This window comes from Iamia sp. SCSIO 61187, from assembly GCF_019443745.1.
In the GTDB taxonomy this organism is placed as follows: Bacteria; Actinomycetota; Acidimicrobiia; order Acidimicrobiales; family Iamiaceae; genus Iamia.
Window position 1 is genome coordinate 229,010 of record NZ_CP050948.1, and the last position, 227,070, is coordinate 456,079.

Below are 227,070 nucleotides of genomic sequence, written 5' to 3' on the forward strand. Positions count from 1 at the left end.
CCGGCGCCAAGGTCCTGATCGAGGGCGTGGAGGACCAGCACCAGCTCGACAGCGCGGTCGAGCTCGGCGTCGACCTGGCCCAGGGCTACCTGCTCGGCCGCCCCGCCCCTGCGACAGTGCCGGCGACGCCGAGGCGGACGCTGACCGTCCGCTCCGAGCCCGACGCATCCCTGTGAACCGAACGAACGGGGTGAGCGATTCAGCGATCCTCGCCAACCGCTGACCAGAGCCTGCTGTAAAGCGCTGGCGGGAATCGACTCGCGTACTCAGCTTGGGAACTAGCCAGAGGCGTACCCCTGACCACGCCTGATGCGAGTAACCCCAGGTCAGGGGTGGTCAGGAGTGTCCACCGCTACCCGCCAGGACACCCCACTTCCCACCCCGAATGGCACGCCAATGGCACGCAACACGACCTCGACACCCCCCTCAGAACGGCGCCTCCGGGTGGTGCGTCGAGGCTGGAACACCGCTACGCGGTCGCGAACCGAACCAGGGCAATCCACTGACGGAACGTGGGATCGTGAGCACGGTGCCGTTGCGCAAGGGCGGGGAGACCACGGGTACACCTTCGGCTCCTAATCTCGTCGTGTGATCCCGCTGTCGAGGCACTTGGCGCCGCACCTGGCGGCGTTGCTCGCGCAGCTTGACGTGGATACTCGTGTCAGTCCGGCAGGCGGCGCCTTGATCTGCGACGTCGTCACGTTGGCGGATCGTCCGGCGGCTCAAGAGGCGCTCCACCAGTTCCACCTCGAGCGTTGGCGCCGCCCGGTCGGAGGATCCGGTCCCGCCAACACTCGCCTGTCAGATCTTGGTGAGCTAGTTGGCGCGCTCTTGCTGTACCACCACGGGCTGCACACACCGGAGTCGATCTATCCGCTGACGTTCTCCGCCTCCGGCCCGGCGGCTCAGCCGCCTGGTCTTGATGTGCTGGGGGTGCGTCTTCACGCCGGGGCCGGGCCACTCGTGGCAGATGAGTATCTTCACGTTGCTGAAGCTAAATCAACCTTGGACGCTGACGCCGGCAATGCGATTTCTGGTATCCAACGAGACGTTGCAAAGAGCACATCAGAACGCATTGCAGACTCAATCTTCATTCTCAAATGGCTCTATGAGCGAGAGGCCGATCCGGAGCATCTCAGGCTTCCACTGTTGATGACGGGATCCACTTCGATAGTGGGGTCGATCTTGATCGACTCGAACGAATGTGACCTGGAAGGAGCTGTCGCCTCCATCTTCTCGCGACTCGAGGGTAGAGTGACGCCTACGGGCGCATTGCTAGAGCGAGTTGTCCTACTAGCACTTCCAGACGCCGAAGCATTCGTGACGGGTGCACTGTGAACGAAGACGTCGAAATGGTTCTTCGTCAGGTTCTACAGCCGCCTGCGATTGACGAAGCCTTTGCGGACGCTAGGGACGCGTGGACCCGAGTTCAGTTCGGACTAAATGTCAAGTGGTCTTTGCCGGAAGCAGTAGTCACCATAGCCCACCAGGTCGCGTTGTTCTCGGCGGATATACCGCCGATCCTGAATGAAGTGCCTACCGACCTGAGGATTCGGCTAGAGGCGCTTGCAAGCACGATAGATATCGCGGCGAGGCTCACACCAGACAGGACGAGGGAACTATCTAAGTTGGCGGCTGCGCTCTACCTAGGCGCTCTCCAGCCGACTCGTGCACTCCGATCCGCTCGGTCGCTTCGATCGATCCCGGGACTGGAGCCCTCTCTCATACGTGCGCATCGGATCCTTGAGGGGGCGTACCGACTCAACGGCGCGCAGACCGTCGACGCCGTTGTGGCCGCAGCGAGCAGAGAGTGGCTGGGCGACACTGGTGCCGGGCTTGACCAGGTGTTGGCGGCCGCTCTATCCGATCCGGCAACCTTCCGACTACTGAGGGAGGCTGAGTTTGCCCTCCGCTACCGCACGCAGCACGATCTACTTCAGTTGGCGGCCGATCGGGTACCGCCAGAATATGTTGATCGGGCGTACGGGGGGCCGCCTTGGGCCCGACGACAGGAACTATTGCCTTCGCAAGCTGCTGCCGTTGGGGCGGGCCTCCTTGATTCGCTCCGTGCGTTCGTATCTACGCCGACCGGCACGGGTAAGACATTCCTCGCGGAGCTCCGAATTGCGCGCGAGATGGCGACCAACCCGGCCTCGCTCACCGTCTACGTAGCGCCGCTCAATGCCCTCGCCCGTCAGGTGCATCGAGACTTTCAACGTCGCCTCAGTTCCATCTGTGCCGTCACACTATGGACTGGCGCCTACGAACTGGACGAGTCGGTAGCGGACCTCGGCAACGTTCTGGTGACTACCCCTGAAAAGTTCGACTCGATCCTCCGCCTGTCTCTTTCAGCAGATGAGCGTTCACTAGACCTTCTAGAGCGCCTCTCTCTGGTGATTGCGGACGAGGCTCACCAAGTCGCTGATGGACCAAGAGGTCTGCTTTACGAGTTTCTGCTGATGCGCGCTATGCGGCGCAGGCCGGACGTAGCAGTGCTTGCCCTCTCAGCAGTACAGACAGACCCCGATCCTCTTGTGCGCTTCCTTGAGCATGAGGCGAATCCGGCGCGCCTTCACGAAGTGGACTGGTCTGCGACATCGGTTTGGGACGTGCTGTGGGCCAAGAATGGCGATCTAGTCGCACGAGGTGACTTGCGAACGCCACCTCGGTTGCCCCGCCCGAAGCAAACGAAGGCGGCCGCTGCATTGGCTGCGGCAACTCTTGTAGAGCGCTTGGAGTCCGTACTTCTCGTCGAGTCCCGTCGAGACTGGGCCGAGAGCCTGGCAGCCGAGCTCTACGGTCAGTATCGCGAGTACCTTGACCGCAGATTGAGCGAGAATCTGACGTCTGAGTCGGATCGAGCCGAGCTAGAGGGCTTAGCAGACGAGGTGGAGGCGCGGCTGTACCCGGGTCATCCGCTTGCCGCATATGTGCGGGTTGGACTCGCGGTCCATCACGCCGGCATGCCGCCTACGATTCGCCGGCGAGTGGAAGAGCTTGCTCGTCGCGAGGTCCTTCACACTCTTGTGGCGACGACCACTCTCGCAGAAGGCGTGGACCTTCCGTTCAGAGCGGTCGTTCTTTGCCGACTCGCGCTGCCATTCGGGCAGCCCTTTCGTGCGTCTCGCATCAGAAACATACGCGGCCGTGCAGCGCGACCAGGATTTGCCTCCGACGGACTGTTTATCGTTCTTGAACCGGAGAACACGAACTCTGCGGCTCACCAGTACTTCGTAGATCACTATTGGGATGGAACCGTAGAAGCGATCGACTCGCCCAGCGCTCTAGCTGATCTATTCTCGAACGAGCCAATACGTCGCGCCCCGGTGATACGTAGGTTGGAGAGCCAGTTGTTGGCCTATTATTCTGAGAACGAGGTGAATCTTGAAGATGCCGGAAATGTAGGTGCTCAAACGATCTTCGCTCGCTCTGTCGGCAGCGGGTCGCATGAGGCTAGTCGCCTTGCAGCCGGCATTCAGAGGATGACTGAGCGCATGCTTGAGCCACCTGCACTACTGCGGGTGGCGAGTCCGATTACCCCCACACCCTTCGGTCGAGGGGCCATACTCGGCGGATTGAGTGCAGCAAGCGCTCTTCTGATCCGGGAGACACTTCTGATGAGGGCCGAGGCCATGGTTGAACTCATCGGAAGCGAGGGGTCGGCAGAACTGGCGATTCGACTTGGATGGCTCCCTTGGGAAGCGGTCGAAACTACAGATGAGTATAGGGATGCCTTGTCTCGTCGACGACCATTCGAGCGGACCGCAGCGCGTCTCGTGGCTCTGCGGGACCCGCGCCTGAGCGAAATTTACGACATGAGCCGGCTCTTGATCTCGAGGCGACTCCTTCCAGAACTGGCTGAGAACGAGGAGAAGGTGGTCCGTGGTCGGACGAGTGACGATCGGCTCGCACGACTCGTTGAGTGGGGTGGTCGCGCTGCGTCGATACTGCCCTGGACTCTTACGGGTGTACTGAGAGTCGCCGAGAGCCTCTCCGAAGAGAACGATCTCATCGCTCAAGCGTCTGCGGCCGTGGCGCCATACGTGGTTCAGTTCTCGGCTTGGGTTCCATCACCAGGCGGCGCCGAACTGGTACGACGGGGCGTACTGGAGCGGGACGCTGCGTTGGCCTTGTTGTCCGCATCAGACTTGTGGGACGAGTCAAGCGCTCACATCGTGGAATGGGCTCGCGACAACAGTGAAGTGGCCACTGAGTTGGTTGGATCCCGCGCCTACTCGTCACTGGTGCGCAACTCGCCGAATGAAGCCGACTTCGGGGATGAGGAGGGAGGCGACGACTGATGCTAGGTCAGGTCAAAGGGGCTGCGGAGACCTAGAGTCCCAACCCGAGATCTTGAGCTGCCTCGTCTGTGGCTGAGAGCGGTGCGGGGCCAAGGGGTCGAGCCAGCGCAGTTGAGTTCGTACAGACCTGTGACGGGTCGCGGGCCGCACCTGTGCGCTCGAACTGCGAGGAGATCCACCGCTGCGCGAAGTCGACGCTCCAGTCGAGGGCGAGGTCGAAGCGAGCCTGAGCAACGTCGTCAGCGACGGCGTGGAGGGTGGTGCCGTGGCGGGCTCGGCTCATGGCGACGTAGGCAAGCTCTCGGCCGCCGCCGGCGGCGAGGACGTGGGCTCGGTCGTAGGTGGCGCCTTGGGCTCGATGGACGGTGACGGCGTAGCCATGGTCGAGGTGGTCGGCGTCGATCGCCGTCCTGTCGAGGACGACCGAGCGGCCGTCCTTCGTCTCGGCGGCGAGGCGTGAGGCGCGGACGTCGACGGCGGTGACGGTGAGACGTTCGCTCGTCACGAGGCCCTGGTCCGGGAGCGGGGCGAGGACGACGATCTGGTCGCCCTTGGCGTAGGGACGACCGCCGGGAGCCCACAGGTCCCGCCCCGACACCTGGCCACAGTCCCGGAATAGGTCCCGGGCGAGGCGGTTGAGGTCCCGAACATCGTCCCGGCGCCAGGCCAGGAGGGCGGTGTCGTGCCCGGCGTCGACGTCGGCGGCCCAGGCGTGCACCATCCCGGCGAGAGCTTCGGTGCGGTTGGATGAGAGGGACGTGCGTCCTCGGGCGAGATACCAGTCGACGGCCCGCTCGACCGAGCCGTGGCGCAGCTCGGCCAGGGCGGCGCGTTCGGCTGGGTCCCGCTGCCGGACGTTGCGGTCGAGAGTGGTCAGCAGTTCCGGGTGGCGGTCGAGGAGCGACGCCACCGCACCCCCGGGACCGATGGCCGAGAGCTGGCGAGGGTCGCCGACGAGGACGACCTTCGCCCTCGCTCGCTCGACGGAGGTGATGAGGCGGAGCAGGTCGGCGTCGGCGGTCATGGCGGCTTCGTCGATCACGACGACGGTGCAGTCGTTGAGCCTGATGCGGTCGTGGTCGATCCGCCAGAGCAGCGAGGCGATGGTGCGGCTCTCGATGTGGGCGTCGTCGCCGAGGGTCCGGGCGGCCTGTCCGCTGGTGGAGGTCCCGATGACCCGGTAGCCATCGCCCTCGAGCGCGGAGGCGGCGGCGTCGAGCGCAGTGGTCTTGCCAGCGCCGGCGACACCGACGATCACCTCGACCGAACGGCCCGAGGAGCAGACGGCCCGGACGGCGTCGACCTGACCGTCGGTGAGGAAGTGGCCGATCTCGTCTTCCTTGGCCTCGATGGCGGCATCGACCTCGTCAGCCGAGACCGCCGGGCCGGGAGCCTCGACAAGTCGCTCGACGGCTGCGGCGATCGCCTGCTCGGTGGCTAACACCTCGACCGTGGCGTAGACCTGCTCGTGCAGTGCGCCGGCGCCGATGAGCGGGACGACCGCTGAGCCGGCGAGGACGTGGTCGACGATGCGGTCGAGCTCCCTCGGGTCCCAGCCGTAGAGCTTCGGCGCCAGGACGGCGATCAGCTGGGTTCGGGTGAACACCTTGTGCCGAGCCATCAGGTCCCCGTCGATGTGGAGGACCTCGCCAGTCAGCCTCTCGACCTGCTCGTCGCTCATCCCGAAGGGGGTTCCGGCGCCGGGGATGCGAGCGGCGTCGAGCGTCTCGAGCAGCCGGTCGACCGACCAGCCGATGGAGGCCAGCTCGGCTCGCCACTGCGGCATCAGCTCGTCGACGCCGGTGTCCCGCTTCGGCGCCCGGCTCCCCCGAGCGGCGACGGCTCGGGCCCGGTAGCTGTCGTGGCCGGTCTCGGCGAGGTAGGCGCTGATCTCGTCCGAGCGCTTGGAGAACAGCTCGCACACCTCTTCGGGCACGCCCACGATGCGCCAGTGCCGCAGGTTCCCCGACGGGCCGTTGTCGGGCTCGATGGTGAAGCCGAGATCGACGGCGCGGGCGGCGGAGTGGAGCCGGCCGACCATCGTGGCCGCCTCCACGGTGTCCCGCAGGGCGGCGGAGTCGAGCCCCTTGTGTCCGCCCCTCTCGTCGAGCATCTCGGCCACATTGGCGACCAGCACGTGATCGTGCGGCATCGGATCGCCGGCCCGAGAGGTCCCGTGGCAGGTCCGGGCGTAGACGAGTCCACCGGTCTGGGCGCGGACCTGTGCCCGGCCTCGGCGCCCGCCCCGCTCCTGGAACCAGCCGTCCAGCCAGTCCATCGTCGCCTCAGTCTCGACGTCGAGGATCGAGTGCATGTCGTCGGCCTGGTCGACCACTCCGAGGATTGCGACCGACTTGTGGGCGCTCACCACCAGCTCGAACCCTGGCTGCTTCGTCGCCGCCAGCCGGCGCCCCGTGATCGGGTCGACGAACCCGCCGGGGCCGAATGCGGCGTCGTAGGCCTCCGGCGTTACCTCGCCGTGCAGGCCGAGGCGAGCGGCGCCGGCGCCGCCCCACCGCAGCGGCGTCTCGCCTCGGGAGCCGTAGTAGTCGAGGGCGGCGCCGGGGTGGTCGTCGGCTCGGCCGACGACGGTCTTCTGGTGGTACGCCACCTCGTCCACGCCCATCGGGCGGAACCACGCCATTAGCCCGTCGTGCGGGGGATCGTGCAGCCGAAGGTTGCAATCTTGTTCGCCATCGGGGTCGTTGTGGACCGGGATGAGGGTCGTGGTCCAGGTGTTCGCGATGGCTGGTCAGTGGTGGATTCTGGCGGTCAGATCGTGCTTCGTCGTTCGTGTTGCCGATGTCGGTTCGTGGGTCTGCTGAGGGTGGGTCGAGAGCCTCGGATGGGTGTCCGCGAGCCGGGGCTCGCGGACATTTCTCGCGACTTCTGGGCCTGTCAAGACTTCTGTGTAAGCAGCTCGTGGTTGGGGGGTCAGATCCGGCCGGCGAGGCGGTCGGGGTAGGCGATGGTGAGGGCGCCGAGGGCGGGTCGCCATCCGTGGGTGGCGGCGCCTTCGACCAGGTGGCCGGGGGCGGTGCGCTTGTTGCGGGCCTTGCCGGCTTCGGCGGCGCGTTGGCGGGCCCGCTTGTCTTCGATGTCTCGGATGGCGAGCCAGAGGAGCTTCACGACGGCGTCGTCGTTGGGGAAGTGACCGCGGTTCTTGATGATCTTGCGGAGCTGGTAGTTCAGCGACTCGATCGTGTTGGTCGTGTAGATCACCTTGCGCAGCGCCGGCGGGAACTCGAGGAACGGGATGAACCGCTCCCACGCGGCGGTCCAGGTCGAGACCGTGGCCGGGTAGCGCTGACCGAGGTCTGACTCGGCGAACTCGAGCAAGGCGGCCTCGGCGACCTCGGCGTTGGGGGCGGTGTAGACGAGCTTGAGCGCAGCGGCGACGGCTCGGCGGTCCTTGTAGGACACGAAGCGCATCGAGGCCCGGATGAGGTGCACGACGCAGGTCTGCACGGTGGCCTGGGGCCAGGTCGCCTCGATGGCCTCGGGGAACCCGGTGAGCCCGTCGCAGCAGACGATGAGGACGTCTCGGACGCCCCTGTTGGCCAGCTCGGCGCAGACCGCCGCCCAGAACTTGGCCCCTTCGTTGGCCTGGACCCAGATCCCCAGCACGTGCTTGATGCCGTCGAGATCGACGCCGACGGCGATGTGGGCGGCCTTGTTGCGGACCTGATGGCCGTCTCGGACCTTGACCACCAGAGCGTCGAGGTAGATCACCGGGTAGAGCTCCTCGAGCGGCCTGCTCTGCCAGGCCTTGACCTCCTCGAGCACGGCGTCGGTGATCTTCGAGATCGTCTCGTGGCTCAGCTCGGTGCCCAGCGTCCGGGCCAGGTGAGCGCCGATGTCGCGGATGGTCATGCCGCCGGCGTAGAGCGAGATGATCATCTCGTCGAGGCCCCCGGTCCGCCGGGCGCCCTTCGGGACCAGCCGGGGTTCGAAGGTCCCGAGCCGGTCCCGGGGCGTGGCCAGATCGACATCGCCGACCTCGGTCGCCACCGTCTTCGGCGTGGAGCCGTTGCGCGAGTTCCCCGACCCCCGTCCGGCCGGGTCGCCCCGCTCGTAGCCGAGATGGCCGGTCAGCTCAGCGGCCAGACCCCGTTCGAGGACGGCCTTGATCATCTCGGGCAAGAAGCCGCCCTCGCCGGTCAGCTGCACCTCCCCGGCATCAACCCGGGACATCAGATCGTCGAGCAGTCCGGCATCGACGAGCTGCTGCACAGCAGCCCGCTCAGCCGACCGCTCGACCTCGTCATCGGTCATGGACACGTTCACTACCTCATGGAAGAGGAGCTCCTACACAGACCATCTGACAGGCCCCGACTTCTTGAAGTGAATCTGCAACGAACGCGGCCTAGGTCAGAGAGAGGAGTTGTAGAGGCGCCCATCGCGCACCTCTCGCCACTCGACCCGGCGCACGGCTCCGACCGGAGGACGATCCCGATGACCGCACCGACCGACTCCCCAACCACAGAGCTGCCGCGGCTGCTCAACATCACGCAGGTGGCCGACCACCTCGGCGTGAACGTCCGCCACGTCCGGCGGCTCGTCTACGAGCGGCGAATTCCGTTCATCAAGTGGGGCCACCTCATCCGCTTCGACCCGGCCGACGTCCAGCGCTGGATGAAGGAGAACACCGTTCAGCTGCCGACCCGCCCGGGAGGCTCATCGGCGGGTCGTCGCTAGGGGAGTCGACCGGTGGCCTTCGCCCACTTCTCGACGTCGGGCCATGCCCAGATCCGCACCCGCCCGACGTTGGCCACGAACGGGGGGAAGTCGGCGTGACGGCGCACCAGATTGTGTGCCGAGGTCACGTGGGTCATGCCCAACCGCCGGGCGATCTCGTCGAGCCCGACCAGGTCGTCGACATCGACCCGCCTGCCCATCCTGACGACGCTACGTCGTTGTGGTTGACGAATGCATTGGTCGGTGGTCTGCTGGGTAACCCACGACAGACAGAAGGTGGCCCCGGCGCAGCTGCAACTGCCCGGGGCCGTGGCCGGAACCCCGGGAGGTCCCGACGATGAGCGACCCTACGCGTCCACCCCGCCGAGGCGTGGACGATCCGACAGCGCGCCCTGGCGGCGGAACCATGCCGCACGAGCCGGGCGTCGTTGACGCCGTGTCCCGGCTCCGTGCGGAGGTGACCGACCTGCGTCTGCGGCTCGAGGACGAGGTGCGGACGCATCGGGTCGTTGTGATGGACGACGCCGGCATCGGTCGCATCCGGCTCGCCACGAACGCCGATGGCGAAAGCCAGGTGACCCTCCTCGACGCGGACGGCTTCGAGCGGATCCGCATCGGCGCCCAGCCCGACCGAGGTGTCGTGACCGTCGCCTGTCGCACTCAGCACAACGACGCGACGCGAGTCGAGGTCTTCGCCTTGGACGCCGACTCACCTGACGCGGCCTACACGGGCGTCGAGTTGATCGATCGGGGCAACAGCGTGGCTGGCTTCGTCGTCTACGAGGGCCGGCCGCCTCGCCAGTGGAGCGCGCCGCAGTAGCGGCGCGGCTCGCACTCGGCAATCAGCGAGGCCGCCGACCGGCGACCTGACACACCAGGAGGCCGACATGGGCTCACGACGTCAGTTCGGGAACATCCGCAAGATGCCGTCTGGCCGGTACCAAGCCCGGTACCGGGACGGGGCGGGGCAGCTGATCGCCGCTCCCTCGACCTTCGCCACCAAGGCTGACGCCGGGCGGTTCCTCGATCAGATCCGCACCGATCAGGACCGGGGCGCATGGATCGACCCGAGGGCCGGTCAGGTGACGCTGGAGGAGTACGCCTGGGGCTGGCTCGCCCTGCGTCCAGACCTCCGGCCCCGCACCCAGGAGCTGTACGAGGGCTTCCTGCGGCTGCACATCCTCCCGACGCTCGGCCCGATCGAGCTCGGCAGCCTCACGCCGGCGAAGATCCGGGCGTGGCACGCCACCCTGATTGCCGCTGGCAAGCCGGGTCGGTCGACGATCGCCAAGGCGTACCGGTTGCTCAGCACGATCATGCGGACGGCCGTCGAGGACGAGCTGGTCATCAAGAACCCGTGCATCCTCAAGAACGCTGGTGTCGAGCGACCGCCGGAGCGCCCGATCGCCACCGTGGCGCAGGTCTACGAGATCGCCGACCTCGTCAGCCCTCGGTTCCGCATCCTCGTCCTGCTGGCCACGTTCACCGGGTTGCGCCTCGGCGAGCTACAAGCGCTCAAGCGAGGACGGGTCGACATCGAGCGAGGCACGCTGCGGGTCGTCGAGCAGACGCAGCTCCTCAAAGACGGGACCCTCGTGACCGGCCCGCCCAAGACCGACGCAGGTGTGCGCACGATCGCCATCCCGGCGGCGATCCTGCCCGACCTCGCCGCTCACCTCGAGGAGCACGCAGCGCCCGGTCGGGACGGCCTCGTCATTCCAGGACCCGGCGGCGTGCCCTTTCGGCGAGGCACGCTCTACACGGAGTGGCAGAAGGTCATGCGAGTCGTCGGCATCGAGGGCCTCCGCTTCCACGACCTCCGCCACACCGGCAACACCCTCGCCGCCTCGACTGGCGCCAGCACCAAGGAGCTGATGGCAAGGATGGGCCACGCCTCGCCTCGGGCTGCCCTGATCTACCAGCACGCCACCGCCGAGAGAGACCGAGCCATCGCCGACGCACTCAGCGGGATGATCGCACGGGCGCGAACCACCGACGAACCTATGTAGCTGAGTTGCAACGACTGGTGCTCTTAGCCCGCCGCTCGTCTGTGCGGCGATCGAGGCTGGGCCCGAGGTGGGCGTTGTCTGCTCGGCGACCTATCGATGCCGGGTTGCTCCGCTAGCCCGTCGTGCGCTCCGGGTTCGAACGTCATCGATGCTGTGCTTCGCTACAGCGCTGACCTTGGCCCAATCGAACGGGAGATCGTCGCCATTGAGCAGAAGCCACTGCTCGTCCAGGTACTGGCGGAGGGCTTCGGCACGCTGAAGTCGCTCGTCTAGGCCCCATCCCGTCTGAAAGCGTGCGCGTGCAGACGAGTCCACGATGGGGGTGTCGACTCCGACCGCATCCAAGTACTGAAAATCAGTCAACAGTTGACGAATGATGTAGACGCCTGCTGAACCCACCCGCACTTGCTCTGAGTCAGCGCCCCTGACCGCCTCGTGAATGTAGCGCGGGTGTGTATCGATGAGGCGGCTTGCGGCGCAGCGATCCAAGGCCCTGGCGATCTGCCGTGTCTCGAAACCCAAACTCTGTCCATAGGCGTAGACCTCGGGGGTCGGCACGAACCCTTGAGTGTTCCCCGCGTTCGCTGCTCGCTCGAGGAAAGCAACGACCAGCGGCTGCAGGAAGTGTTCTCGACCGTCCGGCTTGCTGATATCGAGCACGTTAGGTATCGGGCTGTCTGAAGGGTCATAGTACTCATGCTCACCGTACAGCACAGCCCGGAAGAACTCGTGAAATGGAAGCGTATAGCCGCCACGCCGGAGTGCGTTGAAAATCTTCTCAGTGTCGACATGGCCACTGCCGATAAATGAGGTGACGTACTCGAGCGCACGGCGAACGTTCCCACCGCTCATGTTGTCGACAAAGCCGACGATGTCCTTATTGGAATTGAAGGCCTCTAGGACGAGTTGGAGGTAAGACTCCAACTTGGAGGACGATACAGTAACCCCCTCCGGGTATGTCGCCAGTCTTCCCGAATCTTGCAGTTCGCGGATCGCAAAGGCGAGTCGACGCTCAATTACTCGATCCACTCTCGGCGGCTCGATCGTGAAGACACGCGGTTGGTAGCCCGTCAACGCTCCCTCGCGCTTGGATCTCGAGAAGGTCTCAGGTCGCAAGGCTAGGAAGCATGTGACAGGCCAGTCCGAAGCCAGCGCCTGACCAATGAGGAACACCTGCTCCTGGAAGTCGAATGGCCGCTGATCGACATTGTCCAAGAAGACGACGGCCTGCTTCCTCTGTGCTTTTATGTAATGATCAAGAGCTCGCTTTAGGTGCTCTTCCCGGTTCTCCATCAAACGTCCGAGATAGGCAATCTGCTGGCGCCGAAACTCCTCCGGGTCCGACTCCTTCAGCTGTCCATGAATGCCGCGCTCGAACGTCTGGAGCTCAGGTCGGTACATGCTCTTCACAAAGCCGGCATCGTCGATGTTCTGTCCATATTCGCTGACGAGCTGATGCTGCAGCTCGCCTGCGACGTAAGACGGTAGATCGTCCGAGACGGCCGGCTTGCTTCCGAAGTCAATGTACAAAACGAACGATCTGGACAGGATGTCGCTCGCTTCAACCTTGATGAAGTGTCTCGTGAACATCGTCTTGCCGACGCCAACGTCACCTAGAAGGATTATGGGACGCTTACCCAAGCTGGCGGCGAAGACGTCCGAGACAAGATCCTTCGAGACTCCCGACCGCGATCTGACCGGGGTAAGACTCGCCTCTGCCTCTGCCTCGCTGTAGATGGAGTATCTAGCAGACAAGATCTCTTTACTCACCAGAGCGTACTGTGAGAGTGATCCGCTACTCATGTAGCACTCACGGAGGAACTCGGCCTCAATCGCTGGCTGTCGAACGATGTCCTCGAAGAACATCCCACCGAGAATCTGCAGCTCTGCCGCCACGGGGTTTCTATTCTTGTAGCCCGGGTATCCGAGAATCCTTGACGAGAGACGTTCCGGCGGAGGAGCGTCTTTGTCCGCATCAAGCATGCGCATCAGACGCCGGGTCTGGGCGCCAGCCGGTGATAGGGCGTCCCAGAGGTCCTTGAAGCGGTCGCGCATAGCCGCCCACGAGTCGAAGACGAGCGCTCGTCCTTCGAGCGGGGGCGTGCCATCAGTTCGGCTGCTCAGGAAGGCCACCAGTTGGTGTCCATTGCTTACCGCTGCAATTGGTATCCCACGAGTCTGTCCGTACTGCAGCACCTGGAGGATCGCATCGGATATGTCAGCGCTCAGCGTTTGTAGGTCCTTCAGCTTCATGGTCGGCCGCGTCATTCCGGCCGGAAGCTCAAAGCCTCGTCCTTCGCGCTTTGCCTCGACGACAACTTGGCGGCCGCCGGAGCCCAGTTCGTAGTCGGTGTACTGGCCGTCGAGATGCACCTCGACGTGTACTTGGTCGCGCTGCCACCCGAGGCACTCAAAGATGAGACGGTCGATGAGGTCCAGCCTGGTCTGCGCCTCATTTCGGCCTTGGTCTGCCTCCGGCGCCCCTGAGTCGGCCATCGCCCGGATGGTCTCCAACGCCGTCTCAAAATCGCTCACGGGCCCTCCTGCCGTGGGTGGAGCCCGGATATCGGCTCGTGTCGTAAGTGTCTGGCGCACCAAGCCTTGGACACGGTCCCGGCGCGTCGGCGTCGAGACTACGTCGTGGCGCATTCCTAGGCTGGCGAGTCCCGATGTAACCGGGCCCTCAGTGGCGGCGGGCCGTGCGCCACGCATCGGCTGGTCATCGCCGAGCTGGTCTGGCGCGGTGCGCTCTTGCGAGTGTCCCGCGTGTGTACAGAGGGAGGTGGGAGGAGCAGGGCCGCCTCCGGACCAGCACAGTCCCTGCGGTCTGTCAAGGTCCGGGACCCGTGTTCCGGTCGAGGTCCGGTAGGTGTGTTCCAGTCGGGCACGGGTTCTAGGCGGCGTTGGTGCGGCGGGGCCGGCCGCCGGGGTTGGCCAGGGCGCCGTGCTCGCGGGTGCGGTCGTGCTTGATCGGGTGGGTGCGGATGAGCTGAACCGCCCCGGGTCTTGTGGAGGCATTGATCCCACGGAAAGGTGGAGTCATGCCAGCACCGAGGAAGTACCCGGCCGAGCTGAGGGAGCGGGCCATGAGGCTCGTTCGGGAGGCTCAGGAGCAAGATCCTGATCTGTCGTTGAACGCGGCGGTGGTCCGGATCGGTCAGCGGGTCGGGGTCAACAAGGACACGTTGCGGGGCTGGTGCAAGCAGGCCGACATCGATGCCGGTCGCCGCCCGGGCACCACGACCTCGGACGCGCAGAAGATCAAGGACCTCGAGGCTGAGGTTCACGAGCTCAAGCGAGCCAACGAGATCTTGTTGGCGGCGTCGAGTTTCTTCGCGAGGGAGCTCGACCCTCGACTGCCTTGGTAGTCGTCTTCATCGACGACCACCGCGACCGCTTCGGGGTCGAGCCGATCTGCCGCGTCTTGCGATCCCATGGCGTTGCGATCGCCCCGAGCACCTACTACGCGGCCAAGTCCCGGCCCCTGTCGGCCCGGGCCCGCTCCGACGAGGCATGGATGGTTGAGATCCGCCGGGTCCACTTCGAGGTGGGCCGTGGCCTCTACGGGGTCCGCAAGGTCTGGCACCAGCTCCGCCGAGAAGGCCACGACGTGGCCCGTTGCACCGTCGAGCGGCTCATGCGCACCGAGGGCCTCCAAGGCGCCCGACGGGGTCGCAAGGTCATCACGACCCGCCCGGACCACAGCGCCGTGCGGCCTGCGGATCTGGTCAAGCGGGACTTCACCGCCACTGCGCCGAACCGGCTCTGGGTCGTGGACTTCACCTACGTGGCGACCTGGGCCGGCATGGCCTACACCGCGTTCGTGACCGACGTCTTCTCGAGGCGGATCGTCGGCTGGCGCACCGCAGCATCGATGCCCACCGAGCTGCCCCTCGACGCCTTGGAGATGGCGATCTGGACCCGCGACGGCCACAGCCTCGACGGGCTCGTGCACCACTCCGATGCCGGCAGCCAATACACCTCGATCCGCTACGCCGAGCGCCTCACCGATGCCGGAGCCGTCGCGTCGATCGGCACCGTCGGCGACTCCTACGACTGTGATGATGCTGGGGTGCTGGTCCGGTCGGCCTGACCCGTGCTTACGACCGACCGTTGTGTCCTTGCGTTGACTTGTCGGTCGGCCGGTCCAGCACCCCGAAGGCAGCCCGCCAGCCGAGCGGCAGTGACCTCATAGGAGCCTGATCGCACCAGGTCCCATCACAGTCCTGTCCTCCCGCCCGGCCGGCGAGCTCGACCGTTGACCGTGAAGAGAGGACCAACAGCCATGGCCAGCATCGCACTCGACCGGACCGATGTCATCGTCGGTGTCGACACCCACAAAGACAGCCACGTGGCTGTCGCCATCGACGGCCTCGGCGGCCGTCTCGGCGTGCACCACCTGCCGGCGACCAACGCCGGCTACGCCGATCTGCTCGCCTGGGCGACCGCTCTCGGCACGACCTACGCCTTCGGGGTCGAGGGCACCGGCAGCTACGGCATCGGCCTGGCCCGGTTCCTGCGCCGCCAAGGCGTCAAGGTCATCGAGGTCAGCCGGCCCCCGCGGGCCGGGGAACGGCGCCTCGATGGCAAGAGTGACCCCATCGATGCCGAGAACGCCGCCCGCCAGGTCCTTGCCGGGCGAGCCGCCACGACCCCGAAGCTCGCCGACGGGATCGTCGAGGCGATCCGGCTCACCCGCATCGCCCGCAACACCGCCGTGAAGGCCCACACCCAGGCCATCGTTGCGCTCAAGGCCACCCTCGTCACCGCCCCCGAGCACCTGCGCGTCGCGCTCGAGCCGCTGAGCGACCACAAGCTCATGGTCGCCTGCGCTGCGCTCGGCACCGACGGCGACCCCGCCGACCCCGCCGTCGCCATGGGCCACGTCCTGGCCTCGCTCGCGCAGCGTTGGCTCGACCTCCACGACGAGATCAAGACCCACACCACCCGGCTCAAGGCCCTCACCACCACCGCCGCCCCCGATCTGGTCGCTGCGTTCGGGATCGGCCCCGACATCGCAGGCGAGCTCCTCGTCGCCGCCGGCGACAACACCGACCGCATCAGCTCAGAGGCCGCCTTCGCCAAGCTCTGCGGCGCCTGCCCGGTCCCGACCGGATCCGGCAAGACCAGCGGACGCCACCGCCTCAACCGGGGCGGCAACCGCCAAGCCAACGCCGCCCTCTACCGGGCCGTCATCGTCCGCATGCGCTGGCACGCACCCACCATCGCCTACGTCGAACGACGCACCGCAGAAGGACTCACCAAGCGAGAGATCATCCGCTGCCTCAAGCGCTACCTCGCCCGCGAGGTCTACGCCCTACTCCCACCCACCGCCGCGCCGACCGCGCCCACCGCCGAGGCCGCCTGAACGACTTGACCATCTATAGGAGCATCAACGCCCTGGCCGAATCGACCATCGGCCTCTACAAGACCGAGCTGGTCCATCGCGATGCCCCCTGGCGCACCCTCGGCGACCTCGAGCTCGCCACCCTCAGCTGGGTCCACTGGTTCAACGAGACCCGCCTCCACAGCAGCCTCGGCTACGTACCGCCCATCGAGTTCGAGAACGATCACTACCGTCACATCAACACCCAGGACGACCCCGTCCTGGGACAACCAGCCCTCCACTGAACCCGGGGCGGTTCAGACAAGCGCTGATCCACCAGACCCAGCTCCACCAACACGACGACACCTCCGGTCGATCAACCTCGACCCGAAGCACAGCCCGTCAGCCAGCCGCATGGAACACACCTACCGGACCAGGCGTAACCCAGGAACCGGACCACCTGTAACCCAGGAACCGGACCCGCGCCGCACTGTGGAACACGGCTACCGGAGCTGCACTGTCAAGCATCTACCGGACCAGCACACACAGTCCCTGCGGTCGGCTGCTGTGGCACGCTTGTGGCACGACAGAGTGCCTGGAGTTGCCGAGCCGGCGTCCAGTACGGTTGCCCGACCCTCTGACCTGGGGCTATTCGTAGAGCGGGTGACGGGAATCGAACCCGCGTTCTCAGCTTGGGAAGCTGATGTTCTGCCTCTGAACTACACCCGCGTGCGCTGACGCATGGGTGGCACACTAGTCGGCAGTCGCGAGTGCTCGCCCCTCGGATGGTGGAGATGGGGTGCGGGCGGGCTGGGACGAGGGGACGGCCCGTGTCAGGATGAACGGGTGCAGGACCTCACCTCTGACCCGGTCGCGCCCGAGCGAGAGCGACCCACGGCGGTGGGCATCGTCACCTTGATCGCCAAAGGCTTCGCCATGGGCGCCGCCGACGTCGTGCCCGGCGTCTCGGGCGGCACGGTGGCCCTGGTGCTCGGGATCTACGAGCGGCTGGTCGGCAACATCCGCCACGGCGCCGGCGCCCTCGGGCACCTGCTGAAGCTGGACGTGAAGGGGTTCATCGCCCGCCTCCGCGAGGTCGAGTGGCTGTTCCTCATCCCCCTGCTCTCGGGCATCGGGCTCGCCGTGCTCAGCCTGGCCCACGTCATCGAGGTGGCGCTCGAGGACCACCCGGTGCCGATGGGTGCCCTGTTCTTCGGTCTCGTGGCCGCCTCGGCCGTGGTCGCCTGGCGGATGATCGAGCACCCCGACGCCCTGCGGCTGGTCATCCTCGTCGGCGTCGCCATCGTGACCTTCTTCGTCCTCGGCGCCAGCGCCGGCGAGCGCTCCGACGCCAGCCTCCTGTTCTTCTTCGCCGCCGGCGCCCTGGCCATCTGCGCCATGATCCTCCCGGGCATCTCCGGCTCGTTCCTGCTCCTCGCCATCGGCATGTACGAGCTCGTCATCGGCTCGGTCAACGACCGGGACCTGGCCGTCATCGCCGTCTTCGCCGCCGGGTGCGTCGTCGGCCTGTCGCTCTTCTCCAGCGCCCTCAGCTGGGCCCTCGAGTACCACCGCGACCCGGTCCTCGCCGCCCTCACCGGCCTCATGCTTGGCTCGCTCCGCGTGCTCTGGCCCTGGCCCATCGGTACCGAGGAGACCGGCCTGGCCGCGCCGGGGAAGCAGTGGGGCCTGGCCCTCGCCATCGCCGTCGGTGCCGCCGTCGTCGTCCTCGTCGCCGCCGAGATCGGCCGCCGGATCGAGGGCCCGTTCGAGGAAGAGCTCGAGCACCTCTATGACTGACGCCCGTCGGGCGGCACCGCGACGACCGACGCCCGAAGCGGTCGGCCCCGGGGCCCTGTCGCGGTGACCGGCGGGCTCTTCGGCGACCTGACCGACTGGGTCACCCGGGTCATCGAGGCCATCGGCTACGCCGGAGTCGCCTTCCTCGTCGCCCTCGAGAGCGTCTTCCCGCCCATCCCGTCCGAGGTCGTCCTCCCCGCCGCCGGGTTCTGGGCCAAGGAGAACGGGGGCGTCCTGCCGGTCGTCCTCATGGTGGTGGCGGCCACGATCGGCTCGGTCACCGGTGCCTGGATCCTCTACGGCGTCTCCCGGGCCATCGGTCGCGAGCGGCTCATCGCCCTGACCGCCCGGTGGGGCAAGTACCTCGGCATGAAGGTCAAGGACATCGACCGGGCCGAGCGCTGGTTCGACGACCGCGAGTACCTCGCCGTGCTGGTGTGCCGCTGCGTCCCGCTGGTCCGCTCGCTGGTGTCGATCCCGGCCGGGTTCTCGGAGATGCCGCCGGTCCGCTTTACCGTCTACACCGCGGCCGGCTCGGCCGTCTGGAACACCGCCCTGATCCTCGTCGGCTACGCCGCCTCGTCCTACCAGGAGGAGGTCGAGTCGGTGATCGGCTACGTCCAGGTGGTCGTGGTGATCCTGCTCGTGGGCGCGGTGGGCTGGTTCCTGTGGCGGCGGGCGATCCAGCCCCGCCTGCGGGGCGAGCCCGTCGGCGTCGAGGACTAGCGCGGCGGGGGCGGGGGCGGGGCCGACGCGACCGACGACACGGCCGGCAGCCTCGCCGACCGGCCGTTCATGCTCGAGGTGACCTGCTGACCTCGGCCGGCTCGGGCTCGGCGGCGACGGCCTCGTCGGTGACGTCCACGGTCAGCGCCGGGTCGACCTCGTCCTCGAGGTAGACGACGGCGTCACCCTGGCGCACCGACGGGGTCCGCCCGTCGCGCAGGTCGATGACCGTGTCCGACACCAGGTCCTCGCGGTCGGCCGCCCGCCGGCGGAGGTCGCCGGGCCAGGCGAAGGTGCCGACCAGCAGGAACAGCAGGCAGGCGCTCAGCGCACCCCGGCTGGCGTCGGTGATCTCGCCCCGCATGTGGGCGACGGTGATGATGTTGAGCACGCAGTGGGCCACGGCCATGGGGACGATGGCCCGGGACCGGGCGACCACCAGGGCGCTGATGATGGCGAAGGCCACGTAGGTGGCCAGGTTGGCCGGGCTCTCCACCTGCTCCTGGTGCCCGGGCAGAAGGACCCACCAGGCCCCGGCGGCGAGGTACCCGGCGACGCGGGCCGCCGTCGCCGGCACCCGCAGCACCATCAGGGCGGTGGCGCCGACGACGGGCACGGCGAAGCGGTAGACGACCTCCTCGTTGGTGGCCGCCACCAGCAGGGCCCCCACGTCGACGACGTCGCCCGAGCGGGAGAACAGGGTCACGCCCAGGCCCAGCCCGGCGACCATGGCGATCCAGAACGGGACCAGCCGGTCGCGGTCGCGGGCCTCGCCGACCGACCGGGCGCCGAGGAACACGAGCAGCAACAGCGACGGCACGACCGACGCCGAGAGCGAGAACGAGCCGACGGTCAGGTCGACGTGGGCCAGCAGCGAGCCCATCTCCACCACGAAGGTGATGGTGGCCAGGGCCAGCACGAGCATGCGGCCGGTGGCGGTGTGCACCAGCGACGGCGCCGGGCGCGGGGCGGGGCGACCCCCCGTGCCGGTGCGGCCTGTCGCGGTGTCGGCCATCCCGCTCACGCCGACGCCCCGACGGGAGCGGCGGCCGGCGCCGGGGCGGCCTCGGCGGCGAGGGTGGCGTGGAGGGCGGCCACCGCGACCTCGATCTGGTCGTCGTCGGGAGGCTGGGTCGTCAGGGTCTGGAGCCACGAGCCCGGCGCCATCAGCACCCGCCCCAGCACCGAGTGGCGGCGGAGCCCGGCCAGGCGGATCACCTCGTAGGCGACACCGGCCACGACCGGCAGGCCCAGCACCCGGCTGGCCACCAGCACCGGCCAGCTCACCTCGCCCACGGCGACGTGGGCGATCAGCGACACCAGCACCACGATGAGGAGGAAGGCGGTGCCGCAGCGGGGGTGGCGGCGGTCGAAGCGGCGGATCTCGGCCGGCTCGAGGGCGACGCCGTGCTCGAAGGCGTGGATCGTCATGTGCTCGGCGCCGTGGTAGGCGAAGGTGCGCTTGACCTCGCTGTTGAGCGACAGCAGCCACATGTAGCCCACGAGGATGGAGAGGCGGATGGCGCTCTCGGTGGCGTTGAACAGCCACCGGCCCTCGATGCCCAGGGCCTTGGGCAGCACCGCCGGCAGCAGGCCGAGGATCCCGATGGCCAGCACGGCGGCGATGACCGTGGTGAGGGCCAGGCCCCCCTTCGAGTAGCCCCTGCCGTCCTCGGTGCCGCGCTCCTGGGCCCCCCAGATCATGGCCTTGGTCCCGAGGCTGACCGACTCCCACAGCGCCACCGGGCCCCGCAGCAGGGGGATGCGGCGCACGCCCTCGCCGTCGTCGGGCAGCGCCGCCCCGGTGGTGGCGATGGTGCCGTCGGCGCGGCGGACCGCCGCCCCCCAGGCGCCGGCCCGCCGCATCATCACGCCCTCGATCAGCGCCTGGCCGCCGATGGGGCCGATGTCGTCGAGGAGGTCGGGGGTGGGGTGCGTCGGAGGCGTGTCGGCCACGGGTGCGTCTCTCTCGTCCCGCCACCACGCTTCGTGGTGAACGTGGGTTGACCCTACTGTGCGTGGTCGGCGCTGTCTAGGCCGAACGACCTATGCGTACCACGCTGCGTGGACCGGCGTCGGTGGGGAACCAGGCCCGGGCCACGATCCGTGGCCGGGGCGAGCGATCGCCCCGGGGGCCAGGATGGAGCGGTGGACGACGGCCCGCACCGAGACGGTCGGCGCCCGACGCTGTTCCTCACCGTCGGGTTGCCGGGGACGGGCAAGACCACCGCGGCGCGCCGGATCGAGGCCGAGCGCGGCGCGCTCCGCCTGACCAAGGACGAGTGGATGAAGGCCCTCTACGGCGCCGACAACCCGGAGGCGGCGTCGGACGTCATCGAGGGTCGGCTGATCCAGATCGGGCTCCGAGCCCTCGCCGCCGGGGTCGACGTGGTGATCGACTTCGGCCTCTGGAGCCGCGACGAGCGGTCCGCCCTCCGCCAGGCGGCGGCCGACGTCGGGGCCGACGTCGTGATCCTCTCCTTCGCCCTCACCCCCGACGAGCAGCGCCGCCGCCTCGAGCGGCGGTGGGCCGAGGCCCCGCACGAGACCTGGCCCATCTCCGAGGAGGAGCTCGGCCGGTGGGGATCTCGCTTCGACGTCCCCACGCCGGGCGAGATCGACGGGACCGAACCGGTCGGGGCCCCGCCCACAGGCTTCGCCACGTGGGCGGAGTGGGCCGCCCACCGCTGGCCGCCGGCGGTGGCCTGATCCCGGATCAGGCGCGCCGGCGGGGGGCGGCGGTGCCGGTCAGACGGGGTCGGGGCCCAGGCTCTGGGGGACGTGGACCGACATGGCGTCGGCCGTCTCGCCCTGCTCGATCGCCTCGACCAGGTGCATGGCGATGTCGGCGACCTTGACGTCCTCGTCGTCGACGCCCATCCCCTTCACGCCGTCGTCGATCATGATGTAGCAGAACGGGCAGGCGGTGGCGATGCGGCTGGCGCCGGTGCCGACGAGCTCCTCGGCCCGGGCGTCGTTGACCTTGGTGCCGACCGTCTCCTCCATGAACATGCGGGCGCCGCCGGCGCCGCAGCACATGCCCTTGGTGCCGTTCCGGGGCGCCTCCACGACCTCGACGCCACCGAGGCGGCCGATGACCTGCCGGGGCGCCATGTAGATGTCGTTGTGGCGGCCGAGGTAGCAGGAGTCGTGGTACACGATGCGGTCGTCGAGCTGGGCCCGGCTGAGGTCGAGGCGGCCCGACTCGACCAGCTGCTCGAGCAGCTTCGAGTGGTGCATCACCTCGTAGTGGCCGCCCAGCTGCGGGTACTCGTTCATCAGCGTGTTGAAGCAGTGCGGGCACTGGGTGATGATCTTCCTCACACCCATGCCGTTGAGCGTCTCGACGTTCTGCATGGCGAGCATCTGGAAGATGTACTCGTTGCCCGAGCGGCGGGCCGGGTCGCCGGTGCAGTTCTCGGCCGGGCCGAGGATGGCGAAGTCGATCTCGGCCCGCTGGAGCAGCTTGGCCATCGACTGGGTGACCTTCTGGTTCTTGTCGTCGAACGACCCGGCGCAGCCGACCCAGTAGAGGTACTCGTGCTCGAGGGCCTCGGTGCCGTCGACCACCACGATCGAGTCGCCCAGCTTCTCGGCCCACTTGGTGCGCTCCGAGGAGCTCATGCCCCACGGGTTGCCGCTGCTCTCCATCGAGCCCCACGCCTTGGTGAGCTCGGTCGGGGCCTTGTCCGGCTCCATCAGCGACAGGTAGCGCCGCATGTCGAGGATCTTGTCGAGGATCTCGATGTTGACCGGGCAGATCTCGTCGCAGGCCTTGCACGACGTGCAGGCCCACACCTCCTCGGGCGTGATCCGCTCGAAGAGGGAGTCGGCGCCGATGGTGATCTCACCGTCGAGGCCGATCGGCGGCGACACCTTGGGGCTGCCGGTGGCGGCCATGACCTCGCCGGTCTTGAGGACGATCTCGCGGGGGTCGAGCGGCTTGCCGGTGGCGTGGGCCGGGCACACGCTGGTGCAGCGGCCGCACATGGTGCACGAGTCGGTGTCGAGGAGCTGCTTCCAGGTGAAGTCCTCGACGGTGGAGGCGCCGAAGCTCTCCATCTCGGTCTCCATCAGGTTCGGCATGGCCTTCATGGCGCCCTTCGGGCGCTCCTTGTCGCGCAGGTACATGTTCAGCGGCGAGGTGAACATGTGGCGGAGCATGGTGACCGGGAGGATGGCCAGGAACAGCACGAAGCTGGCCACGTGGACCAGCCACCAGATCTGGTGGCCGCCGGACAGGGTGCTGGAGTCCTCGATGAGCCCCGACAGCGGGTACGAGACGAACGCCCACTGCTCGAACTCGGGGCGACCGTCGAGGGCGATGCGCCACACCTCGGCCCCGAAGCCGCTGACGGCCAGGACGAGGAAGGTGCCCAGGATCAGGGCGTGCTCGGGCTTGGACTTGATGCGGATCCGGTACGGGCGCTGGACGTAGCGGCGCACGATCGCCCACACCGTCCCGCTCAGCAGGGCGAGGCCGGCGGCGTCGCCCACGAGGACGTAGGCCCGGTACACGTCGCCGTGGAGGAACTTCATGCCCTCGGGGACCTGGTGGTCGATCTCCAGGATGATCGTCACGGCCAGGAGGATCAGGAAGCCGAAGTAGATCAGCGAGTGCATGACCCCGGCGGCGGGGTCGCGCAGGAGGGTCTTCATGTAGACGCCGGCCCGGAAGTCGGCCATGCGGCGCTTGACGTTCTTGGGGGTGGTCGAGCGGTCGTCGGGACCGCCGCGCTGCCAGTTCTTGGTGCGGTTGGAGAACGACAGCGCCCCGATGAAGATGGCGACCGGGATCACGATGTAGAACGCCAGCTTCACCGCGCTGGGCACGTTCCCCCAGACCTCGCGCCGCACCGGGGAGTCGTCGTGCCACCCGGTCAGCAGCGGCAGCCACCCGCCGAGCAGGGCGGCGAAGAGGGCGATTCCGGCTCCGAGGCCGATGACGAGGTGGTGAGGGCGGATCCGCTTCGACGTGGTCGGAGCAGCCTCATCGGTGGCAGTCATGGTGGCCACGAAACTACTCATGGCCCCAGGCCAGGACCCACTCCGAGCGCCAGGGGCGATCAGCCGCCGCTGGCCGCGGTCCGGGGCCCGCTGACGGCGAGGAGGTAGCCGCGGCTGCGGACCGTGTGGATCGTCATGCTCAGCGGGGCCAGCCGGCGGCGCAGGCGCAGGACGTGGACGTCGAGGGCGTTGCGCCCCGGGGCCCCCTCGGGCCAGCCGGCGGCGGCCAGCGCCTCACGGGTGACGACGGTGCCGAGCCGGTCCAGCAGGGCCCGGGCCAGGCGGTGCTCCACCGGCGGCAGGGCGACCCACTCGTCGCCGACCCGGAAGAGCCCGTCGTCGTCGAGCACCGGCCGGGTCTCGACCCGGACCGTCCGCCCGCTGGCGACGCGGTGCGCCAGCCAGCGCACCCGGGCCCGCAGGTCCGCCTCGGCGACCGGGATGCGGACCCAGTCCTCCATCTCGTCGCCCGGCTCGGGGGCCGGGGTGGTGGGGTTGAGCAGCAGCATCCGCGGTCGGCCCTCGGCGCGCAGCGCGGCCCGGGTCGCCTCCTGCTCGGGCCATCGCACCAGGGTGATCTCGGGCCGTCCACCGTTGGACTGCGCGTCGTCCATGGCCGGGACCGTACGGAGGCGACGTTTCTCGGTTGTTTCGCCGATGTGACGACTCCCGTCCGACCAGGGACGACGAGGCCACGGCGGTTCTCGGTACGGATCGGGGCCGTGGGGGGCGCGATCGGTACCAGGGACGCGCGCGCCAAAGGGCTGGTCGGCGGTCGGTCGGCCTAGCTGAAGATCTTGGAGTCGAGCTCGCGGATGCGGCCGGCGAGCGACGCCATCACCTTGCGGGAGAGGGTGGGCACGTCCTCGAGGACGGCGGCGAACTGGCGGGCGCCGACCACGAAGAGGGTCATGTCGGTGTCGGCGACGACGGTGGCGGTGCGGGGCCCGTGGTCGAGGAGGGCCAGCTCGCCCACGCTCTCGCCGGGGCCGAGGGTGGCGACCTTGCGGTTGCCCCGCTTGACGGTCGCCGAGCCGTCGACGATGACGTACGCCTCCCGCCCGGCGTCGCCCTGGCTGGTCAGCACGTGGCCGGCCTTCACCTTGAGCTCGTCGCCGGCCTTGGCGATCTTGCCCAGCTCGCGCCGGGAGCAGGCCGAGAACAGCGGCACTGAGGCGAGGTGGTCGAGGTAGGTCTCACGGCGGGCCATGGGCCGGGAGCATACGTAGGCGTGACCGTTCGTGCCGGATGACCTCGTCGGCCGGTCGCCAGCGGTCAGCCGTCGCCCATCTCCAGGAGGAACCCCAGGCCGCGGACGGTGTGGATCTTGATGCCCAGCGGGGCCACCCGACGGCGGAGCAGCTTCATGCGGCCGTCGAGGGCCCGTTGGTTGACGCCGCCCTGCGGCCAGGCGGCGGCGAGGAGGTCGGCGCGGTGCACGACGTGGTCCGCCCGGTCGAGCAGCGGGGCCAGCAGGCGCGCCTCGACCGGCGGGATCGCCGCCCACTCGCCGTCGGCCGTGCGGACGATCCCGTCGGCGTCGAGCATCGGCACCACCGGGCCGGGTCGCGGCTCGGCCGGGCGCGCCGCCAGGCGCGCCGACCGCGCCTCGACCTCGGCCCGGCCCGAGCCGGCGCGCACCCAGTCCTCGTGGCGGTCCCACACGAGCGGTGGGGGGGCGTCGTCCTCCACCACGAGGATGCGGGGCGTGCCGTCGGCGACGAGCCCGTCGCGGATCTCGGCGTCGGTGGGCCAGCGCAGCACGGCGATGCCGTCGATGACCGTGCGGGTGTCGTCCGGTGCCGGTGCTCCGGCGGCGGACGACGGCGGGGTGCCCGGGCGGGGCCGGGCGGCAGCGCGGGGAGCGCTCATGGTGTCGTTCCTTCCTCCCGCCCGAGGGCGGGCGCGATCGGGGACCGGGCGGGCGCACCGGTCCGGGGATCAGCGCAGGAAGGGAGGGGCGCGACTGCCGATGCGGCCGGCGCGGACCGGGCGGGGGCCGAGGGAGGGGCGCGGGCGGCCGTGCCCGACCGACCGGCGGCGGGCGGCGACGAGCACCATCCCGGCCACCAGGACGGCGACGACGACCGCCGGGCGCCCGGGCGCGGGCCGACGGACCGCCTCGGCGGTGACCTGGTCCCACTCGGCGGTCCGGGGCGTCTCGGCCGGGGCGGGCCGCAGCGCGGGCAGGACGTTCGACACGCCGGTGGCGTCGCGGACCCCGAAGGGCATCCAGAGGAGGGCGGCGAAGACCAGGGCCAGCTGGGCGACGAGGTAGAGCCCGCCGTCGGTCCGGCGACCGGCGGGGGGCGGCGCGGCGGCGGTCACCAGGACTCCCCCCGGGTGTGGGGGCCGGGCGTGGTGAGGACGAAGCCCCGCCCCCGGACGGCGTGGACGACGAGGCCGTAGGGCGCGATCCGACGCCGGAGCACGAAGATGCGGCTGTCGAGCGACCGGCGGGCGTGGGGCGCCTCGCCCCACACCGCCCGGTCGAGGTCCGCCCGACGGCAGAGGCGCTCGGGCGGGTCGGCGAGGCAGCGCAGGATCGCCGCCTCCGCCGGTGGCAGCCGCAGGCGATGGCCGGCGATCCAGGTCGTGCCGTCGGAGGCGACGGTGACGGTGTCGGGACCGAGGCCCCCGCGCCGCTGCCGACCGGCCAGGTGCCGGAGCCGGGCGAAGACGTCGCGCTCGTCGGCCGGCAGCCAGATCCAGTCCTCGAGGTCGTCCTCGGCCCGCGGCGGCGCGGCGCCGGCCTCCAGGACCAGCAGGCGGGGCACGCCGCGGGAGCGGAGCTCGACCCGGAGCTCCTCCTGGGCGGGCCAGGTCAGCATCTCCACGCCGCGGTCGTCGGCCCGGCCGCGACCGTCGAGGGCGCCGGGCCCATCGAGGGCGCCGAGGTCGTCGGGGGCGCCGGAGGCCACGGGATCCACGGCGGGGAACGTACGGATCGCTCGTTTCACCCCGTCGTCAGCGGTGTGAACGGATCTGGGCGGCCACCTGACCGCGATCTGTCCCCCAGGGCGACGAACCCCTCGTCACGGGCGTGGCCACCGGACGGGTCCGATCGCGCCCCGGTGGCCCGGACACGTCATGCAGCGGTCAAGACGGCGAAACGTTCACGAAACACACCCTCCTTACGTTGCGCCCCGATCCCGGGCGCTCGACGCCCCCGACCACAGAAACGGTGAACCTCCTATGGAAGGCAATCTGGCCTGGGTGCTGATCTCGGCCGCCCTCGTCTTGTTCATGACCCCGGGGCTGGCGTTCTTCTACGGAGGGATGGACCGCAGCCGGAACGTCCTGAACATGCTGATGATGAACTTCTGGTGCCTGCTCATCATCCCGGTCGTCTGGGTCGTGGTCGGCTTCTCGCTCGCCTACGGGACGACGGGCGCCGCCAACGACTTCATCGGCAACTTCGACAACCTGTTCCTCCGGGCCATCGACATCTCGGGCGAGGACGGTGGCCTCGTCCTGGCCACCGTGCTGTTCCTCGGGATGTTCGCGGTGATCACCCCGGCCCTGATCTCGGGCGCGGTCGCCGACCGGATGAAGTTCTCGGCGTGGGCGATCTTCGCCCCGGTCTGGATGCTCCTGGTCTTCGTGCCCGTGTTCAAGTGGGTGTACGGCGGCTGGTTCGGCCAGGGCGTGATCTCCGACGACAACCTGTTCCTCCCCGGCTCGATCGACTTCGCCGGGGGCACCGCCATCCACGTCAACGCCGGCATCGCCGCCCTGGCGTGCGTCTGGGTCCTCGGCAAGCGCCGGGGGTGGCCCGGCGAGGGCCACCCGCCCCACTCCATGCCCCTGGTCATGCTCGGCACCGGCATCCTGTGGTTCGGCTGGTTCGGCTTCAACGCCGGCTCCGCCCTCGCCGCCAACGGCCAGGCCGTGCAGGCCTTCGCCAACACCTTCGTGGCCGCGGCCGCCGCCGGCCTCGCCTGGTGCCTCGTCGAGCGCGCCCGCGACGGGCACTTCACCAACCTCGGCGCCGCCTCCGGCATCGTCGCCGGCCTGGTGGCCATCACGCCCTGCGCCGGGTTCGTGTCGGGCATGGCGCCGCTCTGGATCGGCCTCATCGCCGGCGTCGTCTGCTGCTTCGCCGTCGGGCTCAAGACCAAGCTCGGCTACGACGACGCCCTCGACGTCGTCGGCGTCCACTTCGTCGGCGGCCTCACCGGCTCGCTCCTGCTGGGCCTCTTCGCCGACCCGGACTACTTCGCCTCCGCCTACGGCGACCTCCTCGAGGGCTACGACGGCCCGTTCATGGAGGGCCTGCTCCTCGGCGGCGGTCCCGACCTGCTCATCGAGCAGGTGATCGCCAACGGCGCCACCATCGTCTACTCGTTCGTGGTGACCGCCCTGATCATGATGGCGCTCAAGGCCACCATCGGTGTGCGAGTGTCGGAGGAGGTCGAGGACGCTGGTCTCGACCTGGCCGAGCACAGCGAGACCGCCTACCACGACAGCCCCGGCTACCAGGTGTCCGATGCCCTCGAGTCGTCCCACGGCTCCCGGGCACCGAGCGCGACGGTCTGAGCGGGACGGAGAGGACACCACCAATGAGACTCGTCACCGCCATCATCAAGCCGTTCAAGCTCGACGACGTGAAGACCGCCCTGAAGGAGGCGGGGGTCGTCGGCATCACCGTCACCGAGGTCAAGGGGTTCGGCCGCCAGGGCGGCCACACCGAGACCTACCGGGGCACCGAGTACCAGATCGACTTCGTCCCCAAGGTCAAGCTCGAGGTCGTGATCGACGACATCGACATGGACCGGGTCGTCGACGTGATCGTCGCCGCCGCCGGCACCGGCAAGATCGGTGACGGCAAGGTCTGGGTCACGCCCGTCGAGGCCGTGGTGCGGATCCGCACCGGCGAGCAGGGCGTCGACGCGATCTGACCGCCGCCACCTGAGCTGAGACCGGCCTCGACGGTGCCCCCGGGGGACTCCCCGGGGGCACCGTCGCGCCCGGGCGGGCCTCCACCGAACAGGTTTGCGCCCGTCCCCGAGGGGTGGGTCCCGTGACCTGCGGAGACGCGAGGCCCCCGGCACCAAGGCGTCAGACGGGGGTCAGCCAAGCGTTCGAAACGTGAAACGCAGAGCCCCTTCGGCGGAAACATCTCCTCCTTACGGTCGACCCCGATCGCTCCGGCCACCCGGTCGGAGCGCGGACATCCACCTACGGAGGAACACGTGAGACGGAAGCTCTTCATCGGGGGGGTGCTGACCGGTGCGGCGGCCCTCCTCCTCGCCGCGCCGGCGGGCGCCCAAGAGGTCTACGAACCCACGACCCAGGACATCTTGGACAACCTCTGGGTGTTCATCGCCGGCATCCTCGTCCTGTTCATGCAGGCCGGGTTCGCCCTGGTCGAGGCCGGGCTCACCCGGGGCAAGAACGTGGCCAACATCATGATGAAGAACCTCATGGACTGCATGGCCGGCGTCCTGGCGTTCTTCTTCATCGGCTACACCATCGCCTACGGGCCCGACGGCAACGACTTCTTCGGGCTCGGCGGCTGGTTCCTGGCCGACCAGACCTACGAGGGCGGTCTGACGCTGCACACGAACTTCTTCTTCCAGGTGGCCTTCGCCGCCACCGCGGCGACGATCGTCTCGGGGGCCATGGCCGAGCGGACGAAGTTCAAGAGCTACTTCCTCTACAGCTTCGTCATCACGGCCCTGATCTACCCGATCGTCGTCCGCTGGACCTGGGGCGGCGGCTGGCTCGGCGCCGACGACGACGGCACCGGCAAGATCCTGTCGGTCCCGTTCAGCGACTTCGCCGGCTCGACGATCGTGCACAGCGTGGGCGGCTGGGCCGCCCTCATGGGTGCGATCATCCTCGGCCCCCGCCTCGGCAAGTACACCAAGGACGGCAAGCCCCGGGCCATCCTCGGCCACAGCATCCCGCTGGTGCTGCTGGGCACGCTGATCCTCTTCATCGGCTGGTTCGGCTTCAACCCCGGCTCCGAGCTGGCGGCCGACCTGCTGGTGCAGGACATCGCCGTCATCACGCTCCTGTCGGCGGCCGCCGGTGGCGTGGCCGGCATGGCCACCATCTGGCTCCGCACGGGCAAGCCCGACGTGGGCATGACCTGCAACGGCGTGCTGGCCGGCCTGGTGTCGATCACCGCCGGCTGCGGCGCCTTCTACAACTGGGCCGGCATCCTGGTCGGCGCCGTCGGCGGCGTCCTGGTGGTCTTCTCGGTCGAGTTCTTCGAGAAGGTCGTCAAGATCGACGACCCCGTCGGCGCCATCTCGGTCCACGGCGTCTGCGGCGCCTGGGGCACCTTGGCCATCGGCCTGTTCGCGGCCAAGGACGACGCGTTCCTCGGCCGCACCGATGCCGGCCTGTTCTACGGGGGCGGCTTCGACCAGCTCATCACCCAGACGGTGATGGTCGTCGCCGTGTTCCTGTTCGTGACGATCACGGCCGGGGCCCTCTTCATGGCCATCAAGTACACGGTCGGCCTGCGGGTCACCCCGGAGGAGGAGATCGAGGGCCTCGACGTCCTCGAGCACGGCTCGCCCGGCTACGCCGGTGACTCCCTCGCCGGTGTGAGCTACGCCGAGCTCACCGAGACGCTGTCGACCAAGGAGCTCGACCGGCTCAGCAAGAAGGCGAAGGTGGAGGCATGAAGCTCGTCACTGCGATCATCAAGCCGTTCAAGGTCGACGACGTGAAGGACGCCCTCAAGGAGGCGGGCGTCGTCGGCATCACCGTCACCGAGGTCAAGGGGTTCGGCCGCCAGGGCGGCCACACCGAGACCTACCGGGGCACCGAGTACCAGATCGACTTCGTCCCCAAGATGAAGCTCGAGATCGTCCTCGACGACGGCGACGCCGATGCGATCGTCGACGTGATCACCAAGGCCGCCGGCACCGGCAAGATCGGTGACGGCAAGGTCTGGGTCACCACCATCGACTCCCTGGTGCGGATCCGCACCGGCGAGCAGGGGGCCGATGCGATCTGAGGACGACCAACCCGTGACCTGCTGACGGACCGACGGTGCCCCCGCCCCACGAGCGGGGGCACCGTCGCGCCCGGGGTCGTGTCCGTCGGGCGGACAGCCTTTCGCCAGACGACCGACCGCCTGGGTTCACACCGGTCGCACCGACGCGAAACACCCCGTCCGTACGGTCCGCGCCGGTCGCCGGCCCGGCGGCCGCGGGTCGCCGGCACCGGCCGGCCGTCCCACCGTCGTCGTCCCGACAGGAGCCCACCGTGCTGAACCTGGTCACCGCCATCATCAAGCCCCACCGCGTCGAGGAGGTGAAGGAGGCGCTCAAGGGCGCCGGCGTCTCGGGCATCACCGTCACCGAGGTCAAGGGCTTCGGCCGCCAGGGCGGCCACACCGAGACCTACCGGGGCACCGAGTACCAGATCGACTTCGTCCCCAAGGTCAAGGTCGAGGTGCTGGTGGTCGCCGAGGCCACCGACGCCGTCGTCGATGCCATCGCCGCCGCGGCCAGCACCGGCAAGATCGGCGACGGGAAGGTCTGGACGACCGCCGTCGAGCGCGTCCTGCGGGTGCGCACCGGAGAGCAGGGCGTCGACGCCGTCTGAGCCCGGCCGGTCGGGGCGACGTGTCCGTCTCCGCGTCAGATCGGTGGCACGAGGTCGAGCGTTCTCGTTCACACCCGTCGCACAGCGGCGTAACACCCCGTCCCTACGGTCCGGCCCGGCCGTCGCACGACGGTCCGAAAGGAGAGATCGATGAGCGACACCCCTCGCCACCGCCGGTCGGAGGTGGCCCGATGAGGATCCACCGTCACGCCAAGAAGGCCGCCACCGCGGCCGTCCTCGCCGGGGCGTTCGCCCTCGCCGTCGGGCTGCCGGCCGGGGCCCAGGAGACGGACCCGACCGTCGGCCTCGGCCAGCAGCTGAACCTGCTGTGGATCGTGATCGGAGCGATCCTCGTCATCTTCATGCAGGCCGGCTTCGCCCTGGTCGAGACCGGCTTCTGCCGGGCCAAGCACGCCGCCCACGTGGTCAGCACCAACTTCGCCATCTTCGGGCTGGGCTTCGTCGGGTTCTTCCTCGTCGGCTTCCCGCTGGCGTTCGGGGGCTACTCCTACGACCTGCCCGGGTTCGACTGGGGCTACGGGGCCGAGCCCCTCGGCGGGGCCCTCGTCGGGAGCGGGAGCTGGACGTTCCTGTTCCACGGCGGCTGGGCCATGCTCGGCGACAGCGACCGGATCACCCCGGCGGTGCTGGCCTTCTTCCTCTACATGGTCGCCTTCATGGACACCGTCGCCACCATCCCGACCGGGTCCATGGCCGAGCGCTGGAAGTGGAAGAGCTTCGTGGTGTGGGGGCTGTTCTGCGGCGCCATCTACTACCCGATCTTCGCCGCCTGGACCTGGGGCGGGGGCTGGCTCGGGAAGACCTGGGACACCCTCGGCCTGGGCGCCGGCTACGCCGACTTCGCCGGGTCCGGTGTCGTGCACGCCGTGGGCGGCGCCGCCGCCCTGGCCGGGGCCCTCGTCCTCGGACCCCGCATCGGGAAGTTCGGCGCCGACGGCACCCCGCGGGCCCTGCCCGGCCACCACATCCCGATGGCGATGCTCGGCACCTTCATCCTGCTGTTCGGCTGGTTCGGCTTCAACGCCGCCTCGACCTTCGCCGCCACCGACGTCCAGTTCGCGACCGTGGCCGCCAACACCGCCATCGCCGGCGCCTTCGGGGCCGTCGCCGCCATGCTGTGGATGACCTACGTCCGCGGCGGCAAGCCCGACCCGGGGATGATGGCCAACGGCATGCTGGCCGGCCTGGTGGCCATCACCGCCCCCTGCGCCTTCACCCGACCCGGGTGGTCGGCGGTCATCGGCCTGATCGCCGGCGTCCTGGTGATCGAGTCGGTGCTCGTCATCGAGAAGCGGTTCAAGATCGACGACCCCGTCGGCGCCATCTCGGTCCACGGCGTGTGCGGCACCTTCGGCGTGCTGTGCGTCGGCATCTTCTCCGACGGCAGCTACGGGGCGGGCTGGAACGGCTCCGACGTCGAGGGCGTGAAGGGGATCCTCTACGGCGACGCCGGCCAGCTCGGCGCCCAGGCCCTGGGCGCCCTCGTGATCTGGACGGTGATCTTCGGCCTCGCCTTCGCCTTCTTCAAGATCCAGGACAAGGTGGCCTCGGGCGGGATCCGCTCGGCCGAGGAGGACGAGCTCGTCGGCCTGGACCTCCCCGAGATGGGCGTGGTCGCCTACCCGGAGTTCGGCGGGGGCGGCGGGCTCCCGAGCTCGGCCAGCACCTCGGCCCCGGCCCGGGCGCCCGAGACGGTCTGACCGGCACCGACCGCCATCGATGCCCCCGCCTCCCGGGCGGGGGCATCGCCGCGCCCGGACCACGACGTGCCGGGCGCGACGCGGCCCTCGCGGGTCGTCAGTCGGCCAGCTCGTCGACGACGGTGTGCTCGCTCTGGTCGGCGCCCGCCTCGTGGGCGCCCCGACCGAGGAGGTGGGCCGACACCGGCGCCGTCGCCAGCTGGAACGCCACCGCCAGCAGCAGCTTGGTGACGATGTCGACGTCGTCGACGGTGAGGGCGGCGCCGAGGAGGCAGCAGGTGATGCCCAGCGTCGCCGGCTTGGTGGCCGCGTGCATGCGGGCGTACACGTCGGGCAGGCGGTAGAGGCCGACGACGGCGGTGACGGTCAGCCCGGTGCCGGCGAGGAGGAGGACGGCTCCGACCACGTCGAGGGGGCTCACGCGCCGCGCCTCCCCATGTAGCGGGCGATGGCCACCGTGGCCAGGAACCCGAGGAGCCCGAGGACCAGGGCCACGTCGGCGTAGATGCCGTCGCCGGTGACGGCGATGCCGACGGCGATGCCCGAGACGATCGTCGCCGTCACCGTGTCGAGGGCGATGGCCCGGTCGACCAGGGTGGGGCACCGCCACAGCCGGAACAGGCAGGCCCCGGCGCAGGCGGCGAGGGCGGCGAAGCAGATGATGGCGACGACGGTCACGGCGCCTCTCCGACGGGGGTGAAGGCGGCGGCGGCCCGCCGGTGCAGGTCGTGGATCGATGCCCGGAACTCGTCGACGTCGCCGAGTCCGAGCACGTGGACGTGGAGCACCGCCGGGTCGCTCTGGGCGGTGACGGTGAGGGTGCCGGGGGTGAGGGTGATGGCGTTGGCCACCAGCGTCGTCACCAGGGGCGAGGCGCCCGGGAGCTCCACCCGGACGATGCCGGAGCGCAGCCGCGCCGGGGTCGGGGCCACCACGGCGAGGGCGACGGCCAGGCTCGAGGTCACCAGGCTCCACGCCACGTGGAGGGCGAACGCGACGGTGGCGACCGGGTGGAAGCGGTGGCCCCCGCCCTCCTCGGCGAGCGGGAAGGCGATCAGCACGATCGCCGACACCGCCAGCCCGCCGAGCACGTTGGCCACCTGGGGGCGCCCGTTGAGCAGCACCCAGATGGTCGTCAGCACGATCGTCCACGGGGCGGTCCGTCGGAGGCTCACGGCTCACCGACCTGCTCGGCGTAGCGGCCCGGGGTGGTCAGGTCCTCGGCGGTGCGCTGGCACAGGGCGAACAGCGGCCCGGCGGCGATGGCGACGGCGAGGCTGACGCCGACGAGCAGGGCGGTGGCCGAGCCCATGGTCGGCCGGGTCCGGAGGATGCCGCCCGTCGTCGGGTCCCGGTCCGGGGGCGTGGCCCCGTCGACGCGGCCCCAGAAGGCCCCCAGCCAGATCTTCGCCATCGACACCAGCGTCAGCAGGCTCACCAGGAGGGCCACGCCGACGAGGACCCACTGGCCCCGGTCGACGGCGGCGGTGATCAGCCCCAGCTTGCCGACGAACCCCGAGAAGGGCGGCAGCCCGGCCAGGCTGAGGGCGGGCACGGCGAAGAGCAGGGCCAGCGGCCCGGACCGGCGGGCCAGGCCGCTCAGCCGGTCGAGGGTGCCGGTGCCCTCGCTGTCCTCGATGATCCCCTCCACGAGGAAGAGCGAGGTCTTCGTGGGGATGTGGTGGATCAGGTAGAAGACGGTCGCGGCCACGCCGGCGACCCCGCCCACCGCCAGGCCCATGACCATGTAGCCGATCTGGCTGACGATGTGGAACGAGAGGATCCGCTTCACGTCGCCCTGGGCGATGGCGCCGAGCACGCCGATCAGCATGGTCAGGGCGGCCACCACGACGAGCAGCAGCCGGTGCTGGTCGGGGAAGAGCAGCGTCTGGGTGCGGATGAGGGCGTAGACGCCGACCTTGGTGAGGAGCCCGGCGAACACCGCCGACACCGGGCTGGGCGCCGTCGGGTAGGAGTCGGGCAGCCAGAAGAAGAGCGGGAACACGGCCGCCTTGAGCCCGAAGGCCAGCAGCAGGAGGAGCTGGAGCCCGGTCCGCAGCCCGGGGTCGAGCTCGGCCAGGGCGGCGGGCAGGTCGGCCAGGCTGAGGGTGCCGGTGGCGGCGTAGACGAGGCCCACGGCGCTGAGGAGCAGCAGGGACTCCACGCTGTTGATGATCACGTAGGTGGTGCCCGAGCGGACCTGGCCCTCCTCCCCGTGCAGGGTGAGCAGCACGTAGCTGGCCATCAGCAGGACCTCGAAGGCCACGAAGAGGTGGAAGAGGTCGCCGCTGGAGAAGGCGGCGGCGATCCCGGCCGCCAGCGCCAGGTACGACGGGTGGTACGAGGGCGACCGCTCGTCGCCGGCCCCCTGGCCCACGGCGAACACCAGCACGATGAGCATGGTGGTGAAGGCGATCACCAGCAGCAGCCCCGACAGCCGGTCGAACACGTAGGTGATCCCGATGTCGGAGGTCCACCCGCCGATGCGGGCCACGACGGCGTGGTCGTCACGCTCGACGGCGACGAGGAGGACCACCGACACGGCCAGGCTCGCGGTCAGGCAGGCGAGGTTGATGATCCGCTGGACGCGCCGGTGGCGCACGGCGATGAGGCTCAGGGCCACGCCGAGGAGGGGGAGGGCGAAGGTCAGGGGGACGAGGCGGCTCACGAGGCGGGCCCGCCCGGTCCGGTCCCGTCGTCGGGCGGCATCGGAGGGGGGGCCTCGCCGGCGACGTCGTCGTCGGGGGGCGCCACCTCGGGCACGGCCTCGGACTCGGCGGCGTCGCGCCGGGCCATGAGGCGGTCGGAGAGGTCGTCCTCGACCTCGTCGTTGCCGTCGAGGGTCCAGTTGCGCCAGGCCAGCGAGAGCAGGAACGCCTGGAGGGCGAAGCCGATGACGATGGCGGTCAGGACCAGCGCCTGGGGGACGGGGTCGGCGAAGGTGCCCAGCTCGCCGATGACCGGTGGCGACCCGGGGGGGCCGCCGGTGGCGATGATCAGCAGGTTGACGCCGTTGCCCATGACGCCGACGCCGAGGATGATGCGGGTCAGCGTCCGGTGCATCATCAGGTAGGTGCCGGTGGCGAAGAGCACGCCGATGAGGGCGACGAGGGCGAGGTTCACGACGCCCCACCCGTCTCGGCGGCGGCCGCTCGCCGGGGGCGGGTCGTGGCCCCCGCGCCCAGGTGGGTCAGCACGCTGAGCACCACGCCCAGGACCAGGAAGTAGACGCCCAGGTCGAAGACCGCGGTCGAGACGAGCTTGACCTCGCCCAGCACCGGCAGGTGCAGCTTGGCGATGTCGGACTCGAGGAACTCCTCGCCGAGGGCGGCCGACGCCAGCCCGGAGCCGACGGCCATCAGCAGGCCGACGCCGATCAGCCCGGAGGTGGGGAGGGCCCGCACCCGGGCGAGGCGGGGCGAGCCGCCGGCGAGGAACCGCATCACGAAGGCGATGCCGGCGATCAGGCCGCCGGCGAAGCCGCCGCCGGGTGCGTTGTGGCCGCGGAGGGCGATGTAGACGGAGACGAGGAGGATGATCGGGAACGCGGCCCGGGTCACCTGGTCGAAGACGACCGAGCGGGGACCGATCGACATGGCGTCGGACACCCCCTCGTCGGCGGCGTCGGGGTCGCCGAGCGGGTCGCCCTCGTCGTCGTCCCGGCGGCGGGCGGCGCGCACCAGGTTGGCCACGCCGGCGGCGGCGATGGCCAGCACCGTGATCTCGCCCATGGTGTCGATGCCGCGGATGTCGATGAGGATCACGTTGACGACGTTGCGGCCGCCGCCGACGGGCTCGGCCTCCTCGATCATCCGCTCGGCCACCGGGCGCTCGGTGCGGGCGGTCCCGGCCGCCAGGGCGAAGCCGGCGACGGCCACGCCCACGGCCACCGCCACCGCCACCCGCAGGGCCTTGGGCGCCCACTCCGGCGGCGGGGCGTAGCCCTCGGGCAGGTGGCGCAGCACGAGCAGGAAGACGACCAGCGTCACCGTCTCGACCAGCACCTGGGTGAGGGCCAGGTCCGGCGCCCCGTAGAGCAGGAAGATGACGGCGATGCTGTAGCCGACGGCGCCGAGCATCAGCACGGCCACGAACCGTCGCCGGGTGGCGACGATGGCCCCGGCCATGGCGGCGGCCAGGACGGCCACGCCGGCCTGGAGGAGGCCCCCGTCGGAGGTGCCTCCGGGCCCGACGTCGAGGCCGGACACGGCGGCAGCCCCGAGGCCGGCCACGACCATGACGAACACCACGGCGATGTAGGCCGGCAGCGAGCCGTTCTGGATCTGCGAGGTGAGGCGGCGGGCGCCGTCCTGCAGCCCGTCGTAGGTCCGCAGGAAGGCCCGCTCGCCCGACAGCCGGGGGCGGGGGACCGCCACCGCGGGCCGGCCGAGGAGCAGGTGGAGGCCGGCGCCGAGGGCGACGATGAGGATCGACAGCAGCAGCGGGGCGTGGACCCCGGCCCAGAGGACGAGGTGGCCGTGGGCGTCGTGGTCGAGGGCCTCGCTGGCCGTCCCCAGGGCGTCGGCCAGCGGGCCGGCGAGGAGGCCGCCGGCGACGGTGGCGGCGACGAGGACGACGACGGGCCCGACGAGGGCGGCGCCGGGGGCGTGGCCCACCTCGGCCGGCTCGTCGACCGGGCCCGAGCCGAACAGCCCGAACCACAGGCGGGCCGAGTAGGCGGTGGTGAGGACGGAGCCGGCGACGATGGCCACGAGGGCCACGACGCTCCAGGTGCCGCCCTCCTCCACCAGGGCGTCGAGGGCGGCCTCCTTGGCCACGAAGCCGAGCAGAGGAGGCAGGCCGACCATGGAGGCGGTGGCCACGGCGGCGAGGGTGGCGAGCAGCGGGAGGCGGCGGCCCAGGCCGGTGTGCCGGCGGATGTCGCGGGTCCCGGTGGCGTGGTCGACCGCGCCCACGACGAGGAACAGGGCCGCCTTGAACAGGGCGTGGCCCAGCAGCATGGCCACCCCGGCGGCGGTCGCCTCGGGGTGGCCGATGCCGAGGAGGACGACGAGGAGGCCGAGCTGGGAGACGGTCCCGTTGGCGAGCAGCAGCTTGGCGTCGTGCTGGCGCAGGGCGCCGATCCCTCCGGCCAGCATCGTCAGCCCCCCGATGGCCACGATCGCCGGCCGCCACCAGCCGACCTCGGCGAAGACCGGCGCCATCCGGCCGACCAGGATCACGCCCGCCTTCACCATGGTCGCCGAGTGGAGGTAGGCGCTGACCGGCGTGGGGGCGGCCATGGCGCCCGGGAGCCAGAACTGGAACGGGACCTGGGCGGACTTGGTCACCGCCCCCACCAGCACCAGGACCAGGGCGACCTGCACCACCGCCCGGGCGTCGTCGGCCTGGGCCAGCCCGGCCAGCGCCGTCGTGCCGGCCGTCTGGGCCAGGATCGCCAGCCCACCGAGCAGGGCCAGCCCGCCGGCCGCGGTCACGAGCAGGGCCTGGCGCGCTGCGGCGCGGGCCTCCGCCCCGTCGTGGTCGAGCCCGATCAGGAGGAACGACGTGATCGTCGTCGCCTCCCAGAACACGAAGAGGGTCCAGACGTCGTCGGCCAGGACCAGGCCGAGCATCGACCCGGCGAAGGCGACGAAGCCGCCGGCGAACCGGGCCAGGCGCTCGGCGGGGACCTCGGGGCCGAAGTAGCCGAAGGAGTAGGCGAGGACCAGGGCGCCGATGCCGGTGACGATCAGGGCCATGAGCAGGGCGAAGCCGTCGAGCCGGAACGAGAAGGCGACGTCGAGGCCCTCGATCCACACGTGGCGGCTCGACGGCTCGGCCCCGTCGAGGACCGACGGGACCTGGGTCAGGGCCCAGACGGCACCGCCGGCGGGGGCGAGGAGGGCCAGCCCGAGCACGCCCCGCCGGGGGAGGTGCGACCCGACCGCGAACAAGAGCGCGGCGAGGATGAGGTGGCTGACGACGACGGTGACCATGGGCCTGAGGGGTCGGAAACTAGGACGCCGACCAGACTTCCCGGCACACCAGCGCCCCACGTTAACCAGGCGTTCTCACAGCCCCGCATCGCCGGTCGTCCTCAGGGGGCCGTGGTCCGCTCCCGGCCGGTGGCGAGCCAGCCCTGCGTCGGGTGGCGCTCGTGGAAGCGGCGCTGCGATGCGGCGTCGCCGATGAGGACGAGGGCGACGCCGCGCTCGAGCGGGGCGTGGACGTCGACGTCGTGGTGGAGGGCGTCGCCGCGGGCGAGGGCGATGACGGTGCACCCGGTCCGGTCCCGCAGCTCGGACTCGGCGAGGGACCGGCCGACCAGGCCGTCGGGCACCGGGACGCGGAACACCTCGAGACCCTCGGCCACCACGACGGTGTCGTTGTCGCCCAGCGCGTTCCAGATCGACGACGCCCCGAGCGATGCGTAGGAGAGGACGGCGTCGGCGCCGGCCCGGGTGATGGTGGCGACGTTGCGCTCCAGGTTGGACCGGCTGATGATCTGGACGTCGGGGCGCAGCCGGCGGCAGTAGATCGTCAGGTACACGTTCACGTCGTCGTCGTGGGTGGTGATCAGCACCGCCGTGGCCTGCTCGAGCCCGGCCCGGTTGAGGACGCCGAGGTCGGCGGCGTCGCCGTGGACGTAGGTCTCCGGGTCCCGGATGCGCTCGGCCCGCTGCTCGATCAGCCGGAACGGGAAGCCGGCGGCGGCGAACGCCTTGCCCGCGGCCCGGCCGACCCGGCCGCCCCCGATGATGATGACCGGGACCGGTTCCGGGTGCTCCACGGCGAAGCACCCGTCGTAGGCGCTCACCTGGTCCTCGGTGCCGGCGAGGATCAGGACGGTCCCGGGCTCCACGAGGGTGTCGGCCGTCGCCGGCTCGTACCGGCCCCGCCGCCAGGTGCCGACGACGTCGACCCCGCAGCGCTCGCGCACCCGCGACTCCCGCAGGGTCCGGCCGGCCAGCTCGGGGTGCTGGGCGCTGGCCTCGGCGACGAGCAGGTCACCGAGCTCGCCGATCACCTGGGCCCGGGCGTCGCGTCCCAGGACCCGGCGGGCCATGGCCTCGCCGAGGATCTGGCCCAGCTGGAGCACGTGGTCGGCGCCGGCCAGGCCGAGGATGTCGACCGACGCCGCCGAGGAGGCGGTGGCGACGATGGGCACCGTGTCGGTGATCTCCCGCACCGTGAAGGCCACGTTGGTGTTGGTGGTGTCGGCGTGGGTGGTGGCGACCAGGGCGGCCCGGTCGACCCGGGCGGCCCGGTACGCGTCGGGATCGTCGAAGTCGCCCACCATCACCCGGCGGCCGGCGTCGTGGAGGACGAGGGCCTGCTGGTGGTCGGGCTCGACCACCACGTACTCGACCCCGGCGTCGACGGCCCGGCGCACCAGCTCGTCGATCACCACCCCGCTGCCGAGGAGCACCATGTGGCCGGCGGTGCCCTCGGGGAGCTGGCGCGGCGCCCGGCTGGCGTCGCGCCAGGCGACCCACGGCAGGAACACGAACTGGATGAAGGCGAACGGCAGCAGGACGAGGATGAACAGCGCCCCGCTGACGAGCACCACGACGGAGAACACGCGCCCGGCGTCGGACTGGAAGGTGATGTCGCCGAAGCCCAGCGTCGACATCACCGTGAGCGTCCAGTAGATGCCCGTGGCCCAGCTGTGGTCCTGGCCCTCCCGGGCCATGAGGATGTGGAAGACGACGCTGTAGACGGCGACCAGCAGGACGAGGATCGCCAGCAGCCACCCGACGAGGCGGAGGTTGCGGCGGCGCGACGACCCCGCCAGGTAGCCGAGCATGAGCCCGAAGGTCTTCAAGCCCGGGAGCGTAGGAGAGGCGGCCGGCCCGTGTCCGGGGCGGCCTCGGTGGTCACGTCTCGGGGTCGGTCGCAGGTGTCGGGGTCGGGGCCCTGGCCCGCTCCCGACGGGCTCAGCCGCCCCGTGCTGGCCTACCCCTTGGCCTGGGCGGCGACGGCGGCGGCGGCGGCGGCCACCGCCTCGGGGTCACCCAGGCTCCGGGCCAGCGGGTCGCCCTGCTCGGCGGGGAGCATGGTCGTCTCGTCGAGCTCGTAGACGAGCGGGACGCCGGTGGGGATGTTCAGCCCGGCGATGGCGTCGTCGGCGATCCCGTCGAGGTGCTTCACCAGGGCCCGCAGGCTGTTGCCGTGGGCGGCGACGAGCACGACCCGCCCGGCGGCCAGGTCGGGGACGATGCCGTCGTACCAGTAGGGCAGCATCCGGTCGACGACGTCGGCCAGGCACTCGGCCTGCGGCAGCACGTCGGGCGGGAGGCCGGCGTAGCGGCGGTCGTCGTTGGGGTTGAAGCGGTTGTCGGCGGCGATGGCCGGCGGCGGCACGTCGTAGCTGCGCCGCCAGACGTGCACCTGCTCCTCGCCGTACTGCGCCGCCGTCTCGGCCTTGTCCTTGCCGGTCAGGTCGCCGTAGTGGCGCTCGTTGAGCCGCCAGTGGCGGCGGACGGGGAGCCAGGCGGCGTCCATGGCCCCGAGGGCCAGCTCGGCGGTGCGGATGGCCCGGGTCTGGAGCGAGGTGTGGACCACGTCGAGCGCCAGCCCGGCCTCGGCCATGAGCCGCCCCGACTCCCGGGCCTCCTCCTCGCCCTTCTCCGACAGCGGGCAGTCCCACCAGCCGGTGAAGAGGTTCTCGGCGTTCCAGGTGCTCTGGCCGTGGCGGAGGAGGACGAGCGTGGCAGGCATGGCCCGAGCGTAGGAGAGACGGGGGCCCGGCCCGGGAGCGTGGGCGGGGAGGTGGACGGTCGGGGCTGCGTCGGGTGCGCCCGACCACCCCTGCCGTCCGACGGCGGGGAGATCTGCGTGGGGCAGGTTGATAACGACACACTCAACTTCTATGGTGGCCATCAGTTCACAGACATCCCTGCACCGGAGGAACCCCCCATGCCCAAGGCCGTCGGCATCGACCTCGGCACCACCAACTCGGTCGTCAGCGTCCTCGAGGCCGGCGACCCCCTGGTGATCCCCAACGCCGAGGGGTCGCGCACGACCCCCTCGGTCGTCGCGTTCTCCAAGGCCGGCGAGGTCCTCGTCGGCGAGGTGGCCAAGCGCCAGGCCATCACCAACCCCGGGCGCACCATCCGGTCGGTCAAGCGCCACATGGGCACCGACTGGAAGACCGAGATCGACGGCAAGGCCTACGCCGCCCAGGAGATCTCGGCCCGCACCCTGATGAAGCTCAAGGCCGACGCCGAGGCGTACCTGAACGACACCGTCAACCAGGCCGTCATCACCGTCCCCGCCTACTTCAACGACGCCGAGCGCACCGCCACCAAGGAGGCGGGCCAGATCGCCGGCCTCGAGGTGCTCCGCATCATCAACGAGCCCACGGCGGCAGCGCTGGCCTACGGCCTCGACCGCGAGGGCACGGCCGACGAGACCGTCCTGGTCTTCGACCTCGGCGGTGGCACCTTCGACGTGTCCGTCCTCGAGATCGGCGACGGCGTGTTCGAGGTCAAGTCGACCCACGGCGACGTCAACCTGGGCGGTGACGACTGGGACCAGGCGATCATCGACTGGATGGTCCAGTCCTTCAAGGGCGCCCACGGCATCGACCTGTCGAAGGACCCGATGGCCGAGCAGCGCCTCAAGGAGGCGGCCGAGAAGGCCAAGATCGAGCTGTCGTCCACCCAGCAGACGCAGATCAACCTGCCCTACATCACCGCCGGCGCCGACGGCCCGCTGCACCTCGACGAGACCCTGACCCGGGCCAAGTTCCAGGACCTGACCTCGAAGCTCCTCGACCGCTGCAAGGGCCCGTTCGAGCAGGCCATCAAGGACGCCGGGCTGCACAAGGGCGAGGTCGACCACGTGATCCTCGTGGGCGGCTCGACCCGGATGCCCGCGGTGTCCGAGCTGGTCAAGGAGATGACCGGCAAGGACCCGAACAAGGGCGTCAACCCCGACGAGGTCGTGGCCGTGGGTGCCGCCATCCAGGCCGGCGTGCTCAAGGGCGAGGTCAAGGACGTCCTGCTCCTCGACGTCACCCCGCTGTCGCTCGGCATCGAGACCAAGGGCGGCGTCACCACCAAGCTCATCGAGCGCAACACCACCATCCCCACCCGCAAGACCGAGACGTTCACGACGGCCGACGACATGCAGTCGCAGGTCGAGATCCACGTCCTGCAGGGCGAGCGGGAGATGGCCCAGTACAACAAGACGCTCGGCAAGTTCCAGCTCGTCGACCTGCCCCCGGCGCCCCGCGGCGTGCCCCAGATCGAGGTCACCTTCGACATCGACGCCAACGGCATCGTCCACGTGTCCGCCAAGGACCGGGCGACGAACAAGGAGCAGTCGATGACCATCACCGGTCAGTCCTCGCTCGACAAGGACTCGATCGACCAGATGATCAAGGACGCCGAGGCCCACGCCGAGGAGGACCGGAAGCGCAAGGAGGCGGCCGAGGCCCGCAACCAGGCCGACACCCTCGTGTACCAGACCGAGAAGGTGCTCCGGGAGAACGGCGACAAGGTCTCCGGCCCCGACAAGGAGGCGGCCGAGTCCGCCCTCGCCGAGCTCAAGACGGCCCTCGAGGGTGACGACACCGACGCCATCAAGGCGGCCACCGAGAAGCTGATGACCTCGAGCCAGGCCATGAGCCAGGCCATGTACGAGGCGGCCAAGGCCGAGGCCGACGGGGCCTACGGCGGCGACGCGCCCGGCGCCGGGGCCACCGACGGCGGCTCCGACGACGACGTGGTCGACGCCGAGGTGGTCGACGAGGGCGACGACCCCAAGGGGGTCTGATGCCCGACGCGACGCCGGGCCCCGCCGAGGGCCCCCCGGACGAGACGCCCGACGGCGGGCCCTCGGAGACCCACTCCCAGGAGCCCGCCGAGGGCCGAGACGACGTCGGCGACGACGTGGTCGACGCCGAGGTGGTCGACGTCCCCGACGACCTGTCGGGGCTCGACGACCTCCCGCCGGCCCAGGGGCCCGAGCGGCCCGCCGCCGACGGAGGTGGCCAGAGCGGGGTGACCGGCGACGGGAACCCCTCCCGCGAGGTGCCCGCGTCGGAGCTGTCGGTGGAGGCGCTGCTCGACGACGTCGAGCGGCTCACCACCGAGCGCGACGCCTACCTCGACCGCTGGCAGCGGGCCACCGCCGACTTCGAGAACTCCAAGCGCCGCCTCCAGCGCGACGCCGAGGACGCCTCGGCCCGGGCCACGAGTCGGTTGGCCGAGGACCTGCTGCCGGTGCTCGACGCGTGCGACGCCGCCATCGCCCACGGCGAGGCCGGGGTCGAGCCGATCTTCGCCGCCCTGCTCCAGACCATGGAGAAGAACGGCCTCGAGCGCATCGACCCCGCCGGCGACGTCTTCGACCCCAACCGGCACGAGGCCGTCATGCACGAGCCGGCCGGTCCCGACGACGACCCCGCCCTGTCCCTCGTCTCCGAGGTGCTCCGCATCGGGTACGCCTGGAAGGGGCGGGTGGTGCGCGCCGCCATGGTCAAGGTGAGGGGCTAGGCCCATGGCACCGCAGCGCGAGTGGCTGGAGAAGGACTACTACGCGGTGCTCGGGGTCTCCTCCGACGCCGACCAGAAGGCCGTCACCAAGGCCTACCGAGGCCTCGCCCGCAAGCTGCACCCCGACGCCAACCCCGGCGACGCCGCCGCCGAGGAGCGGTTCAAGGAGGTCTCGTCGGCCTACGACGTGATCGGCGACCCCGAGAAGCGCAAGGAGTACGACGAGGTCCGCGCCCTGGCGGCGCGGGGTGGGGGCTTCGGTCCCGGCCCCGGTGGCTTCGGCGGCTTCTCGGGCGAGACCGTCGACATGGGCGACCTCGGCTCGATCTTCGGCAACCTGTTCGGCCGGGGGGGTGGCGGTGGCCGGCGGGGCCCCGGGGGTCCGGCCGGGCGCCGGCCCCAGCGGGGCGCCGACCTCGAGACCGAGCTGCACCTGTCGTTCGTCGACGCCGTCGACGGCGTCACCACGAGCGTCCGCATCCTGGCCGACGCCGTCTGCTCCACCTGCCACGGCGACGGCGCCCGCCCGGGCACCTCACCCACCGTCTGCCCGCAGTGCCGCGGCCAGGGCGTCGTGGCCGAGGACCAGGGGCCGTTCTCGTTCAGCACCCCGTGTCCCCGTTGCGGCGGGCGGGGGTCGGTCATCGAGGACCCGTGCCCCACCTGCGCCGGCTCGGGCATCGAGCGCCGGCCCCGCGAGGTGAAGGTCCGGATCCCCGCCGGCGTCACCGACGGGACCCGCATCAAGGTGAAGGGCCGGGGCGCCCCCGGCCGCGACGGCGGCCCCGTCGGCGACCTCTACGTGGTCGTCCGGGTGGCCAGCCACGATCTGTTCCGGATCAAGGGCCACAACCTCACCCTCACCGTGCCGGTCACCTTCCCCGAGGCCGCCCTGGGCGCCGACGTCGCCGTGCCGACCCTGCACGGCGGCACCGTCACGGTGCGGATCCCGCCCGGGACGCCCACCGGGCGCACGTTCCGGGTCAAGGGCCGCGGCGTGCCGGCCAAGGCCGGGACGGGCGACCTGCTCGTCACCGTCGAGGTGGCGGTGCCCACCAAGCTCACCGCCGCCCAGCGCAAGGCGGTCGAGGAGCTCGCCGCCCTCACCGCCGAGGAGTCGCCCCGGGCCCACCTCTTCCCCGCGAGCGTGGGTGAGGAGCACGAGGAGGTCACGACCTCGTGAGCGCCCGCGCCGTCTACGTCATCTCCGTCGCCGCCGAGCTGGCCGGCGTCCACCCCCAGACCCTGCGCATCTACGAGCGCAAGGGCCTGGTCGACCCGGCCCGCACCCCCGGCGGGTCCCGGCGCTACAGCGACGAGGACATCGCCCTCCTCCAGCGCATCCAGGAGCTCACCAACGAGGGCCTGAACCTGGCCGGCGTCCAGCGCGTCCTGGAGCTCGAGGCCGAGGTGCGGAGCCTGCGCGCCGAGCTCGAGGAGGCCCGGGCCGACCTGCGGCGCGAGGTCGCCGCCGTCGAGCGCCGCCACCGCGCCGACCTGGTCCCCGTGTCGCAGTCGATCGTCTTGTTCGAGGGCCGCCGCCGCCGCTCCTGAGCGACCCCTCCCTGCTTCTGTCAACCCTGGTGGGGCGTGGGGGCGCATGGGGATTGACAGAACGGGCGGGGGTCAGCCGTCCTCGCCCCGGCCGACCTTCCAGTAGCCGCGGACGTGGGCCTCGGCGCGCGACAGGCCCCGCTCGTCGAAGAGGTGCTTGCGGATGCGCTGCACGGCGGCGGCCTCGCCGGCGGCCCACACCCGGGTCCCGGGCGCCAGGTCGGCCTCGGCCACGGCCCGCACCAGGGCGTCGCCCGGGGGCCGGTCCGGGTCGGCCCCCAGCCACCGCACCTCGAGGCCCTCGCGGTCGGGGAACGGCACGACGGCGTCGGGGCCGCGCCCCTCGGCCAGGAGCCGGACGGGCAGGCCGTCGGGGACGGCGGCCAGGACCTGGCCGAGGGCGGCCAGGGCGGTCTCGTCGCCGGCGAGCAGGTAGCCCTCGGCGTCGGGGTCGACGGTGTAGCCCCGGCCGGTGCCGGAGATCGCCACCTCGCCGCCGGGGCCGACGGCATCGACCCACGGGGTGAGCAGGCCGGCGTCGTGGCGCACCACGTCGAGGGTCAGCCGCCCGGCCTCGGGGTCGGGGTCGACCGGGGTGAGGGTGCGGATCGCCGCCCGCGAGCCGTCGGCGGTGCGGAACTCGTTGCCGGCCCACTCGGGCAGGGTGATCGGCTCGTCGGGTGCGCCCGGCAGGAGGAGGCGGACGCTGGCCCCCGGCAGGCCCGGGTCGATGCCCCGGAGCTCGTCGCCGGCCAGGTGCACCCGCCGCAGGTGCGGGGTCACCTCGACGACGGACTCGACCCGGGCCCGGCGGAAGCGGGGGGGCTCGCGCCGGACGCGGGTGGCGAGGTCGCTCATCGCCTGCATGGTGACCGCCCGGGCCCCGGAGCGCCACGCCGCCACCCGTCGCCGCCCCTCGGAGGGCGATTCGCTGGCGATTCGACGGCCGACGCCCGGCCGCGATTCGCCGAGCGCCCGGGTCCGCCCGCAGGGCGCCCCCACCGACCCCGGGCCCCCGGGGCGTGGCACCCTGCGGGCGTGGACGTGGCGCCGACCCCCGACCAGGAGGCCGCCATCCGGGTCGCCCACGCCTGGTTCGGGCGCCACAGCGGGTGGGCCCCGCCGGACCCCGACACCCTGGCCGACTGGGTGGCCGAGGGCCTGGCCCGGTGCCCCGACGAGTGCATCGCCGCCTTCGACGGCTGGTGCGCCCACGGCCTGGCGTCGTGGTGGCTGATCCTGCGCGACCTCGAGGCCCACCCCGGCGGCCGGCGCACCCTGGGCTGACGCGACAACACAAGCAGAAAAGTTGACAACGGGATTGGCAAGTTCGACAGGCCCCCGTATCCTGCGGTCATGGCGTTGGACCCGAACCGCTGGACCCTGAAGACCCAAGAGGCGTTCACGGCCGCCACCGAGGCGGCCCGCACCGCGAGCAACCCCGAGGTCACCCCCGACCACCTCCTGCTGGCCCTGCTGGGCCAGGCCGAGGGGGTCGTCCTCCCCATCGTCGAGCGGGTGGGCCTCCAGCCCCTCGCCGTGCGCAACGCCGCCCAGGAGCGGGTGGGCAAGCTGCCCAAGGCGTACGGCTCCGAGGTCCGCATGGGCCGCGAGCTCACCCAGGTGATGGATGCCGCCGACGCGGTGCGCACCGAGCTCACCGACGAGTACCTCTCGACCGAGCACATCCTCCTGGCCCTGGCCGATCGGCTCCAGGTCGACCGCGACGCCCTGCTCACCGCCCTGCGCGACATCCGGGGCTCCCACCGGGTCACCAACCAGAACCCCGAGGCCAGCTACCAGGCCCTCGAGCAGTACGGCCGGGACCTCACCGAGGCCGCCCGCCAGGGCAAGCTGGATCCGGTCATCGGGCGCGACGAGGAGATCCGCCGCACCATCCAGGTCCTCAGCCGCCGCACCAAGAACAACCCGGTCCTGATCGGCGAGCCCGGGGTCGGCAAGACCGCCATCGTCGAGGGCCTGGCCCGCCGCATCGTCGAGGGCGACGTGCCCGAGGGGCTCAAGAACCGCCGGGTCATCTCGCTCGACATGGGCGGGCTGGTCGCCGGGGCCAAGTACCGGGGCGAGTTCGAGGAGCGGCTCAAGGCCGTCCTCAAGGAGATCACCGACGCCGAGGGCGAGGTCATCACCTTCATCGACGAGCTCCACACCATCGTCGGCGCCGGGAAGGCCGAGGGGGCCATGGACGCCGGCAACATGATCAAGCCCATGCTGGCCCGGGGCGAGCTGCGGCTGATCGGCGCCACCACCCTCGACGAGTACCGCAAGTTCATCGAGACCGACGCCGCCCTCGAGCGCCGCTTCCAGCAGGTCTACGTGGGCCAGCCGTCGGTCGAGGACACCATCGCCATCCTCCGGGGCCTCAAGGAGCGCTACGAGGTCCACCACGGCGTCCGCATCCAGGACACCGCCCTGGTCGCCGCGGCCGTGCTGTCCGACCGGTACCTCACCGGGCGCTTCTTGCCCGACAAGGCCATCGACCTGGTCGACGAGGCGGCGTCGAAGCTGCGCATCGAGATCGACTCCCTCCCCACCGAGATCGACGTCGTCGAGCGGCGCATCCGCCAGCTCGAGATCGAGCGGGTCGCCCTGGCCAAGGAGACCGACGACGCGTCGAAGGAGCGCCTCGGCGCCCTCGACAAGGAGCTGGCCGACCTCCAGGAGCAGTCCTCGGGGATGAAGGCCCACTGGCAGGCCGAGAAGGAGGCCATCGAGGACATCCGCGAGCTCAAGGAGGCGCTGGAGGCCCGGCGCTCCGAGCTCGACCGCGAACCCGACCTCGAGAAGGCGTCGGAGATCCGCTACGGGCAGATCCCCGCCCTCGAGAAGCAGGTCGACGTGGCCACCGAGCGCCTGGCCGAGCTCCAGGCGACCAAGCGGATGCTGAAGGAGGAGGTCGACGAGGACGACGTCGCCGGCATCGTCTCCTCCTGGACCGGCATCCCCGCCAGCCGGATGATGGAGGGCGAGATGGCCAAGCTCGTCCGCATGGAGGACGTGCTCCACGCCCGGGTCGTCGGCCAGGACGAGGCCGTCACCGCCGTGGCCAACGCCATCCGCCGCAGCCGGGCCGGGCTGTCGGACCCCGACCGCCCCATCGGCTCGTTCCTCTTCCTCGGCCCCACCGGCGTGGGCAAGACCGAGCTGGCCCGCACGCTCGCCGAGTTCCTCTTCGACGACCCCAAGGCCATGGTCCGCATCGACATGAGCGAGTACATGGAGAAGCACACCGTGTCCCGCCTGATCGGTGCGCCCCCCGGCTACGTCGGCTACGGCGAGGGCGGCCAGCTGACCGAGGCGGTGCGCCGTCGCCCGTACTCGGTGATCCTCCTCGACGAGATCGAGAAGGCCCACCCCGACGTGTTCAACGTGATGCTCCAGGTGTTCGACGAGGGCCGCCTCACCGACGGCCAGGGCCGCACGGTCGACTTCACCAACACCGTGCTGATCATGACGTCGAACCTGCCCGGCGACCCGCGGGACTTCTTCAAGCCCGAGTTCATCAACCGCATCGACGACATCGTCCGGTTCCGGGCCCTCACCGAGGACGACCTCGGGCACATCGTCGAGATCCAGCTCGAGGCGCTGCGGAAGCGGCTCGAGGAGCGGCGCATCACCCTCACCGTCTCCGACGAGGCGCTGGGCGTGCTGGCCAAGGAGGGCTTCGACCCCGCCTACGGCGCCCGGCCCCTCAAGCGGGTCATCCAGCGGGAGGTCGGCGACCGCCTCGCCGTCGCCATCCTCGAGGGCAAGGTCGCCGACGGCGACACCGTCACCGTGGCCGTCGACGACGACAGCGAGATCACCGTCGTCTGACCCTCGGCCCGGCTCGTCGACCCGGAGCGGCCTCGCTCGCTGCGTCCCGCCGGCGACCGGCCCTCAGGGGGGCGGCTCGCCCAGGCCGATCTCCCAGGGTCGGACGTCGGGGTCGATCTGGTCGAAGATCGTCACCAGGCCGACCGTCCGCTCGCGGTGCTCGACACCGGCCTCCTCGAGGGCGTCGCGCATGCGCCCCCGGTCGTCGGTGTTGACCCCGGCGGAGGCGACCCACACGGGATCGGGCGCGGCGTCGACGGCGGCCCGGTCGGCGGCGAAGCGGGGGACGTTGAGGCTGCCGACCGTCAGGCGGTCGCCCGCCTCGAACTGGAGGTTCATCGCCGTCCAGTAGTCGGCGTACACGAACCGCTCGCCCTCGGCGACGAGCAGGTCGACGGCCTCCTCCAGGTCCTCGTCGCGGCCCTCCGGGCGCTCGTCGGCGTGGCTGGCGACGAGCCAGACGCTCGGCACCGCCACCAGGCCGAGCAGGACCACCCCGGTGAGCGGGCCCCACCACCGCCGGGCCGGCGGGGCGGCGGCGAGGCCGAGCACGAGCACCGGGTAGGCGCAGAACAGGTAGCGGGGCTCGGTCGTGAACCAGGCGTACTTCGACCCCACGTACAGGGCGACGGTGAGCGGGACGGCCAGCAGCACCAGCGTGAACGGGTGACGGCCCTCGGTCCGGAACGTCACCACGGCCACGATCGACCGCCGGTGCTGCACCAGGGCGACGGCCGCGGCGACCAGGACGAGCGCGACCACCGCCCGCCCCAGCCCCACCGGCCAGCCCGGTCGGCCGGCCAGGTGGGCCAACCCGAGGAACTGGCGGCCGATCTCGTCGGTGAGGTCGCCCCAGCGCGACAGGGGCGTCGACGGCCGGGTGCCAGGCGTGGGTTGGGGCACCTCGCCGGCGGCGAGGCGCCAGTACCCGAGCGGGAAGAGGCTGACGACGAGGCCGGCGGCGGTCGCGGCCAGCGCCCGCCGGTCGCGCCACAGGGTCGGCACCATCCACGCCCCGAGCGGCACCAGCATGGCGTAGGCCGCCGGGTTCAGCTGGTACGTCGCCCCGAACAGGACCCCGAAGGCCGCGGCCCGGACCAGCCGGGGCGGGCCCTCGGCCTCGGCCAGGCTGAGGGCGCAGAGGGCGGCGACGAGCATGACGACGATCTCGGCGACGTAGCTGCCCGAGGACCGCACGCCCCGCCAGATCACCGGGTACGGGCCGAAGGCGAACAGGGCGGCGGCGAGGGCGGCGTGCCAGCGGGTCGCGAGGACCCGGAGCCCGACCCGGTAGAGCAGCACGATCGACACCAGCGCCATCGCCAGCTGGGGCAGGCGCAGGGTGAAGGCCCCCTCGGGCACGCCCAGGGCGAACAGCAGCGCCTGCGGGTACTGCTCGATGGCGCTGTTGTAGCCCTGGCCGGCGAAGAAGAGGTAGAGGTCGTCGCCCTCGGCGATGCGGTGGGCCATGATCCCGGTGACGGCCTCGTCACCGTCGAGCGCACCGGTCGGGGTGAGCAGGAACCAGATCCGCAGGGCGGCGCCGAGCACGACGGCGACGACGACCACGGCCGAGGGCCCCCAGCGGACGAGGAGGGTCGCCTCGGCGTCCTCGACGGCGCCATCGTCGCCCCGCCCGGGTTCGGCGGGCGCCACGCTGTCCTCGACGCTCGCGCTCATCCGGTCCTCTCCCTGGCTCCGTCGGCGCCGCTCGTCCCGCCGGGCCGCGCAGCCTACGACGGCGTCCCGTCCCCGGTCAGCCGGGTGCCCGTCCGTAGGCTGGCCCCGTGCACGCCGACGGACCTCGACGCGGGATGCCCACGCGGTCCCGCCTGAAGGTGCAGCGCCAGCAGCGGGCGCTCGCCGTCGTGCTGCTGCTGTCCCTCGTGCTGTTCGCCTGCGTCGAGGACCGCGTGGTCGACGGCCTGGGCCGGGACACGACGTCGACCTCCACCGACGCCGCCAGCGCGGACGACGCCGCCGGCGGGGAGGGCGACGGCGGCGACGCCCCGGCCGACGGGGCCGGCGCCGAGCCGGTCGCGTCCGGGTCCACCGACACCGGCCCCCTCGCCAACGACGACGGCTACGACGGGTGGGTCGACCCGGCGTCGTCGGGCAACCCGTGGACGTCCGAGGTCGAGGGCCTCCTCACCTTCCGGGGCAACCCGACCCGGTCCTACTACGGGATGGGCCCGGTGCCGGAGGCCCCCGAGATCCTGTGGAGCGTCCCGCCCGAGGGCGGGTTCTGCGGCGAGTCGTCGGTCGGCGGCGAGGCCAAGACCTGGTGCGGGACGGGGTGGACGGGCCAGCCGTCGGTCTGGGAGGACGGGGACCGCACCTGGGTCGCCTTCGGCGCCTACGACAAGAACGTCCACTTCCTCGACGCCGACTCCGGCGAGGACCTGCTGCCGCCGTTCGCCATCGGGGACATCGTCAAGGGCTCGGTCACCCGCGACCCCGACGGCTTCCCGCTCCTCTACAGCGGCAGCCGGGCCGACTTCCACGTCATCGCCACCGACCGCGAGCAGCCCGAGAGCCTCTGGAGCATGGACGCCGAGGACGTCCAGCCGACCCTGTGGAACGACGACTGGGACAGCTCGCCGCTGGTCATCGACGACTACCTGTTCGAGGGGGGCGAGAACTCCCAGTTCTTCATCGTGAAGCTCAACCGCGCCCTCGGCGACGACGGCCTGGTCACCGTCGACCCCGAGATCGTGTTCAACGCCCCCGGCTGGGACGACGAGCTGCTGGCGGACCTGTCGGGGTCGGGCAGCCGGGGCGAGGACGTCTCGATCGAGAACTCGCTCGTCGTCGTGGGCGACACCCTGTACTTCACCAACTCCGGCGGCCTGATCCAGGGGTGGGACATCTCCGGGCTCGCCGACGGCGAGCCGCCCGAGCGCACCTTCCGGTTCTGGAGCGGCGACGACACCGACGCCTCGCTCGTGGCCGACGACGAGGGGATGCTCTACTTCGGCCAGCAGGTCGAGCGGAGCTCCACCAGCGCCCGGAGCCAGGAGGTGGGCCAGCTGGTGAAGCTCGACCCCTCCAACCCCGAGGACCCGATCGTGTGGTCGATCGCCGACGACCACGGGATCTGGGCCACCCCCGGCCTGGCCGACGGCGTCGTGATCGCCCCCACCGACAGCGGCCGCATCATCGGCGCCGACGCCGAGACGGGCGAGATCCTGTGGGAGAAGCAGCTACCCGGTCCGACCTGGTCGTCCCCGGTGATCGTCGACGACGTGTGGGTCCAGGGCGACTGCGCCGGCACCCTGCACGGCTTCGACCTGTCCGACCCCCGGGTCGACCCGCCCGAGCTGTGGACCGTCGAGGTCGAGGGGTGCATCGAGTCGACCCCCGGGGTGTGGGACGGGCGCATCTTCGTCGGCGCCCGCGGCGGCCGCTTCTACGCCTTCGGCGACGCCTGACCGGTCGCGCCGGGCCGGACGGGTCGGGCCCGACCCGTCCCGGTCGCGATGGGTGCTCAAGGTCGGGCCGGGCGGTGCCGATCGGGTCCCGGTGACGCCCCTCCGCCACCGCCGCCTCCGCCTGGCCCTCCTGGCCCTGCCCGTGGCCCTCGTGGTCGGTGCCGGGTGCGCCCAGGCCACCGCCCCGTCGCAGGAGGAGTACACCGCCGCCGCCGACGCCGTCTGCACCGGGTCGGGCGACAAGCTGGCCCAGATCGAGCAGGACTACGTCGAGGAGACCCTGGAGGCCGAGGAGACCGGCGAGTCCTCGCTCAACGTCGACCGCCCCGAGCGCTGGATGCGCGCCAAGGTCGTCCCCGAGTACAAGCGGATGTCGGGCAACCTCAAGTCGATCCCGGCGCCCGACGGCGACGTCGCCTACCTGAGCGACCTGTACTCGGACCTCGACCGGCTCATCGCCGACCTCCACTCCCGGCCCAGCGGGGGCCGCGACATCGTGCGGGCCGACGAGGACCTGCAGCGTCGCTTCGCGTCCTACGGCATGGAGGTCTGCGGCACCGTCTGAGGGCTGCCCGGGGCGGGGAGGAGCGGACCCGGTCCGGCCGGGCGCCGGTCGTCAGGTGGCCAGCGGGCGCAGCCGGCACCCGGGGTCGTCGACGACCTCGAAGTACGCAGGGTCGCCGGTCGCCGAGCGGACCAAGGGCTCGGCGAGGAGCAGGCCGAAGCGGCGGGCGGACCCGTCGGTCTGGACGGTCGACCAGCCCACCACGACGTCGTCGACGACGGCGGCGACGGCCGTGACGTCGCGGTCCTCGTCCCCCTCGACGGTGCCCTGACGCCACAGCGGTCGCGGCGCGTCCGCCGGGAGGGTGCCGTCGAGGTAGTCGGACCAGGTGGGAGAGCGCTCGACGTCCACCGACGCACCTCGCCCGTCGCACACACCGAGGTCGTCCACCGCCCGCCCCAGGAGGGCGCCGTGCCGCCCGTGCCGCCAGACCCGCAGGTCGTCGTCGGTGTCTCGCCCGCGGGCCGCCGTCGAGGTGATCGGGTCCAACCCGTCGGACCCCAGAGCGACGAGGTTGCCCTCGATGCGGTCCTCGAAGGCCTCGGGCTCGTTGACGCTCAGGGGCTTGGGCCGTGCCCCCCGGAGAACGCCGCCGACGAGCGACTCGCCGTCGACCTCCCAGTCGACGTCGATGCCGACCAGCTCGGCCACGGTCGGCACCACGTCCAGGGCGGAGACGCTGTCGTCCACCACCTGCCCGTCCTCCTGGCCCGGCTCCTTGATGAACAGCGGGCTCCACGCCAGCGGCACGACGGTCTCGGGGTCGACGACCCGCATGTGGTGACCAGGCTCGAAGGCGACGCCGTGGTCCGAGGTGACGACCACGACAGCGTCGTCCCACAGCCCCACCCGCTGGAGGCGGGCGATCACGGCCCCGAGGAGCCGGTCGGTCCACTGGAGCTGCAGGAGGTGGCGGGTCCGGGCGGCGTCGGCCAGATCCGCGCCCGTCTCCCCCGGTGGCCAGAAGAGCAGGAACTCGGCCCCGAACGGGGGGTCGGGCGCATCGTGGGTCTCACCGGTCGGAAGGATCCGCCAGGGCACGTGCGGGAGCGGGGCGTGCAGGTACTCGAAGGCGGGCCGGTCGCCGGAGCGCTCCTCGATGCCGCTGAGGAACTCGAGCACGACGCGGCTGAGGTCATCGGGCTCGGTCTTGCCCTCGATGGTCTGCTCCGCATCGAAGGTCGGCGCCGCCGGCCACACCTGCGACCACCACAGGGTGCGGGCCACGTCGGTCAGCGCGTCCAACGGGTCCGGGGTCTCGGCCAGCTGGCGGGCGAGCAGCTCCTCGGCCTCCTCGTCGACGTCGCCGCCCCGCTCGGGGCACAGCGATCGCGGGCACATCTCGGTGGCCCACTCCTGGCCGTGGACATCGTGGGTCTCGGCCAGGAGGGTGATCAGGTTGTCCGGGTAGGAGGTGTGGGTGGCGGCCCGCTGGTCGGCCGCATCGGGCGTGATCCGGCCGGTCAGCAGGGCGGGCACGGAGGTCTGGGTCGCCGAGGTGACCGACGTGTGGTCGCGGTACCAGGTCGAGGTGCCGGCCAGCCGGGCGATGTTGGGGTACAGCTGGGCGTCGATCCCGCCCTCCCCGTCCACCAGCGACAGCGTGGGGAGCTCGTCGAGGACGATGAAGACCACCGGCGGGTGGTCCCCCGCCGGGCGAGCGTCGACCTCGACCGACGCCGGCCGCACGAGGGTCGACACCGGCGAGGCGAACACGAAGAAGGCGACGAGCACGACCGGGACCGGTGAGGCGTACCGCAGGAACCGGCGGCCCGGCTCCCAGCGGCGGTGGATCACCGCCGCGGCCGTCGCCGCGACGATCGCCGCCGCCGCCCTCGCCCCCTCGCCGCCACCGCTCTGGCGGGCTGCGCCGGACGCCGCCGCGGCCGCCAGGAGCGCGACCAGGACCGTCTGCGCCGCCGGCCGGACCCGTGGACCGAGCAGCCGGGTCGCGGCACCCAGCGCCCAGAGCCCGAGGATCGGGACCAGGGCCACGCTCAGCGCGAACAGCACGATCTCGCCGGGGCCGGCCTCGACGCCGGTGAAGGTCTCGGGGGACTCCCCGAAGGGCCCGAGCACCGGCTGCACGACGGCGAAGCCGACGAGCGCGGCCAGCTCGAGGGCCCACCCGACCTCGCGACGGAGGGCCGGTGCCCACCGCCGCCGGGTCCGGTCGGGAGGTGCCGTCTCCTCTCCCGCCATGAGAGGGGGACGGTACCAGGCACGTCTCTTCGGCCGGCCCGACCTCCGGGTAGCGTGGCCCGTCGTCCTGTCCGGCATCAGAGGAGACCGTCGTGCCCGCCACCGTCCTGGTCGGCACCCAGTGGGGTGACGAGGGCAAGGGTCGCTTCACCGACCTGATCGCCAAGGAGACCACCATGGTGGTCCGCTACCAGGGGGGCCACAACGCCGGCCACACCCTGGTGGTCGACGGCGAGACCTACGCCCTGCAGCTCCTGCCCAGCGGCATCCTGTACCCCCACGTCACGCCGGTCATCGGCAACGGCGTCGTGGTCGACCCGGCCGTCCTGCTCAAGGAGATGGACGACCTGGCCGCTCGGGGCGTCGACGTGTCGAAGGTCCGGGTCAGCGGCAACGCCCACCTGATCCTGCCGTTCCACCAGGAGATCGACCGGCTGACCGAGCGGCGGCTGGGCCGGTCGAAGCTGGGCACCACCAAGCGGGGCATCGGGCCCGCCTACGCCGACAAGTCCTCGCGGGTCGGGCTCCGGGTGCAGGACCTGCTCGACCCCAAGATCTTCCGGGCCAAGCTCGAGGTGCTGGCCAAGGAGAAGAACCAGGTCCTGGCCAAGGTCTTCAACCAGCTCCCGCTCGACGCCGACGAGATCGCCGACCGCTACCTCGACGAGCACCGGCCCCGGCTCGAGGCCCACATCGCCGACACCGTGGGCCTCGTGCACGACGCCCTCGAGGCCGGCCAGCACGTCCTGTTCGAGGGGGCCCAGGCCACCTTCCTCGACCTCGACCACGGGACCTATCCGTTCGTCACCTCGTCGAACCCCGTCGCCGGCGGGGTCTGCACCGGGGCCGGCGTCGGGCCCCGCTACATCGACCGGGTCGTCGGCGTGGCCAAGGCCTACGTCACCCGGGTCGGCACCGGCCCGTTCCCGACCGAGCTGGCCATGAGCTACGACGCCGTCGGCGGCAAGGACCGCGAGGGCGTCTCGGCCGAGGAGCTGCGCCTGGGCGACCACTTCGTCGACGTCGGCCACGAGTACGGCACCAACAGCGGGCGCCGCCGCCGGCCGGGCTGGTTCGACGCGGTGATGCTGCGCCACGCCGTCCGGCTCAACTCGCTGTCGGAGCTGGCGATCACCAAGCTCGACGTCCTCGACGCCCTCGACACGGTGAAGGTCTGCGTGGCCTACGAGGTCGACGGCCGTCGGGTCGAGCAGCTGCCGTACCACCAGACGGACCTGCACAAGGCGACGCCGATCTACGCCGAGATGCCCGGGTGGAAGACCGACCTGACCGAGGTCACCGAGACGGCGGCGCTCCCCGCCGAGGCCGTCGCCTACCTCGACCGGCTGGAGGCCGAGGTCGGCGTGCCCGTCACCCTCGTCGGCACCGGCCCCGGCCGGGACCAGTACGTCCACCGCCGCGACGCCATCGCGTAGGCCACGGAAGGTGCCAGGCACCTTCCGTGCCCGCCTAGTGTCCGGCCGGTGAAGGTCTGCGTGGTGGGGTCGGGGGGGCGCGAGCACGGGCTCGCCGTCGCCCTGGCCCGCACGGCCGAGGTCGTCGTCACCCCCGGGAACCCGGGGATCCCGGGCTCGGTGCCCACCCCGCCCGAGGAGCTCGACGCCGACCTGTTCGTCATCGGCCCCGAGCAGCCGCTCGTCGACGGGCTGGCCGACCGGTTGCGGGCCCAGGGCAAGCGGGTCCTCGGCCCCGGAGCCGACGGAGCCCGGCTCGAGGGGTCGAAGACGTTCATGAAGGAGGTCGTCACCGCCGCCGACGTGCCGACCGCCCGGTACGGGACCTTCACCGAGGTCGAGCCGGCGGTCGCCTTCCTCGAGACGCTCCCCGGGCCCTACGTCGTGAAGACCGACGGCCTCGCCGCCGGCAAGGGCGTGCTCGTCACCGGCTCGCTCGACGAGGCCGTGGCCGACGTGCGGGACAAGCTGTCGGGGACGTCGTTCGGCGACGCCGGCCGGCGGGTGGTGATCGAGGAGGGCCTCACCGGCCCCGAGGCCTCGGTGTTCGTGGTGTGCGACGGCGAGCGGGCCGTGGCCCTCCCGCCGGCGCAGGACTACAAGCGGGTGGGCGACGGCGACACCGGGCCCAACACCGGCGGCATGGGGGCGTGGTCGCCCTTCGCCGGCTGCCCCGACGACCTGGCCCGGGTCGTCGAGACCCGCTTCGCCGAGCCGACCCTCGCCGAGCTGCGGGCGCGCGGCATCGACTTCCGAGGCGTGCTCTACGCCGGGCTGTTCCTTACCCCCGACGGGCCCAAGCTGGTCGAGTACAACGTCCGCTTCGGCGACCCCGACTCCCAGGTCGTGCTGCTCCGCCTCACCTCCGACCTGGCCGACCTGTTGGCCGCCGCCGCTGACGGCGACCTGCGCCGGGCCGCCCCGGTCACCGCCTCCGACGACACCTTCGTCCTCGTCGTCGCCGCCTCCGACGGCTACCCCGTCGCCCCCCGCACCGGCGACCCCATCGAGGGGATCAAGGAGGCCCGCGCCGTCGACGGGGCCGAGGTCCTCTGCGCCGGGGTGGCCGCCGACGACGCCGGCGCCCTGGTCACCGCGGGCGGTCGGGTCCTCGACGTCCTGGGTCGCGGCCCCGACGCGGCCACCGCCCGCCGCCAGGCCTACGTCGCCCTGAGCGCCGTCTCCTGGCCCGGCATGCACCACCGCCGCGACATCGCGGCCCCCGTCGACCCCGAGCCCGTCGACCCCTGAACCCCCCACCCCCGCCGAACTCGGTGGCAGATGTGGGACGTCTGTCCGACATCTGCCACCGAGAACGAGATCGTGGGAGGCTCACCGCATGGTGCCGGTGGAGCTCGACCAGCCCTGATGCCCAGGCTGCGGGCGGCGGGCGACGGGGTGCGACGCTGGCTGCGCGTCGTCACCTCCCCACCGTGGCGACGGGCGCCGCTGCTGGTGGCCGCCAGCCCCGCCCTCGCCATCGGCGTCGCCGTCGCCGCCTTCGTGCTGGCCCTGGCCGGCGCGTCCCAGCCGCTCTTCTCGGCGGCGACCGGGCGGGCGTCGCTCCACCAGGACCTCGAGGAGGGGTGCGCCTTCGAGGTCGGCCTCCGCGTCGAGCGGGGCATCGCCCTCGACGGGCCGGGCACCGCGACCGGTGACCCGCTCGCGGCCCGGAGCGCCGTCCTCGACGAGGCCGTGGCACCGGTCGACGGTGTCGCCCCTGCCGTCGTCAGCGTGTTCGGCGGCGACGCGACCATCGCCCGGGCCGGCGCCGAGGCGGGCGAGACGGCGAGCGTGCAGCTCCTCCAGCGCGACGGCTTCGCCGCCCACGTCGAGGTGGTCGCCGGCGGGGCCGGCCCCGGGGTCTGGGTGCCCGACACGGTGGCCGAGCCGCTGGGGCTCGAACCCGGTGACGAGATCGTCCTCGTCGACGGCGGGGGGATGACCCTGCCGGTGGCGGCGATCTACCGCGACCTCCGCGACGGTCGCGACGACTGGTGGTGCTCCCTGCGCTACACCTTCGAGTCCCGGTCGGCGGGCGGGGCCGCCCCGCCCCCGACGGTGGTGGTGGACGACCTCGCCACGGTCGTGGCCGAGGCCGGTGGGCGCGGGGTGCGGGTCTGGTGGGAGTACCCGCCCGACGCCGGCCGGTGGGACCTGGCCGCCGCGCGCCGGGCGACGGCCGACCTCCGCGCCGTGGCCGACCGGACCAACGACCGCGTCTCCGACCTGGCCCAGGCCCTCGGGCCCGGGATCTCGACCGTCGACCGCCCGGCGAGCGTCACCAAGGCCGAGGACACCCAGGCGGCGGTCGAGTCGGTGGCCGGGCCGGTGGCGTGGGGGACCATCGGCGTGGCCCTGACGATGCTCCTGACGGCGGCGCGCAGCTGGCTCAGCCGCCGGTCCCAGCAGGTGACCGTCCTCACCCTCCGGGGCGCGGGCCCGGTGGCCGTGGGCCTGAAGGCGGTCGGTGAGCTCCTGCCGGCGCTGGTGGTCGGGGTGGCGGCGGGGCTGGCCGCGGCGATCGCCGTCGTGCGGACCGTCGCCCCCGATCCCGAGGTCGACGGCGAGGCCCTCGCCGAGGGGCTGGCCGTCGTCGGCGTCGCGGTCCTCGTCGCCGTCGCGGCCGTGGTCGTGGTGGTGGCGGCGGGCGCCCGCCGGGTGGGGGTGGGGGCGGGCGGTGCCGCCCCCCGGCGGACCCTCCCCCCGTGGGAGCCCGTCGTGCTGGCCGGCGCCGCCGCCGCCCTCTACGAGGTCCAGAGCCGCCCGGCGGCGGGCGACGGCCGCATCGACGGCCTCCTCCTCGTCTTCCCCCTGCTGCTCCTGGCCGGGGGGTCGGGTGCCGTGGCCCGGGCGGTGCTCTCGCGCCGGGTGCTGGCGGTGGCGGCCGTGCGGGCCCCGGTGGCGGGCTGGTTGGCGGCCCGCCGGATCGCCGCCAGCCGGGGCCGGGTGTCGCTCATCGTCACCGGGGCGGCCATCTCGATCGGCATCGTGGTCTTCGCCGGCGCCACCTCGGCCTCGGTGCGCGCCACGGCCGAGGCCAAGGCCCTGCTCGGCGACGGGGCCCGTCAGATCGTGCGGCTGTCGGTCCACGGCGACCGCCCCACCGACCCGCCCGTCGCCGGCGCCAGCACCGTCGTGACGCGGGCGACCGAGTCGTCGGTGCTCCGGGCCGGGCACGACCCGGCCGACGTGCTCGGCGTGGACCCGGCCACCTTCGCCGACGCCGCCTTCTGGGACGACAGCTTCGCCGACCGCTCGCTGGACGCGCTGCTCGACGCCGTCGCCCTCCCCGCCGACGCCCCGGCCGACGATCCCGTCCCGGCGATCGCCGTCGGCGACGGGCTGCCCGACCGGTTCGTGGTGACCCTCGACGGCGAGGACGGGACCGAGGAGGTGGCGGTCGCCGTGGTGGCCCGGGCCGACGCCTTCCCCGGGTTCGAGGCCAGCCGGCCCCGGCCCCTGGTGGTCGTCGACCGGGCCGCCCTCGACCGGGTCGGCGTGGTCGAGCACCCCGAGGTGTGGCTCTCGGACGACTCCCCCTCCGTGCCCGACCGCCTCGCTCGCGAGGGCCTGTCGATCGTCTACAGCCGACGGGGCGCCATCGACCTGGCCGGCGCCGGCACCCGGCTCCGGCCGCAGATCTGGGCCATCGACTACCTCCAGGTGATCGGGCTGGCCGCCGGCCTGGCCACCGTCGCCGGCCTGGGGCTGCACGTGGCGGCCGACGCCGAGCGCCGCCGGCTGGGGGCGGCCCTGGCCCGCCGCCTCGGGCTCCCGCCCCGCCAGGTGGCCGGGGCCACGGCCGTGGAGGTGGGGGCGATCCTCCTCGGCGGCCTGGTGCTCGGCGTCGCCCTGGCCGGGATCGCCCTGCGCCTCGTGTTCGCCAAGCTCGACCCCCTGCCCAACACGCCGCCGGACCCGCTGCTGCGCGGCGATCTCGGCCTCGTCGGCCTGTGCGCCCTCGTCGCCGTGGTCGTCGCCCTCGTCGTGACCCTGGTGGTCGAGCGGCGCTCGACCCGGTCCTCGCTCCCGGAGCTGCTCCGTGCCGCCCGCTGACGACCTGTCGCCCGACGTCCGGTCCGTCGACCACCGGTCCGACCGCGACCGGCCGGCCGCGGTCTGCCGCGAGCTGGTGCAGATCTACGAGGCGGCCGGCGGTGCCGTCCACGCCCTCCGCGGCCTGAGCGCCGAGATCCCGGCCCGGGCCCTGACCGCCGTCGTCGGCCCGTCCGGCGCCGGCAAGTCGACGTTCCTCCGCCTGCTCGCCGGGCTGGAGCGGCCCACCGTCGGCGAGGTCGAGATCGACGGCCGCCCCACCGCCCACCTCAGCGGGCGGGCCCGGCGGCGGCTGGTCGCCGAGCGCATCGGGTACGTCTTCCAGACCCCGGCGGACAACCTCCTGGCCGACCTCCGGGCCCGCGAGCACGTCCGCCTGGCGTGGTCGCTCCGGGCCCCGGTGCCGGGCGACGCCGTCGACCGACTGCTGGCCACGACCGACCTGGCCGCCGTCGCCGACCTCCGCCCGGCGGCGCTGTCGGTCGGCCAGCAGCAGCGGCTGGCCTTCGCCATGGCCATGGCCGCCACCCCGGCGCTGATCGTGGCCGACGAGCCCACCGCCAGCCTCGACGCCGACGGGGCCGCCACGCTGGTCGACCTCCTGCCCCGCCTGGTGGCCGAGGGCCAGACGCTGGTGATCTGCACCCACGACCCGCGGGTGGTGGCGCGTGCCGACGTGGTGCTCGAGGTCGCCGGGGGCACTCTGGCGGCCGAGGGCCGGGCGGGCGAGATGCTGGCGGTCGTGGACGAGGCCGACCGGATCCACCTGCCCCGCGCGGTGGCGGACCGCTTCCCGGGCCGGCGGCTGCGGCTCACCGTCGACGGCGACGACGTCCGGATGGACCCCCCGTGAGCGGCGGGTTCGCCCTCGCCGGCGTCACCGTCGGCGGGGGCGTCGTCAGCCGGTTCGACCTGCGCGTGGCCCCGGGGGAGCTCGTCGCCCTGGTGGGCCCGTCCCTGACGGGCAAGACGGCGCTGGTCGAGGTCCTGGCCGGGTGGGTGGCGCCCGAGGCCGGCACGGTGACGTGGGCCGGCGCCGCCGCGCCGCCGTGGTCCCGGCTGGCCGTGATCCCCCAGGAGATCGCCCTGATCGAGGAGCTGACCGTGGGCGAGAACGTGGGCCTGGCCCTGGGCGCGGCCCCGGCCCGGCGCTCGGCGCCGCCCGACGACGACGAGGTGGTGGCGCGGCTCGGCATCGGCCACCTGTGGAGCCGGGGCGGCTACGAGATCTCGGTCGGCGAGCGCCAGCGGACCATGGTGGCCCGGGCCCTGGTGGGGCGTCCGCCGCTCGTCGTGGCCGACGAGCCCGTCGCCCACCAGGACGCCCGCCGGGCCGAGGTCGTGCTCGACCTCCTCCGCGAGCGGGCCGACGCCGGCGGCGCCGTCGTCCTCGCCACCCGTGACCCCGACACGGCCGTCGCCGCCGACCGGGTCCTCACCGCCCCCTTCTGACCGCGTCGAACCTTGTCCGGAAGTCCCCCTCCTCGGCAGGGTTCCGGACAAAGCTCGATGGTCGCCGACGAACCTTGTCCGGAAGTCCCCCTCCTCGGCAGGGTTCCGGACAAGGTTCGACGGGGTCGGCTACTTGGGGAGGTCCTTGAACGGGCTCTTGGAGTCGATGCCGGGCTCCTTGGGGAGGCCGAGGACCCGCTCGCCGACGATGTTGCGGAGCGTCTCGTCGCTGCCGCCGGCGATGCGCATGCCGGGGGTGCCGGTGGCGAAGGTCGACCAGGCGAAGGTGCCCCACTCGCCGGTGTCGGCGACCAGCTTGGGGCCGAGGATCATGCTGACCACCTGGGTGGTCGCGGTGAGGTTGGCGGTGAGGGCCAGCTTGCCGATCGACATCTCCGGACCGGGCAGGCCGCCGGCCTTGATGGTCGCCGCGGCCCGCATGTTGGTGTACCGCGACACCGCGTAGCCGGTGTAGAGGCGCATCAGGGCGTCGCGCACCACGGGGTCGTCGGCCCGGTCGAAGGCCCGGGCCATCTCGATGAGGCGGACGATCGACACCAGACCCGACCCGCCGCTGCCGGACCCGCCGCCGATGGAGGCCCGCTCGTTCATCAGGGTGGTGAGGGCGACCGTCCAGCCCATGTTGACGGCGCCCAGGCGGTGGTCGTCGGGGACGCGGACGTCGGTGAAGAACACCTCGTTGAAGGCGGTGCCGCCGGTCATCTGGCGCAGCGGCCGGACCTCGACGCCAGGGGCGTGCATGTCGACCACGAACCCGGTGAGGCCCTTGTGCTTGGGCAGGTCGGCATCGGTGCGGCAGATGACCTCGCCGATGTCGGAGTAGTGGGCGCCCGAGGTCCACACCTTCTGCCCGTTGAGGATCCACTCGTCGCCGTCGCGCTCGGCCCGCATCTGGAGGCCGGCCAGGTCGGACCCGGCGGCGGGCTCGCTGAAGAGCTGGCAGCCGACGAGGTCGCCGCGGTACATCCGGTCGAGGTAGGCGGTGGTGGCCGGGGTCCCGTGGGCCTGGATGGTGGGCGCCACCATGCCGAAGCCGATGCCGAAGAACGACTGCTTGGGGACCTGGTAGCCCGACTCGAGGCGGGCGTAGAGCATGGCGTGCTCGCGGCTCAGGCCCCGGCCGCCGAGCTCGGTGGGCCCGGCGATCCAGTGCAGGTCGGCCTCGGCGCGGGTCCGCAGCCACCCCTTGGCCGCGGCCAGCTGCCGGGCCTCGGTCTCGGGGTCGACCTCCTCGAACATGGCCACGTCGTCGTCGCCCTTGCCCCAGACGAACTCCTCGGCGGGCGGCTTGGGCTGGGCGTGGGCGTCGAGGAAGGTCCGGACCTCGGTCTCGAACGCGTCGAGGGTGGGGGCGTCGGGCATCGGTGTCACCTGCGGTCGGGAAGAGAACTTGACTGACCGGTCAAGGTAGCGGGCCGCGTGTCGTCGGGCACGGTCCGCGTCCCCGCCGCGGACCGCCGACCGGTGCCGGGCACCAGCCGTCCGTCAGGCGGGGGCGTCCGCCATCTCCATGGCCTCGGCGACGAGGCGGTAGGAGCGGACCCGCTCGTCGAAGCCGTGGGTCATGGTCGTGATCATCAGCTCGTCGGCGCCGGTGCGCTCGGCCAGGTCGAGCAGGCCGGACCGGACCGCCTCGGGCGGCCCGATGACGTGGTGACGGCCCCAGCTGCGGGCCGTGGCCTCCTCCTGCGGGGAGTACACGTGGTTCGCCGCCTCCTCGGCCGTCGGGTAGACGTCCGGGTTCCCCGTGCGGAGGCGGGCCATGGCCAGCTTCCCGGGACCGGAGAGGTAGCGGGCCTCGTCGAGCGTCGGGGCGCACAAGACGTTGACGCCGAGCATGACGTAGGGCTGGTCGAGCGCGCCCGACGGGTCGAACGCCTGCCGGTAGGCGGCGACGGCTGCCTCGGTGTTCTCGCCCGAGAAGTGGTGGGCGAAGGAGAACGGCAGGCCGAGGAGCCCGGCCAGCTGGGCGCTGTAGAGGCTCGAGCCCAGCAGCCAGACGTCGGGCTGGTAGCCGCGGCCCGGCGTGGCGTGGATGGCCTTGAACGGGTGGTCGTCGGGGAAGGTCCCGTTGAAGTAGGCGAGCAGCTCGCCCAGCTGGCGCGGGAACTCCTCCTCGGCGTCGAAGCGGTTGGTCCGCCGGAGGGCGGCGGCGGTGAGCCCGTCGGTGCCGGGGGCCCGCCCGAGGCCGAGGTCGATGCGCCCGGGGTGGAGGGCCTCGAGCATCCCGAACTGCTCGGCCACGACCAGGGGCGAGTGGTTGGGCAGCATCACGCCGCCCGAGCCGAGCCGGAGTGTGGTGGTGTGGGCGGCGAGGTGGGCGATCAGGACCGGTGGCGACGAGCTGGCGATGCCGGGCATGTTGTGGTGCTCGGCGACCCAGTAGCGGGTGAACCCGAGGCGCTCGGCCTCCTGGGCCAGACGCCGGCTGGACTCCAGGGCCAGGGCCGGGGTCGACCCCCGGCCCACGATCGACAGGTCGAGAACGGAGAGCTTGGGGAGGGCCACGTCGTGGTCCAACCGTGGGGTCGGCCGAGACCTTCCGGCGATCAGCCGCCGAGGTCGGCGGCCAGGCCGACGGCCGTCCGCACGGCGTCGGCCCGGGCGAGGGCGACGTCGAGGTCCCCGGCGACGACGGTGGCGTGGCCCATCTTCCGCCCGGGCCGGGCCTCCGCCTTTCCGTAGAGGTGCAGGTGGGCACCGGGTACGGCCAGCAGGGCGGCCCAGTCCGGCTCCCGGGGGTCGCCCTCCGGACCCCAGAGGTCGCCGAGGAGGTTGACCATGACGCTGGCCGAGTGGGCCCGCACCTCGCCGAGCGGGAGGCCGCACAGCGCCCGCAGCTGCTGGTCGAACTGGCTGGCCGTGCAGGCGTCGATCGTGGCGTGGCCGGAGTTGTGGGGGCGGGGTGCGATCTCGTTGACCATCAGCCGCCCCCCCGACACGAAGAACTCGACGGCCACGGTGCCGACGTGGTCGAGGGCGGTGGCGACCTCCACCGCCGTCGCCACCGCCTGCTCGGTGAGGGCGGCGTCCACCCGGGCCGGGACGATCGAGACGTCGAGGATGCCGCCGACGTGGCGGTTCTCGGCCGGGGGGAACACGGCGACGGGGCCGGCGGCGTCGCGGGCGAGCACCACCGACAGCTCGACGTCGAGCGACAGCCGTGCCTCGAGCACCGCCGGTGCCCCGCCGAGCTCGGCGTGGGCCGCCGCCAGGTCGCCGGGTCCGGCGACCGAGACCTGGCCCCGGCCGTCGTAGCCCAGCCGGGCCACCTTGAGGATGCCGGGGAAGAGGTCCGCGGGCAGCTCGGCGGCGTCGGTGTCGCCGTCGACGACGGCGTAGGGGACGTGGGGGATCTCCCGCTCGCGCAGGAACGCCTTCTCGGCGATCCGGTCCTGGCACACCTGCACCGACGTGCTGCCGGGGCGGACGACGGTCACGGTGGCCAGACGATCGAGGGCCGGCGCCGGCACGTTCTCGAACTCGGTCGTGACCGCGGCGCAGGCGGCGCCCACCTCGTCGAGCGCGCCGCTGTCGTCGTAGGCGGCGACCACGTGCCGGTGGGCGGCCGCGCCGGCCGGGCTGGCGGGGTCGGGGTCGAGCACCCAGGTGCGGTAGCCGTGCTCGCGCGCGGCCAGCACGAAGAAGCGGCCGAGCTGGCCGCCGCCGAGGACGCCGACGGTGGCGGGGGGGAGGATCACCGAGGGGTCAGGCCGGAGGCAGGCGCATCGCCAGCGCTCGCTCGGTCTGGGCGGCCCGGAACGCCGTGAGCCGCCCGGCCAGCTCGGCGTCGGTGGCGGCCAGCATCGCCACCGCGAACAGGGCGGCGTTGGCCGCGCCCGCCTCGCCGATGGCGAAGGTCGCGACCGGCACCCCACGGGGCATCTGGACGATGGAGAGGAGGGAGTCCTGGCCCGAGAGCGCCTTCGAGCGGACCGGCACGCCGAGGACGGGCACGGTGGTCTTGGCCGCCAGCATCCCCGGCAGGTGGGCGGCACCGCCGGCGCCGGCGATGATCGCCCGCAGCCCACGGGGGCCCGCCTCCTCGGCGTAGGAGAAGAGCAGGTCGGGGGTGCGGTGGGCCGACACGACCCGCGCCTCGTGGGCGACCCCGAGCTCGCTGAGGACCTCCGTGGCGGCCTCCATCGTCGACCAGTCCGAGTCGGACCCCATGACGACGCCAACGACCGCGGTGTCCACGTCCGGACGGTACCCGACGTCGCCGGGCGGCCACGACCGCGGGGCGCGCCTACTTGCGGCGGAACAGGCCCCTGCGCTTGGGGGCGTCCATGTCGAGCTTCTCCAGGCCGAGGGGGCTGACGACGACGGGGCGGCGCTCGGCCTCGCGCTGCTGCTTGCGGCGCTGCTTCTCGAGCTGGCGGATCTCGCTGGGCGTCCGCCGGGGGGCCTGGCCCGACGTCTTGCGGACGCCGCCGCGCTCGATGGCGCACGACACGCACAGGGCGCCCTTGCGGGGGCCGAACGGCGTCACCAGGCAGCTGTCGCAGTGCCAGGCCCCGCACGCGCTGCAGATCCGGTCGGCGGGCTGGAAGGTGTGGAGGATGCAGTTGGTCGACTCGGTGGGCGACGGACCGGCGGCATGGCTCACCCCCCCGTCATCGGCCGCGCCGGCCCCGCCTTGAGGCCCCGCGGACCTTGGGGGCGCCGCCGCGCCCGGGCGTAGCATCGGCGGGTGACCAGCACCCCCGCGAACGTCCTGGCGGCCCGCTACGCCAGCCCCGAGATGGTCGCCATCTGGTCGGCCGAGGCCAAGGTCGTGCGGGAGCGGCAGCTGTGGCTCGCCGTGCTGCGCTCCCAGGCCCGCCTGGGGATGGACGTCACCGACGCCGAGATCGCCGCCTACGAGGCCGTCGTCGACCAGGTCGACCTGGACTCGATCGCGGCACGGGAGCGGGTCACCCGCCACGACGTCAAGGCCCGGATCGAGGAGCTCAACGCCCTCGCCGGCCACGAGCGGATCCACGCCGGCATGACCAGCCGGGACCTCACCGAGAACGTCGAGCAGCTCCAGGTGCGCGACGCCCTCCGGCTCGTCCGGCGCCGGGTCGTGGCCGTGCTGGCCCGCCTGGCGGCGCGCGCCAGCGAGCACGAGGCGCTGGTGATGACCGGCCGCTCCCACAACGTGCCCGCCCAGGCCACCACCATGGGCAAGCGCTTCGCCAACGCCGGCCAGGAGACGCTGCTGGCGCTCCAGCGGGTCGACGACCTGCTCGCCCGGTACCCCCTCCGGGGCATCAAGGGCCCGGTCGGCACCCAGCAGGACATGCTCGACCTCCTCGGCTCCGACGAGGCCGTCGACGCCCTCGAGGCCGACATCGCCCGGGAGCTGGGCTTCGACCACGTGCTCGGCAGCGTGGGCCAGGTCTACCCCCGGTCCCTCGACCTCGACGTCGTCTCCGCCCTCGTCCAGGTCGCCGCCGGCCCCACCAGCCTGGCCACCACCATCCGCCTCATGGCCGGCCAGGAGCTGGTGACCGAGGGGTTCCAGCCCGGCCAGGTCGGGTCCTCGGCCATGCCCCACAAGATGAACACCCGCTCCACCGAGCGGATCTGCGGGCTGTCGGTGATCCTCGGGGGCCACCTGGCCATGGTCACCGCCCTCGCCGGCGACCAGTGGAACGAGGGCGACGTCAGCTGCTCGGTCGTCCGCCGGGTGGCCCTGCCCGACGCCTTCTACGCCCTCGACGGGCTGATCGAGACGACGCTCACCGTCCTCGACGAGTTCGGCGCCTTCCCCGCCGTCGTCGAGCGCGAGCTGCAGCGGTACCTCCCGTTCCTCACCACGACCAAGGTCCTCATGGCGGCGGTGCGCGCCGGCGTCGGCCGCGAGGTCGCCCACGAGGTGATCAAGGACCACGCCGTCGCCGTCGCCCTGGAGATGCGGGAGAAGGGCGCCGAGCGCAACGACCTCCTCGACCGCCTCGCCGCCGACGAGCGCCTCGGGCTCGACGCCGCCGCCGTCGCCGCCGTCGTGGCCGAGCCCCTGTCGTTCGTGGGGCGGGCCCGGGCCCAGACCGCCGCCTTCGTGGCCGAGGTCGGCCGCCTCGTGGCCGACGACCCCGATGCCGCGGCCTACGCCCCCGGGGCGATCCTGTAGGTAGGTTCGGCCCATGGCTGGCATCTCCCTCCCCCACGTGGTCTCGGGGAAGGTCCGCGACATCTACGACGCCGGCGACGACCGGCTGCTCCTCGTCACCTCCGACCGGCTGTCCGCCTTCGACGTGGTCATGGCCGAGCCCATCCCCGACAAGGGCCGGGTCCTCACCGCCATGTCCGCGTTCTGGTTCGACCACCTCGCCGACATCGTCCCCGGTCACCTCATCTCGACGGACCTCGAGGACATGCCCGAGGGAGCCCAGGACCCGTCGCTCGCCGGGCGGGCCATGCTCTGCCGCCGGGCCGACATGCTCCCCATCGAGTGCATCGTCCGGGGCTACCTCACCGGTTCGGCGTGGAAGGAGTACGCCGCCTCCGGCACCATGCACGGCACCCCGCTGCCCGCCGGCCTCCAGAGGTCCGACCGACTGCCCGAGCCCGTGTTCACCCCCTCGATCAAGGCCGACGTCGGCGATCACGACGAGAACGTCTCGTTCGAGAAGGCCGTCGAGCTGGTCGGGGCGGACCTGGCCGAGCGGGCCCGCGACGTCTCGCTCCAGCTGTACCGCCGGGGCGCCGAGTGGGCCGCCGAGCGGGGGATCATCATCGCCGACACCAAGTTCGAGCTGGGCCTGGTCGAGGGGGAGCTGGTGCTGGCCGACGAGGTCCTGACGCCCGACTCGTCCCGCTTCTGGCCGGCCGACTCCTGGGTGCCGGGCACGACCCCGCCGTCGTTCGACAAGCAGCCCGTCCGGGACTACCTCGAGACCCTCGACTGGGACAAGACCCCGCCGCCGCCGGCGCTCCCCGCCGAGGTCGTCCGGGCCACCTCGGCCCGCTACCGAGAGGCCTACGAGCGCCTCACCGGCCTGAGCCTCGACGCCTGGCCCTCCCCCTAACCGGAGCGGTCAGGCGGCGGCGTCGGCGGGGGACCAGGCGGGGTCGCGACCGAGCCAGGCGAGGATGTGGTCCCACGTGCCCACCCCGGCGGTGAGGGCGGGGCCGAACGGGGCGCCGGGGGCGAGGCGGCCGTCGTCGTCGGGGATGAGGGGGAGGACGGTCGCCACCGCGTCGGCCAGGTCGTCGGGCGGGGTGAAGTCGAGGCCGAGGCTGCGGGCGACGTCCCACGTGTGGACCACGGTGTCGAGCATCTGCGCCCCGACCAGGAGCCCGACCGGCAGCGGCACCTCCGGCACCATCTCGGGCTGGATCACCGTGGCGTCGAGCTCGGCGGCGGCGAAGGCGGCGACGAGGGCGTCGACCGAGGCCCGCCAGGTGGCGGGGGAGAAGGCGGCCGGCACGAACGCCGTCAGGGGCGCATCGCCGTCGGTGACGGACGCGGCGAAGCCGCGGTGCTGGCCGACCATGTGGGTCAGGAGCACGGCGAGGTCCCAGCCCGCGCAGGGCGTGGGGCGGGTGAGGTCGGCGTCGGTGACCATGTCGATGTAGGGCGTCGCCAGCTCGACGGCGAGGCGGTGGGCGGGGCGATGGTCGGCGGGGCGGGGGGAGGGGGCCATCCGGGCAGTCCATCACCGTCTGGTGATGATCACAACGTGTTTACGGTGTGACAGGTGGCGGTAGCGTGCGGGCGTGCCCGACGACCGCGTGGACCTCCTCGCCTCGGTGCTCCCGCTGGCGAAGGCCCTGCGGAGGATCGAGGACGCCGCCGCCGGCGCCCACGGGCTCACCATGTGGCAGTACGCCGTCCTCCTCGTGGTCGCAGCCCAGCCGTCCGGCAGCCAGGCCGAGCTGGCCGCCCGCCTCGACTACAGCCGCAACCGCCTCGTGGCCGACCTCGACGTGCTGGAGGCCCGCGGCCTGCTCGTCCGGCGGCCCGGGGCCGACCGTCGGACCAACGAGCTGGCGGCGACCGATGACGGCGTCGCCACCATGCGGGCCATCCAGGCCGCCATCCACGCCGGCGAGGACGACCTGCTCTCCGTCTTGGCGGACGACGACCGCGCCGAGCTCGACCGCCTCCTCCGCCTCGCCGGCCAAGCGGCCCGCCAGGCCCGCGAGACCCGCGAGGTCGTCTGATCGCCGACGAGCGGCCCCATCAGCAGCGCCGTTCGGAGCCCTACCCGACCCGCCACTCCACCGGGAGGTCGTCGACGGTGCGGTAGATGACGTCGTCGTGGACGTAGGTGACCACCCACTCCTGCGGGGACAGGAGCCCGAGGAGGGCTCGCCACAGCCGGGCGCCGTCGCGGCCGAGCTCGGCGAGGACGAAGGCCTCGACCTTGGGTCGGTCCGGGTGCTCGACGTCGAAGGTGAGGTCCCAGCGGTGGGCCCACGAGGCCAGCCGGTTCACCACCGACGCCGGGAGGGGCAGCGTGGAGGGATCGACGTCGGAGTCGACGTCGCGGTCCCACAGGGGGTGGCGACCCCAGTGGTGCGCGAGCTCGAGGTGCCGCGGCGCCATCGCCGCACCGTAGTGATCGGACTGGGTTCGAGGCCGGGCCCCGGCCGTGCCAGAGTGGGCCCATGCAGTTCGACGTGCTGGTCGAGGTCAGCCCACGGCAGGGGGTGGCCGACCCGCAGGGGCAGACCATCGAGCGTTCGCTGCCCGCCCTGGGCTACGAGGGTGTGGCCGGGGTCCGGGTGGGCAAGGCGATCCGCTTCCGGGTCGACGCCGCGTCCGAGGACGCCGCCCGATCGGAGGTTGAGGACATGTGCGCCCGCTTCCTCACCAACCCGGTGATCGAGGACAGCACCGTGACCCTCACCGCCTCCGCATGACCCCCGTCGTCGGGGTGGTGCAGTTCCCGGGGTCGAACTGCGAGCTCGACGTCGTCGAGGCCGTCACCACCCTGGGCGCCGAGGGGCGCCTGCTGTGGCACGGCGAGGCCTCGGTCGCCGGCGTCGACGCCATCGTCGTCCCCGGGGGGTTCGCCCACGGCGACTACCTCCGCCCAGGCGCCATCGCCCGCTTCTCTCCCGTCGTGTCCGGCATCGCCGACTTCGCCCGCTCGGGCGGGCCGGTCGTCGGGATCTGCAACGGGTTCCAGGTGCTCACCGAGGCCGGTCTCCTGCCCGGCGCCCTCCGCAAGAACGAGGGCCTCCGGTTCCTGTGCACCACCGTCGAGCTCGAGGTCGTGTCGAACCGATCGGCCCTGACCGGTTCGGTCGATCCGGGCACGATCCTCCGGGTCCCCATCAACCACTTCGAAGGGGCCTACACCTGCGATGAGGACACCCATCGCCGGCTCGTCGACAACGACCAGATCGTGCTCCGCTACGTCGACAACCCCAACGGATCGCTCGACGCCATCGCCGGGGTGAGCGACGAGGCCGGGAACGTGGTCGGCCTCATGCCCCACCCGGAGCGGGCGTCGTCGGCGCTGCTCGGGTCGGCCGACGGCCTCCCGCTGCTGCAGTCGCTGCTCGACCGCGCCGCGGTCAGGGCCTGAGCGCCGTCGGCGCCCGGCTCAGGACCCCCGGCCGATCCCGGCCTTCTTGAGGACGGCGGCGGCGACGCCGGCGTCGCGCCAGACGGCGTAGCTGATGCCCTTGCGCTGGGCGTAGCCCTTGGCGTGGGCGACGAAGGCGGACTCGAGGCCCGAGATGTCGACTCCGGACGACTTCGACGCCAGCTCGGCCTCGAGGTCGAGGCGCTCCTGGCGGAGGTTCAACGCGCTGATGGCGTCGGCCGTGGCCAGCTCGTCATCGATCTTGGCGATGCGCGCCTTGATGGTGTCGGGGGTGCGCTGACGGCCCCGCTTCGGCTTGTTGGCGGCGAGCGCTTCGAGGTAGTCGGACACCGCCTTCGCCTGCTTTCGGCCCTCGGCGATGGCCTGCTTGTGCTCGTCGGACATCGTCCGCTTCGACTTGGTCGCACTCTTCTTCGGGGGCATGTCAACCGCTTTCGGGTCGTCGTCTACTACAGGTCTCCAACGCCCCTCCCGTGAACGTCCAAGAGGTTAGTCCGGTCACCCCAGGTGGTGCCGATCCGTCTGAGTGCGGCGGTCCTTTCCGGGGCCTGACCCCAGCGCCGGTAACGTCCCCCAGGTGAGCGAGAGCACCGACTCGACCATCCACCGAGCGCTGGGGCTCACCGACACCGAGGCGGCCGACATCGCCGAGATCCTCGGCCGGGAGCCCAACCACCTGGAGCTCGCCCTCTACGCGGTCATGTGGTCGGAGCACTGCTCCTACAAGTCGTCCCGCATCCACCTCCGCCGCCTCCCGACCGAGGGTGAGGGGGTGCTCGTCGGCCCCGGTGAGAACGCCGGCGTCATGGACGTGGGCGACGGCATCGCCGCCGCCATCCGCATCGAGAGCCACAACCACCCCAGCTTCATCGAGCCCGCCCAGGGCGCGGCCACCGGGGTGGGCGGCATCCTGCGCGACATCTTCACCATGGGCGCCCGCCCCATCGCCACCATGGACCCGCTGCGGTTCGGCCCCCTCGACGACGCCCGCAGCCGGTGGGTGGCCGAGGGCGTGGTGGCCGGGATCTCCGCCTACGGCAACTCGGTCGGCGTCCCCAACGTCGGCGGCGAGGTCGTCTTCGACGCCTGCTACCAGGGCAACCCGCTGGTCAACGTCTTGTGCCTGGGCGTGCTGCCGACGGACCGGCTCGTCCTCGGGGCGGCGACCGGCCAGGGGAACCTGGCCGTCCTCCTCGGCTCGGCCACCGGCCGCGACGGCATCGGCGGCGTCAGCGTCCTGGCCAGCGCCGGCTTCGACGAGGGCAGCGAGGACAAGCGCCCCGCCGTGCAGGTCGGCGACCCGTTCGAGGAGAAGCGGCTCATCGAGGCCTGCCTCACCCTGCTCGACGCCGGGCTCGTCGTCGGCATCCAGGACCTGGGCGGCGCCGGGCTGGCCTGCGCCACGAGCGAGACGGCGTCGCGGGGCGGCGTCGGGATGGACGTCGACGTCACCGCCGTGCCCCGCCGCGAGGACGGCATGGAGCCGTTCGAGGTGATGACCAGCGAGTCCCAGGAGCGGATGCTGGCCATCGTCACGCCCGACGGGCTCGACGAGGTCCTCCGGCTGTGCGCCCGGTGGGAGGTCGCCGCCACCGTGATCGGCAAGGTCACCGAGGGCGGGCGGCTGCGCATCCGCGACGGCTTCGACGGCGAGGTCCTGGCCGACGTGCCGGCCAGCAGCCTCCACGACGCCGCCCCGCTGTACGACCGGCCCCGCGCCGCCCCGGCCGACCGCGCCGCCCGGACGGCCGCCGACCCGGGTGTGCCCGACGCCGCCGACTGCGGGGCGATCGTCCTCGACCAGCTGTGCGACGCCAGCTGGGTGTACAGCCAGTACGACCACCAGCTGTTCCTCAACACGGTGGAGGCGCCCGGCGGCGACGCGGCCGTGCTGCGGCTCAAGCACCCCACGACCGGCGTCGACACCGGCCGCGGGCTGGCGCTCACCACCGACGGCAACCACCGCTGGTGCGCCGTCGATCCCCGCCTGGGCACGGCCGCCACCGTCGCCGAGTCGGTGATGAACCTGGCGTGCGTGGGGGCCCGGCCCATCGCCGTCGTGAACTGCCTCAACTTCGGCAACCCGGAGCACCCCGAGGTCATGTGGCAGCTGTCGGAGGCGATCGACGGGCTGGCCGACGCCTGCCGGGCCTTCGGCCTGCCTGTCGTCGGCGGCAACGTCAGCCTCTACAACGAGACCGCCGGCACCGACATCGACCCCACCCCGGTCGTCGGCCTGCTCGGCCTCGTCGACTCCCTCGACCGACGGCCGCCGAGCGTCGGCCTGGTCGAGGGCCACCGGCTCGTGCTCCTCGGCGCCGACCCGGGCGGGTCGCTGGCCGGCTCCCGCTGGGCCGCCGACGCCGGGGCGCCGCGCCTCGGCGTCCTCGACCCGCTCGACCTGCTGGCCGTGACCAAGGTGGCCGGCCTGGTGCGTGAGGTCGTCGCCGACGGCATCGCCTCGGGGGTCCACGACGTGGCCGAGGGCGGCCTGGGCCGGGCCCTGGCCGAGATGGCCGTCCGCACCGGCGTGGGCGCCACCGTCACCGGCGTCGAGGGCCCCGCCGCCCTGCTGTGCGAGACGCCGGGCCGGGTCGTCGTGTGCCTGCCCGGCGACGCCGTCGCCGACCTCCTCGCCCGGGCCGAGGCCGCCGGCGTGGCCGCCCGCGAGCTGGGCGACGCCGGCGGCGACCGCCTCGTGGTCGAGGGTCTGGTCGACGAGGCGCTGGCCGACGCCACCGCCGCCTGGCGCGACCGCCTGCCCACCGCCCTCGACGGACCGGTCATCCAGGCCTGACCGCCCCGACCCCTGCTCGCCGAGGTAGGGAGTCCGGGCCGGCACCTGCGATGATGGGCCCGTGCGCGACCCCTTCGACGACTCGCCGAAGGAGGCGTGTGGCGTCTTCGGCGTGATCGGGCCCGACGCCCCGGTCGCCCACCTGACCTACCTGGGGCTCTACGCCCTCCAGCACCGGGGCCAGGAGTCGGCCGGGATGGCCGTCAGCGACGGCGACTTCCTCACCGTCGTGCGCGACATGGGGCTCGTCTCCAACGTCTTCGACGACCGCACCCTCGCCCCCCTCACCGGCCACCTGGCCATCGGCCACACCCGCTACTCGACCACCGGGTCGAGCACCTGGGGCAACGCCCAGCCGGTGTACCGCAACGTCGGCGACCACCAGTTCGCCCTGGGCCACAACGGCAACCTCACCAACACCGCCCAGCTGGCCGCCGAGCACGGGATGCTCCCCGGCACGGTGTCGAGCGACAGCGACCTCATGGCCGAGCTGATCAGCGCCGAGCTGGCCCAGCGCCCGGGCGACACCTCGGGCGAGGCCATGGAGGCGGCCCTGATGGCGGTCCTGCCCCGCCTCGAGGGTGCCTTCTCCGTCGTGCTCATGGACACCGAGCGGGTGTACGGCTGGCGCGACCCGAACGGCCTGCGCCCGCTGTGCCTGGGGCGCAAGGACGACACCTGGGTCACGGGCTCGGAGAGCCCGGCGCTCGACATCGTCGGCGCCACCATGGTCCGCGAGGTCGAGGCCGGCGAGGTCGTCGTCCTCTCCCTCGACCAGCCGCCCCGCTCGCTGCACCCGTTCCCGGCCGAGCGCATCGACCCCAAGCTCTGCCTCTTCGAGTTCGTCTACTTCGCCCGCCCCGACGCCCGCCTCTACGGCCAGAGCGTCCACCACGCCCGCGTCCGCCAGGGCGAGGCCCTGGCTGCCCAGGCGCCGGTCGAGGCCGACATGGTCATGGGCGTGCCCGAGTCCGGGGTCCCCGCCGCCGAGGGCTACGCCCGGGCCAGCGGCATCCCCTTCGGCCAGGGCCTGGTGAAGAACCGCTACATCGGCCGCACGTTCATCGCCCCCAGCCAGGAGATGCGTGCCCTCGGCGTGCGCATGAAGTTCAACCCCCTGCGCGACAACATCGAGGGCCGGCGCATCGTGGTCGTCGACGACTCCGTCGTGCGGGGCACCACCCAGCACCAGCTGGTCCGGATGCTGCGCGAGGCCGGCGCCCGCGAGGTGCACCTGCGGCTGACCTCGCCGCCGGTGCGGTGGCCGTGCTTCTACGGGATGGACTTCGGCGACAGCAGCGAGCTCCTCGCCGCCAAGTACGACGTCGACGGGATCCAGGAGTTCCTCGGCGTCGACTCGCTGGCCTACATCGAGATCCACCGGCTCCTCGAGTCCACCGGGGCCCGCGAGGCGGGGTTCTGCGCCGCCTGCTTCACCGGCGAGTACCCGATCGAGGTCCCCGTCGAGCTGAGCAAGGACGTGCTCGAGGAGGGGGCGACGACGCGCATCGACAACTCCGCGTCCGTCGCCGCCGGGTCCGTGCTCGACCAACCGTCGTTGCTGCCGGCCGACGACGCCCACCGCACCCCCTGAGGAACCATCGATGACGGGCGACACGTACAAGGACGCGGGCGTCGACATCGCCGCCGGCGAGGAGGCGGTCGAGCGCATCAAGGCCAAGGTCCGCTCGACGTTCCGGCCCGAGGTCATCGGCGACATCGGCGGCTTCGGCGGCCTCTTCTCCTTCGCCGGCCACCGCTACCGCAACCCGGTGCTCGTCAGCTCGACCGACGGCGTCGGCACCAAGGCGCTCATCGCCCAGGCCGCCAACCGGTTCGAGACCATCGGCATCGACCTGGTGGCCATGTGCGTCGACGACATCGTCTGCTCCGGGGCCGAGCCGCTGTTCTTCCTCGACTACATCGCGGTGGGCAAGCTCGACCCCGACCACATCGAGCGCCTGGTCGAGGGGGTGGCCGAGGGGTGCCGCCAGGCCGGGTGCGCCCTCATCGGGGGCGAGATGGCCGAGCACCCCGGGGCCATGGAGCCGGGCGAGTTCGACCTCGTCGGCTTCGCCGTCGGCGTCGTGGAGCGGGACCTCATGCTCGGCCCCGACCGGGTCCACGCCGGCGACGTGCTGATCGGCCTGCCGTCGCCGGGGCTCCGGTCGAACGGCTACTCGCTGGCCCGCCGGGTCCTGCTCGAGCGGGCCGGGCTGGCCCTCGACGGCCCTGCCTACGAGGGCGCCCGCCACTCGCTGGCCGACGAGCTGCTGGAGCCGTCGGTGGTGTACGCCCCGGCCATCCGGGCCCTGGTCGACAGCGTCGACGTCCACGCCCTGGCCCACGTCACCGGGGGCGGGCTGCCCGGCAACCTGCCCCGCTCCCTGCCCAAGGGGGTCGACGCCGTGGTCGACCCGTCCACCTGGGAGGTCCCGCGCATCTTCGGCGAGATCCAGCGCCACGGCGAGATCTCCGACGACGAGATGCGCCAGGTGTTCAACCTGGGCCTCGGCATGGTGGCCGTCGTCCCCGCCGAGGACGTCTACCGGGCCCTCGACACCCTCCGCGCCGCCGGCGTCCGCGCCACCCAGGTCGGCGTCGTCGAGAAGGGCCATGGCGCGCTGAGGTACACCTGACGTCCTCGTCCGGTCCGGCGTCACCGGCGGGCGGGTGGGCCGGCCGTCGCCGAGCGTTCGATGCTCGCCATGGCTCCGCCCCATCGGGGCTCGCTGCGCTCGCAGCGGTGGCGCTCCGCTGCTGCGCTTCGCTTGCGCTCGACGCCGGCCGGCCTTCCGGGACATCGGCGGGGTCGCGCCGGCCCGGGGCCGAGCACGCCCTCCTCAGCGGAGAGATCAGTCGGTCCAGGCGATGGCGCACCAGTGGCGGCGCTCGCAGGCGGGGCAGCGCATCCAGTGGCCCTTGCGGCGGCCGGGGACCCACACCGAGATGCTGGCCAGGCGCATGGCCACGTCGGTGACCGAGATCCGGGTGCGGACGCCGCAGCCGCCGCACTCGACGACGACCGAGCCGGCCTGGCGGGGACCGGTGGAGTAGAGCGCGTCCTTGCCCTCCTTGGCGTCGCCGCTGCGGATCGTGTCCCGGGCGGCGTCGACCGGCATCTCGAACAGCGCCCGCCGGCCCTGCGGGTCGAGCCCCCGCCGCGACCCGCGGCGGGGCGTCGTCCCCCCGTCGCCGCTCACGACCCGCCCTTGCCCTTCTTGGACCGCCGGGGCTTGCCGAAGATCCGCTCGGCCAGCTCGCGGTAGGCCGTCGCCCCCTTGGAGCTCGGGGCGTGCTCGAGGACCGACCGCCCGTGCCCGGGGGCCTCGGCCACCTTCACCGACTTGGGGACGGGCGGGTCGAACACCTCGAGCCCGTAGGCCTCGCGGACCTCCTCGACGACCTGGTGGGCCAGCTTGGTGCGCCCGTCGAACATGGTGGCGATGACGCCCCCGATCTCGAGCTCCTTGTTGGTGTAGGACCGCACGTCGTCGATCGTCTCCATCAGCTGACCGACGCCGCGCTGGCCGAGGGACTCGCACTGGAGGGGGATGAGGACCTCGCCGGCGGCGGTGAGGCCGTTGATGGTGAGGATGCCGAGCGAGGGCGGGCAGTCGATCAGCACGACGTCGTAGTCGGCGACGATCTTGTCGAGCGCCTTGCGCAGCACGTACTCCCGGCCCGTCTTGGTCAGCAGGTGCATCTCGGCGCCGGCCAGGTCGATGGTCGACGGCAGCACGGCCAGGTCGCCGACCACCTGCACGGCGTCGACCGCCTTCGTGCGGCGCAGGAGGACCTCGTGCATCGAGCGCTCGACGGTGTCGGGGTCGATGCCGCACGCCCACGTCAGCGACGCCTGCGGGTCGAGGTCGACGAGGAGCACCGTCCGCCCGGCCTCGGCCAGCGCCACCCCGAGGGAGTGCACGGTGGTGGTCTTGGCCACCCCGCCCTTCTGGTTGGCCACGGCCACGACGCGGGTCACGGGCGGCATGATACGGGCGTGCCCACCCCACCGCCCCCACCGGACTGCGCCTTCCCCGAGCTGCGCGACCACCTGCTCGTCCACAGCGTCCAGCGGGGCGACTTCACCCTCAAGTCGGGCAAGCGGTCGGAGTGGTTCATCGACGCCAAGCAGACGACGTGCTCGCCCGAGGGGATGCTCCTCGTGGCCGACGCCCTCCTGGCGGTGATCCCCGATGACGTGACCGCCCTCGGGGGCCTCACCGTCGGAGCCGACGCCGCCGCCTACGCCACCGCCGGCATCGCCGCCACGCGGGGTCGGATGCTGTCGGCCTTCACCGTCCGCAAGGAGGACAAGGGCCACGGCATGGGCGGCCGCCTGGCCGGGGTGCTCGGCCCGGGCGACAAGGTGGCGGTCACCGAGGACGCCGTCACCCGGGGCGTGTCGATGCTGGAGGCCGTCGAGGTGATCCGGGCCGTCGGCGCCGAGGTCGTCCTCCTCGTGCCCGTCGTCGACCGGGGCGGCACCGTCGAGGCCATGGCGGCCGAGGCCGGCCTCCCGCTCCGGGCCCTCGTCACCGCCCCCGACCTCGGGTTCCCCTACGAGCGCGACGTCGCCTGAGGGCTACTCGTCCTCGGGGTCGTCGGGGACGCGGGCCCGGCCCCGGCGGGTCTGGTTGCGGGGCGCCCGGCCCTCGCCCTGGCGCCAGGCCTTGGCCTCCTGGCGCCGGGCGGCCTGGTCGGCCTCCTCGACGAGGCCCCGCCACCCGGCGAGGCGGGCGGGGTCGAGCTCGCCCCGCTCGATGGCGGCCCGGACGGCGCAGCCGGGCTCGCCCTGGTGGGCGCAGTCCGAGAAGCGGCAGTCGGCGGCGAGGGCCTCGACGTCGTCGAAGGTGGCGTCGACGGACTCGGTGTCGGTCCACAGCCCGACCGACCGGATGCCCGGCGTGTCGACGAGGATCCCGCCACCGGCGAGCGTGTGGATCTCGCGGTGGCTGGTGGTGTGACGGCCCTTGCTGTCGCCCTCCCGGACCTCGCCGACGAGGGCCACCTCCTCCTCGCGCAGGGCGTTGGTCAGCCGGGACTTGCCCGCCCCGGACTCGCCGATGAGCACGACGGTGTGGCCCGCCGTCCGCCGCCGGACCTCGTCGATGCCGGCTCCGCTGCGCGACGAGGTGAGCAGCACGTCGACGCCGGGGTTGGTCTCCTCCAGGAGCGTGACCACCGCCTGCGGGTCGTCGACGGCGTCGGCCTTGGTGAGGACGATGATCGGCTGGGCGCCGGCGTCGACGGCGAGGGCGGTCGCCCGCTGGACGCGGCCCGGACGGATGGGGCGGTCGAGGCCGCACACGATGAAGACGATGTCGACGTTGGCCACGATGGCCTGCTCGGTGTCGCGGGTCGTGTCCCGCCGACGCAGGAGCGACAGCCGCTCGAGCGTGGCCCGGACGGCGCCGTCGGCGACGAGGACCCAGTCACCCACCACGGGGGCGGGGTCGATGGAGGCGAGGACGGGCACGGCGACCAGCTCGTCGGCGGTGGCCACGGTGACGAGGGCGCCGTCGTGGCGGATCACCCGACCCGGTGTCGACGGCGCCCGCAGGTCCTCGGCGGCGGTGGCGGCCAGGGCGGCCCAGCGGTCGGACCAGCCGAGGGCGGGGAGGATGTCGTCGGCCACGATCCCCCATCCTCCCATCCCCGGCGCGGCGCGGCGCGCCCCGGAGGGGTCGGCGCGCTCTCCGACACGGAGTGGGTCAGACCCACCCCGTGCCCGCCGGTGCCGCTGGAGCCGTGCTCTACGCGACGACCTTGCTCAGGGTCTGGCCGAGGAGCTCGACCCGGCCCTCGATGAACCCGTTGGCCGGGGCGGCGACGGTGAACCCGTCGATCCCGCGGTTCATGAGGTCCGAGAAGTGCTCGCCGATCTCGTCGGGGCTGCCGTGGGGGACCATGCCCCGCACGTTCTCCCGCTCCTCGTCGGACATCGACGTGACGTCGAGGCCCCGGGAGCCGAGGAAGGAGTCGAGGTCGGCGACGGCCTGGTCGTGGGTCTCGGCGATGCAGGCCATGCCCTGGTAGCTGACCGTGATCTCCGACCGGTCGCGGCCCAGCGTCTCGCAGTGACCGGCGAGGGCCTCGAGCTTGCGGGGGATCTCGTCGGGCCCGCAGATGAGGTTGGACTCGTCGGCGTACTGGGCCACGAGGCGCAGCGTCTTCTTCTCGCCCCCGCCGCCGATCATGATCGGGATCTTCCCGAGCGGTGCCGGCGAGTTGATGGCCTCGCTGACCTTGTACCACTTGCCGTCGAGGCTCGGCTTCTCGCCCTTCAGCATCCCGGTGATGATCTGGAGCGACTCCTCCAGCTTCTCGAACCGCTCGGTGAAGGTGAGGAACTCGAACCCGAGGGCGTCGTGCTCGAGCTCGAACCAGCCGGCGCCGATGCCGAGCTGGGCCCGGCCGCCGGAGACGACGTCGAGCGTGGTCACCGTCTTGGCCAGGAGCGCCGGGGCCCGGTACGTGTTCCCGGTGACGAGGGCCGACAGGCGCACCGTCGAGGTGTGCTGGGCCAGCGCGGAGAGCACCGAGTAGGCCTCGAGCATCTCCAGCTCCGGCGGGCCCAGCATGGGCAGCTGGTAGAAGTGGTCCATCACCAGCACGGTGTCGAAGCCCGAGGTGTCGGCCTCGCGGGCCTGACGGGCCACCACGTCGAACAGGTCGCCCGGGGCCGTGTCGGGATAGGTGAAGTTGGGGATCTGGTATCCGAGTCGCGTCACCGGGTGGACGGTAACGAGGATGTGCCGCGCTTCACACCGTGGAGCCCGCTCCAAGAGCGCGCTCGAAGACCGATGTCACATCAGCGGCGGGGACCCATCCAGGTGACGAGGTCGTCGGCGACGGCGGGGTGGTGGACGAGGCGGAGGTGGCCGACGCGGGAGTGGTGGCGCACGACGACGTTGGGGGCGTCGCGGGCGGCGCGGGCGGGGGCGGTGGCGCTGCGGGGGTGGACCAGGCCGTCGCCGACGAGCCAGGCGACGGGGTGTCGCCGCCCGGCGCCGAGCGAGGAGGCGACGAAGGCGTGGCGGGCGCGGGGCATGAGGGCGGCGAGGGTCACGATCTCGGCCTCGACGTCGGCCTCCTCGTCGGCGTCGTCACCGCCGCCCTCCCCGAGGGCGGCCGGCCGCCTGCCGCGGGTGAGGTCACGGATGCCGGCGCTGCGGAGGTCGAGGAACGACGCCAGGCCGCGGGTCTCGGGGAGGCGGCCGAAGGTGGAGGCGCCCCGGTGCGCCAGGCGCGCCAGCCACGATCCGGCGTGGGGCGTCCCCAGCGTCACGACGTGGCTCACGTGGTCGACCCACCCCGCCCCGGTGGCGAGGCCGCGGTGGCAGGCGGCCCCGGCGACGAGCCCGCCCATGGAGTGGCCGACGAGGGCGACCTCGGCCACCGGTCCCGGCCAGGCGGCGACGAGCCCCTCGATCAGCTCGGCCAGCTCCTCGGCGCTGGTGGTGACGGGGAGGCCGGTGTTGTAGCCGACCTCGAGCGGCGTCCACCCGACCTCGGCGAGGCGCTCGCCGTAGGTGGGCACGGCCTGCCCCTCGTCGTCGGTCGGCCACCAGCCCCACGACGCGGGGGTCTCGGCCAGGCCGTGCACGAACACCACGATGCGGTCGGTCGGTGCGTCGAGCGCACCGACGAGGGCCGCGGGCTCCGTCGGCAGGGGCTCGCCGTGGTGGCACACGGTCAGGCGCACGACCAGGTCGTCGGTGCGGCCGTCCATCCAGTCCCCGAGGAGCCCGCTGCCGAAGGCGAGGGCCTGGGCGCCCCGCGGGTGGGCGCTGATGGGACGGCGGTCGCGCCCCCCGCCGGCCGCGGCCACAACGGCTCCGGCGGCACCGCCGGCGAGGCGGGCCCCGCCCCGCACGGCGCCGTACGCCGCGCCGGTCGCGGCGTCGTGGACGACCCGCACCGGGGTCCCGACCGGACCGAGCCCGGCGACGACCCGGTGGACGATGCCCTCGTGGGTGTCCTGGATCGGGCCGACCAGGGTGTCGACGAGCGCGCCGACCAACCGGGCGGCGCCGGCGATCTCGTCGACCGCCGTCTCCGGGTCGGCGGGCGCAGCGGGGGCGGGCGCAGGGTCGGCGACGGCGGACGGCACCCCGCGAGCCTGCCACCCCGCCCGCCTCCGGCGCGCCGGACCCGTCCGGCGACGACGGAGCGTCGTGAGATCGGCGGGCACCCACAGATGGTGACCAACTACTCAGAGTCACGCCCTTGCCAAACTCACCACGGAGCGTGGTAGTGTGTGGGTGTCGCCGGGAACCCCAAGGCCTGGCGTCGACGATCGGGGAGACCACGTGACCACCAACCGCCGCACCCGCCGCACCCGGGCCGCTGCCGCCACCGCCACCGTGGTGGTGGCCACCATGCTCGGCGCCCTCGTCGTGGCGACCGGCCCGGCCGGCGGCGTCGCCCCCGTGGCCGCCGCCCACTCGACGCAGGTGAACGCCCTGCCGAACGAGGCCACCCCGCACGCCCTCGACGGCAGCGTGCGCACCGTCGCCGTCGTCGGCGACACCGTGTTCATGGGCGGCGACTTCACCCAGGCCGCCAACCCCGACCGCACCCCGGTCGCCCGCAGCTGGATCCTCGCCTTCGACAAGGCCACCGGCGTCGTCCGCTCCGGCTGGGCCCCGCAGCTCGACGGCACGGTCCACTCGATCGTCCCGGCCGAGGACGGCCAGTCGGTCTACGTGGCCGGCGCCTTCAAGACCGTCAACGGCGCCCGCCAGCCCAAGGTCGCCCGCCTCCGGGTCAGCGACGGCGGGCTGATGGACTTCAAGCCGGCCGTCGACGCCACCGTCTACACGCTCGCCCTGGTCGGGAACCGCCTCTGGATGGGCGGCGTGTTCAAGAACATCCAGGGCCGGTCCCTCCGCGTCGCCGCCGTCGACGCCCAGACGGCCGTCATCGACGACCGCATGAGCATCCCGTTCACCGGCACCCACCACGGCATCGGTGACGGGAAGATCTGGCGCATCGAGCCGTCGCCCGACGGCCGTCACGTCCTCGTCGGGGGCAGCTTCTCCGCCGTGGGCGGCCAGCCCCGAGGCCAGATCGCCAAGATCGACATCGCCGCCGACGGCACGCCGACCCTGTCGCCGTGGTCGACCACCCGCTACGCCCCGACCTGCGCCTCGTCGATCGCCGACTCGCTGCGCGACATCTCCTACAGCCCCGACGGCTCGTACTTCGTCATCGGGACCTCCGGCGGCCTCCCGTCCAACGACAACAGCACCCTGTGCGACACCACCGCCCGGTGGGAGGACACCGACACCCCGAACTCCCAGCCCACGTGGGTGAACCCGACCGGTGGCGACTCCGTCTACTCCGTCGAGGTCAGCGGCGCCGCCGTCTACGTCGGTGGCCACTTCCGCTGGTCGAACAACGTCAACGGCCGTGACCGGCTGATGCCGGGCGGCGTCGGGCGCGAGGGCATCGCCGCCCTCGACCCGGCCAACGGCGTGCCCCTCAGCTGGAACCCGGGCCGCGACCGAGGCCAGGCCGTGTGGCAGATGCTCTCCACGCCCGACGGCCTCTACGTCGCCAGCGACACCGACCGCATCGCCCGCTACCTCTACCGGGGCCGCATCGCCTTCTTCCCGGTGGCCGGCGGCGCCCCCGTGCCCCAGCCCGCCAACATGGTCCTGCCCGGCGCCTTCCACCAGTACGTGCCGAGCGGCCCGGCCCGCGTGATCTCCCGCTCCTACGACGGCACCACCGTCGGCAACCCGGAGACCGTGGCCACGCCGCCGTCGGACTTCTCCAACCTCACCGGTGCCTTCCGCGTCGACGGCACCCTCTACACCGCCCACAGCGACGGGACCCTCCGGGCCCGCAGCTACGACGGCACCACGTTCGGCCCGCCGACCACCATCAACCTCTACGGCCTGTCGGCCTTCGCCAGCGAGCTCTCGAACGTGCGGGGCATCACCTACTCGGCCGGGCGCCTCTACTACGGCCTGTCGGGCAGCACGAGCCTGTTCAGCCGGGGGTTCTCGGTCGAGAGCCGGATCGTCGCCGGTGCCCGGACCACCGTGGCCACCTCGTCGAGCACCACCCTGCACTACGGCAACGTCGGCTCGATGGTCGTGATCGGCGACCAGCTCTACTACTCCGACACCCGCAACACGACCCTCCGTCGGGGCACCTTCTCGCCGACCACCGGCATCGACCCGGCCACGATCACCACGGTCAGCCCGTCGGGCCCCGGCGGCATCGCCTGGTCGACGGGTGAGCTGTGGGGGGTCCAGGGCGCCATCCCCAACCAGGCCCCCACGGCCGCCTTCACCAGCACCTGCACCGGCATGAGCTGCGCCGTCGACGCCTCGGACTCCACCGACGGCGACGGGGAGATCGCCAGCGTCCAGTGGGACTTCGGCGACGGCGGCACGGCCACGGGGACCACCGCCGACCACCGCTACGCCGACGCCGGCACCTACACGATCACCGTCACCGTCACCGACGACGACGGCGCCGTGGGCAGCGCCACCCGCTCGGTCACCGTCACCGGCCCCCAGGTCGTCGGGACCTCCTCCAGCACCGGCAACCAGACGAAGACCGTCCACACGGTCACCGTCCCCGCCGGGGTCCAGCCCGGTGACCAGCTGGTCCTGTTCAACGCCTCCAACGCCACCGGCACCATGACGGCCAACGCCTCCGCCGGGTGGACCCGGGTCATCGACGCCAGCACCTCCGGCAGCCGCCACGGCGCCTTCGTCCGCACCGCCGTCGCCGGCGACGCCGGCTCGACCGTCTCGGTCACCTTCAGCGGCTACGCCAAGGCCGACCTCACCGTGGTCGCCTACCGGGGGGTCACCCTCGGCGCCACCGCCGGCCAGGCCGGCTACACGACGCCGGTCGTGGCGGCGACCCCCGGCGCCTGGGCCGTGTCCTACTGGGCCGACAAGTCGGCGACGACCACGGCCATCACCCCGCCCGCCGCGGTCACCATCCGCTTCGAGCGGACGGCCACCGGCGCCGGCCACCTCACCGAGACGCTCGGCGACGTCGTCGCCACCGGCACCACCGTCGGCGGCCTCACCGGCACGCCCGCCGGTGGCGCCCCCGTCGCCAACGCCGCGGCCATGACGCTGGTGCTCGTCCCCAGCTGATCGGTCCACGCTCCGGGGGGAGCACGAACCGGTGATCGGGTCTCCCGCTTGGGAGGGGGATCTGGTCACCGGTTCGTCGCGTCCGGGGCTCGGTACCCTCGGGCCGGTGACCGACGCCTCCACCACCGCCGTGCCCGAGGGCACCCCGCCCCTCAGCCCCTTCGGCGAGACGCTGGGCGAGTCCATCGTCTCGGTCGGCCCCGACGAGGTGGTCCTCCGCCTGCCGATCGAGCCCCACCTGCACCAGCCCTACGGCATCGTCCACGGCGGGGTGTGGTGCTCGATGGTCGAGACGGCGGCGAGCATGGGTGCGGCCGCCTGGCTCCGCACCCGGGGCGACGGCAACGTGGTGGGCGTCTCCAACCACACCGACTTCCTGCGGGCGGTGCGCGACGGCGAGGTCACGGCGACGGCGACACCGATCCACCGGGGCCGGCTCCAGCAGCTGTGGCTGGTCGAGATCCGCGACGAGACCGACCGGCTCTGCGCCCGGGGCCAGGTCCGGCTCCAGAACCTCGAGTCGGCCGAGGGCCTGGCCCGGAGCTGAACCACGGATGGTGCCAGGCACCTTCCGTGGCCTCGACTCGTCAGGCGGGCACGAAGCTGAGACGGACCATGCGCTGGGGGTTGTCGCCGCCGAGGGCCCGAGCGGCCCGGCGCCGACGGAGGAGGTGCCGAGAGCGGGAAGGACGGTGTCTCTGCTCTCCGATGGCGAAGCCGAGGAGATGGACACGAACGGCGACTCGTCAGGCGGGGACGAAGCTGAGACGGACCATGCGCTGGGGGTTGTCGCCGTTCGTGTCGACGAGGACGATGCTCTGCCAGGTGCCGAGGGCGGGCTCGCCGCCCAGCACGGGCACCGTCAGCGACGGGCTGATGATCGCCGGCAGCACGTGGTCGGCGCCGTGGCCGTGCGTGCCGTGGCGGTGCTGGTAACGGTCGTCGCGGGGGAGGATGTCCGCCAACGTGGTGGCCAGGTCGGCGTCGCTCCCGGCGCCCGTCTCGATGAGGGCCAGCCCGGCGGTGGCGTGGGGGGCGAAGACGTTCACCAGCCCGTCGCCCCGCCCGGCGCAGAACCGGGTCACCTCGACGGTGAGGTCGGTGACGACCCGGTCCCCGTTGTGCACGGGCAGCTCGACGGTCTCCACCGCGCCCAGGCTAGGACGCGGGTGCGGTCCGGGCCCGGGCGGCGGCGGCGAAGGCGCGCAGCACGGACCACCAGCCGTCGTCGCCGGTGATGAGGGCGCGGGTCGCGGGGTCGTGGGCGTCGAGGTGGCGGTGCTCGACGATGACCGTGGTGAGGTCGTCGTCGACCTCGGCGAAGCGGACGTCGATGGTCGCCCCCGGGGCCCAGGTGACGCGGATGTGCGCCTGCGGCTCCCACAGGGTCACGGTGGCCTCCACCTCCCGCAGGGGCGACGAGGCCGGCCACCAATCGGCCAGGCCGTCGGTGAAGAGCGCGAAGGAGGCCTCGATGCCCAACGGCACCGAGACCTCGACGCGCAGCAGGTCCGTGGCGGTCAGGCGCCCTGGTCCTGGATCATCGACCGCAGCATCCACGCCGTCTTCTCGTGGACCTCGAGGCGCTGGGTCAGCAGGTCGGCGGTGACCTGGTCGTTGGCCGCCTCGGCCGGGCCGAAGACGCCGCGGGCGGTGCGGGCGACCTGCTCGTGACCGGAGACGAGCTCCTTCACCATGTCCTCGGCGGCGGGCACGCCGTCGGCCTCGGGGATCGAGGACAGCTCGCCCAGCTGGGTGTAGCTGCCGGGGGCGTAGACGCCGAGGGCGCGGATGCGCTCGGCGATCAGGTCCACTGCGGTCCAGAGCTCGTTGTACTCCTCCTCGAACATGAGGTGGAGGGTGTTGAACATCGGACCGGTGACGTTCCAGTGGAAGTTGTGGGTCTTCAGGTACAGGGAGTAGGTGTCCGCCATCACCCTGCTCAGGCCCTCGGCGATCTCCTCGCGCTGGGCCTCGTCGATGCCGATGTCGATCTGCACGTCTTCCTTTCGTCGGGGCGACGGGACCGTCCCGCGCCTCCCTTGGTCCAACCCCGTCCGACGCGGCGATGTTCCTGCTCAGGGGCGGTGCCGGCCAGCGGACAGGTGTCCAAGATGGCAGCATGCGGCGATGTCCGACCCTGAACCGACGACCGTCGTGGCGGCCCTCTGGGACGCCGTCTACGCCCGCGACTGGGACCGCATCGCGTCCCACCTCGGCGACGAGGCGATCTACTACGACGTGCCCACCGGGCCGTCGACCGCGGCGGTCGGGCCCGAGGCCATCGTCGGCCGCCTGAAGCTGGGGATCGAGCCCCTGGTCCGCTACGAGCACCGGGAGGGCCGGGTCGCCAGCACGGGCGACGTGGTCATGGTCGAGCACGCCGAGACGTGGGGCTGGGAGACGGGCGAGGAGTGCACGCTGCCCTTCGCCACCGTGCACCGCGTCGAGGGCGACAAGGTCGTCCTGTGGAAGGACTACTGGAGCTACGACCACCTCCTGGACCACGCTCCCGAGTGGTGGAAGGAGCGCCTCTTCGGCGCCGACCTGTGGTGGCTCACCGACGTCACCGGGCGCGAGCTGTGAAGGCGGTGCAGGTCGCCGCCGGCGGCGGCATCGTCCTGGCCGAGGTGCCCGAGCCCGACCCCGGGCCGGGCCAGGTCCTGGTCGAGGTGGCGGGGGCCGGGCTGTGCCACTCCGACGTCGTCATCGCCGGCGCCCCCGACTTCTACGGCGGCGGCGGGTTCACCCTCGGCCACGAGACGGGTGGCCGCATCGCCGGGTGGGGCCCGGGGGTCACCGGGCTCGAGGTCGGCCAGCCCGTGGTGGCCCACGCCGAGTGGGGCTGCGGCCGGTGCTCGACGTGCCGGCGCGGCGACGAGCGGCTGTGCCCCGAGGTCGCTCCCGTCATGGGGGCGGGGCTGGGGGCCGACGGGGGCATGGCGCGCTACCTCCTGGTCCCCGCCGCCCGCTACGTCGTGCCCCTGGGTGACCTCGACCCCGTCGACGCCGGGCCGCTCGACGACGCCGCCCTCACCCCGTACCACGCCATCCGGACCGCGCACGCCGAGGTGGGCGTGGGCGGTGCGGTGGCGGTGGTGATCGGGGCCGGCGGGGTGGGCCACATGGCCATCCAGATCCTGAAGGCCGTCACACCGGCGACGGTAATCGTCGTCGAGCTCGACGAGGCCCGGCGCCGCTTCGCCCTCGACATCGGCGCCGACCTGGCCCTGCACCCCGACGACGACGTCGGCGGCCAGGTGCGCGGCCTCCGCCCGGAGGGGGCGTCGGCGGTCTTCGACCTCGTCGGCAACGACGCCACCCTCGCCCTGGCGGCGTCGATGGCCTCGACGCGGGGTCGGGTGATCCTGGTGGGGACGGCGCTGGGCTCGTTCTCGTTCAACCTGCTGTCGCTGCCGTGGGAGTGCCGGCTGCACACGACCTACGCCGGCGAGCCCCGCGAGCTGGAGGAGGTCGTGGCCCTGGCCGAGGCCGGGCGCATCACGGTCCACGCCACGCACGTCCCCCTCGAGGACGCCCCCGAGGCCATCGCCGCCCTCGACCGCGGCGACCACGGCGTCGGACGGACCATCGCCGTGCCGTGACCCGCGCCCCCCTGCCCCTCGCGGTGGCCCAGCCCCTCGTCGTGGCGGGCGACCTCGGTGCCACCGTGGCCGCCCACGCCGCCGCCGTGCGGCAGGCCGCCGCCCGCGTCGTCGCCTTCCCCGAGATGTCGCTCACCGGGTACGACCTCGACGCCGCCCCGGTCGCGGCCGACGACCCGGCGCTCGGGCCCCTCGTGGCCGCCTGCGCCGCGACCGGCGCCCTCGCCCTGGTCGGCGCGCCGGTGACGGACCCCGACGGGCGCGACTGCATCGGCGTGCTCGCCGTCGACGGCTCCGGCGCGACGGTCGTCTACCGCAAGGTCTGGGTCGACCCGTCCGAGGCCCGCTTCGCCCCGGGGCCGGGGCCGGTCGTGATCGAGGTCGACGGCTGGCGCCTGGGCCTGGCCGTCTGCCGCGACACCCGCTTCGCCGAGCACGACGCAGCCACCGCGGCCCTGGGCATGGACGCCTACGTCGCCGGCGTCGTGCACCACGCCCACGAGGGCGCCGTCACCGAGGAGCGGGCCCGGCGGGTCGCCGCCGACCGCGGCGTCTGGGCCGCCACCGCCAGCTTCGCCGGACCCACCGGCGGGGGGTTCACCGCCACCGCCGGCGGCTCGGGGATCTGGTCACCGGAGGGGGAGGCCGTGGCCCGGGCCGGACCCGACCCCGGCCAGGTCGTCCGGGCCGTCCTCACCCCCTGACGGGGGCTGCACGGATCGCCTCGGAGGCGGCGGCGTCATCTCGGGCAATCGGGTTCCGGGACGGACCGGCGCGTGGGTACCGTCGCCCGATGCCGATCGCGCCGCCCGAGGACTCGCCGCTGGGTCGGCTGCGGGCCACGTTCCCCCGCCCGGGGCGGGTCGACTGGATCGGCCTGCGCCCGGATCGTGGCGCCCCCGTCGAGGTCGTGGATCACGTCGAGGCCGAGGTCGGGTCCGGGCTGCGCGGCGACCGCTGGACGCCGCGCCGGGGCGGGCAGGGCACCCGCCAGGTGACGCTCGTGCAGGCCGAGCACCTCCCGGTCGTCGCCGCCCTGGTCGGGCGGGACGCCGTGGACCCGGCGCTCCTGCGGCGGAACCTGGTGGTCTCGGGCATCAACCTCACCGCCCTCGTCGGGGCGCAGATCCGGGTCGGGGCGACCGTGCTCGAGCTGACCGGGCCGTGCACGCCGTGCTCGAAGATGGAGGCCGCCCTCGGCCCCGGGGGCTACAACGCCCTGCGCGGCCACGGAGGCTGGAACGCCCGGGTCCTGCGGGGCGGGGCCATCGCCGTGGGCGACGAGGTCTGCCCGACGGCCTGATGGGGTCGCCCCCGACCCGGTGTGCTGGGGTGGGCGGATGGCCCGCAACGTGCTCGGCACGGACCTCCAGGACTGCAGTCGTGACCCCCTGACCGGCTTCTACCGCGACGGCTGCTGCAACACCGGGGGCGACGACGTCGGCGTCCACACCGTGTGCGCCCGGGTCACGGCCCAGTTCCTGGAGTTCTCGGCGTCGGTCGGCAACGACCTGTCGACCCCGAACCCGCAGCACGGCTTCGCCGGCCTCCGCCCCGGCGACCAGTGGTGCCTGTGCGCCCCCCGCTGGCAGGAGGCGCTCGAGGCCGGGGCCGCCCCGGCGGTGGTCCTCGAGGCCACCCACGTGGCGACCCTCGAGTGGGTCGACCTGGCCGACCTCCGGGCCCACGCCGTCGACCCCATCTGACGAACCTTGTCCGGAAGTCCCCCTCCTCGGCAGGGTTCCGGACAAGGTTGAAGGGCCGACGACGAACCTTGTCCGGAAGTCCCCCTCCTCGGCAGGGTTCCGGACAAGGTTGCGGGGGGTCAGCGGCGGAGGATGAGGTGGGCGTCGCCGAACTCGTGCCAGAGGTAGCCCTCGGCGATGGCGGCGGCGTAGGAGCGCTCGAGGAGCGGGCGCCCGCCGATGGCCTCCAGCATCAGCAGGTGCGACGCCTCGGGCTCGTGCCACCCGGTGACGATCCCATCGACGACCGCCACCCCGCGCTCCGGGGTGACGACGACGTCGGCCCAGCCGTCGAAGGGGCGGACCTCGCCGTCGGGGCCGACGGCGGACTCCAGGGCCCGCACGACGGTCGTCCCGACGGCGACGACCCGGCCGCCTGCGGCCCGGGTCACGTTGACGAGCCGGGCGGTCGCCGGGGGCACGACGGCCCGCTCGGGGAGGGGCAGCTCGTCGGCCTCCAGGGAGGCGACGCCGGTGTGGAGCAGCAGCGGGGCCACGGCGACGCCCTGGGCCACGAGCCGGGTGACGACCTCGGTGCTGATCGGCCGTCCCGCGCTCGGCATCTCGGCCGACCCCTCCTCGGTGACGTACACCGACTGGTAGGTCGACACCGGCCACGGCTGCCCGACGTAGGAGTACCGGATCGGCCGGCCGTGGGCCGTGATCCACTCCCGTTCGGCGCCCGGGGTCACCAGCGTGGCCACCCACAGCCTCCCGGCCGGGCCGACCGGCTCCTCCAGGCGGAGGGCGGCCCCGGCGGCGAGGGTGATCGTGGGGTCGGGCGGTGGCCCGGACCAGCGTTCGGTGGTGCCGGCGACGGGCCGCCGGGGCTCGACGATCCAGCGGCCGTCGTCGCGCCTGGTCGAGAGGTGGACCACGACGGGGCGGCCTCCGGGCCAGTCCTGCCCGCCGAGGGCGGCCGGCAGGGTGCCCGAGGTGTTGACCACGACCAGGTCACCGGGGTCGAGGAAGCGGGGCAGGAGCGAGAACGTCGAGTGGGTGACGTGGTCGTCGCCCCGGCGGGCGACCATCAGCCGGACGCCGTCGCGGGGGACGCCGCGGGCCTCGGGGGGTTCGTGGGCCTCCAGCTCGGGGGGCAGGCGGAACGCCAGCCGGGCGGGCCTCGGCGTCGGCGGCGCGCTCAGCACGTCGGTCTGCCTCATCGGTGCCCCCTCCCGCTGTGGCGACGGGTCGGGCGGGCCGCTGTCGTGCGGCCCCGATGAGGGCGGCCGGCTCCGCCAGCTCCGCCGGCAGGGAGACCTGCGGGGTGCGGGGTTCGCTCGCGGCGCTCGCTCACGACGGGACTCCGAGCAGGTCGGCGGCGCGGTACCGGCCGGAGGGCGGGCGGGTCTCGGCGAGGTGGCGGACGACGGGGGCGACCACCTCGGGGGCGGGCCGGTCGGAGATGTCCTCACCGGGGAAGGCGTCCTGGTGCATGCGGGTGCGCATGTCGCCGGGGTCGAGGCGGTACACGGCGAGGCCGGGCTCCTCGACCCCCAGGACGTGGGCCACCTGCTCGAGGGCGGCCTTGGACGCGCCGTAGGCGCCCCACCCCTCGTAGGCTTCGGCGGCGGCGTCGGAGGTGACGGCCACGACGACGCCGCCGGCGGTGCGGAGCGCGGGCAGCGCCGCCTGGACCAGCCCGACCGGGGCGACGACGTTCGTCCGCAGCGTGCGGTCGAGGTCAGGGAGCCGGAGGTCGGCCAGGCGGGGGAGGGGGTGGGGGCCGAGGGTGCCGGCGCTGGCGACCAGCAGGTCGAGGCGCGGGCCGGCGGCGGCGACCAGGGCCCGGCGGTGGGCGTCGTCGGCGACGTCGCCGGTGATGGCGGTGACGGTGGCGCCCGCGGCCCGCAGGTCCGTGGCTGCGGTGTCGAGGTCGGCGGCGGTGCGGGCGTCGACGACGAGGTCCCAGCCGGCGGCGGCCAGGTCCTGGGCCACGGCTCGCCCGAAGCCGGCGCTGGCCCCGGTGACGATGACGGTGGGGGTGGTCATGGTGCCTCCTGGTTCGGGGTCGCCGCCCAGGAGACATCATCAAGCTCACTTCAGGTCAAGGCATGTGCCGGGCGCCGACGGTCACACCAGGTCGTCGGGCGCCTCGGCCGGGGGCGCCGCCACCTCCCACCGCCCCCGGTGCTTCTCCATCCGCCACCACCGCCCGTCGGGGGCGTAGCGGAGCAGGATGCGCCCGGCCAGGATCCGGTCGTCGCGGACGAACAAGGTGACGCCCGGGCCGACGGCGTCGGCGACGAGCCGCCGCCCCTCGGCCATGGTGGCGACCGGCGGTCGCCACCCGGGCTGATCGAGGACGGCGAGCCCGGCGGCGCCGCCGTGGTGCCAGGCCCGGGCCCGGCGCTCCAGGTCGGCGGCGCTGACCCGGGCGGCCCGGACCAGGGCGCTGAAGCGGGGGACGTCGTCGAGCACCGTCGCCGCCCGGCGGGCCAGGTCGGCCCGACCGTCGAGGCCCAGGCCGCTCCGACCCTCGCCCCGGAGCTGGGCCCAGGCCCGCTCGGCCGCGTCGACGGCCAGGACGTCGAGCCCGGCGCCGGTGAACGGTGCTCCCGGCGGCGGGTCGCTGGGCCAGGGCGCCGGCCGTCCCGGCACCTCGGGCGGGGGAGGGAGCGACGGGCGGGGCCCCGGGACGGCCGCCCACGCCTGGCGCGCCGGGACGCCCGGGTCGGCGTCGTCGGGGGCGGCGCCGGCGTCGGGCCCCCCGCGAGCGGCGCCCCGGCGTCGGGCGCGCACGTCGGCCACGAGGCGGTCGCGCTCCCGGCCCCGCAGGGCGAACAGGGCGAAGGGGTCGGCGTCGAGGGCATCGGCCACCAGGTAGGCCACGGCGGCGGCGTGCTTGCACGGGTCGGCGTCGTCGGGGCACGAGCAGCGGGGGTCGAGGTCGCCCGGCCCGGGGAGCAGGTCGACGCCGGTGCCGCGGACGTCGGCGGCGACGGCCGGGTCGAGCTCCCCGTCGAGGAGGGCGGCGGCGTGACCGGCCCTGGCAGCGATGGCGTCGATCACGCCGTCCCACTCCTCGTCGGTGAACCGGCGGACGCCGAGCCGCACCCGGTACGGCACCGACCGGCTGCCCTCGACGAAGGCGGTGACCTCTCCGGCGCGCACCGCCAGGGCGCGGACCCGCTCCTGGCGGGCGTAGGTCCGGCCCCGGGGCAGGCGGTTGGGGTCGAGCTGGGCCCGGGTCTCGAGCGCCTCGATCCACGCCCGACCCCACCACGTGTGGCCGAACCTCCGGACCCCCCGCGCCCCCGGCCGGCCCGCGCCCTGCGGGGGCGTCACGGCTCGGCCAGGTCGACGAGCGAGCGCAGGGCGTCGTCGTCGAGCTCGGACACCCACCCCTCGCCCGAGGCCACCACCGCGTCGGCGAGCGACCGCTTGGTCGCCAGGAGCTCGGCGATGCGGTCCTCGACGGTGCCCTCGCACACCATCCGGTGGACGAGGACGGGCCGGTCCTGGCCGATGCGCCAGGCCCGGTCGCTGGCCTGGTCCTCGACCGCCGGGTTCCACCACCGGTCGTAGTGGACGACGTGGGTCGCCCGGGTGAGGGTGAGCCCGGTCCCGCCGGCCTTCACCGAGATGACCAGCACGTCGAGATCGCCGGCCTGGAAGGCGTCGACCATCTCCTGGCGGCGACCGACCGGCACCGACCCGTGGAGGAAGGCGACCCGGTGGCCCTGCCCGGCGAGGTGGCGCTCGAGGAGGGTGCCCATGGCGACGTACTGGGTGAACACGAGGGCGGCGTCGCCCTCGTCGACGACGGTGGCCAGCAGCTCGGTGGTGGCGTCGAGCTTGCCCGACCGCCCCGGGACCGGGCCGGGCTGGCCCAGGTACTGGGCCGGGTGGTTGCAGATCTGCTTGAGCCCGGTGAGGAGCTTGAGGACGAGGCCCCGGCGGGCCATGCCCGTGGCCGCCTCGACCTCGGCCATCGTGGTCGAGACGACGGCCCGGTAGAGGCTGGCCTGCTCGACGGTGAGCCCCACGACCTGGTCGATCTCGGTCTTGGGGGGCAGGTCGGGGGCGATGTCCGGGTCGGTCTTGCGGCGCCGCAGGAGGAACGGGCGCACGAGCCGGGACAGGGCCTCGGTGGCCTCGGGGTCGCGGCGCACCTCCACCGGGCCGGCCACCTCGCGGCGGAACCGGTCGAGCGAGCCGAGGAGCCCGGGCGTCGTCCAGTCGAGCAGGGCCCACAGGTCGACGAGGCGGTTCTCGACCGGGGTGCCGGTCAGGGCGAACCGGGCGCCGGCCGGGATGCGGCGCAGGGCCCGGGCCGTGCGGGAGACCGGGTTCTTGACCATCTGGGCCTCGTCGGCGGCCACGAGGCCCCAGCGCACCTCGGCCAGGACGTCGGCCTGCCGGCGCACGACCCCGTAGGTGGTGAGCACGATGGCGTCCTCGGGGAGCCCGTCGAGCGAGCGGGACGACCCGTGGAAGCGGCGGACCGGGACGTCGGGGGCGAAGCGGGCCGCCTCCCGCGCCCACGTCCCGAGCACCGAGACCGGGCAGACGACGAGCGTGGGGCGCGGCGCGCCGGTCGCCCGGCGGTGGAGGTGGAGGGCCAGCAGCTGCACCGTCTTGCCCAGGCCCATGTCGTCGGCCAGGACCCCGCCCAGCCCGAGCTCGGCCATCTCCGCCATCCAGGCCACCCCGCTCGCCTGGTAGGGGCGCAGCTCGGCCCGGAGGCCCTCGGGGGTGATCGCCCCCGGGCCGTCGCGCCCGGTGGCGCGCAGGCGCTCGGCCAGGGTGGCCAGGCCGCCCTCGACCGCCACCTCCGTGCCGAGGGACTCGCCGTCGACGACGAGGGGGCCGCCGAGGGCGGCGGCGAGGGCGACCCCGGCGGGGAGGTCGGCCCGGCTGCGGAGGCGGGCCAGGCGGTCGGGGTCGGCGCGGACCCACCGCCCCCGCAGGCGGACGACGCCCTCCTTGACCTGCGCCAGCTGGTCGAGCTCGGCGTCGGTGAGCTCCTCGCCCCCGACCGTGGCCCGCCAGCGCAGCGTGCAGAGGGTGTCGAGGCGGAGACCGGCGGCGCTGTCGGCCCCCACGACGTCGCTGGCCACCGTGGGCCGGGTCTCGAGGGTCGCCATCACGTCGCGGGGCCACAGCACCTCGATGCCGGCCCCGGCCAGGGCGTCGGCCACGGGGCCGAGGAGCTCGCCGACCTCGACGCCGTCGAGGGCCAGACGGTCGGGGCGGGCCTGGTCGAGCAGGCGGCCGAGGGGCGACCACACCCGGCTGCCGCGCCGCAGGGCCAGCAGGACCGCCGTCTCGGCGTCGGCGCCGACGCGGGCGGCGATCGTCTCGGGTGCGACCCACAGGTCGGCGGCGTCGAGCACCAGGCTGGGGTCGGCCCGGCTGGCGACCTGGAGCACCCCGACGAACCCCGGCCCGTCGTCGGCGTCGTCGCCTCCGGTCCCGTCACCCCGGGAGGGGTCCCCTCGATCGTCGCCCGGTGGGGCCTCCTCGAGGCGCAGCGAGACCGCCACCGCCGCCGTCGCCCCCCGGCTCGTCGTGCCCAGCCACTCGAGCTGGCCCGCGACCGCGGTCGGCGGGCCGGCGGCGAAGGCGGTGTGCCCGGCGGCGACGGCGGCCGCCGCGGTGCGCACGTAGGCGTCGGCCACGGCGTCGCCGAAGCGGTCGAGCAGCCACTGGGCCGAGGTGATCCGCACCGGGCGGGCGTCGTCGTGGGCCCGGGCGTGGGCCGCCGGCGGCAGGGCGGCGGCGGCGATGAAGCGGCGGGCGGCGTCGGCCGGGTCGAGCGGGCCGAGGCGCCAGGTGTCGTGGCCGGCGTCGTCGCAGGCGGGCACGATGCGGCCCCGCGCCACCAGGCCGAGGGCGTCGCGGGTCGCGTCGGCCCAGGCGTGGACCGAGGGGCCGCAGGCGGCCGAGGCGGGCAGGTCGGCGAGGACGTCGACGGCCTCGCTGATCGGGACCCACGTCACCGGGACGGCCCGGCGCCGCACCGTCGAGCCCGCCGGCAGGGCCAGGGTCAGCGTGTCGGCGCCCTCGCGGGCCGGCGGGCTCGACCCGGTTGCCGGCCGCGCCTCGCCGGGCGGGCGCCACACGGCCAGGCGGCCGGTCCGGGCCGGCGAGCCGGGCACGAAGACGGCCTCGACGCCGGGCTCGAGGAGGGCGGACGAGGTCATCGCCTCGACCCTACGAGGGCGGCGCGACAGCGAGACCGGCGTCAGGCGGCCAGGGCGGCGTAGGTGGCGAACACGATCGAGGCGCCGCGCAGGTCGCCGGCCAGGCCGCTGCTCATCTTGTTCATCACGTAGGTGATGGTGAGCCGCTGGTCGAGGTCGACCAGGGCGATCGAGCCGCCGTAGCCGCCCCAGAAGAACGACCGGGGGCTGCTGCTCAGCGGGATCGACTCGTTCATGAGGCCGAAGCCCATGCCGAACCGGATCTTCAGGCCCAGCACCAGGTCGTCGGTGTGGCTCTGCTCGTCGAGGATGCGCTCGACGCCCGCCTCCGACAGCAGGCGCACCCCGTCGACCTCGCCCCCGCAGGCGAGCGCCGAGTGGACCCGACCCACCGACCGGGCGTTGCCGGTCCCGCCGGCGGCGGGGATCTCGGCGCCCCGCCAGGCCCGGGTGCGGGGCTCGGTGGCGTCGATGGGGCAGCTCAGCAGGGTGCGGGCGGCGATCGAGTCGAGGTCGACGGCGTCGAGCGCCGCCGCCGCTCCCGGCGGCGGGACGAGGTCGGCGACCCGGCCGTCCTCCGACGCCGGCAGACCGATGTGGAAGTCGGCGCCGAGCGGCTCGGCCACCTCCTCGCGGAAGAAGGTGCCGATCGAACGCCCGGTGACCCGCCGCACGATCTCGCCCTGGAGGTACCCCTGGGTGACGGCGTGGTAGCCCGAGGCTGTGCCCGGCTCCCACCACGGGGCCTGGGCCGCCAGCCGGCCGCACACGGCGTCCCAGTCGTAGAGGTCGTCGGGCGTGATGGCGGGGTCGAAGCCCGACAGCCCGGAGGTGTGGCTCATGACGTGCGAGACGAGCACGCCCTCCTTGCCGTTGGCCGCGAACTCGGGCCAGTAGGTGGCGACGGGGGCGGAGAGGTCGACCTCGCCGCGGTCGGCAAGCATGAGCACGCAGAGGGCGGCCATGGTCTTGGTGGTCGAGTACACGTTGACGATCGTGTCCTCGGCCCACGGCGTCCCGTCGTCGTCGGCCACGCCGGCCCAGATGTCGACGACCGGGGCGCCGTCGAGGGTCACGGCCACGCTGGCGCCCCGCTCCTCGCCCCGCTCGAAGGCGGCGGCGAAGGTGTCGCGGACGGCGGCGAAGCGCGCGTCGCAGTGTCCCTGGACGTCGGTCATGGCTGTCTCCTGGTGCAGGCCCCCGGCGGGCGGGGACCCTAGCCAGGCGCCGTCCGCCTAACAGGGAGGCGGCGGGTCGACGGCGGGCGATCGGGACGGATGGGGACCGCTCGGCCGTATCGTGCCCGGATGCGCGTGGAGCGGGTCGATCCGGTCGTGACGCGCCCGCTGCGGAACGCGGTCCTGCGCCCGGGGATGGACGTCGACGCCGTCCACTGGCCCGACATCGAGTCGCCCGACGCCGTCACCTACGCCGTCGTCGGCGACGACGGCGCCCCGCTCACCACCGTCACCGTGATCCCGGCGCCGTGCCCGTGGCGGCCCGACGACCGCCCGGCCTGGCAGCTGCGGGGCATGGCCACCGCCGACGAGGCGCGGGGGCGGGGCGTCGGGCGCCTGGCCCTCGACGCAGCCGTCGACCACGTGCGGGCGACGGGCGCCGCCCTCCTCTGGTGCAACGCCCGCGACGTGGCCCTGTCGTTCTACGCCCGGGCCGGCTTCGTGGTCGAGGGCGAGGGCTTCGTCAACGCCACCGGCATCCCCCACCACCCCATGGCGCTGCCCCTGCGGTGAGCGTGGCCCGTCGGGCCGGCGACGCGCCTCGCGGCCCGATCACGACGCGGTCGTCTCCACCCCGCGCCCGAAGGCGGCGACGCGGTCGGCCTTCTGCTCCCGCCAGCGCCCCAGCATCTCGGGCATCTCCTCGAGGAGGAACTGGTAGAACGCGCCCGTCTCGACCAGGCGGGCCCCGGTCGGGGTGTCGGGGCCGAACGACGCGGCGCCGTCGCGCATGTTGGCCACCCACCGGCCCAGCAGCTGGTCCCGCCGGGCGGCGGCTTCGTACCAGACCTCGTCGTGGAGCACGTACCGGTCGCGGCGCGACCCCCGCTCCCGCTCGCGCACCAGGAGGTCGACCTGGCGGAGGTAGCGCACCGCCCCGGAGATCGCCGCCGGGCTGACCCCGAGGGCCTCGGCCAGCTCGGCGGCGGTCAGGGCCCCCTCGTCGCTGGTGACCAGGGTGGCGAAGACGCGGGCGGGCATGCGAGGGATGCCGGCCTCCTCGAGCAGCGTCCCGAAGCGCTCGACGAACCCGCGGGCTGGCTCGGACACCATCCCCGCATCTTGGCACATCTGAACCTTCACAACCATCTGAACCCTGTGTAGGGTCATCCGCATGGGTGATCTCGTCATCGACGTCGCCGGCCTGCGGAAGCGCTTCGGTGCGACGGTGGCGCTCGACGGGCTGGACCTCACCGTCGGGCGGGGCGAGGTCCACGGCTTCGTCGGGCCCAACGGCTCCGGCAAGTCGACCACCATCCGGGTCCTGCTCGGCCTGCTCCGCGCCGACGGCGGGACCGTGCGCCTGCTCGACGGCGACCCCTGGCGCGACGCCGTCGCCCTTCACCGCCGGCTCGCCTACGTGCCCGGCGACGTCGACCTGTGGCCCAACCTGACCGGCGGCGAGGCCATCGACGTGATCAGCCGGCTGCGGGGCGGGCTGGACCGGGGTCGGCGCGACGAGATGGTCGACCGCTTCGACCTCGACCCCACCAAGCGGGGGCGCACCTACTCGAAGGGCAACCGCCAGAAGGTCGCCCTGGTGGCGGCGCTGGCCTCCGACGTCGAGCTGCTGGTGCTCGACGAGCCCACCTCGGGTCTGGACCCGTTGATGGAGGCCGTGTTCCAGGACTGCATCCGCGAGGCCACCGCCGACGGGCGCACCGTCCTGCTCTCGAGCCACATCCTCGCCGAGGTCGAGGCCCTCTGCGACCGCCTCAGCATCATCCGCCAGGGGCGGACGGTGGAGAGCGGGACCCTCGACGAGATGCGCCACCTGACCCGCACCACGCTCGACGTCGAGGTCGCCCGCCCACCGACCGGGATGGACGGCCTCGCCGGGGTCCACGGCCTGCGGGTCGACGAGGTCGTCGCCGGCGACGGGGGCCCGGACGGTGACGGGCGGGGCCACCGGGTGCGCTTCGACGTCGACACCGACCAGCTGGGCCGGGCCATCGCCCACTTGAGCGACCTGGGCATCCGCTCGCTGGCCAGCCACCCGCCCACGCTCGAGGAGCTGTTCCTCCGCCACTACGGCGACGAGCTCGAGGGTGAGGCGTGAGCGCCCGGTTCGCCGGGACCGGGGCGCTGGTGCGGCTGGCGCTGCGCCGGGACCGGGTGCGCCTGACCCTGTGGGTGGGGATCCTCGTGGCCCTCATCGCCTGGAGCGCCCAGAGCATCCTGGCGCTCTACACCGAGCCGGACCTGGCCACCTTCGCCCGCACCGCCGACGCCAACGCCACCCTGATCGCCCTGTCGGGTCCCGCCCGCGGGCTCGAGACCTTCGGCGGCCGGGTCGCCTTCGAGGTCTGGCAGATGGCCATCGCCGTCGCCCTGATGGGCCTGCTGACCGTCGTGCGCCACACCCGCCACGAGGAGGAGGCGGGCCGGGCCGAGCTCCTGCGGGCCGCCGAGGTCGGCCGTCACGCCCACAGCGCCGCCGCCCTGCTGGTGACGACCGGGGCGTCGGTCGCCGTGGGGCTGGGCGCGGCGGCGCTGCTCGCCCTCCAGGACCTGCCCGCCACCGGGTCGCTCGTCCTGGGCCTGGCCCTGGCCAGCCTGGGGACCTCGTTCGGGGCGATCGGCCTCCTGGCCGCCCAGGTCACCGAGCACGGCCGGGCGGCCTCGGGCCTCGCCGTGGCGGTCATGGGGGCGACCTACGTGGCCCGGGCGGTGGGCGACATCGGCAGCGGGGCCCTGTCGTGGGTCTCGCCGTTCGGGTGGGCCCAGGCCGCCCGGCCCTACGCGGGGGACCGGTGGTGGCCGCTGATCGTGTCGGTCGCGGTGAGCGGCGTGGTGGTGCTCGTCGCCCTGGCGGTGGAGGAGCGGCGCGACGTCGGCGCCGGCCTCGTCCGCCCCCGCCCCGGCCCGCCCGCGGCGTCGTCGGCCCTCGGCACGCCGATCGGGATGGCCTGGCGGCTCCAGCGGAGCACCCTGCTGGCCTGGACGGTCGGCGGCGCCCTCCTCGGCCTCGCCATGGGCTCGGTCGCCGAGAGCGCCGACGACCTCGTCGGCGACAACGAGGAGATCCGGGACTACCTGGCGTCGGTGTCGGGTGCCTCGCTGGCCGACCTCTTCCTGGCCACGATCCTCCTGTACCTCGCCCTCGTCGCCACCGGCTACGCCCTGCAGGCGGTCCTGCGGGTGCGGGCCGAGGAGGCCGCCGGTCGGGGCGAGACCGTCCTGGCCACCGCCACGTCCCGGGCGGCGTGGGCCGGAAGCCACGTGATCGTGGCGGCCGGCGGGGCGGTGTGCGTCCTGGGCACGGCGGCGGGCGGGCTCGGCATCTCCTACGGCCTCGCTGCGGGCGACGCCGGCGAGATCCCCCGCCTGGTGGCGGCGGCGACGGCGTACCTCCCCCCGCTCGCCCTCGCCCTCGCCCTGGCCGTCGCCGTCGTCGGGCTCTGGCCCCAGGGGTCGGTGTCGGTCTGGGCCGTGCTGGTGGTGGCGGCCTTCGTCGGCCTCCTCGGCGACGGCCTCGACCTGCCCGGGTGGGTCAGGGACGTGTCGCCGTTCAGCCACGTCGCCGCGGTCCCGGCCGAGTCGACGCCGGCGCTGCCACTGGTGGTCCTGGGCTTCCTCGCCCTGGTCACGGCGGCCGCCGGGATGGTGGGACTGCGCCGTCGCGACATCGGCTGAGCGCCCCGCGGCCCCACCGGCGTCGCAGCCGTTCTCGGGGCGATGGCGCGCGAGGGGTCCCCGACGCCCTACGCTAGGGAGCCACTGCGCCACTCAGGCGTGGTGGCGCGCCGACACCCGGCCCGCACACGCAAGGACATGATTCTGTGGCTACTGGTACCGTGAAGTTCTTCAACGCTGAGAAGGGCTTCGGCTTCATCACTCGGGAGGGTGCGGACGACGTCTTCGTCCACTTCTCCAACATCCAGGGCGAGGGCTACAAGTCCCTCGACGAGGGGCAGAAGGTCGAGTTCGACGTGGCCCCCGGCCGCAAGGGCGAAGAGGCCCAGAACGTCCGCGTCATCTGACGCACCCCTGATCGACTGAGCGAGCCGCCGGCCTTCGGGCCGGCGGCTCGTTCGCGTCACGGCCCTCGTCGCGCCCCCTCGGCCGCCGTCGGGCACGATGGGGCGGTGGACCCCTCCGACCCCGTGCTCGTCGAGGTCGTGCGGGACGGCTGGGTCGAGAGCGTCCACCGCGGCCGGCTCCTGGTCCTCGCCGCCGACGGTCGGGCCCTCGTCTCGCTCGGCGCCGTCGAGGAGGCGGTGCTGCTGCGCAGCTGCGCCAAGCCGCTCCAGGCCTGGGCGCTGGTGCGCGCCGGCTGGACCGCCCCGCCCGAGCAGGTCGCCCTGGCCTGCGCCAGCCACGGCGGGACCGACCGCCACGTCGCCGTGGTGGGCGAGATCCTCGCCGCCGCCGGGCTCGACGCCGACGCCCTGGGCACCACCCCCGGGTACGCCCTCGACCCCGACGCAGCGGCGACCCAGCGGGTCGAGGGCGGGCCGACGGCGCTGCGCCACAACTGCTCGGGCAAGCACGCGGCGATGCTGGCGACCTGCGCCCTCCTCGGGCACCCGACCGAGACCTACCTCGAGCCCGACCACCCGGTGCAGGCCGACCTCGTCACCCGGCAGGAGGAGCTCATCGGGTCGCGGTGCCTCCACCTCGCCGTCGACGGGTGCGGCGCGCCGATCGGGGCCTTCCCGCTCGAGGGCCTGGCCCGGGCCTACGCCCGCATCGCCACCGCCCCGGTCGACGGCCGCGACGGTCCGGTGGCCGCGGCCATGCGGCTCCACCCCGACCTGGTGGCGGGCGACGGGCGGGCCGCCACCACCTTGATGCGGGCCATCCCCGGGCTGATCGCCAAGGACGGGGCCGAGGGCCTCTTCGCCGCCGCCCTGCCAGACGGCCGCGCCGTGGCCGTGAAGGTCGACGACGGGGCAACGCGGGCCGCCTCGGTCGTGGCCGCCTCCGCCCTCGCCCACCTGGTGCGCGACGAGCCCGGCGTCGACCTCGACCTCCTGGCCGACGTCGCCCTCCCCGACGTCGACGGCGGAGGCCGCCCCGTCGGCGAGATCCGCTCCATCGTCTGACCACGGCGCGCCGCACCGTCGCGCCACCGTCCCGGGCCGGGACGACCGCTACTCGACACGCCTCCGCAAGGGGTGGTCGGGCGGGGTCTCGACCAGCACGATCCGCACGCCGTCGGGGTCCGAGAGCCAGCACTCGACCAGGCCCCACGGCATGCGCTCGGCCGAGCGGTCGATGGCGACCCCGGCCCGCACCAGCCGGGCCTCCTCGTCGGGGACCGACGCCACCTGCAGCCACACCACCGTGGACCCCGAGCCCGACGGCCCGGTCGCCTCCGGTGAGGACGTGAGCTCGACGAACCCGCCCCCGGCGAAGAGGACGACCCCCGTCACCTCGCCGCCGGCGCCGTACTCCCGGGCCACCGTCAGGCCGAGGGTGTCCTCCCAGAACCGGCGGGACGCGGCCAGGTCCCGGCACCGGAAGATCGTCCGCATCGAGAGCACGTCCATGCCGGCATCCTGGCGCGCCGGGCCAGGTCGGGTGGGTCCGGGCCCGTCCAACCCGACCCCCCTCGCGGATCGTCGGTAGGGTCGGGCGCGCATGCGCCGGACGATCCCCGCCCGCCTCGGCCGACCCGGCCTCGTCGTGGTGCTGGGGGCTGGGCTGGCGGGCTGCGGGATGCCCGACCCGGTGACCGAGCAGGGCGAGTCGGTCCGCACGCTCTGGAACCCGACCATCGTGGCCGCCATCGCCGTGGGCGCCTTCGTGTGGGCCCTGGCGCTGTGGTCGGTCGTCCGCTACCGGAAGCGGAACGAGACCCTGCCGACCCAGGTCGCCGAGCACATCCCGATCGAGATCGTCTACACCGTCGTCCCCATCTTGATCGTCGCCGGGCTGTTCGTCGTCGGGGCGGCGACCACCACGAAGGTCGAGGAGAAGGCGGAGGACCCCGACGTCGTCGTCGACGTCGAGGGCTTCCAGTGGTCGTGGCAGTTCACCTACATCGAGGAGGACGTCCTGGTCTCGGGCGACGGCTCCGGGACCGACGGGCCCGAGCTGGTCCTGCCCGTGGGCCAGACCACCCGCCTGAACCTCATCTCCGACGACGTGGCCCACTCGTTCTGGGTGCCGGAGTTCCTCACCAAGCGCGACCTCATCCCCGGCATCGACAACGAGATCGACGTGACCCCCACCGAGACGGGCACCTACCGGGGTCGCTGCGCCGAGTACTGCGGGCTCGACCACTGGCGCATGTACTTCTCGGTGCGGATCGTGACCGCCGAGGAGTTCGAGGCGTGGGTGGCCGAGAACGCCGGAGGCGATCCCGTGTCGGCCGAGGCCGACGCCCCCGAAGAGGGAGAGGGCAGCGGATGACCACCCTCGACGACGACCTCCGCGACGAGGTCGCCTCCACGCCCCCCGACGACGAGCCCGACCGGCCGCCGTCGTCGGTGCGGGGCCGGGGGCTGCTCGGCCTCCTCACCAGCACCGACCACAAGGTCATCGGGCTGATGTACATCGTCACCGCCCTGCTGTTCTTCCTGCTGGGCGGGGCGCTGGCCACGGTGGTGCGGATCGAGCTGTACTCGCCGGGCACCCAGGTCGTGGAGCCGGGCGCCTACAACCAGGTCTTCACCATGCACGGCAGCGTGATGATCTACCTGTTCATCACGCCGGTCGCCTTCGGCCTGGCCAACTACCTGGTGCCCCTCCAGATCGGGGCCAAGGAGATGGCCTTCCCCCGGCTGAACGCCCTCGGGTACTGGCTGTTCCTCTTCGGCGGGCTCACCATGGTGGCCGGGTTCCTCACCGCCGACGGACCGGCGGCGTTCGGCTGGACCGCCTACGCCCCGCTGTCGGAGGCGATCCGCAGCCCCGCCATCGGCCACGACCTGTGGCTGTTCTCCATCGTGCTGACCGGCACCGGCACCATCACCGCGGCGGTGAACGTCATCGCCACCGTGCTGGCGATGCGCGCCTCCGGCATGTCGATGTTCCGGATGCCGATCTTCAGCTGGAACATGCTCGTGACGAGCGTGCTCGTGCTGATCGCCTTCCCGGTGCTCACCGCGGCGTCGGTGATGATGCTCGCCGACCGCAACCTCGACGCCCAGATCTTCAACGCCGAGGGCGGCGGCCAGCCGATCCTGTGGCAGCACTTCTTCTGGTTCTTCGGCCACCCCGAGGTGTACATCGTCGCCCTCCCGTTCTTCGGGATCGTCACCGAGGTGCTGGCGGTGTTCTCGTCCCGGCCGGTGTTCGGCTACCGGGGGCTGGTGCTGGCGACGTTCGCCATCGCCTCGCTGTCGGTCGGCGTGTGGGGCCACCACATGTTCACCACCGGCGACGCCGCCACCGGCTACTTCTCGGGGCTGTCGCTGCTGATCGCGGTGCCGACGGGCGTGAAGTTCTTCAACTGGATCGGGACGATGTGGGGCGGGCGGTTGCGGTTCCCCACGCCGATGCTGTTCACCATCGGGTTCCTGCTGCTGTTCGTGATGGGCGGCGTCACCGGCGTCGTCCTCGCCCTGCCGGCCCTCGACTTCCAGCTCCACGACTCGTACTTCGTCGTCGCCCACTTCCACTACGTGATGTTCGGCGGGTCGGCCTTCGCCCTCTACGCCGGCATCTACTACTGGTTCCCCAAGGCGACGGGCCGGATGCTCCACGAGGGCTGGGGCCGGGTCCACTTCGTGATGACGTTCGTGGGGTTCAACACCACGTTCCTGGTCCAGCACGTGCTCGGCGCCCAGGGGATGCCCCGTCGGGTGGCCGACTACCTGCCCGAGGACGGGTTCACGTTCCTCAACCGGGTGTCGACCGTCGGCGCCCTGATCATGGCCGCGTCGGTGTTCCCGCTGGCCTGGAACGTCTGGCGGTCGCTGCGCCGGGGCGAGGTCGCCGGCGACGACCCGTGGGAGGGCCAGACCCTCGAGTGGGCCACCACCTCACCGCCGCCCCCGCACAACTTCGACGCGCTGCCGCCCATCCGGTCGAACCGCCCGGTGTGGGACCAGCGGCACCCGACCCGCAAGCGAGCCCGGGCCGTGGAGGCCCAGGCGGAGGAGGCGGCGACGTGAGCGACGACGTCAGCGAGGACCCGGTCGGCGACTCGGTCGACGACTCGGTCGACGACGCGGGCGACGACGTCAGCGACGACCCGATCGACCCGCCCGACCCCGAGGCGGTGACCGAGCCCGAGGTGGCCGAGGAGGAGGCCGAGCGCGACGACGCCGGCCGCTCCGCCGAGGCCGCCCGATCCGGGTGGACCACCCAGGCGAGGCTGTTCGGCGGCGCCGGCGTGTTCATCCTCCTCATCGCCCTCCTCTACTGGTTCGTGTCCTACGAGCACGCCGGCTCGACCCTGCTGGCCCTGGCCGCCGTCCTCGCCCTCACGACCGCCGCCTACGTGGCCTGGCCCCGCCGCGACGCCGGCGGCCACGGGGGCGACGACGGGGGCCACGGCCTCGAGCCGGGCCACGACCCCCACGACGGGGTGTGGTTCCCCGAGGCCAGCATCTGGCCCTTCGCCATCGGGGCCGGCATGGCCCTCATCGCCAACGGGCTCCTGCTGGGCCGGTGGCTGGTGATCCCGGCGGCGGTGTTCCTGGCCTGGGCCCTCGCCGGCATGATCCGCCAGGGCCGTCACCGCATCTGACCAGCCTGCGTCCGCGGGTGGTCGGCGGGGTAGGTGACCCTCCATGGCCAACGGCAACGACGAGACCACCGACGACCTGATCGAGGGCACCAAGCAGGCCAAGGAGGCGGCGAAGGACGCCGTGGCCGACACCGAGGACGACGCCCAGCAGCTCCAGGAGGAGCTCGACCGCCGCTCCGCCGAGCAGCCCCCGGAGTAGGGCTCGCGCACGAGGGGGCCTCAGCCGAGGCCGGAGGATCCGCCGGCGGGCGCCATGCGCAGGCCGCGACGGCCTCGGCGGGGCGCCCGCCTCCACCGGTGCCGTTCTTGGTACCGATGACGCCGCGGTGGGCCACGATCTGCACCGAGAACCGGGCTGACCCGGTCCGGTCCTGTTCTTGGTACCGATCACGCGGCTGGAGGCCACGATCTGTACCGAGAAGCGAACCCGACGGCGCACGGATGGTGCCAGGCACCATCCGTGCCGTTCTTGGTACCGATCACGCGCCCGCGGGTCACGATCTGCACCAAGAACCGACCCCGACCCCGACCTCAGTCGACGGTGGCGGTGCGGGCAGCGGCGAGCTTGGCCTGCTTGCGGCGACGGGGCCACTCCCAGATGCGGAGGAGCTCCCAGCGGATGCGGGGGCGCTCGGGGGGCGCCAGCCCGGCGTCCTCGTCGCGGAGCTGGAGCTCGCGGCACAGCCGGTAGGTGGTGAGGGCCACGATCGGCGGGACGACGAGGCACGCGATCCGGAACGAGACGAGCACCCCGTTCACCGACGTGCCGAAGGTGACGGCCACGACGTCGGTCGACGCCGACAGGCTCAGCACCACGTAGAACGCCAGCGTCGCGGCCCCCATCGACGTGCGCACGGGCCGGTTGCGGGGCCGGTCGAGCAGGTGGTGCTCGACCACGTCGGAGGTGAACTTCGCCTCCAGGAACGGCCACAGGTAGAGCAGCATGAAGGTGATGCCCGCGAGCAGCACGGCGGGGAAGAAGGGGTTGGGGATCGTGTAGCCGAAGGCGCGTATCTCCCACGGCGGGAAGACGCGCAGGGCGCCGTCGAGCCAGGCCATGTACCAGTCGGGTTGCGAGGCGGCGGAGACGTTCGCCGGCTCGAAGGGCCCGTAGAGCCAGACCGGGTTGATCTGCACGAGCCCGCCGAGGGCGGACAGCACCGCCGCCGTCAGCAGCAGGAGCCCGATCGACTTGAAGGCGAAGCGGGGCCAGACCGGCTCGCCGACCACGTTGCGCTCGGTGCGCCCCCGTCCCCCGAACTGGGTGTGCTTGTGGCGCACCACCAGACCGAGGTGGGCGGTGAGCAGGACGATGATCAGCGCCGGCAGCAGCAGGATGTGGATGACGTAGAGCCGGTTGATGATGTCGGGGCCGGGGAACTCGCCTCCGAACAGGAGCGACGCCAGCCACGTGCCCGCCAGCGGGATCGACAGGGTGATCGAGTAGGCGATGCGGAGCCCGGTGCCCGAGAGCTGGTCGTCGAGCAGGGAGTAGCCGGCGAAGCCGTTGAAGATCGAGAGGATCAGCAAGGTGACGCCGATGATCCAGTTGAGCTCGCGGGGACGGCGGAACGCACCGGTGAAGAACACCCGCATCAGGTGGACGACCATGGCGGCGAGGAACAAGAGCGCGGCCCAGTGGTGGATCTGGCGCATCACCAGCCCGGCCCGCACGTCGAAGCTGATGTCGAGGCTCGACGCGTACGCCCGGGTCATCTCGACGCCCCGGAGCGGTGCGTAGCTCCCGTCGTACACCACCTCGTCGATGCTGGGATCGAAGAAGAACGTCAGGTAGACGCCCGTGAGGAGGAGGACGATGAAGGAGTAGAGGGCGATCTCCCCGATGAGGAACGACCAGTGGTCGGGGAACACCTTGCCCAGGGCGGTGCGGGCGAACTTGGCCGAGCCGAGGCGGGTGTCCATCCACCGGGCGACCCGGCGGGTGACCAAGCGGTCGCCGGCCATCAGCGGTCCCGGTCCCAGAAGCCCGGCCCGGGTGGGGCGGCGAAGTCACCCTCGGCGATGAGGTAGCCGTCCTCGTCGAGCCCGATCGGCAGCTGCGGGAGCGGCCGGGTCGCGGGCCCGAACACCGGCTCGGCCCCGTCGAGCACGTCGAAGGTCGACTGGTGGCACGGGCACAGGAGGAGGTGGCTGTCGGCCTGGTAGAGCCCGACCGGGCACCCCACGTGGGTGCAGAGCTTCGAGAAGGCGACCAGCCCCTCGACCATCCCGCCGTCCATGCCCTGCTGGGGCCGGGGGGTGCCGCGGGGCCGGATGAGCAGGGTCGGGCTGTCGGCCTGGAGGTCGGGCCGCGGGGCTTCGGGGTCGCCGATGTCGACGGCCACCTCCGGGAACACCGTGAGGACGCCGTTGACGTTGATGTCCTCGGCGCGCACCCGCTCGTTGTCGGCGGTGACCAGGTGGACGCCCTTGCGGTACGGCGTGTCCTTGAGGCCCTTGCCGGGCCGGGGGCCGAGCGAGCGGATCGGGGCGAGGAGGGCGGCGCCGAGGGCGACCACGGCCACGCCGGCGCTGCGGACGAGCAGCTTCCGCCGGGTGAGGATCACCTCGCCCTGCTCGAACTCCTGCCGGAACCGCTCGACCTCCTCCTCGGAGGAGGCGATGGGGTGGCGGGCCTCGACCACCGGGTCGTGGGGCATGAACCGGCGGGACCACAGCACGAAGCCGAGGCCCAGCCCGCCGAGGGCGAGCGCCAGGAAGAGCCCCTCGAGCTGGGGCTGGCCGCCCGTCCAGTAGACGATGGCGAGGCCGACGGCGCCGGCGGTGCTGACGAGGAAGCCGCTGGCGACGGCCAGCTCGGCCCGGCGCGCCGCGTCGGGGTCGGCCACGCGTCGGGTGCCGGGGCCGTCGCCCGCGCTGTCGCACCCGAGGCACCCCCGGTCGTCCTGGTCGGTCGGGGGGGTGGTGTCGTCGGCGCCGGGCGTCGTCACGGCGTCTCCTCCGGGGGCTCGGCGTGGTCGTCGGGGGGGCCGGCGCGCGCCCCGGCGTCGCCGGGCGCGGTCGTGCGGTCGTCGGCGCGGGCCAGCGGGGCGTTGCCGCCGGCGTCGGCGCCGCGGGTGCCGGGGTCGTCGTCGACCGGGACGGGGTCGACCCACTGGGCGTCGGTGCGCCGGTGGCCCATCCAGAAGGCGGCCACGAGGAGGACGCCCAGGCCCCCGACCCAGATCATGAAGCCCTCGGGGATCGGCCCGAGCCGGCCCAGCGCCAGCCCGCCCCGGTCGTCGGGCTGGTCGAGGTACTCGACGTAGGCGATGATGTCGTTGAGCTCCTCGTCGCTGAGGATGTCGGGGCCGAAGCGGGGCATCGGGTTCGGGCCGGAGCGGACCGCGGCGCCGATCTGGGTCGGCGTGGCCGGGCCGAGCGGAGGTGCGGCCTGGCCGTAGCTCAGGGCCCCGCCGGCACCGGTGGCCGAGTGGCAGGACTGGCAGTTGAGCCGGTAGAGCTCGCCGCCGCGGGACACGTCACCCGCCTCGGCGTCGACGTCGGGGACCGCCGGGCCCTCGGTGAGCGTGTCGACGTAGGCGAGCAGGGCCTCGATCTCGTCCGGGGAGAACGCCGGCTCCTTGCGCTGCGGGAGGTCGTTGGGGTTGCCGATCGGCATCCGCCCGGTGGTGAGCTGGTAGTAGGCCCCGGCCGGGCCGGCCTGCTCGAGCGAGGGGCCGCGCAGGTCCCCGTCCGGGGTCTGCTGGCCCTCACCGTCCACGCCGTGGCAGCTGACGCAGCTGGTGCGGTAGAGGGCCCGGCCCTCGGCGACGAGGTCGGCATCGGCCTGGCGGGCCAGGTCCTCGGCGGGGGCGGCGCTGGTCGACCCGCCCGTGAGCAGGGCCACCCCGGCGGCGACGACCACGGCCAGGGCCGGCAGCCGCCACTGGCGGGACGGCCGGGGCCGGGGGGCGGCGACGCCGAGCCGACCCACCTCAGCGCACCAGGTAGATCGTGGCGAACATGGCGACCCACACGACGTCGACGAAGTGCCAGTAGTACGCGCACACGGCGACCGGGGGGCCCGGGGGGGCCTGGCTGCGCCCGGCGACGAGACCGATCACGCCCATCATGAACAAGATCCCGCCCAGGACGTGGAGGCCGTGGAAGCCGGTCATCAGGTAGAAGGCCGACCCGTAGGCGTGGGTGGAGATCGAGAACTCGAGCTCGGCGTACTCGAGGACCTGGTTGAGGAGGAACACGGCGCCGAGGGCGGCGGTCACGCCGAGCCAGCGCACCAGGCCCCGCCGGTCGGTCCGCTCGGCGGCCTGCACGGCGAGGTGCATGGTGAAGCTGGAGACGATCAGGACGAGGGTCGCCGCCGCCGTCCGGGCGGTGGCGAGGTGGACGTCGTCGGGGGGCCACGTCGCCGTCTCCGAGCGGAGGGTGAAGTAGGCGCCGAAGAGGGCGGCGAAGAACATCAGCTCCGACGTCAGCCACACGACGACCCCGACGCCCAGGATCGACGGCCGGCCGGAGCCGCGGTGGCGCCGCTCCGCCGCGGTCGGGGGGCCGCCGGCCGCGCCCTCGGCGGGGGCCGGGCCGGCTGCGGTGTCGACGCCGGGCACGGGTCCTTCCTATCGCACCGCCGCCGCCCGCGTCGGACCGGAGCGCCGTGCCCCGGGCGCGGGCCGCGCCGGCCGCCGTCCCCGCGCCCCGACGGGTCCCGGCGGGAGCCTCCGCCCCGACGGTGGCGGGGGAGGCCCGGTACCGTCCGCTGCCATGGTCGCCCTCGCCGCTCCCTCGGCGGCGACCCTGCTGCGGCCGGCGCCCGACCCGGCCTTCGTCGTCCTCGTGGTCGTGCTGGCCGCCACCTACGCCGCCCTCGTCCGGGCGCGCGGCCGGCGCCACCCGGACAGGGCGTGGCCCGTCGGTCGGAGCGTCGCCTTCGGGTCCGGCGTGGGTGTGCTGGTGGTGGCGACCCAGTCGGGGCTGGGTCGCTACGACACCGCCCTGTTCAGCCTGCACATGGTCCAGCACCTGCTGCTCGGCATGGTCGCCCCCCTCCTCCTCGCCCTCGGCGCCCCCGTCACCCTCGCCCTCCAGGGCGCGCCCCGGGGGGTGCAGGTCGGGCTGCTGCGGATCCTCGGCCACCCCGTGGCCCGGGTCGTGAGCCACCCGATCGTCGCCTGGGCCCTGTTCACCCTGAGCCTGTTCGCCCTCTACTTCACCCCGCTGCTCGGCCTGTCCCTGCGCGTCGACCTGGTCCACACCGCCGTGCACCTCCACTTCGTGGCGGCCGGGTTCCTCTTCTGCTGGTCGGTGCTCGGGGTCGATGCCGACCGGCGTCGCACCCCCCACGCCGCCCGGCTCCTCGCCGTGGCCCTGACCATCCCCCTGCACGCCCTGCTCGGCCTGGTCCTGCAGGCGGGGGCCGACGACCCGCTGGCGGCCGACGAGTACGGCCGCGTGGTCCGCGACTGGGGCGGGTCGCTGGCCGCCGACCAGCGCACCGGGGCGGGGGTGCTGTGGGGGCTGGGCGAGGTGTGGGGCGTCGTGCTGGTCGTGATCGTCGCCGCCGGGTGGATGGGGGCCGAGGCCCGGCGCCAGGCCCGCGAGGACGCCCGCCTCGACGCCGCCGACGCCCGTCGTGCCGCCGCGGTCACCGGTCGTCCCGACCCCCACCCCGACGCCGCCGAGGCGCCCGCCCCCGGCCGGCTCAGCCCATGACCGCGGCGGTGACGGTGTCGACGTCGCCGGCGGTCAGCCGCCCCGGGCTGACCAGCCGCCGGTAGAGGAGGGCGCCGGCCAGGGCCTCGGCGACGGCGCGCGGGTCGCGCCCGTCGCCCCGCTCCTCCAGCTCGACGGCGACGGCTCGGGCCAGCCCGCCGAGGCGCTCGGCCGACGAGGCCCGCAGCGCCGTCGCCATGTCGGGGTCGCGCTGGGCGGCGTCGACGAGGGCGGGCAGCAGCGGCCCGGACCAGCCCTCGACGAGGTGCTCGAGGATGGCGCGGACCGGCACCGGGCGATCGGACCCCCGGCCGGGTTGGACGACGAGGTGGGCGAAGGCGTCGAGCACGAGGGCGTGGCGGTCGCCGTAGAGGCGGTAGACGCTGGCCTTGCCGGCGCCCGCCCGCCGGGCCACGCCCTCCACGGTGAACCCGCCCCACCCGGCGGCGACGAGCTCCTCGAGGGCCGCCCGTCGCAGCCGGCCCCGGGTGCGCTCGAGCCGCGGGTCCTCACGAGCCGGTTGACCGTCAACTCTGGAACGCATACGTTTCAGAGTAGCGACCGAGAGGAGGCTGTCATGACCGTGACGGTCCGCTACATCGTCACCGACGCCGGGGTCACCTCGGACTTCTACCGCGACGCCCTGGGCTTCACCGTCGACATGGCCATGGGCCCCGACTTCGCCATCGTCAGCCGGGACGGGCTGCGGCTCATGCTGAACCGGCCGGGGGCCGGCGGGGCGGGCCAGCCGTCCGACGCCGGGGACGCGCCGGCGCCCGGCGGGTGGAACCGCATCCAGCTGGCGGTCGACGACGTGGGCGCCGAGGTCGAGCGCCTCGTCGCCGCCGGCGCCCGGTGCCGCACCAGCCCGGTGCAGGGCAACGGCGGGGTGCAGGCCGTGGTCGAGGACCCCGCCGGCAACCCCATCGAGCTCATCTCGGCCTGACCCGACCGACCCGTCCCCGCCCGTCCGGAGTGGTCCACCGCTAGGGTCCACCGCCGTGGCGGTGCAGTGGACCGGTCTGGGGCCCGAGCTCCTGGTGCGGCTCGACCGCACCGTCGGCGAGCCCCTCGGGGCCCAGCTCCAGCGCGAGCTGCGGGAGGCGATCCGGGCCGGCCGCCTCGCCGCCGACGAGCGGCTGCCGTCGTCGCGGGTGCTCGCCGCCGAGCTCGGCGTCTCCCGCGGCCTCGTCGTCGACACCTACGCCCAGCTCGAGGCCGAGGGCTACCTCGTCACCCGGGTCGGCTCGGGGACGCGCGTGGCCGCCGACGTGGCCGAGGAGCCCGGACCCTCGGCCCACTCGGCGTCGCGTCGCCGGGCTCCCCGACCCGCCCCACCGCCGGCGCCCCGCCTCGACGTCGACTTCGAGTACGGCCTGCCCGACCTGGCGTCGTTCCCCATGCGGGACTGGCTGTGGGCGCTGACCGAGGCCGGGCGGACCACATCCATCGCCGGGCTGGGCGACGAGGTCGAGGGCGGCGCCCCCGAGCTGCGACGGGTGCTCGCCTCCTACCTCGGCCGGGTGCGGGGGAGCTGCGCCGAGCCGGCCGACGTCGTCGTCACCGCCGGGTTCCGCCAGGGGCTCAACATCGTCCTGCGGGCCCTGGCCGGCTCGGGGATCACCCACGTGGCGCTGGAGGACCCGGGCCCGCGGGAGGACCCGACCATCGTCGAGCGGTGCGGTCAGGTCGCCGTCGCCGTGCCGGTCGACGAGCGGGGCCTCGACGTCGACGCCCTGGCCGCCACCCGGGCCCGCGCCGTCGTCGTCACGCCCGCCCACCAGTGCCCGACGGGCGTGGTGCTCGCCCCGGAGCGCCGCCACGCCCTCGTCGCCTGGGCCGAGCGGGTCGACGGCGTGGTGATCGAGGACGACTACGACGCCGAGTTCCGCTACGACCGCCAGCCCGTCGGGTCGCTCCAGGGCCTGGCCCCCGACCGGGTGGTGGCCATGGGGTCGGTCAGCAAGACCCTCGCCCCGGCTCTCCGGCTCGGGTGGATGCTGGTGCCGCCGGCGCTGATGGGCGCCGTCCTGCGGGAGAAGCAGCTGGTCGGGCGGGGCGCTCCCGGGCTCGACCAGGTGGCGCTGGCCCGCCTGATCGAGTCGGGCCGCTTCGACAAGCACCTCCGCCGGATGCGGGGCGTCTACGACCGGCGTCGGTCCGCCCTGGTCGAGGCCCTGGCCGAGCACGTCCCCGGCGTCGCCCTGCGGGGCCTGGCCGCCGGCTGCCACGCCGTGGTCCCCCTCCCGGCCGGGGCCGACGAGGCCGCCGTGGTCGCCGAGGCCCGGCGCCGCGGCGTCGGCGTCTACGACCTGGGCCGCTACCGGGTGGAGCCGGCGCCGGCGGCCGACCCGGCCCTGGTGCTGGGCTTCGGCGACGTCGACGAGCGGGCGATCCGCCGGGGCATCGCCGCCATCGCCGACCTCCTCCGCCCCTGACCCCCACGAACCTTGTCCGGAACCGTGCCAGGGAGGGGGACTTGCGGACAAAGGTCGCGCTGCCGGTGGGAAGTGGTCCACTCGGAAGCCGATCCATTGGCCCTTATCGGTGGACCGGTCCGGGCGTACCGTCCTCCTCGGACCCACCCCGCCGAGGAGCCCCCCATGAGCACGACCCCCACCTCCATCCCCACGACCCCCGCCCCCGCCACCCTCACCGAGGCCGAGATCGCCGATCTGGCCGAGGCCGTCGCCGTCGACGGACCCGCCGCCCACGAGCGCGGGCTGCGCCGCCTGGCCGCCGCCGTCGCCGCCCGGGTGCGGGCCACCCCCCGCACCGAGACGGCCATCGAGGTCATGCTCGACCGCACCGCCGCCCCCGTGCTGCGCAGCCGGGCCTTCGGCCTGGCCAGCGCGGCGCTGATGGCCGACCCGGCCGCCGGCACCGCCACCGTCGACGTCCGCGACCGGGCCGCTTGACTTGGTCGGCACTCGCCGCCCGCTCGCACGCGAGCCGGCGGGACTTCGCTACCCCCAGGTGCCGTAGTTGGGGGCGTTGGTGGTGATCTGCACGTCGTGGGGGTGGCTCTCGCGGAGACCGGCGCCGGTGATGCGGACGAAGCGCCCGTGGTCGCGCAGGTCGGCGACCGTGGGGGTGCCGCAGTAGCCCATGGCCGACCGCAGCCCGCCGATGATCTGGTAGACGACGGCCGACAGCGGGCCCTTGTAGGCGACCCGGCCCTCGATGCCCTCGGGGACCAGCTTGTCGGCCTCGGTGACCTCGCCCTGGAAGTAGCGGTCCTTGGAGAACGACCGGGCCTTCATGGCGCCCATGGAGCCCATGCCCCGGTACTCCTTGAACCGCTCCCCCTGGTGGAGGACGACCTCGCCCGGCGACTCGTCGACGCCGGCGAGCATCGAGCCCAGCATCACGACGTCGGCGCCGGCGGCGATGGCCTTGGCCACGTCGCCCGACGACTGCACGCCGCCGTCGGCGATCACGGTGGCGCCCCGACGGGCGGCGGCCACGGCGCAGTCGTAGATGGCGGTGATCTGGGGGACGCCCACCCCGGCCACGACCCGGGTGGTGCAGATCGAGTTGTGGACGATCACGTTCTCGGCGATGAAGCTGTGGGTCGGGCAGTCGACCTCGATGTCGTAGACCGGCACCGACAACCCGAGGTCGCGGCGATCCAGCTGCTTGACGACCTGGTGGTCGGCGAGGTGGCGACGAGCGTGCCCGACGTCGAGGCGGGTCCGATAGCTCGGTCGGCATCGCTCGTCGCTGGTGCCGACGAGCCCGCCGGCCGAGCCCTTCTCCTTCACGACCGCAGGGAAGGAGCCGTTCAAGAGGAAGCAGAGGACGCCGAACAGCTCCGAGAGGCGGGGCGACGTGTTGCGGAACCCGAAGCGCCCGTCGGCACCGAGGTGCCCGTCACTGATCAAGAGCCCGTCGTAGAGGCCCTGCAGGTACCCGGGGTGCGAGCAGAGGTAGCCGGATGGGAGGTGCTTCTCGGTGCGCTTGCCGAACCGGGCGAGCAGACGGGCCCACTGCAGCGAGTACAGGTGGACCGTGATGACCTTCCCGCCCTCGACCGTGGACGGTCGCACACCCGTGACCCGCTCGACGGCGTTCACCAGCTTCAGCGCGAGGCCGGCCTCCTTCGGAGCGAAGTACCACGAGACCCGCCCGATCTCGGACCGTCCGTTGGTGTTGAGGAAGGCGTGGCCGTCGCCGAGGAAGGTGCCGAAGAGCAGCCCGAGGTCGTACGACTCGTGGATCTCCGTGCGGTACCGGGCGAGGTCCCTCTCCCGCTCGGAGAAGTCGTGCAGATCGATGTCGAGGTGGTCGGGGAGCTCGAAGCCGATGGACCGAGGGGCGAGGAGCGTGGCTCGCTCGGCCTCGCCGATCTCCTTCCACACCAGCTTCGAGGTCGATGTCCGCGTCGCCCGCTCGAGCACCTTGACGTACCCCCGCGAGGCGACCGATGACGGCGTGGTCGAGGACAGGTCACCGACGAAGAACCGATGGTCGGGCGTCATGACCATCTCGTTGCCCGATGCGCCGTGGCGCACGGCCATGACCTTGCGGATCCCCGTGCACCACGCCCGCTTCACGGTCACCGCTTCGCCGTGCATGTTCACGACACGGTCACCGGCGACGACGTCCTCGATGTTCCGGTAGGTCGCGTCGGCCATCAGCACGCGGGTGCCAGCGGCGAAGCAGCCGGGTCCGATGCCTGCCTTCACGGCGTCGGCGCCGGCGTCGAGGAGGGCGTCGGTGGCGGCCCCGGTGGCCACGTTCCCGGCGATGATGTCGACCTGGTCGCCGTGGCGGTCCTTGATCAGCTTCACCGCGTCGAGCACACCCTGGGAGTGGCCGTGCGAGGTGTCGACCACGAGGATGTCGACGCCCGCCCGCACCAGCTCGGCGGCCCGCTCGAGGGCGTCGCCCCCGGTGCCGACGGCGGCGGCGCAGCGGAGCCGGCCCCGCTCGTCGTGGGTCGAGTGCGGGTACTGCGAGCGCTTCTTGATGTCCTTGACCGTGATGAGCCCCCGCAGGTACCCGTCGTCGTCGACCACCGGCAGCTTCTCGATGCGGTTCTGCCAGAGCAGCTCCTTGGCCTGCTCGAGCGTGGTGCCGGGCGGCGCCGTCACCAGCGGCAGGCGGCGCATGACCGACGAGAGGGGCTGGTCGGTGTCGCCGACCATGGTGTCCTCGGCGAAGCGCAGGTCGCGGTTGGTGAGCAGCCCGACCAGCTTCCCGTCGGGGTCGGTGATGGGCACGCCCGAGATCCGGTAGTGGGCCATGAGGTCGAGGGCGGCGCTGACGGGGGCGTCGGGGCCGAGCGTGACCGGGTCGACGATCATCCCCGACTGGGAGCGCTTGACCTTGTCGACCTCGGCGACCTGGTCCTCGACGGAGAGGTTCCGGTGGATCACGCCGAGCCCGCCGAGGCGGGCCAGGGCGATGGCCAGCCGGGCCTCGGTGACGGTGTCCATGGCCGCCGAGACCAGCGGGATGGCCAGCTCGACTCGGGGCGTCAGACGGGTGCGGGTCGACACCTGGGCGGGCACGACCGACGAGGCGTCGGGCACCAGGAGGACGTCGTCGAAGGTCAGGCCCTCCTTGGCGAACTTGGCCGGGAAGCCCTCGCTGAGACCCGCGGGCGACCCGCCGAGCGGCCCCCCCTCGTCGTGGTGGACGCCGTCGCTCACTGGCGCACCGCCGATCGGGGGACGACACCGCCTGCGTCGGTCGGCGCTGGGCGCCAGCGAGCGCCGACGGCTCCGCAAGCTCCGCCGCCGGGGAGGCATCCGTGCTGCCTGGCTCGCTCGCTGCGCTCGCTCACTCCCATCGCCCGATCCTAGTGCTCGCCCCGCGACCCTCACCCACCCCGTGGCGGGGACGGATCCGGGCGCCAGGGCACCCGCGATCGTCGCAGGACGGCGGAGGGGGCGGGGACCGCGAGGCGTCGGCGCCGGCCCGTCGCCCTACGGTGCCGGGCGTGAGCCGAGAGCAGCGAGCGGACCAGCACGCATGAGCGACATGCCGTGGACAGACCCGGCCGCCGAGCTGCGGGCCGATGGCCCGGCGGTGCTGGAGTGGGCGGCCCGCTACCTGGCCGAGGTCGGGGAGCGGCCGGTGCTGTCCCCGGTCGCGCCCGGGTGGGTGCGGGCCCAGCTGCCCGCCCACCCGCCCGCGGCGGCCGAGGGGTGGGACGCCATCCTGGCCGACCTCGACCGGGTGGTCGTCCCGGGCACGGCCCACTGGCAGTCGCCCGGCTGGTACGCCTACTTCCAGTCGAACTCGTCGGCCGCCGCCGTCCTGGCCGAGGCCCTGATCACCACCTTCGGGGTGCAGGGGATGCTGTGGCACACCGGCCCGGCGTGCACCGAGGTCGAGACGCTGGTCCTCGACTGGCTGGCCGAGCTGCTCGACCTGCCGTCCGCCTTCCGGTCCGACGGCCCCGGCGGCGGGGTGATCCAGGACTCGGCGTCGTCGTCGACCCTCGTCGCCGTGCTGGCGGCCCGCGACCGGGCCCGCCGCGCCGGGGCCCGCCTCGACGACCTGGTCGCCTACACCTCGATCGACGCCCACTCGTCGGTCGAGAAGGGCCTCCGCGTCGCCGGCCTCCTCTCCGAGCAGCTGCGCCCCGTGCCCGTCGACGCCGACCGGGCCCTGCGCCCCGTCGCCCTGGCCTCGATGGTCGAGGAGGACCTGGCCGCCGGGAAGGTCCCCTTCCTCGCCGTGGCCACCGTGGGCACCACCTCGACCCACGGCATGGACCCGCTCGGCGCCATCGGCGAGCTGGCCCGGGCCCACGGGATGTGGTTCCACGTCGACGCCGCCCACGCCGGAGCCGCCGCCCTCGTGCCCGAGCTCCGCTGGATCCACGACGGCCTGGACCGGGCCGACAGCTACGTGATGGACCCCCACAAGTGGCTGTTCACGGCCATGGACTGCTCGGCCCTCTTCGTGCGGGACGCCGCTCCGCTGGTCGACGCCCTGTCGATCACGCCCGAGTACCTGCGCAACACGGCGTCGGGGTCCGGGGAGGTCGTCGACTACCGCGACTGGCAGGTGCCGCTGGGCCGCCGCTTCCGGGCCCTCAAGCTCTGGGCCGTCATCCGCCGCTTCGGCGCCGAGGGCCTGCGGACCGCCGTCGCCGGCCACGTCGCCCTGGCCCAGGGGCTGGCGGCCCGCCTGGCCGACGACCCCCGCTTCGAGCTGCCGCTGCCCACGCCGCTCAACCTCGTGTGCCTGGCCCACGTCGGCGGCGACGAGGCCACCGAGGCGCTGCTCGTCGCCCTCAACGCCACCGGCCGGGTCGCGGTCTCCCACACCCGGATCGACGGGCGGTACCTGCTGCGCCTGTCGATCGGGCAGACCCGCACCACCCGGGAGACCGTCGACGAGCTGTGGTCCCTGATCGACGAGCACGCCCCCGCCGCCTGATGGCGCGGCGACGCACGACGATCGTCGTCCTCGCTGCCTGTCCTCGCGCCGCCCGCAGCCTCGACGATCGGCAGCGGGCCGCGCCGGTCCCGTTCCTGGTACGGATCGTGGCCTCCCGGGGCGTGATCGGTACCGAGAACGGCATCGACGGGCCGACGGCTGCCCCGCGTCGCGCCCCGACGGGGCATCCTGGTCCCCATGGGCGACGACGGTGGTGACGGCGGGCGGACCTACCTGCTGATCGACGGCGAGAACATCGACGCCACGCTCGGCGTGAGCATCCTGGGCCAGCGCCCGGCGCCCGAGGAGCGGCCCCGCTGGGACCGGGTGCGCAGCTTCGTGGAGCGGACGTGGGACCAGCCGGTGACCGCCCTGTTCTTCGTCAACGCCAGCTCCGGCAGCCTCCCGATGCCGTTCATCCAGGCCCTCATGGCGATGGGCTACACACCGGTGCCGCTGTCGGGCCCGGCCGGCGTCAAGGTGGTCGACGTCGGCATCCAGCGGACGCTCACCGCCCTGGCCGACCGCGACGGCGACGTCGTCCTGGCCAGCCACGACGCCGACTTCGTCCCCCAGGTCAGCCCGCTGCTCGACGACCGGCGGGTCGCCCTCCTCGCCTTCCGCGAGTTCGTGAGCACCCAGTACCTCGACCTCGTCGACGCCGGTCTCGAGGTGTTCGACCTCGAGGAGGACGCCGGCAGCTTCACCCGCCGCCTGCCCCGCCTCCGCATCATCCCCCTCGACGAGTTCGATCCCGCCGACTTCCTGTAGGGGGGTCCGCCCGCGGCATCATCGGGGGCGATGGCTGGTCCCTCGCTCGCCGGTCGGCTCCTCGTGGCCACGCCCCTCATCGGCGACGACACCTTCCGGCGCACGGTCGTCCTGCTGCTGGCCCACTCCGACGAGGGCGCCTTCGGCGTGATCCTCAACCGCCCGACCGAGAAGCCCGCCGCCGACCTGCTCGACGGCTGGGGCGCCCGGGCGGCGGCACCAGGGGTGGTGTTCGTGGGCGGACCGGTCGACACCGACAGCGTGGTCGGGCTGGCCCGCAGCGGGGCCGTCGACCTGCACCTCGACCCCGACGACGACGCCGACTCCCCCGTCGAGATCCGCCTCTACGCCGGTCAGTCCGGCTGGGGCCCCGGGCAGCTGGAGGACGAGATCGGCACCCGGGCATGGTGGGTGTGCGACGCCGAGGAGGACGACACCCTCACCCGCGACCCCGAGCACCTGTGGGAGCGGGTCCTGCGTCGCCAGCCCGGCACCACCGCCTGGTTCGCCAACCACCCCGACGACCTCCGCACCGGCTGAGCCCGACCCGCCCGTCTAGCCTGGGACGATGGCCACCCTGTCGTTCGAGGGCGAGACCCACGGCGAGCTCGTGATCAAGGTCCGCCGCTGGCTCGCCTCCCTCGAGGGCGAGGAGCCGGGCCACATGGCCACGGCCGACGCCATCGAGCAGGGCGCCGAGCTCACCAAGGAGGCGCTGCGGATCATCGCCGCCGCCGCCCCCGAGCCCATCGCCCAGCACGAGGTCGTCAAGGCCCTGACCGGCCTCGGCTACAAGGCCACCGACGCCACCAAGGAGGCCATCATCGACGGGCTCGACTCCGTCGAGGAGGTCACCGGCGGCAGCGTGGTGAAGCGGGCCCGCGACGTCGCCGAGCAGGCGGTCTACGAGATGAACGCCCAGGTGGCCCGTCAGATCCTGAAGTCGCTGCGACCCCGCTGATGCCCGACATCGAGATCGGCATGGGCAAGGCGGCGCGGCCCGCCTACGGGCTGGACCAGGTGTCCATCGTCCCCAGCCGCCGCACCCGGGACCTCGACGACGTCGACACCGGCTGGGAGATCGACGCCTTCTCCTTCGCCGCGCCGATCATGGCCTCGGGCATGGACAGCGTCGTCAGCCCGACCACCGCCGTCGCCCTCGGCGAGCTCGGCAGCGCCGGCCCCCTCAACCTCGAGGGGCTCTGGACCCGCCACGACGACCCCGACGCCATCCTCGCCCGCGTCGCCGTCCTCCCCGAGGACGAGGCCTGGGCCGAGCTGCGCCAGGCCTACGCCGCCCCCGTCCGCCCCGAGCTGATCCGTGACCGGGTCAAGGAGATCCGGGGCGCCGGCGTGGTGTCGTGCGGGTCGGTGACGCCCCACCGCGTCGAGGCCCTGGCCGACGCCATCGTCGCCGCCGAGCTCGACCTGCTGGTGATCCAGGGGACCGTCGTGTCGGCCGAGCACGTCACCAAGGGCGACCCCGACCCCCTCAACCTCAAGACCTTCGTCCGCCGGCTCGACCTGCCGGTGATCGTCGGCGGCTGCAGCAGCTACCGGGCCGCCCTCCACCTGATGCGCACCGGCGCGGCCGGGATCCTCGTCGGCGTGGGCGAGGGGTCCTCGTCGTCGACCCGGCGCGTCCTCGGCCTCGGCGTCCCCCAGGCCACCGCCATCGCCGACGCCCGGGCCGCCCGCATGCGCCACCTCGACGAGACCGGCGTCTACGTCCACCTCGTCGCCGACGGCGGGATCCGCACCGGCGGCGACATCGCCAAGGCCATCGCCCTCGGCGCCGACGCGGTGATGGCGGGCGCCGCCTTCGCCGCCGCCACCGAGGCGCCGGGCCGGGGCTGGCACTGGGGCCAGGCCGCGGTCCACGCCGACCTGCCCCGCGGGACCCGGGCCCCCGTGGCCCAGGTGGGGACGCTGGCCGAGGTGCTCCACGGGCCGGCCACCGACGACACCGGCTCCATGAACCTGGTCGGCGCCCTCCGCCGCACCATGGCCCTCACCGGCTACGCCAGCACCAAGGAGCTCCAGAAGGCCGAGCTGGTCGTCCAGGGCTAGGGCCACGGATGGTGCCTGGCACCATCCGTGCGCCGGCGCCGTCGGGACGGATCGACGGGCGCGGGTACGGTTCCGCTGTGGCCCCCTCGGACGAGAACGCGATCCCCGAACAGCTCGACGAGCGCCCGATCCTGGTCGTCGACTTCGGTGCCCAGTACGCCCAGCTGATCGCCCGGCGGGTGCGTGAGGCCCACGTCTACAGCGAGATCGTCCCCGCCTCGCTCAGCCCCGAGCAGATCGCCGAGCGGGCGCCCGCCGGCCTGATCTTCAGCGGCGGGCCGGCGTCGGTCCACGTCGAGGGGGCACCGACCATCGACCCCGGCGTCTACGACCTCGGCATCCCGATCCTCGGCATCTGCTACGGCGCCCAGCTCGTCGCCCAGCAGCTCGGCGGCACCGTCGAGGCCACCGGGCGCTCCGAGTACGGGCGCACGCCGCTCGACGTCACCCACCCCGACGCCGTCGTCTTCGGCGGCGGCCAGCCCGACCACCAGCAGGTCTGGATGAGCCACCGCGACTCCATCCAGGTCGCCCCCGAGGGCTTCACCGTCACCGCCTCCAGCCCCGACGCCCCCGTCGCAGCCATGGAGGACGTCGCCCGCCGCATCCACGCCGTCCAGTTCCACCCCGAGGTGGTCCACACCCCGCACGGCCAGCAGATGCTGGAGCGCTGGATCTACGAGGTCTGCGGCAGCCCCGCCGACTGGACCATGACCTCCGTCATCGACGCCGGCGTCGAGGTCGTCCGCCAGCAGGTCGGCGACGCCCGGGTCATCTGCGCCCTCTCCGGCGGGGTCGACTCCGCCGTCGCCGCCGCCCTCGTGCACCGGGCCATCGGCCCCCAGCTGACGTGCGTGTTCGTCGACCACGGCCTGATGCGGGAGGGCGAGGGCGAGCAGGTCGTCGAGACGTTCCGTCGCCACCAGGGCATCGAGCTGATCCACGTCCAGGCCCAGGACCGGTTCTTCGCCAGGCTCGAGGGCGTCACCGACCCCGAGGACAAGCGCAAGGCCATCGGCGAGGAGTTCATCCGGGTCTTCGAGGAGGCCTCGGGCGGCATCGAGGACGCCCGCTTCCTCGTCCAGGGGACGCTGTACCCCGACGTCATCGAGTCCGGCGGCGGCGACGGCGCCTCGACGATCAAGAGCCACCACAACGTGGGCGGCCTGCCCGAGGACATGCAGTTCGAGCTGGTCGAGCCGCTCCGCAGCCTGTTCAAGGACGAGGTCCGGACGCTCGGCACCGAGCTGGGCCTGCCCGACGAGATCGTCTGGCGGCAGCCGTTCCCCGGCCCCGGCCTCGGCGTGCGCATCATCGGCGAGGTCACGCCGGCGCGGGTGGCCCTCCTCCAGCGGGCCGACACCATCGTCCGCGAGGAGATCCGGGCCGCCGGCCTCGAGCGTGACATCTGGCAGGCGTTCGCCGTTCTCCCCGACATCCGCAGCGTCGGCGTCATGGGCGACGAGCGCACCTACGGGCACCCGATCATCATCCGGGCCGTCACGAGCGAGGACGCCATGACCGCCGACTGGGCCCGCCTCCCGCACGACCTGCTCGAGCGCATGTCCAGCCGCATCATCAACGAGGTCGACGGCGTCAACCGCGTCGCCTACGACATCACGTCCAAGCCGCCGGGCACCATCGAGTGGGAATGACCCGCTGGAGCTGCCCCGGAGCCCCGATGTCCGTCGCCCGTCGCCCGTCCCGTCTGATCGCCGCCGCCCTGGTCACCGTCCTGGTGGCCTGTGGCGGCGATGGCGGCGGTGACGACGCCGAGACCACCGACAGCACGACGCCCGACGAGCTGAGCCCGGTGCCCGACCCGCTCGAGTCCCTGGGCGAGCCGCCGCCCGGTCAGGGCGTGGCCGTCATCGGGATCGAGGAGCTGTCGTTCACGGTCACGGCCTGCACCGAGGGCCCCCGGCCCGAGGACACGCCCCAGGCCACGCTCGACTACCTGGTCGAGGGGACCGGCGAGTCGAGCGACGGGCCCTTCACGGTCGAGGTGAGCCGCTACCGGTCCGACTCCGGGGTGGGCGACCCCGTCTTCACCGAGACGGCCCGCATCACCTTCGGGGTCGACGACGACGCCCGGGGCGCCGAGGCCAAGCGCACCTCTGTCGGAGCCGACGACGGCTGGCTGGACCTGGCCGACCCCGAGGCCACGACCCCCCTCATCGAGCGGCGGGGCGACTCCTTCGACGTGCGGGGGACCTTCGGCCCCGAGGGGGCCACGGCCAGCGACGACGGCCTCGAGGAGGGCCGGCTCCGGGCCCGCTGCCCGGCCTGAGGTGCGTCAGGCCGACCGGCTCTCGCGCTCGTCGGGTTCGTCCACGTCCCACACCCGGACGTCGGCCATGTCGGCCGCGTCCACGGCCAGGTCCCGGATCGGGTGGCGGCTCCGGATCTTGCGCAGCGAGGTGGGCCCCAGGCGGAGGGTCGCGTAGCTGATGGCGCCGAGGGGGATCGGCAGCCAGAACTGGGCGATCCGGTAGGTCAGGACCGACACGGTGGCCTCGCTCTGGACCAGCCCGAAGCCGACGAGGGTGGCGATGAGGGTGTACTCGATGACCCCCAGCCCCCCGGGGGTGATGGGGATGACGGCGAGGATGTTGGCGATGCAGAAGGCGACGATGACGTCGACCGGGTTGAGGGTGGGGCCGAAGGCGCGGATGAACACCCACAGGGCGGCGGCGTCGAGCAGCCAGTTGATGGCCGCCCACGCCAGCCCCCGGCGCAGCAGGGTGGGGTTGTCGAGCAGCTCGGCCAGGCGCGCCACCAGGCTGCGGACGAAGCGCTCGGCGGTGTCGGGCTCGAGGAACGGCAGCCGGCCGGCCACCGCCCGCACGACCCGCACCGCGGTGTCACGCCCCTTGAGCATCAGGGCGACACCGGCGGCCACCGCCCCGAGCAGGAGCATCCCGACGATGGCGGCGGTGCCGTAGACGGGGTTGAACCCGTCGAGCGGGATCGAGATGAGCAGGGCGACCCACAGCAGGAGGTTGAGGACGATGGCCGACCCCAGGCCGACGGTGGCCATGGTGAACCCGGCCGACGCCCCGTCGACGCCCGCCTGGGTGAGCAGCCGGTAGCCGAGGGTGCCGCCGGCGGCCGACCCGCCGGGCACCAGGTTGGTGACGGCCTTGGTCGACAGCTGGATGCGCAGCACCGAGATCAGGCCCAGCCGGGGCCGGGGCGGCAGCGTCACCCGGGTCAGCTGGGCGTAGGCGACCAGGGCGGCCACCTCGAGGCCGAGGGCGAGGAGCAGGAAGAAGGGGTTGACGGCGCTGAGCCGGTCGACGGCCTCGCCCACGTCGCCCAGCGTCGGGAGCACGAAGTAGTTGAAGACGAGGAAGAAGAGGATGATCAGCGGCGTCCGCTTGAGCGTCTTGGTCGTCGTGACCTTGAGCATCTCGGCGGTGACGTTGGTGCCGAGCAGGCCCTCGGTCTCGGTCTCGGCGTCGGGGCGCGGCTCGTCGTCGCTGCCGTCGGCAGCGCGCGGGGGCAGGTCCGAGGGCGGGGTCGCGCCGATGGCGGCAGTCTCCCAGGAACGCCGGCCCGACTGCGACCTCTTGCGGGGGAGTCCTGTCACAGGGCCTCGGTAGGGTGGCCGCGATGCCCTCGGGGACCCGTGACGACGACGAGATGGAGCTGCTGCGGGGGCTCAACCCGGCGCAGGCCGACGCCGTCACCCACGTCGAGGGTCCCCTCCTCGTGCTGGCCGGCGCCGGCTCGGGCAAGACCCGGGTCCTGACCCACCGCATCGCCCACCTGATCCGCGACGAAGGCGTGTCCCCGTTCGCCATCTTGGCCATCACCTTCACCAACAAGGCGGCCGACGAGATGAAGCACCGAGTGGAGGGGCTCGTCGGCCCCGTCGCCCAGAAGATGTGGGTGTCCACGTTCCACTCGGCGTGCGTGCGCATCCTCCGGCGCGAGGCCCCCCGCCTGGGGTACCCGTCGAGCTTCACCATCTACGACATGGCCGACGCCCAGCGGCTGATGGGCTACGTCATCCGGGACCTGGACATGGACCCCAAGCGGTTCTCGGCCCGGTCGGTCTACGCCCAGATCTCGGCGGCCAAGAACAAGGGCCTCGACGTCGAGACCTACGCGGACCAGGCGTCGAACCCGTTCGAGCGGCGCTTCGCCGAGGCCTACCGCGACTACCAGGGCCGGCTGCGCAAGGCCGGCGCCATGGACTTCGACGACCTCCTCGGCGTCACCGTGGAGGTGCTCAAGGCGTTCCCCGACGCCCTCGCCCACTACCAGCAGCGCTTCCAGCACATCCTCGTCGACGAGTACCAGGACACGAACCCGGTCCAGAACGAGCTGATCCTCCTCCTGGCCTCCGACCACCGCAACGTCATGGTGGTCGGGGACGGGGATCAGTCGATCTACGCCTTCCGCGGCGCCGACATCTCGAACATCCTCGACTTCGAGAAGGCGTTCCCCGAGGTCACGACGGTGCTGCTGGAGCAGAACTACCGGTCGACCCAGACGGTGCTCGACGCCGCCAACGCCGTCATCGCCAACAACGTCGGCCGCAAGCCCAAGGAGCTCTGGACCGATCAGGGCAAGGGCGACCTGATCTCCCGCTACCACGCCGACGACGAGGCCGACGAGGCCCAGTGGGTCACGGGGCGGATGTCGGCCCTGCACGACCAGGGCTACCGCTGGGGTGACATCGCCGTCTTCTACCGGACCAACGCCCAGAGCCGCGTGCTCGAGGAGGCCCTGGCCCGCGGGTCCATCCCCTACAAGGTCCTGGGCGGCACCCGGTTCTACGACCGGCGCGAGATCAAGGACGCCGTGGCCTACCTGAAGGCCGTCGCCAACCCGGCCGACGAGGTGTCGGTCAAGCGGGTCGTGAACACGCCCAAGCGGGGCGTGGGCGACGCCTCCGTCGCCCGGCTCGACGCCTGGGCCGCCAGCCAGGGGGTGACCTTCCTCGACGCCATGCGCCGGGCCGACGAGGCGGGCATCGGCGGCCGGGCCGTGAACGGCATCGTCAGCTTCCTGGCCGTCATCGACGAGGCCGCCGACGTCCGCGACGAGGGTCCGGCCCGGATGCTCGAGGTCCTCCTCGACAAGAGCGGCTACGTCGCCGAGCTCCGGGCCGAGCACTCCATCGAGGCCGAGGGGCGGATCGAGAACCTGGCCGAGCTGGTCGGCGCCGCCCAGGAGGTCGAGGACGTCGACGCCTTCCTCGAGTCGATCAGCCTGGTGTCCGACACCGACGCCCTCGACCCCGACGAGTCCCAGGTCGTGCTGATGACGCTGCACTCGGCCAAGGGCCTGGAGTTCCCGATCGTGTTCGTGATCGGGATGGAGGACGGCGTCTTCCCCCACATCCGGGCCCTGACCGAGCCGGCCGAGCTGGAGGAGGAGCGCCGCCTCGCCTACGTCGGCATCACCCGGGCGCGCGAGCTGCTCCACCTCAGCCACGCCTGGGCCCGCACCATGTTCGGGGCCACCCAGTACAACCCGCCCAGCCGCTTCCTGGAGGAGATCCCCAGCGAGCTGGTCACCGAGATCCAGGGCCGGCGGCGCTCGTCGCGGGGCGGCGGGAGCTGGGGCGGGCGGCGCAGCGAGGGGGAGGGGTACGGGTCGAGCTCCTGGGGCGGGCGGGGCCGGCCCGAGCGCGACGGGCGCGACGGGATGAGCCCGGCCCGGGCCCGGCGCGAGGCGGCCCGGCAGATGCAGGTCGACGCCGCCATCGAGGCCGGCCAGAGCGCGGCCCCGTCGCCGGCGGCCACCCACGGCATCCGCATCGGCGACGACGTCCGGCACGCCAAGTGGGGCGAGGGCGTCGTCCTCGACCTGCAGGGCCACGGCGACAAGACCGAGATCACGGTCCGCTTCCCCAGCGAGGGCGAGAAGGTCCTCCTGCTGGCGTGGGCGCCCATCACCAAGGCCTGACGGGTACCTTGCCCCGGTGCACACTGGGGAACAGGGACTGGATCGACGGCGCGTCCTGCGCCTGATGGGCCTCGGGCTGGTGTCGACCGCCGTGGCGCCGTGGGTGGCCGGCTGCAGCGACGACGGGGAGAGCAGCACCACCACCACCACCACGACGGCCGGCGGCGGGGGCGCGTCCACCACCACGACCACCGCGCCGCCCGGTCCGGTCCGGCTCGGGCCCCTCGGCGAGCCCGACGCCAACGGCGTGCGGCTGCCGGAGGGCTTCACCTCCCGGGTCCTGGCCACCAGCGGCGAGGAGGTGGCCGGCACCGGCTACACCTGGCACGGCAGCCCCGACGGCGGCGCCTGCTTCGCCCAGGACGACGGCGGCTGGATCTACACGTCCAACTGCGAGGAGGGCCTCGGCACCGGCGGGGCGTCCATGCTGCGCTTCGACGCCGACGGGGAGGTCGTGGGCGCGGCCCGCATCTGCGAGGGCACGGCCGTGAACTGCGCCGGCGGGGCCACGCCGTGGGGCACCTGGCTCACCTGCGAGGAGATCCCCGACGGGCAGGTCTGGGAGTGCGACCCCACCGGCGCGGAGCCGGCCGTGGTGAAGCCGGCGCTGGGCCGGTTCAAGCACGAGGCGGTGGCCGTCGACCCGGTCGCCGAGGTCCTGTACCTGAGCGAGGACGAGCCCGACGGCGCCCTCTACCGCTTCACGCCCGCAGCCTGGCCGAGCCTCGACGAGGGGACGCTGGCCGTGCTCGCCGGACCGGAGGGCGACCGCCGCTGGGCCGACCTGCCCGACCCGTCCGGCGGTGCCGCCAACCCCACCCGCAACCAGGTGGCCGACGTGGTGCGGTTCAACGGCGGCGAGGGCCTCGCCCACTTCGAGGGCACGACCTACCTGGCGACCAAGGGCGACAACCGCATCTGGGCCCTCGACGGCGACGACGTCGAGGTCGTGTACGACGGGGCCACGACCGACGCCGTCGGCGAGACCGGGCCGCTGCTGGCGGGGGTCGACAACATCACCGTCGACGCCGCCGGCGACCGGTACGTGGCCGAGGACGGCGACACCATGGACATCGTGCGCCTCGCCCCCGACGGGATCGTGGAGCAGGTGTGCCAGATCGTGGGCACCGAGGGCTCCGAGGTCACCGGGCCGGCGTTCTCGCCCGACGGCACCCGGCTCTACTTCAGCTCCCAGCGGGACCCGGGCCGGACCTACGAGGTCAGCGGCCCCTTCCCCCACGCCGCCGCCGGCTGACACCGGGCGCGACGCCGGGGCACGACCGCCCTCGTCCGCCGCCCGAGCGCGAGGAGGGGCGGTGGCGGGGGCGGGCACCTGCTTGGACTCGTCCGCGCGCAGGTGGCAGCCTACGAACCGTGCCCGCTCGGCCGCGGGCGGCGCCCTGGACGCCCACGGGCGTCCCGTCGACCCGATCGGAACGCGCCGACCCGTGACCCCGTCATGACCGACGCCGTGGCGTCCCGCCCGGTCGTCGTGGCCCTCGTTCCGGCCAAGGACCGCGCCGACGACATCGGCGCGACGGTCCAGGCACTGCGGGGCCTGGCCGAGGTCGATCGGGTCCTGGTCGTCGACGACGGCTCGGTCGACGACACCACCGGCGCGGCGCGCCGGGCCGGGGCCGAGGTCCTGCGGCTGCCGACCAACCGGGGCAAGGGCGGCGCCGTGCTGGCCGGCGTGGCGGCCACGCCGGACACCGACGTCTACCTGCTGATCGACGCCGACCTGGCCGAGACGGCCTCGGCCGCGCACCTCCTGCTGGAACCGGTGCTCGACGATGAGGCCGACCTGTCGATCGGCGTCTTCCCGCCGGCGGAGGGGCGGGGCGGGGCCGGGCGGGTCAAGGCGATGGCCGCCGCCATCATCCGCCGGACGACCGGTCACGACATCCGGGAACCCCTCTCGGGTCAGCGGGCCGTCCGCCGCGAGCTCCTCGCCGACCTGCCGCACGCCGAGCGCTTCGGCCTCGAGACCGCCATGACCATCGATGCCCTGCGCGGCGGGGCCCGGGTCGTCGAGGTCGAGGTGCCGATGGACCACCGCCACACCGGCGGCTCGTGGGCGGGCGTCGTGCACCGGGCCCGCCAGGGCGCGGACATCGTCCGAGCGTCGTGGCCCCGCCTGGTCGGGCCCCGGGGGCGCGTCGTCGTCGCCGCCGTCGCCCTCGTGCTCGCCGTCCTCGTCACCTTCCTCACGGCCCGGGCCACCGAGGTCGTCAGCGAGCCGGCCGGGTCCGAGGCCCGATCGGTGGTCGTCTTCGGGATCCCCCGCCTGGCGCTGTCCGACATCGGCAGCGGCCACGCCCCCAACCTCGACCGCCTGGTCGCCGAGGGCGCCATGGCGTCGATGACGGTGCGGACGCTGGGCGGCACCCCCTCCTCGCTGGAGGCCTACTCCACCCTGTCGGCCGGGGCGCGGGTGCTCGACCTCGCCGCCGCCGCCGAGGCCCTCCCCAGCAACGCCCGCCTCGAGGGCTCCACCGCCGCCGAGGTGGCGGAGCGGCGGTCGGGGATGCCGGTCGAGGGCGACATCGTCGTCCCCGCGGGGGCGGCGGCCCGGCGGCTCTCCGGCGCCGACGTGCCCAGCCGGCCGGGAGCCCTGGCCGACGCCCTGCACGACGCCGGCCTCACCGCCGCGGTCGTCGGCAACGGCGACACGCGGAACGACGCCGGGGAGGTGCTGCCCAGCCGGCCCGCGGCGGTGGCGGTGATGGACCCCGCCGGCAGCGTCGACGGCGGGACCGTCACCAGCTCGCTGCTGCAGGACGACCCGGAGGCACCGTTCGGGATGGGCATCGACCCCGACGCCTTCCTCGCCTCGGCCGACGCAGCCATGGCCGACGCCGACCTCACCGTCCTCGACCCCGGGGAGATGGACCGGGTCAGCGCCTACGCCCCCCTCGTCGGCGTCGACCAGTACGAGCGGCTGCGGCTCGAAGCCCTCGAGCGCACCGACGCCCTGCTGGGCGAGGTCGTCGCCGCGCTGCCCGACGACGCCCTGCTGCTGGTGCTCGGGGTGACCCCTCCGACCCGCCGGTGGGAGCTCACGCCCGCCGTCGCCTACGGGGCCGGCGCCCAGCCCGGGCGCCTGCACTCGCAGTCGACCAACCGCGACTCGCTGGTGACGCTCACCGACGTGTCGACCACCGTGCTCGACGCCCTCGGCGTCGACCGCCCCGACGGGATGATCGGGCGGCCCCTCCGCTACCAGGACGGGTCGGCCGACCTCGACGCCCTCGAGCAGGTCAACGACGTGGCCGCCGGGCGGGAGCGCATCTACTACCCCATGGCCCAGACGTTCATCATCGTCCAGGCCCTGGCGTACCTGATCGCCGTCTTCGCCCTCACGACGACCGACGCGCCGCGACGCATGACGTCGTCGCTCCGCGTCATCGTGCTGACCTTCGCGGCGTGGCCGCTGGCGACGTTCCTCGTCCGCATCGTGCCCGTCGCCATGACGTGGGACGCCGGCACCCACATCCTCACGTGGGTGGTGGCCGTCGCCGTCGCCCTCCTCGCCCGCACGGCGCGCGGCCACCCCCTCGCCCCGCTGGCCGCGATCACCACCGCCACCGTCGTCCTCCTCGTCGCCGACGTGGCCCTCGGCGCCCGGCTCCAGACCTCGAGCGTGCTCGGCTACTCGCCCCACACCGCGGCGCGCTTCACCGGGTTCGGGAACACCGCCTACGCCGTGCTGGCCGCGTGCGCCCTCGTCACGGCCATCGTCACGTGCGCCCGTCGCCCCGGCTCCCGGCCCGCGGTGGCTGCCGCCGCCGCCCTCCTCGCCCTGGTGGTCGTGGCCGACGGCGCGCCGTGGCTGGGCGCCGACGTCGGGGGCATCTTGAGCATGGTCCCCGTCTACGGGCTCGTCGTGGTCGCCCTCCTGGGGCACCGGCTCACCTGGCGCGCGCTGATCATCGCCGCGCTCGCCACCGCCGCCGTCCTCGCCCTCGCCACCGGCATCGACCTGCTGCGGCCACCCAGTTCCCGCACCCACCTGGGGACCTTCGTGAGCGACTCGCTGAAGGACACCTCGACGTTCACCACGACGATCTCGCGGAAGTGGGCCACCAACCTGCGGGTGTTCCGCCAGTCGATCTGGACGTGGATGGTGCCGATCGTCGCCCTGTTCAGCCTCTACGTGCTCGTCGTGGCCAAGGGGTGGCGGCGCCTGCTCCCGCGGGGGTCGGCCCTCCGCCTCGGCGTCGTCGCCGCCCTGGGACTGGGCCTCCTCGGTTGGCTCGTCAACGACTCGGGAGTGGTGGTGACCGCCCTGGTGTTCGTCTACATCGGGCCCTTCCTCACCCTCCTCGCCCTCGCCGCCCGGCTTCCCGAGCCGGAGCTGTTCCCACCCACCTCCCACCAGGAGCCCCATCCGTGATGCCCGGACTGGGACGGGCCCGCAAGGCCCGCCTCGCCTTCGACCATGACCTCACCCTGGCCGCGGTCTTCGACCGCCTGGCCGAGACCGGCGGCGACCAGGTGCTCGTCGACGAGCAGGACGGCGACGTCCGCACGTTGGCCGACGCCGCCGACCAGGTCGCCCGCTGGGCCGGAGGTCTGGAGGGGGAGATCGAGCCCGGCGGGATCGTCGTGGTGGCCACCCCGAACGGCTACGACCAGCTGCTCCTGTGCGCGGCCGTCAGCCGCGCCGGGGGCCTCCCGGCCCCGGTGAACGATCGGCTCCGCCCCGACGAGATCGACCACATCGTCGCCGACGCCGGCGCCACCCTGGTGCTGCGGTCGGCCGCCGACGTCCCCGCCGGCGGGTCGCGGATCGACACCGCCCCCGACCTGGACGCCAAGGGGGTCGGCGCCGTCTTCTACACGTCCGGCACCACGGGCCGGCCCAAGGGGGCCGAGCTCAGCCACCGGGCCCTGGTCGGCCAGATGAACCGCATGGCCCTCGTGCCCGGCGGGCTGGGCCGCCACGAGGCCGTGTTCAGCCTGCCGATGGCCCACATCATGGGGTTCGTGGTGGCCCTAGGCCTGGCCTACGCCCACATCCCGGCCCGGTTCCTCCCCCGCTTCCGGGCCGAGGCCATCCTCGACGAGATCGAGGAGCGGCGGGCGTCGGTGTTCGTCGGGGTGCCGACGATGTACCGGATGCTGCTCGACGCCGGCGCCGAGGACCGCGACCTCACCTCGGTCCGGGTCTGGATCTCGGGCGCCGACGCCATGCCCTCCGAGCTGGCCGACCGCTTCTCCCGCATGGGTGCCCTGGCGACCCTGCCCGGCGGCCGCACCGTCGGCCGGGCCCTGTTCGCCGAGGGCTACGGGATGGTCGAGACCGGGGGCAGCGGCGCCCTCAAGCTCGACCTCCCGGGCCTGCCCGACTCGGTGCGTCGCCTCGGCGTCCCGGTGCCCGGCTACAAGACCCGGGTCGTGGGCGAGGACGGGGCCGAGGTGGCCCGGGGCCAGGTCGGCGAGCTCCAGCTGTCGGGCCCGGGCGTGCTCAAGGGCTACCGCGGGGCCGAGGACGCCACGGGCGACCTCTTCACCGACGACGGGTGGCTGCGCACCGGGGACCTGGTGCGCCGGGGCCCGCTCGGCGCCTTCGCCTTCGAGGGGCGGGCCAAGGACATCATCGTGCGGGGCGGGTACAACGTCTACGCCGTCGAGGTCGAACAGGCCCTCGAGCGCCACGACGCCGTGGCCGAGGCCGCTGTCGTGGGGCTGCCCGACGACCGCCTGGGGGAGGTGCCCGTCGCCGCCGTCCGCCTCTGCCCGGGCGCCACCGCCGAGCCCGAGGAGATCCGGGCCTTCGCCCAGGAGCAGCTCAGCTCCTACAAGGTCCCGAGCGAGGTGCTGATCGTCGACGAGCTGCCCCAGAGCGGCACCCGCAAGGTCCAACGGGCCGAGGTCCGGGACCTCTTCACCGACGACTGACGCCGAACCTTGTCCGGAAGTCCCCCTCCTCGGCAGGGTTCCGGACAACGTTCGCGGGGGCAGCCGCAACCTTGTCCGGAAGTCCCCCTCCTCGGCAGGGTTCCGGACAAGGTTCGAGGGGGTCAGCCGCCGTCGTCGGGGACGTCGCCGGACTCGGGGGCGGTGGTCGTCGGGGCCACGGTCGTGGTGGGCCGGCGGTCGAAGTTGAGGTCGACGTCGAGGCGGCCGTCGTCGACCTCGACCGGGTAGCCCTCCAGGCCCTCGCCGTCGGCGGGGGCGGTCAGGTCGTCGTCGCAGCGGGCCCGGAACAGCTCCTCGTCGGGCTGCCACAGCCAGGTGCAGTCGCGCGCCTCGCCCGGTGGCTGGGCCCGGAAGGCGTACCAGCCCTCGTCGGGGTCGTCGCCGAGGTGCTGGAGGATGATGTCGCGCTTGTCGCCTCCGTCGGTGTCGCCGATGTCGGCGTAGAAGATCGGCCCGCGGTCGGCGATCTCGTCGGCCAGGTCCTCGGCGTCGCCGCCGTCGAAGGTCTGGTCGCCCAGGCGGACGTCGAGGCTGTCCTGGCGCGAGGACAGGATCGAGACGCCGTAGAGGACGAGGGCGATCACGGCGATGCCGACCCCCGACACGGCGAGGGCGCGTCCGGCGTGACCGCGCGACCTCTCCACCGGCATCGGTCCAGCATCCCAGGGCGGCCCGGCGCGGGGCGAGTCGGGGCCGCCGGCGGGGCTCCGGTCGTGCGACGACGGTCACGGAAATGGGCGTCGGGGGCGCCTACCTGGTAACCAAAGCGACGCACCCCGTCCTGCCACCAGCGAGAAGAGACGCCCCCGCATGGACCTGTTCGAGTACCAAGGCAAGCAGTTCTTCGCCACCTTCGACATCCCGGTCTCGCCCGGCGACGTGGCCATGACGGTCGACGACGCGGTGGCCGTGGCCGAGCGCATCGCCGACTACCCCGTGGTCGTGAAGGCCCAGGTGCAGGTGGGCGGGCGGGGCAAGGCCGGTGGCATCAAGCTGGCGGCGAACGCCGACGAGGTGCGCGAGCACGCCGGGAACATCCTCGGGATGGACATCAAGGGTCACACCGTCCATCGCATCTGGATCGAGCACGCCTCGGACATCGCCGAGGAGTACTACGCGTCCTTCACCCTCGACAGGTCGGCCAAGAAGCACCTCGGGATGCTCAGCGCCGAGGGCGGCGTCGAGATCGAGACCGTCGCCGAGGAGAACCCCGACGCCATCGCCAAGATCTGGATCGACCCCGTCGACGGGCTCACCGAGGACGTGGCCCGTGAGTGGGTCGCGGCGGCGAACCTGAACCCCGATGCCAACGAGGGCGCCGTGGACATCCTCCTCAAGCTCTACACCGCCTACGTCGACGGCGACGCCGACCTGGTCGAGATCAACCCGCTGATCCTCACCCCCGAGGGCAAGGTCCACGCCCTCGACGCCAAGGTCACCCTCGACGCCAACGCCGGCTTCCGCCACGACCTCTCGGAGTACGAGGCCACCCAGGAGCGCGACGAGCGCGAGCAGGCGGCCCACGACAAGGACCTCCAGTACGTCGGGCTCGACGGCACCGTCGGCGTCATCGCCAACGGCGCCGGGCTGGCCATGAGCACCGTCGACATCATCAACCAGGTCGGCGGCAGCCCCGCCAACTTCCTCGACATCGGAGGCGGCGCCAACGCCGACGTGATGGCCGGGGCCCTCGAGGTCATCACCGGCGACCCCAACGTGAAGAGCATCTTCATCAACATCTTCGGGGGCATCACCAAGGGCGACGAGGTCGCCAACGGCATCGTCCAGGCCCTCGACCGGGTCGACATCACCGTCCCCATGGTCATCCGCCTCGACGGCACCAACGCCGAGGAGGGCCGGAAGATCATCGCCGAGCAGACCGGCGGCAAGGTCCAGTCCAAGTCCACGATGGTCGAGGCCGCCGAGGCCGCCGTCGAGCTGGCCCGCTGAGCGCGGTCAGAGCGAGAGCAGGAACGAGCAGAGCATGAGCATCTTCGTCGACGAGACCACCAAGGTCGTCTACCAGGGCCTGACCGGCTCCCAGGGCCGCTTCTACGGCCTCCGCAACCGCGACTACGGCACCCAGGTCGTGGCCGGCACCAACCCCAAGAAGGCCGGCACCGACGTGGACGGCATCCCGATCTTCGCCAGCGTCGCCGACGCCAAGGCCGAGACCGGTGCCACCGTCTCGTGCGTCTTCATCCCCGCCGCGGGGGTGAAGAGCGCGGTCATGGAGGCCGCCGAGGCCGGCATGGAGCTGGTCGTCGTCATCACCGAGGGCGTCCCCGCCCACGACGAGGCCTGGTTCTTCAACAGGGTGAAGCGGGACTTCCCCGGCACGCGCATCCTCGGCCCCAACTGCCCCGGCCTCATCAGCCCCGGCAAGGCCAACATCGGCATCACCGCCGGCGAGATCGCCAAGCCGGGTGGGCCGGTCGGCATCGTCAGCCGCTCGGGCACCCTCACCTACCAGGCCCTGTACGAGCTCAAGCTGGCCGACATCGGTGTCACCACCTGCGTGGGCATCGGCGGCGACCCCGTCCCCGGCACCTCGTTCATCGACTGCCTGGAGGCCTTCGAGGCCGACCCCGAGACCAAGGCCGTGATGATGATCGGTGAGATCGGCGGCTCGGCCGAGGAGGAGGCCGCCGAGTTCATCAAGGACAAGATGACCAAGCCGGTCGCCGCCTACGTCGCCGGCGTCACCGCGCCCCCGGGCAAGAAGATGGGCCACGCCGGCGCCATCGTCTCGGGCGGCAAGGGCACCGCCGCGGCGAAGATCGAGGCCCTCGAGGCCGCCGGCGTCCGCGTCGGCCAGAACCCCACCGAGGCCGGCGCCCACATGGTGAAGATCGTCGAGGAGCTCGGCCTCAGCTGAGCAGCGGCGGCGCCTGCGTCACCACCGGAGAACGCCCGGAGCGAGCACGGAGTGGGTCAGACCCACTCCGTGGCCGCCGCGATTCCGTGAGGATGATCTCGTGGAACTGCAACGGGCTGCGGTCGGTGATCGCCAAGGGGGTGCTCGAGCAGCTCGTCGTGGAGGAGCAGCCCGATGTGCTGCTGCTGCAGGAGACGCGGGTGCAGGTCGAGCCGCCGGGGCTGGGGTTCCTCGACGGCTACGAGCGGACCTACAACGTCGCCGACCGCCCGGGGTACTCGGGGACGGCGGTGTTCAGCCGGCTCCCGATCGCAGCCTCCCGCGAGGGGCTGGGCCGGACCCTCCGCGACCCCGAGGGACGGGTCCTCACCGTCGACCTCCCCGGCCTCACCGTCGTCAGCGCCTACGCCACCAACGCCCGGCGCGACCTGTCGCGCCTCCCGGAGCGGGCGGCCTTCGACGCCGCCCTGACCCGGCACCTCCGGACGCGGGCCCGGACCCGTCCGGTGGTCCTCGGCGGTGACCTGAACGTCGCCCCGACGGCCATGGACCTGGCCCGGCCCACGTCGAACAAGGGCCGCTCGGGCTGCACCGACGCCGAGCGGTCGGCGTTCCAGGCCCACCTCGACGCCGGCTTCGTCGACGCCTACCGCCACCTCAACCCCGACGGGCGGGACTGGACGTGGTGGCTCAACGTCTCCTTCGCCCGTGAGCGCGACGTCGGCTGGCGCATCGACCACTGGCTCGTCAGCCGGCGCCTCCGCTCCCGGCTGGTCGCCGCCCGGGCCCTCCAGCACGTGCGCGGCAGCGACCACTGCCCGATCCTCCTCGAGCTGGCGACCACCCCGAGCTGACCCCGCGCCCAGATCGCCTCCGAGGCGATCCGGGCGCGGGTCCGCTCAGGGGGTGTTGGACGGAGGGATGGGCGGCAGCCCGCCGCCCTGGCCCTGGTCCTGGCCCTCTGCGGGAGGGGCCGGCGGGGGACCGGGGATGACCTCGGTGCCGGGGTCGATGAGAGCGCCCCCGGCCGGCTGCGGGCCGGTGGGCGGGGCCGGCTGCGGGTCGAGGGGCCCGGGCTCGGGCACCGGCCCCGGCGGGGCGGGCTGCGGCTGGTACGGGTCGGGTCCACCGGCGGGCGGTTGCCAGGCCTGCTCGGGCCCCGGCGGCGGAACCCAGGTCTGCTGCTGCGGGGCCTGGGGCTGGGCCCCGGCGGGGTCGGGCTGCCACTGGCCCGGGGCGGGAGCGCCGGGCTGCTGCCACTGCGGGGGCGGCGGCTGGGGGGCGGCGGGCTGCTGCCACTGGGCCGGGTCCGGCTGCGGGACCGGGGGCGGGGTGGGCTGCGGCCACTGCTGCTGCGGCTGGGGCTGGGGCTGGGGCTGGGGCTGGGGCTGCGGGGCCGAGTGCGGCTGCGGGCCGGTGGGCGGCCCCCACTGACCCGAGGGGGGGCCGCCCGGCGAGGTGCTGATCCCCGTGGTGGTGCCCTTCTTCTGGTCCATGAGGCTCAGCCCCGTGCCCGCCAGGAGGCCCACCAGCCCGACGAACAGGAGGAAGGCGCCCAGCCCGAACGTCACGAAGTCGGACAGGAGGATGTTGACCATGTAGCCGAGCCACAGGAGCAGGGCGAAGACCACGGCGACGATCTGCACCTGGAGGAGGCCGAAGCCGCCGACCTGCTTGGCCTCGAGGCCCTTGGCGAAGGCCCGGGCCAGGGCCGCGGCGGCGGCCACCAGGGCGAAGAGCGGGATCCACGTGCCGATGCCGAAGAAGCCGGGGTCGGTGGTCCAGACCGACAGGCCCACGTCGCTGAAGCCGCTGTCGGCCTTGACGATCTGCACGAAGGAGAAGATGAAGGTGAGGAACCCGGCGGCCGCGGTCACCAGCGGGCCGAGCGGGAGCGACGAGCCGGACGACTGCGGGGGAGCGGGCGCCGGTTGGGGGGCTTGGGGCCAGGCCACGGGTGCGTGCCTCCTGTGGGGGGATCGACGCCGGTCTAGCCGACGGACGGGACGGCGCGCTCCGGGGATGCGGCCGGCGCCGGTGTACCCCACCCCGGCCGCCGGCACCCTCCTCGGCTGACGTTGGGGTGGGGGAACCCGACTAGGTTCGCTCGCCGTGCGCGTCGGGGTGCTGGTGTCGGGATCCGGGACGATCCTCGACACGTTCCTGGCCGACGGCGTCCCCGTCGCCGTGGTCGTCTCCGACCGCGACTGCGCCGCGATCGGCAAGGCGCGCCGCGCCGGCGTCCCGGCCGAGCTCGTGCGCCGCGACCGCTTCGATCGCAGCTTCGACCGCGACGCCTACTCCGCCGGCCTCGCCCTCCGGTTGCAGGCCCACGACGTCGACCTGGTGGCCATGGCCGGGTTCGGCACGATCCTGAGCCGCCCCATGCACGACGCCTTCCCCGGGCGGATCCTCAACACCCACCCGGCCCTGCTGCCGGCGTTCAAGGGCTGGCACGCCGTGCGCGACGCCCTCGCCGCCGGTGCGACCGAGACGGGCTGCACCGTCCACGTGGCCGGCCTCGAGGTCGACACCGGGCCGATCCTCGCCCAGGCGCGGGTGCCCGTCCGGCCCGACGACGACGAGGCCACCCTGCACGAGCGGATCAAGGCCGTCGAGCGGCCGCTCTACTCCCGCACCCTGCGGGCCATCCTCGACGGCAGCCTGCCCCTGTCCGCCCCCACCTCCCAGGAGACCTGACCGTTGCGCGCCCTGCTCTCGACCTACGACAAGACCGGGGTGGTCGACCTGGCCCGGGGCCTGGCCGACGCCGGCTGGGACCTGGTGTCGAGCGGCGGGACGGCGGCCGCCATCGCCGAGGCGGGCATCGCCGTCACCGACGTGGCCGACCTCACCGGCGCCCCGGCGATCCTGGGCCACCGGGTCATGACCCTCCACCCGAAGGTCCACGGCGGCCTCCTCGCCGACCGGGACGACCCCGCGCACCGCGCCGACATGGACGAGCACGGGATCGAGGGGATCGACCTGCTCGTCTCCAGCCTCTACCCGTTCGGGTCCGACCCGGCCGCCTTCACCCACGGCGGGACGTCGGGCGCGATCGACCTCATCGACATCGGGGGCCCGGCCATGATCCGGGCCGGGGCCAAGAACCACGCCCACGTCGCCGTGGTGGTCGACCCGGCCGACTACGAGCCGGTCCTGGCCGAGGTCCGGGCCGAGGGCGCCATCTCCGCCGCGACCCGGCTGCGCCTGGCGGCCAAGGCCTTCGCCACCACCGCGGCCTACGACGCCGCGGTGGCGGCCTGGTTCGCCGGCGAGGTCGCGGCGGCGAGCGCCGACGGGTCCGACGGCGCCGAGGCCGGGGAGGTCGAGGCCGATCCGCTGCCGACCGCCCTCCGCATCGACGCCGCCCGCCAGCCCCTGGCCCTGCGGTACGGCGAGAACCCGCACCAGCGGGCCGCCCTGTACCGCACCGCCGGCGCCGACCCGTGGTGGGCCCACCTCACCCAGCACTCCGGGCTGGCCCTGAGCTACCTCAACCTGTACGACGCCGACGCCGCCTGGCTGCTCGCCCACGACCTGGCCCAGGCCACCGGCAAGGTCGCCTGCGCCATCATCAAGCACGCCAACCCGTGCGGCGTCGCCGTCGCCGACACCGCGGCGGAGGCCTACCAGCGTGCCTTCGACTGCGACCCCCGCTCGGCCTTCGGGGGCATCGTGGCCCTGTCGGTGCCGATCGACGGCGCCACCGTCACCGAGATGGTCGCCGCCGCCCAGGCCGACGTCGTCATCGCCCCCGGCTACGACGAGGGGGTCGTCGACGCCCTCGTCAAGAAGCGCAAGCGGACCCGCCTCCTCGAGGCACCGGCCCCGACGCCGGACCCCCTGCACGTCCGGCCCATCACCGGGGGCTACCTCGTCCAGGAACCCCACGGCTTCGTGACGCCGGCCGCCGACTGGCGCGTGGTCACCGAGCGCATCCCGACCCCCGAGGAGCTGGCCGACGCCGCCCTCGCCTTCCGCATCTGCGGCTGGGTCACCTCCAACTCCATCGTCCTGGTGAAGGACGGCGTCGCCTGGGGCATCGGCGCCGGCCAGCAGAACCGGGTCGAGGCCGGCCAGATCGCCACGGCCAAGGCGGCCGGCCGGGCCGCCGGCGGCGCCTGCGCCAGCGACGCCTTCTACCCGTTCCCCGACGGCGTCGAGGCCGCGGCCGAGGCCGGCGTCGCCGTGGTCGTCCAGCCCGGCGGGTCGGTCAAGGACGACGAGGTCATCGCCACCGCCGACCGCCTCGGCCTGGCCATGCTCTTCACCGGCGAACGCCACTTCCTCCACTAGGTCTCGTCGGACGCCTCGCTGGCGCTCGGCCTCCTCCTCGAGCTTGAGGTGCCTCGCTGCGCTCGGCGCCGAAGGTCGTCCCAGAGCCGGAGCCCTCGTTCCTCGGGCACACGGCTCTTCGTGTGGGGGTTCCCCCCACGCCCCCAGCGGCTGCGCCGGGCCGCGGATCCTCCGCCTTCGATCGCGCCGGGTTCGCAGGTCTGGTGGCGGCCTCGCGCTGGCACCGGGGCCCCACCTAGGGTCGCGGCATGACTGCTGCTTTGATGCCGGGGGGGCCGGTGGCCGATGCCGTGTTCGCCGACCTGGTGCCGCGGATCGACGCGCTCCGGGCCGCGGGGCACACCCCGGGGCTGGCCACCGTGCTCATCGGCGACGACGGTCCCTCGGCCCGGTACGTCGGCATGAAGATGCGCAAGGCCGAGGAGCTCGGCTGCCACAGCCCCCACGTGCACCTGCCGGCCGACTGCACCACCGAGCAGGCGATCGAGGCGGTGCAGCAGCTCAACGCCGACCCCGCCGTCGACGCCATGCTGGTCCAGCACCCGGCGCCGCCCCAGGTCGACTTCGACGCCGTGCTCATGGCCGTCGACCCCGACAAGGACGTCGACGGCATGCACCCCACCAACGTCGGCCGGCTGGCCCTGGGCATCCCCGGCCCCGTGTCGTGCACACCGGCCGGGATCGAGGCCATCCTCGCCCACCACGGCGTCCCCGTCGCCGGGCGTCACGTGGTCGTCGTCGGCCGCGGCGTCACCATCGGCCGGCCCCTCAGCATCCTGCTGTCCCAGAAGCGGCCGACGGCCAACGCCGCGGTGACCCTCGTCCACACCGGCGTCGACGACTGGGCCGACTACACCCGGGAGGCCGACATCCTCGTCGCCGCCGCCGGGGTCCCCGGGATGATCCAGCCCGAGCACGTCCGTCCCGGTGGCGTCGTGGTCGGCGCCGGGGTTCGCTACGAGGGCCGGAGGCTCCTCCCCGACGTCGACGAGGCCTGCGAGGCCGTCGCCGGCTGGATCACGCCGCGCGTCGGCGGGGTCGGGCCGACGACCATCGCCATGCTGTTCCGCAACCTGGTCGAGGCGGCCGAGCGACGCACCGGTGGTCAGGCCCCGGCTTGACGGCGACGCAATGCGGCCGTTCTGAGCCACGGGTGAGCCACCAGTGGCCGATCGGTGGCTCAGAAGGGGGAGGCCGGGACTCCGGCCCTGGTCGCCGTGGGCAGGACCACGACAGCTGGAGCGCCACGGCCATCCGCCGCCACGTCCGGTCAGCCCGCGGCGTCGCAGGCTGACCGGCCGGGCTACTGGACGTTCTTGCGGGTGTAGGCCCGCACCGCCAGCGGGGCGAAGACGCAGATGATGATGGCGACCCAGATCCAGCTGTAGAGCACAGGGTTCTGGAGCGACCAGGGGGCGTTGGCCGCCGGGTCGACCGAGGGGTTGCCGAACAGCTCCCGCAGTGAGTCCGAAAGGGTGGTCACCGGGTTCCACTCGGCGATGGTGCGCACGACCCCCGGCATGCCCTGGAGGGGGACGAAGGTCGAGGCGATGAACGTCAGGGGGAAGATGACGGCGAAGCCGATGCCGGTGACGCCCTCGGGGGTGCCCACCATGGCGCCGAGCCAGATGCCGACCCAGATCATGGCGAAGGCGAACCCGACGGCCAGCCCGTAGGCCGCGACGGTGTCGACGACGCTGCCCCGGACCCGCCAGCCGATGGCGTACCCGGTCACCGACATGATGATGATCGGCAGCATCGTCTTGATGAGGTTGGACACGGCGTAGCCGGCGATGACCGCGCCCCGGGCGATGGGCAGCGACCGGAACCGGTCGATGGCCTGGTTCTTCTGGTCGTTGGCGATGCTCATGGCCGCTCCGAAGGCGGTGAAGACCAGCGTCTGGGCCATGATCCCGGCCAGCAGGAACTCGCGGTAGACGCGGGGCTCGTCGGGGAACCCGGGGATCCGGATGGAGCCGCCGAAGACGTAGGCGAACAGCACCACGAACATGATGGGCTGGATGGTGGCGTCGCTCAGCTGCTCGGGCTGGCGCTTCATGTGGACGAGGCCCCGCTTGGCCAGCACCCACGTGTCGTGGGCCAGGCCCCGGCTGGGTCGGGCCAGCGAGGAGGCGTCGCCGGGCGTGGAGCCGATGGGCTCCGCCCGCTTGGTGAGGTCCGGTGTGGTCGTGGCGGTCATCAGGAGGCCTCCTGCATCTCTTCGTCTTCGAGCGGCTTGCCGGTGAGGGTGAGGAACACCTCGTCGAGGGTCGGCTGGCGCAGGCTGAGGTCCTCGACGCCGAGCCCGCACTCGGCCAGGGCGTCGGCCACGCGCCCGAGGCTGGCGACGCCGTCCTGGGTGGGGGCGACGGCGGTGCGCACGGGGCGGTCGAGCGTGGGCTCGGCGCCGGTGATGCGGGCCAGGATGGCGGCGGCCTCCTCGAGCCGGTCGAGCTCGGAGACGGTGACACCGATGTTGTCCCCGCCCACCTGGCGCTTGAGGCTGCGGGCGTCGCCGTGGGCGATGACCTTGCCGTGGTCGATGACGAGGATGTCGTCGGCCAGGCGGTCGGCCTCCTCGAGGTACTGCGTGGTGAGGAGGATGGTGGTGCCCCCCTCGGTGAGGGTGTCGAGCACGTCCCACAGCTCGGCCCGGGCCCGGGGGTCGAGGCCGGTGGTGGGCTCGTCGAGGAACAGGATGTGCGGGTCGGCGATCAGCGTCGAGGACAGGTCGAGCCGCCGCCGCATGCCGCCGGAGTAGTCGCCGACGACCCGGTCGCCGGCGTCGGCCAGGTTGAACTGCTCGAGCAGGGCGCCGGCCCGGAGCTTGGCGTCGCGCCGACCGAGCTGCTGGAGCTCGCCGATCATCACCAGGTTCTCCCGGCCGGTGAGCAGCGGGTCGACCGTCGCATCCTGGGCGGCGAGCCCGATCCGGCGGCGCACCTCGGTGGCCTGGGTGCGGACGTCGAAGCCGGCGACGGTGGCGGTGCCCTCGTCGGCGACCGACAGGGTCGTGAGGATGCGCACGGTGGTGGTCTTGCCGGCGCCGTTCGGGCCGAGGATCGACGTCACCGTGCCGGTCGGGACGGTGACGTCGACCCCGCCCAGGGCGGTCTTGGCGCCGAAGCGCTTGACCAGCCCGTGGGCGTCGATGGCCAGGGACGAGCTCATGAGGGGGTCTCCGGGGGTGGTGTCTCGGACGGGGGCGAGCGGACCGAGGGGGCGGACATGCTGGCAGGTGGTCGTCGTGGGGGCGACGGGATTTCCGACGGGGTCGGCCACTGTGCGCTCCTGAAGTGGCCATCTCGTGACCGCTCCAGAGGCGTCTCGGGGGAGTGACCGCCCTGGGGTCGGGGACTCATCGGTGGGGTGGGGGGCACGGTAGGACCTCGTCCCGAGTTGAGGTCAACGGTCTGCGACGCAGGTCACCCGGAGGCGCCGTCGGGCTCGCTGAGCCCGTGGTGGCAGCCCTCCGAGTCGCGGAGCTGGGCCCAGCGGGTGCCGGGCTTCCACGGCGCCTCGGACGGCGGCACCGGGAACTCGACACCTCTGGCGGTCAGCTCGGCGTGGGTCGCGCCGAGGTCGTCGACGTCCCACCACACGCTGGAGGCCTCGACGCGGGGGTCGTCCGGTCCTGACGCCCGCGAGAGCACGAGGTAGGTGGTGCCGCGGGGTGGCGCGACCTCGATCCAGCGCTCGCCGGTCTCGGGGTCCATCGGGGCGTCGCGCTGCAGCCGCCAGCCGACCGTCTCGGTCCAGAACCGCAGGGCCCTGTCCTGGTCGTGGACGAAGGTGCAGACGAACTTCGGGCTGGTGATCACGGGCCGCCTCCGGTTCTTCCGGTTCGGAACAATGTTGTTCCGCCTAGGAATACTAGGGTGGGTCCCGTGGGTCAAGACCTCTCCACCACCGGTGCCGCCGTGCTCAGCCTGCTGACGTTCGGGGACGCCTCGGGCTACGAGCTGCGCACCCGCGCCGACGCCACCCTGCGGTTCTTCTTCGCCGCTCCGGCGATGAGCCAGATCTACGCCGAGCTCGAGCGGCTGGACGCCGCCGGCCTGGTCGCCAGCCGGGAGATGAAGCGGCCCGGGGCCCGCCCCGGTCGCGTGTGGCGGCTCACCCCGAAGGGGCGCCGCCGCCTGGCTCGGTGGGCCGCCGAGGAGCCCGTCGCCCCCACCGTGTTCCGCCACCACCTCGCCCTCCGGCTGATGCTGGGGGCGCTGGTCGCGCCCAGCCGGCTCCAGGAGATGGTCGACGAGCACGTGGCGACCGTCCTCGCCGACCGCGACGCCCTCCAGGCCGTCCTCGACGACCTCGACCCCGACGACCCGGCCACCGCCCACGCCGCGGTGGTCGCCGAGTGGGGGATCGCGACCTACGCCACCGAGCTGGCCGAGATGGCCCGCATCCGCGAGCGCCTGGCCGCGCTGCCGTCACCCGGCGCCGCCGAGGGGCGTGCCGCCGAGGGCTGAGGGCGGCGGGGGGCGTAGCGTCCCGCCATGCCCGGCGCCCCCATCACCCGCCTGTCGATGGTCTACGACGCCGACGGCACGCTGGTGGGCGAGGTCCGCTACGTCGTCGGGCACCTCCTGGGCCGCGCCCGCTGCGACCTGTGCGACATCACGCACGGTGGGCTCCGGCGCCGGGCCTCGTTCGACGACCTGATCGCCTCACTCCCCGTGCCGGCCGACGTCGTGCACCGCGACGAGCAGAGCCCGGAGCTGGCGGTCTTCACCGCCGGGCGGCTGGCCTGCGTCGTGGGTCACACCGGCGACGGGCTGGAGGTGCTCGTCGGGCGCGAGGACCTGGCCGCGTGCGAGGGCAGCGTCGATCGCCTGGCCGACGTCCTCCGCCCCCGCCTGGCCCACCGCACCTGAGCCCGGATCCGTGGGCCTCGGCCCCGGGCGACCACGTACTCTGCACGGATGGCCAAGATCGCCGACCTGCTCGCCGCCGGCCGCACGGTCTCGTTCGAGTTCCCCCCGCCCAAGACGCCCGAGGCCCTCGTCACCTTCGACGAGACGATGGAGGACCTCGCCGGGCTGCGCCCGTCGTTCATCTCGGTGACCTACGGGGCCCTGGGCACGACCCGTGACACGACCCGCGACGTCGTCATCCGCGTCGACAAGGAGCGTGACTTCCCGGCCGTCCCCCACCTGACCTGCGTGGGCCACACCCGGGCCGACATGGAGGACCTGCTCGTCCACTACCGGGACGCAGGCATCGAGAACATCCTCGCCCTCGCCGGCGACCCGCCCGCCGACGGGTCCGACGCCGGCGGCGACTTCACCTACGCCACCGAGCTGATCGAGATGATCCGGGAGGTCGGCGACTTCGGCATCGTCGTGGCCGCCTTCCCCGAGGTCCACCCGCGCTCCGCGGACCGGGAGACCGACCGGCGGTACCTGGCCGCCAAGCTGGCCCAGGCCGACGCCGCCATCTCTCAGTTCTTCTACGACCCGTCCGACTACCTGAGGATGGTCGAGGAGCTCGATGCGCTGGGGTGCACCACCCCCGTGATCCCGGGCGTGATGCCGTTCATCAGCGTGGCCGGACTCCGCCGCATGGCCGCGATGAACGGCAGCGCCATCCCCGCGGCCCTGGAGCCGCGGCTCGAGAAGGTCGACGGCGACAAGGAGGCCACCCGGGCGCTCGGTGTCGAGGTGGCCAGCGAGCTCGGTGCCCGCCTCCTCGAGGAGGGCGTGCCGGGGCTCCACCTCTACACCATGAACCGGGCCCGCTCGGTCCGCGAGGTGTGCGCCAACCTCGGCGTGCTGCAGGGCGACGGGAGCGCTCCCGGCTGATCGCCGGGGGCAGCCGGTGGCCGCCTCCGTCGCGCCGCGGCGCGCCCCGGCGCTGGCCCCGGCCGAGGTCGAGGCCCTGGTCATCGGGGGCCTCGCCACCGTCGCCGCCTTCGTCGCGGGCCTGGCCGGGGCGGCGCCGACCGGGGTGGAGCGGACCGACGTGGTCCTCACCGGCCTCCTCGCCGCGGTCGTCACCGCCCTCGGGGCGAGGGCGACCCCGGTGGCCCTCGCCGTCGCCGCCGCCGTCGCCCTGGTGGCCGGTGAGACCGCCGCCCTCCGCGGCCTGGCCCTGGTCGCCCTGGTGCTCGTCGTCCCGGTGGCCCGCGGCGTCGGCGCCCTGCCCCGCCGGCTCGACGAGCGGGCGGTCCTCCCGCCGGTCCCGCCTTTGGCGACCCTTGCGGCCGGCCTGTCCGCCCTGCTGACCGTCCAGGTCGTGCTCCGCCTCCCGCAGACCGAGCCGGTCCGGGCCTCCGCCGCCGTCGCGGCCGTCGTGCTGGTCGTCCTGGCCGTGTCGGGGTGGCGCCGCACCGGACCGGCGGTGCGCCGGGTCGGCCGTCGGGTCGGCGCCGCCGTGGTGCTCCTGGGGCTGGTGGGCCTGGGGACCGGCGTGGCTGCGGGTGTCCTGGCGGCGGGGTCGCTCGAGGACGGGTCGACCGCGTCGGACGACGGCCTCGACGCGGTGCGGGCCGGCGACCAGGACGAGGCCGAGCGCACGTTCCGCCGCGCCGCCGACGAGCTGGGCGCGGCCCTCGACCTCACCCGCGCCTGGTGGAGCCTCCCTGCCCGCCACACGCCGGTGGTGGCCCAGCAGATCGCCGCCCTCGACGCCATCGCCGACGGCGGGGGCGCCACCGCCCGGCTCGCGGCCGACGGCGCCGGGCGGCTCGACGCCGAGCGGCTGCGCCTGGTCGACGGGCGCCTCGACCCGGCGGCCGTGGCCGATGCCCGGCCCGTGCTGGAGGAGGTGGCCGCCGCCACCGCCGACCTCCACGCCGACCTGGCGTCGCCCGCCCGTCGGTCGGTCTGGCAGATCCCCCCCGTCGCCGAGGGCCTCGACGACGTGACCGACGCGGTGGGCGACGCCGAGGGCAGCGCCCGCACCGGCGCCCTGGCCGCCGCGGTCGGACCCGACCTGCTGGGCATCGACGGTGAGGCCCGGTACTTCGTCGCCTTCGTCAGCCCCTCGGAGGCCCGGGGCACCGGCTTCCTCGGCAACTACGGCGTCCTCAGCGTGCGCGACGGCGAGGTCGACCTGGTCGAGGTGGGCCGCAACGACGAGCTGAACCGCGCCGGCGACGACCCCAAGGAGATCACCGGCCCGCCGGACTACCTCGCCCGCTACGCCCGCTTCGAGCCCGAGACCACCTGGGAGAACGTCACCTTCACCCCCGACGGCCCGACCGCCGGCCAGGTCATGGCCGAGCTGTACGCGCAGTCCGGGGGCGAGCCCGTCGACGGTGTGATCCGGATCGACCCGACCGGCCTGGCCCGCCTGCTCCGGCTCACCGGGCCGGTCACCATCGCCGGCCTGCCCTACCCCCTGGACGCCACCAACGTGGTGTCGTTCCTCCAGGTCGAGCAGTACCGCCTGTTCGAGGTGGCCGAGGATCGCTCGGACCTGCTCGGGCAGGTGGCCGAGGGCGTCTTCACCGAGCTCACGACCGGGGCGGGACCGGCGCCGGCCCGCCTCGCCCGGTCCCTCGGGCCCGCCGTCGAGGGCGGCCACCTGTCGGTGTGGCTGCGCTCGGAACAGGGTCGCCAGCTCGTCGAGCGGCTGGGCGCCGACGGGGCCGTGCCCGCCGTCGTCGACGACGGCTTCGGCGTCGTGAGCCAGAACGCCGGGGGCGGGAAGATCGACGTCTTCATGCAGCGGACCATCCGCTACGACGCCACGGTCGACGCTGCGACCGGCGCCGTCACCGCCACTGCCGTGATCGGCCTCCACAACCAGGCCCCGGAGGCGGGCGAGCCGCCGTACCTGATCGGCAACCTCATCGACGCGCCCACGGGCACCAACCGCACCTGGCTGTCGGTGTACTCGCCGCTCGACCTGGTGGGGTTGTCGGTCGACGGCCAGGAGGTCACCGCCGACGAGGGGGTGGAGCTGGGCCGCAACGTCTGGTCCCTCTTCGTCGACATCCCCCCGGGCGCCGAGGCCACGGTCACGGTCGAGCTGGCCGGCCAGGTCGACCTGTCCGACGGCACGTACCGCTTCGACCTGCTGCCCCAGACCACGGTGCGGCCCGACGACGTCCGCGTGAGCGCGACCTTCGCCGACGCCCACATCGCCGCCGTCGCCGCCGGCCGGCCGCCCCCGGGCGGGGTCGAGGTCGACGGGGCGACGGTGCGCGCCCGCAGCGGTGACGAGCAGGGGACCTGGGCCGTCGCCGTGGCCGTGGAGCGGCCGGGCTAGCGGCCCGCCATCAGCGAGCCGGGGACCGGCGCCCCGCCAGCCCGGCACTCTCCGAGGTGGGTCCGGACCGAAGATCACGCACAGTGGTATGGTGGGGGTGACCGCAGATCACCCATCGTCGGGGAAGCCCCATGCTCCGCAAGCTCGTCTTCGTGCTCATCGCCCTGGCCCTGCCGCTCGTCGCGGCCCAGGCCGCCTCCGCCCAGCAGTACCCGCCCACGGGCGAGGGCGGCACCACCGTCCCCCAGCAGCAGAGCCCGCCGCCCGAGGGCGGCGCCGAGGCCCCCCTGGCCCGGACCGGCACCGACGTCGCCGTCCTCGGCGGGGTGGCGGTCGTGCTGCTCGCCGGGGGCGCCGTGGTCGTGGTGGCCAGCCGTCGCCGGGCCCTCGCCACCGTCCGCCCCTGACGGCCCGGCGGGGAGACGCTCGTGGGGTGACGGGCGTGACCTGAGGCGCGTGGAGTGAGGGGCCGCGGGACCCCCTACGATCGCCGGATGGCCAAGATCAAGGTGGAGAACCCGGTCGTCGAGCTCGACGGCGACGAGATGACGCGCATCATCTGGGCGTTCATCAAGGAGCAGCTGATCCTCCCGTACCTCGACATCGACCTCGAGTACTACGACCTGGGGATCGAGCACCGGGACGCCACCGACGACCAGGTGACGATCGACGCCGCCGAGGCGATCAAGCGCCACGGCGTCGGGGTCAAGTGCGCCACCATCACCCCGGACGAGGCGCGGGTCGAGGAGTTCGGGCTCAAGAAGATGTGGGTCTCGCCCAACGGGACGATCCGCAACATCCTCGGCGGGGTGGTCTTCCGCGAGCCGATCATCATGAGCAACGTGCCCCGCCTCGTCCCGGGCTGGACCAAGCCGATCATCATCGGCCGTCACGCCCACGGCGACCAGTACAAGGCCACCAACTTCAAGGTCCCCGGGGCCGGGAAGCTCACGATCACCTTCACCCCCGAGGACGGCTCGGAGCCGATCGAGCACGTGGTCACCGACTTCCCCGAGGGCGGGGGCGTGGCCATGGGGATGTACAACTACAACAAGTCGATCGCCGACTTCGCCCGGGCCTCGTTCTCCTACGGGCTCGCCCGCGGCTACCCGGTGTACCTGTCGACCAAGAACACGATCCTCAAGGCCTACGACGGCGCCTTCAAGGACATCTTCGAGGAGATCTTCGAGGCCGAGTTCAAGGCCGACTTCGACGCCGCCGGCCTCACCTACGAGCACCGCCTGATCGACGACATGGTGGCGGCCGCCATGAAGTGGGAGGGCGGCTACGTCTGGGCCTGCAAGAACTACGACGGCGACGTCCAGTCCGACACCGTCGCCCAGGGCTTCGGGTCGCTGGGCCTGATGACGTCGGTCCTCTCGACGCCCGACGGCAAGACCGTCGAGGCCGAGGCCGCCCACGGCACGGTGACCCGCCACTTCCGGGAGCACCAGAAGGGCAACAAGACCTCGACGAACCCGATCGCCTCGATCTTCGCCTGGACGCGCGGCCTGGCCCACCGGGGCAAGCTCGACGGCACCCCGGCGGTCACCGAGTTCGCCGAGGCCCTCGAGCGGGTCTGCGTCGACACCGTCGAGAGCGGTCGGATGACCAAGGACCTCGCCCTGCTCGTGGGCAAGGACGCCGAGTGGCTCACCACCGAGGACTTCCTCGCCGCCCTCGACGAGGGCCTCCAGCAGAAGATGGCCTGATCGCCGCTCGCGACGGAAGGGGTCGGACCCCTTCCGTCGCGCGGCCGTCGGTGCGGGTCTCGTCGCCGTGGGTTCCCCGGCGGCGGTCGGGGTGAGGCGGGTCGGTCCACGTCGCCCCGGAGTCCTTGGTGGTGGATCCCACGCCGGCGCCGCGGGTCCGGCGTCAGCCCGGTGGTCCGGGCCAGGCGGCGAGCGCCACCTCGGCGCTGGCGGCCAGCTCGGCGCGCGACGCACCGTCCCGGGCGCGGGCGGAGAGACCGCTGAGCACGACGACGACGTAGCTCACGAGCCCCTCCACGTCGGTGTCCGGGGGGAGCTCGCCCTCGGCCACGCCCCGCTCGATCCGGGCGGTCAGGGCCCGACGGCTGGCGGCCCGGTGGGCGCCGAGGTGGGGCTCGGCGAGGACCATGCAGCCCCGGGGCTGGCCCCGGCGGGTGTACTCGACGGCGGCGTCACCGAGGAGCCGGGCCACCGCGGCGCGGGTGGTGGGCTCCTCCAGGGCGGCGGTGGTGAACCCCTCGGTCCTGTCGTAGCGGTCGGCCGCCTCCTCGAAGAGCCGGCGCTTGTCGCCGAAGGCGGCGTAGAGGCTGGGCGGCGAGATCCCGATGGCCGCGGTCAGGTCGGCGATCGACGTCTGGTCGTAGCCCTTCTCCCAGAACAGGCGCATGGCGACGTCGAGGGCGTCGTCGCGGTCGAAGGTGCGGGGGCGGGCCATCTCGGACAGAAGTGTAGCGATCGCTACAGGATGCCGGTACCGTCCCGTCCGTTCCGTAGTGATCCCTACAGAAAGGTGACGGACATGCGCACCCTGGACGGCAAGGTCGCCCTGGTGACCGGAGGCTCCCGCGGCATCGGCCGGGCGATCAGCGAGCGGCTGGCTGGAGAGGGGGCCCTCGTGGCCGTGCACCACGGCACGAACGTGGCCGCCGCGGCCGAGACCGTCGCCGCCATCGAAGACGCCGGCGGGCGCGCCTTCGTGGTCCGGTCGGTGCTGGGCCGGCCCGGCGACAGCGAGGACCTCTTCGCCGCCCTCGACGCCGAGCTGACGGCCCGGACCGGGTCGAGCCGCCTCGACGTCCTGGTCAGTAACGCCGGGATCGTGCGCGAGGGCCTCCTCGGGACCACGACACCCGAGATCTACGACGAGCAGTTCGCGGTGAACACCCGGGCCTCGTTCTTCGTCGTCCAGGGCGCCGTGGCGCGGATGGACCGGGGCGGCCGCGTCATCCTCATCTCCACCGGCCTGACCAAGGTCGCCCAGCCCGACCTGCTGGCCTACGCCATGTCGAAGGGTGCCATCGACGCCATGGCCCTCACCCTGGCCAAGGAGCTCGGTCCCCGCGGCATCACGGTCAACAGCGTCGCCCCCGGCGTCATCGACACCGACATGAACGCCTCGTGGCTCCGCGCCAGCACCGAGGCGCGCGACCAGGCCGCAGCCCAGACCGCTTTCGGCCGGGTCGGCGAGCCCGACGACGTGGCCGACGTGGTGGCCTTCGTGGCCAGCGACGACGCCCGCTGGGTCACCGGCCACTACCTCGACGCCACCGGCGGCTCGCTGCTCTGAGGCGCGCCGGCGCAGCGCACCTCGTACCCTCTGGGCCATGCGCGCCTACGACTCCCTCTACATCGACGGCCAGTGGGTCCCCTCCACCGGGACCGGCACCATCGACGTCATCAACGCCTCGACCGAGGAGGTCATGGGCTCGATCCCCGAGGGGACGCCCGAGGACGTCGACCGCGCCGTCGCCGCGGCCAAGGCCGCCTTCGACGGCTGGTCGCAGACCGACCCGGCCGAGCGGGCCAAGGTGCTCCAGGCCCTGAGCGACGGCATCGCCGCCCGCAACCAGGAGATCGCCGAGACGATCACCGGCGAGGTGGGCATGCCGCTGATGCTCAGCCAGATCATCCAGGCCGGCCTGCCCCAGGCGGTCTCGGGCACCTACGTCGGGCTGCTCGACGAGGTCCAGTGGGAGGAGGAGATCGGCAACAGCCTGGTGGTGAAGGAGCCGATCGGCGTCGTCGGCTGCATCACGCCGTGGAACTACCCGCTCCACCAGATCGTGGCCAAGGTCGCCCCCGCCCTCGCCGCCGGCTGCACCGTCGTGCTCAAGCCCAGCGAGGTCGCGCCGCTCAACGCCTTCATCCTGGCCGAGATCATCGACGGCCTGGGCCTGCCGGCCGGCGTGTTCAACCTCGTCTCCGGCGTCGGCCCGGTGGTGGGCGAGGCCATCGCCAAGCACCCCGACGTCGACATGATCAGCTTCACCGGCTCGACCCGCGCCGGCACCCGCGTCTCGGAGCTGGCCGCCCCCACCGTCAAGCGCGTCGCCCTCGAGCTGGGCGGCAAGTCGGCCAACATCATCCTCGACGACCTCGAGGGCGAGGAGCTCGACGCCGCCGTCCGCAAGGGCGTGGGCTCGGCCTACCTCAACTCGGGCCAGACCTGCACCGCCTTCACCCGGATGCTCGTCCCCGCCGACAAGCACGACGCCATCGTCGACATCATCCGGGACGAGGTCGAGAACGTGTACACCGTCGGCGACCCGGCCGCCAACGGTGGACGCCTCGGCCCGCTGATCTCCGACGCCCAGCGCACCCGGGTCCGGAGCTACATCGAGAAGGGCGTCGAGGAGGGGGCCCAGCTCGTCACCGGCGGGCCCGAGCAGCCCGAGGACCTGGAGACCGGCTACTACGTCAAGCCCACCGTGTTCGCCGGCGTCGACAACTCGATGACCATCGCCCAGGAGGAGATCTTCGGGCCGGTCCTGTCGGTCATCCCCTACGAGGACGTCGACGACGCCGTCCGCATCGCCAACGACACCCAGTACGGGCTGTCCGGCGGCGTGTGGGGCGCCGACAAGGAGCGGGCCCAGGGCGTCGCCCGGCGGATGCGCACCGGGCAGGTCGAGGTCAACGGCGGCGGGTTCAACCCGCTGGCCCCGTTCGGCGGCTACAAGATGTCGGGCGTCGGCCGGGAGCTGGGCAAGTACGGCCTGGAGGAGTTCCTCCAGGTCAAGGCCATGCAGAGGTAGGGCGGGCCGGTGGGGCTCGACGAGCTGCGGCGGGCGCGGGGCGACGACCTGCGCGCCCGCCACGCCGAGCCCCATCGCCGCTACCACACCGCCGAGCACGTCCAGGAGGTGCTGGCCGAGGTCCGGCGGCTCCACCCCTTCGAGCCCGAGGCCGACCCCGTGGCGGTCCAGATGGCGGCCTGGTACCACGACGCCATCTACGACGTGCGCGCCGGCGGGGGCGCGTCGGAGGACGCCAGCGCCCGGCTGGCCGCCTTCGACGTGCGGGCGACCGGCGGGTCCCCGGCCCTCGCCGACGAGGTCGCCCGTCTCATCCGCCTGACCGCGGCCCACGTCGTCGACCCGGCCGACCGCTCCGGGGCCCTGCTGGTCGACGGCGACCTGTGGATCCTGTCCGCCCCGGCCGACCGCTACGACCGCTACGCCGTCGACGTCCGGGCCGAGTACGCCCACGTGCCCGACGACGTCTGGCGCACCGGCCGGGGCCAGGTGCTCGACCGCTTCCTCGCCGCGGCCGACGCCGGAGGTCTCTACGGCGCCGGCCCCGACGCCGACCGGGCCACCCGGCGGGCCCGGGCCGTGGCCAACCTCACCCGCGAGCGGGCCGCTCTCGCCTGACCCGGAGCCCGGCGGCGCGCAGGCGGCGCACCAGCTCGCGCGGGTCGACCGGGGTGGCCCCGGCGTCGACGGCGCGCTGCCACCAGGCGTCGGGCAGGTCGTAGTGGTCGCGGTGGAAGGCGCGGGGCGGCAGCCCGAGCTGCGCGGCGAAGGCGTGGAGCTCGTCGAACGACTCGTCGCTGACGAGGTGGGCGAAGCGTCGGCCGTGCGCGGCCCAGATCGGCCGGTCGACGAGGATCACCCCGGCAGTCTGCCGCTCGCCACGGAAGGTGCCTGGCACCATCCGTGCGCACGGAAGGTGCCTGGCACCATCCGTGGCTCGGGCCGGGGGCTACGCCTCGGGGTGGCCCTCCCAGTCGGCGATGCGGGACAGCCCGGCGGGCGCCGGTCCCAGCTCGTAGGCGACCACCGGCTCGCCGCCGAGGAGGGCCACCTCGACCCGGCGGAACAGCCCCTCGCCCACGCCCTCGACCTCGTCGAGGTGGTCCATCACCACGTCGGCGACCTCGGGGCGGAGGTCGACGGCCCACCCCTTCACCAGGTCCGGGCCGGGCCGGAACACGGCGGCCGGCCAGCCCTGGCCGGTGTCGTAGAGGTGGCCCTCGACCGCGGCCGGGCGCCAGCCGACGGCGTGGGGCTCGAGCACGCCCCACCGGAGGTGGCCCGGCATCAGGGTCCCGTAGACGAACAGCGGCAGGGCCATCGCCGGCCAGCGTGCCACGCCCCGAGGGCTCTAGACCGTCCGGTCAAGAAACGGGGTACGGTCGCGCCATGGCTGCTGCCGACGTCCTCGACGCAACCCGCTCTGCGGCGGCGCGGGCCAGGGCCCTCGCCACCAACCGACCGGTGCCGCTGCCCTCCGACGCCGCCCCGCCCCGGGTGGCCATCATCGGCACCGGCATCGGGGGGCTGGGCATGGCCATCCGGCTGGTGCAGATGGGCGTCGACGACGTCACCCTCTTCGAGAAGGCCGACGCCCTCGGCGGCACCTGGCGGGACAACGACTACCCGGGCTCGGGCTGCGACGTCCCCTCCCACCTCTACTCGCTGTCGTTCGCCCCCAACCCGGACTGGACCCGCAAGTTCCCCGAGCAGTCCGAGATCCTCGAGCACCTCGAGCGGGTGGCCGACGAGTTCGACGTCCGCCGCCGCATCCGCTTCTCCACCGAGGTCACCGCCGCCACCTTCGACGACGAGACCGGCCGGTGGACCCTCGACCTCGCCGACGGCTCGACCTTCACCGCGGACGTCGTGGTGGCGGCGACGGGTCAGCTCAACCGGCCCCACGTCCCCGCCATCGAGGGCCTCGACTCCTTCGCCGGCACCGCCTTCCACTCGGCCCGCTGGGACCACGACCACGACCTCACCGGCAAGGACGTGGCCGTCATCGGCATCGGCGCGAGTGCCATCCAGTTCGTGCCCGCCATCGCCGACCGGGTCGGGCGGATGACGCTGTTCCAGCGGAGCGTCAACTACGTGGGCCCCAAGCCCGACGGGCCGATCAGCGAGCGGGCCCGGCGGCTGTTCCGCACCTTCGCCCCCGCCCGCCTCGCCTACCGGGCGTCGATCTGGGCCCGCTTCGAGAGCCGGTTCGTGATCTTCAAGCAGGGGTCGAAGCTGGGGGAGATCGGGCGCAAGCGGTTCCAGGAGCAGCTGGCGCCGCTGGCCACGCCCGACCTGCCGGCCGAGACGATCGTGCCCGACTACCCCCTCGGCTGCCGGCGGATCCTGATCTCCAACGACTGGTACCCGACGCTGATGCGGCCGAACGTCGAGGTCGTCACCGACGGCGTCGATCGCATCGAGCCCGACGCCGTCGTGGCCGGGGGTCGGCGCTACCCGGCCGACACGATCATCTTCGGCACCGGGTTCAAGACCACGGACTTCCTCGAGCCCATCACCGTCACCGGTGCGGAGGGCCGGGTCCTGGGCGATGTGTGGGCCGACGGCGCCGAGGCCCACCTCGGCATCTCGGTGAGCGGGTTCCCCAACCTGTTCCTGCTCTACGGCCCCAACACCAACCTGGGCCACAACTCGATCATCTTCATGCTCGAGCGCCAGATCGGCTGGATCCTCCAGGCCGTCCGCATCCTCGCCACCGAGGGCCGCCGGTGGGTCGACGTCCGCCCCGAGGCCCAGGCCGCGTCCAACGCCCGGCTCGACCGCGAGCTGGCCCGGACGGTGTGGGCCAGCTCGTGCCACTCCTGGTACAAGGACGCCCGGGGGCGGATCACCAACAACTGGTCGGGCTACACCTGGCAGTACTGGCGGCGGACCCGGCACCTCCACCGCGACGACCTGCGCGTGGGTCCGACCCGCGCCGAGACGCCGGCGCCCGAGAGCAGCGAGCGGGAGCCCGTCGGCGTCTGAGCCGTCAGGCCACCCGATCTGGCCTCCATCTGCCCGCTGGCGGGCAGAACGGTTGCCTTCGGCGCGCAAGATCGACACACTCGGTCCCTGTGGGCCGAGACGACGTGTTCGACGACGTGGTGGCGCACCTGGTGCGCACCACGCCGCTGAGCCCCGAGATGAGCCGGCGGGTCGTCGAGGAGGTGGTCGACCAGCTGCGCGAGCCGCTCGAGGCCCGCCTGCGGCGCCGCCACCGCGAGCTGCAGGCCCAGGGCCTCGCCAACGCCGAGATCTTCCCCCGGCTGGCCGACGAGCTGGCCGCCCGGCCCGTCGCCGCCCCGCCCCTGACCGAGCGGCAGATCCGCCGCGCCATCTACGGCTGACGTCCGCGTCGACCGATCGAGGAGACACCCATGTGCGGCATCGTCGGCATCATCGGGCGCCAGCCCGCCGCCCCCGTCCTGCTGGAGGGCCTGGCCCGCCTGGAGTACCGGGGCTACGACTCGGCCGGCGTCGCCGTCCTCGGCCGGTCGGGCCTGCGGGTCCACAAGGCCGAGGGGCGGGTGGCCCACCTGTCGGCCACCCTCCCCAAGCGCTTCGCCGGCACGGTCGGCATCGGCCACACCCGCTGGGCCACCCACGGCGAGCCCAGCGACCGCAACGCCCACCCCCACACCGACGCCAGCGGCCGGCTCGCCCTGGTGCACAACGGCATCATCGAGAACGCCGACGCCCTGCGGGACCAGCTGCCCGCCGGGACCGAGCTGCGCTCCGAGACCGACACCGAGGTCCTGGCCCACCTGATCGCGGCCCAGGACGCCGCCGACCTCGAGGAGCGGGTGCGGATGGCCCTGCGCCTCGTCGAGGGCGCCTACGGGATCGCCGTCATCGACGCCCGTCAGCCCGACCGCATCGTGGTCGCCCGCAACGGCAGCCCGGTCCTGCTGGCCATCGGGGCCCGGGAGATGCTCGTCGCCTCCGACGCCGCGGCCGTCGTCCGCCACACCGACCAGGTCGTCCACCTCGACGACGGCGAGCTGGCCGTCGTCGCCGCCGACGGCTACCGCACCTCCACCCTCGACGGCGAGCCGACGGCCAAGGCGCCCGAGACGTCCTCGGTCTCGGCCACCGCCCTCGACCTGGGCGGCCACCCGCACCACATGCACAAGGAGATCCACGAGCAGCCCGAGGCCGTGGAGCGGGCCCTGCGGGGCCGGGTCGAGCACCGCTTCGCCACCGCCCACCTCGGGGGGCTGGAGCTGACGCCCAAGGACGTCCTCGCCCTGCGCCGGGTGAAGGTCCTGGGCTGCGGGTCGGCCTACTACGCCGGGCTCTACGGGGCCGGCCTGGTCGAGGCGCTGGCCCGGATCCCGGCCGACGCCGAGACGGCCTCGGAGCACCGGTACCGCAACCCGATCATCGAGCCCGACACGCTGTACGTCGCCGTCAGCCAGTCGGGCGAGACGATCGACACCCTGGCCGCGGTGCAGGAGGTCCAGCGCAAGGGCGGCACCGTGATCGGCATCGTCAACACGCCCGGCAGCACGATCGCCCGGGCGTGCGGGAGCGGGATCTTCCTCCACGCCGGCCACGAGGTGTCGGTCACGTCGACCAAGACGTTCACCTCGACCGGGGTCGCCTTCGCCCTCCTCGCCCTCCTGCTGGGCCGCACGCGCGACCTCGGCCCCGCCGCCGGGCGACGGCTGCTCGACGGGCTGGCCGCCCTGCCCGACGCCATCCGGGCCGCCCTGGCCACCGAGGACGAGGTCGCCGCCGCGGCCAAGGCCATCGCCGGGGCCGAGAGCGCCTTCTTCATCGGTCGGGTCCGGGGCTTCCACGCCGCCCTGGAGGGGGCCCAGAAGCTCAAGGAGGTCAGCTACGTCCACGCCGAGGCGTACCCGGCGGCCGAGCTCAAGCACGGGCCGCTCGCCCTGATCAGCCCCGAGATCCCGACCGTCGCCGTCGTCCCCGACGACGAGCTGTGGGAGAAGAACATGGGCAGCCTGGCCGAGATCCGGGCCCGCCGGGGACCGCTCGTCGTGGTGACCGACTCCGACCGCGACGTGGCCGAGGCCCTCGCCGTCCTCCGCGTCCCCCGGACCGAGCCCGAGCTGGCCCCGCTCCTGCTCGGCGTCCCCCTCCAGCTGCTCGCCTACCACGCTGCGGTCCACCTCGGCCGCGACGTCGACAAGCCCCGCAACTTGGCGAAGTCCGTCACCGTCGAGTGAACCCTGCGCCGAACTCGGTGGCAGATGGGGGATGAACGTCCGACATCTGCCACCGAGCTCGGGCGGGTCGGTTCGAGTGGATGCGGGAGCGTGGGTAGGGTCGGCGGCATGAGCACCACCCCCGTCCGCGTCGCCGTCACCGGGGCTGCCGGCCAGATCGGCTACAGCCTCCTGTTCCGCATCGCCGCCGGCGACCTGCTCGGTCCGGACACGCCGGTGAGCCTCCAGATGCTGGAGATCACCCCGGCCCTCGGCGCCCTCGAGGGCGTGGCCATGGAGCTCGACGACTGCGCCTTCCCGCTGCTGGCCAGCACCGTGCGCACCGACGACGCCGAGGTGGCCTTCGGCGACGCCGACATCGTCTTCTTCGTGGGGGCCATGCCCCGCAAGGACGGCATGGAGCGGAGCGACCTGCTCGGCGCCAACGGCGGCATCTTCGGCCCGCAGGGCAAGGCCCTCGCCGCCGCGGCCAAGAAGGACGTCAAGGCCCTGGTCGTCGGCAACCCGGCCAACACCAACGCCCTGATCGCCCTGGGCAACGCCGAGGGCCTCGACCCCACCCGCATCACGGCCATGACCCGCCTCGACCACAACCGGGCCAAGGCCCAGCTGGCCGCCCGGCTCGACGTGAGCGTCAACCAGATCACGAAGATGACGATCTGGGGCAACCACTCGACCACCCAGTACCCGGACCTCACCCACTGCGAGGTCGACGGCAGGAACGCCTTCGAGGCCGTCGGCGACGAGGCCTGGATCGCGGACGAGTACATCCCCACCGTGGCCAAGCGGGGCGCCGCCATCATCAAGGCCCGGGGGGCCAGCTCGGCCGCCTCGGCTGCCTCCGCCGCCATCGACCACGTGCGCGACTGGGTGACGGGCACGCCCGAGGGCGACTGGGTCTCGATGGCGGTCGTCTCCGACGGCAGCTACGACGTCCCCGAGGGCCTCGTGTCGTCGTTCCCCTGCACGACCGAGGACGGCGAGTGGTCGATCGTCCAGGGCCTCGACATCGACGAGTTCTCCCGCACCCGCATCGACGCCAGCACCGCCGAGCTGGCCGAGGAGCGCGACGCGGTCCGCGAGCTGGGCCTGATCTAGCAGACCGGCTCGCTGGTCACGGAGGGTCAGACTCATTCCGACCGTGGGTCGCGGGAGATCGACGGGGTCGGCCGGGGTCGGAAGGAATCTGACCCCGGCTGGTCAGCGACCGCCGGGCCGGCTGGTCACTTCAGGAACTTGGACGTGGTGTTGTCGGCGAGGACCTTGCCGCCGGTCTGGCACGAGGCGCAGTAGGCGACCTCGTAGCTCCGGTACTCGACGGTGCGCACCACGTCGCCGCAGTCGGGGCACTCCTCGCCCTTGCGGTGGTGGACGGCACCGGGGCGGTCCTTGGAGGCCGACATGTCCTCCCGGCCCCGCTCGAAGGCCAGACCCTCGGAGATGCAGGCCCGCATGGCCTCCACCAGCCGCTCGGCATCGGCACCGTCGAGCTTGCCGCTCATGGCGAACGGCGACAGCCGGGCCCGGTGGCACACCTCGTTGGCCAGCCGTCGGCCGATGCCGGCGATCACGCGCTGGTCCCGTAGCAGGCCGTGGATGCGGCCGTTGGTTGAGTGCAGGATCTCGAGCAGCGCCTCGGGCGTGACCGTGTCGGCCTCGGGCCCGAGGTGGTCGAGCGGCGGCTGCACCTCGGGGTCGCCGTCGATGACCCAGACCCCGGCCTTGCGCTCGGTGCCGGCCTCGGTGAGGAGGAGGGCCCGGCCGTCGTCGAACACCCAGCGGGCCACGCCGCCGCGCGGCTTGGCCGACTGCTTCTCGTCCGGGCGCAGCCGGCCGCCCTGCATCAGGTGGATCACGTAGGTGGCCACGCCGAAGTCGAGCAGGAGGTGCTTGCCCCGCTGGTCGACGTAGGCGAGGGGGTGGTCGACCGCGACCTCGGGGGCGGGGGCGAAGGTCTTCAGGGCGGTGAACGACAGGGCCCGGAACGACGCCAGGCGGGTGCCGGCGAAGGCGCCGTCGAGCCGTTCGGCGTGGGCGCGGACCTCGGGCAGCTCGGGCATCAGCGGCGCGCCCCGTCGGTCCCGGTCACGTCTCGTCCTCGATCGGCATCGGCCCGCCCTGCCCCGACCCGGCTGTCCTCACCACCGCGAAGACGTCGCCCAGCCCGGCCAGGGCCGGGGCCACCTCGAGCAGGCGGGCCACGTCGCCGCCCAGGCGGACCTGGCCGAGGACGAAGGCCGTGCGCGCCGCCACCTCGCCCCGGGCGATCCGCGCGGCGACGGCGGCGTCCTGGCTGAAGGTCACGTCGGGGGCCTCGGGCCATCCCGGTCGCACCGCCACCTCGCCGTCGTCGAGCACCACGTGCCATCGGGTTCGCCGCGCGCCGTCGACCACCTCCTGGGCGATGACGACGTGCCGGCCCACCGCCGCCTCGCGCAGGCCCGGGTCGTCCTGGGCGGCGGCGTGGGCGGCGGCGATCCACTCGTCGGTCCCCAGGGTGGGCGGCATGGCCCCAAACCTAGGAGCACGCCGGGTGCGACCGCACCGCCGCCTACGATCCCGGCCGATGACCGACGTCGCACCCGTCCCCGCCTCCGACGAGGGGCGCCACGCGCCCGGACCCGAGCCGCTCTGGAACGAGTCCTGGTACTTCGACTGGGCCCAGCCCGACGGCAGCCTGGGGGGCTACGTCCGCCTCGGCCTCTACCCCAACCTGGGCGTCGCCTGGTACTGGGGCTGCCTGGTGGGGGAGGGCCGGCCGCTGGTCACCGTGATCGACCACGAGGTGCCGATCCCGACGTCGGGACTCGAGGTCCGCACCGAGGGGTTGTGGGCGGCCCACAACGTCGAGACGCCCCTCGACCACTGGTCGCTCGGGTGCGAGTCCTTCGCCGTCGCCCTCGACGACCCGGCCGAGACCTACGGCGACCTCCGGGGCGACCGGGTGCCGTTCGGCTTCGACCTCGAGTGGGAGACCGAGGGCGGCGTCTACCCGTACCCCGGCATCGACCGCTACGAGGTGCCGTGCCGCGTCCACGGCGAGGTGCTGGTGGGCCAGGAGCGGATCGCCATCGACGGGTCGGGCCAGCGCGACCACTCCTGGGGCGTGCGCGACTGGTGGACCTACCACTGGTCGTGGACCTCCTCGGCGCTCGACGACGGCACCCGCACCCACGCCACCCAGGTCGCCCTGGGCGACGACGAGCTCTTCAGCACCGGCTACGTCCAGCCCCCCGGCGGCACGCCCCGGGCGGTGGGGCACGTCTCCCGGGGCCAGGACCTGGGGCGCGAGGGCCTGCCCGACCGCGGCTGGGTCCACCTCGACGACCTCGAGCTGGCCATCGAGCCGCTCCACTTCAGCCCCGTCCTGCTCACCGGTCCCGAGGGCCAGACGTCGCGGTTCCCCCGCGCCCTGTGCCGCTACCGCGCCGGCGACGGCCGCACCGGCGTGGGCTGGACGGAGTGGAACCAGCCGACGCCCGCCGGCTGACCGGAGGGCCGACCCGCGACGGTCGGCGGCTCCTCAGCGGGCGTCCTGCCGGCTGGGGTGGACCACGGCGTCGGCCTCGATCTCGACCTTCCACCGGTCGTCCAGGAGACGGGCCACCACGACGGTGGTGTTGGCCGGGCGGATGGCGTCGAAGGCCTGGCGGTGTGCCCGGGCCACGGCGTCGAAGTCGGCCGGGTCGACCAGGTAGATGCGGGTGCGGACCACGTCGGTCAGGTCGCTCCCGGCCTCGATGAGGGCGCCCTCGATGATCTCGAGGCAGCGGCGGGCCTGGGCCTCGACGTCGTCGTCGACCGACCCGTCGGCGTTCTGCGGGGCGGTGCCGGCCACCACGACCTGGTCGCCGACCCGCACGGCCCGGCAGTAGCCCATCAGGAGCTCCCACGGTCCCCCGGAGGACACACGACGGCGAGGTTCGTCCACCGCCGGAGTGTACGGCCGACCCTCCTGCTGGTCGCGCCGTTTCCGACGCCGCCTCCTGCGCCGCCCGGGACGGGCCAGACTGCCGCCATGGACGGAGACCGCCCGACCGGCGAGGGCGACGTGTACGCCGCCTCGGCCGGCGCCTACGACCTGATCTACGACGGCATCGGCAAGGACTACCGGGCGGAGGCGGCCGAGGTCTCGGCCCTGGTGCGGGCCCGCTGCCCCGGCGCCCGCACCCTCCTCGACGTGGCCTGCGGGACCGGCGCCCACCTGGTGCACCTGGGCGAGGACTTCGCCGTCGAGGGCGTCGAGCTCAGCGCCCACATGGCGGCCCGGGCTCGCGACCGCCTGCCCGGGGTCCCGATCCACGAGGGCGACATGCGCCTGTTCGACCTGGGGCGCCGGTTCGACGCGGTCACGTGCCTGTTCTCGTCGATCGGCTACACCCGCACCCCCGAGGACCTGGGCCGGGCGGTGTCCGCCATGCGCCGGCACCTGGAGCCCGGCGGGGTGCTCGTGGTCGACGGCTGGCTCAGCCCGGACGACTGGACCGACGGCCACGTCGGAGCGACGGCCGCCACCGAGCCCGGCCGGGCCGTGGCCCGTACCGTGCGGTCGTGGCGGATGGGCCGCACCAGCGTGCTCGAGATGACCTGGGTGGTGACCACCCCGTCGGGGACCGACACCTTCACCGAGCGCCACGAGCTGGGCCTGTTCACCGGCGACGAGGTGCGGGCCGCCTTCGACGCCGCCGGCCTGGTCGACGTCGAGGAGATCCCCGGCGCCGTCGCCGGGGAGCGCTCCCGCTGGGCCGCCACGGCCCCCTGAGCGCTCCCCGGACGCGGAGCGGGCCGGGACCCGACCGTCGAACGGCCAGATCCCAGCCCGGTCCGGCGGGGGTTTGGTGGAGGGTCGGTCAGGCCGCCTCGGCGGCGGCCTCGTCGACCTCCTTGGTGAACACGCCCTTGCTGAAGGCGATGGCACCGACCACCACGAGGGCGGCGACGACGGCGATGGCGATCCCGACGCCCTCGCCCTGCTGCTTGAGCTCGCGGAGGCCGGCCTCGTCGTAGAAGCCGATGATCGCCGGCAGGATCAGCAGCGACACCAGGTTCATCACCTTGATGAGCGGGTTGAGGGCCGGGCCGGCGGTGTCCTTGAACGGGTCGCCGACGGTGTCACCGATGACGGCGGCCTTGTGGGGCTCGGAGCCCTTGCCCCCCTCGGCGCCGTCCTCGATGTACTTCTTGGCGTTGTCCCAGGCACCGCCGGCGTTGCTGAGGAAGTTGGCCATCAGCTGGCCGACGACGATCACCGAGGCCAGGAAGGCGCCGAGGGAGATGGGCCCGAGGCCGAAGCCGATGATGACCGGGGCCAGAACGGCGATGAGGGCCGGCGTGGCCAGCTCGCGGAGCGAGGCGGTGGTGCAGATGTCGATGGCGGGGCCGTAGTCGGGCTTCTTGGTGCCGGCCATGATCTTGCCGTCGGCGAACTGGCGGCGGACCTCCTGGACGACCACGCCGGCCGTCCGGGAGACGGCCCGGATGGCGAGCGAGGAGAAGATGAAGGCGATCGAGCCACCCACCAGGAGGCCGATGAAGACCTTCGGGTCGGCCACGTTGATCGGGTAGGCCTGGTCGCCGATGTCGAGGTTGATCTCCTCGGCGATGGTCTCCCCGTAGGAGGCGAACAGGGCCACGGCGGCGATCACGGCCGAGCCGATGGCGAAGCCCTTGGTGACGGCCTTGGTGGTGTTGCCCACGGCGTCGAGGCTCACCATGATCCGCTCGGGCTCGCCCTCGAAGTGGCCCGACATCTCGGCGATGCCGGCCGAGTTGTCGGCGACGGGGCCGAAGGTGTCCTCGGCCACGATGATGCCGGTGGTCGAGAGCATGCCGATGCCGGCCAGGGCCACCAGGTAGGTGGAGAACTTGAAGCTGCCGCCGCCGAGGGCCAGGGCGCCGCCGATGGCGACGGCCACGGCGACGAGGCCCCACACGGCCGACTCGAGGCCCAGGCTCATGCCCTCGAGCACGGTGGTCGCGGGGCCGGTGCGGCTGGCCTTGGCGATGTCCTGCACGGGCTTCTGCGTGGTCGAGGTGTAGTAGGCGGTGATCTTGGAGGCGGCGAAGCCGAGGACCACGCCGACGACGATGGCGCCGAACATGCGGGCGCCGGGCTGGGAGATGGTGGCGCCGTCGGGGTTGCCCACGTAGGCGAAGGCGAGGACGGCAGCGCCGAGGATCGAGATGGCCTGGGCGATGGTGATGCCCCGGTTGATGATCTTGAGGGCGTCGTCCTCGCCGGGACGGGCCTTGGCCAGGTACAGGCCGATGGTCGAGGCGACCAGGCCGATGGCCATCACGCCCACCGGGAACACGAGGCCCCGGGCCGAGACGTCGGGGCCCAGCCCGATGCCCTGGAAGGCGATGACGCCGAGGATGATCGAGGCGACCAGGACCACCCCGGAGCTCTCGAACAGGTCGGCGGCCATGCCGGCGCAGTCGCCGACGTTGTCGCCCACGTTGTCGGCGATGGTGGCCGGGTTGCGGGGGTCGTCCTCGGGGATGCCGGCCTCGACCTTGCCGACCAGGTCGGCGCCCACGTCGGCCGCCTTGGTGAAGATGCCGCCGCCGACCCGCAGGAACAGGGCCAGGAGCGAGCCGCCGAAGCCGAAGCCGACGAGCATGGCGGTCGAGGTGTTCTGGAACACCAGGATGATGCCGGTGGCACCGAGCAGCGCCAGGCCGGCGGTGGCCAGCCCGACCACGCCGCCGGTGCGGAACGCGACGGCGAAGGCGCCACCGAAGTCGGAGCGCACGGCGGCGGCGGTGGTGCGGACGTTGGCCTTGGTGGCCAGCCACATGCCCAGGAAGCCGATCGCCGCCGAGGACACCGCCCCCACGAGGAACGAGAGGGTGCGGAACAGGCCGGACTGCACGAAGCTCAGCGCGACCTCTCCACCGTCCTTCTCGATCTTGGTCGAGGTCAGGAACACGACGATCGCCAGCGGGACGACGATGACCGCGATGGTGCGGAACTGGCGCGTGATGTACGCCATGGCCCCCTCGTGGATGGCGTCGGAGATGTCGGTCATCTCCTTGGCGCCGGCGTCGGCCTTGAGGACGCCCTGCATCATGGCGAAGGCGACGCCGAGGGCGCCGAGGGCGACGAGGAGCGAGACGATCAGCACCGTGGTGTCGGTGCCGCTCAGGTCGAAGGCCTGGTAGCCACCCTCGGCCAGGACGTGGGACATCGGGTCAACCTCTCGTGGGGTCGTCGCCCCACCGGGTGAGGGGCGCACGTTCGCTGCCCGGGCGCGTCGATCGTGCAGCCGCCGGGCAGCGGCGCCCTTGCTACCCGTCTCGGTGTGACCGGTGCAAAACCCCGGCGCCGCCGTCGCCGTCGTCCCCCGGTGCGGGACGAGCCCAATGTCACGGTTCTGTCTCAGTTCGGCAGGAGCGCTGCTCTCGTCGCCCCGGCTGCCCTACGGTCGAGGCACGCCCCGGCGGCTCCCCCGCCGCGCCGGCGCGGTCTGGCTGGTGCCGTGACGGCACCCCGGCCCCGGCGCACTGGGGGGACCCCAGGGGGGACGAGCGGTCCCCTCTCGCGCGGCGCGCCAGCGACCACCGACTGAGAGACATCACCCCATGCGAGATCACCTGACGACCCGACTGCTGGCCCTGCCGCTGGCCGCCCTGCTGGCTCTGGCCGCGGTCGGCTGCGGCGGCGACGACGACTCCGGCGACGGCGGCGACGGCGGTGGGGGCGGGAGCGACACCAGCGCCACCGGCGCCCTGGCCGACGTCGACTTCGAGGGCGCGGCGATCACCGTCGGCTCCAAGGACTTCGACGAGAGCATCCTGCTCGGGACCATCATGGTGACGGCGCTGGAGGAGACCGGCGCGGACGTCACCGACTCGACCAACACCGGCGGCACCAACGTGGCCCGCGATGCGCTCCTCAACGGCGACATCGACGTCTACCCCGAGTACAACGGCACCGGTTGGACCGAGCACCTGGGCAACGAGGACCCCTCCGACGACCCCACCGAGCTCTACGAGGTTGTCCGCGACGCCGACCTCGAGCAGAACGACATCCACTGGCTCGGCAGCTCGGAGTTCAACAACACCTACGGCTTCGCCACCAGCAGCGACTTCGTCGAGGAGAACAACGACGGCGAGCCGTTCACCTTCGAGACGATGGCGGCCCACCTGGAGGAGAACCCCGACGCCACCGTGTGCATGGAGACGGAGTTCCCGGACCGCTCCGACGGCCTGGTGCTGTGGGAGGAGGAGACCGGCTACGAGATCCCCGAGAGCCAGATCACCATCCTCGACACCAACGTCATCTACACCGAGACGGCCAACGGCACCTGCGACTTCGGTGAGATCTTCACCACCGACGGCCGCATCGGTGGCCTCGAGCTGGTCCTCGTCGAGGATCCCGGCGCCATGATCATCTACAACGTCTCCTACACGGTGCGAGACGACGCCTACTCCGAGAACCCCGAGGCGTGGGACACCGTCGCCGAGGCGATCCTGGAGGGCCTCGACCAGGACACCATGAACGAGCTCAACGCCCGGGTCTCGTTCGAGGGCGAGGACGTCGAGGACGTCGCTCGCGACTACCTCGTGGACCAGGGCCTCATCGAGGGCTGACCCCCCTCACGGACGTGACGAGGGCGCCCCACGGGGCGCCCTCGGCGCGTCCCGGGCCGGCGCCACCGACGTGGTGCCCGAACCGCCGACCGGTGCCGGCCACCGGTCGGCGGTCCCGGTCGGCGGTTCGCTCAGAGGCCTCGGGGGCGCAGGACCCGCTCGACCACGGCCGCCACCCAGTCGATGGTGAGGGCCAAGATGGCGACCATGCCGGCGCCGGCGACGGTGATGAGGTCCCGCCGGAGCTTCAGCCCGGAGTTGATGGTGATGCCGAGCCCGCCGCCGCCGACGAGGAAGGCGAGGGCGGCCATGCCCACGTTGATCACCAGCGCGGTGCGGACGCCGGCCAGGATGATCGGGACCGACAGCGGCAGCTCGATCCGGAGCAGCACCCGCAGGCGGCTCATCCCCATGCCGCGCCCCGCCTCGATGATCGCCGGGTCGACCTGCTCGATGCCCACCATGGTGTTGCGCAGCACGGGGAGGAGGGCGAAGACGACCAGGGCGGTCACCGCCGTGCGGAACCCGGTGCCCTGCCAGGCGTAGAAGATGATGAAGAGCCCGTAGGCGGGGAGGGCCTGGCCCACGTTGGCGACGGTCAGCACACCGGGGGACACCCGACCGAGGAGGGGCCGGAGCGGCCACGGGAGCGGGCGGCGCCCCGCCTCGGGGGCGTCGCGGCGGAACACCGGGCGGGTGAGGACCACGCCCAGGGGGACGGCGATGAGCAGCACCAGCACCGTCGACCACAGGCTCATGCTCAGGTGCGTCGTCAGCTGGGGCCACAGCTTGCTGCCCCAGTCCAGGGCCGAACGCTCGGCCGAGTCCTTCTCGGCGCTCGCCACGTAGCCGTAGAGGGCGCCGCCGACGAGCAGGAGGAAGAAGGGCGTCCCGATCAGCACGCCGAGGCCGCGGGCCCCGGTGGTGGCGGCCGCGGCGGTGCCCGCCCGGGCGTCGCCGTCGGACTCGGGCGGGGCTCCGTCGGCGACGGCCGGAGGGGCCGTGGGGGCGGTCACAGGGGCAGGTCCGGGTCGACGTTCCCGCCGCGCGCCCCGCGCGCCCGGTAGTGGGCCCGGGCCTCCCGACGCATGCGGGCGATGGCCTCGGTCAGCTGCTCGATCTGGACCACGCCCCGGAAGCGGCCCCGCTCGTCGGTGACGACGGCACAGCCGATGCTCGAGGTCAGCATGGCCTCGAGCGTGTCGTGCAACGTGGCGTTGGGCTCGACGGTGACCTTGACCGGCAGGCCGAGCGACGTGAGGGGGCGGTCGGTCCGATCGAGGTCGTCGCCATCGACCCAGCGCACGGGACGCTCGTCGACGTCGAGGAGGAGGAGCCACTGCTGGTGCGCGGCCTCGAGCAGGGCCGTCGCCCGCGCCCGGCCCACGTCGATGCCGGCGACCGGGAACCCCGCGGCGTCGAGGTCGAGGTCGCGCACGCGCTCGAAGTTCAGGCCCTTGAGCGTGGCGCCGCTGCCGATGAAGTCCTCGACGAAGTCGTCGATCGGCAGCGAGAGGATGCGCTGGGGGGTGTCGAGCTGGGCGATGCGGGACCGGTCGCCGAGGATGGCGATGCGGTCGCCCATCTTGATCGCCTCGTCGATGTCGTGGGTGACGAAGACGATGGTCTTCTTCAGCTCGCCCTGGAGCCGCAGGAACTCGTTCTGCAGGCGGTCGCGGGTGATGGGGTCGATGGCGCCGAAGGGCTCGTCCATCAGCAGCACGGGGGGGTCGGCGCCCAGGGCTCGGGCCACCCCCACCCGCTGGGCCTGACCGCCGGAGAGCTCCTTGGGGAAGCGGTCCCGGAACTGGGTCGGGTCCAGTCCCACCATGTCGAGCAGCTCGTCGACGCGGGCCTTGGTGCGGGCTCGGTCCCACCCGAGCATCCGGGGCACGGTGGCCACGTTGTCGGCGATGGTGCGGTGCGGGAACAGCCCCACCTGCTGGATCACGTAGCCGATGCTCCGACGGAGGTGGTCGGCGTTGACCCGGGTGACGTCGCGGCCGTCGAAGACGATGCGCCCCGCCGTGGGCTCGATCATCCGGTTGATCAGGCGCAGGGTGGTGCTCTTGCCGCAGCCCGAGGGGCCGACCAGCACCAGGACCTCGCCGCGCGGGATGTCGAGCGTCAGGGACTCCACGGCCGGGACCGAGGACCCGGGGTAGGTCTTGGACACCCCGTCGAGCCGGATCATCGGCTCCTCCCGGCCCGCGGCAGGGCTGCTGGCGGGACCGTGATCCTCGGTCGGGGCGATCACGTCCTGGTCGACGTCGGTCGGATGGTCAGGCATCGAGGGCCTCCTGGGGGGTGGCCCGGGTGCGGCGACGCTCGAGCAGGCGGGTCGGGACCTCGCTGGCGGCGGCGATGAACCGGGGCGAGAAGATGCGGACGAGCAGGGCGAGGGCGAGGTCGAGCACGAGGGCGACGGCGACGACCATCACGGTGCCGGCCCAGATGGCCTCCATCGACCCGGGCAGGCCGAGGCGGTTGAACCCCTCCTTGATCAGGTCGCCCAGACCGCCGCCGTTGACGAGGGTGGCGATGGCCGCGATGCCGGTGACGAGCAGGGTGGAGACCCGCACGCCGGTGACGATCACCGGCCAGGCGAGCGGGAGGCGGATCTGGAGGAGCCGTCGGCCCCAGCTCATCCCCATCCCGCGGGCCGACTCCTCCACGGCCTGGTCGACCGAGTCCAGCCCGGTCACCGTGTTCCTCAGGATCGGGAGGATGGCGTAGAGGAACAGCGCCACCCGCGGTGGCCAGTAGCCGATGCCGAAGATGGGGATGAAGAGCGTGAACAGCGCCAGCGACGGCACGGTGAGGAGCACGCTGGCGACGATCAGGGCCGGCTCCCGGGCGAAGGCCAGGCGGCGGGTGTCGACGGCGATCCCCAGGGCGACGGAGAAGACCGTGGCCGCCACCATCACCTGGATCACCATGGTGGCGTGCTCCACGGTGAGGGCCCAGATGGCGGACCAGTCGTCCGCCATGAACTCGAGCCAGCTCTCGAAGCCGCTCACTGGTCGCGCCTGCTGGGGGGCCGCGCCGACGCGGCCGAGGCGTCGTGCCTCATGGTCTCCTCGCCGCCGGTCGATGGTTCGCCCGGACGGCGTCCGACCCTAGTGGTGCCCCTCCGGGGCCCTCCGTCACAGATCCGTCACGATTCGGCGCCGGAGGGCGACGGGCTCCCGGGTCCCTCCCGGGTCCCGCCCGGGCCCGACCGGTCAGGCCGGCAGCGGCGGGGTGGAGCGGTTGATCCAGCTCTCGTCGGGTGAACGGGGCTGGTCGACGCGGAGGGCGTCGAGCCGGGCCCGGTCGTCGTCGGTGAGCTCGACCGCGGCGGCCCCCACGTTCTGCTCCAGGTAGGAGACCCGCTTGGTGCCCGGGATGGGCACCACGTCGTCGCCCTGGGCCAGCACCCACGCCAGGGCGACCTGGCCGGCGGTGCAGCCGTGGTCGGCGGCGATGCCCTCGACGACGTCGACCACGGCGCGGTTGGCGGCCAAGGCCTCGTCGGTGAACCGGGCCTGGCCCCGGCGGAAGTCGCCGTCGGCCAGCTCGTCGCGGCGGGCGATGGCCCCGGTGAGGTAGCCGCGCCCCAGCGGGCTGTAGGGCACGAGGCCGATGCCGAGCTCGCGGCAGGTGGCCAGGATCTCGCCCTCGATGTCGCGGCTCCAGATCGAGTACTCGGTCTGGAGCGCCGTGATCGGGTGGGTGGCGTGGGCCCGGCGGAGGGTGTCGGGGGAGGCCTCGGACAGCCCCAGGTGGCGGACCTTGCCCGCGGCGACAAGCTCGGCCATGGCCCCCACCGTCTCCTCGATGGGGATCGAGGTGTCGGGGCGGTGCAGGTAGTAGAGGTCGACGTGGCCCAGGCCGAGCCGCCGGAGCGAGCCGTCGACCGCCTCCCGGCAGTACGCCGGCGACCCGTCGACGTCCATGACGACCCGGTCGCCCTCGATCCGGGGGCGGATGCCGAACTTGGTGGCCAGCACCACCTCGTCGCGCCGGCCGGCGATGGCCCGCCCCACCACCTCCTCGGAGGTGTGGGGGCCGTAGACGTCGGCGGTGTCGAGGAGCGTCACGCCCAGGTCGAGCGCCCGGCCGATGACCTCGTCGGGCGCGGTCTCCTCGAAGGCGCCGTAGATGGGGCTGAAGCTCATGCAGCCGAGCCCGATGGCACCGACCTCGAGGCCGGACCGGCCCAGCGTGCGGAGGCGAAGGCGATCCGGGGTCACCCGCAGCTCCCGGTCGCGCCGAGGGCGCCGCCGTACATCTCGATCTTCATCTCGATGACGGCGAGGGCACCGTCGAGCTCGGCTCGCCGGGCGATGACCGCGTCGCGGTGCGCCTCCATGATCGCCAGGCGCTCGGGCTCGGTGGTGGGGCCCTCGGCCACCAGGGCGACGTAGCGCTGGATCACGCGGATGGGCATCTCCGAGCTGCGCATGCGGGTGATGAACACGACCCGGCTGACGTCGGCCTCGCGGTAGCGCCGGCGTCCGCCGGTGTCGCGGGGAGGGGCGAGGAGGCCCTCCTTCTCGTAGTACCGGAGGGTGTCGTGGCTGACGCCGGTGCGCTCGACCACCTCGGCGATGCTGAGCGTGGGCTCGTCGAGGGCGCGGACCGGGTCCAGGGTGTCGGTGGCGGGCATCGGGGACGACCGTACGACCTGGAGGGCACTCCAGGTCAAGGGGCCCCGTCCGCGCCACGGTCGGTCAGGACCCGGGGGACCGCCGCGACCGGCCCAGGGCGGCCCGCACCTGGGCGCCGATGGCCCGCCGGCGGGCCCGCGCCCCTGCCCCCGCGGCGCGCAGCCGGGCCCCGGCCCGTCGTCGGGCCCGCCCGACGCGGCCCACGACCGATCGGAGGGGGGTCGCGACCGTCCGGGCCGCCGAGCGGACCGCAGCGGCGGCCGATCGCAGCGCCCGCCGGGCGGCCCGCCCCGGACGGGCGAGGGCACCGACGAGGGCCCGGGCCGCGTCCACCGCAGCCCGGGCCGCGGCGCGGAGGGGCGGCCCCACGAGATCGACCGCCCGACGCATGGCCCCGGCCACCGCCCGCCCGGCTGCGACCGTGGCCCGCCACCCCGCCCGCAGCGGCCCGACGAGGGCCCGCCCGAGGGTGCGGGCGAGCCCTGCGAGCCGGCGGCCCAGGCCGGTGACCAGGGCCCACGCCGCCCGCAGGGGGCGGACGAGGGCGCGGCCCAGGGCGCGGAGGGCGGCGGCGATGCGACGGGTGAGCCCGGCGAGGGCGGCCCAGGCCAGTCGGAGGGGCCGGGCGAGGGCGCGACCGAGGGCGCGGAGGGCGGCGGCGATGCGACGGGTGAGCCCGGCGAGGGCGGCCCAGGCCAGTCGGAGGGGCCGGGCGAGGGCGCGACCGAGGGCGCGGAGGGCCACGGCGATCCGCCGGACCACGCCCCGGACGGCCCGGGCGACGCTGCGCAGGACGGTCCGCAGGGCGACGGCGATCCGTCGGGCCAACCCGGCGAGGGCGGCGCCGGCCAGGCGGAGGGGGCGGACGAGGGCGCGGCCCAGGGCGCGGAGGGCGACGCCGGCGCGGCGGGCCAGCCCGGCGAGGGCGTCCCAGGCCACCCGGAGCGGTCGGACCAGGGCCCGACCGACGGCGCGCCCGGCGGCGACGAGGCGGCGCCCGGCCGCCGCCAACGCGTCCCGCACGGCGCGGAACGGCCGTACCAGGGCCCGGCCCACGGCCCGCAGGGCGCGGGGCACGGCCCGGCGCACCGCCCCGCCGAGCTCCCACACCACGACGAAGGGGGCGAGGAGCCCGGCCAGCACGGTCGACCCGAGGCCCCCGGAGGCCTCGCCCGGCCCCGTCTCGGGAGGCCGCCCCGGGTCGTCGAGGCCGGTCGGCGGTGGCGCCTCGGGTTCGGGGCGGCGGGCCGCGGACCCGTCCGCCTCACCCACCTCCCGGCTCGGGGCGGCGGTCGGCGGACAGCTGGCGGAGGCGGTCCGCCGACGAGGCCCCCTCGATGCGGTCCACCTCGTGGCGGGCGGCCAGCCGGGCCCGGCGGCGCTCGAGGTCGTCACGGCCGACCGTGGTGGCATCGGCCTCGACCCCGGCCACCAGGGCCGCCAGCGCCTCCGCCCGCTCGACGACGAAGGCGCGCTCCTCGTCGTCGTGGGGGGTGCCGCCACCGAGCACGGCGGCGACGTCGGCGATGGCGGCGTGGGCGGCGGCGCGCTCCTCGGCGCCCACCGCGTCCGGGGTCGCGGCGACCACGGCGAACAGGGCGCGGTGGGCCGCGACCAGGTCCGCCACCGGCCCGGGTGTGACCCGGAGGGGGAGGCCGGCGCCGACGGCCTCCTCGCGGCGCGCGGCCAGCCGCTGGCGCTGCGCCCGTCGCCACAGCGATCGGGCCGGCAGCACCGACCCCAGCAGGACGGCCGCCACGCCTGCGGAGAGGAGGACCGTGGAGGGCACCACGATCCCGGCGACGACGGCGCCGCCGCCGCCCGTCGCCAGCACGGCGTCGGCGACCCCCGGACCGCCCTCGTCGTCGGGGCCGAAGAGCTCGTCGAGCAGGGCGTCGACCTCGTCGGGGCTCCGGGACCCGGGGACGACCCGGAGGGGGCCCGGGGCCTCGGGGACCACGACGACCTCATCGCCGACCGCGTCCCGCCTCCTCACGGCGCGATCAGCCGCAGCCGCAGGCCCCGCCGCAGCACCCGCCGCCGCCCACCGGCGCGGGGGCGGGTCCGGCGGCGGACCGTCCGACGCTGGCGACGGGGGAGAAGACCCGGCGGGCCTCGCCGTGACCGGCCGGGCAGGGCACCGGCCCTGCCGGCGCGGTGATGGACCGCTCGACCTCGAACCGCTCGGTGCACGTCGGGCACCGGTACTCGTAGCGCGCCATGCCCGGAGGCTACCGCTGGCGCCGGCCGCGCTCGGCGGCGACCGCACGGCCGAGACCGCCGGGGGCGGGCACCATGGGCTGATGGACGAGTCGATCGCCGGCAACCGGGCCCACTGGAACACCACCGCCGACCACTGGGTGGCGCCCGGTCGGCGCAGCTGGTCGACCGACGAGGTCACGTGGGGAACCTTCGGCGTGCCCGAGGCGGACCTGGGGGCCCTCCCCGACGTGACCGGGCGCGACGTGGTGGAGCTGGGCTGCGGCACCGGGTACCTGTCGGCCTGGTTGGCCCGGCGGGGGGCGGCCTCGGTGGTCGGCGTCGACCCGACCGAGGGCCAGCTGGCCTCGGCCCGGCGGTTCCAGGCCGAGTTCGCCCTCCCGTTCCCGCTGGTCCAGGCGGCCGGCGAGGCCGTCCCGCTGCGCGACGCCAGCTTCGACGTGGCCGTGTCGGAGTACGGCGCCGCCATCTGGGCCGACCCCCACCGGTGGCTGCCGGAGGCGGCCCGGCTGCTGCGCCCCGGCGGCGAGCTGGTGTTCCTCGGGAACTCGGTGGTCTTCATGCTCTGCTGCCAGGACGACGACAGCCCGCCGACCGAGCAGATGCGGCGGCCCCAGCGGGGGATGGGCCGGTTCACCTGGCCCGACGACCCCTCTGTCGAGTTCCACCTCTCCCACGGCGACATGGTCCGGCTGCTGCGGGCCAGCGGGTTCGAGGTCCTCGACCTCATCGAGGTCTACGCCGGCGACGACGTCGCCGACGCCACCCTGTGCAGCGGCGAGGTCGAGTTCGTGTCGGCCGAGTGGGCTCGCCGCTGGCCCGTCGAGGAGATCTGGCGCGCCCGCAAGCGGGACGAGGTGTCGCTGGCGCGAACAGAACGACCGTCGAGGCGGCCACCGCCGTTCTGACACCGCTCTCGGCCAGCCGTGTCGCCTGGCGCGAACAGAACGACGGTCGAGGCGGCCATCGCCGTTCTGACACCGCTGCCGGACACCGATGTCGCCTGGCGCGAACAGAACCGGGGATGGCGACGGAGGTCGTTCGATGCGCGTGACCGCACCAGCCGGCGCACGCGGCCCGACGCACGGCCTGGCACCGCGTGGGTCGGCGCCGGGATCCGACTAGGTGCGGCTGAGGTTGCGGCGGTTCTTGAGCTTGGACTTCAGGTAGTCCTTGTTCATCACCGCGATGAAGTCGATCGAGATCTCCTTCGGGCAGGCCTCCTCGCACTCACCGTGGTTGGTGCAGGACCCGAAGAACTCCTCCATGGTGTCGACCATGGCCTCGACCCGCTGGTAGCGCTCGGCCTGGCCCTGGGGCAGCAGGTTGAGGTGGCTGACCTTGGCCGCGGTGAACAGCTGCGCCGCCGAGTTGGGGCAGGCGGCCACGCAGGCCCCGCAGCCGATGCAGGCGGCTGCGTCCATGGCGGCGTCGGCGACCGGCTTGGGCACGGGGATGAGGTTGGCGTCGGGGGCGCCGCCGGTCTCGGCGGTGATGTACCCGCCGGCGGCGACGATGCGGTCGAAGGCGCCCCGGTCGACCATCAGGTCCTTGATGACCGGGAAGGCCGTGGCCCGCCACGGCTCGATCACGATCTCGGCGCCGTCGGCGAACTTCCGCATGTGGAGCTGGCAGGTGGCGGTCCCCTTCTGGGGGCCGTGGGCCTGGCCGTCGATCATCAGCGAGCACGTGCCGCAGATGCCCTCGCGGCAGTCGTGGTCGAAGACGATCGCCTCCTTGCCCTCGTTGATGAGGCGCTCGTTCACCAGGTCGAGCATCTCGAGGAACGACATCTCGTCGTTGATGCCGGCGGCGGGGATGGTGTCGAAGCGCCCGGGGGCGTCGGGCCCGTCCTGGCGCCAGACCTTCAGCGTGACGTTGAGGGTGCGGGTCACTTGTAGCTCCGGACGGCGAGGTGGACGTTCTCGAACTCGAGGGGCTCGACGTGGCGGGTCGGGTGGGCCGGATCTCCGGTCCACTCCCAGGCAGCGACGTGGGCGAAGTTGGCGTCGTCTCGCTCGGCCTCGCCCTCCTCGGTCTGGTGCTCGGCCCGGAAGTGCCCGCCGCAGGACTCCTCGCGGGTCAAGGCGTCGAGGCACATGACCTGGGCCAGCTCGAAGAAGTCGTCGACCCGGCCGGCCTTCTCGAGGGTCTGGTTGGTGGATGCGCCCGAGCCCGTGACCCGCAGGTCCTTGCGGAACTCGGCGTGGAGGGCGGGGATCTCCGAGAGGGCCTTCTCGAGGCCCTCCTTGGTGCGCTCCATGCCGCAGTAGTCCCACATGATCTTGCCCAGCTCCATGTGGAAGGAGTCGGGCGAGCGGGTGCCGCCGATGGCGAGGTAGCCGGCGAAGCGCTCGGTGGCCGCGGCCTCGGCCGCCTTGAACTCGGGGTGGTCGGTGGGGACCGGCTGGGTGCCGAGCTGCGGGGCCAGGTAGTTGCTGATCGTGTTGGGGAGGACGAAGTAGCCGTCGGCCAGGCCCTGCATCAGGGCCGAGGCGCCCAGGCGGTTGGCGCCGTGGTCGCTGAAGTTGGCCTCGCCGGTGCAGTACAGGCCGGGCACGGTGGTCATCAGCTCGTAGTCCACCCAGAGCCCGCCCATCGTGTAGTGGACGGCCGGGTAGATCCGCATGGGCTGCTTGTACGGCGACTCGTCGGTGATGCGCTCGTACATCTCGAACAGGTTGCCGTAGCGCTCCCGGATGACGCCCTCGCCGAGGCGGCTGATGGCGTCGGCGAAGTCGAGGTAGACGCCGTTCTTGAGCGGGCCCACGCCCTTGCCCTCGTCGACGACGACCTTGGCGGCCCGGCTGGCGATGTCGCGGGGCGCCAGGTTGCCGAAGCTCGGGTAGCGCCGCTCGAGGTAGTAGTCCCGGTCCTCCTCGGGGATCTGGTCGGGGGGACGGGTCTCGTCGGGGTCCTTGGGGCACCAGATGCGGCCGTCGTTGCGGAGCGACTCCGACATCAGCGTCAGCTTCGACTGGAAGTCGTCGCTCTGCGGGATGCACGTGGGGTGGATCTGGGTGTAGCAGGGGTTGGCGAAGGCGGCGCCCTTGCGGTGCGCCCGCCAGGCGGCGGTGACGTTGCACGCCATGGCGTTGGTCGACAGGAAGAAGGCGTTGGAGTAGCCGCCGGTCGCCAGCACCACGGCGTGGGCCGAGTGGCTGGTGACCTCGCCGGTCAGCAGGTCGCGGACCACGATGCCGGCGGCCCGGCCGTCGACGACGACGACGTCGACCAGCTCGGAGCGGTTGTGCATCTCGACCCGGCCCAGCCCCACCTGGCGCTCGAGCTGCTGGTAGACGCCGAGCAGGAGCTGCTGGCCGGTCTGGCCCCGGGCGTAGAACGTGCGGGAGACCTGGGCCCCACCGAAGCTGCGGTTGTCGAGCAGGCCGCCGTACTCGCGGGCGAAGGGGACGCCCTGGGCGGTCATCTGGTCGATGATCCGCACCGACTCCTCGGCCAGGCGGTACACGTTGGCCTCGCGGGCCCGGAAGTCACCGCCCTTGACGGTGTCGTAGAAGAGGCGGAAGACCGAGTCGCCGTCGCCCTTGTAGTTCTTGGCCGCGTTGATGCCGCCCTGGGCGGCGATGGAGTGGGCCCGGCGGGGCGAGTCGTGGAAGGTGAAGGCCTTCACGTTGTAGCCCTGCTCGCCGAGGGTGGCGGCGGCCGCCCCGCCCGCCAGGCCGGTGCCGACGACGATGATGTCGTACTTGCGCCGGTTGGCCGGGTTCACGAGCTTGCGGTCGAACTTGTAGCTCGTCCACTTGTCGGCGATGGGGCCGTCGGGGATCTTCGAGTCGAGGGTGATCGTCATGGTCGTGGATCCGTCCTCGGTCAGGTGGAGACGATGCCGGCGGTGACGGCGATCGGGAACGAGACGTTGCCCAGCACGATGATGGCGGTGAGGCCGGCGGCGAAGCCCCGGCGCCAGGCGTTGAAGCGGGGGTTGTTCCAGCCCATCGACTGGAACAGCGACCACGTGCCGTGGAACAGGTGGAACCCGAGGGCGATGTTCGCGACCAGGTAGAAGGCCGCGTTCCAGATCCGCCCGAGCGACAGGGCCACGTTCTCGTAGGGGAGGCCCCGCACGTAGTCGTAGCCGGTTCCGGTGAAGGTCAGGTCGAACAGGTGCCAGACCAGGAACAGCCCGACGATGACGCCCGACCAGCGCATGGTGCGGCTGGCGTAGTTGGCGGCCACGTAGTCGCGCTTCGACTGGTACTTCGTGTGCCGGGCGGCCTGGTTGATCCGGGTCAGGGCGTAGGCGGAGTGGATGTGGAGGGCGAAGGCGGCGATCAGCCCGATGCGCATGAGCCACAGGGCGACCGTGCGGGGGAGGATCGGCACCAGCAGCTCCCGCAGGAACTCGCCGTAGTGGTTGAAGTCCTCGGCCCCGAGGAACATCTTCAGGTTCCCGATCATGTGGAAGAAGACGAAGCCGATGATCACGATGCCCGTGAGGGCCATGACGTACTTCTTGCCCACGGCCGACCGGTAGAGCTCGACCGGGAACGGAGCCTTGCGCTTCGCCCGGGGAGCCGTGGCCGAGCCGGAGGATCCCCGGGTCGCGGTGGTGGCAGCCATCGGGTCGGAACCTACCCCCGCCTGCGCAAGAGGGCCGAACCGGAGGGTTGCCGGCCCCTGGTGACGCCCCCGCCCGTCCGCGCCGGGTCCGCGGCGCGACCCACCCCGACGCCACGTCCTGCCGACCCCGGGCCGGCGGCCACCCCTCCCGTCTCGCGAGCGTCGCCCGGGCCGCGTGCCGTCCTGCGGGCCGCTCACGCCGGAAGCGGGATGCCCTCCTGGCGGGCGTACGCGGCACTGCAGGCCTTGGCGCAGAAGCCGAGGGTGGTCCCCTCGTGCTCCAGCGTGATGGCGTGGGCGCCGAGCCTGACCTTCATCCCGCACATCGGGTCGATCACGAGACCATCGGGAAGGTCGGCTTCGCCTGCGTCGCCGGCCCGGAACTCCTCGGTCATGTACGAGACCACGTCGTGCGCGGTCGATGCCGTGCCGTCGAGGCCGATGCTCCCCTCCGCGATCCCCACGACGTTGATCCACACGTCGCCGCCGGCGCGCTGCCATCCGTGTCGGGCGTCGAGGCGGTCGACGCTGCGACCCACCGTGGTGGTCATCCTCGACGAGACCTCCTGTCGCCACGCGTCGGGGACCGACAACGTCACCCACAGCGGAGGCGCGCCGTCGGTCCACCGCCCGTCACCGGTGTGCCAGTCATCGAGCGGCGCGAAGGCGACGTGCACCATGCGCCTGGCTCGTCGCATGGTCGCCTCGACCGTGGGCGCGCCGGGCCCCCCCCGTGATGCCGTCGGTGATGTCGGCCGCAAGGGTCTGCCGGTCCTCGTCGTCAAGGGCGTGGCGCGGGAAGCGGATCTCGATCAGGAACACGGTGCTCCTCCGATGTCGTCGTGGGCGATGCGAGGACCACGCTGGACGGGCATCGGCGGCCTGTCGATGACCACCGTGGTCATGGCCGGGGGCCGTGCGATCCGGCATCCTGCGGGCATGGTGACGCCCATCGCCGACGAGCCCGTCGGCGTGCTCATCCGCCGATGGCGGGAGCGTCGGCGGCGCAGCCAGCTCGAGGTGGCCCTGGCGGCCGGGAGCTCGTCTCGCCACGTGAGCTTCATCGAGACGGGGAAGGCCACCCCGAGCCCGGCGATCATCGAGCGGCTCTGCGACGCACTGGAGGTCCCGCTGCGAGACCGCAACGCCTTCCACCTCGCGGCGGGGTTCGCCCCCCGCCACCGCGAGCGACCGCTCCGGGACCTCGGTGCTGCCCGCGACGCGATCGACCTGGTGCTGACCGGGCACCTGCCGAACCCTGCGTCGGCGGTGAACGTCCGCTGGGAGCTGCTCGCCGCCAACCGGACGATGCAGCTCGTGCTCGGGGAGATCAGCGACCACCTGAGGGGGCCGCCCCTCAACGTGCTCCGAGCCACGATGCACCCCGACGGTCTGGGGCCGCGGATCCGGAACTACGAGCAGTGGCGATCTCACCTCGTCGCCCGGATCCGCCGTCAGCTCGAACGGACGGGCGCGGACGGTCTGAGCCAGCTGCTGGAGGAGATCAGCGGCTACCCCGCGCCCGTCGAGGGTCAGCTCCATCGGTCCGGCTCCGGGGAGCAGGATCACGACCAGGACCTCGTCGTGCCGCTCGTCCTCGCCTCGCCGAACGGTGACCTCCGATTCGGCTACGCCCTCACCGTGTTCGGTGCCCCGCGGGACGTCACGCTCGACGAGATCGCGATCGAGACCTTCTTCCCGACCGACGAGACCACCGCGAGCTTCGTCCGGTCGCTGTGAGCGGGACCCGGCGGGCCGTGACGACACGTGGGGGAGCCGACCAGGGCGCCACGGGCCCCGATCAGGTCCTCGTCGCTCCTGGCGCGCCGACCGGCTGGGTGCGGGTCCAGACCAGGTGACGGCCGCAGTCGGCCGGGGCCCGGGGACGGTCCGAGTCCACCACGGCGGCGAGGTCGTACCCCAGGCGGCGGGCCACGGCGGCGCTGGACGCGTTGGCCGGGTCGCAGCGGATCTCCACCCACCGGACGTCGTCCAGGGCCAGGGCCAGGTCGGTGAGGTGCCCGACGATGCGCGTCATGAGGCCCCGGCCGGTCGCCGCCACGTGCAGCCAGTACCCGATCTCGACCGACCCCGGCGTCCCGCGGTCGTGGAGCCCGACCCCGCCGAGGACCGCCCCGGGCGCGGCGTCGAGCTCCCCACGTCCGCCGTCCGCGCCCAGCCGTCCCGACGGGGCATCGGCGGGGGCGAAGATCCCGTACAGGGCCTCGCCGCCGTCGGCGGCGCGGGCGGTCGTCTCGACGACGAACCGGGCGAAGGCGGCCTCGGTGGCGAGGTCGGGCGTGGCCCACACCATCCACGGCTGGAGGTGGTCGAGGCTCTCGACCACGGCGACGGTGAGGGCGGGGACGTCGGCCGCCGTCCACCGACGCAGGACGACGGCGCCGAGGTCGATGGTGTCCGGCGGGCGGGGCTGCACGCCCCCATCCCACCACCTGCCCCGGCCTCGGGCGACGCTCGTCTCACCGCCCTACGGTGCGCCTGTGGCCAGGGCACGCTGGGACGGGTGGGGCGACGAGCGGTTCGCCGACCTCCCGGTCGACGACGGGGCGGAGATCGCCGACGGTGACCTCCGGACCGGTGTCGTCCTCGACGTCTCGGCCGTGGTCGACGGGGTGGCCGACGACGTCGAGCTCGCCGAGGTGCGGATCGAGGGGGGTGGCCTGGTGGGGGCGACCCTGACCGACCTGCGCCTGGTCGACAGCCTGGTCGTCGGGGCCGACCTGGCCGGCGTGCGCTGGCCGGGGGTCCTGGTGCAGCGGGTCGAGCTCCGCGACGCCCGCCTCACGGGGGCCGACCTCACCGACGCCCGCCTCGACGGGGTCCGGTTCCGCCGCTGCCGGCTCGAGAGCGCGGTGCTCGCCGACGCCCACCTCCGCGACGTCCGCTTCGAGGAGTGCGACCTGACCGACGCCTTCCTCGGGGGGGCCCGCCTCGACAAGGTGGCCTTCGTGGGGTGCGACCTGTCCCAGGTCGACCTCGACCGGGCCCACCTCGACGGCGTCGACCTGCGGTCGTCCGCCATCGCCCGGGTGACCCGGCTGGGGGACCTCCGAGGGGCGGTGGTCGACGCCGCCCAGGTCGCCGCCGTGGCCACCCGGCTGGCCGAGCAGGTCGGTCTCGTGGTGGCCCCCGACCGGGCCGAGGAGCCAGCCGACACCTGGGCTTGAGCGCGGTCAGGACCGCACCGGTGCCTGGTACGGTGGCGGCCCGCACCGGTTCGGACGACGGGGATGCATGGAGCTCGTCAGAGGTCAGCGCGCCAGGGTCGACCAGCTCACCGCCGCGACCACGCTGGACATCGGCGTCACCGTCGTCGGGCCGTCGACCTACGACGTCAGCCTGTTCACCCTGGACGCCGCCGGCACCCTCGCTGACGACGCCTACCTCGTCTTCTACAACCAGACGGCATCCCCCGACGGCTCGCTGCGGGTCGTCCCCCGGCCCGACGGGGCCGACTTCACCGTCGACCTGGCCGCCGTCCCGGCCTGGGCCGAGCGGCTGGTGCTGACCGTGGCCATCGACGGCGACGGGACGATGGCCCAGCTGACGAGCGGCACCGTCGTGATCCGGGCCGGCGGCCAGGAGGTCGCCCGCCACGCGACCACCGGGGCCGACTACGCCGGCGAGCGGGCGCTCATGCTCGTCGAGCTCTACCGCAAGCAAGGTTGGCGCCTGGCCGCGGTGGGCCAGGGCTTCGAGGGGGGCATGGCCGCCCTGGTCCGCCACTTCGGCGGCGAGGTCGACGACGCGCCGGCGCCGGCCGCCGCTCCACCCGCGGCGGCGCCACCGCCGGCGCCGCCGTCACCCCAGGCGCCGCCGTCACCCCCGGCGGCCCCGGCTCCCGCCGCGCCGCCGGTGAACCTCGGGAAGGTCACCCTCGACAAGGGGCGGGTGTCGCTGGCCAAGAACCAGACCGTGTCGCTGGCCAAGGGGGGCAAGCCCGTGCTCGGGCAGCTGGGCATGGGCCTGGGCTGGGACCCGGCCCGCGCCGGGGCGGGGATCGACCTCGACGCGTCGTGCATCACCTTCGACGCCGCCGGCGAGAAGCTCGACCTGGTGTGGTTCGTCGCCAAGGAGGGCGCCGGCGGCGCCGTCCGCCACAGCGGCGACAACCTCACCGGCGAGGGCGAGGGCGACGACGAGGTCATCACCGTCGACCTGGGGCAGGTGCCCCCGGAGGTCGACGTCCTGCTCTTCACCGTCAACAGCTACAAGCGCCACCCGTTCACCGAGGTCGACAACGCCTACTGCCGGCTCTTCGACCTCGGGACCGGGGAGGAGCTGGTCAACTTCGCCCTCACCGGCTCCGAGCCCCGCACCGGCGTCTACATGGCTGCGGTCCTCCGCAGCGGCCCCGGGTGGGACATGACCGGGATCGGCGTCTTCCAGGACGGCCGCACCGTGCGGGAGATGGTCGGCCCCGCCAAGGCCGTGCTCGCCGGGTTGGACCGCACGTGACGGTGCGCCGATGAGCGAGCGCGGCCGAACCCGGATCAGCTGGCACTTCACCGAGGACACGGTGTTCAGCCCGGGGTTCTGGTACCGGGACTGGGGCGACCCGGTGAACGAGGCGATCATCACCCTCACCCAGGCCGTGTCGATGGCCGACACCCCGATGTGGTGCATCCACGAGCACGGGTTGGTGCTGCGCCGGATCGTCGTCGCCGCCGAGAGCCTCCTCGACGACCTCGACCAGGCCCTGAGCCACGACTTCGACGAGCCCCGCCCGGTCGCCGCCGACTCGCCGCTGGCCGGCACCGTCCTGGCCGCCTACCGGTCGCTGCACCACGCCTACATCCTCCTGGTCGACGCCCTGGTGGAGTGTCGCAAGGGGCGCCTCGAGCGGGACCTGCGGGCCCAGCGCGACGAGGCCGCCGACCTGTGCCTGGTGATGGCCGACGCCTACAACACCACGCTCCACCTGCGCCGGCGGCTCCCCGATGAGATCTGAGCGGGCCACGCCGGTGCGGCCGGTCGTCCTGGCCGACCTCGACGGCACGCTCATCCACTCGCGGCGGCGCGTCCCCGAGCCCGACGGCCACCTCGTCGTCGAGGTCTACGAGGGCCGCGACGTCGGGTTCATGACCCCCGAGGCGTGGGACCTCCTGGCCGAGGTCCAGCAGCGGGGCTACCTCGTCCCGGCCACCGCCCGCACGATCCGCCAGTTCTCCCGCATCCGGTTCCCGCAGCCGCCGCGCGTCGCCGTCCTGGCCGGGGGCGCCATCGTGTGGGTCGACGGTGAGATCGACCCGGTCTGGGACGCCGCGGTCCAGGAGCGCCTGGACGCCACCGGCGCGTCCGTCGCCGAGGTGGCCGCCGCCCTGGGCGAGATGCCCACCACCGAGGAGCCCCGCATCGGCGACGACCGCTTCGCCTACGTCCGGGTCGCACCCGAGGCCGACGTCACCGGGTTCACCGCCTGGTGCGCGGAGAGGGGGTGGCGCGTGGTGCACCAGGACGGTCGGATCTACTGCCACCCCGAGGGCCTGTCGAAGGTCTCGCCGCTGGCGCGCGTCGCCGAGCTGGTCGGGTCCGAGCCCGCCATCGCCCTCGGCGACGGGCTGATGGACGCCGAGCTGCTGTCCGCCGTGCCCGTGGCCCTCACCCCCGCGGAGGGACCCCTCTGGATGTCAGGCTGGAGGCAGGGAGCCAGCGTCGACGGTTTCGGCCCCGCGTCCACCACACTTCTCCTGGCCGCCGTCCTCGATTCGATCTCGCACCACCCCTCACCCCTCGACCCGCCGCCGGCGGGTCCGACCAAGGAGCACCATTGACTGCTGATCCCGCCGACCCGGCGGTGACCACCGCGAAGGAGCCGGGGCCGTCCGCGCCCACCGGCACCCCCTCGCCCGACGGTCTCGGCACCGAGCTCGACCTCTCCACCGTCGACCTGGCGAACGGCCTCACCGACGCCGGCGTCGAGGAGAGCCGTCGCACCCACGGGACCAACGCCTTCGCCCCCCTCCCCACGAAGTCCTGGGTGGACTTCTTCAAGGAGGCGCTGATGGACCCCATGGTGCAGATCCTGATCGTCTGCGCCGCCATCGCCATCGTCGTCGGCGTCATCGAGCAGGACCCCGTCGAGGGCATCGCCATCATCTGCGCCATCGCCGTGGTCACGGCCGTGGGCGTGCGCAACCAGCTCAAGGCCCAGCGCGACTACACCGCCCTCGACGCCCAGTCCTCGGCGATCCAGATCCGGGTGATCCGCGGCGGCCGGGTCGTCGAGATCGAGGCCTCCGACCTGGTGGTCGGCGACGTCCTGGAGCTCAACACCGGCGACGTCTCGCCGGCCGACGTGATCTTCGCCAAGGGCGCCGAGGTCCTCGTCGACGAGAAGCACATCACCGGTGAGCCCGACGCCACCAAGCACATCGAGGACACCATCTACGCCGGGAGCCGGATCCTCGACGGGTCGGGCAAGGCCGTCGTCGGCGTGGTCGGCGACAAGACCCTCCTGGGCGGCATCCGGTCGAAGCTCAGCGCCGACCGCGAGGTCACCCCGCTCGAGGAGCGCCTCGAGGTGCTGGCCGGCCGCATCGGCCGCATCGGCATGGCGGCCGCCGCCTTCACCGCCGCCGCCCTCATCGTCGGCGGGCTCATCCGGGGCGAGTACGTCCACGACGGCATCACGACCAGCTTCGACTTCGGGTTCAACGGCGACACCGGCGAGCTGGTCCTGTTCGCCGCCACCGCCGCCTTCACCATCATCGTGGTGGCCGTCCCCGAGGGCCTCCCGCTGGCGGTGACGCTGGCGCTGTCGTACACGACCCGGAAGATGGCGACGGAGTCGATCCTCGTCCGGGAGCTGCCCGCCTGCGAGACCATGGGCGCCGGCACCATCATCTGCACCGACAAGACCGGCACCCTGACCGAGGGCTCGATGAGCCTCGCCTACCTCTGGGTGGGCGGCGAGGAGCGGGAGATCGAGGGGGCCGAGCGGACCGCCGAGCTCGACGAGATCGCCCGTCGGGCCCTCACCGGCTTCGCCATCAACTCCAGCGTCGACCTCGCCCGCGACGACGACCCGCCCCACACGGTCCGGGTCCTGGGCAACGCCACCGAGGGCGGCATCCTCAAGTGGCTCGACCCGGAGGGCCAGGACTACCGGGTGATCCGGGACCAGGCCGACATCCGCGAGCGCCGCGAGTTCAGCTCGTCCCGCAAGCACATGGCCACCCTGGTCCACGAGGACCGGGGCCCCGTCCTCTACGTGAAGGGCGCCCCCGAGATCGTCCTCGGCATGTGCTCGGCGCTGGCCACCACCGGTGACATCGACGCCGAGACCACCCCCCTCGACGAGGAGGGCAAGGGCGCCATCGTGGCCCTCGTCCGCGAGTACGCCGCCCGCGGCTACCGCACGCTCGGCATCGCCTCCCGGCGCGCCCCCGAGGGCCAGAAGATCGACGACGTCGACGAGGACCTGGTGTTCCAGGCCCTGTTCGTCCTGTCCGACCCGATCCGCACCGAGGTGCCCGAGGCGGTGGGCAACTGCCAGAAGGCCGGCGTCAAGGTGATGATGATCACCGGTGACATCCCCGAGACGGCGGGCGAGATCGGCCGCCAGGCCGGGATCGTCACCTCGCTCGACAACGTCGTCGAGGGCAGCGAGTACCGGACCTGGACCGACGACAAGATCCGCGAGGTCTACGCCGCCGGGAAGATGGAGGCGCTGGCCCGGGCCCTGCCCGAGGACAAGGAGCGCCTGGTCACGATCCTCCAGGGCGAGGGCGAGGTCGTCGGCATGACCGGCGACGGCGTCAACGACGCCCCCGCCCTCAAGAAGGCCGACGTCGGCTTCGCCATGGGCTCGGGCTCGCAGGTCGCCCGCGAGGCGTCCGACGTGGTGATCGTCGACGACAACTTCGTGTCCACCGTCTCGGCGATCCGCTGGGGCCGCAGCGTCTTCGAGAACCTGCGCAAGTTCGTGCAGTTCCAGCTCACCGTGAACGTGGTGGCCCTGCTCACCGCCTTCTTCGGGGCGCTGCTCGGCTTCGGCACGCCGCTGACCGCCGTGCAGCTGCTGTGGGTGAACCTGATCATGGACTCCTTCGCCGCCCTGGCCCTGGCGCTCGAACCGCCCACCGACAAGCTGTTCGAGCAGAAGCCCCACGGCCGGACCGAGCCCCTCATCTCCCGGCAGATGTGGCTCAACATCCTGGGCTCGGGGCTGCTGATGTTCGCGGTGATGATGGGCGTGCTGTTCACGCCCGGCACCTTCGGCCTCAAGGACGGCGACGACGCCGGCCTCCGCGCCGATGCCACGAGCCACGTCCAGGACGTCGTGGCCGACCCGGACCACGCCGACTTCGAGGACTTCGACGACGACGGTGACGGTGCGATCACCGGCGACGCCAGCAACCCCGAGAGCGAGCTCGGACGGGCCATCGACCAGGAGGCCGACCGACGGGCGGACGTGTACCGGGACTCGTTCCTGTTCAACACCTTCGTGTGGCTCCAGGTTTTCAACGCCTTCAACGCCCGCTCGATCCGCGCCGACCGGACGCCGTTCGCCAACCTGCGGAACAGCACCTCGTTCATGGCGATCATCGGCATCATCGCCGTGTCCCAGGTGGTGATCATGTTCATCGGCGGCTCGGTGTTCTCGATCGTCCAGATCGACGGCGCCGAGTGGGCCAAGAGCCTGCTGATCGGCCTGTGCATCATCCCCATCGGCTTCGCCATCCGGGCCCTCGGCCGGGCCGTCGGCACCCACCACAGCACCCTGCTCAACACCGATCCCTGACCGCCCCGATCTCGGCCCGGACGTGCACCGCAACGGTGCACGTCCGGGCTGGGTTCGGCCGGCGGACCGTTCAGCGGACCTCGGACAGCAGGCTCATCTGGCCCAGGGTCGAGTGGTCCCGCTCGAAGTGCTTGCTGAGCATGGCGACCTGGCCCTGGTAGTTCGACCCGGTGTCGCGGCCGTAGAGGAACGTCGGCGGCGTCCGGACCGTCTCGTAGGTGAGCTTGCAGACGGGCTGGCCCTGCTCGACCATGAACGGCACGTCCCGGGCCCGGACCTCGAGCACGGCCCGGCTCCCCGGGGGACCGTCGGCGGTGGGGTGGCCGAACCCGGGGTCGAAGAAGCCGGCGTAGTGCGAGCGCAGCTCACCGGCCGACTCGGCGTAGGCGCTCATCTCCGAGGCGAAGGTCGCCGGGATGCGCACCGCCTCCATCGAGATCAGCAGGTAGAAGTCGTCGGGCTCGAGCACGACCCGGGGCTCGTCGTGCTCCCGGAACACCGGCTCCCAGAAGTCGCGGACCCGGTGGACCCCGATCTGGGTCAGGTCGAGCACCTGGGAGTTGCGCCGGGCGCGGTAGCCGACGACGCCGTCGTCGTCGCCCTCCAGGTCGAGGGTCAGGAACAGCCCGTCGTGGACGACCATCCGCCCGTCGGGGATCTTGTGGCTGCGGGCGTCGTAGACCATGGGTTCGACGTTGTGCCGCTCGATCAGCTGCTGGTCGGAGACGGCGGTCTCGCCCACGGCCATCCGCAGCTGGTTGAGGCTCATGCCCTGCTGGATGCGCACGGCGAAGGTCCGGGACACGACCTCCAGGTAGAGCGGACCCCGGTAGCCGGCGGGGATGTCGTCGAAGCGGTGGTTCCGGTCGGTGATGACCCGGGTGAAGACGTCGACCCGCCCGGTCGAGCTCTTGGGGTTGGCTCGGGCCCGCACCGTGGCCGGCAGCTCGAGCCGCTCCATCAGCGGGATGAGGTAGGGCCGCCCGGGCTCGAGGACGGCTCCGGCGGAGATGTCGACGGTCTCCAGCCGGTAGTCCTCGAGCTTGCTCCTCACGCTCTCGCGGTCGGGGAGGAAGCTGCACCGCATCCGGTGGGCCTCGGCCCCGAGGCGGAGGTCGAGGCTGGCGGGCTGCACGTTGGCCTGGGGGATCGGCGAGCGGGCCCTGACCACGCCCTCGTCGATCGCCCGGAGGACGTCCTGGTAGGGCAGCACCCCGGGCGCCGTCCAGTCGTCCTCGGCCATCGCGGGACCCTAGACCAGGCTCAGTCGCCGCTGATCAGGCCGCAGCTGCTGTAGGGCATGTCCTCGTAGCGCTCGACGGGGACGTCGCGCTCGGCGGCCAGCTGGAGCAGGTGGGCGACGTCGTCGCCCGCGTCGCGGACGAGGAGGCGCTCGGGCTTGCGGCGCAGGAGCACCCGGGTCGACTCGCCCACGCCCGGCTTGATGCGGTTGGGGTCGGCGATGCCGAACCGATGCCCGATCTCGGTCACCGCGGCCCAGCCCGACCACGTCGGCGGCTCGACGGGCGCGGCCGCCGCCTCCCGGGCCGAGGCCACCAGGGCGTCGTCGACCTCGGCGTGCACGGTGTCGACGAAGCGGCGCGAGACGTCGCGCCCGGCCAGCTCCGGGTACTCCTTGGCGCCGTGGAAGTCGTCGGGCCCGATCAGGTCGTCGCGCAGGACGGTGCGGCTGACCAGCCCGGAGACGGTCGAGTTGAGGCAGGCGCTGGGGATGAGGAAGTCGTCGCGGGAGCCGGGGATGGCGGCGCACCAGCCGGGGTCGGTGACGACCGCGAGGCGGGGGTCGAGGCCGGCCTCGGCGGCGGCCTTGTCGAGCTCGCGCTGGATGGCGCCCTTGCCCGTCCACCCGTCGATGAACTGGAGGGGGCGTCCGGGGTGGTGCTCGCCCAGCCACCGCACGGCGACCGGGTCGAGCCCCCGGTCCCGGATGATGGACACGCTGTAGTGGGGCAGGTCGAGCCCGGCCGTCGCCAGGAGGTAGCGGCGCACCAGGATGCCGACCGGCGTGCCCGCCCGGGCCAGCGACACCAGCACCACGTCGTCGCCCCGGAGGGCGCGGATCCGCTCGGCGGCGACGGCCACGCCGTGGGCGGTGCGGCGGGCGCCCCGCAGCAGGGCGGCCTCGAACATCTCGAAGTACTCGGGCGTGGGCTCGTACTCGATCGGCAGGTACTCGCTGTAGTGCCCGCCCCGGCGGAGGTGGGCCTCGCGCTCCTCGAGGCCGGTCTCGAGCTGCCGGTCGCTCAGGTCGGTCAGCAGGAAGGTGACGTCCTCCACCGGGTACGACCCGAACGGGACCGGAGGCGTGGGCAGCCCGCTCATCGACCCCTCCTCGAACCTTGTCCGGAAGTCATCCTCTGTGGCGGGGTTCCGGACAACGTTCGGCGGCGGCGTCCCAACCTTGTCCGGAAGTCATCCTCTGTGGCCGGGTTCCGGACAAGGTTCGCGGGGGTCATCGGAGCACCAGGAGGTGGACGTGGTCGCTGGCCCGGCCCAGGGCCACGAGCATCGGGTGGTCGGGGGCGACGGGGACGTCGCTGACGACCACGACGTCGTCGACCCGGTCGTCGCCCAGGTTGTAGACGAAGCGGTCGCCGGCCAGGCCGTCGACGGCGGGGAACCGGGACCGGTCGTGGATCGGGTAGCCCGGCCCCGTGGCGGGGACCACCGGGCTGCGGGTCGTCGAGCGGGTCACCGCCCCCGGGCCGAGGTGGAGCCCGACGAGGGCCGGCACGTACATCAGCTCCTCGACGCCGAGGACGAGCACCCGGGGGCCGCGCCGGGCCGCGGCCAGAGGCACCACCGCCTCGGCGACGCGCTCGTCGAGGGTGGCCTGGTGGTCGGTGGTCCACCCCCGGCGCGCGGTGGGGGGCCCGAGGTCGAGCTCGGTCGTCGTCACCCGTGGGGGCGGGGCCGGGTCGGCGTCGGCGAAGGCGGGCAGCGGCGGGGCCTCGCCCACCTCGGCCTCGGCATCGAGCAGGGACACGACCTCGATGGCGGAGCCCAGCCGCTCGGCGGCGTCGTCGAGCCGGGCCCGGTCCTCGGCCGACCGCCAGTCGACGAGGGTGGCCAGCACGTAGCGGTCGCGGGGCCGGACGGCGTGCACGGCCTCGACCAGGCTGAGGGCCGTCGAGCCGGTGGTCATCTCGTCGTCGACGATGACGACCGGCGCGGCGTCGTCCAGGAACCCGGGGTCGTCGTGGTGGACCTCGTGGTCGACGGCGTGCGAGTGGGCCTCGACGCACCGCACGATCGGCGTCCCCGCCGGCCGGCGGGTCGTGTGGGACAGCGGCCCGGGCCCGAGCCGCCGGCGCACGGCGTGGCCCAGGGCGGTGGCGGTCTCGGCGAAGCCGATGACGCTGGCCCGCACCGCGGCGCGCGGGTGGGGGGCGACGTCCGCCGGCGTGAGGTCCTCGCCGGCCAGGGCGGTCCGCAGCCGGTCCTCGTCGGCGGTCGGGTCGGTGCCGCCGAGGGTGGCCTCGACCCGGGCCCCGAGGGCCATGCCGCCGGCCAGCAGCGTCGCCGGCGCCACCGAGAGGTGCTTGCCGAGGATCGTCGACACGAAGAGCACCTGGCGCTTGGGGTTCTGGCGCCGCGCCACCCGGATCAGGTCGTCGGCGGTGAGGCCGGCGACGCCGCCGGGCCGGACGCGCACGGTCACCGCGGGCGCGGGCGGGGTGCCGAGGGTCGTGGGCACGGGAGGCCTCAGCCGCCGAGCAGCGAGACGAAGCTGTGGCCCTCGGCCAGCACGCCGAAGGCGCTCGCCCGCCGCTGCACCTTGGTGGCCCACAGGCGGTGGGGGGCGCCCTCGTTCATCTTGTTGGAGAAGGCCGACTTCCGGGCCCCGCCGGTGTTGGTGGCGACGACCTGCTCGGCGTCGCTCCACTCCTCGAACGAGACCGCCTGCAGGGCGTTGACGACCGGGATGTGCGACGGGTGGATCACCGTCTTGCCCCACAGCCCGTTGGCCTGGTCCTTGAGGACCTCCTTGATCAGGCCGTCCATGTGCTGGGCGAGGAGCTGGCCGCGGAGGGCCGGGGCCTCGTCCTCCTCACCGAAGAGCGACTCCCGCAGCTGGGGCTTCCAGATGCGGAGGTCGCGGGTGAAGTACTCCCACACCGGCCCGGCGAGGGCGATGCCGTCGTGGTCGCGACCGAGGATGTTGACCATGTCGGCGATGGCCCCGGCCACCGGCCCGATGTCGTAGATCGTCTGGTCCGCCCGGCGGCGGACGCCGAAGTACCCGCACAGGTCGCTGCCGCCGACGCGGACGGCGGGCACCCGGTGGCGCTCGACGGCGAGCACGGTCCGCAGGGCGACGAGCTCCTCGACGCGGGTCTCGGCCGCCACCGCCTGGCGGCTCTCGATGATGGGCATGGCCATGAGCTGGTGGCCGACCAGCGAGCTGGACACGTCGAGGGCCTCGAACCAGGTGCTGGAGGTGGCGGCGGTGAACTTGGGCAGGCAGACGCCGACCAGGGCGGCTCCGTCGGCGCCGAGCTGCTCGGCGATGGCGACGAGGTGGGCGGGGGCGCGGGGGCGCAGGAACAGGAGGGGGAGGTCGTCCCACCCCTCGATGGCCAGCTGGCGGAACCAGGTCGTGACGTTGCGCTCGGCCTCGGCCACGTCGTCGTCGCTGATCGAGTCCTCGAGGCAGACGACCGCGGAGACGGCGCCCAGACGGGCCGCGCTGCGGAGCTTGCGCGACAGCTCGACCTCGATCGACGGCGTGTAGAGGGTGCCGCCGAGGCCGGCACCGATCATGGCGGGGGTGTCGGTGGCGGCGATCCCGAGCGGCGGCTGGTACCAGAGGCCGTCGTCGGTGTCGGGGAAGGGGTTGCGGGGCGGCATGGGGGGTGCCTCCTCATCGGGGTGGGAGGTCAGTCCTTGCTGCCGGCGCGCCAGTTGAAGCCGAAGGCGTAGTAGTTGTCGGCCTCCTCGGCGTGCCGGAAGTACCGCTCCTCCTTCTGGATCACCACCTGGTCCTCCTTGGTGGTGATGAGGGCGACGGCGCAGAAGGTCCGGTTGGCGTCGGGGTTGTCGAGGACGATCTGGGTGAGCTGGCCGTCCTGGTCGAGGATGCTCAGGTACCCGCCGACGCTCATGAAGTCGGGGGCCCCCTCGTAGATCATGGCGAAGACCATCACCCGGGCCAGGTGCTCGGGCTGGGTGAGGAAGAGGTTCTCGCCGTCGGCCGCCCCGCCGCTGCGGTCGTCCTTGTCGAGGTGGATCCACGGCGGGCCGTGGGGCGAGCCGAAGTTCCCCCCGAGGGGCTGGATCACGCTCTTGCGCCCGTCCTTGAGCTCGAACATGCACCCCAGGTCCAGGTCCGGGGCCGAGCTGCGGCCGCTGAGGAACCCGCGCCGCTTGCCGCTCGACGCCTGCCAGTTGAGGTTGATGTGGATGGGCCGCGACCCGGCGCCCTTCTTGAGGCTGACCGAGCGCTGCTCGCCCTGCTTGGACAGGGTGACCTTGCCCAGGTTGACCGCCGGCGCAGGGGCGGCCGCGGCGGGCGGCGGGGCGGCGGCCGGCGGGGGAGCAGCCGCGGGGGGTGGGGCGGCGGGCGGTGGTGCGGCGGCGGGGGGCGGCGCGGCCCCTCCGAACGGTCCCGACGGCGGGATCGACGTGGGGGGCGGCATCGCCGGCGGCGGTGCGGCCGGCGGTGGGCCCGGCGGGGCGGCGGGGGGCGGTGCGACCGGCGGTGGCGCCACGGGGGGCGGTGCGGCGGGGGGCGGCGCCGGGGGAGGAGCGGCAGGTGGCGGTGGTGCGGCGGGTGACGGTGGTGCGGCGGGCGGCGGTGGGGCCGCAGGGGCGGCGCCGGGGATGGCGGCCGCCCCGTAGGAGGCCAGCAGGGCGGGCATGCCGTCGTTGAAGCCGTCGCCCCGGGCCGCCACCCTCCATTCATCCTTGACGTACAGCTCCGTCGCGATGATCGCCCGCTCGCCCGAGAAGTCGGAGCCGGAGAACGGGAAGGTCATGACCTCGCCGCCGCCGACGGCCGAGATCCGCACCTGGCCCGACCCGAGCGAGGAGTACGGCTGGCCGCTCCCCCCGACCACGATGGCCAGGCGCTGGCCGGCGGGCAGCTGGGCCAGGTCGATCCAGAACACCCCCGTGTCACCGTCCTTGGCGCCCTGCCAGACGATGAACCCTCCGCCCCCGGTGGGGGCGTGGGCGCCCACCACGGACTGCGGGTCGACGACCTTCTGGTCCGGGCCCAGCACCAGGCACAGCACGGTGTCGCTCTCGTGGCCGCCGCCGGTGACCCGGACGCCGACCTCGATCTGCTGGCTCGGCGTGAGGGCCGACAGCTTCGACTTCTGACCCCTGGTGAACTGCACGCCGCCGTCCGCGTCAGCCGACGTTGATGCCGTAGCTCTGGGCCAGTGGGCCCAGGCCACCGGTGTAGCCCTGGCCCACGGCCCGGAACTTCCACTCGGCGCCGTGGCGGTACATCTCGCCGAAGATCATCGCCGTCTCGACCGAGGCGTCCTCGGAGAGGTCGTAGCGGGCGATCTCGGTGCCGTTCTCGTCGTTGACGACGCGGATGAAGGCGTTCTCGACCTGGCCGAAGTTCTGGCCGCGGGCCTGGGCGTCGTGGATGGTCACGGCGACGACGAGCTTGTCGACGTCGGGCGGGACCGAGTTTACCGCGACCTTGATGGCCTCGTCGTCACCCTCGCCCTCGCCGGTGAGGTTGTCGCCGGTGTGCTCGACGGAGCCGTCGGCGCTCTTGAGGTTGTTGTAGAAGATGAAGTCCGAGTCGGACCGCACCCGGCCCTCGGCGCTCAACATGAAGAGGCTGGCGTCGAGGTCGAAGTCGGCCCCGTCGGTCGAGCGGGTGTCCCACCCCAGGCCGATCAGGATGCGGTTGAGGCCGGGGGCCTCCTTCGACAGGGAGACGTTCCCGCCCTTGCTCAGCGACACGCCCATGGTCCGTGCCCTCCTTGTATCGACGATGTCGGGCGGACCTTAGTGGGAGGATCGGAGCCCCGTTCCTCGGGGCGCCCCCAGGGGGAGGGGTCCCTCAGAGCGACGCCCGGGCGGCGTCCGACCAGCCCGGGACCGGCACCCGCTGGCCGTCGATCCGGCCCGCCGCCAGCACCAGGACCTGGAGCGGAGCGGTGGTGACGCCCGGCGGTCGCCACCCCCCGTGGATGTCGTAGGCGGTGTTGGTGGTGCGGCTCTCGGTCACCCCGGGACCCCCGGGCTCCACCGGGTCGGCGCCGGTCGACCAGTGGATGACGGCCTCGGTGCACCCGGCGGGCCAGTCCCACCGGACGATGGGCCCGGTGGCGTCGACGTCGACCCGGACCCGCTCGACCTCGGCCACCCCCGGGTGGGCGACGGCCGGTCCCACGACGTTGTGGCCGCGGACAGCGTGGACGGGCACGTACCACCGGGGCCCGCCGTCGGCGGCGTCGAAGGCCCTGCCGTCCCGCCCGGCGAGGGCGCCGCCCAGGTCCCGTCGCCCGGCGTCGTCGAGGTCGGTTCCGGGCGTGACCGTCGGCGCCGTGCCGGCCCGCAGCACGACGACGTCGACCCCCGGCCCGGGGTCGGGCACGGTGACGGTGATCGACCGCGCACTGGGCTGCACGGTCGGCGCCGGCGGCGCGCCGGGCACGGCGAAGGCGTCGGCCTCGACCGAGGCCACCGCCGAGCGGGTCGCCGGCGACGTGGCCGTGGCCGGGTACTCGACCTGCACGTCGTAGCGGTAGTGGGTGCCGGTGCGCACGGCGCTGTCGAGCACCCCGGTGGGGCCGCCCCGCAGCTTGCGGGTCATGGCGCCGGGTGCGTCGGGCTCGCTCCGCTCGACCCACACGTCGCCGGTCCGCACCGTCCGCCAGCGCAGCTCGACGGCGCCGTCGTGCTCGACGGCCTCCAGCCCGGTCACGGCGGGGGCGTGGACGACGGGCTGGGACCGGGCCTCGGGGGCGGTGACGCCGAGCCGGGCGGCCACGACGGCGTAGGTGACGGGCTCGCCGGCGGGCGGGCCGGCATCCTCCAGGGCGGTCGCCGTGGTCCGTCCCAGCGGGGTCGAGGACCCACCCGACCGGTCGATGGTGCGGGCCACCCGGTACTCGACCGGTCCCGGGGAGGCCGACGGCGACCAGTGCACGGTGATGGCCGCCCCGGTCCGCTCGGCGACGACGCCGGTGGCCGGCTGGACACCGACGTCGGCCAGGGCGGTGGCCACGGCCGAGGCCCCCGGGAAGCGGTCGAGCACGGCGAGCAGGGCCCGCTCCCGCTCGGCGCCGTCCTCGGCCCCGGCGGCGGTGGCGACGGCGGCCTCGACCTCGGCGTCCAGGGCGTCGAGGCGGGCCGCGGCGGCGGCGAGGGTCGTGCCGTCGGGGGCGGGCCGGTCCGAGGCGATCCGGCCCAGGCTGGTGAGGTAGCGGCGGGCGTCGTCGACCCGCCGCTCGTCGAGGGCGAGGGCGAGGTTGGCCCAGGCGTCGTCGGCGGTCCGACCGACCGACTCGACCTGCTCGCGCAGGCGCACCAGGTCGGGCAGGTCCTCGCCCCACGCGGCGGCGTCGTGGATGCGCTCGGCGGCGGCGGCGAGGCGCCCGGCCTCGAGGTCGGCGGCGGCCCGCCCGAGGTCCTCGGCGGCCTCGTCGTAGGCCCGGAGGTCGAACCGGCAGGACCCGCAGCGCACGTCGCTGCGGGCTGCCGTCGTGCCGCACCGGGGGCAGCTGCGGTAGAGGTCGCCGCCGCAGCGCGAGCAGGTGGTGACGTGGTCGTGGCGGGTGTTGGTCGCGTTGCAGGTCGCGCAGACGACGTAGTCCGCGATCGAGCCCACGTCGATGGGGGCGTGCAGGGCCCGGGCGACCTCGACGACGAGGTCCCGGGCCGCGCCGGGGTCGAGCCCGGCCGACACCGCCTCCCGCGTCAGGCGCTCGGACTCGGCCGCGCTGACGCGGTCCTCCAGCAGGACGGCCGTCTCGATGGCGGGGCGGATCTGCTCCCGCACCCCCTCCTCGATCCCGGCCAGGTAGCGGCGGGGGTCGCCGCGGACGAGGAGGGTCTCGGACAGGGCCAGCAGCTCGTCGACGACGGTGCGGAGCCGGTCGTGGCGGCGCTGGCGGTTGCGGGCGTCGATGGCCTCCCGCCGGGCCTCGATGGCGTCGGTCGGGGCCCCGACGGGCAGGCCCAGGAAGTCGTAGAGGGTGCGGTGGGCGCCACCGTCGCGGTCGAGCCGCTCGAGCTCGGCCAGGAGGGCCGCCACCTGCTTGCGCTGGGCGGCGGGGACGGGCTCGACGCCGTCGTCGCGGTCTTCGATCAGGGTGCGGTCGGCCAGGCGGGCGTCGATCTGGGCCGCGGTGATGCCCTCGAGGGCGGCGAGGGAGCGGAGCCGGTCCAGCCGGTCCCGGGGGATCCCGCCGTGGCGGCGCTCGAGGGCGTCGAGCAGCTCGTCGACCCGGGCGGCGGCGGCCGCGTCGGCGGACGCCGAGGCGCCCTGGACCCGGGCCCGGGCCTCGGCCCGCCGGCCGGGGTCGAGCAGCTGGGATGAGATGGCGTCCTGCTGGTCCAGCAGCGACGCGACCAGGCCCTTGTAGCGGGGGCTCGACCGTTCCTTGCGCCAGAAGGCGATCACCTCGCCCATCCGCTGGCGGATGAGCTCCTCGTCGTCGACCGACGGGTCGAGGCCCACGACCGCGAAGGGGTCGCTGACGTCGTGCTCGCCCCGGTCGAGCAGCGGCTTCAGGATCTCCTTGCGGTACGAGTTCGCGTCGAACGCCGTCATCGCTCACCGCGGACACGGATGGTGCCAGGCACCATCCGTGTCCCGTCCCGGGGGGTCACATCGACGGCTTGCGCAGGTCGACGTCGCCCTTCTCGGAGGCGATCGTCTCGGGGCTGAGGGCGGCTCCCGTCTCGACCCGGAGGTGGAGGGGCTCGTCCATGGCCACGTGGCGGCCGGTCACCTCGAGGGTGCCGTCGCTGCCCATGGCGAAGGTGACCTCGACGGCGGCGCCCTTCTTGTGGCCCGGCGGGATGCCGGTGATCGAGCCCGAGATCAGCAGGGAGTTGTCCTCGGGGTCCTCGGACTCCTCGCTGCCGCCCTGCTCGAAGACGTCGATCTGCACCTCCGACTGGTCGTCGACGACGGTGTAGAAGGTGTCGGTCACCACCAGCGGCAGGTTGTCGTTGCGGTGCGTGAGGAACGACGCCGTCGTCTTCCCGTCCGACCCCTGGATCAGGAGCCCGAAGCCGCGGGAGCAGACGTTCTGCACCTGGGTGCCGACCAGGTCCGAGACCACGTCGCTGGGCAGTCCGTAGCTCTCGGCCGCGTCACCGATGACCTTGCTCAGGTCGACGCTGTCGGCGTCGTCGATGGACTGGCCCTCGGCCAGCTTGCCCTGGGCGACCAGGTCGTCGATCACGACCTGCTCGATCTCCTTCTTCTGGCCGTAGATGGCGGCGCCCTTGGCCACCGCCAGGTCGGGGTCGGCCAGCTGCGGGTCGAAGCCGAAGTCGGCGCGCAGCCGCTCGGCCACGACGGGCATCTTCGACGAGCCGCCCACGAGGAGGACCCGGTCGATGGTGGTGACGCCGCGGGCCTCGGCCGCCTTGGTGACCGCCCGCGTGAGCTGCATCGTGCGGGTCAGCAGGCTGGCGGTGAGCTGCTCGAGCTCGGCGCGGGTCACGGTGATGTTGGCCCGGTGCCCGGCGTGGACGACCAGCACGTCGGTCGAGTCCCGGTTGGTGAGGTTCTGCTTGGCCTCCTCGGCGGCGGAGATGAGGTCCTGGGCGCCGTAGGAGTCGTCGAGGGGGTCCTCGGCGTCGGGGCACTCCTCCATGAAGCGCTCCGACAGGTGGGTCGCCAGGCGGGCATCCCAGTCGGCGCCCCCCAGCTCGTGGTCGCCGTCGGTGGTGATCACCTTGATCTTGCGCTCGGACAGCTCGATGACGGTGACGTCGAAGGTCCCGCCGCCGAGGTCGTACACCAGCACCGTCTCGGCCTCGGTGCCCTGGCTGGCGAACCCGTAGGCGAAGGCGGCGGCCGTCGGCTCGTTGATGATGTCGACGACGTTCATGCCGGCGTACTCACCGGCCAGCTTGGTGGCCTTGCGCTCCTCGTCGCCGAAGTAGGCGGGGACGGTGATGACCACGTCGGTGACCGGCTCGCCGGTCTGGCGCTCGACGTCGCCGGCCAGGGCCTTGAGGATGAAGGCGCTGATGGCCGGGGCCGACCACTCCTTGCCCTGGGCCGAGAACCGCCACTCGTGGTCGCCCATGCTGCGCTTGACGAGCGAGGCCACGTTGTCCGGGTTGATCCGGGCCTGGCGCTTGGCCTGCTTGCCCACGACCACCTGGTCGTCGGTGTCGAACAGCACCACCGACGGGGTCGTGGGCTCGTTGTCGAGGTTGGTGAGGACCTCGGGGCGGCCGAAGCGGTCGACCCGCGAGATGCACGAGTACGTCGTGCCCAGGTCGATGCCGTAGACGGTGTTGGCCATCAGGTCACTCCTCGGAGGGGGTGTCGTCGTCGGGTGGGGGTGGGGCGGCGAAGACCTCGACCTCGGCCGGGCGGAAGGCCCGGCCCTCGTCGTCGGCGAACCCGGGTCGGCGGACCGAGGCGATGGTGCCCGGCTCGCCGTCGGTCGAGGCGACCCGGCCGACCCCCTGGTGCCGGGTGGCGTCGAGGGGGTCGCCCACCGCGGGGGTGAACGGCGTCAGGCCCCAGCGGGCCAGCGTGTCGATCAGGCGCGACCCGACCAGCTCGAGGTCGGCGCGGGCCTCGGGGTGGCAGGCCGAGGTGAGCTGGGCCACCTCGTCCGACAGCCGCACCAGGTCGCGCAGCATCGGGCGGGTGGCCGACGCCAGCTCGCCGGCCCGGAGCCGCTGGTTCTCGCCGTGGAGCTCGGCCACGTGCTCGTCGGCCCGGCGGGTGAGGCGCACCAGCTCCTCGACGCTGCGCTGGAGCCCGGCCAGCCCCGTGCTCACCGTCTCCTCCCGGGCCGTGGCGGCCAGGTCGGGCAGGAGCGAGTCGACGCCCTCGCGGACCCCGGTGATGTCGGCCCGGGCCCCGGCGACCTCCTCGAGCAGGGGAGCCAGGTCCCCGTCGCCGGCGGACGGCTCCTCCGGGGTCGGTGGTGCGTCCTCGGGGGGCGTGGGGGCGGCGTCGCCGACGGGCTCGCCCGCGGCGCCGCCGCGGGACCCCGTGACCTCGGCGACGAGCACGGCGTCGGGCTCACCGGTGGGGACCTCGGTCTCGGGATCGGTGGCCGGAGCCGGGTCGGGCGCGCCGGCGCCTTCGTCGCCGGTCCCCGTCGCCTCGGCCACCAGGACGGCGTCGGGCTCGCCGGTGGGGACGTCGTCGGTCCCTCCCGGGGCACCGTCCGGCGGGGCGGCCGGGGTGGGCTCGGTCTCGGCGTCCTCGGGGCTCGGACCAGGCGCAGCGGCGTCGGACACGGCCGGAAGTGTACGCACGCCCTGTCGCGCTCGGTCCTCGGGGTGCGGCGCCGGGTCGGTCCGTCGCGACCGAGGTCGGGGGTGGTCGACGGGGTGAGGGGTGGGGTCACCGGACGACCGACCCGGCGAAGGGGGCGCTGGTAGGGTCCGCCCCCGCGCCGCTCGATGGACGGGCGGTCACCTCGAGCGCATCCCTTCGGAGGACGAACCCATGGCTGTTTCGCTGAGCAAGGGCGGCAACGTCTCGCTGTCGAAGGAGGCCCCGGGCCTCACCGACATCGTCGTCGGTCTGGGCTGGGACGTCCGGGCCACCGACGGCACCGACTTCGACCTCGACGGCAGCGTGTTCCTCGTGAACGCCGAGGGCAAGGTCCGCTCCGACGCCGACTTCATCTTCTACAACAACCTCAAGTCGGCCGACGGCTCCGTCGAGCACACCGGCGACAACCGCACCGGTGCCGGCGAGGGCGACGACGAGCAGGTCAAGGTCAACCTGGTGAGCGTGCCGGCCGACGTCGACAAGATCGTCGTGGGCGTCACCATCGACCAGGCCGACGCCCGGGGCCAGAACTTCGGCCAGGTGTCCAACGCGTTCATCCGCGTGCTCAACGGCTCGGACCAGAGCGAGATCGCCCGCTACGACCTCTCCGAGGATGCGTCGGTCGAGACCGCCATGGTCTTCGGCGAGGTGTACCGCAACGGCGACGAGTGGAAGTTCCGGGCCGTCGGCCAGGGCTTCGCCGGTGGCCTGGGCCCGCTGGCCCAGAGCTACGGCGTGAACGTCTGAGCCTTCCGACGCTGACAGCCCTCGGGGGCGTCCACCCGTGGCCCTGACCCGCGGCCAGCGCCTCCGGGTCACGGACCTCGGCGTCTCCGACGACCTCGTCCTCGGCCTCGGGGTCCGTCCGGCGGGCTTCGAGGTCGTGGTCGCCGGGCTCGAGGAGGACGAGACCCTCGTCGATCGCGGGTTCCTCCTGTCGCGCCATCAACCCACGTCGTTCAGCGGCAGCGTGGCCATCGGCCCCGGTTCCGGCGGCGACACCGTCGCCGTGACCGTCCAGCTGGCCCGGGTGCCGTCGTCGGTCCAGACCCTGCGGATCGCCCTGATCGGCGATGCCCGGCTGTCGGCGGCCGACCTCGAGGAGGCGTGGCTGCGGGTCCTGGCCGACGGGCACGAGACGGCCCGGTGGTCGTTCACAGGCGCCGAGCTGTCAGGCGAGCGGGCCATCATCGTGGCCGACCTCTACCGCCGCGACGGGTGGCGGATGGTGCTCCACGGCACCGGGTACCGGGCCGGGCTGCGGGCGTTCCTCGAGCGGATCGATGGCGGCACGCGCCTCCCCGGGGCGCCCGAGCCGGCCCCGCCGCAGCCGGCGACGCCACCCGTGCCACCGCCGGCGGCACCTGCCCGGGGGGCGGCGCCCTTCCCCCCACCACCCGGCGTCCCCGCCCCGCCGCCCCCTCCGCCGGCGCCCGGACCCCCACCGCGCCCGGCGCCGCCGCCGGCCGCCGGTGCCCCGGGGAGCGCTCCGGGATGGGCGCCGACACCCGGGACTCCGCCCCGCCCCGACCTGCGCTCCGCCCGTCGGCGCCCCCTGCGCACCGGGCTCACCTGGCGCGAGCGGATCTTCAGCGTGCCCGTGGCCAGGGCCCTCGCCTCGCCGTCAGGTCTGGGCCTGGCCGCCGGCGGTGCCGTGGCGGGCGGTGTCGGCGCGGTGGTGACGAGCGTGCCGGTCGTCCTGGGCGCCGCCGGCCTGGGCGGGCTGGCGTGGCTGGGGCGCGGCGCCGTGGCCATCCCCCGCAGGCGGGGCGAGAAGATCGACCCCTTCGCCCTGCGCGAGCCCTGGCGCAGCTTCGTGCGCGACGCCAGGGAGGCCCACGAGACCTTCCAGCGGTTGGTCGAGCGGACGCCGGAGGGACCTCTGCGCGACCGGCTGGCCGAGATCGGCGGGCGCCTCGAGGACGGCCTCCACGAGTCCTGGCGGATCGCCTCGCGGGGCGAGTCGCTCGTCGAGGCCCGTCTCGCCATCGACGATCCCGCCGTGCGGGCCGAGCTGGCCTCCCTCCACACCGCCGGCCGCACCCACGACGACACGTCGCGGGCCCGGTTGGCCGAGGCGCTGCAGAGCCAGATCGACGCCGCCGACCGCCTCGACCGCATCATCGACGAGACCTACGACCAGCTCCGTCTGATGGACGCCCGCATGGACAACGCCGTGGCCCGGGCCCTGGAGATCTCCGTCAGCGCGACCGACCAGGCCGCCTACGGCCGCCTCGGCGTCGAGGTCGACGGCCTGGTCGACGACCTCGAGGCCCTCCGCCAGGGCCTCGAGGAGGTGCGGGGCGCCCAACCCGGCTCCTCCCAGCCCGGCTGACGACGGATGGGGTCAGACCCCATCCGTCGGACGGGCCGGGTACGCACATCGGGGGCCTCGTGCGAGTGAGTGGTCGTGGAGGCGCCGATGACGACCGATGACGTCACCCGGTCGGAGTTCGACGAGCTGTACCGGACCGACTGGCACGCGGTGGTGGCCCTGGGCTGGACGCTGAGCGGCTCCCGGGCGACGGGCGAGGAGCTGGCCCAGGACGCCTTCCTCGACGCCTACCGCCGGTGGGACGACGTGGGCGCGCTCGACAGGCCCGGGGCGTGGGTCCGGCGGGCCGTCGCCAACCGGGCCGTGTCGCACCGCCGCCACCTCCAGGTGGTCGCCGCCGGTTCGGCCCGCTTGGAGACCGCGGCCCGCGTGGCCCAAGGCGCGGCCGACGCACCCCCCGACACCGATCCCGACTTCTGGGCCGCCGTCCGGGCACTGCCCGAGCGCCAGGCCCAGGTGATCGCCCTCCACTACCTGGAGGACATGGACGTCGCCGCCATCGCCGCCCTGCTCGACGTGCGGGGCTCGACCGTCCGGGTCCACCTCTCCCGGGGCCGCCGCACGCTGGCCCGCACCCTGACCGCCCCCACCCCCGAGGAGGACGCGTGAGCGACGATCGCACCCACGCCGACCTCGATGCCCGCGGCCGCGCCGCCGCCGCCGGCGTCCGCGCCGCCGTGACCGACCGGCCCGTCCCGGCGTTCGCCCCCGACGTCGTCCGCATCGACGTCGACGCCCGCCCCGACCGGACTCGGCGCCCCCGGTCCGTCGTCGGCCTGGTGGCGGCGGCCGTCGCCGCGGTGGTGCTCGTGGCCGGCGCCGTCGCCCTGGTGTCCTCGGGCGACGACGACAGCGCCCCCGCCGACCGGGTCGTCCCGGGCGCCACCTCTCGGTTCCGCCTGGGCGCCGGGCCCGAGGGCTACGACCTGGCCGGCGTGCAGGAGGGGCCCATCGACGCCCCCGGGACCGACCTCGGCACGGCGGCGGTCTACGGGGCCGACCCGGCGACGCCGACCCTGGCGGTCGCCGCCCTGCCCGTCGCCGACATGGCCGGGTGCGACCTCCTCGACGCCCCGGACGACTGCGTGCCCCAACCCGAGACGGCGTCGACCGCCGCCGAGGGCCTGCGGTCGATCGACATCGGCGGCCGACCGGCCTGGGACGCGTCGGAGCGGTTCGGCGGGCACGGGGTCATGGTCGAGGTCGACGACCGGATCGTGGTCGTGGTGGGCGAGCCGGCGGGCGCCGCCGCCGTCCGGACCGCCGCCGCTGCGGTCGAGATCGGCCCGGACGGGGCCGCCATCCCCGCCGCGGCTCTCCCCGCGGGGACCGAGCCGTTGGGGAGCGCCCCCCTGCTGGCGGTCCTCGGCCCCCGTGCCGGCGCCATCGGGTTCTCCGCCACCGTGGAGCCGGCGACGACCTGGTCGGTCTGGTACCAGACGGGGGTCGGTGGCGGTGTGGAGGGAGCGGTGGCGGTCGTGGTCCGGACCGGTGGCCCGCTGGAGACGGCGCTCCCCACCCTGGTGGCCGCCGACGCCCAGCAGGTCACCGTGCGCGGGCACGACGCCGTGCTGACCCGCGCCGACCTTTTCCAGCAGGTGCCGCCGATCAGCTGGTGGTCCCTCCGGTGGGAGGAGCAGCCCGGCGAGGTCGTCGAGGTCGTCGAGGTCGTCGCCACCGCGTCGGATCCGGCCCGGGACGGCCAGGACCTCGTCGCCTGGGCCGAGGACCTCGTCCCCGTGGCTCCCGACGAGCTGGACGACCTCCGTCGGCAGGTGGCGGAGCGAGGCGTGGACGCACCCGGTGTCACCGTCCTGGCCCGGGGGACCGCGACCGACAGGACGCCGTGGACCCTCGTCCACGACGCCGACGGCAGCGAGGTCGGCCTCACCTCTGGCGTGGACCTGCGTCTCGGAGCGACGGTCGGGCGGTCCTCGTCGACCTCCGGTGGGTCGAGCGACGGGCCTGAGGGATCGCCGGTCGGCGCCCCCCTGCGCGACGAGTGGGCCATCGTCGAGACCGACGAGACGGCCTGGGCCTTCGGGCCGGCCGGTCCCGAGGTGGCGGAGGTGGAGGTGCGCGACCCCGCGGGAGACCTCATCGCCCGGGGCGAGGTCCACGAGGCCGCCGGCATCCGGGCCTGGCTCGCCGAGCTGCCCACCGGCCTGATCGACGCCGGTCGGTCCGACGAGGTCGTGTTCGTGGCCCTCGACGCCGACGGCGCCGAGGTCGACCGGGTGGCGGGCTGACGACGGGTCGGTGAGACCCGACACATGGGGTCTGACCCCATCCGTCGGGCTAGCGGCCGCCGAAGGGGTTGTTGCCGGCGAAGCCGGAGCCGAAGAGGTCGCCCAGGCTCTGGGGGACGCCCTGGGCGTTGGTGGCCACGGCGTTGAACGGCGGCAGCATCTCGGCCGGCTGGACGATGACCTGGCCCTCGCCGGTGAAGTTCATCTGCCAGCTCTCACCGGTGTTGGCCCGCATCGAGGTGACCGACGAGCTGGTGACGGCGGCCTGCATGCTCACCGCCAGCGACGAGCTCCAGCCGAGGACGGCGTCGGCGTCGGCGAAGTAGTAGTTCGACGGATCGACGTTCATCACCAGCGGGGCGCCCTGGGAGCAGCAGACGAAGTGGCCGTTGCCGGTCAGCTCGATGTTGAAGGCGTCCATGCCGCCGATCTGCTGGCCGGTGTCGACCCGGACGACGTCCCACCGCAGCCCGGGGCTGAAGGCGAGGAGGTTGTCCTTGTCGATGGTGAAGCTGTCGCCCTTGAGCTCGAGGATGAACAGGTCCTGGGCCTGGTTGGCGAAGTAGACGGTGCCGGCGCCGGAGACCTTCATCAGCGGGAGGACCTGGCGGGTCATCCGCGAGGTCTGCTGCTGGGCCCACGAGCGGGAGTTGCCGTCGAAGGTGACGCCGCCCTGGTAGGCGATCATCGAGCCCGACTTGGCGAACAGCTCCTTCATCCCCGACGACTGGCCGAGGGTGACCTTGAGCATCTTCCCGTTCTGGAGGGCGAAGGCCTCGTTCGACTCGACCGGGGTGTTGCTGAACAGCGTGTCGCGGCCGAACCCGTCGGCCCCGGGGGCTCCGTAGATGTTGCCCATGCCGGGCGGCTGGCCGTAGCCGGGCGCCCCGGGCTGGGGTGGGTAGCCGCCGGGCTGGGGCGGGTAGCCCCCGGGCTGGGGCGGGTACCCACCGGGCTGGGGTGGGTAGCCGCCCGGCTGCGGCGGGTAGCCCCCGGGGGGGCCGGGCTGGGGCGGGTAGCCGCCCTGCGGGGGGTAGCCGCCTTGGGGGGGATAGCCCATGGGTCTCTCCTCAATGCCTTCCTGGTCGGCCTCGCGGGGCTCGGCCTCAACCTCTCACGGAGAACTTGGACGACGCGTCCTCGGCCGGCTGGACCACCACGAAGCCCTGGCCCTGGAAGCCGAGCTGGAAGGCCTCGCCGGATCCCCGGCCGGGGATGAGGCTGCTGAACTTGGCGGTGCGCCGGGGGGTGATCTGGAGCCCCTCGGTGTAGGCGACGAGGGCATCGGTGTCGACGAAGGTCGGCGCCTCGCGAGTGTCGAGCACGGCGGGCGTGCCCCGGCTGGTCAGCGCCACCCAGCCCTGGCCGCGCAGCACCACGTTGAACATGCCCATCCCGGAGAAGGCCATCTTCACGTCCTTCACCCGCTCGATGCCCCACTGGAGGGTGTTCTCGAAGGCGAGGATGTTGGGGCCGTTGACCGAGAGGGCCTCGTTGGCCAGCTGCATCACCACGACGTCGGCGCCGTAGTCGGCGAGGTACAGCTCGCCCTGGCCGGTGGCCTGCATCAGCTGGACACCCTCGCCCGTGGCCCACGACTTGATGAGGTTGCCCATCGCCGGCGGGTTGGGGTTGAAGTCGATCAGCCCCTTGTAGGCGACCATCGAGCCGGCCTTGGCCATGATGTCGACCCCCGGCTGCATGATGACCTTGGCCATCTTCGAGCCGTGGTTCGACATCCGATCGCCGATCGGCGTCGGCTGGTACTGCTGGGTGAGAAAGCCTTCCATCGTCCCTCCTCTGGCCTCAGACCTCGTAGGGCTGGACGACCACGAAGGCCTCGCCCATCCCCATGAAGTCGAGGCATCCGGTCTCGGCCGACTGGCCGGCGTACAGGTTGCGCTGGACCCGGACCTGGCTCGACACGCTGACCCGCATGCCGGCCGACCAGGCCACGGTGGCGTTGACGTCGGTCGACGTCGGGCCCTGGACCGGGATCGTCATCGGGGTCCCGTGCGTCATCACCACGATGGTGCCCTGGCCGGACACCTCGATGTGGAAGAAGCCGCCGCCGGGGAGGCCGGCGCTCTCCATCCGCTTGGTCTCGACCGCCAGCGTCGCGTCCATGCACAGGACGTTGTTGGCGTTGATGTTGATCGTGCGGCCGTTGAGCTCGACGATGTGGAGGTCGGTCGAGTCCTCGGCCAGGAAGACCTCGCCCTCGCCCCGGCAGATCATCATGCTCAGGCCCTGGCCGGTCATCTTGTTCTCGAGCATCTTCTTGAGCCCGCCCGAGCCCTTGTGGTCGAACTCGATGTTGCCCTGGTAGGCGACCATCGAGCCCTTGCGGGTGAGCACCTCGGGGCCGAGGGTCACCTTGATCATCTTCGAGCTCTGCTGGGTGTAGCGACCGGTGGTCGGCTTCTCCTTGTACTGCGCCAGGCTGTTCATGGCCCCGGGCGGGGTCGGCTGGTACATCGTCGGCGTGTCGCCGTAGCCCTGGGCCGGCGCCTTCGACAGGTCGATGGTGCCGCCGGGGGCGCCCGTCGGGGCGGCGGCCGCCGGTGCCGCCGGGGCCTGCGGCGGTGGGGCCGGGGCGGGACCGCCGGGGGGAGCACCGAACTGCGGCGCCGGCTGAGGGGCCGGTGCCGGCCCGCCGGGGGGCGGGGCGAAGCCCGGGGCGGGGGCGGGTGCCGGCGCGGGCCCGCCGGGGGGCGGGGCGAAGCCGGTGTTGGCCGGGGGCGCGGCCGGCGCCGGCTCCTCGTCGGCGACCTCGCCGCCGTAGGAGCGGATGAGGTCGGCCAGGCCGCCGTTGAACCCCTGGCCCACGGCGGCGACCCGCCAGACGCTCTTCATGTAGACGTCGCCGATGATGATGGCCCGCTCGCCGGAGAAGTCGGCCCCGGAGAAGGTGAACTTCATGACCTCCTCGCCGCCGACCACGATGCGGAACCAGCCGCTGCTGATCTGGCCGGCGGTGGCGTCGTCGCTGGCGGCGCAGATCGAGAGCTTGCGGATCTTGTCCGGCACCTTGTCGAGGGTGAGCCGGAACGACTCCGTGTCGCCCGACTGGGCCCCGAGGAGCTGGATCGACTCCTCGGGCGACTTGGGCTGGTTGAAGAACACGAAGTAGCTGTCGTCGGACAGCTTGTCGGCCTCGTCGAGGCCGAAGCACGAGATGTCCCACGTCCCCGGACCCTCGATCTTGACGCCGACGTAGAGGTCGGTCCCCGGGGTCAGGTTCGACAGTGGGCTCTTCTGCCCACGAGAGAACTCGGTGGCCATGTGCCCCCACTCCGTCCGGTCGATGAGCGGCCGAAGTTAGCGCAGCCTCGGTGACCAGGGGGCCGGTGCGCGCCGGGGTCCTCCCACCCCCTCGGGGGTCGCCACGGATGGTGCCAGGCACCTTCCGTGGCGCCGCGCCCGGCGCCGCTGATCGAGGATCGCCCTACAGGTCGGACTCCGGGACCCACAGGCCGTGGAACCCGAAGGGCACCCGCACGGGCAGGTGCACCCGAGCCACGGGGCCGGCGGCCACGTCCTGGGCGTCGAGGATGGCGAGGGCCGAGGTGTCGGTGGTGCGGTCGTAGGCGAAGGTCAGCAGCCAGCCCTCGCCCTCGCCCCGCCCGCCGGCGACGAAGAACACCTCGCCGGCCCGCTCGTGGGGGCCCGGGTCCCAGACCTGCTCCCGCCCCGTCCGCATGTCGCGGTGGAGGGTGCCGGCGAACTCGAAGCCGTAGTCGCCGGTGTCGTCGGTGGTGACGTACCAGGCATGGCGGACCTCCGTGCCCGTGTGGCGCCGGTCGATCATCGGCAGGTCCATGTCGACGTCGTTGAGCTGCTCGCGGCGGAGCGTGAGGGCGTCGCCGCCGGTGCCGATGCGCCACTCGTGGAGGCGCGAGGGCACGAGGTCTCCGTCGGGCCCGAAGGCCGAGTCGAGCTGGTTCAGGTGGAGCACCACGTCGTCGCCCTCGCGGTGGGCGTTGGTGCCGTGGAAGACGAAGCTCGGGTCCATGTCGACCCAGCGCATCTGGGAGCCGTCGCCGTCGAGGGGCATGACGCCGACCCGGGTCGGGCCGCCCTCGGGGTCCCACCCGTAGGGGAACCCCGGCACCGAGCCCTCGACGCCGAAGAGCACGGGGCCGATCCAGAAGATGACGTCGCGGTCGGTGACGGCGAAGTCGTGGATCATGGTGGCGACGGGGATGTCGATCGGCGTGCTGTGGACCAGCCGGCCGTCGGCGTCGGCCACGTGGTAGGTGAGCAGCGGATCCATGAACCCGTAGCCGAAGAAGTGCATCCGCCCGGTGGCGGGGTCGATCTTCGGGTGGGCCGTCATCCACGTGTCGAGGCGGCCTCCGAAGTCGTAGGGGCCGACGGTGGTGAGGTCGGCGGTCAACAGCTCGTAGGGGAAGCCGACCTCGCCGAGGGTGAGCAACCGCCCGGCGTGCTGGACGATGGCGACGTTGCTCTGGCTGATGTCGCCCCCGGGGACCCCGGCGTCGGCGAACTCGATGCCCTGGTCGTAGAGCGTCGTGTGCACGTAGCGGTTGCGGTACCAGGTCGCCCGGCCGTCCTCGATCCGCATCCCGTGGACCATGCCGTCGCCCATGAACCAGTGGGGTGAGCGGCCGGTGGTCGAGTTCGACCCGTTGCGGACGTAGAGCCCCGACAGCTCCGACGGGATCGTCCCCGTGACCCGCAGGTCGGTGACGGTGGACTCGTCGGGCACGGGGGCGAAGGCGCCCTGCTCCCAGTACGGGGTGTCGGGGTCGTAGGCGGCGACGCTGGCCGCCGGCCGCGCCGGCCGCGTGGTGGTCGTCGTGCCGCGCCCGTCGCGCCGGTCGTCGTCGCCCCCGCACCCGGCCAGGGCGCCGACGCCGCCGAGGGCGAGGCCGGCCGCCCCCAGCCCCATGGCCCGCAGGACGGCGCGACGCTCGATCGCCACCTCCCGCGCGACCGGGTGGATCGACCCATGCCCCCTGGTGCCCATCGGCGGCACCGTACTCCGACCCCCGCCGCCCGTCCTGGGGACGATCCCGGGCGCCCTGGCGCCCACCCATCGTCCCACCCCGCCCTGCTTGCCGAAGCGGCAACCACCATTGCTGTCTGGTCGGGCGCTCCGTACCGTCGTCGCCATGGACACCGCCGCCACCCCCGCCAGCCCCGCCGACCCCTACGACGTCGTCGTCGTCGGCGGGTCCGTCGCCGGCCTCTCGGCCGCCCTCGTACTGGGCCGGGCCCGCTTCCGGGTCGCCGTGGTCGACGCCGGCCACCCGGTCAACGAGGGCGTGGCCCACTCCCACGGGTTCCTCACCCAGGACGGCACGCCGCCGGCCGACCTGGTGGCGACCGGGCGCGACGAGGTGGCCCGCTACGGGGTCGACCTGGTCGACGACGAGGTCGCCGGGGTGATGCGTCGCGACGACCTCTTCGGCGTGCTCCGCGCCGCCGGCGAACCGCTGCTCGCCCGTCGTCTGGTGCTGGCCACCGGCATGCGCATCCCGCTCCCCGACCTGCCCGGGCTGGAGGAGATCTGGGGCGGCGACGCCGCCAACTGCCCCTTCTGCCACGGCTGGGAGGCCCAGGACCGGCCCATCGCCGTCATCGGGGACCCGGCCTTCGTGCCCCACCTCTCCGGGCTCCTCACCCAGTGGAGCGACGACGTGCTGGCCTTCCTGCCCGAGGGGGCCGACGCCGCGGAGATCGAGGCCCTGGGCGCCGCCGTCGAGCGGCGCCCGCCGGTGCGGCTGCTCGTCGAGGGCGGCCACCTGCGCGGCGTCGAGGTCGGCGGCGGCGACGTCATCGCCCGGGAGGCCCTCTTCGTGGCCCGGATGGCCGAGCCCGCCTCGCCCCTCCCGGCCGCCCTCGGCTGCGACGTCGACGACCTCGGCTTCCCCGTCGTCGACGAGCTCGGCCTGACCTCCGTGCCCGGCGTGTGGGCCGTCGGCAACGCCGTGACCATGGGCCGGGGCCTGGTCGAGTCGGCCGCCAGCGGCTCGATGGCCGCCCGTGCCGTCACCTTCGACCTGATCCACGCCCGGGTGCCCGCCCCCACCTGACCCCACCAACCTTGTCCGGAACCTCGCCCATGCGGCGCGATGGCGGACAAGGTTCCGGGGGGTCAGGGGGCGAGGATCTCGCTGGTGTCGGCGTTGGTGGCCAGGACCTCGCCGTCGGCGCCGGTGAGGCTGAGGTCGAGGGTCAGCGGCCCGGGAGCGTCGGGGACGACGAGCTGGATCGTGGTCACCCGCACGCAGGCGTCCGGTCCGACGTCGCCCCGCGCCCGCCACGTGTGCTCCCCGCCCGGCCACGTCGCGGTCACCGTGGCCTCCATGCCCTCCACCGCGGTCCGGAGATCGCTCACCACGTGCACGTCGAGGGCGAGGGCGTCCCCCGGCTCGACGCCGGCCGGCAGCCGGTCGGCGACCACGATCACCGGACGGCACGCCGCCCGCAGCGCCTCCCACGCCGGCTTGGGGATGCGGGCGTGGTCGACCAGGGCGGCGCTCACGGCCGGCTGGGCGTCGGTCATGGTGTGGACGACGACGCCGCCGGTCGGGCGGTACTTGAGCCGGCGGAGCTCCTCCACCTGGCGGCGCACGACGACGGCCTGGTGCGCCTGGGTGGCGGCCTTCCACGTCTCGTAGGTGGCGAAGTCCGCCGGGGGGACGTGGCGCTCGAACAGCCGGCGGGCCAGGCCGTGGCCTCGGACCAGGCGGTCCCAGTCGAGGTCGGGCCAGGCCGCGGCGTCGACGAAGTCGTCGGTCGCGGGCACCGACGCCGGCCCCATGACGGTCACGAAGCGCACGAAGCGGGGGAGCAGGCGGGCGAACCCCGGCAGCTGGCGCTCGTCCCCGTCGCCCCAGCCGAACGAGAGGTGGGAGTCGGTGCCGTCGATCTTGGGCGGGTGGGGGGCCACGCCGGAGTGGGCCACGACGGGGCGGGTGCCGTCCTCGCGCTGGAGGGCCCGCTTGATCGAGCGGTCGAGCACCGAGGCGTTCCACGACGGGACCTGCTGGCGCAGCGCCCGCCGGCCCACCGACGCCGGGACCGGACCGATCTCGGCATCGACCTCGACCGGGAAGGGCTCGTCGTGGCCGCACCAGATGGCCACCGACGGGTGGTGGCCGAGCAGGTCGACGGCCTCGCGGGCCTGGCGCACGGCCTGCTTGCGCAGGGTGCGGGCGTAGCCGCCGTGGAGGGGGAGGTCCTGCCACAGGAGGAGGCCGGCCTCGTCGGCCGCGTCGTAGAGGGCGGGGTGGCCGATGTGGGCGTGGACGCGCAGGAGGTCGAGCCCGGCGTCGACGGCGCGCCGGACGTCGGCCCGCACCTCCTCGTCGGTGGCGGCGGCCAGCGCCGCCCGGGTGGGGAGGTACGTCGCCCCCTTGAGGAAGAGGCGCTCGCCGTTGACCGAGGCCACCCACCCACGCACGTCGACCTGGCGGAACCCCACCCGCCGGGTCCGGCGGTCGCTCACCTCGACGGCGGCGTCCTCGTCGTCGGAGACCGGGATGCCCACCGCCACGTCGACGTCGTGGAGGGGCTGGCCGCCGAGGGCGTGGGGCCACCACAGGTCGGGCTCGGGCACGACGGCGATCCACGTCAGCTGGTTCTCGCCGGCGGCGAGGGTGTGGCGCTCCACGACCTCCACGCCCGCCACCGTGGTCCGGACCTCGGCGGTCGTCGGGCTGCACGCGTCGAGCACCGCCCGCACCTGGACGACGCCCTGCTCCTCCGACGCCTCCCGGCACAGCACCCGGAGGTGGCGGATGCGGATCGGCCCGGTGCGCTCGAGCCGGACCGGGCGCCAGATGCCGCCGGGGTTGGCGGCCGGGTCGATGGCGTCGGAGTGCTGGAAGCTGCCGGTCAGGTTGCGCTTGGCGGCCAGGTTCGACGGCCGGGAGCACGCCAGCTCGACCCCGAGCACGTGGTCGGTCCGCTCGGCCAGGGCCTCGGTCACCTCGAAGGCGTGGGGGAAGAAGTAGCCCTCGGTGTCACCCACGTAGGCGCCGTCGAGCCAGACGTCGCCCTGGTAGAAGCAGCCGTCGAGGACCAGCCACCAGCGGTCCTCCCCGGTGGGCCGGTCGTGGGTGAACCGCCGCCGGTGGAGGAGCGGACCGTCGGTGGCGGCGAAGGCCGGCGTCGACCGCCAGTGCCCGGGGACCTCGATGGCCTCCCAGCGGTCGTCGTCGCCGACGTCGTCGAGCCAGGTGCGGCGCAGGTCGTCGTCGGCGACGAGCGCCTGCCACCGTCCGGAGAGGTCGGTGCCGGCGGGTGCCGGGTCGGACGTGTTCGCGATCGACATGTCCTCGGCTTCGCCTCGGAGGTAGGGCACTGGGCTGGCTGGGTCGCCTCGCCGGGCGGCTCGGCTCCATGGAGGCGAGACGCTACCCCTCGGCCCGACCGTCACTCCCGGGGCCCGACCGGGGCGGACGCTCGGTAGGTTGGCCCCCATGTCGAACCGCCCTGCCACCCTCGGCCAGCTGCGAGCGTCGGGCTGGCGCTCGGTGCCCGTGAAGCAGGAGATCCAGCGCAACGCCCTGGCCAAGGTCCGGGCCGGCGAGCCGCTCGTCGACGGGGTGATGGGCTACGAGGACACCGTCCTCCCCCAGCTCGAGAACGCCGTCCTGGCCGGGCACGACATCGTGTTCCTGGGCGAGCGGGGCCAGGCCAAGACCCGGATGATCCGCTCCCTCACCGGGCTGCTCGACGAGTGGCTGCCGATCGTCGCCGGGTCCGAGATCCTCGACGACCCCTACGCCCCCGTGTCCCGCCCCGCCCGTGACCTCCTCGAGCACAAGGGCGAGGACACGCCGATCGAGTGGGTGCACCGCGACGACCGCTTCGGCGAGAAGCTGGCCACGCCGGACACCTCGATCGCCGACCTCATCGGCGAGGTCGACCCCATCAAGGTCGCCGAGGGCCGCTACCTGGCCGACGAGCTCACGCTCCACTACGGCCTCGTGCCCCGCACCAACCGCGGCATCTTCGCCATCAACGAGCTGCCCGACCTGTCCGAGCGCATCCAGGTCGGCCTGTTGAACGTGCTCGAGGAGCGCGACATCCAGATCCGGGGCTACAAGGTCCGGCTCCCGCTCGACGTGCTGCTCGTCGCCTCGGCCAACCCCGAGGACTACACCAACCGGGGCCGCATCATCACCCCGCTCAAGGACCGCTTCGGCGCCCAGATCCGCACCCACTACCCGCTCGAGGTCGACACCGAGGTCGCCATCGCCAAGCAGGAGGCCCGGCCCTTCGAGGTCGAGGGGGTCGACGTGCGCATCCCCGAGTGGATGGACGAGATCGTCGCCACCTTCAGCCACCTGGCCCGCGGGTCGAGCAACATCAGCCAGCGCTCGGGCGTGTCGGTCCGCCTCACCGTGTCGAACCGGGAGACCATGGTGGCCAACGCCGTGCGCCGGTCGCTGCGGCTGGGCGAGGACGTCGTCGCCCCGCGCATCAGCGACCTCGACGCCCTGGCCTCGTCGACGATGGGCAAGGTCGAGGTCGAGTCGTTCGAGGAGGGCCGCGAGGGCGACATCATCGGCAAGCTCCTCAGCCAGGCGGTGCTCACCGTCTTCCGCGACCGCATCGGCACCGGCGTGGCCGGCCCCGTCGTCGACAGCTTCGACGACGGCGAGGTCATCCACACCGGCGAGGACGTCCGCGTCGCCGACTACGCCGCTCGCCTCGACGAGCGCCCCGGCCTGGCCGAGATCGTCGACGAGCTGGCCGGCGAGTCGGCCACCCCGGCCGAGCGGGCCAGCGCCGCCGAGCTCGTGCTCGAGGGCCTCCACCTCTCCAAGCGCCTCAACAAGGACGCCGTCGGCGCCCGCGCCACCTACCGAGGTCGCTGACGTCGAGCTCGTCACGGCGGTGCACCGCTGCGGTGCACGTCCGTGCTGAGAACGGTCAGCCTGAGGCCCAGGGCTTGGAGCAGTCCCAGACGGCCTGGAGGCGGTCGACGCCCGGGCCCTCCCAGGCGTCGGGGTCGTCGGCTCGGCAGCGGACGTCGGTCACGAGGGCGCCCCACGCCGGGTCGAAGGTCAGCTCGCCCCCGGTGGCGGCGTTGGGGTTGTCCGGCTGGACCAGGGTGATGCTCACGACGGCGTAGAGGAGCTGCGCCGCCACGAGGGCGGCGAGCACCCGGGGCCGGTCGCCGAGCGCCCGGGCCAGCAGGAGGGCGAGGCCGACGAGCGTCGGGAGCAGGTGGCCCATCTTCCACGGGAACCGCAGGAACAGCAGCTGGGACGCGACGACGGTGATCAGCCCCAGCCGCACCAGCCAGTCGGCCCGCCACCGCAGCAGCACCCGCCCGAGCGCCGGCAGGGCCAGCACGAGCACGACGGCGGCGAAGGGCCCGACGAAGTAGAGGTCTTTGACGAGGAACCGGCCGACCTGGACGAAGAAGGTCGAGGTGGGCACGTCGTTCTGGGCGAACGCCAGCGACGAGTCGGCGGCCCGGTACGACGGGACGTAGAGCACCAGGCCGACGAGGGCAGCGGTCGCCCCGGCGGCGAGGGCATGGGCCCAGGGGGCGGCCCGATCGGCCGGGTCCCCCGACTGCGGCTCGAGGGCGTGGGCCAGGACGAGCCCGCCCACGAGGAAGGCGGTCGACGATCGGCACCCGACGGCGAGGCCGGCGAGCACCCCGGCGCCCAGGGCGCCGCCCCGCGTCGGCCGGGAGCGGAGCACGAGGGCGGCACCGGCCCACAGGGCCAGGGCCCACAGGAAGTCCACGGTGGAGGTGGCGGCCACGAGGAACCACGGGTTGGCCACCACCACGGCGACGGCCAGCTCCACGCGGCGCACCCCCTCCCGTCGGAGCAGGACGACCAGCACCGCGACCAGGGCGATGGCGGCCGCCAGGGCGCCGAGGTTGGGGCCGACGGTGCCGCCGACCCACTCGAGCACCCCGACCGCGGCCTCGTGGACCGGCGCCCCGGGGGCCCGGCTCGGCATGTAGTCGCCGTCGCGGACGATCGTCCGCCCCGACCGGATCACGGCGCCCACGTCGAGGTCGGTCCCCGGCCCCAGGAACGTCATCGGCACGAGGGCCACCACCACCGCCACCCCGGCCGCCACCCACCGCCGGTCGACGCGAGCGTCGACGGGCGCGGCGGCTTCGGCGGTCACCCGCCCATCCTGTCCGCTGGGGCCGACATCCGATGAAGCGGTCGGAGTGGGGTCGGAGTGGGTCTGACCCACTCCGACCACTCCGCCCGCTGACGGCGGTAGCGTCGGCTCCGTGACCTCACGATTCCGGTACTCGCGGTGGGACGGGACGCAGACCGGGTTCGAGTTCGACGCCGACGACGTCCTCGGCGAGGTCACCGACGACCTGCTCTACCACGGCGACCTGAGCGCGGCCCTCCGCCGGCTGATGCAGCAGGGCTTCACCGACCGCAACGGCGAGGAGGTTCAGGGCGTCCGGGACCTGCTCGAGCGGCTCCGCGAGGCCCGGCGCGAGCGCCTCGAGAGCGCCGACCTCGGCGGGGCCTACGAGGACATCGCCCAGCGGCTGCGCGAGGTCATCGAGCAAGACGCCGAGGCCATCGACGCCTTCGAGCAGGAGGCGCGCGACTCGGGCGACGCCCGCCGCCAGGAGCTCACCGAGCAGGTCGCCCAGCAGCGACGCGACGACCTGGCCGGTCTCCCGCCCGACCTCGCCGGCCAGGTGCGGGCCCTGCAGGAGCACGACTTCACCTCCGACGAGGCCCGCGACGCCTTCGACCAGCTCCTCGACGACCTGCGCAAGGAGATGGTCGAGTCCTGGTTCAAGGGCATGTCCGAGGCCATGGCCGACCCCGACCCCGAGGCCATGGCCCGGGTGAAGGACATGTTCGCCGCCCTCAACGAGATGCTCGAGCAGCGGGCGGCCGGGCGCGAGCCCGACTTCGCCTCGTTCATGGAGCGCTTCGGCGACATGTTCCCGGAGAACCCGACGAACCTCGACGAGCTGCTCGAGGCCATGGCCCGCCGGATGGCGGCCATGCAGTCGATGCTCGCCTCCATGACCCCCGAGCAGCGCAGCCAGCTCCAGCAGCTGTCGGACGCCCTGATGGAGGACATGGACCTCCGGTGGCAGCTCGACCAGCTCGGCGCCAACCTGCGCCAGCTGTTCCCCGACGCCGGGTGGGGGCGTCGCTACGACTTCAGCGGCACCGATCCCCTGAGCTTCGCCGAGGCCGCCGGCCTGATGGACGAGCTGGGCGACCTCGACCAGCTCGAGCAGCTCCTCACCCGGGCGTCGTCACCCGGCGCCCTGGGCGACGTCGACCTCGACCGGGCCCGTCAGCTCCTCGGCGACGAGGCCGCCCAGAGCCTCGAGCGGATGGGCGAGCTGGTGGAGATGCTCACCGAGGCCGGCCTCATCGAGCAGCGCGAGGGGCGCCTGGAGCTGACCCCGAACGGTCTCCGCCGCATCGGCCGCAACGCCCTGCGCGACATCTTCGCCAAGCTCGACCCGACCCGGCTGGGCCGCCACGAGACCGACCGCAACGGCAGCGGGCACGAGCGGGCCGACGAGACCAAGGCCTACGAGTTCGGCGACCCGTTCAACCTCCACATCGAGCGCACGATCCGCAACGCTCTCGGCCGCCAGGGCGGCGGCACGCCGGTGCGCCTCACCCCCGACGACTTCGAGGTCGAGCGGACCGAGCACACGACCCGGGCGTCGACCGTGCTGATGATCGACCTGTCGCTGTCGATGCCCATGCGCGACAACTTCCTGCCGGCCAAGAAGGTCGCCATGGCGCTGCACCACCTGATCACCACCCAGTACCCGCGGGACTTCATCGGACTGGTCGGCTTCAGCGAGGTGGCCCGACCGATCGTCGCCCACGAGCTGCCCGAGGTGTCGTGGGACTTCGTCTACGGCACCAACATGCAGCACGGCTTCATGCTCGCCCGCAAGATGCTCTCGGGCCGGGGCGGCACCAAGCAGATCATCATGGTCACCGACGGCGAGCCGACCGCCCACCTCACCGAGCGGGGCGACCCCGTCTTCCACTACCCCCCGGTCCAGGAGACGATCGACGCCACCCTGACCGAGGTGCTGCGGGCGACGCGCGAGGGCATCCGCATCAACACGTTCATGCTCGACGCCACCCCGTACCTCCAGCGCTTCATCGAGCGCCTCACCGAGCTCAACCGGGGCCGGGCCTTCTTCACCACGCCCGAGACCCTCGGTGACTACGTGCTGGTCGACTTCATCGAGCAGCGCCGCAACATGTCCCGCCGCCGCGCCGGCTGAGCCGCCCCAGGGGGTGCCGGACCGACGGTCGCTTCGTGCCTGCACGCGACCTGCGCGACCATCCTGACGCGACGTCGCGGGCCATCCGGTCGCGGCTGGCGTGGGTCGGTCGTACCGATGGCTCGGACGGTGCTGGTGCTGCGGGTTGGTGGAGTGGCTGTCGGCTCGGTGGGTCGGGACCGAGGGGGTGTCGCTGGCGGGTCTGTGGTGCCGTTCCGGGCGGGGCGCTGTGCGGCTTCCTGAGCGCCTCGACGGCGCCTGCGGTCCACCTGCCCACAACCGAACCGAGCGGCTCACAGAGGCACACAGGGGCCGAGAAACTCCATGATTTCCTGGGTTTCCAGGGTTCGATTCCCGTCTGCCGGGTATCACTGGGGTCATGTTCGAGGCGCTCGCCACCACCATCTCCGACCTGGACATCCCGGTCGATGGCGACGCCCTCGACGAGGCGCTGTTCCTGCGTGATCGCCTCGACGCCAAGCTCTGCGAGGCCGTCTGCCGGTTCGATGACACCAACGAGTGGGACACCGCCGAGGGCTGCGCCTCGATGACCGCCTGGCTCCGCATCAAGGGGCGGATGACCAACAGCGACGCCCAACGGATGGCCACCACCGCCCGCCGTCTCCGCCACCTCCCGGTGCTGCGCGCTGCCTGGGTGTCGGGTGAGGTGTCGGGTGGTCACGTCGCGGCGGTGGTGGCCAACCTCAACGACCGCACCGCCCCGCTGTTCCAGGCCGGCGAGGACGACCTCGTCCCCATGCTGGGCGGCCTGGACGTGGCCGGGGCGGTGGTGGCCATGAAGTCCTGGGCTGCCCACGCCAAGGAGACCCTCGACGACGGCCACGAGGGTGAGCCCGACCCGGACCGCTCCGCGCACCTGTCGCCGACGCTGTCGGGTGGGCGGTTGGACGCGAACCTCGAGCCCGAGGCGTTCCACGCCGCCCAGGCCGCCCTCCGGTTGGCCATGGGCAACAAGACAGACGATGACGAGCGGACACCCGCCCAACGGCGTCACGACGCCCTGGCCGAGATCTTCACCCACTTCCTCGACCACCAGTCCGACCACAAGGGCGGACGGCACCGCCCGCATGTGAACATCACCATCGGCCTCGAGGAGCTCACCACGGGCCGCGGGCAGGGGTGCTTCGACGACGGCACACCGATCACCGCCGACGTCGCCCGGCGGCTGGCGTGTGATGCGAACATCCACCGGGTCATCACCAAGGCGGATGGCACCGTGTTGGACTACGGACGGTCCACGCGGACGATCCCGGCGCCGTTGTTCCAGGCGCTGTGCATCCGGGACAAGGGGTGCCGGTTCCCGGGCTGTGACCGACCAGCGCACCGCACCGACGGGCACCACGTCGCCGAGTGGATCGCCCACCGAGGACCGACGAACCTGCGGAACCTGGTGCTGTTGTGCCGGTACCACCACGGCGTCGTCCACCGCCCCGGTTGGACCATCGAGCTCCAACCCGACGCCACCGTCATCATCACCACCCCCGACGGACGCAAGCGACGATCCCAGCCCGTCGACCGACGGGCCCTCGCCGCCTGACACCCGACACCACCAGGTGAGCCCGCCCCCGGCGGGCTCACCACCGCGCCCGAACACGGAAGGTGGTTGGCGCTGCGGGGGCGGCGATCAGCGCTCGGGGACCCAGCAGCCGTCGATGTGGTCGTCGACGATGCCCATCGCCTGCATGAAGGCGTAGACGGTGGTGGGGCCGACGAAGCGCCAGCCCCGCTTCTTGAGGTCCTTGCTGAGCGCCGTCGACTCGGGGGTGGTGGCCGCCATCTCGGCGAACGACCGCGGGCGGGCACGACCCTCGGGGGCGAACGACCAGAGGTGGGCGTCGAGCGACCCGGCCTCGGCGATGAGCTCCTGGGCCCGGCGGGCGTTGCCGATGGCGGCGGTGATCTTGCCGCGGTGGCGGACGATCGCGGCGTCGCCGAGCAGGCGCTCGACGTCGTCGTCGCCCATCTCGGCCACCACGTCGATGGCGAAGTCGGCGAAGGCCGCCCGGAACGCCGGCCGCTTGCGGAGGATGGTGATCCAGGCCAGCCCGGCCTGGAAGCCCTCGAGGCACAGCTTCTCGAAGAGCCGCTGGTCGTCGTGCACGGGTCGGCCCCACTCGTCGTCGTGGTAGGCGACGTACAGCGGGTCGGTGCCGCACCACCCGCAGCGCGGCCTCCCATCGGCGCCGACGATCAGGTCATCCACGGGGGCCGTCCACGCCGAGCAGGGCCTCGTAGCGGGCGTGGTCGTCGGGCGAGAACGCCACCAGCACGACCCTGTCGACGCCCGTCCCCGGCAGGGCCGACCGGATGGTCTCGACGGCGATCCGGGCGGCCTCGTCCTTGGGGTAGCCGTAGATGCCCGTCGAGATGGCCGGGAAGGCGATGGAGGTGGCGCCGACCCGGTGCGCCTCCTCGAGGCTGCGGCGGTAGGCGGACGCCAGCAGCTCGGCCTCGCCCTGCCCCCCTCCGTGCCAGCGGGGGCCGACGGCGTGCACGACCCAACGGGCCGGGAGGTCGTGCCCGGCGGTGACCTTGGCGTCGCCCGTCGCGCACCCGCCCAGGGCCCGGCACTCCTCCAGCAGCCCCGGCCCCGCCGCCCGGTGGATGGCGCCGTCGACCCCACCGCCCCCGAGGAGCGAGGTGTTGGCCGCGTTGACGACGGCGTCCACGTCGAGGGTCGTGATGTCGGCCCGCACGGTGGCGATCGTCGCCGTCACCGGGACGCGACCGCCTCGGGGGCGACCCGCCGCCCGTACCACTCGTCGATGTGGTCGACGATGGCCTCGGGCTCCTCGATCGGCAGGGTGTGGCCGGCGTCGGCGAACCACTGGATCTCGGCGGTGGGGATGCGCTCGAACATGTGCCGCGAGCACCGCGGCGGCGTGAAGGTGTCGCGCTCGGCGGCGAGGATCAGCGTCGGCGCCCGCACCTTGCGGAGGTGCCCGGCCGAGGAGTGCCGCCGCATGGCGTCGATGAGCCGGATCATCACGGCCATGTCGGCCGCCGCGATGTGCAGGAGGTACGGCGCCATGTCGGTGGGCCGGGCCTTGGGGCCGGTGGCCCGGGCCACCTTGGCCGCCCAGGCCCCGAAGGCGGTCAGCCGGGCCGGCTGCATGGCCAGGCGCAGCAGGGGTGCCGGCGTCGAGGCGGCGGCCAGCTTGGCGAAGGGGAACGCCACGTCGGCCACCGGCAGGCCCCAGAACGTCTTGAGCGGGTTCTCGTAGCTGCCGGCGATCAGCACCAGCCCGGCCACCCGGCCCGGGGCCCGTCGAGCGGCCTCCAACGTCACCTGGACGCCCATCGAGTGGCCCATGAGGACGGCCTCGTCGATCCCGGCGGCGTCGGCCACCTCCCAGAGGTCGTCGGCGATGCGGGCGATGGCGATGTCCTCGGGCCGCAGGTCGCGGGCGCCCCGACCGGGGTGGCGGGGGAGTCCCGACGCCCCGTGGCCGCGGGTGTCCATGAGCAGGACGGGGTGGCCGAGGGCGGTCAGGGCGGGGGCGATGTGGGCCCAGTAGGCGTCGCTGCACGACCACCCGCTGGCGGTCACGACCGGCGTCCGGGGCGCGACCCCGTCGGCGGCCGGCAGCAGCGTCCAGGCCAGGGTGGTGCCGTCGGTGGCGACCGTGCGCCGCGCCTTGGGGAACACGGCGTAGGCGGCGTCGACGCCCTCCGGGGGCAGGAACGGAACCGGCGCGACCTCGTCCACCAGCCCGAACCTAGAGGGAGGGGGGCGGGGTCAGGCGCTGCCGACCGCGGGGATGTCCTCGCCCCGGCGGGCGAGGGCTCGCTGGCGGCGCAGGCGACGCCGCTCGCGCTCGCTCATGCCGCCCCAGATGCCGAACTTCTCGCCGTTCTCGAGGGCGTACTCGAGGCAGTCCTCGCGGACCACGCAGCCGCGGCAGACCTCCTTGGCCTCCCGCGTCGACGCCCCCCGCTCGGGGAAGAAGAGGTCGGGGTCGACGCCCAGGCAGTTGGCGTAGTCCTGCCAACCAGGCTGCTCGGGTGTCTCGCTGGAGATGTGCACGGTGGCCTCCTGTCCCGCGGCATCGGCGACGGCCCAATAGCACACGTGTAGTTACAACGGTGTGATCTTGGTCCCTCCAGCGCCGGAGCGCAAGGGCGGGGGGCGAGATCGGGTCAGGACCGCCGGGCCCGGCGGGCCTCGATCGTCCGTTCGGGTGAGAGGTCGAGCTGGTCCCAGCGGGCCTCGGGGACCCGCTCCAGCGCGGCGCCGGGCACCAGGCCGACCAGCTCGGCCCGCTCCACCGGGGCGAGGACGGCGACCCGGTCCCAGACGTCGGCCGGCCCGACCACCTCGGGGGCGACGAGGTTCATGGACACCTGCACCCGGGTGCCCACGGCCAGGCCCAGGGCCCGCACCTCGGGCGACCGGACCGCCCGGGCCACCCGCCGGGCGACGGCCAGGTCGGTGCCGGGGGCGAGCCACAGGTTGTAGGCGACGAGCACGGGCCGGGCACCCACGGCCACGGCGCCGGCGGTGGGGTGCGGGGTCGGCGGGCCCCACGTCGGGCGCAGGTCGGCGAAGGCCCCCCGCCGGACCTCGGGGAGGGTCCGCTCGGGGCCGTAGGCGAAGCCCGGCAGGGCCAGGTCGTGCGCGGCCCAGGAGCCGAAGGCGTCCCGGGCGGCGACGGCATCGCCGGGCTCGGCCCCGTCGAGGGCGACGAAGGGGACCACGTCGACCACGCCGATGCGGGGGTGCACACCCTGGTGCGACCGCAGGTCCAGGGCGGCGACGGCGGCCGTGGCCACCGCCCGGGGGGCGTCGACGCCGACGAGCGTCAGGACGCTCCGGTTGTGGTCGGCGTCGCGGTGGACGTCCAGCAGGTCGGCCCCGGCGGTGGCGGCGATGGCGGCGACCACCTCCGGGCGGCGCCCCTCGCTGATGTTGACCACGCACTCGAGCACCGGACGAGCATGCCCGAGACGCCCGCCGACCTGTCCCTTCCGGGAGGGCGGCGGTAGGGTGGTTGCATGGCTGGAATCGGTGCCCCCGAGCTGCTCATCGTGCTGGTGGTGATCCTCGTCCTGTTCGGCGGGGCCAAGCTGCCCAAGCTCGCCCGGTCGCTCGGCGAGGCCCGCAAGGAGTTCGAGCAGGCCAACAACGAGGCCGAGCGGGCCCAGCTCAACAGCAGCGCCACCGCCACCCCTCCGGCGCCGTCGGTCGAGTCCCGAGAGGCCGAGCTGGCCCGCCGTGAGGCCGAGCTGGCCCGCCGCGAGGCCGAGGCCCGCCAGCGCGAGTCGTAGTCACTCGTTCGGCCGACCACCAGGTGGTGGCCGGTCCTGGTGGCGGCGCTGCCTACCGCGGGGTGACGACGTGGTCCTCGGTGATCCCTTGGGCGGCGAGGCGGCGACGGCGGAGGATCCGACGGCGCTCGCGCTCGGAGCAGCCACCCCACACGCCGTGCTCGATGCGGTGCTCGAGGGCGTACTCGAGGCACCGTTCCTTCACCGGGCAGGTGGCGCAGATCCGGCGGGCGACCTCGACGCCGACGCCGTCGCTCGGGAAGAAGGTCGACGGCGGCTCGTGGGCGCAGCTCCCTCGCTGCATCCACTTGGCGATCTGGTACTCGTTCACGTGGTCACCTCGTCGGTCGGCACCATCCCGGGGAGGTTCGCCGGGACCGGTGGTCCGGATGGGTCTTCCCAGATGTGCGGTCAAGCGGAGGTAAAGGCCGGGTCCCACCATGGACCCTGACCTGCAGGAGGGGAAGGCCGGCGAGGGGGGTCCCCACCCCCTCCCGGCGGCGACGGGCCGCCCCGCCGGTCGGGGGCGCAGGGGGTCGCGGTAGCGTGGTCGGCCTCTGACCGGGCCCCCGCCCGACCGAAGGAGATCCCGTGTCCTACCCGCCGTCCTCCTCCGGAGGAGCCCCCCACCCGTGGGCGCCGCGCGGGCCCGGTGACACCGGCTCCACGCAGGCCTGGTCGCCCCCCGGCGTCCCCCCGGCCGGATCTCCGGGACCCGGGTCCGGGCGGCCCGGCCCGGCCACCGGGACGTGGGCGCCCCCGGGACCGGCCCCGGCCGCGACCCGGCCGTGGGCGCCGCCCTCTGGCGGTGGCTACCCCAGCGGACCTCCCACGGGTGGCGGGGGCGGGCTGCCGCCCCACCCGCCCGGCTACCGGACGGCTGACCGGGGCGGCCCGGCGCCATCGGTGCCCCCACCGGCGCCGCCGCCCAGCGATGGCGGCGGGCGGCTCATGTCCGCCGTGGTCGGCGGGATCGTCGGTGCCATCGTGGCGGCCCTCGTCGCCGCCGGGCTCGTGGTCGCCACCGACGACGACCCCACCGTCCAGGAGACCACCGGCACCACCGAGCCGAGCAGCGGCTCCGGCTCGGGTGGTTCGATGGGCGCCAACTCCGACATCCAGGACCTCCTCGCCCGGGTCCAGCCGACGGTCGTCCAGATCAACACCGCCGCGTCGTCGGGCCAGCAGGGCGCCGGCAGCGGCTTCGTCTTCGACGCCGAGGGCCTCATCCTCACCAACGCCCACGTGATCGAGGGGGCCGACGAGATCTCGGTGACCTTCTTCGACGGCTCGGCCGCGGGCGCCGAGCTGGTCGGGTCGTTCCCCGACGAGGACGTGGCCATGATCCGGGTCGAGGGCATCGAGGACCTCGAGCCGGCCGTGCTGGGCTCCTCGGACGCCCTGGAGGTCGGCGAGGACGTGGTGGCCATCGGCAACGCCCTCGGCCTCGGCGGGCAGCCCACCGTCACCACCGGCATCGTGTCGGC

The 227,070-nt window shown here is 73.3% G+C and carries 211 protein-coding genes, 1 tRNA gene, 1 pseudogene and 1 other annotated feature (2 of these 214 only partly in view); of the genes and pseudogenes, 111 read left to right on the forward strand and 102 right to left on the reverse strand.

The genetic code is table 11. The annotated features are described in order from the left end of the window. From HC251_RS01080 to HC251_RS01090, 3 genes are all read left to right on the forward strand, one after another. Positions 1 to 176, forward strand: the 3' end of a protein-coding gene (locus HC251_RS01080; protein ID WP_219943482.1) for an EAL domain-containing protein. 379 nt of this gene lie to the left of the window's left edge; 176 of the gene's 555 nt are visible here — the last part of the coding sequence; its start codon lies beyond the left edge, outside the window; its stop codon occupies positions 174 to 176. Positions 177 to 588: 412 nt separating this feature from the next. Next, positions 589 to 1,338 (forward strand): hypothetical protein, encoded by a 750-nt coding sequence (locus tag HC251_RS01085; RefSeq protein WP_219943483.1) that lies wholly within the window; start codon positions 589 to 591, stop codon positions 1,336 to 1,338. Further along, entirely contained in the window at positions 1,335 to 4,301 is a 2,967-nt protein-coding gene (locus HC251_RS01090) for a DEAD/DEAH box helicase (RefSeq protein WP_219943484.1), read from the forward strand. Before HC251_RS01085 ends, HC251_RS01090 begins: the two co-directional genes overlap by 4 nt. Before the next feature lie 31 nt (positions 4,302 to 4,332). Here HC251_RS01090 and mobF read toward each other — a convergent pair whose 3' ends face one another. Both mobF and HC251_RS01100 read right to left on the reverse strand, forming a co-directional pair. Continuing rightward, a complete protein-coding gene (gene mobF / locus HC251_RS01095; RefSeq protein ID WP_219943485.1) occupies positions 4,333 to 6,927 on the reverse strand; it encodes a MobF family relaxase in 2,595 nt (864 codons plus the stop codon). Between the two features lie 308 nt (positions 6,928 to 7,235). Next, positions 7,236 to 8,576 carry an IS256 family transposase gene (locus HC251_RS01100; protein WP_219941247.1) on the reverse strand — a complete coding sequence of 447 codons (1,341 nt, stop codon included), beginning with the start codon at positions 8,574 to 8,576 and terminating at the stop codon, positions 7,236 to 7,238. 180 nt (positions 8,577 to 8,756) lie between these two features. Between HC251_RS01100 and HC251_RS01105 the strand changes: the two genes are divergently transcribed. Next, positions 8,757 to 8,999 (forward strand): helix-turn-helix domain-containing protein, encoded by a 243-nt coding sequence (locus HC251_RS01105; protein WP_219943486.1) that lies wholly within the window; start codon positions 8,757 to 8,759, stop codon positions 8,997 to 8,999. Here HC251_RS01105 and HC251_RS01110 read toward each other — a convergent pair. Next, a complete protein-coding gene (locus tag HC251_RS01110; protein WP_219943487.1) occupies positions 8,996 to 9,199 on the reverse strand; it encodes a hypothetical protein in 204 nt (67 codons plus the stop codon). The genes HC251_RS01105 and HC251_RS01110 overlap by 4 nt on opposite strands. Positions 9,200 to 9,456: 257 nt before the next feature. On the opposite strand from HC251_RS01110, the gene HC251_RS01115 reads away from it, so the two are divergent. Both HC251_RS01115 and HC251_RS01120 read left to right on the forward strand, forming a co-directional pair. After that, positions 9,457 to 9,819: a hypothetical protein gene (locus HC251_RS01115; protein WP_219943488.1), complete on the forward strand. Its 363-nt coding sequence runs from the start codon at positions 9,457 to 9,459 to the stop codon at positions 9,817 to 9,819. Positions 9,820 to 9,886: 67 nt separating this feature from the next. Next, positions 9,887 to 11,008, forward strand: a complete 1,122-nt coding sequence (locus HC251_RS01120) for a site-specific integrase (RefSeq protein ID WP_219943489.1) — start codon at positions 9,887 to 9,889, stop codon at positions 11,006 to 11,008. 90 nt (positions 11,009 to 11,098) lie between these two features. Here the strand turns inward: HC251_RS01120 and HC251_RS01125 are convergent, their stop codons facing one another. Together HC251_RS01125 and HC251_RS01130 are read right to left on the reverse strand one after the other, a co-directional pair. Then, positions 11,099 to 13,543, reverse strand: coding sequence for a hypothetical protein (locus HC251_RS01125; RefSeq protein WP_219943490.1), 2,445 nt, complete (start codon positions 13,541 to 13,543; stop codon positions 11,099 to 11,101). Between the two features lie 358 nt (positions 13,544 to 13,901). Then, the gene (locus HC251_RS01130; protein WP_219943491.1) at positions 13,902 to 14,096 is read right to left on the reverse strand and encodes a hypothetical protein; all 195 of its coding nucleotides are present in this window, start codon (positions 14,094 to 14,096) and stop codon (positions 13,902 to 13,904) included. On the opposite strand from HC251_RS01130, the gene HC251_RS01135 reads away from it, so the two are divergent. From HC251_RS01135 to HC251_RS01150, 4 genes and pseudogenes are all read left to right on the forward strand, one after another. Beyond that, positions 14,095 to 14,376 carry a transposase gene (locus HC251_RS01135; protein WP_219943492.1) on the forward strand — a complete coding sequence of 94 codons (282 nt, stop codon included), beginning with the start codon at positions 14,095 to 14,097 and terminating at the stop codon, positions 14,374 to 14,376. The two genes, HC251_RS01130 and HC251_RS01135, sit on opposite strands and share 2 nt — an antisense overlap. Continuing rightward, positions 14,335 to 14,462 (forward strand) — a sequence feature (AL1L pseudoknot). (Overlaps the previous gene by 42 nt.) Beyond that, entirely contained in the window at positions 14,370 to 15,101 is a 732-nt protein-coding gene (locus tag HC251_RS01140) for an IS3 family transposase (RefSeq protein ID WP_219943493.1), read from the forward strand. (Overlaps the previous feature by 93 nt.) Before HC251_RS01135 ends, HC251_RS01140 begins: the two co-directional genes overlap by 7 nt. Before the next feature lie 192 nt (positions 15,102 to 15,293). Then, complete coding sequence (locus HC251_RS01145; RefSeq protein ID WP_219943494.1) at positions 15,294 to 16,376, forward strand: IS110 family transposase; 1,083 nt, start codon at positions 15,294 to 15,296, stop codon at positions 16,374 to 16,376. A gap of 26 nt (positions 16,377 to 16,402) precedes the next feature. Further along, positions 16,403 to 16,639, forward strand: a pseudogene (locus tag HC251_RS01150) (integrase core domain-containing protein); the annotation flags it as partial. A gap of 353 nt (positions 16,640 to 16,992) precedes the next feature. Here the strand turns inward: HC251_RS01150 and HC251_RS01155 are convergent. Then, a tRNA-Gly gene (locus tag HC251_RS01155) sits at positions 16,993 to 17,063 on the reverse strand. A gap of 117 nt (positions 17,064 to 17,180) precedes the next feature. On the opposite strand from HC251_RS01155, the gene HC251_RS01160 reads away from it, so the two are divergent. Next, positions 17,181 to 18,134, forward strand: coding sequence for a DUF368 domain-containing protein (locus tag HC251_RS01160; protein ID WP_219943496.1), 954 nt, complete (start codon positions 17,181 to 17,183; stop codon positions 18,132 to 18,134). Positions 18,135 to 18,197: 63 nt separating this feature from the next. Continuing rightward, the gene (locus tag HC251_RS01165) at positions 18,198 to 18,860 is read left to right on the forward strand and encodes a DedA family protein (RefSeq protein WP_219943497.1); all 663 of its coding nucleotides are present in this window, start codon (positions 18,198 to 18,200) and stop codon (positions 18,858 to 18,860) included. A 67-nt stretch (positions 18,861 to 18,927) separates the two neighbouring features. On the opposite strand, the gene HC251_RS01170 is transcribed toward HC251_RS01165, so the two are convergent. Then, entirely contained in the window at positions 18,928 to 19,875 is a 948-nt protein-coding gene (locus HC251_RS01170; protein ID WP_219943498.1) for a hypothetical protein, read from the reverse strand. Positions 19,876 to 19,880: 5 nt separating this feature from the next. Next, positions 19,881 to 20,816 carry a DUF1385 domain-containing protein gene (locus HC251_RS01175; protein WP_219943499.1) on the reverse strand — a complete coding sequence of 312 codons (936 nt, stop codon included), beginning with the start codon at positions 20,814 to 20,816 and terminating at the stop codon, positions 19,881 to 19,883. 192 nt (positions 20,817 to 21,008) lie between these two features. On the opposite strand from HC251_RS01175, the gene HC251_RS01180 reads away from it, so the two are divergent. Next, on the forward strand, positions 21,009 to 21,569 hold the full coding sequence (locus tag HC251_RS01180) for an ATP-binding protein (RefSeq protein WP_219943500.1): 561 nt from the start codon (positions 21,009 to 21,011) through the stop codon (positions 21,567 to 21,569). A 39-nt stretch (positions 21,570 to 21,608) separates the two neighbouring features. Here the strand turns inward: HC251_RS01180 and HC251_RS01185 are convergent, their stop codons facing one another. From HC251_RS01185 to HC251_RS01210, 6 genes are all read right to left on the reverse strand, one after another. Continuing rightward, a complete protein-coding gene (locus HC251_RS01185; protein WP_255566559.1) occupies positions 21,609 to 23,867 on the reverse strand; it encodes a heterodisulfide reductase-related iron-sulfur binding cluster in 2,259 nt (752 codons plus the stop codon). Between the two features lie 59 nt (positions 23,868 to 23,926). After that, on the reverse strand, positions 23,927 to 24,481 hold the full coding sequence (locus HC251_RS01190) for a winged helix-turn-helix domain-containing protein (RefSeq protein ID WP_219943502.1): 555 nt from the start codon (positions 24,479 to 24,481) through the stop codon (positions 23,927 to 23,929). Between the two features lie 170 nt (positions 24,482 to 24,651). Further along, positions 24,652 to 25,077, reverse strand: a complete 426-nt coding sequence (locus HC251_RS01195; RefSeq protein ID WP_219943503.1) for a cyclic nucleotide-binding domain-containing protein — start codon at positions 25,075 to 25,077, stop codon at positions 24,652 to 24,654. Positions 25,078 to 25,142: 65 nt separating this feature from the next. Next, complete coding sequence (locus HC251_RS01200; protein ID WP_219943504.1) at positions 25,143 to 25,739, reverse strand: winged helix-turn-helix domain-containing protein; 597 nt, start codon at positions 25,737 to 25,739, stop codon at positions 25,143 to 25,145. A gap of 69 nt (positions 25,740 to 25,808) precedes the next feature. After that, positions 25,809 to 26,195, reverse strand: coding sequence for a hypothetical protein (locus tag HC251_RS01205; protein WP_219943505.1), 387 nt, complete (start codon positions 26,193 to 26,195; stop codon positions 25,809 to 25,811). Continuing rightward, positions 26,192 to 26,797 (reverse strand): winged helix-turn-helix domain-containing protein, encoded by a 606-nt coding sequence (locus HC251_RS01210; protein ID WP_219943506.1) that lies wholly within the window; start codon positions 26,795 to 26,797, stop codon positions 26,192 to 26,194. The genes HC251_RS01205 and HC251_RS01210 overlap by 4 nt, the downstream gene beginning before the upstream one ends. A 265-nt stretch (positions 26,798 to 27,062) precedes the next feature. On the opposite strand from HC251_RS01210, the gene HC251_RS01215 reads away from it, so the two are divergent. From HC251_RS01215 to HC251_RS01240, 6 genes are all read left to right on the forward strand, one after another. After that, complete coding sequence (locus HC251_RS01215) at positions 27,063 to 28,406, forward strand: ammonium transporter (protein ID WP_219943507.1); 1,344 nt, start codon at positions 27,063 to 27,065, stop codon at positions 28,404 to 28,406. A 23-nt stretch (positions 28,407 to 28,429) separates the two neighbouring features. Beyond that, positions 28,430 to 28,768, forward strand: coding sequence for a P-II family nitrogen regulator (locus tag HC251_RS01220; protein WP_219943508.1), 339 nt, complete (start codon positions 28,430 to 28,432; stop codon positions 28,766 to 28,768). Between the two features lie 294 nt (positions 28,769 to 29,062). Then, a complete protein-coding gene (locus tag HC251_RS01225; protein ID WP_255566561.1) occupies positions 29,063 to 30,508 on the forward strand; it encodes an ammonium transporter in 1,446 nt (481 codons plus the stop codon). Then, positions 30,505 to 30,843: a P-II family nitrogen regulator gene (locus tag HC251_RS01230; RefSeq protein WP_219943509.1), complete on the forward strand. Its 339-nt coding sequence runs from the start codon at positions 30,505 to 30,507 to the stop codon at positions 30,841 to 30,843. Before HC251_RS01225 ends, HC251_RS01230 begins: the two co-directional genes overlap by 4 nt. A 254-nt stretch (positions 30,844 to 31,097) precedes the next feature. Continuing rightward, entirely contained in the window at positions 31,098 to 31,436 is a 339-nt protein-coding gene (locus HC251_RS01235) for a P-II family nitrogen regulator (RefSeq protein ID WP_219945586.1), read from the forward strand. A gap of 191 nt (positions 31,437 to 31,627) precedes the next feature. Further along, the gene (locus HC251_RS01240; protein ID WP_219943510.1) at positions 31,628 to 33,157 is read left to right on the forward strand and encodes an ammonium transporter; all 1,530 of its coding nucleotides are present in this window, start codon (positions 31,628 to 31,630) and stop codon (positions 33,155 to 33,157) included. A 97-nt stretch (positions 33,158 to 33,254) separates the two neighbouring features. On the opposite strand, the gene mnhG is transcribed toward HC251_RS01240, so the two are convergent. From mnhG to HC251_RS01280, 8 genes are all read right to left on the reverse strand, one after another. Beyond that, positions 33,255 to 33,578 (reverse strand): monovalent cation/H(+) antiporter subunit G, encoded by a 324-nt coding sequence (gene mnhG, locus HC251_RS01245; protein WP_219943511.1) that lies wholly within the window; start codon positions 33,576 to 33,578, stop codon positions 33,255 to 33,257. Beyond that, the gene (locus tag HC251_RS01250; RefSeq protein ID WP_219943512.1) at positions 33,575 to 33,835 is read right to left on the reverse strand and encodes a monovalent cation/H+ antiporter complex subunit F; all 261 of its coding nucleotides are present in this window, start codon (positions 33,833 to 33,835) and stop codon (positions 33,575 to 33,577) included. Before HC251_RS01250 ends, mnhG begins: the two co-directional genes overlap by 4 nt. Further along, positions 33,832 to 34,332 (reverse strand): Na+/H+ antiporter subunit E, encoded by a 501-nt coding sequence (locus tag HC251_RS01255; protein ID WP_219943513.1) that lies wholly within the window; start codon positions 34,330 to 34,332, stop codon positions 33,832 to 33,834. Before HC251_RS01255 ends, HC251_RS01250 begins: the two co-directional genes overlap by 4 nt. Next, positions 34,329 to 35,825 carry a proton-conducting transporter membrane subunit gene (locus tag HC251_RS01260; RefSeq protein ID WP_219943514.1) on the reverse strand — a complete coding sequence of 499 codons (1,497 nt, stop codon included), beginning with the start codon at positions 35,823 to 35,825 and terminating at the stop codon, positions 34,329 to 34,331. The genes HC251_RS01255 and HC251_RS01260 overlap by 4 nt, the downstream gene beginning before the upstream one ends. Then, entirely contained in the window at positions 35,822 to 36,280 is a 459-nt protein-coding gene (locus HC251_RS01265) for a Na(+)/H(+) antiporter subunit C (RefSeq protein WP_219943515.1), read from the reverse strand. The genes HC251_RS01260 and HC251_RS01265 overlap by 4 nt, the downstream gene beginning before the upstream one ends. Beyond that, positions 36,277 to 39,096, reverse strand: coding sequence for a hydrogen gas-evolving membrane-bound hydrogenase subunit E (mbhE, locus tag HC251_RS01270; protein ID WP_219943516.1), 2,820 nt, complete (start codon positions 39,094 to 39,096; stop codon positions 36,277 to 36,279). Before mbhE ends, HC251_RS01265 begins: the two co-directional genes overlap by 4 nt. A 101-nt stretch (positions 39,097 to 39,197) precedes the next feature. Beyond that, on the reverse strand, positions 39,198 to 40,925 hold the full coding sequence (locus HC251_RS01275) for a TrkA family potassium uptake protein (protein ID WP_219943517.1): 1,728 nt from the start codon (positions 40,923 to 40,925) through the stop codon (positions 39,198 to 39,200). 131 nt (positions 40,926 to 41,056) lie between these two features. Further along, positions 41,057 to 41,821 carry a phosphoglyceromutase gene (locus HC251_RS01280; protein WP_219943518.1) on the reverse strand — a complete coding sequence of 255 codons (765 nt, stop codon included), beginning with the start codon at positions 41,819 to 41,821 and terminating at the stop codon, positions 41,057 to 41,059. A 198-nt stretch (positions 41,822 to 42,019) separates the two neighbouring features. Between HC251_RS01280 and dnaK the strand changes: the two genes are divergently transcribed. The 4 genes from dnaK to HC251_RS01300 are packed head-to-tail and all read left to right on the forward strand — an operon-like array spanning position 42,020 to position 46,158. Continuing rightward, the gene (dnaK, locus tag HC251_RS01285) at positions 42,020 to 43,882 is read left to right on the forward strand and encodes a molecular chaperone DnaK (protein ID WP_219943519.1); all 1,863 of its coding nucleotides are present in this window, start codon (positions 42,020 to 42,022) and stop codon (positions 43,880 to 43,882) included. Beyond that, a complete protein-coding gene (locus HC251_RS01290; RefSeq protein ID WP_219943520.1) occupies positions 43,882 to 44,604 on the forward strand; it encodes a nucleotide exchange factor GrpE in 723 nt (240 codons plus the stop codon). Before dnaK ends, HC251_RS01290 begins: the two co-directional genes overlap by 1 nt. 4 nt (positions 44,605 to 44,608) lie before the next feature. Continuing rightward, positions 44,609 to 45,787 (forward strand): molecular chaperone DnaJ, encoded by a 1,179-nt coding sequence (dnaJ, locus tag HC251_RS01295; protein WP_219943521.1) that lies wholly within the window; start codon positions 44,609 to 44,611, stop codon positions 45,785 to 45,787. After that, positions 45,784 to 46,158, forward strand: a complete 375-nt coding sequence (locus HC251_RS01300; protein ID WP_219943522.1) for a heat shock protein transcriptional repressor HspR — start codon at positions 45,784 to 45,786, stop codon at positions 46,156 to 46,158. The genes dnaJ and HC251_RS01300 overlap by 4 nt, the downstream gene beginning before the upstream one ends. A gap of 72 nt (positions 46,159 to 46,230) precedes the next feature. Here HC251_RS01300 and HC251_RS01305 read toward each other — a convergent pair whose 3' ends face one another. Continuing rightward, positions 46,231 to 47,016, reverse strand: a complete 786-nt coding sequence (locus HC251_RS01305; RefSeq protein ID WP_219943523.1) for a siderophore-interacting protein — start codon at positions 47,014 to 47,016, stop codon at positions 46,231 to 46,233. A 180-nt stretch (positions 47,017 to 47,196) separates the two neighbouring features. Here HC251_RS01305 and HC251_RS01310 point away from each other — a divergent pair, with 180 nt between their 5' ends. Continuing rightward, entirely contained in the window at positions 47,197 to 47,445 is a 249-nt protein-coding gene (locus HC251_RS01310) for a hypothetical protein (protein WP_219943524.1), read from the forward strand. A 75-nt stretch (positions 47,446 to 47,520) separates the two neighbouring features. After that, positions 47,521 to 49,995 (forward strand): ATP-dependent chaperone ClpB, encoded by a 2,475-nt coding sequence (gene clpB / locus HC251_RS01315; RefSeq protein WP_370651326.1) that lies wholly within the window; start codon positions 47,521 to 47,523, stop codon positions 49,993 to 49,995. 63 nt (positions 49,996 to 50,058) lie between these two features. On the opposite strand, the gene HC251_RS01320 is transcribed toward clpB, so the two are convergent. Then, entirely contained in the window at positions 50,059 to 51,675 is a 1,617-nt protein-coding gene (locus HC251_RS01320; protein ID WP_219943526.1) for a hypothetical protein, read from the reverse strand. Positions 51,676 to 51,809: 134 nt separating this feature from the next. Between HC251_RS01320 and HC251_RS01325 the strand changes: the two genes are divergently transcribed. Both HC251_RS01325 and HC251_RS01330 read left to right on the forward strand, forming a co-directional pair. Next, on the forward strand, positions 51,810 to 53,426 hold the full coding sequence (locus tag HC251_RS01325; protein ID WP_219945587.1) for a PQQ-binding-like beta-propeller repeat protein: 1,617 nt from the start codon (positions 51,810 to 51,812) through the stop codon (positions 53,424 to 53,426). 91 nt (positions 53,427 to 53,517) lie between these two features. Further along, positions 53,518 to 53,991: a hypothetical protein gene (locus HC251_RS01330; RefSeq protein ID WP_219943527.1), complete on the forward strand. Its 474-nt coding sequence runs from the start codon at positions 53,518 to 53,520 to the stop codon at positions 53,989 to 53,991. Positions 53,992 to 54,042: 51 nt separating this feature from the next. On the opposite strand, the gene HC251_RS01335 is transcribed toward HC251_RS01330, so the two are convergent. Beyond that, positions 54,043 to 56,193, reverse strand: coding sequence for a sulfatase-like hydrolase/transferase (locus HC251_RS01335; RefSeq protein WP_219943528.1), 2,151 nt, complete (start codon positions 56,191 to 56,193; stop codon positions 54,043 to 54,045). Positions 56,194 to 56,285: 92 nt separating this feature from the next. Here HC251_RS01335 and HC251_RS01340 point away from each other — a divergent pair, with 92 nt between their 5' ends. From HC251_RS01340 to HC251_RS01360, 5 genes are all read left to right on the forward strand, one after another. After that, on the forward strand, positions 56,286 to 57,629 hold the full coding sequence (locus tag HC251_RS01340) for an adenylosuccinate synthase (RefSeq protein ID WP_219943529.1): 1,344 nt from the start codon (positions 56,286 to 56,288) through the stop codon (positions 57,627 to 57,629). 48 nt (positions 57,630 to 57,677) lie between these two features. After that, complete coding sequence (gene purD / locus HC251_RS01345) at positions 57,678 to 58,919, forward strand: phosphoribosylamine--glycine ligase (protein ID WP_255566562.1); 1,242 nt, start codon at positions 57,678 to 57,680, stop codon at positions 58,917 to 58,919. A gap of 117 nt (positions 58,920 to 59,036) precedes the next feature. Next, on the forward strand, positions 59,037 to 61,727 hold the full coding sequence (locus tag HC251_RS01350; protein ID WP_219943530.1) for an FtsX-like permease family protein: 2,691 nt from the start codon (positions 59,037 to 59,039) through the stop codon (positions 61,725 to 61,727). Further along, the gene (locus HC251_RS01355) at positions 61,714 to 62,580 is read left to right on the forward strand and encodes an ABC transporter ATP-binding protein (RefSeq protein ID WP_219943531.1); all 867 of its coding nucleotides are present in this window, start codon (positions 61,714 to 61,716) and stop codon (positions 62,578 to 62,580) included. Before HC251_RS01350 ends, HC251_RS01355 begins: the two co-directional genes overlap by 14 nt. Further along, positions 62,577 to 63,179, forward strand: coding sequence for an ATP-binding cassette domain-containing protein (locus HC251_RS01360; protein WP_219943532.1), 603 nt, complete (start codon positions 62,577 to 62,579; stop codon positions 63,177 to 63,179). Before HC251_RS01355 ends, HC251_RS01360 begins: the two co-directional genes overlap by 4 nt. Before the next feature lie 129 nt (positions 63,180 to 63,308). Here the strand turns inward: HC251_RS01360 and HC251_RS01365 are convergent, their stop codons facing one another. The 5 genes from HC251_RS01365 to HC251_RS01385 form a co-directional block, all read right to left on the reverse strand. Then, entirely contained in the window at positions 63,309 to 64,562 is a 1,254-nt protein-coding gene (locus HC251_RS01365) for an acyl-CoA dehydrogenase family protein (RefSeq protein WP_219943533.1), read from the reverse strand. Between the two features lie 123 nt (positions 64,563 to 64,685). Beyond that, a complete protein-coding gene (locus HC251_RS01370; RefSeq protein ID WP_219943534.1) occupies positions 64,686 to 65,708 on the reverse strand; it encodes an LLM class flavin-dependent oxidoreductase in 1,023 nt (340 codons plus the stop codon). A gap of 41 nt (positions 65,709 to 65,749) precedes the next feature. Then, positions 65,750 to 66,901, reverse strand: coding sequence for a 5-(carboxyamino)imidazole ribonucleotide synthase (locus HC251_RS01375; protein WP_219943535.1), 1,152 nt, complete (start codon positions 66,899 to 66,901; stop codon positions 65,750 to 65,752). 7 nt (positions 66,902 to 66,908) lie between these two features. After that, positions 66,909 to 67,373 carry a 5-(carboxyamino)imidazole ribonucleotide mutase gene (gene purE / locus HC251_RS01380; RefSeq protein WP_219945589.1) on the reverse strand — a complete coding sequence of 155 codons (465 nt, stop codon included), beginning with the start codon at positions 67,371 to 67,373 and terminating at the stop codon, positions 66,909 to 66,911. A 76-nt stretch (positions 67,374 to 67,449) separates the two neighbouring features. Continuing rightward, positions 67,450 to 67,809, reverse strand: coding sequence for a hypothetical protein (locus HC251_RS01385; protein WP_219943536.1), 360 nt, complete (start codon positions 67,807 to 67,809; stop codon positions 67,450 to 67,452). An 84-nt stretch (positions 67,810 to 67,893) separates the two neighbouring features. On the opposite strand from HC251_RS01385, the gene purB reads away from it, so the two are divergent. Then, positions 67,894 to 69,318: an adenylosuccinate lyase gene (gene purB / locus HC251_RS01390; RefSeq protein ID WP_219943537.1), complete on the forward strand. Its 1,425-nt coding sequence runs from the start codon at positions 67,894 to 67,896 to the stop codon at positions 69,316 to 69,318. 13 nt (positions 69,319 to 69,331) lie between these two features. Continuing rightward, positions 69,332 to 70,216 carry a phosphoribosylaminoimidazolesuccinocarboxamide synthase gene (locus HC251_RS01395; protein WP_219943538.1) on the forward strand — a complete coding sequence of 295 codons (885 nt, stop codon included), beginning with the start codon at positions 69,332 to 69,334 and terminating at the stop codon, positions 70,214 to 70,216. A gap of 9 nt (positions 70,217 to 70,225) precedes the next feature. On the opposite strand, the gene HC251_RS01400 is transcribed toward HC251_RS01395, so the two are convergent. Further along, positions 70,226 to 70,834, reverse strand: coding sequence for a TIGR03086 family metal-binding protein (locus HC251_RS01400; protein WP_219943539.1), 609 nt, complete (start codon positions 70,832 to 70,834; stop codon positions 70,226 to 70,228). A gap of 73 nt (positions 70,835 to 70,907) precedes the next feature. Between HC251_RS01400 and HC251_RS01405 the strand changes: the two genes are divergently transcribed. Next, a complete protein-coding gene (locus HC251_RS01405; RefSeq protein WP_219943540.1) occupies positions 70,908 to 71,354 on the forward strand; it encodes a MarR family winged helix-turn-helix transcriptional regulator in 447 nt (148 codons plus the stop codon). 40 nt (positions 71,355 to 71,394) lie between these two features. Here HC251_RS01405 and HC251_RS01410 read toward each other — a convergent pair whose 3' ends face one another. Then, the gene (locus HC251_RS01410) at positions 71,395 to 71,739 is read right to left on the reverse strand and encodes a hypothetical protein (RefSeq protein ID WP_219943541.1); all 345 of its coding nucleotides are present in this window, start codon (positions 71,737 to 71,739) and stop codon (positions 71,395 to 71,397) included. Positions 71,740 to 71,801: 62 nt separating this feature from the next. Here HC251_RS01410 and purS point away from each other — a divergent pair, with 62 nt between their 5' ends. Then, the gene (gene purS / locus HC251_RS01415; protein ID WP_219943542.1) at positions 71,802 to 72,056 is read left to right on the forward strand and encodes a phosphoribosylformylglycinamidine synthase subunit PurS; all 255 of its coding nucleotides are present in this window, start codon (positions 71,802 to 71,804) and stop codon (positions 72,054 to 72,056) included. After that, positions 72,053 to 72,727, forward strand: coding sequence for a phosphoribosylformylglycinamidine synthase subunit PurQ (purQ, locus tag HC251_RS01420; protein ID WP_219943543.1), 675 nt, complete (start codon positions 72,053 to 72,055; stop codon positions 72,725 to 72,727). Before purS ends, purQ begins: the two co-directional genes overlap by 4 nt. Positions 72,728 to 72,745: 18 nt before the next feature. Here the strand turns inward: purQ and HC251_RS01425 are convergent, their stop codons facing one another. Continuing rightward, positions 72,746 to 73,171 (reverse strand): hypothetical protein, encoded by a 426-nt coding sequence (locus HC251_RS01425; protein ID WP_219943544.1) that lies wholly within the window; start codon positions 73,169 to 73,171, stop codon positions 72,746 to 72,748. A 154-nt stretch (positions 73,172 to 73,325) separates the two neighbouring features. On the opposite strand from HC251_RS01425, the gene purL reads away from it, so the two are divergent. The 3 genes from purL to purM all read left to right on the forward strand — a co-directional run bounded on the left by purL (position 73,326) and on the right by purM (position 78,184). After that, entirely contained in the window at positions 73,326 to 75,545 is a 2,220-nt protein-coding gene (gene purL, locus HC251_RS01430; RefSeq protein ID WP_219943545.1) for a phosphoribosylformylglycinamidine synthase subunit PurL, read from the forward strand. A 61-nt stretch (positions 75,546 to 75,606) separates the two neighbouring features. Continuing rightward, positions 75,607 to 77,139 (forward strand): amidophosphoribosyltransferase, encoded by a 1,533-nt coding sequence (gene purF / locus HC251_RS01435; protein WP_219943546.1) that lies wholly within the window; start codon positions 75,607 to 75,609, stop codon positions 77,137 to 77,139. A 10-nt stretch (positions 77,140 to 77,149) separates the two neighbouring features. Then, positions 77,150 to 78,184, forward strand: coding sequence for a phosphoribosylformylglycinamidine cyclo-ligase (gene purM, locus HC251_RS01440; protein ID WP_219943547.1), 1,035 nt, complete (start codon positions 77,150 to 77,152; stop codon positions 78,182 to 78,184). A 216-nt stretch (positions 78,185 to 78,400) separates the two neighbouring features. Here purM and HC251_RS01445 read toward each other — a convergent pair whose 3' ends face one another. Next, entirely contained in the window at positions 78,401 to 78,748 is a 348-nt protein-coding gene (locus HC251_RS01445) for a hypothetical protein (protein WP_219943548.1), read from the reverse strand. Then, entirely contained in the window at positions 78,745 to 79,530 is a 786-nt protein-coding gene (locus HC251_RS01450) for a ParA family protein (protein ID WP_219943549.1), read from the reverse strand. The genes HC251_RS01445 and HC251_RS01450 overlap by 4 nt, the downstream gene beginning before the upstream one ends. Before the next feature lie 18 nt (positions 79,531 to 79,548). Between HC251_RS01450 and pyrE the strand changes: the two genes are divergently transcribed. Further along, a complete protein-coding gene (gene pyrE, locus HC251_RS01455; protein WP_219943550.1) occupies positions 79,549 to 80,130 on the forward strand; it encodes an orotate phosphoribosyltransferase in 582 nt (193 codons plus the stop codon). 3 nt (positions 80,131 to 80,133) lie between these two features. On the opposite strand, the gene rsgA is transcribed toward pyrE, so the two are convergent. The 3 genes from rsgA to HC251_RS01470 form a co-directional block, all read right to left on the reverse strand. Beyond that, positions 80,134 to 81,186: a ribosome small subunit-dependent GTPase A gene (rsgA, locus tag HC251_RS01460; RefSeq protein WP_219943551.1), complete on the reverse strand. Its 1,053-nt coding sequence runs from the start codon at positions 81,184 to 81,186 to the stop codon at positions 80,134 to 80,136. Between the two features lie 118 nt (positions 81,187 to 81,304). Beyond that, positions 81,305 to 82,282 carry an LLM class F420-dependent oxidoreductase gene (locus HC251_RS01465; protein WP_219943552.1) on the reverse strand — a complete coding sequence of 326 codons (978 nt, stop codon included), beginning with the start codon at positions 82,280 to 82,282 and terminating at the stop codon, positions 81,305 to 81,307. Between the two features lie 80 nt (positions 82,283 to 82,362). Further along, complete coding sequence (locus tag HC251_RS01470; protein ID WP_219943553.1) at positions 82,363 to 83,664, reverse strand: triacylglycerol lipase; 1,302 nt, start codon at positions 83,662 to 83,664, stop codon at positions 82,363 to 82,365. A 199-nt stretch (positions 83,665 to 83,863) separates the two neighbouring features. On the opposite strand from HC251_RS01470, the gene HC251_RS01475 reads away from it, so the two are divergent. Both HC251_RS01475 and HC251_RS01480 read left to right on the forward strand, forming a co-directional pair. Further along, the gene (locus HC251_RS01475) at positions 83,864 to 86,680 is read left to right on the forward strand and encodes a PKD domain-containing protein (RefSeq protein WP_219943554.1); all 2,817 of its coding nucleotides are present in this window, start codon (positions 83,864 to 83,866) and stop codon (positions 86,678 to 86,680) included. Positions 86,681 to 86,786: 106 nt separating this feature from the next. Then, positions 86,787 to 87,227, forward strand: a complete 441-nt coding sequence (locus HC251_RS01480; RefSeq protein ID WP_219943555.1) for a PaaI family thioesterase — start codon at positions 86,787 to 86,789, stop codon at positions 87,225 to 87,227. 199 nt (positions 87,228 to 87,426) lie between these two features. Here HC251_RS01480 and HC251_RS01485 read toward each other — a convergent pair whose 3' ends face one another. The 3 genes from HC251_RS01485 to HC251_RS01495 are packed head-to-tail and all read right to left on the reverse strand — an operon-like array spanning position 87,427 to position 88,680. After that, positions 87,427 to 87,828 (reverse strand): YjbQ family protein, encoded by a 402-nt coding sequence (locus HC251_RS01485; protein WP_219943556.1) that lies wholly within the window; start codon positions 87,826 to 87,828, stop codon positions 87,427 to 87,429. 10 nt (positions 87,829 to 87,838) lie between these two features. Continuing rightward, entirely contained in the window at positions 87,839 to 88,240 is a 402-nt protein-coding gene (locus HC251_RS01490; protein WP_219943557.1) for a hypothetical protein, read from the reverse strand. Then, the gene (locus HC251_RS01495) at positions 88,201 to 88,680 is read right to left on the reverse strand and encodes a Dps family protein (RefSeq protein WP_255566563.1); all 480 of its coding nucleotides are present in this window, start codon (positions 88,678 to 88,680) and stop codon (positions 88,201 to 88,203) included. Before HC251_RS01495 ends, HC251_RS01490 begins: the two co-directional genes overlap by 40 nt. 130 nt (positions 88,681 to 88,810) lie before the next feature. On the opposite strand from HC251_RS01495, the gene HC251_RS01500 reads away from it, so the two are divergent. From HC251_RS01500 to HC251_RS01520, 5 genes are all read left to right on the forward strand, one after another. After that, positions 88,811 to 89,266, forward strand: a complete 456-nt coding sequence (locus HC251_RS01500; RefSeq protein ID WP_219943558.1) for a nuclear transport factor 2 family protein — start codon at positions 88,811 to 88,813, stop codon at positions 89,264 to 89,266. Positions 89,267 to 89,271: 5 nt separating this feature from the next. Next, positions 89,272 to 90,285, forward strand: coding sequence for an alcohol dehydrogenase catalytic domain-containing protein (locus tag HC251_RS01505; RefSeq protein WP_219943559.1), 1,014 nt, complete (start codon positions 89,272 to 89,274; stop codon positions 90,283 to 90,285). Then, positions 90,282 to 90,989 carry a nitrilase-related carbon-nitrogen hydrolase gene (locus HC251_RS01510; RefSeq protein ID WP_219943560.1) on the forward strand — a complete coding sequence of 236 codons (708 nt, stop codon included), beginning with the start codon at positions 90,282 to 90,284 and terminating at the stop codon, positions 90,987 to 90,989. Before HC251_RS01505 ends, HC251_RS01510 begins: the two co-directional genes overlap by 4 nt. Before the next feature lie 95 nt (positions 90,990 to 91,084). Then, on the forward strand, positions 91,085 to 91,588 hold the full coding sequence (locus HC251_RS01515) for an MOSC domain-containing protein (protein ID WP_370651327.1): 504 nt from the start codon (positions 91,085 to 91,087) through the stop codon (positions 91,586 to 91,588). Positions 91,589 to 91,625: 37 nt separating this feature from the next. After that, entirely contained in the window at positions 91,626 to 91,991 is a 366-nt protein-coding gene (locus HC251_RS01520) for a DUF2237 family protein (RefSeq protein WP_219943562.1), read from the forward strand. A gap of 119 nt (positions 91,992 to 92,110) precedes the next feature. Here the strand turns inward: HC251_RS01520 and HC251_RS01525 are convergent, their stop codons facing one another. The 5 genes from HC251_RS01525 to HC251_RS01545 form a co-directional block, all read right to left on the reverse strand. Then, the gene (locus tag HC251_RS01525; RefSeq protein WP_219943563.1) at positions 92,111 to 93,193 is read right to left on the reverse strand and encodes an S-adenosylmethionine:tRNA ribosyltransferase-isomerase; all 1,083 of its coding nucleotides are present in this window, start codon (positions 93,191 to 93,193) and stop codon (positions 92,111 to 92,113) included. A gap of 130 nt (positions 93,194 to 93,323) precedes the next feature. Continuing rightward, positions 93,324 to 94,022, reverse strand: coding sequence for an SDR family oxidoreductase (locus tag HC251_RS01530; protein WP_219943564.1), 699 nt, complete (start codon positions 94,020 to 94,022; stop codon positions 93,324 to 93,326). Positions 94,023 to 94,103: 81 nt separating this feature from the next. Next, a complete protein-coding gene (locus HC251_RS01535) occupies positions 94,104 to 95,318 on the reverse strand; it encodes an SWIM zinc finger family protein (protein WP_219943565.1) in 1,215 nt (404 codons plus the stop codon). Further along, positions 95,315 to 98,179: a DEAD/DEAH box helicase gene (locus HC251_RS01540; protein WP_219943566.1), complete on the reverse strand. Its 2,865-nt coding sequence runs from the start codon at positions 98,177 to 98,179 to the stop codon at positions 95,315 to 95,317. The genes HC251_RS01535 and HC251_RS01540 overlap by 4 nt, the downstream gene beginning before the upstream one ends. A 41-nt stretch (positions 98,180 to 98,220) precedes the next feature. Further along, positions 98,221 to 99,357, reverse strand: a complete 1,137-nt coding sequence (locus tag HC251_RS01545) for a serine hydrolase domain-containing protein (RefSeq protein ID WP_219943567.1) — start codon at positions 99,355 to 99,357, stop codon at positions 98,221 to 98,223. 129 nt (positions 99,358 to 99,486) lie between these two features. On the opposite strand from HC251_RS01545, the gene HC251_RS01550 reads away from it, so the two are divergent. After that, complete coding sequence (locus HC251_RS01550; RefSeq protein WP_219943568.1) at positions 99,487 to 99,930, forward strand: GNAT family N-acetyltransferase; 444 nt, start codon at positions 99,487 to 99,489, stop codon at positions 99,928 to 99,930. A 39-nt stretch (positions 99,931 to 99,969) separates the two neighbouring features. Here the strand turns inward: HC251_RS01550 and HC251_RS01555 are convergent, their stop codons facing one another. Next, on the reverse strand, positions 99,970 to 100,470 hold the full coding sequence (locus tag HC251_RS01555) for a GbsR/MarR family transcriptional regulator (protein ID WP_219943569.1): 501 nt from the start codon (positions 100,468 to 100,470) through the stop codon (positions 99,970 to 99,972). A 61-nt stretch (positions 100,471 to 100,531) separates the two neighbouring features. Between HC251_RS01555 and HC251_RS01560 the strand changes: the two genes are divergently transcribed. From HC251_RS01560 to HC251_RS01575, 4 genes are all read left to right on the forward strand, one after another. Continuing rightward, on the forward strand, positions 100,532 to 101,476 hold the full coding sequence (locus HC251_RS01560; protein WP_219943570.1) for an ABC transporter ATP-binding protein: 945 nt from the start codon (positions 100,532 to 100,534) through the stop codon (positions 101,474 to 101,476). Next, positions 101,473 to 103,053 carry an ABC transporter permease gene (locus tag HC251_RS01565; protein ID WP_219943571.1) on the forward strand — a complete coding sequence of 527 codons (1,581 nt, stop codon included), beginning with the start codon at positions 101,473 to 101,475 and terminating at the stop codon, positions 103,051 to 103,053. The genes HC251_RS01560 and HC251_RS01565 overlap by 4 nt, the downstream gene beginning before the upstream one ends. 146 nt (positions 103,054 to 103,199) lie before the next feature. Beyond that, on the forward strand, positions 103,200 to 103,400 hold the full coding sequence (locus HC251_RS01570; protein WP_219943572.1) for a cold-shock protein: 201 nt from the start codon (positions 103,200 to 103,202) through the stop codon (positions 103,398 to 103,400). A gap of 105 nt (positions 103,401 to 103,505) precedes the next feature. Next, positions 103,506 to 104,465: an asparaginase gene (locus HC251_RS01575; protein WP_219943573.1), complete on the forward strand. Its 960-nt coding sequence runs from the start codon at positions 103,506 to 103,508 to the stop codon at positions 104,463 to 104,465. 48 nt (positions 104,466 to 104,513) lie between these two features. On the opposite strand, the gene HC251_RS01580 is transcribed toward HC251_RS01575, so the two are convergent. Then, on the reverse strand, positions 104,514 to 104,912 hold the full coding sequence (locus HC251_RS01580; RefSeq protein ID WP_219943574.1) for a VOC family protein: 399 nt from the start codon (positions 104,910 to 104,912) through the stop codon (positions 104,514 to 104,516). 91 nt (positions 104,913 to 105,003) lie between these two features. On the opposite strand from HC251_RS01580, the gene coxB reads away from it, so the two are divergent. From coxB to HC251_RS01600, 4 genes are read left to right on the forward strand one after another with little or no spacing between them, the layout of a single operon-like run. Continuing rightward, positions 105,004 to 105,777 (forward strand): cytochrome c oxidase subunit II, encoded by a 774-nt coding sequence (gene coxB, locus HC251_RS01585; protein WP_219943575.1) that lies wholly within the window; start codon positions 105,004 to 105,006, stop codon positions 105,775 to 105,777. After that, positions 105,774 to 107,483: a cytochrome c oxidase subunit I gene (gene ctaD, locus HC251_RS01590; RefSeq protein WP_219943576.1), complete on the forward strand. Its 1,710-nt coding sequence runs from the start codon at positions 105,774 to 105,776 to the stop codon at positions 107,481 to 107,483. Before coxB ends, ctaD begins: the two co-directional genes overlap by 4 nt. After that, the gene (locus HC251_RS01595; RefSeq protein WP_219943577.1) at positions 107,480 to 108,061 is read left to right on the forward strand and encodes a cytochrome c oxidase subunit 4; all 582 of its coding nucleotides are present in this window, start codon (positions 107,480 to 107,482) and stop codon (positions 108,059 to 108,061) included. The genes ctaD and HC251_RS01595 overlap by 4 nt, the downstream gene beginning before the upstream one ends. 43 nt (positions 108,062 to 108,104) lie before the next feature. Further along, a complete protein-coding gene (locus tag HC251_RS01600) occupies positions 108,105 to 108,260 on the forward strand; it encodes a hypothetical protein (protein WP_219943578.1) in 156 nt (51 codons plus the stop codon). A gap of 332 nt (positions 108,261 to 108,592) precedes the next feature. Here the strand turns inward: HC251_RS01600 and HC251_RS01605 are convergent, their stop codons facing one another. Genes HC251_RS01605 through HC251_RS01620 form a run of 4 tightly spaced genes read right to left on the reverse strand, consistent with a single transcriptional unit; the run spans position 108,593 to position 112,632 of the window. Continuing rightward, the gene (locus HC251_RS01605; protein ID WP_219943579.1) at positions 108,593 to 110,026 is read right to left on the reverse strand and encodes a ubiquinol-cytochrome c reductase cytochrome b subunit; all 1,434 of its coding nucleotides are present in this window, start codon (positions 110,024 to 110,026) and stop codon (positions 108,593 to 108,595) included. Then, positions 110,026 to 111,012 carry a ubiquinol-cytochrome c reductase iron-sulfur subunit gene (locus HC251_RS01610; RefSeq protein WP_219943580.1) on the reverse strand — a complete coding sequence of 329 codons (987 nt, stop codon included), beginning with the start codon at positions 111,010 to 111,012 and terminating at the stop codon, positions 110,026 to 110,028. The genes HC251_RS01605 and HC251_RS01610 overlap by 1 nt, the downstream gene beginning before the upstream one ends. Continuing rightward, positions 111,009 to 111,998: a c-type cytochrome gene (locus HC251_RS01615; protein ID WP_219943581.1), complete on the reverse strand. Its 990-nt coding sequence runs from the start codon at positions 111,996 to 111,998 to the stop codon at positions 111,009 to 111,011. The genes HC251_RS01610 and HC251_RS01615 overlap by 4 nt, the downstream gene beginning before the upstream one ends. 1 nt (position 111,999) lies before the next feature. Then, on the reverse strand, positions 112,000 to 112,632 hold the full coding sequence (locus HC251_RS01620) for a heme-copper oxidase subunit III (RefSeq protein WP_219943582.1): 633 nt from the start codon (positions 112,630 to 112,632) through the stop codon (positions 112,000 to 112,002). Positions 112,633 to 112,786: 154 nt separating this feature from the next. Here HC251_RS01620 and HC251_RS01625 point away from each other — a divergent pair, with 154 nt between their 5' ends. After that, complete coding sequence (locus HC251_RS01625) at positions 112,787 to 113,734, forward strand: cytochrome c oxidase assembly protein (protein WP_219943583.1); 948 nt, start codon at positions 112,787 to 112,789, stop codon at positions 113,732 to 113,734. On the opposite strand, the gene HC251_RS01630 is transcribed toward HC251_RS01625, so the two are convergent. After that, positions 113,724 to 114,278 carry a TetR/AcrR family transcriptional regulator gene (locus HC251_RS01630; protein WP_219943584.1) on the reverse strand — a complete coding sequence of 185 codons (555 nt, stop codon included), beginning with the start codon at positions 114,276 to 114,278 and terminating at the stop codon, positions 113,724 to 113,726. The genes HC251_RS01625 and HC251_RS01630 overlap by 11 nt on opposite strands. 33 nt (positions 114,279 to 114,311) lie before the next feature. On the opposite strand from HC251_RS01630, the gene HC251_RS01635 reads away from it, so the two are divergent. The 3 genes from HC251_RS01635 to HC251_RS01645 all read left to right on the forward strand — a co-directional run bounded on the left by HC251_RS01635 (position 114,312) and on the right by HC251_RS01645 (position 116,652). Further along, positions 114,312 to 114,680, forward strand: coding sequence for a VOC family protein (locus HC251_RS01635; protein ID WP_219943585.1), 369 nt, complete (start codon positions 114,312 to 114,314; stop codon positions 114,678 to 114,680). A gap of 55 nt (positions 114,681 to 114,735) precedes the next feature. Further along, complete coding sequence (locus tag HC251_RS01640; protein WP_219943586.1) at positions 114,736 to 116,172, forward strand: PLP-dependent aminotransferase family protein; 1,437 nt, start codon at positions 114,736 to 114,738, stop codon at positions 116,170 to 116,172. Positions 116,173 to 116,337: 165 nt separating this feature from the next. Then, positions 116,338 to 116,652, forward strand: coding sequence for a hypothetical protein (locus HC251_RS01645; RefSeq protein ID WP_219943587.1), 315 nt, complete (start codon positions 116,338 to 116,340; stop codon positions 116,650 to 116,652). Positions 116,653 to 116,700: 48 nt separating this feature from the next. On the opposite strand, the gene HC251_RS25910 is transcribed toward HC251_RS01645, so the two are convergent. Then, a complete protein-coding gene (locus tag HC251_RS25910; protein ID WP_304608299.1) occupies positions 116,701 to 119,391 on the reverse strand; it encodes an IMP dehydrogenase in 2,691 nt (896 codons plus the stop codon). A gap of 322 nt (positions 119,392 to 119,713) precedes the next feature. Between HC251_RS25910 and HC251_RS01660 the strand changes: the two genes are divergently transcribed. The 7 genes from HC251_RS01660 to HC251_RS01690 all read left to right on the forward strand — a co-directional run bounded on the left by HC251_RS01660 (position 119,714) and on the right by HC251_RS01690 (position 126,263). After that, positions 119,714 to 121,132, forward strand: a complete 1,419-nt coding sequence (locus tag HC251_RS01660; protein WP_219943588.1) for a pyridoxal-dependent decarboxylase — start codon at positions 119,714 to 119,716, stop codon at positions 121,130 to 121,132. A gap of 198 nt (positions 121,133 to 121,330) precedes the next feature. Then, entirely contained in the window at positions 121,331 to 121,903 is a 573-nt protein-coding gene (locus HC251_RS01665) for an NYN domain-containing protein (protein ID WP_219943589.1), read from the forward strand. Positions 121,904 to 121,933: 30 nt separating this feature from the next. Next, on the forward strand, positions 121,934 to 122,443 hold the full coding sequence (locus HC251_RS01670) for a YqgE/AlgH family protein (protein WP_219943590.1): 510 nt from the start codon (positions 121,934 to 121,936) through the stop codon (positions 122,441 to 122,443). A gap of 28 nt (positions 122,444 to 122,471) precedes the next feature. Continuing rightward, positions 122,472 to 122,864, forward strand: coding sequence for a hypothetical protein (locus tag HC251_RS01675; protein ID WP_219943591.1), 393 nt, complete (start codon positions 122,472 to 122,474; stop codon positions 122,862 to 122,864). Continuing rightward, positions 122,864 to 123,973 carry a GuaB3 family IMP dehydrogenase-related protein gene (locus HC251_RS01680; protein WP_219943592.1) on the forward strand — a complete coding sequence of 370 codons (1,110 nt, stop codon included), beginning with the start codon at positions 122,864 to 122,866 and terminating at the stop codon, positions 123,971 to 123,973. The genes HC251_RS01675 and HC251_RS01680 overlap by 1 nt, the downstream gene beginning before the upstream one ends. 8 nt (positions 123,974 to 123,981) lie before the next feature. Continuing rightward, complete coding sequence (gene guaA, locus HC251_RS01685) at positions 123,982 to 125,628, forward strand: glutamine-hydrolyzing GMP synthase (protein ID WP_219943593.1); 1,647 nt, start codon at positions 123,982 to 123,984, stop codon at positions 125,626 to 125,628. A 26-nt stretch (positions 125,629 to 125,654) separates the two neighbouring features. Continuing rightward, positions 125,655 to 126,263 (forward strand): hypothetical protein, encoded by a 609-nt coding sequence (locus tag HC251_RS01690; protein WP_219943594.1) that lies wholly within the window; start codon positions 125,655 to 125,657, stop codon positions 126,261 to 126,263. A 6-nt stretch (positions 126,264 to 126,269) separates the two neighbouring features. On the opposite strand, the gene HC251_RS01695 is transcribed toward HC251_RS01690, so the two are convergent. After that, entirely contained in the window at positions 126,270 to 127,565 is a 1,296-nt protein-coding gene (locus HC251_RS01695) for a YbhN family protein (protein WP_219943595.1), read from the reverse strand. Positions 127,566 to 127,588: 23 nt separating this feature from the next. On the opposite strand from HC251_RS01695, the gene pcrA reads away from it, so the two are divergent. The 4 genes from pcrA (at position 127,589) to HC251_RS01715 (ending at position 135,799) form a co-directional block, all read left to right on the forward strand. Next, the gene (gene pcrA, locus HC251_RS01700; protein WP_304608300.1) at positions 127,589 to 129,895 is read left to right on the forward strand and encodes a DNA helicase PcrA; all 2,307 of its coding nucleotides are present in this window, start codon (positions 127,589 to 127,591) and stop codon (positions 129,893 to 129,895) included. A gap of 16 nt (positions 129,896 to 129,911) precedes the next feature. Then, positions 129,912 to 131,150 (forward strand): alkaline phosphatase PhoX, encoded by a 1,239-nt coding sequence (locus tag HC251_RS01705; RefSeq protein WP_219943596.1) that lies wholly within the window; start codon positions 129,912 to 129,914, stop codon positions 131,148 to 131,150. Between the two features lie 204 nt (positions 131,151 to 131,354). Further along, positions 131,355 to 134,291: a glycosyltransferase gene (locus HC251_RS01710; RefSeq protein WP_219943597.1), complete on the forward strand. Its 2,937-nt coding sequence runs from the start codon at positions 131,355 to 131,357 to the stop codon at positions 134,289 to 134,291. Next, positions 134,291 to 135,799 (forward strand): class I adenylate-forming enzyme family protein, encoded by a 1,509-nt coding sequence (locus HC251_RS01715; protein ID WP_219943598.1) that lies wholly within the window; start codon positions 134,291 to 134,293, stop codon positions 135,797 to 135,799. The genes HC251_RS01710 and HC251_RS01715 overlap by 1 nt, the downstream gene beginning before the upstream one ends. Positions 135,800 to 135,921: 122 nt before the next feature. On the opposite strand, the gene HC251_RS01720 is transcribed toward HC251_RS01715, so the two are convergent. Then, complete coding sequence (locus HC251_RS01720) at positions 135,922 to 136,470, reverse strand: hypothetical protein (RefSeq protein ID WP_219943599.1); 549 nt, start codon at positions 136,468 to 136,470, stop codon at positions 135,922 to 135,924. 160 nt (positions 136,471 to 136,630) lie between these two features. Here HC251_RS01720 and sucC point away from each other — a divergent pair, with 160 nt between their 5' ends. From sucC to HC251_RS01735, 3 genes are all read left to right on the forward strand, one after another. After that, positions 136,631 to 137,770 carry an ADP-forming succinate--CoA ligase subunit beta gene (sucC, locus tag HC251_RS01725; RefSeq protein ID WP_219943600.1) on the forward strand — a complete coding sequence of 380 codons (1,140 nt, stop codon included), beginning with the start codon at positions 136,631 to 136,633 and terminating at the stop codon, positions 137,768 to 137,770. Between the two features lie 34 nt (positions 137,771 to 137,804). Further along, positions 137,805 to 138,698: a succinate--CoA ligase subunit alpha gene (gene sucD, locus HC251_RS01730; RefSeq protein WP_219943601.1), complete on the forward strand. Its 894-nt coding sequence runs from the start codon at positions 137,805 to 137,807 to the stop codon at positions 138,696 to 138,698. Positions 138,699 to 138,790: 92 nt separating this feature from the next. Next, positions 138,791 to 139,552 (forward strand): exodeoxyribonuclease III, encoded by a 762-nt coding sequence (locus tag HC251_RS01735; RefSeq protein WP_219943602.1) that lies wholly within the window; start codon positions 138,791 to 138,793, stop codon positions 139,550 to 139,552. A 45-nt stretch (positions 139,553 to 139,597) separates the two neighbouring features. Here HC251_RS01735 and HC251_RS01740 read toward each other — a convergent pair whose 3' ends face one another. Further along, on the reverse strand, positions 139,598 to 140,653 hold the full coding sequence (locus HC251_RS01740) for a hypothetical protein (RefSeq protein ID WP_219943603.1): 1,056 nt from the start codon (positions 140,651 to 140,653) through the stop codon (positions 139,598 to 139,600). Positions 140,654 to 140,810: 157 nt separating this feature from the next. Between HC251_RS01740 and purN the strand changes: the two genes are divergently transcribed. The 3 genes from purN (at position 140,811) to HC251_RS01755 (ending at position 144,118) form a co-directional block, all read left to right on the forward strand. Further along, positions 140,811 to 141,398, forward strand: coding sequence for a phosphoribosylglycinamide formyltransferase (purN, locus tag HC251_RS01745; protein ID WP_219943604.1), 588 nt, complete (start codon positions 140,811 to 140,813; stop codon positions 141,396 to 141,398). A gap of 3 nt (positions 141,399 to 141,401) precedes the next feature. Beyond that, complete coding sequence (gene purH / locus HC251_RS01750; protein WP_219943605.1) at positions 141,402 to 142,997, forward strand: bifunctional phosphoribosylaminoimidazolecarboxamide formyltransferase/IMP cyclohydrolase; 1,596 nt, start codon at positions 141,402 to 141,404, stop codon at positions 142,995 to 142,997. A gap of 248 nt (positions 142,998 to 143,245) precedes the next feature. Next, positions 143,246 to 144,118 (forward strand): bifunctional 5,10-methylenetetrahydrofolate dehydrogenase/5,10-methenyltetrahydrofolate cyclohydrolase, encoded by an 873-nt coding sequence (locus tag HC251_RS01755; protein WP_219943606.1) that lies wholly within the window; start codon positions 143,246 to 143,248, stop codon positions 144,116 to 144,118. 182 nt (positions 144,119 to 144,300) lie between these two features. Here the strand turns inward: HC251_RS01755 and HC251_RS01760 are convergent, their stop codons facing one another. From HC251_RS01760 to HC251_RS01770, 3 genes are all read right to left on the reverse strand, one after another. Beyond that, on the reverse strand, positions 144,301 to 145,197 hold the full coding sequence (locus tag HC251_RS01760; RefSeq protein WP_219943607.1) for an ABC transporter permease: 897 nt from the start codon (positions 145,195 to 145,197) through the stop codon (positions 144,301 to 144,303). Beyond that, on the reverse strand, positions 145,197 to 146,168 hold the full coding sequence (locus HC251_RS01765; protein WP_219943608.1) for an ATP-binding cassette domain-containing protein: 972 nt from the start codon (positions 146,166 to 146,168) through the stop codon (positions 145,197 to 145,199). Before HC251_RS01765 ends, HC251_RS01760 begins: the two co-directional genes overlap by 1 nt. Positions 146,169 to 146,422: 254 nt before the next feature. Further along, positions 146,423 to 146,818, reverse strand: a complete 396-nt coding sequence (locus HC251_RS01770) for a VOC family protein (RefSeq protein WP_219943609.1) — start codon at positions 146,816 to 146,818, stop codon at positions 146,423 to 146,425. Between the two features lie 66 nt (positions 146,819 to 146,884). On the opposite strand from HC251_RS01770, the gene HC251_RS01775 reads away from it, so the two are divergent. From HC251_RS01775 to HC251_RS01800, 6 genes are all read left to right on the forward strand, one after another. Continuing rightward, positions 146,885 to 147,469: a PadR family transcriptional regulator gene (locus HC251_RS01775; RefSeq protein WP_219943610.1), complete on the forward strand. Its 585-nt coding sequence runs from the start codon at positions 146,885 to 146,887 to the stop codon at positions 147,467 to 147,469. A gap of 27 nt (positions 147,470 to 147,496) precedes the next feature. Further along, entirely contained in the window at positions 147,497 to 147,874 is a 378-nt protein-coding gene (locus HC251_RS01780; protein ID WP_219943611.1) for a hypothetical protein, read from the forward strand. A gap of 48 nt (positions 147,875 to 147,922) precedes the next feature. Then, positions 147,923 to 148,801 (forward strand): methylenetetrahydrofolate reductase, encoded by an 879-nt coding sequence (locus HC251_RS01785; protein WP_219943612.1) that lies wholly within the window; start codon positions 147,923 to 147,925, stop codon positions 148,799 to 148,801. 16 nt (positions 148,802 to 148,817) lie between these two features. After that, the gene (locus HC251_RS01790; protein ID WP_219943613.1) at positions 148,818 to 151,214 is read left to right on the forward strand and encodes a DUF4012 domain-containing protein; all 2,397 of its coding nucleotides are present in this window, start codon (positions 148,818 to 148,820) and stop codon (positions 151,212 to 151,214) included. Between the two features lie 131 nt (positions 151,215 to 151,345). Then, positions 151,346 to 151,621, forward strand: a complete 276-nt coding sequence (locus tag HC251_RS01795) for a hypothetical protein (RefSeq protein ID WP_219943614.1) — start codon at positions 151,346 to 151,348, stop codon at positions 151,619 to 151,621. A gap of 87 nt (positions 151,622 to 151,708) precedes the next feature. Beyond that, positions 151,709 to 152,926: an NADP-dependent isocitrate dehydrogenase gene (locus HC251_RS01800; protein ID WP_219943615.1), complete on the forward strand. Its 1,218-nt coding sequence runs from the start codon at positions 151,709 to 151,711 to the stop codon at positions 152,924 to 152,926. 163 nt (positions 152,927 to 153,089) lie between these two features. Here the strand turns inward: HC251_RS01800 and HC251_RS01805 are convergent, their stop codons facing one another. Further along, positions 153,090 to 153,641 carry a TetR/AcrR family transcriptional regulator gene (locus HC251_RS01805; protein WP_219943616.1) on the reverse strand — a complete coding sequence of 184 codons (552 nt, stop codon included), beginning with the start codon at positions 153,639 to 153,641 and terminating at the stop codon, positions 153,090 to 153,092. Positions 153,642 to 153,725: 84 nt separating this feature from the next. Between HC251_RS01805 and HC251_RS01810 the strand changes: the two genes are divergently transcribed. The 3 genes from HC251_RS01810 to HC251_RS01820 are packed head-to-tail and all read left to right on the forward strand — an operon-like array spanning position 153,726 to position 156,579. After that, on the forward strand, positions 153,726 to 154,493 hold the full coding sequence (locus tag HC251_RS01810) for an SDR family oxidoreductase (RefSeq protein WP_219943617.1): 768 nt from the start codon (positions 153,726 to 153,728) through the stop codon (positions 154,491 to 154,493). Between the two features lie 37 nt (positions 154,494 to 154,530). Next, positions 154,531 to 155,961, forward strand: coding sequence for an aldehyde dehydrogenase family protein (locus HC251_RS01815; protein WP_219943618.1), 1,431 nt, complete (start codon positions 154,531 to 154,533; stop codon positions 155,959 to 155,961). A 9-nt stretch (positions 155,962 to 155,970) separates the two neighbouring features. Next, complete coding sequence (locus HC251_RS01820) at positions 155,971 to 156,579, forward strand: hypothetical protein (RefSeq protein ID WP_219943619.1); 609 nt, start codon at positions 155,971 to 155,973, stop codon at positions 156,577 to 156,579. Here the strand turns inward: HC251_RS01820 and HC251_RS01825 are convergent. Both HC251_RS01825 and HC251_RS01830 read right to left on the reverse strand, forming a co-directional pair. Then, positions 156,551 to 156,862 (reverse strand): DUF4031 domain-containing protein, encoded by a 312-nt coding sequence (locus HC251_RS01825; protein WP_370651269.1) that lies wholly within the window; start codon positions 156,860 to 156,862, stop codon positions 156,551 to 156,553. The two genes, HC251_RS01820 and HC251_RS01825, sit on opposite strands and share 29 nt — an antisense overlap. A gap of 48 nt (positions 156,863 to 156,910) precedes the next feature. Next, positions 156,911 to 157,282: a gamma-glutamylcyclotransferase gene (locus tag HC251_RS01830; RefSeq protein ID WP_219943621.1), complete on the reverse strand. Its 372-nt coding sequence runs from the start codon at positions 157,280 to 157,282 to the stop codon at positions 156,911 to 156,913. Between the two features lie 68 nt (positions 157,283 to 157,350). Between HC251_RS01830 and HC251_RS01835 the strand changes: the two genes are divergently transcribed. The 4 genes from HC251_RS01835 to HC251_RS01850 all read left to right on the forward strand — a co-directional run bounded on the left by HC251_RS01835 (position 157,351) and on the right by HC251_RS01850 (position 162,254). Beyond that, on the forward strand, positions 157,351 to 158,949 hold the full coding sequence (locus HC251_RS01835) for an NAD(P)/FAD-dependent oxidoreductase (RefSeq protein ID WP_219943622.1): 1,599 nt from the start codon (positions 157,351 to 157,353) through the stop codon (positions 158,947 to 158,949). Positions 158,950 to 159,038: 89 nt separating this feature from the next. Beyond that, positions 159,039 to 159,311 (forward strand): hypothetical protein, encoded by a 273-nt coding sequence (locus tag HC251_RS01840; RefSeq protein WP_219943623.1) that lies wholly within the window; start codon positions 159,039 to 159,041, stop codon positions 159,309 to 159,311. A gap of 30 nt (positions 159,312 to 159,341) precedes the next feature. Beyond that, complete coding sequence (gene glmS / locus HC251_RS01845; protein ID WP_219943624.1) at positions 159,342 to 161,156, forward strand: glutamine--fructose-6-phosphate transaminase (isomerizing); 1,815 nt, start codon at positions 159,342 to 159,344, stop codon at positions 161,154 to 161,156. A 108-nt stretch (positions 161,157 to 161,264) separates the two neighbouring features. Further along, positions 161,265 to 162,254 carry a malate dehydrogenase gene (locus tag HC251_RS01850; RefSeq protein WP_219943625.1) on the forward strand — a complete coding sequence of 330 codons (990 nt, stop codon included), beginning with the start codon at positions 161,265 to 161,267 and terminating at the stop codon, positions 162,252 to 162,254. Positions 162,255 to 162,379: 125 nt separating this feature from the next. Here HC251_RS01850 and HC251_RS01855 read toward each other — a convergent pair whose 3' ends face one another. After that, positions 162,380 to 163,216: a DNA-formamidopyrimidine glycosylase family protein gene (locus tag HC251_RS01855; protein ID WP_219943626.1), complete on the reverse strand. Its 837-nt coding sequence runs from the start codon at positions 163,214 to 163,216 to the stop codon at positions 162,380 to 162,382. 25 nt (positions 163,217 to 163,241) lie between these two features. After that, positions 163,242 to 163,664 (reverse strand): SCP2 sterol-binding domain-containing protein, encoded by a 423-nt coding sequence (locus HC251_RS01860; protein WP_219943627.1) that lies wholly within the window; start codon positions 163,662 to 163,664, stop codon positions 163,242 to 163,244. A 58-nt stretch (positions 163,665 to 163,722) separates the two neighbouring features. Here HC251_RS01860 and HC251_RS01865 point away from each other — a divergent pair, with 58 nt between their 5' ends. Then, positions 163,723 to 164,646 (forward strand): hypothetical protein, encoded by a 924-nt coding sequence (locus tag HC251_RS01865; protein WP_219943628.1) that lies wholly within the window; start codon positions 163,723 to 163,725, stop codon positions 164,644 to 164,646. Positions 164,647 to 164,679: 33 nt separating this feature from the next. On the opposite strand, the gene HC251_RS01870 is transcribed toward HC251_RS01865, so the two are convergent. Beyond that, entirely contained in the window at positions 164,680 to 165,087 is a 408-nt protein-coding gene (locus HC251_RS01870) for a RidA family protein (protein WP_219943629.1), read from the reverse strand. Positions 165,088 to 165,174: 87 nt separating this feature from the next. On the opposite strand from HC251_RS01870, the gene HC251_RS01875 reads away from it, so the two are divergent. After that, entirely contained in the window at positions 165,175 to 165,918 is a 744-nt protein-coding gene (locus HC251_RS01875; protein WP_219943630.1) for a class I SAM-dependent methyltransferase, read from the forward strand. A gap of 88 nt (positions 165,919 to 166,006) precedes the next feature. Here HC251_RS01875 and HC251_RS01880 read toward each other — a convergent pair whose 3' ends face one another. Further along, positions 166,007 to 168,346: a sodium-translocating pyrophosphatase gene (locus HC251_RS01880; RefSeq protein ID WP_219943631.1), complete on the reverse strand. Its 2,340-nt coding sequence runs from the start codon at positions 168,344 to 168,346 to the stop codon at positions 166,007 to 166,009. Positions 168,347 to 168,740: 394 nt separating this feature from the next. On the opposite strand from HC251_RS01880, the gene HC251_RS01885 reads away from it, so the two are divergent. Then, positions 168,741 to 169,751, forward strand: a complete 1,011-nt coding sequence (locus HC251_RS01885) for a glycine betaine ABC transporter substrate-binding protein (protein WP_255566566.1) — start codon at positions 168,741 to 168,743, stop codon at positions 169,749 to 169,751. 131 nt (positions 169,752 to 169,882) lie between these two features. On the opposite strand, the gene HC251_RS01890 is transcribed toward HC251_RS01885, so the two are convergent. The 8 genes from HC251_RS01890 to HC251_RS01925 form a co-directional block, all read right to left on the reverse strand. Then, entirely contained in the window at positions 169,883 to 170,767 is an 885-nt protein-coding gene (locus HC251_RS01890) for an ABC transporter permease (protein ID WP_255566567.1), read from the reverse strand. Next, entirely contained in the window at positions 170,764 to 172,041 is a 1,278-nt protein-coding gene (locus HC251_RS01895; RefSeq protein ID WP_219943632.1) for a betaine/proline/choline family ABC transporter ATP-binding protein, read from the reverse strand. The genes HC251_RS01890 and HC251_RS01895 overlap by 4 nt, the downstream gene beginning before the upstream one ends. Then, positions 172,034 to 172,771, reverse strand: a complete 738-nt coding sequence (locus HC251_RS01900) for an ABC transporter permease (protein ID WP_219943633.1) — start codon at positions 172,769 to 172,771, stop codon at positions 172,034 to 172,036. The genes HC251_RS01895 and HC251_RS01900 overlap by 8 nt, the downstream gene beginning before the upstream one ends. A 204-nt stretch (positions 172,772 to 172,975) precedes the next feature. Further along, on the reverse strand, positions 172,976 to 173,986 hold the full coding sequence (locus tag HC251_RS01905; RefSeq protein WP_219943634.1) for an aldo/keto reductase: 1,011 nt from the start codon (positions 173,984 to 173,986) through the stop codon (positions 172,976 to 172,978). Then, positions 173,983 to 174,402, reverse strand: coding sequence for a MerR family transcriptional regulator (locus HC251_RS01910; RefSeq protein ID WP_219943635.1), 420 nt, complete (start codon positions 174,400 to 174,402; stop codon positions 173,983 to 173,985). Before HC251_RS01910 ends, HC251_RS01905 begins: the two co-directional genes overlap by 4 nt. Positions 174,403 to 174,466: 64 nt before the next feature. Next, positions 174,467 to 175,675 carry a hypothetical protein gene (locus tag HC251_RS01915; protein ID WP_219943636.1) on the reverse strand — a complete coding sequence of 403 codons (1,209 nt, stop codon included), beginning with the start codon at positions 175,673 to 175,675 and terminating at the stop codon, positions 174,467 to 174,469. Continuing rightward, positions 175,668 to 176,399 carry a hypothetical protein gene (locus HC251_RS01920; RefSeq protein ID WP_219943637.1) on the reverse strand — a complete coding sequence of 244 codons (732 nt, stop codon included), beginning with the start codon at positions 176,397 to 176,399 and terminating at the stop codon, positions 175,668 to 175,670. The genes HC251_RS01915 and HC251_RS01920 overlap by 8 nt, the downstream gene beginning before the upstream one ends. Before the next feature lie 7 nt (positions 176,400 to 176,406). Then, complete coding sequence (locus tag HC251_RS01925) at positions 176,407 to 176,625, reverse strand: FmdB family zinc ribbon protein (protein WP_219943638.1); 219 nt, start codon at positions 176,623 to 176,625, stop codon at positions 176,407 to 176,409. A gap of 81 nt (positions 176,626 to 176,706) precedes the next feature. Here HC251_RS01925 and HC251_RS01930 point away from each other — a divergent pair, with 81 nt between their 5' ends. Beyond that, positions 176,707 to 177,531, forward strand: a complete 825-nt coding sequence (locus tag HC251_RS01930; protein ID WP_219943639.1) for a class I SAM-dependent methyltransferase — start codon at positions 176,707 to 176,709, stop codon at positions 177,529 to 177,531. A 213-nt stretch (positions 177,532 to 177,744) separates the two neighbouring features. Here HC251_RS01930 and HC251_RS01935 read toward each other — a convergent pair whose 3' ends face one another. From HC251_RS01935 to HC251_RS01955, 5 genes are all read right to left on the reverse strand, one after another. Beyond that, positions 177,745 to 178,518: a succinate dehydrogenase/fumarate reductase iron-sulfur subunit gene (locus HC251_RS01935; RefSeq protein WP_219943640.1), complete on the reverse strand. Its 774-nt coding sequence runs from the start codon at positions 178,516 to 178,518 to the stop codon at positions 177,745 to 177,747. Next, a complete protein-coding gene (locus HC251_RS01940; protein ID WP_219943641.1) occupies positions 178,515 to 180,437 on the reverse strand; it encodes a fumarate reductase/succinate dehydrogenase flavoprotein subunit in 1,923 nt (640 codons plus the stop codon). The genes HC251_RS01935 and HC251_RS01940 overlap by 4 nt, the downstream gene beginning before the upstream one ends. Before the next feature lie 20 nt (positions 180,438 to 180,457). After that, positions 180,458 to 181,207 (reverse strand): succinate dehydrogenase cytochrome b subunit, encoded by a 750-nt coding sequence (locus HC251_RS01945; protein WP_219943642.1) that lies wholly within the window; start codon positions 181,205 to 181,207, stop codon positions 180,458 to 180,460. Positions 181,208 to 181,401: 194 nt separating this feature from the next. Beyond that, complete coding sequence (locus HC251_RS01950; protein ID WP_219943643.1) at positions 181,402 to 181,887, reverse strand: hypothetical protein; 486 nt, start codon at positions 181,885 to 181,887, stop codon at positions 181,402 to 181,404. Continuing rightward, positions 181,856 to 182,029, reverse strand: coding sequence for a hypothetical protein (locus tag HC251_RS01955; RefSeq protein WP_219943644.1), 174 nt, complete (start codon positions 182,027 to 182,029; stop codon positions 181,856 to 181,858). Before HC251_RS01955 ends, HC251_RS01950 begins: the two co-directional genes overlap by 32 nt. Positions 182,030 to 182,146: 117 nt before the next feature. On the opposite strand from HC251_RS01955, the gene HC251_RS01960 reads away from it, so the two are divergent. Then, a complete protein-coding gene (locus HC251_RS01960; RefSeq protein ID WP_219943645.1) occupies positions 182,147 to 182,947 on the forward strand; it encodes a helix-turn-helix domain-containing protein in 801 nt (266 codons plus the stop codon). Positions 182,948 to 183,008: 61 nt separating this feature from the next. On the opposite strand, the gene HC251_RS01965 is transcribed toward HC251_RS01960, so the two are convergent. After that, positions 183,009 to 183,644 (reverse strand): GNAT family N-acetyltransferase, encoded by a 636-nt coding sequence (locus tag HC251_RS01965; RefSeq protein ID WP_219943646.1) that lies wholly within the window; start codon positions 183,642 to 183,644, stop codon positions 183,009 to 183,011. A gap of 64 nt (positions 183,645 to 183,708) precedes the next feature. Here HC251_RS01965 and HC251_RS01970 point away from each other — a divergent pair, with 64 nt between their 5' ends. The 5 genes from HC251_RS01970 to HC251_RS01990 all read left to right on the forward strand — a co-directional run bounded on the left by HC251_RS01970 (position 183,709) and on the right by HC251_RS01990 (position 189,974). After that, on the forward strand, positions 183,709 to 184,395 hold the full coding sequence (locus HC251_RS01970) for a pentapeptide repeat-containing protein (RefSeq protein WP_219943647.1): 687 nt from the start codon (positions 183,709 to 183,711) through the stop codon (positions 184,393 to 184,395). Between the two features lie 67 nt (positions 184,396 to 184,462). Next, complete coding sequence (locus HC251_RS01975; RefSeq protein ID WP_219943648.1) at positions 184,463 to 185,686, forward strand: TerD family protein; 1,224 nt, start codon at positions 184,463 to 184,465, stop codon at positions 185,684 to 185,686. A 10-nt stretch (positions 185,687 to 185,696) separates the two neighbouring features. After that, entirely contained in the window at positions 185,697 to 186,179 is a 483-nt protein-coding gene (locus HC251_RS01980; RefSeq protein WP_219943649.1) for a hypothetical protein, read from the forward strand. Continuing rightward, positions 186,169 to 187,002, forward strand: coding sequence for a hypothetical protein (locus tag HC251_RS01985; RefSeq protein WP_219943650.1), 834 nt, complete (start codon positions 186,169 to 186,171; stop codon positions 187,000 to 187,002). The genes HC251_RS01980 and HC251_RS01985 overlap by 11 nt, the downstream gene beginning before the upstream one ends. After that, positions 186,999 to 189,974: a calcium-translocating P-type ATPase, PMCA-type gene (locus HC251_RS01990; protein WP_219943651.1), complete on the forward strand. Its 2,976-nt coding sequence runs from the start codon at positions 186,999 to 187,001 to the stop codon at positions 189,972 to 189,974. The genes HC251_RS01985 and HC251_RS01990 overlap by 4 nt, the downstream gene beginning before the upstream one ends. 70 nt (positions 189,975 to 190,044) lie before the next feature. Here HC251_RS01990 and HC251_RS01995 read toward each other — a convergent pair whose 3' ends face one another. The 9 genes from HC251_RS01995 to grpE form a co-directional block, all read right to left on the reverse strand. Continuing rightward, positions 190,045 to 191,217: a 2'-deoxycytidine 5'-triphosphate deaminase gene (locus tag HC251_RS01995; protein WP_219943652.1), complete on the reverse strand. Its 1,173-nt coding sequence runs from the start codon at positions 191,215 to 191,217 to the stop codon at positions 190,045 to 190,047. A 20-nt stretch (positions 191,218 to 191,237) separates the two neighbouring features. Next, positions 191,238 to 192,317: a cysteine protease StiP family protein gene (locus HC251_RS02000; RefSeq protein WP_219943653.1), complete on the reverse strand. Its 1,080-nt coding sequence runs from the start codon at positions 192,315 to 192,317 to the stop codon at positions 191,238 to 191,240. Positions 192,318 to 192,447: 130 nt separating this feature from the next. Beyond that, complete coding sequence (locus tag HC251_RS02005) at positions 192,448 to 193,692, reverse strand: phosphoribosyltransferase domain-containing protein (protein ID WP_219943654.1); 1,245 nt, start codon at positions 193,690 to 193,692, stop codon at positions 192,448 to 192,450. 8 nt (positions 193,693 to 193,700) lie between these two features. After that, positions 193,701 to 194,846, reverse strand: coding sequence for an HpcH/HpaI aldolase/citrate lyase family protein (locus HC251_RS02010; protein ID WP_219943655.1), 1,146 nt, complete (start codon positions 194,844 to 194,846; stop codon positions 193,701 to 193,703). Positions 194,847 to 194,875: 29 nt separating this feature from the next. After that, the gene (locus HC251_RS02015) at positions 194,876 to 196,336 is read right to left on the reverse strand and encodes a TerD family protein (RefSeq protein ID WP_219943656.1); all 1,461 of its coding nucleotides are present in this window, start codon (positions 196,334 to 196,336) and stop codon (positions 194,876 to 194,878) included. A gap of 13 nt (positions 196,337 to 196,349) precedes the next feature. Then, the gene (locus tag HC251_RS02020) at positions 196,350 to 196,928 is read right to left on the reverse strand and encodes a TerD family protein (protein WP_219943657.1); all 579 of its coding nucleotides are present in this window, start codon (positions 196,926 to 196,928) and stop codon (positions 196,350 to 196,352) included. A 94-nt stretch (positions 196,929 to 197,022) separates the two neighbouring features. Then, positions 197,023 to 199,740: a zinc finger-like domain-containing protein gene (locus HC251_RS02025; RefSeq protein ID WP_219943658.1), complete on the reverse strand. Its 2,718-nt coding sequence runs from the start codon at positions 199,738 to 199,740 to the stop codon at positions 197,023 to 197,025. 55 nt (positions 199,741 to 199,795) lie between these two features. Then, the gene (locus tag HC251_RS02030) at positions 199,796 to 201,457 is read right to left on the reverse strand and encodes an Hsp70 family protein (protein WP_219943659.1); all 1,662 of its coding nucleotides are present in this window, start codon (positions 201,455 to 201,457) and stop codon (positions 199,796 to 199,798) included. 4 nt (positions 201,458 to 201,461) lie between these two features. Beyond that, positions 201,462 to 202,412 carry a nucleotide exchange factor GrpE gene (gene grpE, locus HC251_RS02035; protein WP_219943660.1) on the reverse strand — a complete coding sequence of 317 codons (951 nt, stop codon included), beginning with the start codon at positions 202,410 to 202,412 and terminating at the stop codon, positions 201,462 to 201,464. Between the two features lie 211 nt (positions 202,413 to 202,623). On the opposite strand from grpE, the gene HC251_RS02040 reads away from it, so the two are divergent. From HC251_RS02040 to HC251_RS02055, 4 genes are all read left to right on the forward strand, one after another. Further along, positions 202,624 to 203,199, forward strand: a complete 576-nt coding sequence (locus HC251_RS02040; protein ID WP_219943661.1) for a TerD family protein — start codon at positions 202,624 to 202,626, stop codon at positions 203,197 to 203,199. A 37-nt stretch (positions 203,200 to 203,236) separates the two neighbouring features. Continuing rightward, positions 203,237 to 204,787, forward strand: coding sequence for a TerD family protein (locus HC251_RS02045; protein WP_219943662.1), 1,551 nt, complete (start codon positions 203,237 to 203,239; stop codon positions 204,785 to 204,787). 87 nt (positions 204,788 to 204,874) lie between these two features. After that, positions 204,875 to 205,396, forward strand: coding sequence for an RNA polymerase sigma factor (locus HC251_RS02050; protein WP_219943663.1), 522 nt, complete (start codon positions 204,875 to 204,877; stop codon positions 205,394 to 205,396). Further along, complete coding sequence (locus tag HC251_RS02055) at positions 205,393 to 207,036, forward strand: hypothetical protein (RefSeq protein WP_219943664.1); 1,644 nt, start codon at positions 205,393 to 205,395, stop codon at positions 207,034 to 207,036. The genes HC251_RS02050 and HC251_RS02055 overlap by 4 nt, the downstream gene beginning before the upstream one ends. Before the next feature lie 49 nt (positions 207,037 to 207,085). Here HC251_RS02055 and HC251_RS02060 read toward each other — a convergent pair whose 3' ends face one another. From HC251_RS02060 to HC251_RS02075, 4 genes are all read right to left on the reverse strand, one after another. Then, positions 207,086 to 208,096: an AIM24 family protein gene (locus HC251_RS02060; RefSeq protein ID WP_219943665.1), complete on the reverse strand. Its 1,011-nt coding sequence runs from the start codon at positions 208,094 to 208,096 to the stop codon at positions 207,086 to 207,088. 46 nt (positions 208,097 to 208,142) lie between these two features. Then, a complete protein-coding gene (locus HC251_RS02065) occupies positions 208,143 to 208,826 on the reverse strand; it encodes an AIM24 family protein (RefSeq protein WP_219943666.1) in 684 nt (227 codons plus the stop codon). Between the two features lie 16 nt (positions 208,827 to 208,842). Then, positions 208,843 to 210,321, reverse strand: a complete 1,479-nt coding sequence (locus HC251_RS02070; RefSeq protein ID WP_219943667.1) for a TerD family protein — start codon at positions 210,319 to 210,321, stop codon at positions 208,843 to 208,845. Positions 210,322 to 210,484: 163 nt separating this feature from the next. Next, on the reverse strand, positions 210,485 to 212,029 hold the full coding sequence (locus HC251_RS02075; RefSeq protein WP_219943668.1) for a carotenoid oxygenase family protein: 1,545 nt from the start codon (positions 212,027 to 212,029) through the stop codon (positions 210,485 to 210,487). 145 nt (positions 212,030 to 212,174) lie between these two features. Between HC251_RS02075 and HC251_RS02080 the strand changes: the two genes are divergently transcribed. Beyond that, positions 212,175 to 213,098 carry an NAD(P)/FAD-dependent oxidoreductase gene (locus HC251_RS02080; protein ID WP_219943669.1) on the forward strand — a complete coding sequence of 308 codons (924 nt, stop codon included), beginning with the start codon at positions 212,175 to 212,177 and terminating at the stop codon, positions 213,096 to 213,098. Positions 213,099 to 213,160: 62 nt separating this feature from the next. Here the strand turns inward: HC251_RS02080 and HC251_RS02085 are convergent, their stop codons facing one another. After that, positions 213,161 to 215,344 (reverse strand): glycoside hydrolase family 2 protein, encoded by a 2,184-nt coding sequence (locus HC251_RS02085; RefSeq protein WP_219943670.1) that lies wholly within the window; start codon positions 215,342 to 215,344, stop codon positions 213,161 to 213,163. 148 nt (positions 215,345 to 215,492) lie between these two features. Between HC251_RS02085 and HC251_RS02090 the strand changes: the two genes are divergently transcribed. Continuing rightward, positions 215,493 to 216,896, forward strand: a complete 1,404-nt coding sequence (locus HC251_RS02090) for a sigma 54-interacting transcriptional regulator (RefSeq protein ID WP_219943671.1) — start codon at positions 215,493 to 215,495, stop codon at positions 216,894 to 216,896. 55 nt (positions 216,897 to 216,951) lie between these two features. Here HC251_RS02090 and HC251_RS02095 read toward each other — a convergent pair whose 3' ends face one another. After that, on the reverse strand, positions 216,952 to 218,175 hold the full coding sequence (locus tag HC251_RS02095; RefSeq protein ID WP_219943672.1) for a hypothetical protein: 1,224 nt from the start codon (positions 218,173 to 218,175) through the stop codon (positions 216,952 to 216,954). Between the two features lie 112 nt (positions 218,176 to 218,287). Between HC251_RS02095 and HC251_RS02100 the strand changes: the two genes are divergently transcribed. Beyond that, a complete protein-coding gene (locus HC251_RS02100; RefSeq protein WP_219943673.1) occupies positions 218,288 to 220,294 on the forward strand; it encodes a VWA domain-containing protein in 2,007 nt (668 codons plus the stop codon). Between the two features lie 379 nt (positions 220,295 to 220,673). Beyond that, on the forward strand, positions 220,674 to 221,852 hold the full coding sequence (locus tag HC251_RS02105) for an HNH endonuclease signature motif containing protein (protein ID WP_219943674.1): 1,179 nt from the start codon (positions 220,674 to 220,676) through the stop codon (positions 221,850 to 221,852). Positions 221,853 to 221,939: 87 nt separating this feature from the next. On the opposite strand, the gene HC251_RS02110 is transcribed toward HC251_RS02105, so the two are convergent. From HC251_RS02110 to HC251_RS02130, 5 genes are all read right to left on the reverse strand, one after another. Continuing rightward, positions 221,940 to 222,518, reverse strand: a complete 579-nt coding sequence (locus HC251_RS02110) for a DNA-3-methyladenine glycosylase I (RefSeq protein WP_304608301.1) — start codon at positions 222,516 to 222,518, stop codon at positions 221,940 to 221,942. Beyond that, positions 222,511 to 223,032 (reverse strand): O-acetyl-ADP-ribose deacetylase, encoded by a 522-nt coding sequence (locus tag HC251_RS02115; RefSeq protein WP_255566569.1) that lies wholly within the window; start codon positions 223,030 to 223,032, stop codon positions 222,511 to 222,513. The genes HC251_RS02110 and HC251_RS02115 overlap by 8 nt, the downstream gene beginning before the upstream one ends. Continuing rightward, positions 223,029 to 224,024, reverse strand: a complete 996-nt coding sequence (locus HC251_RS02120) for an alpha/beta fold hydrolase (RefSeq protein ID WP_219943675.1) — start codon at positions 224,022 to 224,024, stop codon at positions 223,029 to 223,031. Before HC251_RS02120 ends, HC251_RS02115 begins: the two co-directional genes overlap by 4 nt. Before the next feature lie 30 nt (positions 224,025 to 224,054). Beyond that, on the reverse strand, positions 224,055 to 224,342 hold the full coding sequence (locus HC251_RS02125; protein WP_219943676.1) for a WhiB family transcriptional regulator: 288 nt from the start codon (positions 224,340 to 224,342) through the stop codon (positions 224,055 to 224,057). A 113-nt stretch (positions 224,343 to 224,455) separates the two neighbouring features. Continuing rightward, a complete protein-coding gene (locus HC251_RS02130; RefSeq protein WP_219943677.1) occupies positions 224,456 to 225,244 on the reverse strand; it encodes a hypothetical protein in 789 nt (262 codons plus the stop codon). 66 nt (positions 225,245 to 225,310) lie between these two features. Here HC251_RS02130 and tatA point away from each other — a divergent pair, with 66 nt between their 5' ends. Continuing rightward, positions 225,311 to 225,583, forward strand: coding sequence for a twin-arginine translocase TatA/TatE family subunit (tatA, locus tag HC251_RS02135; RefSeq protein ID WP_219943678.1), 273 nt, complete (start codon positions 225,311 to 225,313; stop codon positions 225,581 to 225,583). A 52-nt stretch (positions 225,584 to 225,635) separates the two neighbouring features. Here the strand turns inward: tatA and HC251_RS02140 are convergent, their stop codons facing one another. Next, positions 225,636 to 225,914 carry a WhiB family transcriptional regulator gene (locus HC251_RS02140; RefSeq protein WP_255566570.1) on the reverse strand — a complete coding sequence of 93 codons (279 nt, stop codon included), beginning with the start codon at positions 225,912 to 225,914 and terminating at the stop codon, positions 225,636 to 225,638. A gap of 620 nt (positions 225,915 to 226,534) precedes the next feature. On the opposite strand from HC251_RS02140, the gene HC251_RS02145 reads away from it, so the two are divergent. Beyond that, positions 226,535 to 227,070, forward strand: partial view of a S1C family serine protease gene (locus HC251_RS02145; protein WP_219943679.1) — the start only. Its footprint extends 550 nt past the window's final position; 536 of the gene's 1,086 nt are visible here — the first part of the coding sequence; its start codon is at positions 226,535 to 226,537; its stop codon lies beyond the right edge, outside the window.

What these genes read in the sequence shown, in the direction of transcription:
- HC251_RS01675 (WP_219943591.1), top strand. Translation starts at nt 122,472, where the DNA reads ATGGCCACCCTGTCGTTCGAGGGCGAGACCCACGGCGAGCTCGTGATC.
- HC251_RS01635 (WP_219943585.1), top strand. Translation starts at nt 114,312, where the DNA reads ATGACCGTGACGGTCCGCTACATCGTCACCGACGCCGGGGTCACCTCG.
- HC251_RS01280 (WP_219943518.1), bottom strand. Translation starts at nt 41,821, where the DNA reads ATGCCTGCCACGCTCGTCCTCCTCCGCCACGGCCAGAGCACCTGGAAC.
- glmS (WP_219943624.1), top strand. Translation starts at nt 159,342, where the DNA reads ATGTGCGGCATCGTCGGCATCATCGGGCGCCAGCCCGCCGCCCCCGTC.
- HC251_RS01145 (WP_219943494.1), top strand. Translation starts at nt 15,294, where the DNA reads ATGGCCAGCATCGCACTCGACCGGACCGATGTCATCGTCGGTGTCGAC.
- HC251_RS01230 (WP_219943509.1), top strand. Translation starts at nt 30,505, where the DNA reads ATGAAGCTCGTCACTGCGATCATCAAGCCGTTCAAGGTCGACGACGTG.
- HC251_RS01735 (WP_219943602.1), top strand. Translation starts at nt 138,791, where the DNA reads ATGATCTCGTGGAACTGCAACGGGCTGCGGTCGGTGATCGCCAAGGGG.
- HC251_RS01560 (WP_219943570.1), top strand. Translation starts at nt 100,532, where the DNA reads ATGGGTGATCTCGTCATCGACGTCGCCGGCCTGCGGAAGCGCTTCGGT.
- HC251_RS01190 (WP_219943502.1), bottom strand. Translation starts at nt 24,481, where the DNA reads ATGGACGACGCGCAGTCCAACGGTGGACGGCCCGAGATCACCCTGGTG.
- HC251_RS01545 (WP_219943567.1), bottom strand. Translation starts at nt 99,357, where the DNA reads ATGACCGACGTCCAGGGACACTGCGACGCGCGCTTCGCCGCCGTCCGC.
- HC251_RS01670 (WP_219943590.1), top strand. Translation starts at nt 121,934, where the DNA reads ATGGCTGGTCCCTCGCTCGCCGGTCGGCTCCTCGTGGCCACGCCCCTC.
- HC251_RS01825 (WP_370651269.1), bottom strand. Translation starts at nt 156,862, where the DNA reads ATGGTGCCAGGCACCTTCCGTGGCGAGCGGCAGACTGCCGGGGTGATC.
- HC251_RS01865 (WP_219943628.1), top strand. Translation starts at nt 163,723, where the DNA reads ATGACCGACGTCGCACCCGTCCCCGCCTCCGACGAGGGGCGCCACGCG.
- HC251_RS01200 (WP_219943504.1), bottom strand. Translation starts at nt 25,739, where the DNA reads ATGAGCGCTCCCCGCGCTGCCGCCCGGCCCCGCCCGGGCACCCCGCCG.
- HC251_RS01170 (WP_219943498.1), bottom strand. Translation starts at nt 19,875, where the DNA reads ATGGCCGACACCGCGACAGGCCGCACCGGCACGGGGGGTCGCCCCGCC.
- HC251_RS01240 (WP_219943510.1), top strand. Translation starts at nt 31,628, where the DNA reads ATGAGGATCCACCGTCACGCCAAGAAGGCCGCCACCGCGGCCGTCCTC.
- HC251_RS02075 (WP_219943668.1), bottom strand. Translation starts at nt 212,029, where the DNA reads ATGGGCACCAGGGGGCATGGGTCGATCCACCCGGTCGCGCGGGAGGTG.
- HC251_RS01540 (WP_219943566.1), bottom strand. Translation starts at nt 98,179, where the DNA reads ATGACCTCGTCCGCCCTCCTCGAGCCCGGCGTCGAGGCCGTCTTCGTG.
- HC251_RS01715 (WP_219943598.1), top strand. Translation starts at nt 134,291, where the DNA reads ATGCCCGGACTGGGACGGGCCCGCAAGGCCCGCCTCGCCTTCGACCAT.
- HC251_RS01950 (WP_219943643.1), bottom strand. Translation starts at nt 181,887, where the DNA reads ATGGTGCACGTCGCCTTCGCGCCGCTCGATGACTGGCACACCGGTGAC.
- HC251_RS01785 (WP_219943612.1), top strand. Translation starts at nt 147,923, where the DNA reads ATGGCCAAGATCGCCGACCTGCTCGCCGCCGGCCGCACGGTCTCGTTC.
- HC251_RS02000 (WP_219943653.1), bottom strand. Translation starts at nt 192,317, where the DNA reads ATGAGCGGGCTGCCCACGCCTCCGGTCCCGTTCGGGTCGTACCCGGTG.
- purS (WP_219943542.1), top strand. Translation starts at nt 71,802, where the DNA reads ATGCAGTTCGACGTGCTGGTCGAGGTCAGCCCACGGCAGGGGGTGGCC.
- HC251_RS02105 (WP_219943674.1), top strand. Translation starts at nt 220,674, where the DNA reads ATGTTCGAGGCGCTCGCCACCACCATCTCCGACCTGGACATCCCGGTC.
- HC251_RS01665 (WP_219943589.1), top strand. Translation starts at nt 121,331, where the DNA reads ATGGGCGACGACGGTGGTGACGGCGGGCGGACCTACCTGCTGATCGAC.
- HC251_RS01120 (WP_219943489.1), top strand. Translation starts at nt 9,887, where the DNA reads ATGGGCTCACGACGTCAGTTCGGGAACATCCGCAAGATGCCGTCTGGC.
- HC251_RS01810 (WP_219943617.1), top strand. Translation starts at nt 153,726, where the DNA reads ATGCGCACCCTGGACGGCAAGGTCGCCCTGGTGACCGGAGGCTCCCGC.
- HC251_RS01860 (WP_219943627.1), bottom strand. Translation starts at nt 163,664, where the DNA reads ATGCCGCCCACCCTGGGGACCGACGAGTGGATCGCCGCCGCCCACGCC.
- ctaD (WP_219943576.1), top strand. Translation starts at nt 105,774, where the DNA reads ATGACCACCCTCGACGACGACCTCCGCGACGAGGTCGCCTCCACGCCC.
- guaA (WP_219943593.1), top strand. Translation starts at nt 123,982, where the DNA reads ATGGTGCCTGGCACCATCCGTGCGCCGGCGCCGTCGGGACGGATCGAC.
- HC251_RS01875 (WP_219943630.1), top strand. Translation starts at nt 165,175, where the DNA reads ATGGACGGAGACCGCCCGACCGGCGAGGGCGACGTGTACGCCGCCTCG.
- HC251_RS01765 (WP_219943608.1), bottom strand. Translation starts at nt 146,168, where the DNA reads ATGAGCTCGTCCCTGGCCATCGACGCCCACGGGCTGGTCAAGCGCTTC.
- HC251_RS01995 (WP_219943652.1), bottom strand. Translation starts at nt 191,217, where the DNA reads ATGGCCGAGGACGACTGGACGGCGCCCGGGGTGCTGCCCTACCAGGAC.
- HC251_RS01885 (WP_255566566.1), top strand. Translation starts at nt 168,741, where the DNA reads ATGCGAGATCACCTGACGACCCGACTGCTGGCCCTGCCGCTGGCCGCC.
- HC251_RS02070 (WP_219943667.1), bottom strand. Translation starts at nt 210,321, where the DNA reads ATGGCCACCGAGTTCTCTCGTGGGCAGAAGAGCCCACTGTCGAACCTG.
- HC251_RS01400 (WP_219943539.1), bottom strand. Translation starts at nt 70,834, where the DNA reads ATGGCCCCCTCCCCCCGCCCCGCCGACCATCGCCCCGCCCACCGCCTC.
- HC251_RS01755 (WP_219943606.1), top strand. Translation starts at nt 143,246, where the DNA reads ATGACTGCTGCTTTGATGCCGGGGGGGCCGGTGGCCGATGCCGTGTTC.
- HC251_RS01100 (WP_219941247.1), bottom strand. Translation starts at nt 8,576, where the DNA reads ATGACCGATGACGAGGTCGAGCGGTCGGCTGAGCGGGCTGCTGTGCAG.
- HC251_RS02090 (WP_219943671.1), top strand. Translation starts at nt 215,493, where the DNA reads ATGTCGAACCGCCCTGCCACCCTCGGCCAGCTGCGAGCGTCGGGCTGG.
- HC251_RS01605 (WP_219943579.1), bottom strand. Translation starts at nt 110,026, where the DNA reads ATGGCCGGCGACCGCTTGGTCACCCGCCGGGTCGCCCGGTGGATGGAC.
- HC251_RS01690 (WP_219943594.1), top strand. Translation starts at nt 125,655, where the DNA reads ATGTCCGTCGCCCGTCGCCCGTCCCGTCTGATCGCCGCCGCCCTGGTC.
- HC251_RS01975 (WP_219943648.1), top strand. Translation starts at nt 184,463, where the DNA reads ATGGAGCTCGTCAGAGGTCAGCGCGCCAGGGTCGACCAGCTCACCGCC.
- HC251_RS02060 (WP_219943665.1), bottom strand. Translation starts at nt 208,096, where the DNA reads ATGGGCTATCCCCCCCAAGGCGGCTACCCCCCGCAGGGCGGCTACCCG.
- HC251_RS01680 (WP_219943592.1), top strand. Translation starts at nt 122,864, where the DNA reads ATGCCCGACATCGAGATCGGCATGGGCAAGGCGGCGCGGCCCGCCTAC.
- dnaK (WP_219943519.1), top strand. Translation starts at nt 42,020, where the DNA reads ATGCCCAAGGCCGTCGGCATCGACCTCGGCACCACCAACTCGGTCGTC.
- HC251_RS01630 (WP_219943584.1), bottom strand. Translation starts at nt 114,278, where the DNA reads ATGCGTTCCAGAGTTGACGGTCAACCGGCTCGTGAGGACCCGCGGCTC.
- HC251_RS01290 (WP_219943520.1), top strand. Translation starts at nt 43,882, where the DNA reads ATGCCCGACGCGACGCCGGGCCCCGCCGAGGGCCCCCCGGACGAGACG.
- HC251_RS01325 (WP_219945587.1), top strand. Translation starts at nt 51,810, where the DNA reads ATGCCCACGCGGTCCCGCCTGAAGGTGCAGCGCCAGCAGCGGGCGCTC.
- HC251_RS02040 (WP_219943661.1), top strand. Translation starts at nt 202,624, where the DNA reads ATGGCTGTTTCGCTGAGCAAGGGCGGCAACGTCTCGCTGTCGAAGGAG.
- HC251_RS01135 (WP_219943492.1), top strand. Translation starts at nt 14,095, where the DNA reads ATGAGGCTCGTTCGGGAGGCTCAGGAGCAAGATCCTGATCTGTCGTTG.
- HC251_RS01815 (WP_219943618.1), top strand. Translation starts at nt 154,531, where the DNA reads ATGCGCGCCTACGACTCCCTCTACATCGACGGCCAGTGGGTCCCCTCC.
- HC251_RS01850 (WP_219943625.1), top strand. Translation starts at nt 161,265, where the DNA reads ATGAGCACCACCCCCGTCCGCGTCGCCGTCACCGGGGCTGCCGGCCAG.
- HC251_RS01795 (WP_219943614.1), top strand. Translation starts at nt 151,346, where the DNA reads ATGCTCCGCAAGCTCGTCTTCGTGCTCATCGCCCTGGCCCTGCCGCTC.
- HC251_RS01830 (WP_219943621.1), bottom strand. Translation starts at nt 157,282, where the DNA reads ATGGCCCTGCCGCTGTTCGTCTACGGGACCCTGATGCCGGGCCACCTC.
- HC251_RS01110 (WP_219943487.1), bottom strand. Translation starts at nt 9,199, where the DNA reads ATGGGCAGGCGGGTCGATGTCGACGACCTGGTCGGGCTCGACGAGATC.
- HC251_RS01335 (WP_219943528.1), bottom strand. Translation starts at nt 56,193, where the DNA reads ATGGCGGGAGAGGAGACGGCACCTCCCGACCGGACCCGGCGGCGGTGG.
- tatA (WP_219943678.1), top strand. Translation starts at nt 225,311, where the DNA reads ATGGCTGGAATCGGTGCCCCCGAGCTGCTCATCGTGCTGGTGGTGATC.
- HC251_RS01395 (WP_219943538.1), top strand. Translation starts at nt 69,332, where the DNA reads ATGGCTGGCATCTCCCTCCCCCACGTGGTCTCGGGGAAGGTCCGCGAC.
- HC251_RS01350 (WP_219943530.1), top strand. Translation starts at nt 59,037, where the DNA reads ATGCCCAGGCTGCGGGCGGCGGGCGACGGGGTGCGACGCTGGCTGCGC.
- HC251_RS01980 (WP_219943649.1), top strand. Translation starts at nt 185,697, where the DNA reads ATGAGCGAGCGCGGCCGAACCCGGATCAGCTGGCACTTCACCGAGGAC.
- HC251_RS01645 (WP_219943587.1), top strand. Translation starts at nt 116,338, where the DNA reads ATGAGCACGACCCCCACCTCCATCCCCACGACCCCCGCCCCCGCCACC.
- HC251_RS01760 (WP_219943607.1), bottom strand. Translation starts at nt 145,197, where the DNA reads ATGACCGCCACGACCACACCGGACCTCACCAAGCGGGCGGAGCCCATC.
- HC251_RS01550 (WP_219943568.1), top strand. Translation starts at nt 99,487, where the DNA reads ATGCGCGTGGAGCGGGTCGATCCGGTCGTGACGCGCCCGCTGCGGAAC.
- purE (WP_219945589.1), bottom strand. Translation starts at nt 67,373, where the DNA reads ATGGGGTCCGACTCGGACTGGTCGACGATGGAGGCCGCCACGGAGGTC.
- HC251_RS01425 (WP_219943544.1), bottom strand. Translation starts at nt 73,171, where the DNA reads ATGCCCCCGAAGAAGAGTGCGACCAAGTCGAAGCGGACGATGTCCGAC.
- HC251_RS01945 (WP_219943642.1), bottom strand. Translation starts at nt 181,207, where the DNA reads ATGGCTGCCACCACCGCGACCCGGGGATCCTCCGGCTCGGCCACGGCT.
- pcrA (WP_304608300.1), top strand. Translation starts at nt 127,589, where the DNA reads ATGCCCTCGGGGACCCGTGACGACGACGAGATGGAGCTGCTGCGGGGG.
- coxB (WP_219943575.1), top strand. Translation starts at nt 105,004, where the DNA reads ATGCGCCGGACGATCCCCGCCCGCCTCGGCCGACCCGGCCTCGTCGTG.
- HC251_RS01880 (WP_219943631.1), bottom strand. Translation starts at nt 168,346, where the DNA reads ATGTCCCACGTCCTGGCCGAGGGTGGCTACCAGGCCTTCGACCTGAGC.
- HC251_RS01410 (WP_219943541.1), bottom strand. Translation starts at nt 71,739, where the DNA reads ATGGCGCCGCGGCACCTCGAGCTCGCGCACCACTGGGGTCGCCACCCC.
- HC251_RS01720 (WP_219943599.1), bottom strand. Translation starts at nt 136,470, where the DNA reads ATGCCGGTGGAGAGGTCGCGCGGTCACGCCGGACGCGCCCTCGCCGTG.
- HC251_RS01925 (WP_219943638.1), bottom strand. Translation starts at nt 176,625, where the DNA reads ATGGCGCGCTACGAGTACCGGTGCCCGACGTGCACCGAGCGGTTCGAG.
- sucC (WP_219943600.1), top strand. Translation starts at nt 136,631, where the DNA reads ATGGACCTGTTCGAGTACCAAGGCAAGCAGTTCTTCGCCACCTTCGAC.
- HC251_RS01985 (WP_219943650.1), top strand. Translation starts at nt 186,169, where the DNA reads ATGAGATCTGAGCGGGCCACGCCGGTGCGGCCGGTCGTCCTGGCCGAC.
- HC251_RS01105 (WP_219943486.1), top strand. Translation starts at nt 8,757, where the DNA reads ATGACCGCACCGACCGACTCCCCAACCACAGAGCTGCCGCGGCTGCTC.
- HC251_RS01660 (WP_219943588.1), top strand. Translation starts at nt 119,714, where the DNA reads ATGAGCGACATGCCGTGGACAGACCCGGCCGCCGAGCTGCGGGCCGAT.
- HC251_RS01710 (WP_219943597.1), top strand. Translation starts at nt 131,355, where the DNA reads ATGACCGACGCCGTGGCGTCCCGCCCGGTCGTCGTGGCCCTCGTTCCG.
- HC251_RS01780 (WP_219943611.1), top strand. Translation starts at nt 147,497, where the DNA reads ATGCCCGGCGCCCCCATCACCCGCCTGTCGATGGTCTACGACGCCGAC.
- HC251_RS01855 (WP_219943626.1), bottom strand. Translation starts at nt 163,216, where the DNA reads ATGCCCGAGCTGCCCGAGGTCCGCGCCCACGCCGAACGGCTCGACGGC.
- HC251_RS01130 (WP_219943491.1), bottom strand. Translation starts at nt 14,096, where the DNA reads ATGGCCCGCTCCCTCAGCTCGGCCGGGTACTTCCTCGGTGCTGGCATG.
- dnaJ (WP_219943521.1), top strand. Translation starts at nt 44,609, where the DNA reads ATGGCACCGCAGCGCGAGTGGCTGGAGAAGGACTACTACGCGGTGCTC.
- HC251_RS01930 (WP_219943639.1), top strand. Translation starts at nt 176,707, where the DNA reads ATGGACGAGTCGATCGCCGGCAACCGGGCCCACTGGAACACCACCGCC.
- HC251_RS01185 (WP_255566559.1), bottom strand. Translation starts at nt 23,867, where the DNA reads ATGACTGCCACCGATGAGGCTGCTCCGACCACGTCGAAGCGGATCCGC.
- HC251_RS01580 (WP_219943574.1), bottom strand. Translation starts at nt 104,912, where the DNA reads ATGGACGTGCTCTCGATGCGGACGATCTTCCGGTGCCGGGACCTGGCC.
- HC251_RS02065 (WP_219943666.1), bottom strand. Translation starts at nt 208,826, where the DNA reads ATGGAAGGCTTTCTCACCCAGCAGTACCAGCCGACGCCGATCGGCGAT.
- HC251_RS01525 (WP_219943563.1), bottom strand. Translation starts at nt 93,193, where the DNA reads ATGAGGCAGACCGACGTGCTGAGCGCGCCGCCGACGCCGAGGCCCGCC.
- HC251_RS01800 (WP_219943615.1), top strand. Translation starts at nt 151,709, where the DNA reads ATGGCCAAGATCAAGGTGGAGAACCCGGTCGTCGAGCTCGACGGCGAC.
- HC251_RS01530 (WP_219943564.1), bottom strand. Translation starts at nt 94,022, where the DNA reads ATGACCACCCCCACCGTCATCGTCACCGGGGCCAGCGCCGGCTTCGGG.
- HC251_RS01215 (WP_219943507.1), top strand. Translation starts at nt 27,063, where the DNA reads ATGGAAGGCAATCTGGCCTGGGTGCTGATCTCGGCCGCCCTCGTCTTG.
- HC251_RS01320 (WP_219943526.1), bottom strand. Translation starts at nt 51,675, where the DNA reads ATGAGCGCGAGCGTCGAGGACAGCGTGGCGCCCGCCGAACCCGGGCGG.
- HC251_RS02080 (WP_219943669.1), top strand. Translation starts at nt 212,175, where the DNA reads ATGGACACCGCCGCCACCCCCGCCAGCCCCGCCGACCCCTACGACGTC.
- HC251_RS01895 (WP_219943632.1), bottom strand. Translation starts at nt 172,041, where the DNA reads ATGCCTGACCATCCGACCGACGTCGACCAGGACGTGATCGCCCCGACC.
- HC251_RS01520 (WP_219943562.1), top strand. Translation starts at nt 91,626, where the DNA reads ATGGCCCGCAACGTGCTCGGCACGGACCTCCAGGACTGCAGTCGTGAC.
- HC251_RS01835 (WP_219943622.1), top strand. Translation starts at nt 157,351, where the DNA reads ATGGCTGCTGCCGACGTCCTCGACGCAACCCGCTCTGCGGCGGCGCGG.
- HC251_RS01500 (WP_219943558.1), top strand. Translation starts at nt 88,811, where the DNA reads ATGTCCGACCCTGAACCGACGACCGTCGTGGCGGCCCTCTGGGACGCC.
- HC251_RS01555 (WP_219943569.1), bottom strand. Translation starts at nt 100,470, where the DNA reads ATGGTGTCCGAGCCAGCCCGCGGGTTCGTCGAGCGCTTCGGGACGCTG.
- HC251_RS01305 (WP_219943523.1), bottom strand. Translation starts at nt 47,016, where the DNA reads ATGAGCGACCTCGCCACCCGCGTCCGGCGCGAGCCCCCCCGCTTCCGC.
- sucD (WP_219943601.1), top strand. Translation starts at nt 137,805, where the DNA reads ATGAGCATCTTCGTCGACGAGACCACCAAGGTCGTCTACCAGGGCCTG.
- HC251_RS01910 (WP_219943635.1), bottom strand. Translation starts at nt 174,402, where the DNA reads ATGCCCGCCACCGACACCCTGGACCCGGTCCGCGCCCTCGACGAGCCC.
- HC251_RS01365 (WP_219943533.1), bottom strand. Translation starts at nt 64,562, where the DNA reads ATGCCCGACGCCCCCACCCTCGACGCGTTCGAGACCGAGGTCCGGACC.
- mobF (WP_219943485.1), bottom strand. Translation starts at nt 6,927, where the DNA reads ATGGGCGTGGACGAGGTGGCGTACCACCAGAAGACCGTCGTCGGCCGA.
- HC251_RS02085 (WP_219943670.1), bottom strand. Translation starts at nt 215,344, where the DNA reads ATGTCGATCGCGAACACGTCCGACCCGGCACCCGCCGGCACCGACCTC.
- HC251_RS01195 (WP_219943503.1), bottom strand. Translation starts at nt 25,077, where the DNA reads ATGGCCCGCCGTGAGACCTACCTCGACCACCTCGCCTCAGTGCCGCTG.
- HC251_RS01625 (WP_219943583.1), top strand. Translation starts at nt 112,787, where the DNA reads ATGGTCGCCCTCGCCGCTCCCTCGGCGGCGACCCTGCTGCGGCCGGCG.
- HC251_RS01805 (WP_219943616.1), bottom strand. Translation starts at nt 153,641, where the DNA reads ATGGCCCGCCCCCGCACCTTCGACCGCGACGACGCCCTCGACGTCGCC.
- HC251_RS02010 (WP_219943655.1), bottom strand. Translation starts at nt 194,846, where the DNA reads ATGCCGCCCCGCAACCCCTTCCCCGACACCGACGACGGCCTCTGGTAC.
- HC251_RS01960 (WP_219943645.1), top strand. Translation starts at nt 182,147, where the DNA reads ATGGTGACGCCCATCGCCGACGAGCCCGTCGGCGTGCTCATCCGCCGA.
- HC251_RS02020 (WP_219943657.1), bottom strand. Translation starts at nt 196,928, where the DNA reads ATGGGCGTGTCGCTGAGCAAGGGCGGGAACGTCTCCCTGTCGAAGGAG.
- HC251_RS01220 (WP_219943508.1), top strand. Translation starts at nt 28,430, where the DNA reads ATGAGACTCGTCACCGCCATCATCAAGCCGTTCAAGCTCGACGACGTG.
- HC251_RS02050 (WP_219943663.1), top strand. Translation starts at nt 204,875, where the DNA reads ATGACGACCGATGACGTCACCCGGTCGGAGTTCGACGAGCTGTACCGG.
- HC251_RS02025 (WP_219943658.1), bottom strand. Translation starts at nt 199,740, where the DNA reads ATGACGGCGTTCGACGCGAACTCGTACCGCAAGGAGATCCTGAAGCCG.
- mbhE (WP_219943516.1), bottom strand. Translation starts at nt 39,096, where the DNA reads ATGGTCACCGTCGTCGTCAGCCACCTCATCCTCGCCGCGCTCTTGTTC.
- purM (WP_219943547.1), top strand. Translation starts at nt 77,150, where the DNA reads ATGACGGGCGACACGTACAAGGACGCGGGCGTCGACATCGCCGCCGGC.
- HC251_RS02030 (WP_219943659.1), bottom strand. Translation starts at nt 201,457, where the DNA reads ATGGCCAACACCGTCTACGGCATCGACCTGGGCACGACGTACTCGTGC.
- HC251_RS01600 (WP_219943578.1), top strand. Translation starts at nt 108,105, where the DNA reads ATGGCCAACGGCAACGACGAGACCACCGACGACCTGATCGAGGGCACC.
- HC251_RS01940 (WP_219943641.1), bottom strand. Translation starts at nt 180,437, where the DNA reads ATGACGATCACCCTCGACTCGAAGATCCCCGACGGCCCCATCGCCGAC.
- purQ (WP_219943543.1), top strand. Translation starts at nt 72,053, where the DNA reads ATGACCCCCGTCGTCGGGGTGGTGCAGTTCCCGGGGTCGAACTGCGAG.